The sequence below is a fragment of the Pseudomonas monteilii genome (assembly GCA_001534745.1).
Lineage (GTDB): Bacteria > Pseudomonadota > Gammaproteobacteria > Pseudomonadales > Pseudomonadaceae > Aquipseudomonas > Aquipseudomonas alabamensis.
Genome location: CP013997.1, coordinates 1380048 through 1610733 on the forward strand (window position 1 = coordinate 1380048; position 230686 = coordinate 1610733).

General features: G+C 63.8%; 192 protein-coding genes and 7 tRNA genes (2 of these 199 only partly in view). 123 read left to right on the forward strand and 76 right to left on the reverse strand.

Features of this window, described 5'->3' with window-relative positions; genetic code table 11:
* A protein-coding gene (locus APT63_06175; GenBank protein ID AMA45248.1) for a hypothetical protein crosses the window boundary here: on the forward strand, positions 1 to 2648 show its 3' portion. 373 nt of this gene lie to the left of the window's left edge; 2648 of the gene's 3021 nt are visible here — the last part of the coding sequence; its start codon lies beyond the left edge, outside the window; the stop codon is at positions 2646 to 2648.
* Between the two features lie 879 nt (positions 2649 to 3527).
* Here the strand turns inward: APT63_06175 and phhB are convergent.
* The 3 genes from phhB to APT63_06190 all read right to left on the reverse strand — a co-directional run bounded on the left by phhB (position 3528) and on the right by APT63_06190 (position 5302).
* Positions 3528 to 3887 (reverse strand): pterin-4-alpha-carbinolamine dehydratase, encoded by a 360-nt coding sequence (gene phhB / locus APT63_06180; GenBank protein ID AMA45249.1) that lies wholly within the window; start codon positions 3885 to 3887, stop codon positions 3528 to 3530.
* A gap of 42 nt (positions 3888 to 3929) precedes the next feature.
* On the reverse strand, positions 3930 to 4715 hold the full coding sequence (gene phhA / locus APT63_06185) for a phenylalanine 4-monooxygenase (GenBank protein ID AMA45250.1): 786 nt from the start codon (positions 4713 to 4715) through the stop codon (positions 3930 to 3932).
* A gap of 329 nt (positions 4716 to 5044) precedes the next feature.
* A complete protein-coding gene (locus tag APT63_06190) occupies positions 5045 to 5302 on the reverse strand; it encodes a hypothetical protein (GenBank protein ID AMA45251.1) in 258 nt (85 codons plus the stop codon).
* A gap of 402 nt (positions 5303 to 5704) precedes the next feature.
* Between APT63_06190 and APT63_06195 the strand changes: the two genes are divergently transcribed.
* The 6 genes from APT63_06195 (at position 5705) to APT63_06220 (ending at position 12331) form a co-directional block, all read left to right on the forward strand.
* Complete coding sequence (locus APT63_06195; protein AMA45252.1) at positions 5705 to 7660, forward strand: acetyl-coenzyme A synthetase; 1956 nt, start codon at positions 5705 to 5707, stop codon at positions 7658 to 7660.
* A gap of 528 nt (positions 7661 to 8188) precedes the next feature.
* Positions 8189 to 8989 carry an ABC transporter substrate-binding protein gene (locus APT63_06200; GenBank protein AMA45253.1) on the forward strand — a complete coding sequence of 267 codons (801 nt, stop codon included), beginning with the start codon at positions 8189 to 8191 and terminating at the stop codon, positions 8987 to 8989.
* Between the two features lie 84 nt (positions 8990 to 9073).
* A complete protein-coding gene (locus APT63_06205) occupies positions 9074 to 9763 on the forward strand; it encodes an ABC transporter (GenBank protein AMA45254.1) in 690 nt (229 codons plus the stop codon).
* A complete protein-coding gene (locus APT63_06210; protein AMA45255.1) occupies positions 9760 to 10458 on the forward strand; it encodes an amino acid ABC transporter permease in 699 nt (232 codons plus the stop codon). Before APT63_06205 ends, APT63_06210 begins: the two co-directional genes overlap by 4 nt.
* A 21-nt stretch (positions 10459 to 10479) precedes the next feature.
* Positions 10480 to 11244 (forward strand): amino acid transporter, encoded by a 765-nt coding sequence (locus tag APT63_06215; GenBank protein AMA45256.1) that lies wholly within the window; start codon positions 10480 to 10482, stop codon positions 11242 to 11244.
* Between the two features lie 106 nt (positions 11245 to 11350).
* On the forward strand, positions 11351 to 12331 hold the full coding sequence (locus APT63_06220) for an AraC family transcriptional regulator (protein AMA45257.1): 981 nt from the start codon (positions 11351 to 11353) through the stop codon (positions 12329 to 12331).
* A 40-nt stretch (positions 12332 to 12371) separates the two neighbouring features.
* On the opposite strand, the gene APT63_06225 is transcribed toward APT63_06220, so the two are convergent.
* A complete protein-coding gene (locus APT63_06225) occupies positions 12372 to 12605 on the reverse strand; it encodes a hypothetical protein (protein AMA45258.1) in 234 nt (77 codons plus the stop codon).
* A gap of 55 nt (positions 12606 to 12660) precedes the next feature.
* On the opposite strand from APT63_06225, the gene APT63_06230 reads away from it, so the two are divergent.
* Entirely contained in the window at positions 12661 to 13797 is a 1137-nt protein-coding gene (locus APT63_06230) for a 3-carboxymuconate cyclase (GenBank protein ID AMA47802.1), read from the forward strand.
* A 504-nt stretch (positions 13798 to 14301) separates the two neighbouring features.
* Here APT63_06230 and APT63_06235 read toward each other — a convergent pair.
* Genes APT63_06235 through APT63_06270 form a run of 8 tightly spaced genes read right to left on the reverse strand, consistent with a single transcriptional unit; the run spans position 14302 to position 26031 of the window.
* Positions 14302 to 17952 (reverse strand): chromosome segregation protein SMC, encoded by a 3651-nt coding sequence (locus APT63_06235; protein AMA45259.1) that lies wholly within the window; start codon positions 17950 to 17952, stop codon positions 14302 to 14304.
* Positions 17949 to 19187: an exonuclease sbcCD subunit D gene (locus APT63_06240; protein ID AMA45260.1), complete on the reverse strand. Its 1239-nt coding sequence runs from the start codon at positions 19185 to 19187 to the stop codon at positions 17949 to 17951. The genes APT63_06235 and APT63_06240 overlap by 4 nt, the downstream gene beginning before the upstream one ends.
* Positions 19188 to 19234: 47 nt before the next feature.
* Complete coding sequence (locus APT63_06245) at positions 19235 to 20857, reverse strand: protein BatD (GenBank protein AMA45261.1); 1623 nt, start codon at positions 20855 to 20857, stop codon at positions 19235 to 19237.
* Positions 20854 to 22566: a hypothetical protein gene (locus APT63_06250; protein AMA45262.1), complete on the reverse strand. Its 1713-nt coding sequence runs from the start codon at positions 22564 to 22566 to the stop codon at positions 20854 to 20856. The genes APT63_06245 and APT63_06250 overlap by 4 nt, the downstream gene beginning before the upstream one ends.
* Positions 22563 to 23630 (reverse strand): BatB protein, encoded by a 1068-nt coding sequence (locus APT63_06255; GenBank protein ID AMA45263.1) that lies wholly within the window; start codon positions 23628 to 23630, stop codon positions 22563 to 22565. Before APT63_06255 ends, APT63_06250 begins: the two co-directional genes overlap by 4 nt.
* Complete coding sequence (locus APT63_06260; GenBank protein ID AMA45264.1) at positions 23623 to 24126, reverse strand: hypothetical protein; 504 nt, start codon at positions 24124 to 24126, stop codon at positions 23623 to 23625. The genes APT63_06255 and APT63_06260 overlap by 8 nt, the downstream gene beginning before the upstream one ends.
* Positions 24123 to 25067 (reverse strand): hypothetical protein, encoded by a 945-nt coding sequence (locus tag APT63_06265; protein AMA45265.1) that lies wholly within the window; start codon positions 25065 to 25067, stop codon positions 24123 to 24125. Before APT63_06265 ends, APT63_06260 begins: the two co-directional genes overlap by 4 nt.
* Before the next feature lie 4 nt (positions 25068 to 25071).
* Positions 25072 to 26031 carry an AAA family ATPase gene (locus APT63_06270; GenBank protein AMA45266.1) on the reverse strand — a complete coding sequence of 320 codons (960 nt, stop codon included), beginning with the start codon at positions 26029 to 26031 and terminating at the stop codon, positions 25072 to 25074.
* Positions 26032 to 26256: 225 nt separating this feature from the next.
* Between APT63_06270 and APT63_06275 the strand changes: the two genes are divergently transcribed.
* Positions 26257 to 27537, forward strand: a complete 1281-nt coding sequence (locus APT63_06275; protein ID AMA45267.1) for a hypothetical protein — start codon at positions 26257 to 26259, stop codon at positions 27535 to 27537.
* 53 nt (positions 27538 to 27590) lie between these two features.
* Here APT63_06275 and APT63_06280 read toward each other — a convergent pair whose 3' ends face one another.
* Positions 27591 to 28652 (reverse strand): NAD-dependent dehydratase, encoded by a 1062-nt coding sequence (locus APT63_06280; GenBank protein ID AMA45268.1) that lies wholly within the window; start codon positions 28650 to 28652, stop codon positions 27591 to 27593.
* Between the two features lie 198 nt (positions 28653 to 28850).
* On the opposite strand from APT63_06280, the gene APT63_06285 reads away from it, so the two are divergent.
* The gene (locus APT63_06285) at positions 28851 to 30302 is read left to right on the forward strand and encodes an MBL fold metallo-hydrolase (protein AMA45269.1); all 1452 of its coding nucleotides are present in this window, start codon (positions 28851 to 28853) and stop codon (positions 30300 to 30302) included.
* Positions 30303 to 30357: 55 nt separating this feature from the next.
* Here APT63_06285 and APT63_06290 read toward each other — a convergent pair whose 3' ends face one another.
* Complete coding sequence (locus APT63_06290; protein AMA47803.1) at positions 30358 to 31323, reverse strand: deoxyribonuclease I; 966 nt, start codon at positions 31321 to 31323, stop codon at positions 30358 to 30360.
* Positions 31324 to 31551: 228 nt separating this feature from the next.
* Here APT63_06290 and APT63_06295 point away from each other — a divergent pair, with 228 nt between their 5' ends.
* Positions 31552 to 32742, forward strand: a complete 1191-nt coding sequence (locus APT63_06295) for a hypothetical protein (GenBank protein ID AMA45270.1) — start codon at positions 31552 to 31554, stop codon at positions 32740 to 32742.
* A gap of 47 nt (positions 32743 to 32789) precedes the next feature.
* Here APT63_06295 and APT63_06300 read toward each other — a convergent pair whose 3' ends face one another.
* Both APT63_06300 and APT63_06305 read right to left on the reverse strand, forming a co-directional pair.
* Complete coding sequence (locus APT63_06300) at positions 32790 to 37616, reverse strand: hypothetical protein (protein ID AMA45271.1); 4827 nt, start codon at positions 37614 to 37616, stop codon at positions 32790 to 32792.
* 114 nt (positions 37617 to 37730) lie between these two features.
* A complete protein-coding gene (locus APT63_06305) occupies positions 37731 to 38585 on the reverse strand; it encodes a bifunctional methylenetetrahydrofolate dehydrogenase/methenyltetrahydrofolate cyclohydrolase (protein ID AMA45272.1) in 855 nt (284 codons plus the stop codon).
* A gap of 288 nt (positions 38586 to 38873) precedes the next feature.
* Here APT63_06305 and APT63_06310 point away from each other — a divergent pair.
* The 4 genes from APT63_06310 (at position 38874) to APT63_06325 (ending at position 40973) form a co-directional block, all read left to right on the forward strand.
* Positions 38874 to 38950 (forward strand) — tRNA-Arg (locus tag APT63_06310).
* 41 nt (positions 38951 to 38991) lie between these two features.
* Positions 38992 to 39067, forward strand: a tRNA-His gene (locus APT63_06315).
* A 57-nt stretch (positions 39068 to 39124) separates the two neighbouring features.
* Positions 39125 to 39209, forward strand: a tRNA-Leu gene (locus tag APT63_06320).
* A 594-nt stretch (positions 39210 to 39803) separates the two neighbouring features.
* The gene (locus tag APT63_06325) at positions 39804 to 40973 is read left to right on the forward strand and encodes a glycoside hydrolase (protein AMA45273.1); all 1170 of its coding nucleotides are present in this window, start codon (positions 39804 to 39806) and stop codon (positions 40971 to 40973) included.
* 126 nt (positions 40974 to 41099) lie between these two features.
* Here APT63_06325 and APT63_06330 read toward each other — a convergent pair whose 3' ends face one another.
* A complete protein-coding gene (locus tag APT63_06330) occupies positions 41100 to 42014 on the reverse strand; it encodes a LysR family transcriptional regulator (protein ID AMA45274.1) in 915 nt (304 codons plus the stop codon).
* Between the two features lie 106 nt (positions 42015 to 42120).
* Here APT63_06330 and APT63_06335 point away from each other — a divergent pair, with 106 nt between their 5' ends.
* The 9 genes from APT63_06335 (at position 42121) to APT63_06375 (ending at position 52940) form a co-directional block, all read left to right on the forward strand.
* Entirely contained in the window at positions 42121 to 43128 is a 1008-nt protein-coding gene (locus tag APT63_06335) for an NADPH:quinone reductase (GenBank protein AMA45275.1), read from the forward strand.
* Between the two features lie 79 nt (positions 43129 to 43207).
* A complete protein-coding gene (locus tag APT63_06340; protein ID AMA45276.1) occupies positions 43208 to 43534 on the forward strand; it encodes an antibiotic biosynthesis monooxygenase in 327 nt (108 codons plus the stop codon).
* Between the two features lie 376 nt (positions 43535 to 43910).
* Entirely contained in the window at positions 43911 to 44216 is a 306-nt protein-coding gene (locus APT63_06345) for a hypothetical protein (GenBank protein AMA45277.1), read from the forward strand.
* 258 nt (positions 44217 to 44474) lie between these two features.
* A complete protein-coding gene (locus tag APT63_06350) occupies positions 44475 to 45788 on the forward strand; it encodes a trigger factor (protein ID AMA45278.1) in 1314 nt (437 codons plus the stop codon).
* 90 nt (positions 45789 to 45878) lie between these two features.
* Positions 45879 to 46520, forward strand: coding sequence for an ATP-dependent Clp protease proteolytic subunit (locus APT63_06355; protein AMA45279.1), 642 nt, complete (start codon positions 45879 to 45881; stop codon positions 46518 to 46520).
* Positions 46521 to 46628: 108 nt separating this feature from the next.
* A complete protein-coding gene (locus APT63_06360) occupies positions 46629 to 47912 on the forward strand; it encodes an ATP-dependent Clp protease ATP-binding subunit ClpX (GenBank protein ID AMA45280.1) in 1284 nt (427 codons plus the stop codon).
* Positions 47913 to 48065: 153 nt separating this feature from the next.
* Entirely contained in the window at positions 48066 to 50462 is a 2397-nt protein-coding gene (locus APT63_06365; protein ID AMA45281.1) for a DNA-binding protein, read from the forward strand.
* Between the two features lie 153 nt (positions 50463 to 50615).
* Positions 50616 to 50888 (forward strand): DNA-binding protein HU, encoded by a 273-nt coding sequence (locus APT63_06370; GenBank protein ID AMA45282.1) that lies wholly within the window; start codon positions 50616 to 50618, stop codon positions 50886 to 50888.
* A gap of 180 nt (positions 50889 to 51068) precedes the next feature.
* A complete protein-coding gene (locus APT63_06375) occupies positions 51069 to 52940 on the forward strand; it encodes a peptidylprolyl isomerase (protein ID AMA45283.1) in 1872 nt (623 codons plus the stop codon).
* Positions 52941 to 52993: 53 nt separating this feature from the next.
* Here APT63_06375 and APT63_06380 read toward each other — a convergent pair whose 3' ends face one another.
* Positions 52994 to 54025: an alpha/beta hydrolase gene (locus APT63_06380; GenBank protein ID AMA45284.1), complete on the reverse strand. Its 1032-nt coding sequence runs from the start codon at positions 54023 to 54025 to the stop codon at positions 52994 to 52996.
* 148 nt (positions 54026 to 54173) lie between these two features.
* On the opposite strand from APT63_06380, the gene APT63_06385 reads away from it, so the two are divergent.
* Both APT63_06385 and APT63_06390 read left to right on the forward strand, forming a co-directional pair.
* Entirely contained in the window at positions 54174 to 54452 is a 279-nt protein-coding gene (locus APT63_06385; protein ID AMA45285.1) for a hypothetical protein, read from the forward strand.
* A gap of 15 nt (positions 54453 to 54467) precedes the next feature.
* Complete coding sequence (locus tag APT63_06390) at positions 54468 to 55235, forward strand: metal-chelation protein CHAD (protein ID AMA45286.1); 768 nt, start codon at positions 54468 to 54470, stop codon at positions 55233 to 55235.
* A 79-nt stretch (positions 55236 to 55314) separates the two neighbouring features.
* Here the strand turns inward: APT63_06390 and APT63_06395 are convergent, their stop codons facing one another.
* The 3 genes from APT63_06395 to APT63_06405 form a co-directional block, all read right to left on the reverse strand.
* Entirely contained in the window at positions 55315 to 55524 is a 210-nt protein-coding gene (locus tag APT63_06395; GenBank protein ID AMA45287.1) for a hypothetical protein, read from the reverse strand.
* 75 nt (positions 55525 to 55599) lie between these two features.
* Positions 55600 to 57078, reverse strand: coding sequence for a chemotaxis protein (locus tag APT63_06400; protein AMA45288.1), 1479 nt, complete (start codon positions 57076 to 57078; stop codon positions 55600 to 55602).
* 85 nt (positions 57079 to 57163) lie between these two features.
* Positions 57164 to 57970 (reverse strand): hydrolase TatD, encoded by an 807-nt coding sequence (locus APT63_06405; protein AMA45289.1) that lies wholly within the window; start codon positions 57968 to 57970, stop codon positions 57164 to 57166.
* A 218-nt stretch (positions 57971 to 58188) separates the two neighbouring features.
* On the opposite strand from APT63_06405, the gene APT63_06410 reads away from it, so the two are divergent.
* From APT63_06410 to greB, 3 genes are all read left to right on the forward strand, one after another.
* The gene (locus tag APT63_06410; GenBank protein AMA45290.1) at positions 58189 to 59628 is read left to right on the forward strand and encodes a glycosylase; all 1440 of its coding nucleotides are present in this window, start codon (positions 58189 to 58191) and stop codon (positions 59626 to 59628) included.
* A 173-nt stretch (positions 59629 to 59801) separates the two neighbouring features.
* Positions 59802 to 60122: a hypothetical protein gene (locus APT63_06415; protein AMA45291.1), complete on the forward strand. Its 321-nt coding sequence runs from the start codon at positions 59802 to 59804 to the stop codon at positions 60120 to 60122.
* Between the two features lie 28 nt (positions 60123 to 60150).
* A complete protein-coding gene (gene greB, locus APT63_06420; GenBank protein ID AMA45292.1) occupies positions 60151 to 60627 on the forward strand; it encodes a transcription elongation factor GreB in 477 nt (158 codons plus the stop codon).
* A 63-nt stretch (positions 60628 to 60690) separates the two neighbouring features.
* Here greB and APT63_06425 read toward each other — a convergent pair whose 3' ends face one another.
* Complete coding sequence (locus tag APT63_06425) at positions 60691 to 63198, reverse strand: ABC transporter permease (protein ID AMA45293.1); 2508 nt, start codon at positions 63196 to 63198, stop codon at positions 60691 to 60693.
* Positions 63195 to 63881 carry an ABC transporter gene (locus APT63_06430; GenBank protein ID AMA45294.1) on the reverse strand — a complete coding sequence of 229 codons (687 nt, stop codon included), beginning with the start codon at positions 63879 to 63881 and terminating at the stop codon, positions 63195 to 63197. Before APT63_06430 ends, APT63_06425 begins: the two co-directional genes overlap by 4 nt.
* A 10-nt stretch (positions 63882 to 63891) precedes the next feature.
* Between APT63_06430 and APT63_06435 the strand changes: the two genes are divergently transcribed.
* The 3 genes from APT63_06435 (at position 63892) to APT63_06445 (ending at position 65919) form a co-directional block, all read left to right on the forward strand.
* Entirely contained in the window at positions 63892 to 64497 is a 606-nt protein-coding gene (locus tag APT63_06435) for an arylesterase (protein ID AMA45295.1), read from the forward strand.
* Positions 64498 to 64555: 58 nt separating this feature from the next.
* The gene (locus APT63_06440) at positions 64556 to 64837 is read left to right on the forward strand and encodes a hypothetical protein (protein ID AMA45296.1); all 282 of its coding nucleotides are present in this window, start codon (positions 64556 to 64558) and stop codon (positions 64835 to 64837) included.
* Between the two features lie 107 nt (positions 64838 to 64944).
* Entirely contained in the window at positions 64945 to 65919 is a 975-nt protein-coding gene (locus APT63_06445; GenBank protein ID AMA45297.1) for a hypothetical protein, read from the forward strand.
* Between the two features lie 149 nt (positions 65920 to 66068).
* On the opposite strand, the gene APT63_06450 is transcribed toward APT63_06445, so the two are convergent.
* Positions 66069 to 66323 (reverse strand): hypothetical protein, encoded by a 255-nt coding sequence (locus tag APT63_06450; GenBank protein AMA45298.1) that lies wholly within the window; start codon positions 66321 to 66323, stop codon positions 66069 to 66071.
* 492 nt (positions 66324 to 66815) lie between these two features.
* Between APT63_06450 and APT63_06455 the strand changes: the two genes are divergently transcribed.
* On the forward strand, positions 66816 to 67097 hold the full coding sequence (locus APT63_06455; protein AMA45299.1) for an acetyltransferase: 282 nt from the start codon (positions 66816 to 66818) through the stop codon (positions 67095 to 67097).
* A gap of 75 nt (positions 67098 to 67172) precedes the next feature.
* Here APT63_06455 and APT63_06460 read toward each other — a convergent pair whose 3' ends face one another.
* Positions 67173 to 68252: a phospho-2-dehydro-3-deoxyheptonate aldolase gene (locus tag APT63_06460; protein ID AMA45300.1), complete on the reverse strand. Its 1080-nt coding sequence runs from the start codon at positions 68250 to 68252 to the stop codon at positions 67173 to 67175.
* 293 nt (positions 68253 to 68545) lie between these two features.
* On the opposite strand from APT63_06460, the gene APT63_06465 reads away from it, so the two are divergent.
* Together APT63_06465 and cysB are read left to right on the forward strand one after the other, a co-directional pair.
* Positions 68546 to 69049, forward strand: a complete 504-nt coding sequence (locus APT63_06465) for a universal stress protein UspA (protein ID AMA45301.1) — start codon at positions 68546 to 68548, stop codon at positions 69047 to 69049.
* A gap of 115 nt (positions 69050 to 69164) precedes the next feature.
* Complete coding sequence (gene cysB / locus APT63_06470; protein AMA45302.1) at positions 69165 to 70139, forward strand: LysR family transcriptional regulator; 975 nt, start codon at positions 69165 to 69167, stop codon at positions 70137 to 70139.
* Between the two features lie 147 nt (positions 70140 to 70286).
* Here the strand turns inward: cysB and APT63_06475 are convergent, their stop codons facing one another.
* From APT63_06475 to APT63_06495, 5 genes are all read right to left on the reverse strand, one after another.
* On the reverse strand, positions 70287 to 71021 hold the full coding sequence (locus tag APT63_06475) for a phosphoadenosine phosphosulfate reductase (protein ID AMA45303.1): 735 nt from the start codon (positions 71019 to 71021) through the stop codon (positions 70287 to 70289).
* Between the two features lie 113 nt (positions 71022 to 71134).
* Entirely contained in the window at positions 71135 to 72478 is a 1344-nt protein-coding gene (gene pabB / locus APT63_06480) for an aminodeoxychorismate synthase component I (GenBank protein AMA45304.1), read from the reverse strand.
* A gap of 215 nt (positions 72479 to 72693) precedes the next feature.
* Positions 72694 to 73674 carry an alpha-L-glutamate ligase gene (locus APT63_06485; GenBank protein ID AMA45305.1) on the reverse strand — a complete coding sequence of 327 codons (981 nt, stop codon included), beginning with the start codon at positions 73672 to 73674 and terminating at the stop codon, positions 72694 to 72696.
* On the reverse strand, positions 73674 to 75209 hold the full coding sequence (locus tag APT63_06490) for a hypothetical protein (protein AMA45306.1): 1536 nt from the start codon (positions 75207 to 75209) through the stop codon (positions 73674 to 73676). The genes APT63_06485 and APT63_06490 overlap by 1 nt, the downstream gene beginning before the upstream one ends.
* 5 nt (positions 75210 to 75214) lie before the next feature.
* Positions 75215 to 75751, reverse strand: coding sequence for an ATP-dependent zinc protease (locus APT63_06495; protein ID AMA45307.1), 537 nt, complete (start codon positions 75749 to 75751; stop codon positions 75215 to 75217).
* A gap of 290 nt (positions 75752 to 76041) precedes the next feature.
* Between APT63_06495 and APT63_06500 the strand changes: the two genes are divergently transcribed.
* The 5 genes from APT63_06500 to APT63_06520 are packed head-to-tail and all read left to right on the forward strand — an operon-like array spanning position 76042 to position 82713.
* Positions 76042 to 76755 carry a GntR family transcriptional regulator gene (locus tag APT63_06500; GenBank protein ID AMA45308.1) on the forward strand — a complete coding sequence of 238 codons (714 nt, stop codon included), beginning with the start codon at positions 76042 to 76044 and terminating at the stop codon, positions 76753 to 76755.
* Entirely contained in the window at positions 76752 to 77645 is an 894-nt protein-coding gene (gene prpB / locus APT63_06505) for a 2-methylisocitrate lyase (GenBank protein ID AMA45309.1), read from the forward strand. Before APT63_06500 ends, prpB begins: the two co-directional genes overlap by 4 nt.
* 57 nt (positions 77646 to 77702) lie before the next feature.
* Positions 77703 to 78830 (forward strand): 2-methylcitrate synthase, encoded by a 1128-nt coding sequence (locus tag APT63_06510; protein AMA45310.1) that lies wholly within the window; start codon positions 77703 to 77705, stop codon positions 78828 to 78830.
* A gap of 45 nt (positions 78831 to 78875) precedes the next feature.
* Positions 78876 to 81464 carry a Fe/S-dependent 2-methylisocitrate dehydratase AcnD gene (locus APT63_06515; protein ID AMA45311.1) on the forward strand — a complete coding sequence of 863 codons (2589 nt, stop codon included), beginning with the start codon at positions 78876 to 78878 and terminating at the stop codon, positions 81462 to 81464.
* A 52-nt stretch (positions 81465 to 81516) separates the two neighbouring features.
* Positions 81517 to 82713, forward strand: a complete 1197-nt coding sequence (locus APT63_06520; protein AMA45312.1) for a 3-methylitaconate isomerase — start codon at positions 81517 to 81519, stop codon at positions 82711 to 82713.
* A 153-nt stretch (positions 82714 to 82866) separates the two neighbouring features.
* Here the strand turns inward: APT63_06520 and APT63_06525 are convergent, their stop codons facing one another.
* The gene (locus APT63_06525; protein ID AMA45313.1) at positions 82867 to 85476 is read right to left on the reverse strand and encodes an aconitate hydratase B; all 2610 of its coding nucleotides are present in this window, start codon (positions 85474 to 85476) and stop codon (positions 82867 to 82869) included.
* Positions 85477 to 85880: 404 nt separating this feature from the next.
* Here APT63_06525 and APT63_06530 point away from each other — a divergent pair, with 404 nt between their 5' ends.
* The gene (locus tag APT63_06530; GenBank protein AMA45314.1) at positions 85881 to 86348 is read left to right on the forward strand and encodes a Fe-S protein; all 468 of its coding nucleotides are present in this window, start codon (positions 85881 to 85883) and stop codon (positions 86346 to 86348) included.
* Between the two features lie 53 nt (positions 86349 to 86401).
* Positions 86402 to 87205, forward strand: a complete 804-nt coding sequence (locus APT63_06535; protein AMA45315.1) for a hypothetical protein — start codon at positions 86402 to 86404, stop codon at positions 87203 to 87205.
* Positions 87206 to 87216: 11 nt separating this feature from the next.
* On the opposite strand, the gene APT63_06540 is transcribed toward APT63_06535, so the two are convergent.
* Complete coding sequence (locus APT63_06540; GenBank protein ID AMA45316.1) at positions 87217 to 87597, reverse strand: 6-carboxy-5,6,7,8-tetrahydropterin synthase; 381 nt, start codon at positions 87595 to 87597, stop codon at positions 87217 to 87219.
* A gap of 28 nt (positions 87598 to 87625) precedes the next feature.
* Positions 87626 to 88705, reverse strand: a complete 1080-nt coding sequence (locus APT63_06545; GenBank protein ID AMA47804.1) for a hypothetical protein — start codon at positions 88703 to 88705, stop codon at positions 87626 to 87628.
* A 150-nt stretch (positions 88706 to 88855) separates the two neighbouring features.
* On the opposite strand from APT63_06545, the gene APT63_06550 reads away from it, so the two are divergent.
* The 5 genes from APT63_06550 (at position 88856) to APT63_06570 (ending at position 93100) form a co-directional block, all read left to right on the forward strand.
* A complete protein-coding gene (locus tag APT63_06550) occupies positions 88856 to 89164 on the forward strand; it encodes a peptidase (GenBank protein ID AMA45317.1) in 309 nt (102 codons plus the stop codon).
* The gene (locus APT63_06555; GenBank protein AMA45318.1) at positions 89164 to 89478 is read left to right on the forward strand and encodes a peptidase; all 315 of its coding nucleotides are present in this window, start codon (positions 89164 to 89166) and stop codon (positions 89476 to 89478) included. Before APT63_06550 ends, APT63_06555 begins: the two co-directional genes overlap by 1 nt.
* Positions 89479 to 90147 carry a two-component system response regulator gene (locus tag APT63_06560; GenBank protein AMA45319.1) on the forward strand — a complete coding sequence of 223 codons (669 nt, stop codon included), beginning with the start codon at positions 89479 to 89481 and terminating at the stop codon, positions 90145 to 90147.
* Entirely contained in the window at positions 90144 to 91457 is a 1314-nt protein-coding gene (locus APT63_06565) for a histidine kinase (protein AMA45320.1), read from the forward strand. The genes APT63_06560 and APT63_06565 overlap by 4 nt, the downstream gene beginning before the upstream one ends.
* A gap of 485 nt (positions 91458 to 91942) precedes the next feature.
* Positions 91943 to 93100: a hypothetical protein gene (locus APT63_06570; protein AMA45321.1), complete on the forward strand. Its 1158-nt coding sequence runs from the start codon at positions 91943 to 91945 to the stop codon at positions 93098 to 93100.
* Here the strand turns inward: APT63_06570 and APT63_06575 are convergent.
* Together APT63_06575 and APT63_06580 are read right to left on the reverse strand one after the other, a co-directional pair.
* The gene (locus APT63_06575; protein ID AMA45322.1) at positions 93074 to 93940 is read right to left on the reverse strand and encodes a LysR family transcriptional regulator; all 867 of its coding nucleotides are present in this window, start codon (positions 93938 to 93940) and stop codon (positions 93074 to 93076) included. The two genes, APT63_06570 and APT63_06575, sit on opposite strands and share 27 nt — an antisense overlap.
* 58 nt (positions 93941 to 93998) lie before the next feature.
* Positions 93999 to 95267, reverse strand: a complete 1269-nt coding sequence (locus APT63_06580) for a protein kinase (GenBank protein ID AMA45323.1) — start codon at positions 95265 to 95267, stop codon at positions 93999 to 94001.
* A gap of 155 nt (positions 95268 to 95422) precedes the next feature.
* Between APT63_06580 and APT63_06585 the strand changes: the two genes are divergently transcribed.
* The gene (locus tag APT63_06585; GenBank protein ID AMA45324.1) at positions 95423 to 95848 is read left to right on the forward strand and encodes a calpastatin; all 426 of its coding nucleotides are present in this window, start codon (positions 95423 to 95425) and stop codon (positions 95846 to 95848) included.
* A gap of 6 nt (positions 95849 to 95854) precedes the next feature.
* Here the strand turns inward: APT63_06585 and APT63_06590 are convergent, their stop codons facing one another.
* Positions 95855 to 96097, reverse strand: a complete 243-nt coding sequence (locus tag APT63_06590) for a hypothetical protein (GenBank protein ID AMA45325.1) — start codon at positions 96095 to 96097, stop codon at positions 95855 to 95857.
* A gap of 318 nt (positions 96098 to 96415) precedes the next feature.
* Here APT63_06590 and APT63_06595 point away from each other — a divergent pair.
* Positions 96416 to 96490: transfer RNA gene (locus APT63_06595), tRNA-Gln, on the forward strand.
* 149 nt (positions 96491 to 96639) lie between these two features.
* On the opposite strand, the gene APT63_06600 is transcribed toward APT63_06595, so the two are convergent.
* Genes APT63_06600 through APT63_06610 form a run of 3 tightly spaced genes read right to left on the reverse strand, consistent with a single transcriptional unit; the run spans position 96640 to position 101810 of the window.
* Positions 96640 to 99003, reverse strand: coding sequence for a hybrid sensor histidine kinase/response regulator (locus tag APT63_06600; protein AMA45326.1), 2364 nt, complete (start codon positions 99001 to 99003; stop codon positions 96640 to 96642).
* Positions 99004 to 99041: 38 nt separating this feature from the next.
* Positions 99042 to 99503, reverse strand: coding sequence for a two-component system response regulator (locus tag APT63_06605; protein AMA45327.1), 462 nt, complete (start codon positions 99501 to 99503; stop codon positions 99042 to 99044).
* 15 nt (positions 99504 to 99518) lie between these two features.
* On the reverse strand, positions 99519 to 101810 hold the full coding sequence (locus tag APT63_06610) for an ATPase (GenBank protein ID AMA45328.1): 2292 nt from the start codon (positions 101808 to 101810) through the stop codon (positions 99519 to 99521).
* 222 nt (positions 101811 to 102032) lie between these two features.
* On the opposite strand from APT63_06610, the gene APT63_06615 reads away from it, so the two are divergent.
* Entirely contained in the window at positions 102033 to 106367 is a 4335-nt protein-coding gene (locus APT63_06615) for a hypothetical protein (protein AMA45329.1), read from the forward strand.
* 136 nt (positions 106368 to 106503) lie between these two features.
* Here the strand turns inward: APT63_06615 and APT63_06620 are convergent, their stop codons facing one another.
* The 3 genes from APT63_06620 to APT63_06630 all read right to left on the reverse strand — a co-directional run bounded on the left by APT63_06620 (position 106504) and on the right by APT63_06630 (position 113742).
* Positions 106504 to 106998 (reverse strand): oxidoreductase, encoded by a 495-nt coding sequence (locus tag APT63_06620; protein AMA45330.1) that lies wholly within the window; start codon positions 106996 to 106998, stop codon positions 106504 to 106506.
* Positions 106982 to 108634 carry a sulfite reductase gene (locus APT63_06625; protein ID AMA45331.1) on the reverse strand — a complete coding sequence of 551 codons (1653 nt, stop codon included), beginning with the start codon at positions 108632 to 108634 and terminating at the stop codon, positions 106982 to 106984. The genes APT63_06620 and APT63_06625 overlap by 17 nt, the downstream gene beginning before the upstream one ends.
* Positions 108635 to 110034: 1400 nt before the next feature.
* Positions 110035 to 113742 carry a methionine synthase gene (locus APT63_06630; GenBank protein ID AMA45332.1) on the reverse strand — a complete coding sequence of 1236 codons (3708 nt, stop codon included), beginning with the start codon at positions 113740 to 113742 and terminating at the stop codon, positions 110035 to 110037.
* A gap of 158 nt (positions 113743 to 113900) precedes the next feature.
* Between APT63_06630 and APT63_06635 the strand changes: the two genes are divergently transcribed.
* From APT63_06635 to APT63_06650, 4 genes are all read left to right on the forward strand, one after another.
* On the forward strand, positions 113901 to 116201 hold the full coding sequence (locus APT63_06635; protein ID AMA45333.1) for a peptidylprolyl isomerase: 2301 nt from the start codon (positions 113901 to 113903) through the stop codon (positions 116199 to 116201).
* A gap of 139 nt (positions 116202 to 116340) precedes the next feature.
* A complete protein-coding gene (locus APT63_06640; protein AMA47805.1) occupies positions 116341 to 117375 on the forward strand; it encodes an acyltransferase in 1035 nt (344 codons plus the stop codon).
* A gap of 58 nt (positions 117376 to 117433) precedes the next feature.
* Entirely contained in the window at positions 117434 to 118018 is a 585-nt protein-coding gene (locus APT63_06645) for a Fe/S biogenesis protein NfuA (protein ID AMA45334.1), read from the forward strand.
* A gap of 223 nt (positions 118019 to 118241) precedes the next feature.
* Positions 118242 to 118454: a hypothetical protein gene (locus APT63_06650; GenBank protein AMA45335.1), complete on the forward strand. Its 213-nt coding sequence runs from the start codon at positions 118242 to 118244 to the stop codon at positions 118452 to 118454.
* A gap of 38 nt (positions 118455 to 118492) precedes the next feature.
* On the opposite strand, the gene APT63_06655 is transcribed toward APT63_06650, so the two are convergent.
* Both APT63_06655 and APT63_06660 read right to left on the reverse strand, forming a co-directional pair.
* Entirely contained in the window at positions 118493 to 119575 is a 1083-nt protein-coding gene (locus tag APT63_06655; protein AMA45336.1) for a 2-nitropropane dioxygenase, read from the reverse strand.
* Positions 119576 to 119771: 196 nt separating this feature from the next.
* Positions 119772 to 120074 (reverse strand): hypothetical protein, encoded by a 303-nt coding sequence (locus tag APT63_06660; protein AMA45337.1) that lies wholly within the window; start codon positions 120072 to 120074, stop codon positions 119772 to 119774.
* Positions 120075 to 120234: 160 nt separating this feature from the next.
* Here APT63_06660 and APT63_06665 point away from each other — a divergent pair, with 160 nt between their 5' ends.
* The 3 genes from APT63_06665 (at position 120235) to APT63_06675 (ending at position 123192) form a co-directional block, all read left to right on the forward strand.
* The gene (locus APT63_06665; GenBank protein ID AMA45338.1) at positions 120235 to 120594 is read left to right on the forward strand and encodes a hypothetical protein; all 360 of its coding nucleotides are present in this window, start codon (positions 120235 to 120237) and stop codon (positions 120592 to 120594) included.
* Positions 120595 to 120794: 200 nt separating this feature from the next.
* Positions 120795 to 121634 carry a UTP--glucose-1-phosphate uridylyltransferase gene (locus APT63_06670; protein ID AMA45339.1) on the forward strand — a complete coding sequence of 280 codons (840 nt, stop codon included), beginning with the start codon at positions 120795 to 120797 and terminating at the stop codon, positions 121632 to 121634.
* Positions 121635 to 121812: 178 nt separating this feature from the next.
* Positions 121813 to 123192, forward strand: coding sequence for a glutathione reductase (locus tag APT63_06675; protein AMA45340.1), 1380 nt, complete (start codon positions 121813 to 121815; stop codon positions 123190 to 123192).
* 539 nt (positions 123193 to 123731) lie between these two features.
* On the opposite strand, the gene APT63_06680 is transcribed toward APT63_06675, so the two are convergent.
* Positions 123732 to 124817: an aminotransferase gene (locus tag APT63_06680; protein ID AMA45341.1), complete on the reverse strand. Its 1086-nt coding sequence runs from the start codon at positions 124815 to 124817 to the stop codon at positions 123732 to 123734.
* A gap of 135 nt (positions 124818 to 124952) precedes the next feature.
* Entirely contained in the window at positions 124953 to 127217 is a 2265-nt protein-coding gene (locus APT63_06685; GenBank protein AMA45342.1) for a histidine kinase, read from the reverse strand.
* A gap of 282 nt (positions 127218 to 127499) precedes the next feature.
* Between APT63_06685 and APT63_06690 the strand changes: the two genes are divergently transcribed.
* The gene (locus APT63_06690) at positions 127500 to 128051 is read left to right on the forward strand and encodes a phosphoglycerate mutase (protein ID AMA45343.1); all 552 of its coding nucleotides are present in this window, start codon (positions 127500 to 127502) and stop codon (positions 128049 to 128051) included.
* On the opposite strand, the gene APT63_06695 is transcribed toward APT63_06690, so the two are convergent.
* Complete coding sequence (locus APT63_06695; GenBank protein AMA45344.1) at positions 128033 to 128818, reverse strand: hypothetical protein; 786 nt, start codon at positions 128816 to 128818, stop codon at positions 128033 to 128035. The two genes, APT63_06690 and APT63_06695, sit on opposite strands and share 19 nt — an antisense overlap.
* 244 nt (positions 128819 to 129062) lie before the next feature.
* Entirely contained in the window at positions 129063 to 130955 is a 1893-nt protein-coding gene (locus tag APT63_06700; GenBank protein ID AMA45345.1) for a chemotaxis protein, read from the reverse strand.
* Positions 130956 to 131275: 320 nt separating this feature from the next.
* On the opposite strand from APT63_06700, the gene APT63_06705 reads away from it, so the two are divergent.
* From APT63_06705 to APT63_06715, 3 genes are all read left to right on the forward strand, one after another.
* A complete protein-coding gene (locus tag APT63_06705) occupies positions 131276 to 131839 on the forward strand; it encodes an alkyl hydroperoxide reductase (protein AMA45346.1) in 564 nt (187 codons plus the stop codon).
* Between the two features lie 125 nt (positions 131840 to 131964).
* Positions 131965 to 133527 carry an alkyl hydroperoxide reductase subunit F gene (locus tag APT63_06710; GenBank protein AMA45347.1) on the forward strand — a complete coding sequence of 521 codons (1563 nt, stop codon included), beginning with the start codon at positions 131965 to 131967 and terminating at the stop codon, positions 133525 to 133527.
* 124 nt (positions 133528 to 133651) lie between these two features.
* The gene (locus APT63_06715; GenBank protein ID AMA45348.1) at positions 133652 to 133843 is read left to right on the forward strand and encodes a hypothetical protein; all 192 of its coding nucleotides are present in this window, start codon (positions 133652 to 133654) and stop codon (positions 133841 to 133843) included.
* 12 nt (positions 133844 to 133855) lie between these two features.
* Here the strand turns inward: APT63_06715 and APT63_06720 are convergent, their stop codons facing one another.
* Both APT63_06720 and APT63_06725 read right to left on the reverse strand, forming a co-directional pair.
* Positions 133856 to 134518 (reverse strand): hypothetical protein, encoded by a 663-nt coding sequence (locus tag APT63_06720; GenBank protein ID AMA45349.1) that lies wholly within the window; start codon positions 134516 to 134518, stop codon positions 133856 to 133858.
* Positions 134519 to 134601: 83 nt separating this feature from the next.
* A complete protein-coding gene (locus tag APT63_06725; GenBank protein ID AMA45350.1) occupies positions 134602 to 135498 on the reverse strand; it encodes a LysR family transcriptional regulator in 897 nt (298 codons plus the stop codon).
* A gap of 132 nt (positions 135499 to 135630) precedes the next feature.
* On the opposite strand from APT63_06725, the gene APT63_06730 reads away from it, so the two are divergent.
* The 3 genes from APT63_06730 (at position 135631) to APT63_06740 (ending at position 137490) form a co-directional block, all read left to right on the forward strand.
* Positions 135631 to 135870: a hypothetical protein gene (locus tag APT63_06730; protein ID AMA45351.1), complete on the forward strand. Its 240-nt coding sequence runs from the start codon at positions 135631 to 135633 to the stop codon at positions 135868 to 135870.
* A 27-nt stretch (positions 135871 to 135897) separates the two neighbouring features.
* The gene (locus APT63_06735) at positions 135898 to 136650 is read left to right on the forward strand and encodes a hypothetical protein (GenBank protein ID AMA45352.1); all 753 of its coding nucleotides are present in this window, start codon (positions 135898 to 135900) and stop codon (positions 136648 to 136650) included.
* Positions 136651 to 136806: 156 nt separating this feature from the next.
* Positions 136807 to 137490, forward strand: a complete 684-nt coding sequence (locus APT63_06740) for a hypothetical protein (GenBank protein AMA45353.1) — start codon at positions 136807 to 136809, stop codon at positions 137488 to 137490.
* 19 nt (positions 137491 to 137509) lie between these two features.
* Here the strand turns inward: APT63_06740 and APT63_06745 are convergent, their stop codons facing one another.
* Positions 137510 to 138793: a gamma-glutamylputrescine oxidoreductase gene (locus APT63_06745; GenBank protein ID AMA45354.1), complete on the reverse strand. Its 1284-nt coding sequence runs from the start codon at positions 138791 to 138793 to the stop codon at positions 137510 to 137512.
* Positions 138794 to 139003: 210 nt separating this feature from the next.
* Here APT63_06745 and APT63_06750 point away from each other — a divergent pair.
* The 4 genes from APT63_06750 to APT63_06765 all read left to right on the forward strand — a co-directional run bounded on the left by APT63_06750 (position 139004) and on the right by APT63_06765 (position 140592).
* Positions 139004 to 139080, forward strand: a tRNA-Val gene (locus APT63_06750).
* Positions 139081 to 139246: 166 nt separating this feature from the next.
* Positions 139247 to 139323: transfer RNA gene (locus tag APT63_06755), tRNA-Val, on the forward strand.
* A 197-nt stretch (positions 139324 to 139520) separates the two neighbouring features.
* Positions 139521 to 140090 (forward strand): sporulation protein, encoded by a 570-nt coding sequence (locus tag APT63_06760; protein ID AMA45355.1) that lies wholly within the window; start codon positions 139521 to 139523, stop codon positions 140088 to 140090.
* Positions 140091 to 140166: 76 nt separating this feature from the next.
* Positions 140167 to 140592 carry a GTP pyrophosphokinase gene (locus APT63_06765; protein AMA45356.1) on the forward strand — a complete coding sequence of 142 codons (426 nt, stop codon included), beginning with the start codon at positions 140167 to 140169 and terminating at the stop codon, positions 140590 to 140592.
* Positions 140593 to 140595: 3 nt separating this feature from the next.
* Here APT63_06765 and APT63_06770 read toward each other — a convergent pair whose 3' ends face one another.
* The gene (locus APT63_06770; GenBank protein ID AMA45357.1) at positions 140596 to 141294 is read right to left on the reverse strand and encodes a deoxyribonuclease; all 699 of its coding nucleotides are present in this window, start codon (positions 141292 to 141294) and stop codon (positions 140596 to 140598) included.
* A 6-nt stretch (positions 141295 to 141300) separates the two neighbouring features.
* Positions 141301 to 141543: a hypothetical protein gene (locus APT63_06775; GenBank protein ID AMA45358.1), complete on the reverse strand. Its 243-nt coding sequence runs from the start codon at positions 141541 to 141543 to the stop codon at positions 141301 to 141303.
* Between the two features lie 290 nt (positions 141544 to 141833).
* On the opposite strand from APT63_06775, the gene APT63_06780 reads away from it, so the two are divergent.
* Positions 141834 to 143972, forward strand: a complete 2139-nt coding sequence (locus tag APT63_06780) for a TonB-dependent receptor (GenBank protein AMA45359.1) — start codon at positions 141834 to 141836, stop codon at positions 143970 to 143972.
* Between the two features lie 51 nt (positions 143973 to 144023).
* Here the strand turns inward: APT63_06780 and APT63_06785 are convergent, their stop codons facing one another.
* Both APT63_06785 and APT63_06790 read right to left on the reverse strand, forming a co-directional pair.
* The gene (locus tag APT63_06785; GenBank protein ID AMA45360.1) at positions 144024 to 145115 is read right to left on the reverse strand and encodes an L-asparaginase; all 1092 of its coding nucleotides are present in this window, start codon (positions 145113 to 145115) and stop codon (positions 144024 to 144026) included.
* Between the two features lie 249 nt (positions 145116 to 145364).
* Positions 145365 to 145574 carry a hypothetical protein gene (locus APT63_06790; protein ID AMA45361.1) on the reverse strand — a complete coding sequence of 70 codons (210 nt, stop codon included), beginning with the start codon at positions 145572 to 145574 and terminating at the stop codon, positions 145365 to 145367.
* A 298-nt stretch (positions 145575 to 145872) separates the two neighbouring features.
* Here APT63_06790 and APT63_06795 point away from each other — a divergent pair, with 298 nt between their 5' ends.
* Positions 145873 to 146205 (forward strand): hypothetical protein, encoded by a 333-nt coding sequence (locus APT63_06795; protein AMA45362.1) that lies wholly within the window; start codon positions 145873 to 145875, stop codon positions 146203 to 146205.
* Between the two features lie 117 nt (positions 146206 to 146322).
* Here APT63_06795 and APT63_06800 read toward each other — a convergent pair whose 3' ends face one another.
* Together APT63_06800 and APT63_06805 are read right to left on the reverse strand one after the other, a co-directional pair.
* Positions 146323 to 146535, reverse strand: a complete 213-nt coding sequence (locus APT63_06800) for a DNA-binding protein (GenBank protein ID AMA45363.1) — start codon at positions 146533 to 146535, stop codon at positions 146323 to 146325.
* A 159-nt stretch (positions 146536 to 146694) separates the two neighbouring features.
* Entirely contained in the window at positions 146695 to 146997 is a 303-nt protein-coding gene (locus APT63_06805) for a hypothetical protein (GenBank protein AMA45364.1), read from the reverse strand.
* Between the two features lie 329 nt (positions 146998 to 147326).
* Between APT63_06805 and APT63_06810 the strand changes: the two genes are divergently transcribed.
* From APT63_06810 to APT63_06860, 11 genes are all read left to right on the forward strand, one after another.
* On the forward strand, positions 147327 to 149249 hold the full coding sequence (locus APT63_06810) for a threonine--tRNA ligase (GenBank protein ID AMA45365.1): 1923 nt from the start codon (positions 147327 to 147329) through the stop codon (positions 149247 to 149249).
* 17 nt (positions 149250 to 149266) lie between these two features.
* Positions 149267 to 149800, forward strand: coding sequence for a translation initiation factor IF-3 (locus APT63_06815; protein ID AMA47806.1), 534 nt, complete (start codon positions 149267 to 149269; stop codon positions 149798 to 149800).
* A 59-nt stretch (positions 149801 to 149859) separates the two neighbouring features.
* Positions 149860 to 150054 carry a 50S ribosomal protein L35 gene (locus APT63_06820; GenBank protein AMA45366.1) on the forward strand — a complete coding sequence of 65 codons (195 nt, stop codon included), beginning with the start codon at positions 149860 to 149862 and terminating at the stop codon, positions 150052 to 150054.
* Between the two features lie 28 nt (positions 150055 to 150082).
* A complete protein-coding gene (rplT, locus tag APT63_06825) occupies positions 150083 to 150439 on the forward strand; it encodes a 50S ribosomal protein L20 (GenBank protein AMA45367.1) in 357 nt (118 codons plus the stop codon).
* Positions 150440 to 150547: 108 nt separating this feature from the next.
* The gene (locus APT63_06830) at positions 150548 to 151564 is read left to right on the forward strand and encodes a phenylalanine--tRNA ligase subunit alpha (GenBank protein AMA45368.1); all 1017 of its coding nucleotides are present in this window, start codon (positions 150548 to 150550) and stop codon (positions 151562 to 151564) included.
* Between the two features lie 33 nt (positions 151565 to 151597).
* Positions 151598 to 153976 (forward strand): phenylalanine--tRNA ligase subunit beta, encoded by a 2379-nt coding sequence (locus APT63_06835; protein AMA45369.1) that lies wholly within the window; start codon positions 151598 to 151600, stop codon positions 153974 to 153976.
* Between the two features lie 3 nt (positions 153977 to 153979).
* Positions 153980 to 154282: an integration host factor subunit alpha gene (gene ihfA / locus APT63_06840; protein ID AMA45370.1), complete on the forward strand. Its 303-nt coding sequence runs from the start codon at positions 153980 to 153982 to the stop codon at positions 154280 to 154282.
* On the forward strand, positions 154263 to 154619 hold the full coding sequence (locus tag APT63_06845; protein AMA45371.1) for a MerR family transcriptional regulator: 357 nt from the start codon (positions 154263 to 154265) through the stop codon (positions 154617 to 154619). Before ihfA ends, APT63_06845 begins: the two co-directional genes overlap by 20 nt.
* A gap of 103 nt (positions 154620 to 154722) precedes the next feature.
* Positions 154723 to 154799: transfer RNA gene (locus APT63_06850), tRNA-Pro, on the forward strand.
* A gap of 449 nt (positions 154800 to 155248) precedes the next feature.
* The gene (locus tag APT63_06855) at positions 155249 to 156934 is read left to right on the forward strand and encodes a ShlB family hemolysin secretion/activation protein (protein ID AMA45372.1); all 1686 of its coding nucleotides are present in this window, start codon (positions 155249 to 155251) and stop codon (positions 156932 to 156934) included.
* Positions 156935 to 156958: 24 nt separating this feature from the next.
* Entirely contained in the window at positions 156959 to 166717 is a 9759-nt protein-coding gene (locus tag APT63_06860) for a hypothetical protein (protein ID AMA45373.1), read from the forward strand.
* Between the two features lie 1416 nt (positions 166718 to 168133).
* Here APT63_06860 and APT63_06865 read toward each other — a convergent pair.
* Positions 168134 to 168550 (reverse strand): hypothetical protein, encoded by a 417-nt coding sequence (locus APT63_06865; GenBank protein ID AMA45374.1) that lies wholly within the window; start codon positions 168548 to 168550, stop codon positions 168134 to 168136.
* Between the two features lie 46 nt (positions 168551 to 168596).
* Here APT63_06865 and APT63_06870 point away from each other — a divergent pair, with 46 nt between their 5' ends.
* The 4 genes from APT63_06870 to APT63_06885 all read left to right on the forward strand — a co-directional run bounded on the left by APT63_06870 (position 168597) and on the right by APT63_06885 (position 174132).
* Positions 168597 to 170513 (forward strand): hypothetical protein, encoded by a 1917-nt coding sequence (locus tag APT63_06870; protein ID AMA45375.1) that lies wholly within the window; start codon positions 168597 to 168599, stop codon positions 170511 to 170513.
* Complete coding sequence (locus APT63_06875; GenBank protein AMA45376.1) at positions 170510 to 170866, forward strand: hypothetical protein; 357 nt, start codon at positions 170510 to 170512, stop codon at positions 170864 to 170866. The genes APT63_06870 and APT63_06875 overlap by 4 nt, the downstream gene beginning before the upstream one ends.
* 2409 nt (positions 170867 to 173275) lie before the next feature.
* Positions 173276 to 173656 carry a transposase gene (locus APT63_06880; GenBank protein AMA45377.1) on the forward strand — a complete coding sequence of 127 codons (381 nt, stop codon included), beginning with the start codon at positions 173276 to 173278 and terminating at the stop codon, positions 173654 to 173656.
* 35 nt (positions 173657 to 173691) lie between these two features.
* Complete coding sequence (locus tag APT63_06885) at positions 173692 to 174132, forward strand: transposase (GenBank protein ID AMA45378.1); 441 nt, start codon at positions 173692 to 173694, stop codon at positions 174130 to 174132.
* On the opposite strand, the gene APT63_06890 is transcribed toward APT63_06885, so the two are convergent.
* On the reverse strand, positions 174129 to 174968 hold the full coding sequence (locus tag APT63_06890; GenBank protein ID AMA45379.1) for a 3-oxoadipate enol-lactonase: 840 nt from the start codon (positions 174966 to 174968) through the stop codon (positions 174129 to 174131). The genes APT63_06885 and APT63_06890 overlap by 4 nt on opposite strands.
* A 258-nt stretch (positions 174969 to 175226) precedes the next feature.
* The gene (locus APT63_06895; protein ID AMA45380.1) at positions 175227 to 176141 is read right to left on the reverse strand and encodes a transcriptional regulator; all 915 of its coding nucleotides are present in this window, start codon (positions 176139 to 176141) and stop codon (positions 175227 to 175229) included.
* Between the two features lie 132 nt (positions 176142 to 176273).
* On the opposite strand from APT63_06895, the gene APT63_06900 reads away from it, so the two are divergent.
* From APT63_06900 to APT63_06930, 7 genes are all read left to right on the forward strand, one after another.
* Positions 176274 to 177395, forward strand: coding sequence for a muconate cycloisomerase (locus APT63_06900; GenBank protein ID AMA45381.1), 1122 nt, complete (start codon positions 176274 to 176276; stop codon positions 177393 to 177395).
* Between the two features lie 28 nt (positions 177396 to 177423).
* Complete coding sequence (locus APT63_06905) at positions 177424 to 177714, forward strand: muconolactone delta-isomerase (protein ID AMA45382.1); 291 nt, start codon at positions 177424 to 177426, stop codon at positions 177712 to 177714.
* Positions 177715 to 177765: 51 nt separating this feature from the next.
* A complete protein-coding gene (locus APT63_06910; protein AMA45383.1) occupies positions 177766 to 178701 on the forward strand; it encodes a catechol 1,2-dioxygenase in 936 nt (311 codons plus the stop codon).
* Between the two features lie 290 nt (positions 178702 to 178991).
* Positions 178992 to 180350 (forward strand): MFS transporter, encoded by a 1359-nt coding sequence (locus APT63_06915; protein AMA45384.1) that lies wholly within the window; start codon positions 178992 to 178994, stop codon positions 180348 to 180350.
* 149 nt (positions 180351 to 180499) lie between these two features.
* Positions 180500 to 181600, forward strand: a complete 1101-nt coding sequence (locus APT63_06920) for a glycerol-3-phosphate dehydrogenase (GenBank protein AMA45385.1) — start codon at positions 180500 to 180502, stop codon at positions 181598 to 181600.
* Positions 181597 to 182625 (forward strand): 3-hydroxybutyryl-CoA dehydrogenase, encoded by a 1029-nt coding sequence (locus APT63_06925; protein ID AMA45386.1) that lies wholly within the window; start codon positions 181597 to 181599, stop codon positions 182623 to 182625. The genes APT63_06920 and APT63_06925 overlap by 4 nt, the downstream gene beginning before the upstream one ends.
* 58 nt (positions 182626 to 182683) lie before the next feature.
* On the forward strand, positions 182684 to 183616 hold the full coding sequence (locus tag APT63_06930; GenBank protein AMA45387.1) for a hypothetical protein: 933 nt from the start codon (positions 182684 to 182686) through the stop codon (positions 183614 to 183616).
* A gap of 23 nt (positions 183617 to 183639) precedes the next feature.
* On the opposite strand, the gene APT63_06935 is transcribed toward APT63_06930, so the two are convergent.
* From APT63_06935 to APT63_06945, 3 genes are read right to left on the reverse strand one after another with little or no spacing between them, the layout of a single operon-like run.
* Positions 183640 to 184935 carry a D-amino-acid oxidase gene (locus tag APT63_06935; protein ID AMA45388.1) on the reverse strand — a complete coding sequence of 432 codons (1296 nt, stop codon included), beginning with the start codon at positions 184933 to 184935 and terminating at the stop codon, positions 183640 to 183642.
* A gap of 49 nt (positions 184936 to 184984) precedes the next feature.
* Positions 184985 to 185407 (reverse strand): hypothetical protein, encoded by a 423-nt coding sequence (locus tag APT63_06940; GenBank protein ID AMA47807.1) that lies wholly within the window; start codon positions 185405 to 185407, stop codon positions 184985 to 184987.
* Between the two features lie 29 nt (positions 185408 to 185436).
* Complete coding sequence (locus tag APT63_06945; protein ID AMA45389.1) at positions 185437 to 186576, reverse strand: ornithine cyclodeaminase; 1140 nt, start codon at positions 186574 to 186576, stop codon at positions 185437 to 185439.
* Between the two features lie 490 nt (positions 186577 to 187066).
* Between APT63_06945 and APT63_06950 the strand changes: the two genes are divergently transcribed.
* Positions 187067 to 188194: an MFS transporter gene (locus APT63_06950; protein ID AMA47808.1), complete on the forward strand. Its 1128-nt coding sequence runs from the start codon at positions 187067 to 187069 to the stop codon at positions 188192 to 188194.
* 100 nt (positions 188195 to 188294) lie between these two features.
* On the opposite strand, the gene APT63_06955 is transcribed toward APT63_06950, so the two are convergent.
* Complete coding sequence (locus APT63_06955) at positions 188295 to 190448, reverse strand: chemotaxis protein (GenBank protein AMA47809.1); 2154 nt, start codon at positions 190446 to 190448, stop codon at positions 188295 to 188297.
* A 311-nt stretch (positions 190449 to 190759) separates the two neighbouring features.
* Between APT63_06955 and APT63_06960 the strand changes: the two genes are divergently transcribed.
* From APT63_06960 to APT63_06980, 5 genes are all read left to right on the forward strand, one after another.
* The gene (locus APT63_06960) at positions 190760 to 192076 is read left to right on the forward strand and encodes a hypothetical protein (protein ID AMA45390.1); all 1317 of its coding nucleotides are present in this window, start codon (positions 190760 to 190762) and stop codon (positions 192074 to 192076) included.
* 169 nt (positions 192077 to 192245) lie between these two features.
* Positions 192246 to 192608 carry a hypothetical protein gene (locus APT63_06965; GenBank protein ID AMA45391.1) on the forward strand — a complete coding sequence of 121 codons (363 nt, stop codon included), beginning with the start codon at positions 192246 to 192248 and terminating at the stop codon, positions 192606 to 192608.
* A gap of 12 nt (positions 192609 to 192620) precedes the next feature.
* A complete protein-coding gene (locus APT63_06970; protein ID AMA45392.1) occupies positions 192621 to 193760 on the forward strand; it encodes an aldo/keto reductase in 1140 nt (379 codons plus the stop codon).
* Between the two features lie 133 nt (positions 193761 to 193893).
* The gene (locus APT63_06975) at positions 193894 to 195015 is read left to right on the forward strand and encodes an MFS transporter (protein ID AMA47810.1); all 1122 of its coding nucleotides are present in this window, start codon (positions 193894 to 193896) and stop codon (positions 195013 to 195015) included.
* A 42-nt stretch (positions 195016 to 195057) separates the two neighbouring features.
* Positions 195058 to 195966, forward strand: a complete 909-nt coding sequence (locus APT63_06980) for a hypothetical protein (protein ID AMA45393.1) — start codon at positions 195058 to 195060, stop codon at positions 195964 to 195966.
* An 85-nt stretch (positions 195967 to 196051) separates the two neighbouring features.
* On the opposite strand, the gene APT63_06985 is transcribed toward APT63_06980, so the two are convergent.
* From APT63_06985 to APT63_07010, 6 genes are all read right to left on the reverse strand, one after another.
* The gene (locus APT63_06985; protein ID AMA45394.1) at positions 196052 to 196711 is read right to left on the reverse strand and encodes an NIPSNAP family protein; all 660 of its coding nucleotides are present in this window, start codon (positions 196709 to 196711) and stop codon (positions 196052 to 196054) included.
* Positions 196712 to 196783: 72 nt separating this feature from the next.
* Positions 196784 to 198085, reverse strand: coding sequence for an MFS transporter (locus APT63_06990; protein AMA45395.1), 1302 nt, complete (start codon positions 198083 to 198085; stop codon positions 196784 to 196786).
* 21 nt (positions 198086 to 198106) lie between these two features.
* Positions 198107 to 199351: a porin gene (locus APT63_06995; protein AMA45396.1), complete on the reverse strand. Its 1245-nt coding sequence runs from the start codon at positions 199349 to 199351 to the stop codon at positions 198107 to 198109.
* Between the two features lie 267 nt (positions 199352 to 199618).
* Positions 199619 to 200095, reverse strand: a complete 477-nt coding sequence (locus APT63_07000) for an aromatic-ring-hydroxylating dioxygenase (GenBank protein AMA45397.1) — start codon at positions 200093 to 200095, stop codon at positions 199619 to 199621.
* On the reverse strand, positions 200095 to 201378 hold the full coding sequence (locus APT63_07005) for a Rieske (2Fe-2S) protein (protein AMA45398.1): 1284 nt from the start codon (positions 201376 to 201378) through the stop codon (positions 200095 to 200097). Before APT63_07005 ends, APT63_07000 begins: the two co-directional genes overlap by 1 nt.
* 357 nt (positions 201379 to 201735) lie before the next feature.
* Entirely contained in the window at positions 201736 to 202662 is a 927-nt protein-coding gene (locus APT63_07010; GenBank protein AMA45399.1) for a LysR family transcriptional regulator, read from the reverse strand.
* A 163-nt stretch (positions 202663 to 202825) separates the two neighbouring features.
* Here APT63_07010 and APT63_07015 point away from each other — a divergent pair, with 163 nt between their 5' ends.
* From APT63_07015 to APT63_07050, 8 genes are all read left to right on the forward strand, one after another.
* Positions 202826 to 203731: a transcriptional regulator gene (locus APT63_07015; protein AMA47811.1), complete on the forward strand. Its 906-nt coding sequence runs from the start codon at positions 202826 to 202828 to the stop codon at positions 203729 to 203731.
* A 633-nt stretch (positions 203732 to 204364) separates the two neighbouring features.
* Positions 204365 to 205534: an acyl-CoA dehydrogenase gene (locus APT63_07020; protein ID AMA45400.1), complete on the forward strand. Its 1170-nt coding sequence runs from the start codon at positions 204365 to 204367 to the stop codon at positions 205532 to 205534.
* 17 nt (positions 205535 to 205551) lie between these two features.
* A complete protein-coding gene (locus tag APT63_07025; GenBank protein ID AMA45401.1) occupies positions 205552 to 205914 on the forward strand; it encodes an IacB protein in 363 nt (120 codons plus the stop codon).
* A gap of 51 nt (positions 205915 to 205965) precedes the next feature.
* The gene (locus tag APT63_07030; protein AMA45402.1) at positions 205966 to 207249 is read left to right on the forward strand and encodes a Rieske (2Fe-2S) protein; all 1284 of its coding nucleotides are present in this window, start codon (positions 205966 to 205968) and stop codon (positions 207247 to 207249) included.
* Positions 207249 to 207725 (forward strand): aromatic-ring-hydroxylating dioxygenase, encoded by a 477-nt coding sequence (locus APT63_07035; GenBank protein ID AMA45403.1) that lies wholly within the window; start codon positions 207249 to 207251, stop codon positions 207723 to 207725. The genes APT63_07030 and APT63_07035 overlap by 1 nt, the downstream gene beginning before the upstream one ends.
* A gap of 10 nt (positions 207726 to 207735) precedes the next feature.
* Complete coding sequence (locus APT63_07040; protein ID AMA45404.1) at positions 207736 to 208476, forward strand: 3-oxoacyl-ACP reductase; 741 nt, start codon at positions 207736 to 207738, stop codon at positions 208474 to 208476.
* A gap of 48 nt (positions 208477 to 208524) precedes the next feature.
* Positions 208525 to 209484, forward strand: a complete 960-nt coding sequence (locus APT63_07045; protein ID AMA45405.1) for a Vanillate O-demethylase oxidoreductase — start codon at positions 208525 to 208527, stop codon at positions 209482 to 209484.
* Positions 209485 to 209495: 11 nt separating this feature from the next.
* On the forward strand, positions 209496 to 209993 hold the full coding sequence (locus tag APT63_07050; GenBank protein ID AMA45406.1) for a flavin reductase: 498 nt from the start codon (positions 209496 to 209498) through the stop codon (positions 209991 to 209993).
* A 66-nt stretch (positions 209994 to 210059) separates the two neighbouring features.
* Here APT63_07050 and APT63_07055 read toward each other — a convergent pair whose 3' ends face one another.
* On the reverse strand, positions 210060 to 210539 hold the full coding sequence (locus tag APT63_07055; GenBank protein ID AMA45407.1) for a MarR family transcriptional regulator: 480 nt from the start codon (positions 210537 to 210539) through the stop codon (positions 210060 to 210062).
* A gap of 202 nt (positions 210540 to 210741) precedes the next feature.
* Between APT63_07055 and APT63_07060 the strand changes: the two genes are divergently transcribed.
* The 4 genes from APT63_07060 (at position 210742) to APT63_07075 (ending at position 214981) form a co-directional block, all read left to right on the forward strand.
* On the forward strand, positions 210742 to 211866 hold the full coding sequence (locus APT63_07060) for a glutamyl-tRNA amidotransferase (protein AMA45408.1): 1125 nt from the start codon (positions 210742 to 210744) through the stop codon (positions 211864 to 211866).
* A gap of 67 nt (positions 211867 to 211933) precedes the next feature.
* Positions 211934 to 212449, forward strand: coding sequence for a polyketide cyclase (locus APT63_07065; GenBank protein AMA45409.1), 516 nt, complete (start codon positions 211934 to 211936; stop codon positions 212447 to 212449).
* Positions 212450 to 212581: 132 nt separating this feature from the next.
* A complete protein-coding gene (locus tag APT63_07070) occupies positions 212582 to 214069 on the forward strand; it encodes an NAD-dependent phenylacetaldehyde dehydrogenase (GenBank protein ID AMA45410.1) in 1488 nt (495 codons plus the stop codon).
* Positions 214070 to 214426: 357 nt separating this feature from the next.
* Positions 214427 to 214981: a hypothetical protein gene (locus APT63_07075; GenBank protein ID AMA45411.1), complete on the forward strand. Its 555-nt coding sequence runs from the start codon at positions 214427 to 214429 to the stop codon at positions 214979 to 214981.
* Positions 214982 to 215041: 60 nt separating this feature from the next.
* On the opposite strand, the gene APT63_07080 is transcribed toward APT63_07075, so the two are convergent.
* Positions 215042 to 215944: a LysR family transcriptional regulator gene (locus APT63_07080; protein ID AMA47812.1), complete on the reverse strand. Its 903-nt coding sequence runs from the start codon at positions 215942 to 215944 to the stop codon at positions 215042 to 215044.
* Between the two features lie 121 nt (positions 215945 to 216065).
* On the opposite strand from APT63_07080, the gene APT63_07085 reads away from it, so the two are divergent.
* Entirely contained in the window at positions 216066 to 216953 is an 888-nt protein-coding gene (locus APT63_07085; GenBank protein AMA45412.1) for an oxidoreductase, read from the forward strand.
* 53 nt (positions 216954 to 217006) lie between these two features.
* Here the strand turns inward: APT63_07085 and APT63_07090 are convergent, their stop codons facing one another.
* Together APT63_07090 and APT63_07095 are read right to left on the reverse strand one after the other, a co-directional pair.
* A complete protein-coding gene (locus APT63_07090; GenBank protein AMA45413.1) occupies positions 217007 to 217243 on the reverse strand; it encodes a hypothetical protein in 237 nt (78 codons plus the stop codon).
* Positions 217244 to 217387: 144 nt separating this feature from the next.
* Positions 217388 to 217795, reverse strand: coding sequence for a hypothetical protein (locus APT63_07095; GenBank protein ID AMA45414.1), 408 nt, complete (start codon positions 217793 to 217795; stop codon positions 217388 to 217390).
* 214 nt (positions 217796 to 218009) lie between these two features.
* Here APT63_07095 and APT63_07100 point away from each other — a divergent pair, with 214 nt between their 5' ends.
* The 5 genes from APT63_07100 to APT63_07120 all read left to right on the forward strand — a co-directional run bounded on the left by APT63_07100 (position 218010) and on the right by APT63_07120 (position 224762).
* A complete protein-coding gene (locus tag APT63_07100) occupies positions 218010 to 218915 on the forward strand; it encodes a LysR family transcriptional regulator (GenBank protein AMA45415.1) in 906 nt (301 codons plus the stop codon).
* Between the two features lie 109 nt (positions 218916 to 219024).
* The gene (locus APT63_07105; protein AMA45416.1) at positions 219025 to 220215 is read left to right on the forward strand and encodes a carnitine dehydratase; all 1191 of its coding nucleotides are present in this window, start codon (positions 219025 to 219027) and stop codon (positions 220213 to 220215) included.
* Complete coding sequence (locus tag APT63_07110) at positions 220212 to 221150, forward strand: hydroxymethylglutaryl-CoA lyase (GenBank protein AMA45417.1); 939 nt, start codon at positions 220212 to 220214, stop codon at positions 221148 to 221150. Before APT63_07105 ends, APT63_07110 begins: the two co-directional genes overlap by 4 nt.
* 99 nt (positions 221151 to 221249) lie before the next feature.
* Entirely contained in the window at positions 221250 to 222581 is a 1332-nt protein-coding gene (locus tag APT63_07115; GenBank protein ID AMA45418.1) for an MFS transporter permease, read from the forward strand.
* Positions 222582 to 222803: 222 nt separating this feature from the next.
* Entirely contained in the window at positions 222804 to 224762 is a 1959-nt protein-coding gene (locus tag APT63_07120; protein AMA45419.1) for a chemotaxis protein, read from the forward strand.
* A gap of 52 nt (positions 224763 to 224814) precedes the next feature.
* On the opposite strand, the gene APT63_07125 is transcribed toward APT63_07120, so the two are convergent.
* Positions 224815 to 225066, reverse strand: coding sequence for a hypothetical protein (locus tag APT63_07125; protein AMA45420.1), 252 nt, complete (start codon positions 225064 to 225066; stop codon positions 224815 to 224817).
* 194 nt (positions 225067 to 225260) lie between these two features.
* On the reverse strand, positions 225261 to 225926 hold the full coding sequence (locus APT63_07130) for a repressor (GenBank protein ID AMA45421.1): 666 nt from the start codon (positions 225924 to 225926) through the stop codon (positions 225261 to 225263).
* A gap of 194 nt (positions 225927 to 226120) precedes the next feature.
* Here APT63_07130 and APT63_07135 point away from each other — a divergent pair, with 194 nt between their 5' ends.
* The 7 genes from APT63_07135 to APT63_07165 all read left to right on the forward strand — a co-directional run.
* Positions 226121 to 226711, forward strand: a complete 591-nt coding sequence (locus APT63_07135) for a hypothetical protein (protein ID AMA45422.1) — start codon at positions 226121 to 226123, stop codon at positions 226709 to 226711.
* 246 nt (positions 226712 to 226957) lie between these two features.
* Positions 226958 to 227329 (forward strand): chemotaxis protein, encoded by a 372-nt coding sequence (locus APT63_07140; protein AMA45423.1) that lies wholly within the window; start codon positions 226958 to 226960, stop codon positions 227327 to 227329.
* Complete coding sequence (locus APT63_07145) at positions 227329 to 227646, forward strand: hypothetical protein (GenBank protein ID AMA45424.1); 318 nt, start codon at positions 227329 to 227331, stop codon at positions 227644 to 227646. The genes APT63_07140 and APT63_07145 overlap by 1 nt, the downstream gene beginning before the upstream one ends.
* Before the next feature lie 141 nt (positions 227647 to 227787).
* The gene (locus tag APT63_07150; GenBank protein AMA45425.1) at positions 227788 to 228447 is read left to right on the forward strand and encodes a phage tail protein; all 660 of its coding nucleotides are present in this window, start codon (positions 227788 to 227790) and stop codon (positions 228445 to 228447) included.
* Between the two features lie 9 nt (positions 228448 to 228456).
* On the forward strand, positions 228457 to 228840 hold the full coding sequence (locus tag APT63_07155) for a hypothetical protein (protein ID AMA45426.1): 384 nt from the start codon (positions 228457 to 228459) through the stop codon (positions 228838 to 228840).
* Between the two features lie 62 nt (positions 228841 to 228902).
* Positions 228903 to 229154, forward strand: a complete 252-nt coding sequence (locus APT63_07160) for a hypothetical protein (protein ID AMA47813.1) — start codon at positions 228903 to 228905, stop codon at positions 229152 to 229154.
* Positions 229155 to 229157: 3 nt separating this feature from the next.
* Positions 229158 to 230686, forward strand: the 5' portion of a protein-coding gene (locus tag APT63_07165) for a hypothetical protein (protein AMA45427.1). 976 nt of this gene lie beyond the right edge of the window; 1529 of the gene's 2505 nt are visible here — the first part of the coding sequence; the start codon lies at positions 229158 to 229160; the stop codon falls past the right edge of the window.

The window sequence follows — 230686 nt, forward strand, 5'->3', positions numbered from 1 at the left end:
TGGTCAAGGACCAGCTCAACGCTGCCCTCAAGCCCCATGGCTTGTTCTTCGCCCCTGAGCTGTCCACCTCCAACCGCGCGACCATCGGCGGCATGATCAACACCGATGCCAGCGGCCAGGGCAGCTGCACCTACGGCAAGACCCGCGACCATGTGCTGGAGCTGCACAGCGTGCTGCTGGGCGGCGAGCGGCTGCACAGTCTGCCGATCGACGACGCGGCCCTCGACCAGGCCTGCGCCGCGCCGGGGCGCGTGGGCGAGGTCTACCGCACGGCCCGTGACATCCAGCAGCACCAGGCCGAGCTGATCGAGCGCACCTTTCCGACACTCAACCGCTGCCTGACCGGTTATGACCTGGCGCACCTGCGCGACGAACAGGGGCGCTTCAACCTCAACAGTGTGCTGTGCGGCGCCGAGGGGTCGCTCGGCTATGTGGTCGAGGCCAAGCTCAACGTTCTGCCGATCCCGCGCTATGCGGTGCTGGTCAACGTGCGCTACGCCAGCTTCATGGAAGCCCTGCGCGATGCCAACGCCCTGATGGCGCTCAAGCCGCTGTCGATCGAGACGGTCGATTCCAAGGTGCTGAAGCTGGCCATGCAGGACATCGTCTGGGACAGCGTCGCCGAGTACTTCCCCACCGACGCCGAGCGTCCGACCCTGGGCATCAACCTGGTGGAGTTCTGCGGGGACGCGCCGGATGAGGTCAACGCCCGGGTCCTGGCCTTCATCGAACACCTGCGGGCCGACACCAGCGTCGAGCGCCTCGGCCACACCTTGGCCGAGGGCGCGGCGGCCGTGAGCCGGGTCTATGCCATGCGCAAACGCTCGGTCGGGCTACTGGGCAACGTCGAAGGCGAGGTCCGGCCCCAGCCGTTCGTGGAAGACACTGCCGTGCCGCCGGAGCGCCTGGCCGATTACATCGCCGAGTTCCGCGCGCTGCTCGATGGCCATGGCCTGGCCTATGGCATGTTCGGCCACGTCGATGCCGGCGTGCTGCACGTGCGCCCGGCGCTGGACATGAAGGATCCGGCCCAGGCCGCCCTGGTCAAGCCGATTTCCGACGCCGTGGCCGAACTGACGCAGCGCTATGGCGGCCTGCTGTGGGGCGAGCATGGCAAGGGCCTGCGTTCGGAGTACGTGCCGGGTTACTTCGACGAGCTGTACCCGGCGCTGCAGCGCATCAAGGGTGCGTTCGACCCGCACAACCAGCTCAACCCCGGCAAGATCTGCACACCGCCCGACAGTGCCGACGGCCTGACGCCGGTCGACGGGGTGACCTTGCGTGGCGAACTGGACCGCACCATCGATGAGCGGGTCTGGCAGAGCTTCGGCAGTGCGGTGCACTGCAACGGCAATGGCGCCTGCTACAACTACGACCCGGACGACGCCATGTGTCCGTCCTGGAAGGCCACCCGCGAGCGCCGTCACTCGCCCAAGGGGCGCGCGTCGCTGATCCGCGAATGGCTGCGCCTGCAGGGCGCTGCCGATATCGATGTGCTGGCCCCGGCACGTACCCCGATGGCCTGGCTCAAGGGGCTGCCGGCCCGGTTGCGCAACAGCCGTGCGCAACGCCAGGGCCAGGCGGACTTCTCCCATGAGGTCTATGACGCCATGGCCGGATGCCTGGCGTGCAAGTCGTGCGCCGGGCAGTGCCCGATCAAGGTCAACGTGCCGGATTTCCGTTCGCGCTTTCTCGAGCTGTACCACGGTCGCTATCAGCGCCCGCTGCGCGACTACCTGATCGGCTCGCTGGAGTTCACCTTGCCGTACCTGGCCCATGCGCCAGGGCTGTACAACGCGGTGATGGGGTCGCGCTGGGTCAACCGCCTGCTGGCGGACCAGGTCGGCATGGTCGACAGCCCGCTGATCAGTCGCTTCGACCTGCAGCGCACGCTGACGCGCTGCCGGGTCGGCACGGCCAGCGTACCGGCTTTGCGCGAGCTGACGCCTGCCCAGCGTGAACGCAGCCTGGTACTGGTACAGGATGCCTTCACCCGCTATTTCGAGACGCCGCTGCTGGCCGCCTTCATCGACCTGGCACACCGGCTGGGGTATCGCGTGTTCCTGGCGCCTTATAGCGCCAACGGCAAGCCCCTGCACGTGCAAGGGTTCCTCGGTGCCTTCGCCAAGGCTGCGATCCGCAACGCCGGCCAGCTCAAGGCGCTCGCCGACTGTGGCGTGCCGCTGGTGGGGCTGGACCCGGCGATGACCTTGGTGTATCGCCAGGAATACCTGAAAGTCCCTGGCCTGGAGGAAGGGCCCAAGGTCCTGCTGCCGCAGGAGTGGCTGATCGACGCATTGCCCGCGGGTTCGGGCGAGGCAACGGGGACCTTCCGGTTGATGGCGCATTGCACCGAAAAGACCAACGTGCCGGCCAGCACCCGCCAGTGGGAGCAGGTGTTCCAGCGTCTGGGGCTGACCTTGGTGACCGAGGCGACCGGTTGCTGTGGCATGTCGGGGACCTATGGCCACGAGGCACGCAACCAGCAGACCTCGCGGACGATCTTCGAACAGTCCTGGGCGACCAAGCTGGACAAGGCGGGCGAGCCTCTGGCGACTGGTTATTCGTGCCGTAGCCAGGTGAAGCGGCTGGCGGAGCGTCGCCTGCGGCATCCGTTGGAGGTGGTGCTGGAGCAGGTGGCGCGGTGAGCCGGCAGGCTCGAGCAGGGAATCGCTGCCACCCATCGGCACGATGACCGCTCTTCCACTTGTGGGAGCGAGCTTGCCTGCGATGCAGGGGGCGCCTGATCGGGCGCTATCGCTGGCAAGCCAGCTCCCACAGGTCCCGGTTCCACACGGGCATCGGCGTGATGATCGCCTTCCTGTGAGGGCTTGCCTGTAATGCAGGCGGCGCCTGATCGGGCGCTATCGCTGGCAAGCCAGCTCCCACAGGTCCGGGTTCCACACGGGCATCGGTGTGATGATCATCTTCCTCTACAGGTTCCGATTCCATACAGGTATCGGCGTGATGATCGCCCTCCTGTGGGAGCAACTGTCTTTTTCTACTCGGTACATGCCCGACCGCATGGGCTTATAGGTGGGCCCTACGGGCCCAATCGCGGCACTGGGGCCGCTCCTACACCCGTAGTTACATCGCAGTGGTGCAGGCGATCGCGGTACTGTGGGAGCGGGCTTGCCCGCGATGAGGGCGGTACAGGCATCACAGCTCTCGAGTCCGAGTGGGCTCAAGTTGCGGAGGGCTTAATACTTCGCTTCCTGAGTCGGCAGCCGACCACGGCTCACCGGGAAGCAACCTCCGTCAGCCCTGATCGGCCTCGGCAGCGCACTCATCATCCTGCTCGGCATTCGGTGTCGGCTCTGGCGCGGTGTCCAGGGGGGTGTCCGGCGTGAGGCGGGGGAAGGGGAAATTGGGGATCTCATGCATCGCATCGTTCCTCGCGAAGGGAAGGGAAGCCTGCGCCTGGCGCAGCTCGAACAAGCCTGACCAGGGTACAGGAACGCGGATGACAGTTTGACAACGGTTCGCCCCGGCGCCCTGTAAGCGTTCGATCAGCGAACCGTTTCGTCTCAGGGCCTGAGGCCTTCGGCCCCCCGGGCCACGGTGTCCGTGCGCGCAGCCATGACGAAGTCGTTGCGGTGCAGGCCCTTGATCGAATGGCTCCACCAGGTCACCGTGACCTTGCCCCACTCGGTCAAGAGCCCAGGATGATGGCCTTCCTCCTCGGCGATCGCCCCCACGGCATTGGTGAAAGCCAGGGCGTGCCGGAAGTTGCCGAAGCGGAACACGCGCTCCAGTTGCAGCACGCCGTCCCGGGTCTCGATGTTCCAATCGGGAATCTCCCGGATCAGGACGGCCAGTTCTTCGTCGCTGACCTTCGGCGCATCGGCGCGACAGGCTTCGCAGTGGGCTTGGTTCAGGGTGGTCATGGTCAGGCTCCATTGACTGAAAGGGATGGGGCACCGGTAGGTTCAGGCGGCCTTGGGCGGAAATTTCGGCGCATGCAGGCCCAGGGCCATGGCGTGATGCACCATCGCCATGATGTCTTCGTGGGCCAGGTCGAACAGGCGCTTGAGCCGAGGCAGCACGAAGTACACCGGCTGCAGGATGTCGATACGATACGGCGTGCGCATGGCCTCGACCGGGTCGAAGACCTGATGCTCGGGCGCGTCCGACAAGCTGTAGAGGGTCTCCTTCGGCGAAGACAGGATGCCGCCGCCATAGACGCGGCGCCCGGCAGGCGTGTCCAGCAGACCGAACTCGATGGTCATCCAGTACAGCCGCGCCAGGTAGACCCGTTCCTGCTTGCTGGCCGCCAGGCCCAGCTTGCCGTAGGTATGGGTAAAGGCAGCGAACCAGGGGTTGGTCAGCAACGGGCAGTGGCCGAAGATTTCATGGAAGATGTCCGGCTCCTGGAGGTAATCCAGCTCTTCAGGCGTGCGGATGAAGGTGGCGACCGGGAAACGCTTGCTCGCCAGCAGCTCGAAGAAGGTCTGGAAGGGAATCAGCGCCGGCACCCGTGCCACCTGCCAGCCGGTGGTCGCCGCCAGGACCTTGTTGATCTCGCCCAGTTGCGGCACCCGGTCGTGGGGCAGTGCCAGCTGCTCGATGCCGTCGAGGTATTCCTCACATGCGCGGCCCTCAATGAGCTTTAACTGCCGTTCGACCAGGGTATGCCAGACCTCGTGGTCCTGCGCCGGATAGTCGATGAAACCGCGCGCGTCAGGGGTGCGCGCCACGTATTGCGTCTGGGTCATGGTGCTCTCCAAGGGATGAGCCTGTTCTTGTTGTCGATGACTGTCGAACAGTAGACCGCAAGGCGCGCACGTCTTTCCAGTGGATTCGGCCGAGCAGGGCAAAGCGTCGTGCACTCTGACGGAAGCATCGCCTGAAGCGGGCGATGAACGGTTCGGAAGGATCAGGCCGAGGGGCATTTTTGGTAGCGTGGCGCTGGGATTACACATGAAGAAACATGACCTCACTCAAAGAGCAAAGTCATGTTTCAACGTGAACATCACATGAAGTATCCGTGAGGGCAAATGCGCCGCTGCTTATTCACGGTACATGGAATGCTTATTGAAAGCCCTCAACCGTTGGAACACCCATTGCCCATCACTTGATATTCGAGAATATGGCGATGGCCGCCGGAGTCTTCATACGTCATGCGCGTCGGGACTACCGCGCAGACGTTCGGAATCGGGCTCATCGACAGCACGCGTGCGATGTCCAGGGGCTCGTTGTAGTGATAGTGCTCGACCGGAATCTGCCCGGTGGCCGTCGGTGCTTCATCGGCCATCGCCGCGCCGCACAAGCCACCCAGCATCAACACCAGTAACGCTTTCATCTTCGTTTCACCTGTTCGAGGTCGTAGGAGGGCGCGCGATCGCCAAGGCACCGCGTCATAAAGCCCGGTCTGCGTATATGTCATGTCATCGTCATCACGATCGCCCGCGTGGAGGCCAGCGTGTCACAGTTCATGATGAGCGCGAGTTGAAGTGTTCAAACGGCGTTTCCTGCCGTCGTGAAAAAGTCTACGGCCGCGCCGGAAGAAGAAACAGCGCCACTTTTGATAAAGTCTTTTGCAACTTTGCGCAGGTCCGCTGTGTACGCGGACATCGTGCTTGGGTCGAGCGACCCGGTGCTGCGCTGGCGTGAAGCTTTACTACCAATGTCGAATGGCCGGCCGCGCTGCGCTACAGTTACAAACGGTCCCATACAAAAACAACGATGACACCGAGGTAACAAGATGAGTGCGGCGCCCCTGTATCCCGTTCGTCCCGAGGTCATGGAACGTACCCTGACCGACGAGGCCACCTACAAGGCCATGTACCAGCAATCGGTGATCAACCCCGACGGCTTCTGGCGCGAGCAGGCCCAGCGGCTGGACTGGATCAAGCCCTTCACCAAGGTCAAGCAGACCTCCTTCGATGACCATCACGTCGACATCAAGTGGTTCGCCGACGGCACCTTGAACGTCTCCTACAACTGCCTGGACCGTCACCTGGAAGAACGGGGCGATCAGGTGGCCATCATCTGGGAAGGCGACGACCCGGCCGAGAGCCGCAACATCACCTACCGCGAGTTGCACGAGCAGGTGTGCAAGTTCGCCAACGCCCTGCGTGGGCAGGACGTGCACCGCGGCGACGTGGTGACCATCTACATGCCGATGATCCCCGAAGCCGTGGTCGCCATGCTGGCATGCGCGCGCATCGGGGCGATCCATTCGGTGGTGTTCGGCGGTTTCTCGCCCGAAGCCCTGGCCGGTCGCATCATCGATTGCCGCTCCAAGGTGGTGATCACTGCCGACGAAGGCGTGCGTGGCGGTCGTCGCACGGCGCTCAAGGCCAACGTCGACCTGGCCCTGACCAACCCGGAAACCGCCAGCGTGCAGAAGATCATCGTGTGCAAGCGCACCGGTGGCGACATCGCCTGGCACCAGCACCGCGACATCTGGTACGAAGACCTGATGAAGGTCGCCTCGAGCCATTGCGCACCCAAGGAAATGGGCGCCGAGGAGACGCTGTTCATCCTCTACACCTCCGGTTCCACCGGCAAGCCCAAGGGCGTGCAGCACACCACCGGCGGCTACCTGGTCTACACCGCGCTGACCCACGAGCGGGTCTTCGACTACCGTCCCGGCGACGTGTACTGGTGCACGGCCGATGTGGGCTGGGTCACCGGGCACAGCTACATCGTCTACGGCCCCCTGGCCAACGGTGCGACCACGCTGCTGTTCGAAGGGGTGCCGAACTACCCGGACATCACCCGCGTGTCGAAGATCATCGACAAGCACAAGGTCAACATCCTCTACACCGCACCGACCGCCATCCGCGCCATGATGGCCGAAGGGCAGGCCGCCGTGGCCGGTGCCGACGGCTCCAGCCTGCGCTTGCTCGGTTCGGTCGGCGAGCCGATCAACCCGGAAGCCTGGAGCTGGTACTACTCCACCGTGGGCAAGGAGCGTTGCCCGGTGGTCGACACCTGGTGGCAGACCGAGACCGGCGGCATCCTCATCAGCCCGCTGCCAGGCGCCACCGCGCTCAAGCCGGGCTCAGCGACGCGTCCTTTCTTCGGCGTGGTGCCGGCGCTGGTGGACAACCTGGGCAACATCATCGAAGGCGCCGCCGAGGGCAACCTGGTGATCCTCGACTCCTGGCCGGGCCAGTCGCGTTCGCTGTACGGCGACCATGACCGCTTCGTCGACACCTACTTCAAGACCTTCCGCGGCATGTACTTCACCGGCGACGGCGCGCGCCGCGACGAAGACGGCTATTACTGGATCACCGGCCGGGTGGACGACGTGCTCAACGTGTCCGGGCACCGCATGGGCACCGCCGAAATCGAGAGCGCCATGGTTGCCCATGCCAAGGTCGCCGAGGCGGCAGTGGTCGGCGTGCCGCATGACCTGAAGGGGCAGGGCATCTATGTCTACGTCACCCTCAACGCCGGCGAGGAGCCGAGCGAGGCATTGCGGGTGGAACTGAAGAACTGGGTGCGCAAGGAGATCGGGCCGATCGCCTCGCCGGACGTCATCCAATGGGCCCCGGGCCTGCCCAAGACGCGTTCGGGCAAGATCATGCGGCGGATCCTGCGCAAGATCGCCACGGGCGAATACGACGCGCTGGGGGATATCTCCACGCTGGCCGATCCGGGCGTGGTCCAGCACCTGATCGACACCCACAAGACGATGAAAGTGGCCTGACCGCCCAGGTCTTGTGCGCTGAAAGGCCGGACACCCTGTGCGGCGCTTTCAGCGCACAGGGTGCTGCGCCACCTTGCGCTGCAGGCAGGCTTCGACCCCTCGACGGCCCTGCATGAACACCCGCCTGCCCACCGTCACCGACCTCTGCACCCGAACGGGGCCTTTGGAAACGCCAGGGCGCCAGACAGGCGCACCTTCCCACGATCTGACCTTCGATCACATCTCAGACTTGCCGTAGCACAAGGGTTTGCGAATAATAGGCCCGCTTATTGCTTTAGTACTGGGTTGGATTCCGTCGCTTCTGCACATGTGTTTGAAGTTGTCAATAGAGCTGGATGCCGTTTTTGGTGCTTTTGTAAGTAGTTGTCGCTTTGAAGAAATTTCGACGACTCGCCTGCCGTTAGAATGCCAGCCACGCGCTCGTGACCCAGGATCCGCTCCTGACGCCGAGTGGCTCGCATTGTCACCCTTCGCCTAGCGGGCAGTAGTACCCCTGCCTTTTATTGCCTGTACCGATGGAGCTACCCGATGAAGAAACTCGCACTGCTTGGCGCCCTGGCGCTGTCCGCGTTTTCCCTGGTATCGCTGGCCGATGAAAAACCGTTGAAGATCGGCATCGAGGCCGCCTACCCACCGTTCGCCTTCAAGCAGCCCGATGGCAGCCTGGCGGGCTTCGACTATGACATCGGCAACGCCCTGTGCGAGCAGCTCAAGGCCAAGTGCACCTGGGTCGAGCAGGAATTCGACGGTCTGATCCCGGCGCTCAAGGTGCGCAAGATCGACGCCATCCTGTCGTCGATGTCCATCACCGAGGACCGCAAGAAGTCCGTGGACTTCACCAAGCGCTACTACCTCACGCCAGCGCGCCTGGTGATGAAGGACGGCGTCACCGTGAGCGAAGACCTGCACGAGCTGTCGGGCAAGAAGATCGGTGTGCAGCGCGGCTCCATCCACGACCGCTTCGCCAAGGAAGTGCTCGCGGCCAAGGGCGCGACCGTGGTGCCGTACGGCACCCAGAACGAAATCTACCTGGACGTCGCCGCTGGCCGGCTCGACGGTACCGTGGCCGATGCCACCCTGCTGGAAGACGGTTTCCTCAAGACCGACGCGGGCAAGGGCTATGCCTTCGTCGGTCCGGCCTTCACCGACGCCAAGTACTTCGGTGACGGCATCGGCATCGCCGTGCGCAAGGGCGACGACGCCAACCGCGAACGCCTGAACGGCGCCATCGACGCCATTCGCGCCAGCGGCAAGTACAAGGAAATTCAGGACAAGTACTTCAACTTCGACATCTACGGTCCGGACGACAAGGCCCAGGCCGCGCAATAACCACTCGCTACATCCTGCAATGGTGCAAACGGCGGCGCGCTGCGGTTTGCACCATTTTTCATTTTCAAGGTCGAGGACCTCATCATGTTGAAAGGCTACGGGGCAGTCATCCTCGACGGAGCCTGGCTGACGCTGCAGCTTGCGCTGTCCTCCATGGCCCTGGCCATCGTGCTGGGCCTCATCGGCGTCGCCCTGCGGCTGTCGCCGGTACGTTGGCTCGCCTGGCTGGGCGATGTGTATTCCACGGTGGTGCGCGGCATCCCGGACCTGGTCCTGATCCTGCTGATCTTCTACGGTGGCCAGGACGTCATCAACCGCGTGGCGCCCTTGGTGGGCTACGACGACTACATCGACATCAACCCCATGGTCGCTGGCATCGGTACCCTGGGCTTCATCTTCGGCGCCTACCTGTCGGAAACCTTCCGTGGGGCCTTCCTCGGCATTCCCAAGGGGCAGGCCGAGGCGGGCGCGGCCTACGGCATGAGCGCGCGCCAGGTATTCTTCCGCATCATGGTGCCGCAGATGGTGCGCCTGGCCATACCGGGCTTCACCAACAACTGGCTGGTTCTGACCAAGGCCACCGCGCTGATCTCGATCGTCGGGCTGCAGGACATGATGTTCAAGGCCAAGCAGGCGGCCGATGCCACGCGCGAGCCGTTCACCTTCTTCCTGGCCGTGGCAGCGCTGTACCTGGTGATCACCAGCGTCTCGCTGCTGGCCCTCAAGCAACTGGAGAAACGGTACTCGGTGGGCGTCAAGGTGGCTGAACTATGATTTTCGACTACTCCACGGTGTGGGAGGCCATGCCGCTCTACCTCGGCGGCCTGCTGACCACCCTCAAGCTGCTGGGCATTTCCTTGTTCTTCGGCCTGCTGGCGGCGATTCCCCTGGGCCTGATGCGGGTGTCCAAGCGCCCCCTGGTCAACGCGCCGGCCTGGCTCTACACCTATGTGATCCGTGGCACGCCGATGCTGGTGCAGCTGTTTTTGATCTACTACGGCCTGGCCCAGTTCGAGGCGGTACGCAACAGCCTGTTCTGGCCCTGGCTGTCGAGCGCGACCTTCTGCGCCTGCCTGGCCTTCGCCATCAACACCAGCGCCTACACCGCCGAGATCATCGCCGGCAGCCTGCGCGCCACCCCCGCGGGCGAGATCGAGGCGGCTAAGGCCATGGGCATGTCGCGCGCCAAGATGTACCGTCGCATCCTGCTGCCCTCGGCGCTGCGCCGGGCGCTGCCGCAGTACAGCAACGAAGTGATCATGATGCTGCAGACCACCAGCCTGGCTTCCATCGTGACGCTGATCGACATCACCGGCGCGGCCCGTACGGTCAACGCCCAGTACTACCTGCCTTTCGAGGCCTACATCACGGCGGGCGTGTTCTACCTGTGCCTGACCTTCATCCTGGTACGCCTGTTCAAGCTGGCCGAACGCCGTTGGCTCGGCTACCTGGCGCCACGCAAGCACTGACGCTCTGTGAGATCCGAACGCATGTACAAACTCCAAGTCCAAGACCTGCACAAGCGCTATGGCAGCCATGAAGTGCTCAAGGGCGTATCGCTGGCCGCCAAGGCCGGGGACGTGATCAGCATCATCGGCTCCAGCGGCTCGGGCAAGTCGACGTTCCTGCGCTGCATCAACCTGCTCGAGCAGCCCCATGCCGGACAGATCCTGCTCAATGGCGAACAGCTCAAGCTGGTGGCGGGCAAGGATGGCGCCCTGCGCGCGGCCGAACCCAAGCAGTTGCAACGTCTGCGCTCGCGCCTGGCGATGGTGTTCCAGCACTTCAACCTCTGGGCGCACATGACAGCGCTGGAGAACATCATCGAAGCGCCGGTGCACGTGCTGGGCGTCAGCCGCAAGGAAGCGCTGGAAAAGGCCGAGCATTACCTGGCCAAGGTGGGCGTCGCGCACCGCAAGGACGCCTACCCGGGGCACATGTCCGGCGGCGAGCAGCAGCGGGTGGCGATCGCCCGGGCGCTGGCGATGGAGCCGGAGGTCATGCTGTTCGACGAGCCAACCTCGGCGCTCGACCCCGAGCTGGTGGGTGATGTGCTCAAGGTCATGCAGTCGCTGGCCCAGGAAGGCCGCACCATGGTCGTGGTCACCCACGAGATGGGCTTTGCGCGGGAGGTGTCCAACCAGCTGATCTTCCTGCACAAAGGTTTGGTGGAGGAAACCGGTCACCCGCGTGAGGTTCTGGCCAATCCCCGGTCCGAACGCCTCAAGCAGTTTCTTTCTGGCAGCTTGAAGTAGATACTGCGAGCATGCACCATCCCAGGGCATGCCGCGTTGCCGCGCGTGTCTGGCGCTTCCCTTGCAGCGCCACTGACTCGATCGACCTCAGGTTTCGGACCCCCCTATGACCCACCCGCGAATCGGCTTTCTGACCTGGCCCAGCACCCGTGCATCGACCCTGGCCCTGGCCGAGGACGTCCTGCTCGGGGCGCGCCGTCTGCAGCCGGAGTTGGCCTACGAGCTGGTGTTCCTTCAGGCCGAGCCACCGGAGGAGGGCGCCTGGCGCCTGCCCGGCACCTCTTGGGCCGGTCGCCTGGACGGCCTGCAGAAACTGTTCCTGGTGGCCGACGAGCCGCCGCAGAACGTCAGCACGGCGCTGGCGGGCGCGCTGCGCCAGGTGGCGCGCAGCGGATGCCTGATGGGCGGGCTGTCCGCGGGTGTCTATCCCCTGGCCTTGCTGGGCTTGCTCGATGGCTACCGCGCCGCCGTCCACTGGCGCTGGCAGGATGATTTCGCCGAGCGCTTCCCCAAGGTGATCGCCACCAGCCACCTGTTCGACTGGGACCGGGATCGCCTGACCGCCTGTGGCGGCCTGTCGGTGGTCGACCTGATGCTGGCAGTGCTGGCGCGCGACCATGGCGCCGAACTGGCCGGCGCGGTATCCGAGGAACTGGTGGTCGAGCGCATCCGTGAAGGCGGCGAGCGTCAACGCATCCCGTTGCAGAACCGTCTGGGTTCGAGCCACCCCAAGCTGACCCAGGCGGTGGTGCTGATGGAGGCCAACATCGAAGAGCCGCTGACCACCGACGAGATCGCCCAGCACGTCTGCGTGTCCCGGCGTCAGCTCGAGCGCATCTTCAAGCAGTACCTCAACCGCGTGCCCAGCCAGTACTACCTCGAACTGCGCCTGAACAAGGCGCGGCAGATGCTGCTGCAGACCAGCAAGTCCATCATCCAGATCGGCCTGTCCTGCGGGTTCTCCTCCGGGCCGCACTTCTCCAGCGCCTACCGCAACTTCTTCGGCGCCACCCCGCGTGAAGACCGCAACCAGCGGCGCAGCGCCAGCCCCTTCGAGTTGAGCGCGGCCCCTGGCGAGCGCAGCTGACGGCATCGCGTTTGAACGCCCTGCGGGGACGCCGGTCTGCCTATAATGCGCGCTTTTCTTCTGGTGAACGCTGATGACCTCCCTTGCCGATGCCCTGCACGACTGCGACATGCTGCTGATCGATGGGCTGCATGCCTTCGATTTCACCTTCGACGATCAGGGGTTGATGATCGAGTGCATGGACGGTCGCGAACGCAAGCGTTGGCACTTCACGCCCGAACAGGTCCAGGCGGCGACTGGGCAGGGCACCGACTGGCGGCTGTCCGACGCTCATGGCGAGCACAGCCTGATCTGCATGAGCGCCTTGCGCGCCTGGGAAGAAGATGAAGATGAACCGCACCCTCATGACCTTTCTGACGGTGAGCCTGATGAGCCTGAATCTGCAAGCGAACGCCGCGACCCTGCTGGTCGGCGGCTACACCCAGGGCACGAATGAAGGCCTTTATCGGTATGCCTTCGACAGCCGCACGGGCTTGATCGACCCCCAGGCGTTGCAGGTGATCAAGACGCCCAACCCTTCCTGGCTGGTGATGTCCGAAGACCAGCGCCTGCTTTTTGCGGTCAACGAATTAGGCGACGGACAAGGCAGCGTCAGCAGCTTTTCCCTCGATGAACGCGGCGTGCTCGCGCCGCTCAACGGTGTGCCCAGCCTGGGCGACGAACCGACCCATGCCAGCCTGAGCCAGGACCAGCGCTACCTGCTGGTGGCCAACTATTCGGCGGACCATGTGCCAGGCGGCAGCCTGGTGGCCGTGCCCGTGGGGCGAGACGGCACGCTGGCGCCGGTGACCCAGCAGCACCGCCATGTGCCGAGCCAGGTAGACCGGGAGCGACAGCTCGGGCCCCATGTGCATTCGGCAGTGTTCTCGCCGGACGGGCTTTACCTGTACGCCAGCGATCTGGGCGCCGACAAGGTCTTCATCTACCACTACGACAGCGCCAACCCCGGGCAGCCGTTGCGTCCGGCCCAGCCTGCCGCCGTCAGCCTGCCGCCTGGCAGTGGCCCGCGCCACCTGGCCTTCGATGCCACCGGCGAGCATGCCTACCTGACCCTGGAGATGAGCGGGGAAGTGGTGATGTTCGACGTGGCCGACGGGCAACTGGTCGAGCGCCAGCGTCTGCCACTGACGCCTCGGCACGAATCGGAAGCCAAGGCAGCGGGCGGGCTGCACCTGTCGCCGGATGGGCGCTTCCTGTATGTGAGCAACCGCGGCACCAGCAACGAGATCGTGGTGTTCGCCGTGGCACCGGACACGGGCCAGCTGAAGGCGCTCCAGCACCGCGACAGCGAAGGGCGCGAACCGCGGGAGTTCCGTATCGACCCGAGCGGCGATTTCCTGCTGGTGGCCAACCAGAAAAGCGACCGCATCGTGGTGATGAAGCGCGATCCGCGCAGCGGGTTGCTGGGTGAGACGGTGCAGGTGCTGGAACATGGTGCGCCGTCGGACTTTGCATTCGTTCGGTGAGGTTGACCACGGTGTTGCTAACCCTGTGAGTGCGCCGTCGTAAGACCTGCTGTCACGGGCCTTGTGGGAGCGGGCTTGCCCGCGATGCAGGCGGCGCTGGACCGGCCGCTATCGCGGGCAAGCCCGCTCCCACAAGCTGCTTGCGCAGCCATGCCTAGACCGACGGCTACAGAGGTCCGGGTGGGAGCTGGCTTGCCAGCGATAGGGCCCTGTCAGGCGCCGCCTGCATCGCGGGCAAGCCCGCTCCCACAAGCTGCTTGCGCAGCCATGCCTAGACCGACGGCTACAGAGGTCCGGGTGGGAGCTGGCTTGCCAGCGATAGGCCGCACCATGGTGTTGCAGGCTATCGCGGCCATCTGAGCGGCCTCCCGCCGGGGCGCCGGATCGGCCGCGATTGGGTCCGCAGGCCCCACAAAACCCTGAACTCATTGCCTCTGAGATCAACGCGATCGCTCGAGCGACGGCCCACTGCTGATGGGCGCTCAGGTGACCTTGCCACCTGACCTAACCCATCACCTCCACCTTGCTCAACCCATTCCCCTGCCGCTGCACCTGGATCTGCACCGGGATCCGCTCGTGCATCTCCTGCACATGGGAAATCACCGCCACCTTGCGGCCCTGGGCCTGCAGTCCGTCCAGCGCATCCATGGCCAGTTGCAGCGATTCGGGGTCGAGGCTGCCGAAGCCCTCGTCGATGAACAGCGACTCGATGCGCAGGGTGCTCGACGCCATGGACGCCAGTCCCAAGGCCAAGGCCAGGGAAACCAGGAAGGTCTCGCCGCCGGACAGTGAATGCACCGAACGCAGCTCATCGCCCATCTCGGTATCCAGCACCAGCAAGCCCAACGCGCTGCCGCCCCGCTTGAGGCGATAGCGGCGGGCCAGCTGACGCAACTGGCTGTTGGCATGGTGCAGCAGCAGATCGAGGTTGTAGCCCTGGGCGAACTTGCGGAAGGTGTCGCCCGTGGCCGAACCGATGAGCGCGTTCACCCTGGCCCAGCGTTGCCACTGCTGATAGGCGGCCTCGATGTCGGCCGCCAAGGCACGGTAGGCGTCACGACGGCGGTCGTCGTCGGCCTGGCGTGCGCGCAGCTCGGCGCAGTGCTGTTCGTGTTGCTCGATCTGCGCCCGCAGGGTTTCAAGCGTCTGCTCCAGGGTGTCGGCAGGCAGGGCGGCTTCGTCGGACAGCGCCGCGTGCTGCTGCACCCGCGCCTCGCGTTCGGTCAACAGGATGCGCGCCTGGTTCAGGCGCGTGTCTGTCGCCAGGAGCGCCTGGCGCCAGTGATCCCGTTGCGCGTCGTCCACCGCCAGCAGACGCTCGAGCTGATCGTCGCCCACGGACGGATGAGCCGCACGCCAGTGCTCGACCTGGGTCTGAAGTGCCTGGCGCTCTTCGGCCAAGGCGGCTTCGCGCGCGCTCCCAGCCTTGATTTCACCTGCCAGCGCCACCTGCTGTTCGCGCAGTCGCTGTGCCTGCTGGTTGGCCTCGGCCTCGGCCAGGCGCGCCTGCTCCAACGCGCCTTCCACGTGGGTCTGCCACTGCTCGGCGCTGGCATGCGGGCCCAGCAGCTCGGTCAGCCCCGCCTGTGCCTGATGCGCCTGCGCCTCGAGCGCCGTGAGCTGTTCACGCACCTCGCGCAGACGCGCCTGACTGGCGTGCTGTTCGTTGCGCAGCGGGTCGAGCCGCGCTTGCCGGGCCTGCTGCTCCTGCTGTTCTTCGCGGTACTGCGCCTGTTGCTGCACCCGCAGGCCGACCTGCTGGTCGAGCGTCAGGAAGGCCTGGGCGGCATCGTCCTTGAGCGCCTGCAACAGCGCCGCTGGCATGACCGGCGTGAACGCTTCCAGGGCCTGGTCCAGGCGCTGCTGGTCATCCTTCAACGCCTGCCGCTGCTGCTCGAGCTGACGCTCGGCCTGTTGACGCGCCTCGAGTGCGGCCTGCACCTGCTCGTTCAGGACGACGGCCTGGCGTTGCACGTCATGCAACACGGCCTGGCGGGCTTCGTCGCGGGCGATGTCCTGCTCCAGGCGGCGCTGCTGCAGGGCGAGCCAGGCGCTGCGGGCGGGCGCGTCCTGGGCTTCCAGGGTCGGCCAGAGCGGGTCGGCGGCCAGCTGGTCGATCAGCGGCTGCAGCTGTTCGCGCAACTGCGCCTGCTGGTGCTGATAGGCCTTGATCTGCCCGTTGAGCACGCCGACGCTCAGGCGCAGGTCGTCAAGCTGCGTCTTGAGCCGATCGACCTGATCCTGGGCCTGTCGCTCCTCGGCCTGGTCATGCGCGCCGAGGCTTTCCAGCAGCGCTTCAGGACGATGGTAAGGGTGTTCGGCGCTGCCGCAGACCGGGCACGGCTGGTCGTCCTGCAGCTGCGCCCGCAATTGTTCGACGCTGGCCGTGCGGGCCAGGCGCTGACGCTCCAGCAGCTGGCGCGTCAACGTCAGGGCTTGTTCGGCCGTGTCCAGCTCGGCCTTGGCAGCCAGCCCTTCGGTAACTTGGCGCTGGCGCGTCTGGAGCGCTTCGGCCTGGCGCTGCTGCAGGGCGGCCAGGTCCTGTTCCAGCTCCTGCTGGCGAGCGTGAAGGCGTACCGTGGCTTCGACGGTACGCAACTGTCGGCGGTTGTCCTGCAACAACGGGCCCAGCAGGCTCAGTTGCTCACCCAGCGCCTGGGGTTCGACGTCCGCCTCGCTGAACAGCAGCGCTCGGGTCTGCTGGTGAGCAGTGGCGTTCTGGTTGGCGTGCTCGACGCTGCGTTGCAGGGCAGGAAGTTCGGCACGTCCCTGGGCCAGGCGAGCGTCGGTCTGCAACAGCTGCTGAAGCTGCGCGCGATAGGCTTGCCAGGCCGTGCTCAGCCCATCCAGCTCGGCGCTGCGCGCCAGGGCCGTCTCGATGGTCGCCAGCTGGTCGAGGCTGCGCTGCTGTTGCGCCTGCAAGTGATCGAGCTGCTGCTGCCCCTGGCGGACGGCCTGGTCGGCCTGTTCGACGACCGTGGCCAGGCGGGCCTGCTCCTGGGCCAGGCGCTGCAAGTGATCGTGTGCCGCATAGGCGCGGCGCAAGGCAGGCCCTGCTTCCGTCATCTGGGCCTGGGCCTGTTGCATGGCCAGATGGGCCGCCTGGACAGTCTCGTGCTGCTGGGCGACACGCGCGTGCAACGCCTCTTGTTCCTGATGCTGGGCAGTCGAAGCTGCCTGCAGCGAAGCCAGTTCAGTCTGGACCGCCTGTTGGCGCTGGAACAGATGGCGCTGGGGCGCGAGGTGTTCGAGCCACTGCACGTCCTGACGCTGCGCCTCCAAGGCGTCGGCGGCCTGCTCGGCCTCGCGCAGCGCCTCGGCCGCGCTCGTGCAATGGTCATGCAGGCGCTGCTGCTCGGCCAGCCAGGCCCGCTGCGCCTCCAGTTGCCGTTGTTGGGCCTGGTGGGCCTGCAACGTCTGTCGGGCCTGGTCGAGTTGCTGGTCGAGCGCCTGGCGCAGATCCTCGGTCAGTGGCAGCACGTGGGCAGCTTCGGCCTCAAGCTGGGCGTGCCACTCGCCGGCCTCGCGCGCCTTGCTGAAGGCCCGCTGCCCCAAGCGGGTGTAGATCGAGGTGTTGGTGAGTTTTTCCAGCAGCTCGCTGCGTTCCTTGTCGTCAGCCTTGAGAAAAGCGCTGAACTCGCTCTGGGCCAGCATCACCGCACGGGTGAACTGCTCGAAGTTCAGCCCCAGGCGCGCTTCGATCAGCTGCTTGTACTCGGTCTTGCTCTGGTTGCTCAGCAGTTGTTCGGTGTCCAGGTCGTACAGGCTCTGGCGGCTGTGCTGCAATTTGCCGCTGGCCTTGTCACGGGCCCGGTTGGCCTCCCAGCGCGCCCGATACCGGTGCCCGTCGGTGCCGACGAAATCGACTTCGGCATGACCACTGCCGGTGCCGCGGCGCAGCAGGTTGCGCGGGTCCCAGGTGGCGATGTCGCCGTCGCCGTCCGGCACCTTGGCCTCGCGCGACACGGCGCCCAACCGCGGGACACTGCCGAACAGCGCCAGGCACAGGGCATCGAGCAGGGTGCTCTTGCCGGCGCCGGTCGGGCCGGTGATGGCGAACAGGCCGGCGCTGGCCAGGGGCTCGGCGGTGAAGTCGATGTCCACCGGCCCGGCGATCGATGCCAGGTTCTTCAGGCGGATGGCAAGAATCTTCATGGCTGCTCCTCCTCGTGCTGCACCTCGTGCAGCAGCACGGCGAAGTCGGCCAGGGCCTGCGCGTCCACCGGGCTGCCGTAGGCCTGGGTCCAGGCCCGGCCGAACAGGTCCTGGGGCGTCAGCTCACCGAGTTCCACCAGCGGCGCGTCGGGATCATCGGCCGGGCCGCTGCCGGCGTACTCCGCGTAGATGCGCACCAGGCGCACGGCCTTGCCCAGCAGCGCTGTCTCGAGCTGCTGGCGCAGGTCGGGGCGCGGTGCCTCGAGCCTGACCCGTACCTCGAGCCAGGGTTGATGCCGTGGATCGTCGAGCAGGTCGGGTGCAGGCAACTCGGCCAGGGTCTCGAGCAAGGCCTCCAGCGGCGCCGGGCCGATGCGCTTGAGCGAGACCGCGCGTGGCACCAGGCGCGGCTCGACGCTGGCGAGCGTGGCGCCTTCGAAGCGCACGTCGAGGATCTGGTGCGGGTAGTCGACCTCGGCGAACGACAGCGGCAGGGGTGAACCGCTGTAGCGAATGCGTGCTTCGCGGTTGACCTGCTGGGGCTTGTGCAGATGACCCAGGGCCACATAGCCGACGCAGGGGTCGAACAATCGCGCGGGCAAGGCCTCGGCATTGCCGATGATCAGGCTGCGCTCGGAGTCCTCGGACACGCTGCCGCCGGCCATGTGCGCATGACTGATGGCGATCAGCGCCTGGTCGGGCGCGCGCTTGTCCTGCGCGGCGGCGATCAGCTGCCGGTGTACCTGGCCGACGCCGTTGAGGTAGTCATCGCCCAGGTGCAGGCCGGTGACCTCGGCCGGGCGCATGAACGGCAGCGCCAGGCACCAGGCACCCACGTTGCCCTGCGCGTCGGTCAAGGGGATCAGCAGGCGCTCGGCATCCAGCTGGCCATCGTCGAGCCAGTGCACCCGTCCCAGGGCATGGGTCCGCAGCCGACGCATCAGGGGCGCTGGCAGTTCGATGCGCGAGCCGGAGTCGTGGTTGCCGGCGATCATCACGATGTCCAGGGTGGGCTGTTGCTCGTGGGCCTGGACGATGAAGTCGTAGAGGCGCTCCTGTGCCTTGACCGGTGGATTGACCGTGTCGAAGACGTCGCCAGCGATCAGCAGGGCATCGGGCTGTTCCTGATGCAGTTGTTCGAGCAGCCAGGTGAGAAAGCAGACGTGCTCGTAGTCGCGTTCCTGGCCATGCAGGCTCTGGCCCAGGTGCCAATCGGAGGTGTGAAACAGACGCATCGAAGGATCCATGCAGTACAGGCGCGACGCCAGGCGTCACGCCAGGATTATTTGGGGTACAACGGCGGCAGGCTGCCGGCATCGCCCAAGGGCGGACGCAGGTGCTCGGCCGAGGGGATGGTGCCGATGGCGCGCCATAGCTCGTCGCCTTGCCAGGTCTGGCCGGTTTCGCTGTAGAGCGCGCCATTGAGCCCATCCAGGGCGTCGGACAAGGGTACGAAACGGGCGGCCATGTCGGCCAGGGTTTCCGGTTGCTGGCGCGCCCAGGCATCGAGCGCCTGTCGCGTGGCCTGGGGATCGTTGGCCTGGCAGGCGCGCTTGAGGTCGTCGAGCAGGCTGCGTGGGCTCGGCCCGCTCTGCACCGGGCGCGCCACCGCGGGTCGCGAACGGGCCCGCCACCAGAGAACGCCGACCAGCAGGTTGCTCAAGACCAACAGCCCGGTGGCCAGCTGCCAGGGCCACAGGTGGACCGGTGTGCCGGCACTGTTGACGGGGGCGTCGCCGGTCAGGGCCGGGTTGTCGAGTACGGTCAGGGTCCGCGCCGGCAGGTTGCTGTGCTCGAGGTGGTCCTCACGGGTGTTCCACCACACCACGTCCTGGGCGGGCAGGGCCAGTTCCCCGGCGCGCACCGGCACCAGCGCTTCACGTTCTTCGCGATTGGCGATCATGCCGCGCTCGCCGATGTCGTTGCGCAACTGCGGCTGGTCCGGGTAACGGCGCAACCCGGCCACTTCGGTGGCGGGTAGCGCCGGCAGTTGGGCGCTCGACAGGCCTTCGGCGCGCAGGCTGATGCTGCGGGTCAGCGAGTCACCGACCTGGGTGCGCTGCAGGGCCGGGTCCGGGTTCCAGTGTTCTTCCAGGGTCAGGCTGCGCGCGGGCAGCCAGGGGGTGTCGGCGGGATAGCTGGCGGGAATCGGTCGTACGTGCAGGCGCAGCGGCAGCGAGCGGGCCTGCACCTGGCGTCCGCCCCGCGCAGTGCCCGCGTCGGCGCCCTCGGTGTCGGCGGCGGTGGCGGTGAACGTCAGCGGGGCGATGTCCAGCGAGCCGCTGCGCTGTGGGTAGAGGGCGTAACGGGTTTCGATCACGCCGTGACGCACGCCATCGATGTCCTTCTCGAAGGTGCGCGAGTCGCCCAGCGGCTCGAGCTTGGCGTCTTCCACCTGGGGTGGGCTCAAGGTGCTGTCGTCGTACAGCGAGACCGAATGGTAGACCCGCACGGTCAGCACGGTCTGTGCCTGGACATAGACGTCATCGCTGTCCAGCGCGGCTTCGAGAAACACCGGTGCGGCGCCCCCGACATGGCTGGGATCGGCCTGCAGGACCTGCAGGTCGATGGGCTGAGTGCTGGCCTGGCCCAGGTGCAGGGCGGGGATCTGCAGGCTGCCACTGCGGCGTGGCAGCAGGGTGATGATCCAGCGGGTGCTGGCGCGCGTCTCGCCGTCCAGCGTGTGCAGGCTGTTGAGCTGGCGCGTGCTGCGCACGTCGAAGTCGGCGTCCAGCGCGCCCAGGTCGGGCTTGCCGAACTGGGTGACGTCCTGACTTTCGAGGGTCAGCTCGAAGGTCTCGCCTGCATCCACACGGGTGCGGTCGACCGACGCTTGGAAGAGGGACTGCGCCTGGACCGTCAGGCAGACGCACAGGCAGGCAAGCAAGACGCCAAGGCGGCTCATGGGGTGGGTTCCTGATTCAGTTGCTGCTCGTACCAGAACTTGCGCCGCAGCAGCTCTGCCGGATTGTCGGGGATCTCGCGCAACCATTGTTCGAGCGCCTGGCGCTGCTCGGCATCCAGGGCCGTGTCGGCGGGGCGCGGGGGCGGTTGCAGGGTGTCGTCTGCGGAGGACTGCGGGGGGCCTGGGTCGGCATCGGCGTCGCCCGTTGCGTTGCTCTGCCGACTGGCCGGCTCGCCTTCGGCAGGTGTCGCCTCGGCGGCATCGCCGGGCGAGCCGCTGTTGCCCTGATTGTCGCGGTCCGGGGGCGAATGCTGCTGCGCCGCCTGAGCGTCGGCCTGGGCCTGGGCATCGCGGGCCTGGAGCGCCTCTTGCACCAAGGCCTGGTTGCTCAGCGCGGCCGGCAGGTCCGGTTGCAGTTCCAGGGCTTGGTCATAGGCGTCGAGTGCGCCCTCCAGATCGCCCGCACGGGCCAGGGCATTGCCGCGGTTGTAGTGGGCCTGGGCCGTCTGCCCCTTGGCGAATTCGCGCGCTGCGCCTGCGAAGTCTCCTGCCCGGTACAAGGCCACGCCGCGCCAGGCCGGGTCGCGGAAGTGCCGTGCGGCGTCGCCGGGATGCCCGGCTTCCAGCAGGCGCTGGCCCTGCTGGTCCGGACGCGCCCAAAGGTCGTCGATCCCGAAGGCATAGCTGGGTTGGGGCAGGGCCAGCAACAGCGGCAGACAGAACAACCAGCCGCGCCGACCGGCACAGGCCATCAGTGCCAACAGCGGCAGCAGCAACCAATGACCCTGGTCGGCCCAGCTGTCGAGCTGCAGCAGCTGACCTTCGCGGTGCAGCGTGCGGGGGTCGTCGAACAGCCCCAGGCCGCGCAGGTCCAGATCGTCGATGCGCGCATGCCGGTAGCGCCCGCCGGTGGCGTTGACGAAGGCCTTCAGGCTCGCGCCGTCCAGGCGGGGCACGAGGATCGCGCCCTGGGCGTCCTTGAGGTACTCGCCGTTGGCCTGGCGTATCGGGGCGCCGGCGCTGCTGCCGATCCCCAGCATCAACAGGCTCGGACCTTGACGCCCCAGGGCATGCAGGATCCCGCGCCGCTCAGGGTCGTCCAGCGAGGAGCCGACCAGCAGCAGCCGCCCTTGCCCGAGCCCGCTCTGGGCCAGCAGCGCCAGCCCCTTGCGCACGGCCAGGTCAGCCCGTTGTCCGGCCTGCGGCATGATCGACGGGTCGATCGCCTCGAGCAGGTTGCGCGTGGTGGCCACGTCGTCGGACAGCGGCACCAGCACGTGCGCGCTGCCCGCGTAGACGATCAGGGCGGTCTGGCTGTCGCGGCGGTGCTCGAGCACGTCGAGGATCTTGCGCCGGGCCTGTTGCAGGCGGTTGGGCGCGGTGTCCTCGGCGAGCATCTGTGGCGTCAGCTCGAGCAGGATCACCAACGGATCGGCCGGGCGCTGGTGGGTGTCTTCCAGGCGTTGCCAGCTGGGCCCGAGCAGGGCCAGCAAGGTCAGCAGCCAGGCCAGGCCCAGGACCACCCAGGGCAGCTTGCTGGTGCTGCCATCGCCACCGCCGAGCAACACGGCGTGGAACCGCGCCGGCACGATCATCTGCCAGCGGCCGGCACGCTTGCGGCGGTGCCACAGCCTGAACAGCAGCCAACCGAGCACAGGCAGCGCCAGCAGCCAGAACGGACGCAGCCATTGCGGCCAGAGTTCGATCATGGGCGTTTCCTCGCGACCAGGCGGGCGTACCCACGCGCCAGCGGCGCAGGCAGGCGGCCTTGGCGCAGCAGGCGTTGCAACAGCGGCTCGGGCCACAGGCTGCTGCCGACCAGCAGCACGCTCAACAGCAACGCCAGCGCCAGGGGCCAGGCATACAGGGGCTTGGCCACCCGTGTCTGGGTCGGCTGCTGGGTCACCGGTTCGAGTTGGTCGAGGGTGTCGCCGATCGCCTCCAGCTCGGCGCCGTCATGGGCACGGAAGTAACTGCCCTGGGTCAGCGCGGCGATCTCGCGCAGCGACGCTTCGTCCAGGTCCAGGCTCGGGTTCAGCCCGAGCAGGCCGGGCATGCCCGTGGTCTCGGGGTTGGCGCCGATGCCGATGGTGTAGATACGCACGCCTTCCTGGGCCGCCAGGCGCGCGGCCGTCAACGGGTGGATCTGGCCGCCGTTGTTGGCGCCATCGGTGATCAGGATCAGCACCCGGCTGGTCGCGGGACGTTCACGCAAGCGCTTGACCGCCAGGCCGATGGCGTCGCCGATGGCCGTGTTCTTGCCAGCGATCCCGATCCGCGCCTCGTCCAGAAACGTCCGCACGGTCCGTCGATCGAAGGTCAGCGGCGCTTGCAGGTAGGCCTGGCTGCCGAACAGGATCAACCCGACCCGATCGCCTTCGCGGTCCTGGAGAAAATCGCCCAGCAGCGCCTTGACCAGGTCCAGTCGGCTGATGTCGTCGCCTTGCCACTGCATGTCGGGGAAATCCATCGAGCCGGACACATCGACGGCCACCAGCAGGTCGCGACCGCTGGCTGCCACCGGTACCGGTTCGCCCAGCCATTGGGGTCGCGCCGTGGCCAGCAGAACCAGCAGCCAGATGATCACGAACGGCGCCTGCTGGCGCCAGGTCGGCAGGCTCAGGCGCGCCCGGCGCCCGGCCAGGCGTTCGAGTTCGGGCAGAAAGCCGACCTTGAGCACCGGCTCACCGCTTTCGGCAGGCGGCAGCAGCAGCCGTGCCAGCCACGGCAACGGCGCCAGCAGCAGGATCCACGGCCAGGCCAGGTCAAACATGCTTGCGGATCCAGGTGTCGACGGCGTTGCCCAGCCCGGCGATGGCCTTGTCGTCGAGCTTGCACTCAGGCTTGTAGGCGCCTTCGACCAGGATCATCCATCGGGTCAGGCCGGCCGCCGGGCAGCGGTTGTCGAGAAAGGCCAGCCATTGGCGGCCGTTGAGCGTATGGCTGTTGGCATCCGGGTAGTGGTTGCGGCACAGGCGCTTGAGCAGCGCGTTGATCTGCTGCAGCCAGGCACCGGCCGGCGCGCCATCGTAGGGGCGTGGCAGGCGCGCCAGCTCGGCGAGTGCCTCCACGCGGATCGGGTCCAGCGGCTGTTCGGCCGGGGCGAGCGGGTCTGGCGGTACACGCCGGGCCCATCGCCGGTACACGCGTACGGCGGCCCACACCAGCATCGGCATCAGCGCCAGCAGCGCCCACCAGCCGGGCGCGGGCGGCCAGGCGCTGATGGGCGCAGGCTCGATCAACGGCTGTAGCTGCTCCAGGGGGCTCATGGCGCGCGCCTCGGGCGCTGCTCGGCGAGGTAGTCGCGCAACTGGTCGAGCATCTCGCGCTGTGTGTTCAGGGGCATCAGCACCACGCGCAGCTTCTGCGCCAGCGTGTCCCAGCGTTCGACGCGGGCCTCGGCCTGGTGCCGGTAGGTCTGGCGCAGGTGCGGGTCGAGGGTGTCGAGTTCCAGCTGGGCCGAACGCTGGGCGAAGCGCAGCAGGCCGGCGGCGGGCAGGGCATGGTCCAGAGGGTCGGAAATCGGCATCAACAGCAGGTCGCAGTGCCGCGACAGCAGGCTCAGGTGCTGTTCGGCCGCCGCGCTCAGGGCGCGCTCGTCACAGATCACGATGGCCAGGCTGCCAGGCCGCAGCACTTCGCGGGCGCGACGCAGGGCCAGGCCCAGGTTGTCCGGGTGCGGTACGGCTTCGGTGTGCAGCGACTGATTGACCCGCGCCAGCCGGTTGAGCAGCTGCAGCAGGCTCTGCTTGCTGCGCCGTGGCTTGATTTCATAGTGCTCGGTGTCGCCGAACACCAGCCCGCCGACCCGGTCGTTATGCCCCAGCGCAGCCCAGCCGAACAGGGCCGCCGCCTGGGCCGCCAGGACCGACTTGAAGTTGAGCCCCGAGCTGAAGAACAGCCGTTGGCTCTGCTCGACCAGAATGAAGATGGGCCGCTCGCGCTCTTCGTGGAACAACTTGGTGTGCGGTTCCTGGGTGCGTGCCGTGACCCGCCAGTCGATGTTGCGCACGTCGTCGCCGGCCTGGTAGACCCGGACCTGATCGAAGTCCACGCCACGCCCGCGCAGCCGCGAGTGGTGCAGGCCCACCAGCGGGCTGCGCTGACCCGCCTGGGCGAACAGCTGGATCTCGCGCACGCGATGGCGCATGTCGATCAGCTCGGCGAGGCCGATGCGGATGCCGGGTTCGGCAGACGGCGAGGTCGGCATGGGCTCAGGCGACGGCCACGACGTCGAGGATGCGCTGCACCACGCGGTCCTGGTCGACACCGGCTGCCTCGGCTTCGAAGGACAGGATGATGCGGTGGCGCAGCACATCGAACAGCACCGCCTGGATGTCCTCGGGGCTGACGAAGTCGCGCCCGGCCAGCCAGGCATGGGCCCGCGCGCAACGGTCCAGGGCGATCGAGCCACGGGGGCTGGCGCCGTAGGCGATCCAGTCGGCCAGGTCGGCGTCGAACTTGGCCGGGGTGCGCGTGGCCATGACCAGCTGCACCAGGTATTCCTCCACGGCGTCGGCCATGTACAGGCCGAGGATCTCCTTGCGCGCCGCGAAGATCGCCTGCTGGCTGACCCGGCGTTCCGGCTTGGTCTCTCCGTTGAGTGCTTCGCCACGTGCCTGCTGCAGGATGCGGCGCTCGACCGCCGAGTCGGGGAAGCCGATCTTCACGTGCATCAGGAAGCGGTCGAGCTGCGCCTCGGGCAGGGGGTAGGTGCCTTCCTGTTCGATCGGGTTCTGCGTGGCCATGACCAGGAACAACGGCGACAGGTCATAGGTGCTGCGCCCGACGCTGACCTGACGCTCGGCCATGGCTTCGAGCAGCGCCGACTGTACCTTGGCAGGCGCACGGTTGATCTCGTCGGCCAGCACCAGGTTGTGGAAGATCGGCCCTTGCTGGAACACGAAGCTGCCGGTTTCCGGGCGATAGATTTCGGTGCCGGTGATGTCCGCCGGCAGCAGGTCCGGGGTGAACTGGATGCGGTGGAACTGCGCCTCGACGCCCTCTGCCAGCTCCTTGATCGCCTTGGTCTTGGCCAGTCCCGGCGCACCCTCGACCAGCATGTGGCCGTCGGCCAGCAGCACGATCAGCAGGCGCTCGACGAGCTTTTCCTGACCGAGGATCTGGGTGGAAAGAAAGGTGCGCAGCGCCACGAGCGCTTCACGGTGTTCCATCGTCGAGACTTCCTGGTTGAGAGCCGGGATGGGTTGGCAGGCCACCGCACAGGCAAGGGTGGCTACTTTAATGCATCCGACCCCTTGCCGACCAATGACGGCTCACAAATAACACCTGGCCGTTCAGGTGTCGCGTCCATTTATCCGGCCCCCGCATGCCGATGCGCCGATTCACAGAGGGCCCGTCGCTGCTTTCCATGAGGTTTTCTTCAAGGAAGCCCATGCATGAACCTGTTCGATCCTCCTCGGCCCCTGCGTATCGGGGTGTTCTTCGATGGCACCGGCAACAATCGCTTCAACAGTCCCCAGGCCCTCGAGGGGCGGTCTGGCGAGCGGCAACGAAGCAGTTATGCCAATGCCCTGACCAATGTCGCGCTGCTGTATGAGTTGTACCCGTCCGCGGACCCCGTGGACGATGGCCAGCCGGTGACCGGTCGCCTGTACGTCGAAGGCATCGGCACCACCCAAGGGCAGGCGGACTCGCTCTGGAGCCAGGCCACCGGGCGGGGCTGTACCGGGGTCGCCGAACGCGTCGAGCAGGCCAGTCAGGCGCTGGCCGAGCAGGTGAAGCAGCATGCTCAGGCGTCAGGAGCGCGGCAGGCCGTCTCCTTGCAGGTCGATCTGTTCGGCTTCAGCCGTGGTGCCGCCGCTGCCCGGCACCTGGCCAATGACCTGCACCGTGGGCGGCACAGCCAGTTGGCACGGACGCTGCTCGAGCAGGCGGGCATCGACTGCAGGGTGTCGATCGGCTTCATCGGGTTGTTCGACACCGTCGTGGCCGTCCTGGCGCCTTTCGACGATGACCGCGGCGGCCTGGAGCTGGAGCTTGCGCCGGGACTGGCCGAACGTGCCGTGCAACTGGTCGCCGGCGATGAGCACCGTTATCACTTTCCCCTGGTGCCGACCTCGAACGACATCGTGCTGCCGGGTGCCCATTCGGACATCGGCGGGGGCTACCCGACGCACCTGCACGAGCGTGTCCTGATGTGCAAGCCGCGCTCGAATCGTGTGTCACTGGCCACCTCTGCGCAACAGACGGCGGCGTACCGGGAGGTGCTTGCTCTGTCCGAGACGGTGCCGTATACCCGCCTGCTGACGTGGGAGCGTGCCTTGACGTCCGAGCGTGCGCGGCGCGATGAACCGGCGCAGAAGCAGGTCTATGCCACATTGCTGCGGGAGCGCGAAGTCTGGGGGCATCTGTCACGGGTCATGCTGCGCATCATGCATGCACGGGCGCGAGGTGCGGGGGTGCCGCTGGCGGCGATCGATGATCAGGATCCTCAGCTGACAGTGCCGGATGAACTGCAGCCGCTTGCCGTCAAGCTCCAGGCGTTCGCCTTGGGCGAGCGCGAAACGCCAGGGCTGACGGCGCAGGAGCGCCGGTTGCTGGAATCACGCTACATCCACACGTCGGCCCATTGGGGCACGGTCGAAAGCGTGCGCTACAGCGCGCTCGACGCCCTCTACATCGATCGGCCCGCACCGCAGGGCCGCAGATGGGTCTGAGCCTGAGCGGTAGGCGACAGCGGGCCTCGAGCGGCGACGAGCGCAGGGCGTCGTCAGGGGATCAGGCGTTGCGCACGCAGTTGATCGAACACGTCGAAGAACGCCTGGTCGCTGGCCTGGTAAGCCGTGAAGCCCAGGCGCCGGCTCTTGGACATGTCGGTCACCACCTCGATCGGCCGGCCCAGGTCGGCATCGGTGTGCCAGGGCGAGACCAGACGGTTCATGTCAGGTTCCTGCAGGCCATTGGCCTCGGCGATCTGGCGCCAGGTCGGTGCATCGTCGGCCATCTGCGTTTCCAGGGGCGACAGCTGCGCGGGGTAGTCTGCCGCTTGCAGGTCGAAGTACTCGGCGATCCTGCCCCACATCCACTTCCAGCGGAACACATCCCCGTTGGTGACGTTGAACGCCTGATCGAAAGCCGCTGGCGTGGTGGCGGCCCACACCTGCTGCTGGGCCAGCTGACGGGCATCGGTCATGTCCGTGAGGCTGTCCCACTGGACACGTGACCCTGGGAAGACGAAGGGGCGGCCCAGGTGCTTGCACAGGGTGGCGTAGACGGCGAGGGTGGTGGCCATGTTCATGGCATTGCCGACCGCCACGCCCGTGACCGTGTGCGGGCGGTGCACGTTCCAGGTGAAGCCGTCACGCTCGGCGGCGCTGAACAGCTCGTCTTCCTGGGCATAGTAGAAGTTCTCGACGTCCAGACGCCCTTGGTCTTCACGAAACGGCGTATGGGGCAGCTGGCCCTTGCCATAGGCATCGAACGGCCCGAGGTAATGCTTAAGGCCGGTGACCAGGGTGACGTGGCGCACGCTCTTGGCCGGGCGCAGGGCGTCGAGCAGGTTGCGCACCATGGCAGCGTTGACCTGGATGTTCAGGGCTTCGGTGGCCTGGCGCGACCAGGTGGTTATGAACACATGGGTGGGCTGTTGTCCGGCCAGGGCGGCCGCCAGGGAGGCCGGATCCTGCAGGTCGGCGGCCAGCGGGGTCACGCCGGGCTGCTCGCCTGGATGGCGCGACAGGGCGGTGACGGGCCACCCCTGTTCGACCAGCAGGTGGGTGAGGGCGCTGCCGACGATACCGCTGGCACCGACGACCAAGGCTGTCTGATTCATGCTGTTCTCCTGTAGGTATGGTCGTCTGAGGGCGGGGAGATCGCAGCGTTCAGTCCCATCGCGACCGTTGGGCCGATCCCGGTGTGGGCACTGGAAACTTGCGTCTGCCCCACAGGCCGAATGCTCATCCGGGGGGCGAAGCAGGCACCCTTTACCGCAGGTCTACCGCCAGCGCAGGGCGCCGGCCAAGGAAACCCGATGACGTCTCCCCAGCTCGTTCACCGCGGCGGTCACGAAGGCGTGACCGGTTCCTGCCACCAGCTCTGGCTCGACGCCGAGCACAGCGTGCTCATCGACTGCGGCGCCTTCCAGGGTACGGATCACGCCGAGGACGAGCAGGAGAGGCTGGCCCTGGGCTTTCCCGTCGATGGGATCAAGGCGCTGATCGTGACCCATGTGCACCTCGATCACGTGGGCCGCATCCCCAACCTGCTGGCGGCTGGCTTCGACGGGCCGATCCTGTGCAGCGAACCTTCGGCCCGCTTGCTGCCGATCGTGCTGGAGGACGCCTTTCGCCTGGCGATCAGCCGCGACCCCGAGGCCCTGGAGCGCTATCTGAACATCATCGAGCAGCGCATCATCGCGTTGCCCTATGGCAACTGGTTCACCTTGCACGGGACGCCGGCACAGGGCTGTCAGCTACGTCTGCAACCGGCCGGGCACGTGCTGGGGTCGGCTTATGTCGAGCTGCAACTCAACGAGGAAGGCTCGCACCAGCGGGTGGTGTTCAGCGGCGACCTGGGCGCTTCGTATTCGCCTCTCCTGCCGGACCTGGAAGCCCCCGAGCAGGCCGATCTGCTGATCCTGGAGAGCACCTACGGCGACCGCTGCCACGAGGACCGTCGCCATCGCCGCGAGCGGCTGCAGGCGGTCATCGAACGCGCCCTGGCCGACCAGGGCACGGTACTGATCCCGTCGTTCTGCATCGGCCGCACCCAGGACCTGCTCTACGAACTGGAAGCCATCCTGCACGAACGCTGCGCGGCGGCCGAGACCTCGGCTTCGACCCCGGGCACGGTGAGCTCGGCACCGGACATCGACTGGCCGGACATCCCGATCATCCTCGACTCACCCCTGGCCGGACGCTTCACCCAGGTCTACAAGGAGTTGCGCGACTTCTGGGACGAACCGGCCCGTCAGCGGGTGGAGCAGGAAGGTCGCAAGCCGTTTTCGTTCAAGCAGCTGGTGATCGTGGACGACCATGCCGAGCACGAGCGCATCGTCCGGCACCTGGCCGACACCGCGCGCCCGGCCATCGTCATCGCCGGTAACGGCATGTGCGCCGGTGGCCGGATCGTGCGCTACCTGAAGACCTTGCTGGGCGACCCGCGGCACAACGTGGTGTTCGTCGGGCATCAGGTCAAGGGCACGCCAGGGCATGACATCCAGACCCATGGCCCCGAGGGAGGTTATGTGATGCTGGAGGGTGAGCGCGTCGACATTCGGGCTGGCATCGACAGCGTCGGGGGGTACTCGGCCCATGCCGATCAGGCGGACCTGGTCGGCTGGGTGACGCGCATGGCGCAGTGGCCGACGGAAATCCGCCTGATCCATGGGGAACCCCATGCCAAGCAGTGCCTGGCCGACCTGTTGCACCGGCATTACCAGGCGGCGGGCCGGCAGGCGAGGATCGAGATCCCTCACGGTTGACCCAAGCAGGGGGCCAGGGTCGAGCCCCCAAACCCTGCTCAGGTCACCGCTCGGCTCATTTGCAGTTGCCGGCCTTGCGGTAGCCAGCGGCCTGGGCCTGGGCCTCGGTGGTGAAGTGCATCAGGTTCTTCTCGGCCACCTTGCCATAGCTCGGGCAACCCGACGGCAGGTGATAGAGCAGGCTCTTGCGGTTGCCCTGGATGTCGCCCGAACCGGTAGGCGTCGCAGGCGCGCTGTCGGCCTTGGTCGGTCGCGCAGCAGGGGTCGAGGCCTCCACCAGGCCGTCGCCGACCGGCTTGTAGCCCAGGGTCCAGTGCCGCTCACCCGTGACGAAGGGGTTGGCATGGCCCATGATTGCGGCGATGCGCTGGTCACGCTGCTTTTCCCAGGCACTGACCGGGTACTGCTTGTCCCAGGCCATCAGCAGTTGCTGCTGCTGGCGCGACATGTTCAGCTTGTAGCGATCGAACATGTAGAACGTGGTCCGTGCCACCAGCCCCTTGACCGCGTCGCGCGGTTCGGCCACGCGCTGCTGGAAGTCCACCTTGGTAGGGCACTGGCCATATTGCGGCGCGACGCCGGTGGCCATGCCGTAGTTGAAGTTGCTGCGGTCGCCATTCACTTCGCCGACGGCCGGGTACAGGTTGAACAGGTTGGCTTCCATGGCACGGAACACCGGGTCGGCATCCACGCAGTGGGCACGGCCGCCGTTCTGCCAGCACTGGCGCTGATGGCCGAAGGTCCAGGCCGGCACGATGTGTTCCCACTCGGTGCGTTCGGCACGGTTCTGCTGCTTGCGGGTCTGGTAGCCGCACGACTGCGCATCGACCCGGCCCCCGGACTTGCCGACCCAGGTCCATTTGCAGCCGCAGTACAGTTCACCGGTGGCGCTGGCGCCCTGGTCGAAGTAGACCTTCTGCTTGGCCACCACCTTGGCTTCGGCAAAGGTGGCCGGCGGCGCGGCGTAGGCATGGGTGACAAGGGAGAGGCACAGCGTCAGGGCGTACAGCAATCGGGTCATGGTCACAGGCGAAGGCAATGAATGGAGCGCGGATTATACGCACAATCCGTTTCGCTCACGGCTGTCAGCGCAAGTGGAGGCGGGTGGCGGATTTTTCCCAGGTGCGCTGCAGCCAGGGCGTTGGTGCGCAGGCGACAGCCCGGCTGGCGCGTGTTGACAAAGCGCGCCCAACTCCGCTGCGCCGTCATGGTCTGAGCTGTTCGACGGTTCCAGTGATCAGGAGGATGCATGAGTCGGTTCGAACAGGCAGGTCTGGAGGCACAAGGGCGCGACGTCACCCGCGCGGTTCAGGGTGGCAAGCGGGCGACGCGGTTGTCGTTCTTCATCGCCGGTTTCGCCCTGTCCTGCTGGGCGCCGCTGGTGCCTTTCGTGCAGACACGGATCGAGGCCGACGCAGCGACCCTGGGCAACATTCTGTTGTGCCTGGGGCTGGGCGCGGTGATCGGCATGCCGGCCTCGGGGGCCTGTTGTGCACGGGTAGGCGCCAAGCCGGTGATTCTGGCCGGCGCGCTGTGTCTGTTGCTGATCCTGCCGCTGCTTTCGGTGTTGTCCACGCCCATGGCCTTGGGCGTATGCCTGCTGGTGTTCGGCGCCGCGCTGGGCGCCATCGACGTGGCCGCCAACATTCATGGCATGGCGGTGCAGGACGCCGCGGGCGTACCGTTGATGTCCGGGTTCCATGGCCTGTACAGCGTCGGCAGCCTGGTTGGCGCGGGCAGCATGGCCGCCTTGATCGCCAGTGGCGTGAGCCTGGGCGCCTCGACCTTGAGCGCTGCGGCGGTGGTGCTGGCCTGTCTTGTCGCGGCGGCATCGGGGTTCGTACGCACCCCTGCCAGCGAAGGCGGCATGTCGCTGGTCCTGCCCAGGGGCATCGTGCTGATGCTGGGCGTGCTGGTGCTGATCTGCTTTCTCAGCGAAGGCGCCATGCTGGACTGGGGGGCGGTGCTGTTGACTCAGGAGAAGGGCGTCGATGTCTCGCTCGCCGGGGTCGGCTACGCCGTGTTTGCCCTGGCCATGACGGTGATCCGGCTGGTGGGCGATCGACTGGTCGGGCGTTTCGGCGAGCTTCGAACGCTGGTGGTGGGGTTTGCCGGCACGGCCACGGGTGTGGCGATCACGGCCTTTTCCGGCAACCTGATCGGCGTGCTGCTGGGCCTGTTCGTCGCCGGCCTGGCAGTGGGGAACGTGGTGCCTGCGTTGTTCACCCTGGTGGGCCGCCAACAGATGATGCCCGTGCAGCCGGCGGTGGCTGCCGTCAGCATCTGCGGTTATCTCGGGGTGCTGCTCGGGCCTGCATTGATCGGCTATGTCGCCCACTGGACCGGCCTGGTCGAGGCGTTCTATGGCGTGGTGGCGCTGCTCCTGCTGGCCCTGTGCGGCGTGCCGTGGCTGCGCACGCTGGCCCTGTCGAAGCCGTGAAGGCGCGGTGGACCGTCCTGCCCTGACGGTCCACCGGCCGATCCCGGTCACGGTGTGTACAGCTGGCCCAGCGTCTGGCTCAAGGTGCGATACAGCATCGTCTCATCGGCCACGCGGGTCTCCAGCAACAGCTGGGCAGCGCGCTGGTAGATCGCGCTTTCCTGGGGAATGCGTCCGGAAACCAGGTTCACGCTCTGCACGACACCCGCCTGTCGCCAGGTCAGCCCTGGCACCGCCGGGAAGGCCTGCTCCAGCGCGGCGATGTAAGGTTCCGGCACAGGCGGGCCTTCGTAGCGGCCAGTACCGGCACCTGCCTCGCTGAGCTGGTCGAAGTACGCCGAAGCCCCTTCCCAGCGTTGACTGAACGCCACGAACTGCTGGGGGTACAGCCGACGCAACCAGGCTTGCCAGAAGCGCTGTGTCGCGGCCCATTCGGCCACCCGCTCGCCGGATGCCAGCTCCCGCACCGTATTGGCCAGGCGCTGAAGCGTCGGGTGGCTCAGCCGGGCCAGGTAGCCGAAGCTCATCTCCGCGGGCTGAGGTGGCAGGCGCAGCGGCTCACGCAATTGCAGGCGGGCGTACAGCGCCATTTCCAGCTCGTCGAGCAGATAGTTCGGCTCGCTCAGCGCCGCATCGTCCAGATCGTCCAAGGGATGCAGGGGCGGCGCGGCCTCCCGGCCCGCTGCATCCGTGGCATCCGCCAGCGCTCGCCGGCGGTTCAGGCGTGCCTGGTAGAGCGCGCCGACCTGTTCTTCGAGCAGCCGTTGTCGGTACAGGGCTCCGGCGCTGTCGATCGCGGTCTGCTCGTGGCTCGCGCCGGGCTGCGCGTGGCGGACCACCTCCCAGGTCGTGACCTCGGTCTCGATGTCCTGGAACAGGAGGCTGGCCTGGTCGACACAGGCCTGTCCGGCATCGTGCAGCCGTTCGTTAATCTCCTGGTGCAGCTGCGCCAGCCCCCAGGCCGGTGTGGCGTCGGCCTGGGCGTCGGTGGACAGCACCTGCACCACGTGTGCCATGCGGGTCCGCAAGGCGGCCGGATTGTGCTGGTAGTCGCCTGTGTGCGACACCCGATCGAACAGCCCGTACAAGGGTTGCCAGTGGGCATCGGTCAGGGTGTGTGCCACGTGCTCGCGCAGCGGCTCCGGCCAGTCGGCATGCCAGTCGCCGAACGCCGGTGCCTCGGTCTGCGCTTCCAGCCCGGCGTCGTTCAGCAGGATCTGCGCCTGCTCGCTCCAGGGGTTGGGGCCCAGCGACACGAAGACATCAGGGTCGTGGGCGCGTATGGCTTCGGCGAAGGCCGTGTGCGCCAGCGGCGGCACATCGGTCAGACCATTGTGCCCCAGGTCCAGCGCGCGAAGCACCAGTGGCCGCTGATCCAGTAGACCGAGCAGGCCAGGCGGCCAGTCGACGATGCCGGTGTGCTCCAGATCCAGTTGGCGCAGGCGTGTCCAGCCAGTCAGGTCTGGCGGCAGGTCGAGCGGGTTTTCGTACAGCGACAGGCGTATCAAGCGATTGAGGCCGGCCAGTGCCTGACGGGTAGGCGGGTCGAGGGTGATCTGGTTTTGGCCCAGGTGCAGTTCCTCGAGCGCAGGCCATTGTTGCAGGGCCTGGAAATGGGCCGGACCGAACGCCAGCTCGTTGACATCGGCCAGCAGCACACGCAAGGCGGGCAATTGACCCAGGCGCTGCAGCGTGGTGAACGACAGGTCCGAGAGGGCATCGGTAAGCCCCAGGTTTCGCAGTGCCTGCAGGCGCAGGATGATCGACAGGTTGTGCTCGTCGTCGAGCGTCAGATTGTTCTCCGCCAGGTTCAGGCTCTCGAGGTTGTGCAGCTCACCTAGTCGCGCCGGCAGCAGCGTGAGAGAGTTGTCGCTCAGGTCGAGCACCCGGAGCTGGGGGAAGGCGTGCAGAAAATCGTTCAGGCGGGCCGTGGTCGCATCGCTCAGGCCGTTCAGCTCCAGGCTCCGCACCGACGGCAGCGGATCGGGCAGGATGGGCAAGGTATCGACGTAGCGCGCATTGATGTGCAGCTCGATGTGCTGCAATGAACCGGCTCCGTGGCTGGGCGACTCGCGTCGCCAGGCACGCCGGATGTGCTGGGCGACGCTGTCACGTGCGGCCCGCTGTTCGGGCTGGCGTTCCGGCGTGACGCCTGCCTCGTCCGAGACCCAGGTCTGCAGGGCTTCGTCCAGGCGCTGGTATTCGCCTTGCAATCGCAGCATCAGCTGAGCGAAGGCGCCTGCCTGGGGCCCGGCTTCCCATCGCAGAAGCGTTCTCAGCACGCTGCGATCGAGGCCAGGGGCTGGCGGAAATACCTGATCGAATAGCTCGTCGCCGGTCTGCCAGTTGTGCGCGCCGCGGCCGCTGAGCGCATAGCCGATCCCCTGAGTCCCTGGCCACCTGCCGGGCAGGCGGTACCAGGGGCGGACCTGTGCCATGCCCAGGTCCAGTGCGCTGCGCTCGCGGTCGAGGGCCACCTGATCGAACAACTGGTCACGCAGTGCCTCCGTGTCGTGGATCTGCAGGGCCAGGGCTTCGCGCTCGCTGTCTGGCAGGGCACACAGCAGCGCCTGGAAGACAGTGGTCGGGCTGCTCAGGGCGTTGCCCTGCTCGTCGAGCGGTTGGTACTGCGTGTCGAGCCGCAGGAGGGTCTTGGTCGGGCCAGAGGAGGGAGCCGTCGCCGCGACGACCTGCTCGCCTTGCATCACCCGCAGGTGAACGGTCGCGCGCCAGCCGGGCAGGCGCTGGAGCGCCGCAATGATCAGCGTGTCGCGATCGGACGACACGGCGGCCAGGTGAAAGTCCCTCAGCGCCCGGTTCAACCGACCTTCGCGCAGGTACAGACGCGCCGCTTCGGCCATGGCCAAGGGTACGCGCTGGGTGCCCTGCAGGCGCACCACGTCGGCCGGTGTCGCCTGCGCCAGAAGGTCGTGACGCGCACGCCGGGTCAGGCCAGGAAACACCCGCGCCAGTGGGCCTTCCTCGGCGCGCGGCAGGGGGGCGGGCAGACGTGCGCCGAACGCTTCGAGGCTGTCGAGCAGCAGGGCAGGCAGGGGTTGATGATCGACGACGGCCTGGCGCAGGCTTTCCACGGAGTAACCACTGCACCGCAGGGCATTCAACCGAGCCGAGGTCGTCAGGTCGGCGGGCGATGGTGCGACCCTGTTCAGCAGTCGGGTGGCGTCCCAGCCCAGCGGACGTTCGTGCTGCAGCAGCCAGTACCCCTCGAGGTGCTGGCGTAGCGCAGGTTGGTGGCCGCGCCCGTTCAAGGGGATCAGGCGCCAACTTCCGTCAGGAGCGGGCTTGATCGCACAGGGGTGGCCGTCGAGGTCGATCCATTGCCTGCCTTGCCACTGAACGGGCATCTGCGACAGCGCAGGCGCCTGTCGTGGCCAACCGCCTGGGCGCGTGAACGGCTCCAGGCTGCCATGCCAGAGTCTGGCCGACGAGGCTTCGCCGATCGGGATCCAGTCATGCAGCACACCCAGGGGTTCGACATAGGTCGCCGCAGCGCCCAGGGCCGCCATCTGCGCCAGGTTCTCGAAGACGTCGAACAGGTGCGACAGCGCTGCGTCGACATCACGATCGTTGGCTGCCTCGATCCCCTCGAGGAACTCATCGACCAGCTGTGCGCCGCCGACCACCAGCATCGTTTCGCCCAGCCCGGGCACCAGCAGCGCAGCCAGGTTCAGCACCGTCAGCCCAATGCCCAGCCAGCGCTCGATCAGCGCCCACTGGGCGTCGGCGTCGCGCTGGGCCACTGGCACCGCGATGCGGGTCGCGTCCAGGATCATGCCTTCCACCTGGGTGCGCGCCCTGGCCTCGAAGCAATCCCTAGGCCAGGGCGTCAGGTGCATCGGCAAGCGTGCGTTCTTGTCCAGCGTGGCCTGGTAGACAGCGGTCGGCGCGGGAAACAGCCGTTTCATCCAGCCGATGCGTTGGCCGGGTTCCAGCACCGGTGGGTGCGCGTAGACCTGATCGAAGGGGTAATACGGATACAGCGTCGCCTGCAGGCGCTCGGCGAAACGGGCCCGTTCGACGTGCAGCACGTAGCGGCTGAAGAACTCGCGCTCTTGAGGTTGCCACATCAGGCGCGTCAATGCCTTGGCGGCTGCCTGGAGGGAGGCATACTGGCGCAGTTGCAGGCGTGGATGGCCGGGCAGGTAGAGCAGGCAGGGTTCGACGCTCCCTTTGGGCTCCAGCGAAATCAGCAAGGGGCCGCGCAACGAGATTCCGGCCAGCGTCAGGCGGTTGCAACACAGCGCGCGCTGCGTGCCATCCGCCTGTGGCACGCTGGAAGCGCCTGCCAGCAGGGCTTCTGCCAGGGCCGTGGCAGGTTCGTCCAGGCGCTGCTGCAGGGTCGCCAGTGCGACTTCGGCGGCGAACGCGGTGTGGTCCTGTTGGCGCAGCAGGGCGCGAAAGGCATCGTTATCGACGATGCCCGTCAGATGGTCCTTATAGCGTTGGCCCAAGTCCAGGTTGCGCAGGCCCAGAACGAAGCGACGGGTATCGAGTGTCAGGGGCTCGCTGGTCTGCGCGCTTGCATAGAGCGTGAGACGTGCATCCGCCTCGACATTCTGCAGGGCCGTTTCGAGCCAGGAGCTGGCGTACTTCCGCTCATGATGCCAGACCCGGCCGATGTCCACGGCCGGTAGCGTCGCCGCGGGAAACCAGCGTGCGAGCGCCTCCTGCAACAAGGGGCGACAGAAGGCATCGATGTCTTGCAACGATCGCAGCGCGGTCGCAACCGCCCGGGTCGCCCGGTGGCTGGCGATGATGCGCTCGCGCAGTCGATGACGTTGGGCAGGCGTGGCCGATTGCAGCCAGGTGGGAACGCGCTGCTCGATGAGCGCAAGGTGCGAGGTACTCCCCATGTCGGATGCTCCTTGAAAAAGAAGCGTCGAGCCTAAGGGGCAGGGTGCGCATGAGCGGACGACGTATCTACCACGTCGGCCAGGGCCGGCAAGAGCCGGCCCGGCTCGGGAACGTCAGGCGTGCAGCGTTTCGGCCGCGTACAGCGTGTTTTCCAGCAGGCACGCGCGGGTCATCGGGCCGACACCGCCTGGGACCGGGGTGATCCAGCCGGCGCGCGGCAGGGCCGTGTCGTAGACCACGTCGCCCACCAGGCGGCCATCGGCCTGGCGGTTGATGCCCACGTCGATGACGATGGCGCCTTCCTTGATCCATTCACCCTTGACCAGGCCCGGCTTGCCGGCGGCCACGACCACCAGGTCGGCACGGCCGACGTGCCCTGCCAGATCCTGGGTGAAGCGGTGCGCGACCGTCACGGTGCAGCCGGCCAGCAGCAGCTCCATGGCCATGGGACGACCCACGATGTTCGACGCCCCGACCACCACGGCGTCCATGCCGTACAGGTTCTGGCCGGTGCTTTCCAGCAGCGTCATGATGCCCTTGGGCGTGCAGGGGCGCAGCAGTGGGATGCGTTGCGCCAGGCGGCCGACGTTGTAAGGGTGGAAGCCATCCACGTCCTTGTCCGGGCGAATCCGCTCGAGCAGCAGGGAGGCGTCCAGGTGTTCGGGCAGCGGCAATTGCAGAAGAATGCCGTCGACCTCCGGATCATCGTTCAGGCGATCGATGAGATCGGTCAGCGTCTGCTGGGTGGTGGCGCTCGGCAGATCGTAGGCTTGCGAGAGAAAGCCCACTTCCTCGCAATCCTTGCGCTTGTGCGAGACATAGACTTGCGAGGCGGGGTCGGAACCGACCAGGATCACTGCCAGGCCCGGTACGCGCAGGCCTTGTTGGCGACGCTCTTCGACACGGAGGGCGATCTGCTGGCGCAAGCTGGCGGCGATCGCCTTGCCATCGATTAGGTGTGCAGTCATAGACGGGTGATTAACCATCGAGAAAGGAACATGAAAGAATGCGCATTCTCGCATGCCCAAGCCCGAGGGCAAAGGCAGATGGTCGTGCAAATCCCCTAAGCCCTTCAAACGGCTAAATTTTTTTTAAAAAAGTGTTGACGCCTCAGCGGGTCGTCTATAACATTCGTCGCACTTGTCGGGCAGGGCCTAGCACTGGCTAGCAAGGTCGGGCAGAATGAGCGGATTTTTAGCTCGTTCGGTACGGACTGAAAGTTGATTTGCAATCGTATCAGAAAGCAGATTGAATAAGCGCCCGTAGCTCAGCTGGATAGAGCATCCGCCTTCTAAGCGGATGGTCGCAGGTTCGAGTCCTGCCGGGTGCGCCATCAGGCAGCTTGGGCAAGGTTCATAGCAGTACCGCAATATGGTGGGCGTAGCTCAGTTGGTAGAGCGCTGGATTGTGATTCCAGTTGTCGTGGGTTCGATTCCCATCGTCCACCCCATATTCAAGAAAAGGCGCCTGATTGTATGATCCGGCGCCTTTGCTTTAAGTGCTTCACGCGGACGTGGTGGAATTGGTAGACACACTGGATTTAGGTTCCAGCGGCGCAAGCTGTAAGAGTTCGAGTCTCTTCGTCCGCACCATGTAAGTGCCTGTTTTCAAAGGAGTTTTTCCCACCAATTCGCGAATTGGGAACAAAATGGGAACACTTTGGGAATTTCAGGCAAAAAAAGGCAGCCCGTCGAGGCTGTCTTTTTTCGTTCAAATGCCCCTCAAGGCTGCCCTGAATCATTTTTCCACCTGACCCTTGCATTCCCGTGCGGGCAGTGGCAGCATTTCCCCATTCCTAGAGATCCGCCCCTGGCGCCTCTAGCAAGCAACCGGCCCCGAGCCGGTTTTTTTGTGCCTGCAAAACACCGCTGCTCTCTCGTTTCCCGCAATCCCCATGCACAAACCTGCCTCGACACTGCCGCGCCCAACAGGTCCGTTGCAGTGTCTGGCCCTATGCGCCCACGCTTCATCTCTTCCAAGGTTGCACACCATGCTCAACGATTACCGTTGTGGCCATTGCGGCCGCCTGCTCGCCCGTGTGGGCGAGTTCACCGAGTTCCAGATCAAGTGTTCGCGCTGCCGGACCTTGAATCATGCAAAGGCCTCGAGCCTTAAGCCAGCGCCCCCGAGCGCAGCTGGAGCAGCGCGACTGCCCCTGACCACTCATCACTCCGAGGTAACACCCCATGGCTAATTCCAGCACCGGTCTCAACACCCTGACCAACATTCCCCTGTTGGGGATCAACCTGGGCTCCCACGCCAACGCGCGGCAGATCGTGCCGGGCGAGGCGGGTACCCATTACTTCTGGCCGACCCGCGACACCGTCAGGCTGTGGGTCAAGCAGCGCGGCGTGCGGCTGATCCGCTTCCCGTTCGAAGTGCAGCGGGCCATCAACCTGTCCCACGAGGGCCTGCCTGGGCAAGGCGCCAGCCTGGACACCACCTTCGTCAGCAAATGGAAAGAACTGCTGGGCTGGATTCGTGAGGATTCCAACGGCGAGGCGAAGATCATCCCGGACCCTCACCACTACATGCGCCTGATGCGCTACGAGACGGCCAATGGTGCACTGACCGGCCGCCTGTTGCCGGCCAACCAGGCGGGTAATCAGGGCAATCGGTGGAAGGCCACCGAGCCGGTCCTGATCAACGACAGCAACAGCATCAGTGGCGCGGCCTGGTCTGCGGTGCACCTGGCCAACTTCCACCAGAAGCTGGTACAGGCGTGCGACGATCCGATGGTGGTGGGTTGGGGATTGGGTAATGAGCCCTACGCTGAGACTCGCCCAGGAGCCACTGACTACATCACGGTAGAGGACATGAAAACGCTGTACATCAACACCATGAACATCGTGTTGAAGAACCTGCGCAACAGCTCGCGCAAGCCCGTGTTCATCTGCGGTCTGCAATACGCCAGCGCGCGAAACTGGGAGAAATACTCCGGTGACCTGCAGGCGCGCATCGTCGATCCGGCCAATGCCATCGTGTGGGAGGTACACGGTTATGGTGATGTCAATAACAGCTCCAGTGGCGCTTATGAAGGCGACAACACGAAGATCGAAGCCAACGTGTTCACCGAAAAAGTGTTCGGCCCGATGTTCACCTATGCCAGCGACCACAACATGGCGCTGTTCATCGGTGAGGTGGGTATCCCAAGCACCGACGCAGGTCGTACGGCCCTGAAGAACCTGCTGGAGGTGCTCAAGGTGCAGAAGGTGCCTGCCACGCTGTGGATCACCGGTCCCGGCTCGGATACCGAGAAGATGAGCCTCGAGCGGGCCGATCAGGCGGCGACGGTTGCCCTGGTCACGCCGTACTTCTCCCAGCGCTTGAGCCACTGGAACTACTCGGCCTCGTAACGGAGTAGGCGGAACACCCTGATCAGGGGTGTTCCGCCCGCTGATCAGACGTGCATCATCGATCCCTTTGCCGAGCACACCCGCGTCGAGGCGGCGTGTGCTGGGTAAAGGCATCGACGCGGCTTGCTAGCGCGTGGAAGGAGCCGCCTTGTCGGGGTCCGGCAGCCCGGCAAAGCGCTCGGACAGCCAGGCGTGCAGGCGCGTCACCGTGGGCGAGAGCTGCTTGCGGTGCGGGCAGACCAGGCTCAAGGGCAGGGCGGGCCCCGGATGGTCCGGCATGAGCAGCACCAGGCGCCCAGCCAGTACATCGTCGCTGACGTCCAGCCAGGACTTGTAGGTGATGCCTTCACCGGCGACGGCCCAGCGCCGGGCGACGTCGGCATCGTCGCTCAGTAAGGTCCCGCCGACCTGCACCGTTTCCGTACCCAACCGCCACTTGTCGTAGAGGCGGCCCTGCTGCATGTACAGCAGGCACTGGTGGTCGCGCAAATCCTCAGGCGCCTGCGGCTGCCCGCAGCGCGCCAGGTAACGCGGGGAGGCCACCAGCACCTTGCGATTGCGCGGTGCCAGGGGCAGTGCGACGTAGGAGGCATCGACGTCCAGGCCATAGCGAATGGCGATGTCCACGGGATCGCGGAACAGGTCTACAAGCTGGTCCGACAGCAGGAACCGGAGATGCAGCAGGGGGTGTTCGCGGCGAAAGTCCGTGAGCCAGGGCAGCAGCAGGTTGCGTCCCAAGTCGGAGGGCGCGGACAGTTGCAGGGTGCCTTGCAGTTGTGCCGGATCGCGACGCAGGTCGTCGCGCCCACGCTGGAGGGCTTCGAGCGCCGTCAGGGCAGAAGGCAGGTACTGCTCGCCCTCGGCGGTCAGGCGCAGGCTGCGGGTGGTGCGGGCGAACAAGCGTACATCCAGTTCGCGCTCCAGGCGCTTGACCGCTTCGGCTGCCTGGCCAGGCAGCAGTCCAGCCTCCAGCGCCGCTGCCGTGAAGCTGCCGAGCGCAGCGCTGCGGACGAAGATTTCCAGGTCGTTGAAGCGGATCATTGTCATTCCCGGTGTGAAAGTGTTTGCGCCTCTGGCGCCTGTTTGATGGGCGCCCTGGCGGTCATACTGCGTGGGTCAATCACATCACATTCAGCGACGAGTGCCTATGAAAGCCATCAGTTTCACCCAGCACGGCCTGCCCATCGAAGACCCCGACGCTCTGCAGGACACCACGCTGCCCATGCCGACACCTGGCCCACGCGATGTGCTGGTCGAAGTGAGCGCGGTCGCGGTCAATCCGGTGGACACCAAGGTGCGGGCCGGTACTTTCACTCAAGAGCCAAAAATACTGGGTTGGGACGCAGCGGGCATCGTGCGTGAAGTCGGCGCCCAGGTGACCCTGTTCAAGCCGGGCGATGCCGTCTACTACGCCGGCTCGATCGCGCGTCCCGGCAGCTACAGCCAGTACCATGTGGTCGACGAGCGCATCGTCGGGCATCAGCCCCGCACGCTCGGCGCCGCTGAAGCCGCCGCGTTGCCGTTGACCTCGATCACCGCGTGGGAACTGCTGTTCGACCGCCTGGGCGTGGCCGAAGGCGGCGGGGAAGGGGATGTCCTGCTGATCATGGGCGCCGGTGGTGGTGTCGGCTCGATGCTGGTGCAGCTGGCCCGACAGCTGACCCAGCTGACGGTCGTCGGAACGGCATCGCGCGCGCAGACCACCGAGTGGGTCCGCGAGCTGGGCGCCCATCACGTGATCGACCATGGCCAACCCCTGCTGCCGCAATTGCAGGCGCTGGGCATCGAGCACGTCAGTCACGTCGCCAGCCTGACGCACACCGACCACTACCTGCCGCAACTGATCGAGGTGCTGCGCCCCCAGGGCCGGCTCGCGGTGATCGACGACCCGCAGGTCCTGGACGTCATGCCGCTCAAGCGCAAATCGCTGTCGCTGCATTGGGAATTGATGTTCACCCGCTCGCTGTTCGAGACGCCGGACATGATCCAGCAGCATCACCTGCTCGAGCGCGTGGCACAACTGATCGATCAGGGTATCCTGCGCACGACGCTGGGCGAGCACTTCGGTGCCATCAATGCCGCCAACATGCGCCGTGCCCATGCGGTGCTGGAAAGCGGCAAGGCCCGCGGCAAGCTCGTGCTCGAAGGTTTCTGAGCCTGGGTGCAGGCCTGGCCGGGGCGCTCAGTCCCGTCAGGCCGCACCTTGCCCGGTTCACAGGATTGAAGGAGTCTGCATGACCGAACACACCCCACCCATCGTGCTGCTGGCCACGCTCACGGCCAAGGCCGGGCAGGCCGATGCCCTCAAGGCAGCCTTGCTGGCGCTGGTCGAGCCGACCCGCGCCGAGCCCGGCAATCTGGATTACATGCTGTTCGAACGGCAAGATGCGCCAGGTTGTTTCTACATGCGTGAAGCCTTCGCGCACCAGGAGGCGTTCGACGCGCATGCGGCCTCCGAGCATTTCCAGCAGTTTCTTGCGCACAGCGAGGCCTTGCTGGCGGAACCGCCGCATCTGGTATTCCTGAATCCGGTGTCGTCATCGGTCGACGCGCAGCCATGACGGTGGCGTACAGATCGATGCAACCTGCATGTGCGAGGCTATTTCCATGACGTTTCTCGTCGTTCTCCTGGCAGCCCTGGCCTTCGCTCTGGTGTGGTGGGGGCTTGCCGCCTCCCTGCGCCGTTCTGGGCGCGGGTTCGTCAGGCGCCATGTCATGGGTTGCCTGGCGGGCTGGATGGTGGCGTTCCTGGTGCTTGGCGTGGCCAGCCACCTGGGTGTGCTGGTGCTCGAGCCGCCGACCGTCGAAGCGCCTGGCACCGAGGCGCCTTGACGTGGGATGACGGTCGTGTGACCTGCCCCTTGCCAGCGGACTGGAAACTGATAGATTCCGACCGTCCGAAAACACCGGCCGTCGTGCCAGCCCAAGGGGAGTCACATGAACATCACGCAAGACAGCAAGGCCTTGGCACTGCATCGCTTCGCCGAGGCCCATCCTCAGTTGCGCGAGGAAATTGCCCAGCTCGATGCCGAAGAGCAGGCTCAGCAGATCGAATGGGCCTTCGAGGACGCGGCGGCCGATCAAGGGCTGGAACCGTGGGAGCTGACCCTGCAACTGATCGCCGAATCGCCCGAGCACCTGCAGGCCTTGCGCCTGAGCGTGCACCGTGAGGTGGCCGACGCCCTGGGGGTCGATTGGGAGAGCTATTGCGAGGCCAACGACCTGGATCCGACGGCGCCCTGATAAGGAGGGGCGTGCGCTCGACGGTATCCGCGCCTTGTGTCGGCGGCCTGGGCAAGGATCACGTGCCATGCGTCAGTCTTGCCTTCCCGCCGCGCTGTCCCGCCTGGCCGGGTTCGAGCCAGGTTTGGAAAATGGCTTCCCATGCGTTTCCTGTCGTTTCGGATGGGGTGACTTCTGGTTCGCGAGTCACTAGAATGCCTGCCCTTGATTCTGGAGTCGGGCTATCGCCGGCTAACGTCTGTGCAACGAGGAATATCCATGCAAGTTTCTGTTGAAAACACTTCTGCGCTCGAGCGCCGCATGACCATCGGCGTGCCTGCCGAGCGCATCGAGACCGAAGTCAACAAGCGTCTGCAGCAGACTGCCCGTCGCGCCAAGGTGCCTGGCTTCCGTCCAGGCAAGGTGCCGATGAGCGTGATTCGTCAGCGTTACGAAGAGGCCGCGCGCCAGGAAGCCCTGGGCGACCTGATCCAGGCCACCTTCTACGAAGCCGTGGTCGAGCAGAAGCTCAACCCCGCCGGCGCACCTGCCGTCGAGCCCAAGGTCTTCGAGAAAGGCAAGGACCTGGAATACATCGCCACCTTCGAAGTGTTCCCAGAGTTCACCGTCGCCGGTTTCGACACCATCAAGGTCGAGCGCCTCGAGGCCGACGTGGCTGACGCTGACCTGGACAACATGCTCGAAGTGCTGCGCAAGCAGAACGTGCGTTTCGAAGCGGTCGAGCGCGAAGCACAGAACGAAGACCAGCTGAACATCGATTTCGTCGGCAAGGTCGACGGTGAAGCCTTCGCCGGTGGTTCGGCCACCGGCACCCAGCTGGTGCTGGGTTCGGGCCGCATGATCCCAGGCTTCGAAGACGGTCTGGTCGGCGCCAAGGCCGGTGAAGAGCGCGTGCTGAACGTGACCTTCCCCGAGGACTACCAGAACCTCGACCTGGCCGGCAAGGCTGCCGAGTTCACCGTCAAGGTCAACAGCGTTTCCGCACCTCAGCTGCCTGAGTTGAACGAAGACTTCTTCGCCCAGTTCGGCATCAAGGAATCGACGCTGGAAGGCTTCCGCGCCGAAGTCCGCAAGAACATGGAGCGCGAGCTGCGCCAGGCGATCAAGACCAAGGTCAAGAACCAGGTCATGGACGGCTTGCTGGCCGCCAACCCGGTCGACGTGCCGAAAGCGCTGCTGGAGAACGAAGTCAACCGTCTGCGCGTACAGGCCGTTCAACAGTTCGGTGGCAACATCAAGCCCGAGCAGCTGCCGGCCGAACTGTTCGAAGAGCAGGCCAAGCGTCGTGTGGTCCTGGGCCTGATCGTCGCCGAAGTGGTCAAGCAGTTCGAGCTCAAGCCTGACGACGCTCGCGTGCGCGCCATGATCGAAGAGATGGCGTCGGCCTACCAGGAGCCAGAACAAGTCATCGCCTGGTACTACAAGAACGACCAGCAGATGAACGAAGTCCGCTCGGTTGTGCTTGAAGAGCAAGTTGTAGATACTGTCCTGCAGAAAGCTACTGTGACCGACAAGTCGGTCTCGTACGAGGAAGCCGTCAAGCCAGCACAGGCACCTGCCGACGCTGAGTGATCGTCTTTTTCGTAGGAAGTCCACACAAGCCAGCCTTCGCGCTGGCTTGTGTGTTTTCAAGCCATGACTATTTGGGAGCGAGCGCAGGACATGTCCCGCAATTCTTACATTCAGCAGAGTTCTGACATCCAGGCCGCCGGCGGCCTGGTCCCGATGGTTGTCGAGCAATCCGCTCGTGGCGAGCGCGCCTACGACATCTACTCGCGCCTGTTGAAGGAGCGAGTGATCTTCCTGGTCGGCCCGGTCGAAGACTACATGGCCAACCTGGTAGTGGCGCAGTTGCTGTTCCTTGAGGCGGAAAATCCGGACAAGGATATCCATCTGTACATCAACTCGCCGGGTGGTTCGGTGACCGCAGGCATGTCGATCTACGACACCATGCAGTTCATCAAGCCCGACGTCTCCACGATCTGCATCGGTCAGGCGTGCAGCATGGGCGCCTTCCTGCTGGCGGCCGGTGCCAAGGGCAAGCGTCACTGCCTGCCCAACTCGCGTGTGATGATTCACCAGCCCCTGGGCGGTTTCCAGGGTCAGGCCACCGACATCGAGATCCATGCCCAGGAGATCCTCTCGATCAAGGCGCGTCTGAACGAGCTGCTGGCCTACCACACCGGGCAGGACCTGGAGACCATCAAGCGTGACACCGAGCGTGACAATTTCATGAGCGCTCAGCGCGCTGCCGAGTACGGCCTGGTCGACTCGGTCTACGACAAGCGACTGCTGGCGTCCTGATCCCGGACGTCGGAGCGGGCAGGCGGTCCCCCCGCCTGCCTGCGGACTTGAAAAAGCCCGCAATTGCCTTCATCTTGTGTTGCAAGCCTACCGGATTGGATCGATCGAATGACTGACACCCGTAACGGCGAGGACAACGGCAAATTGCTCTACTGCTCCTTCTGCGGCAAAAGCCAGCACGAAGTGCGCAAACTGATTGCCGGGCCCTCGGTATTTATCTGCGACGAGTGCGTCGACCTGTGCAATGACATCATCCGCGAGGAGGTGCAGGAAGCCCAGGCCGAGAGCAGCGCGCATAAATTGCCTTCGCCGAAAGAAATCAGCTCCATCCTGGACCAGTACGTCATTGGTCAGGAGCGAGCGAAGAAGGTGCTTGCCGTAGCGGTGTACAACCACTACAAGCGCCTGAACCAGCGCGACAAGAAAGGTGACGAGGTCGAACTCGGCAAGAGCAACATCCTGCTCGTGGGGCCTACCGGCTCGGGCAAGACACTGCTGGCCGAAACCCTCGCACGCCTGCTGAACGTGCCGTTCACCATCGCCGACGCCACGACCCTGACCGAAGCGGGCTACGTGGGCGAAGACGTCGAGAACATCATCCAGAAGCTGCTGCAGAAGTGTGACTACGACGTAGAGAAGGCCCAGATGGGTATCGTCTACATCGACGAGATCGACAAGATCTCGCGCAAGTCGGACAACCCGTCCATCACCCGCGACGTGTCCGGTGAAGGCGTGCAGCAGGCGCTGTTGAAGCTGATCGAAGGTACCGTGGCCTCCGTACCTCCACAAGGTGGGCGCAAGCACCCGCAGCAGGAATTCCTGCAGGTCGACACGCGCAACATCCTGTTCATCTGTGGCGGTGCGTTCTCGGGCCTGGAGAAAGTCGTCCAGAACCGCTCCACCAAAGGTGGCATCGGCTTTGGCGCTGACGTGCGCAGCAAGGAAGAGGGCAAGAAGGTCGGCGAATCGCTGCGTCAGGTCGAGCCTGATGACCTGGTGAAGTTCGGCCTGATTCCGGAGTTCGTGGGCCGTCTGCCGGTTCTGGCCACGCTCGACGAGCTCGACGAGGCTGCATTGATGCAGATCCTCACCGAGCCGAAGAATGCGCTGACCAAGCAGTACGCCAAGCTGTTCGAAATGGAAAGCGTCGACCTGGAGTTCCGCAGCGATGCGCTCAAGGCTGTCGCACGCAAGGCCCTGGAGCGCAAGACGGGTGCTCGTGGTCTGCGTTCGATCCTGGAAGGCATCCTGCTCGACACCATGTACGAGATTCCTTCGCAGAAGGACGTCAGCAAGGTGGTCATCGACGAGAGCGTCATCGATGGCACGTCGCAGCCGCTGCTGATCTACGAGAACAGCGAAGCGCCTGCCAAGGCCGCACCGGACGCCTGAGTTCGTTGCATGCAGTGACAAAAAAGGGGCCCTCGGGCCCCTTTCTGCATTTCCTGACCAGAATGCTTGTAATTTTGCAGGGCTACCCCCACATTAGCCCCAAGCATCATTTCCACCGGATTCCGGCCGCAAGGCCGCTGTAGAGGCGCACTCATGAAGACAACCCTCGACTTGCCTCTGTTGCCATTGCGCGATGTCGTCGTTTATCCGCACATGGTCATCCCGCTGTTCGTGGGGCGCGAGAAGTCCATCGAAGCCCTCGAGGCGGCGATGACGGGCGAGAAGCAGATCCTGCTGCTGGCCCAGAAGAACCCTGCCGACGACGATCCGGGCGAAGACGCCTTGTACCGTGTGGGTACCGTCGCCACGGTCCTGCAGTTGTTGAAATTGCCCGACGGCACCGTCAAGGTGCTGGTCGAAGGCGAACAGCGAGGCGCCGTGGAGCGCTTCGTCGAAGTGGACGATCACATCCGTGCGCAGGTCAGCCTGATCGACGAGAGCGAAGCGGCCGAGCGTGAATCGGAAGTCTTCGTGCGCACGTTGCTGTCGCAGTTCGAGCAGTACGTCCAGCTGGGCAAGAAGGTACCTGCCGAGGTGCTGTCTTCGCTCAACAGCATCGATGAGCCAGGCCGGCTGGTCGACACCATGGCCGCGCACATGGCGCTGAAGATCGAGCAGAAGCAAGAGATCCTCGAAATCGTCGATCTGTCCACTCGGGTCGAGCATGTCTTGGCATTGCTGGATGCAGAAATCGATCTGCTGCAGGTCGAGAAGCGCATCCGCGGTCGCGTCAAGAAGCAGATGGAGCGCAGCCAGCGCGAGTACTACCTGAATGAGCAGATGAAGGCCATTCAGAAAGAGCTCGGCGATGGCGACGAAGGCCACAATGAAATCGATGAGCTCAAGAAGCGCATCGACGCGGCCGGCCTGCCCAAGGATGCCTTGGCCAAGGCCCAGGCCGAGCTGAACAAGCTCAAGCAGATGTCGCCGATGTCCGCCGAGGCGACCGTGGTGCGTTCGTACCTCGACTGGCTGGTACAGGTGCCGTGGAAGGCCCAGAGCAAGGTGCGCCTGGACCTGACCCGTGCCGAAGAGATCCTCGATGCCGACCATTACGGGCTCGAAGAGGTCAAGGACCGCATCCTCGAATACCTTGCCGTGCAAAAGCGCGTGAAGAAGATCCGTGGGCCGGTGCTGTGCCTGGTCGGCCCGCCTGGCGTGGGCAAGACCTCGCTGGCCGAATCCATCGCGACGGCCACCAATCGCAAGTTCGTGCGCATGGCCCTGGGCGGAGTGCGTGACGAAGCCGAGATCCGCGGCCATCGCCGTACCTACATCGGTTCGATGCCAGGTCGTCTGATCCAGAAGATGACCAAGGTGGGTGTACGCAACCCGCTGTTCTTGCTCGATGAAATCGACAAGATGGGTAACGACATGCGGGGCGACCCGGCGTCGGCCTTGCTCGAGGTGCTCGACCCCGAACAGAACCACAACTTCAACGATCACTACCTAGAGGTCGACTACGACCTGTCGGACGTGATGTTCCTGTGCACCTCCAACTCCATGAACATCCCGCCGGCACTGCTCGACCGGATGGAAATCATCCGTCTGCCGGGCTACACCGAAGACGAGAAGATCAACATCGCGGTCAAGTACCTGGTGCCCAAGCAGGTCAAGGCCAACGGCTTGAAGCCGGCCGAGCTGAGCGTCGACACGACGGCGATCCGCGACATCATCCGTTACTACACCCGTGAAGCGGGCGTGCGGGGGCTCGAGCGCCAGATCGCCAAGGTCTGCCGCAAGGTCGTCAAAGAGCATGCCGGGCAGAAGCAGGTCAACGTCACCGTCACCGGCGAGCAGCTCGAGCACCTGCTGGGCGTGCGCAAGTTCCGTTACGGGCTGGCCGAGCAGCAGGACCAGATCGGTCAGGTCACAGGGCTGGCCTGGACCCAGGTGGGCGGCGAATTGCTGACCATCGAGTCGGTGGTCATCCCCGGCAAGGGGCAGCTGATCAAGACCGGATCGCTGGGCGATGTCATGGTCGAGTCGATCACGGCCGCGCAGACCGTGGTACGCAGCCGTGCTCGCAGCCTGGGGATTCCACGGGACTTCCACGAGAAACACGACGTGCACATCCACATGCCTGAGGGGGCGACTCCGAAGGATGGCCCCAGTGCCGGTATCGGCATGTGCACGGCGCTGGTCTCGGCGCTGACCCAGATCCCCGTAAGGGCCGATGTGGCCATGACCGGCGAAATCACGTTGCGTGGTCAGGTGCTGGCCATCGGCGGCTTGAAGGAAAAGCTGCTGGCAGCGCACCGGGGTGGCATCAAGACGGTGATCATTCCGGAGGAGAACGTGCGCGATCTCAAGGAAATCCCGGAAAACATCAAGGCCGATCTGCAGATCAAACCGGTCAAATGGATTGACGAAGTCCTGCAAATTGCGCTGCAATACGCCCCCGAGCCGTTGCCGGACGTGGCTCCCGAGATTGTCGCAAAAGACGAAAAGCGCGACAGCGATGCCAAGGAACGCGTCAGCACGCATTGATAAAGCTTTGAGCCGGGTGACCTTCCCTGAGGCGAAACGTCCAGGTCGAAGAAGTGACATTACAGTGTTCCAGGGTCACCCGGCGTTCGCGTATTCCATGCTTTCTTTACATACTTAGAAACATACTCATTAGAGAGATAAAGGGGATTTAGAGTGAATAAGTCGGAACTGATTGACGCTATCGCCGCCTCCGCTGATATTCCGAAAGCCGTGGCTGGTCGCGCCCTGGACGCGGTCATCGACTCGGTTGCCGGTGCCCTGAAGCAAGGCGACGACGTCGTTCTGGTAGGCTTCGGCACCTTCTCCGTCAAGGACCGTGCAGAACGTACCGGCCGCAACCCTCAGACCGGCAAGGCGATCAAGATTCCCGCTGCCAAAGTGCCAGGCTTCAAGCCAGGCAAGGGTCTGAAAGACGCTGTCAACTGAGTCATGCCGCTCAAGGAGGGGCTGACCTCGTCAGTCCCTGCCGCGATGTCACCAGGAACATGATTCCAGACACCGCGCACGCTTCGAGAAGGCGCATCTTCGGATGCGCCTTTCTTCTATCAGGACTTTACCTTCACTCCACGGTCGTCAACGCAGTGGAACGGCCGTTTTGGGGGACGCATGCTGCAGAATATCAGGGACAATTCACAAGGTTGGATTGCCAAGGCCATCATCGGTCTCATCGTGGTGCTGATGGCACTGACCGGGTTCGATGCCATTTTCCAGGCCACCAACCATAGCCAGGATGCTGCCAAGGTAAATGGCGATACCATCAGCCAGAACGCGCTCAGCCAGGCAGCCGACATCCAGCGTCGCCAGCTGATGCAACGCATGGGCAAGGACTTCGATCCGGCCCTGCTGGACGAAAAGCTGCTTCGCGAAGCCTCCCTCAAGGGGTTGATCGATCGCACGCTGCTGCTGCAAGGCGCGCGTGATGCCGGGTTCTCCTTCACCGACGCGGCGCTCGACCAGGTCATCCTGCAAATGCCGGAATTCCAGGCCAACGGTACCTTCAGCGCGGACCTGTTCGACCAGTTCATCCGTCGCCTGGGCTACACGCGCATGCAGTTCCGCCAGATGCTGGCCGAAGAGCTGCTGATCGGGCAGCTGCGTGGCGGGTTTGTTGCGACCAGCTTTGCCACCACGCCTCAGGTGGAGGCCTTCGCACGCCTCGAGAACCAGACACGCGATTTCGCTTCCGTGGTCTTCAAGGCCGATCCGTCGGCTGTCCAGGTGTCGGACGAGCAGATCAAGGCCCATTACGATCAGCACGCCAAGGAGTTCATGACGCCTGACCAGGTGGTCATCGACTACATCGAGCTGAAGAAGTCGGCCTACTTCGACCAGGTCAAGGTCGATGAAGACCAGCTCAAGGCCGCCTACGAGAAAGAAGTCGCCAACCTGGCCGAGCAGCGCCATGCCGCTCACATCCTGATCGAAGTCAACGACAAGGTCAGCGACGCGCAGGCCAAGGCGCGCGCCGAAGAGATCGCCCAGCGCTTGAACAAGGGCGAGGACTTCGCCGCACTGGCCAAGGAGTACTCCCAGGATCCAGGCTCGGCCAGCAATGGCGGCGATCTGGGCCTTGCCGGTCCAGGCGTCTACGATCCTGCCTTCGAGGACGCCTTGTACAAGCTGTCCGAGAACCAGGTCTCGGCCCCTGTGCGCACGAGCTTCGGTTATCACCTGATCAAGCTGCTGGGTGTCGAGGCGCCGGACGTACCGACCTTCGCCAGCCTGCGTGATAAGCTGACCCGTGACTTGAAGTCCCAGCAGGTCGAGCAGCGCTTCGTCGAGGCGACCAAGCAGCTGGAAGATTCGGCGTTCGAATCGTCCGACCTGGGGCAGCCGGCTCAGGACCTGGGCCTGAAGGTCCAGACCTCCGCGCCGTTCGGTCGCGAAGGTGGCGACGGCATCACGGCCAACCGTCAGGTCGTGCAGGCGGCCTTCAGCGAAGAAGTATTGCAGGAAGGCAGCAACAGCAACGCCATCGAGCTGGACCCGGAGACGGTGCTGGTGCTGCGGGTCAAGGAGCATCGCAAGCCTGAGCAGCTGCCGCTGGAGCAGGTCGCTGGCAACATCCGCGACCGTCTGGCCAAGGAGCAGGCCATCGCCGACCTCAAGGCCAAGGCCGATACCCTGGTCAAGGGCTTGCGTGAAGGGTCGATCAAAGCCGATGCGCCGCTCGAAGGGCAGGCCTGGAAGGTGCGTGAAGCCGTCACGCGCAACCAGGAAGGCATCGACCCTGTCGAGCTGCAGGCGGTCTTCCGTCTGGCCAAGCCGCAGGACAAGGCCAAGGCGGTCTTCGACAGTGTCGTGCTCAACGACGGGCGTCTGGCCGTGCTGCAGCTCAAGGGTGTCAACGAAGGCGCTGCACCGAGCGATGCCGAGAAGACGCAGATGCGTCGTTTCCTGGCCTCGCGCGCCGGTGAGCAGGACTTCGCGGCCTACCTCAAGCAGCTGGAAGCCAAGGCGGACATCAAGCGTTACTGATACCGCGTCGTGATCGACTCAGGCCGCCTATGCGGCCTGAGTCGTTTCTGCAATCAGCGAAGGGGGCGCTCGTGCGCGTCCAGGCGATCACGGGCGATCTGCCGGCCCAGGGCGATCAGCTCCGGCGCCTTGTAGAACTCGAAGAACCGGCAGACACGCCGGGGCACATCGATCACCACGTCAGGCGGATAGCCGGCCATCTTGTACTGCGCCAGTGACGTTTGCATGACTTCGAAGCTCTGGTTGATCAAGTCCAGCAACGAAGCCGGTCCGACGGCATCGACGACGAACGATCCGGTGGCCGACTTGGGCGCGCCTCGTTCTTCGTCGCTCGACGTCAGCGTGGCGACCCGGCCTTCAGCCAGCCAGGGGTTGGTCGCGCCCAGCCCTTCACCAATGATCTCGCGTTCGATCTGGATCAGTTGTTCGGCCGGTTTGCGCCGGAAGGGCAGGCGTGCGCCCAGCGATGTGACGAGACTGTCGAAGCGTTGCTTGAAGGCGGCAGGCCGCTCGATGACAGGCAACTGATAGGACGTGGGTTGGGTTGCGTTCAGGTTGACGGCGACGATCAGGTCGCAGTGGCTCGACACCACGGGCACGATGGGCAAGGGGTTGAGGATGCCACCGTCGACCAGCACACGGTTGCCCTGCACGACCGGCGTGAACAGGCTGGGGATTGCGGCTGAAGCGCGCATGGCCTGATGCAGGCAGCCTTCCTGGAACCACACCTCCTGCTGATGCGTCAGGTCGGCGGCCACGGCCGTGTAGGGAATCCGCAACTGTTCGATATCGAGTTCGCCGACGATCTTGCGAATCTGGCCGAACACCTTGTCCCCGCGGATCGCGCCAAGACGAAAGCTCACGTCCACCAGGCGCAGCACGTCCAGATAGTCCAGGCTTTCGATCCACTGCTTGTAGGCGTCGAGCTTGCCTGCGGCATAGATACCGCCGACGACGGCGCCCATCGAGCAGCCGGCGATGCAGGCGATCTCGTAGCCGCGCCGTTCGAGTTCCTCGATCACGCCGATATGGGCATACCCCCGGGCACCGCCAGAACCCAACACCAGTGCTACACGTTTGCCCATACCCGCTCCCCGTCATTGTGTTTTCATGCACAATGCACCGCGGGCCAAAACGCTTCAATCCCGATGTGTCTCGGCGTGTGGAAAAGGCACTTTCTCAACCCGCGGACGTCGAACAGCCATCTACCCCGGACACCTTGAGGATCGCCCCATGAAAGCCTGGATCTGCCTGCCGTTGCTGGCCTTGGCACTGACCGGATGCGCTGGCAAGACGGCCTACCGTGACAGTTGCGCGACCCAGTTGGATGCGGCCTGGAAGGAGCTCGACATCGCCAAGGCCGAAGGTCTGGCGGGCACGGTGAGCTACTCCAAGGCCTTGTCGTTGTTGACCGGCGCCAAGACCCAACAACAGTTCGAAGCCTTCCGGGGCTGTTCGCGCAAGGCCGAGAAAGCGCGCTTCTACATTCGCGAGTCCCGTGCAGGGCGTTGAGCCCAGGAGAATGTCATGTCTGCGATGCTCGATCATGTAGTGTCCCGTGTGCTTGCCTTGCACGTGCGCCTGCACGCCTGCCGTCAGCGCCTGCGTGCCGATACCGACAGCGAGGCCTTGCACGACCTGCGCACCAGCGTGCGTCGCCTGCGCAGCCTGTTGCGCCCCCTGCGCGGACTGCCGGGTGTGCAGGAGCTGGAAGACGCGGCCCGGGCGCTGGGGACCTTGACCACGCCGCTGCGTGACCGGGAAGTGATGGGCGCAGAGCTTATCGAGCGAGGGCACCTGTCAGCCGGGCAGCGCCGCCTGGAGAGGAGGGCGCAGACGTTCGCCAGTGTCGCGGACAGCGCGCCCTTGACGCGCACCTTGTCGATTCTCGATGCCTTCCCCGGTTTCCTGCGCGCCGCAGACCGCGAAGGCGTGGTCAGTGGCCTGCATCGTCAGGTGGATGAACGTCTGCGCAAGCAATGGCGCAAACTCGAGAAAGCCGTGCAGGATCCTGCTCATGATCGGCACCGCGTGCGCCTGCTGATCAAGCGGGTGCGCTATGCCGAAGAGGCCTATCCGCAACTCGACCATGCCGGCAACGCGCTGCGCCGTCTGCTCAAGCAAGGGCAGCAGGATCTGGGGGAATGGCACGATCGCGTGCAATGGCTGCTTCAGGTGGACCAGCAGGCCGACCTGGCGATGCTCAAGGCGGACTGGCAACAGGAGCTGGAAGCAGCGCAGCAGCGGGCGGACAAGACGCTCATGCGCCTGGGCAAGGCGTTGAAGAAGCGTTGAGCGCAGTCGGCGATCACCCTGCAGGAAGGTGATCGAGCGCCGTCATGCGCGTGTCGATCAGGTGTGGGCGGGCAGACACTCAGCGGCGCTGCAGGGCCCAGCCAGCCCCCAGCGTGATCGCACCCAGCGCCCCTTGGGAGGCGTCCATTCCCAGCAGGCCGCTGAGTGCCAGCAACGCGCCAATCACGAACAGGGGCACGGCAATCTGATGGGGCGCAGGGCTGGCCGCCTCAGGTCGGGCCTCCAGGCGTGCGTGCCAGCCGGCGAGTTCGAGCAGTCGTTTGGTCATGGTTCTATCCTCAAGGTCACCTGTTCAGCGTAGTGCGGTGCCCCGAAGTGAGCCAATCGAGCGTGGCTATGGCCGTCATAGGGTGAGTCGGCCGATGGCGTGGTGAAGCGTGCCGGCCAGGTCGGCCAGTTCGACGCTGTCGGTGGTCGAGGTGGTGGCCTGGCGCGTCGTGCCTTCGGTCACGTCGCGGATGCTGACGACTGCGCGGTTCATCTCCTCCGCGGCCTGACTCTGCTGTGCGGCAGCCACCGCGATCTGCGTGGTGTTCTCGCGCATCTGTGCCACGGCCCCGGCGATCTGGGCCAGGGCTGAACTCGCATCCTGCGCCTGACGCACGCAGTCGTCCGCCTTGAGCGAGCTTTCCTGCATGAATTCCACGGCATCGCGCGTACCGGCCTGCAGGGTAGAGACCATGCCGGTGATCTGGTCGGTCGAGGCCTGCACCCGTTTGGCCAGGTTGCGCACTTCATCGGCCACCACGGCGAATCCACGCCCCAGCTCGCCTGCGCGTGCGGCTTCGATGGCGGCGTTGAGTGCCAACAGGTTGGTCTGTTCGGCGATGCTGTGAATGACGCTCACCACACCGTTGATCTTCTGGCTGTCGTCGGCCAGTTGCCGAATCGTCTGGGCGGTCTGCTGCACGCCGCTGGACAAGCCGGCGATCGCATCCTGAACGCTGTCCACCACCGCCTTGCCATTGACCGCCAGGGTATCGGTGGATTGCGACAGGTCGCGCGTGGCCCCGGCATGCTCGGCAATGTGATGCACGGTCGCGGACATCTGATTGATGGCAGTGGCCGCCTGGTCGGTCTCGCCCTGCTGCCCGAGCATGCCTCGACGAACCTCCACCATGCTGTCCGCGAGCCGCCTGGCATTGGCGTCCAGCTCGCGTGCCGTATGGGCGACGGTGCCGACCACCTGGTGATAACTCGCCTGCATGGCATTGAAGGCAGCGGCCATCTGGCCGACCTCGTCACCGCCTGCCAACGGCACGCGTGCGCTTAGGTCACCCGTGTGCTGGGCTTGCAGCATGACGGCCTTGAGCGTGTCAAGGCGCCCGAGCAGGAAGCGGATCAGCAGTTGCGACGCGGCGAGCATGACCAGCATCAGCAGCGCCACGCACAGCGCATACTGTCCAGCGCGCGCCACCAGCAGTTGGCGCAGGCTGGGCGCTTCGGCCAGCCAAGCCTGGCAGCGCTCGTTCTGACAGGCCACGTAGGCGCCGACGCGCGGCTGGTCGCCCGCGACCCAGGCACTGGGCAGCGTGGTCCAGCCTTGTGCGGCAGTGGGCAGGGTCAGCGCGTGACCGGCCAGTGTCGGGGTAGCGCCTTTCGTCCAGGTGACATGATTGCGCTGCGCGGGCACCGGCTGGTCCTGCGGCCATTGGCTCGCCAGCTCGGCCTGGGTCTGCAGCGCCTGACGCAGCGAGTCGATACGACCTTGCTGTTCGGTATAGAGGGCGAACAGCACCAACAGCAGCGTGGTGAAGAACGCCACTGCGTTGACGGCCCAGAATTTGTATTTCAAGGAAAGGTTGTCGAGCCGGGCACGCATGGCAGGGGTCTCTGAAGTGACGACAAGAGTATTGGCAAGGTGCCATCATCTTGCCCAAGCCCTGCGCGTGGGACGTTGACCTGAATCAATCGATGATCGGCAACCCGAAGAACGCCCGGGCACACGCGGTGCTCTGTTGGGCCAGTTGCACAGGCGACTGTCCCCGGTGACGCGCCACTTCATGGAGCACTTCCGGCAAAAAGGCCGGTTCGTTGCGCCCATGCTTGGGCTTGGGGCGCAGGCTGCGTGGCAGCAGGTAAGGTGCATCGCTCTCGAGCATCAGCCGGTCCTGGGGGATGCTGCTGACCAGTGGGTGCAGGTGCGTGCCACGGCGCTCGTCGCAGATCCAGCCGGTGATGCCGATGTGCAGATCCAGGTCCAGGTAGGCGAACAGTGCCTGGCGCTCCCCGGTGAAGCAATGCACCACGGCAGCCGACAGGTGATCGCGATAAGGCGTAAGGATCGCCAGCATCCGCTCGCTGGCGTCGCGTTCATGGAGAAAGACCGGCAGCCCCAGTTCCACGGCCAGGGCCAGCTGGGCTTCGAAAGCCTTTTCCTGTTGCGAGCGTGGCGAGAAGTCGCGATTGAAGTCCAGGCCGCATTCGCCGACCGCCTTGACCCGGTCGTGTTGCAGCAGCGCTCGCAGTCGACGCTCACTGTCGACCGTCCAGTCGCTGGCTTCATGGGGATGGACCCCGGCCGTGGCGAACAATCGTTGACCGGTTTCGTCCCAGCGCTCGCACACCTCCACGGACTGTTCGCTGACGGGAAGGCTGGTGCCCGTCACGACCATCTGCACCACATCTGCCTCCAGTGCTCGCTCCAGAATCTCGGCGTGGCGGCCTTCGAAGCTGCTGTGGGTAAGGTTGACGCCAATGTCGATCAGGTGCATGAATCCAGGCCTTTGAGAAAAAAGAATGCGTGCGCAGCCGCACTAGGCTAAGCCGCGAAGGCGCCTGCCGACAACCTTCGGACCATGGTCTTGCCATGGGGCGCCAGGCCTCAAACGACGGACCGTGTGTCGGTTAAGGCCAGGCAAGGGGTGCGGATCGCAGAACTTGCTGGCATTGTCGGGGTCTCTTAGCCTTCATTCGACGACAATGGTCGCCTATGCCCAGGAGTTCGCGCCGCTGGATCTGTGAGTCGCCTGTCGCTGCCCTGTGCGGTGGGCTGTTCGCCGTGCTCCTGACGCTGGCAGCATCCCCTGCGCTGGCGCAGGTCGGTGGTCCTGTTCAGCAGCCGGCTCCGGCCAAGGTCCGCGACCTGAAGCAAGTACAGACGAGCAAGGTTTTGCGTGTGCTGGTCAACCAGAGCCGCAACAGTTCGGGCAAGGTCAAGGGCGAACCTGTGGGGGTCGAGTACCACCGGATTCGTGCCCTGGAGCACTACCTCAACGCACGTCAGCCTGCAGGTCGCCCCCTCCACGTTCAAATCATCCCGCGCGCCAAGGAGCAGTTGCTGACCGCGTTGAAGCGAGGCGAGGGCGACCTGGCCGCGCCGGGCGAGCTGCTCGATCCCGCGTTGAGCCGTGGTCTTGCCGCGACCGTGCCCGTGGCCGATCGGGTCACCCTGCAGCTGGTCGGGCGCAAGGGTGGGCGCAGCTTCACGCGCCTGGATCAGTTGTCGGGCAAGACCGTCGCCCTGACCACCGGTAGTGCGGCAGGGCCGGTTCTGGGCGCGATCAACCAGGACCTGGCGAAGCGCAAGCGTGCGCCTGTCAAGATCGAATGGGTCGATCCGAGTCTGGCCGTGGAAGACGTGCTGGAAATGGTCCAGGCGGGCATCTACCCCCTGACCATCGTCGAGCGACCGATCGCGCAGCGCTGGGCGCGGGTGATGCCCCGTCTGCGCCTGAACGATCGGCTGAAGCTGGCGCCGCCCCGCGCCATGCGCTGGTACGTGCGCCAGGATGCACCTGCCCTGCAGGCAGCGGTCGACGGCTTTCTGAAAGACTATCAACCGCCCAAGAACCGGGACGCGCTGTTCGAGCGTCTGTACAAGCGCCAGTACCGTGTCCATGACCCATTGGCTCAGCGCCGGCGGCTGGAGACGGTACGCCCGGTGTTGCAGAAGCATGCCGCCGCCCAGGACATGGACTGGCTGAACCTGGCTGCCCTGGCCTTCAAGGAATCGACCCTCAACCCCGCCGCGCAAGGCTCCGGGGGCGCCCACGGGCTGATGCAGATCACGCCGTCCGCAGCGCGTCGGGTCGGGGTGCGCGACACCGCCACGGTGGATGGCAACGTCAAGGCCAGTGCGCGCTACCTCGCGTTGCTGCAACGCAAGTTCTTCTCCAGCAAGCAGCTCAACGAACGCGAGCGCATGGCCTTCACCCTGGCGGCCTACAACCTGGGCCCCGAGCGCGTCCAGGCCATGCGTGCCGAAGCGCGTCGGCGTGGGCTCAACGGCAACCAGTGGTTCTTCCAGACCGAGCGCATCGCCATGGAGCAGGTCGGCATGGGGCCGGTCAACTTCGTCAACAGCATCAACAAGTACTACCTCGCCTTCAATCGCGAGCGCTCGTCGCTCGAGCGCACCGTGCGCCGCTGAGTCAAGGCTTGTAAACCGCCGCAGGTCGCTCTAGCATAGTGATCGCGCCGATTTAAACAGCTACTTGCGGGGCGCGGGACACGCCACGTGCCAGTCCGAAATACCGCTAAAGCGCTGGTTCGGTGACGCCTCCCACCGCTGCCCAGCGAGATTGGCGAGGCAGAGAAAGCATCATGAGTCACTCATCCGGTTGTCCACGAACCAGCGTCTGCCTGAGCCCTCTGGCCAAGGCTTCCTCCGCACGTACGCCACGCATTCTGCTGGGCGGCCATCATCAGCCCACCTTGCTGCGTCACCTCGACGGTCTGTCCCGACGCAAGGGCCAGGCACGCGCGTTCCTGATCCAGTTCGCCGAGGCAGGGCAGGACCTGTCCAGCCATGCCGACGATCAGTTCGACCTGGCGGTGGTACAGGCGCCGGTGGGCAGCGAGGCTGCCGAGGTCATCGGTCACCTGACCCGCATCGCGCGGCAAGGGCTGATCACCCGCGGCTGAATACGGTCGCGACTGCAAGGAGCCCTGTGTGAGCACCAACATCATCACCACTGCCGGTCACCTGGCCCTCAAGCAGGAGCTCGACCACCTGTGGCGCGTATACCGTCCCGAGATCACGCAGAAGGTGGCCTGGGCCGCCTCGCTGGGCGATCGCAGCGAGAACGCCGATTACCAGTACAACAAGAAGCTGCTGCGCGAGATCGACCGCCGGGTGCGCTACCTGCGCAAGCGCCTGGAAGACGTCAAGGTGGTCGCCTACGCGCCGGAGCAGGAAGGCAAGGTGTATTTCGGCGCCTGGGTGCAGATCGAGAATGACGAGGGACAGACCCTGACCTTCCGTGTCGTCGGCTACGACGAGATCCATGGACGCAACGACTACATCTCCATCGACTCGCCCATGGCCCGTGCCCTGCTCAAGAAAGGCGTGGACGACGAGGTGGTGGTGCAGACACCGACCGGCGAGGCAACCTGGTACGTCAACCGGATCTGGTACGACGTACCGTGATGCCCCGGCGCTGCACGCGGGGTGCCGGACGACCCGCGTGCAGGTGAAACCCCTGACGCGGCGCTAGGATTCCCGCAGCACGGTCAAGGGGCTGGCCGTCAATGCCCGTCGGGTGCCCAAAATGCCCGCGGCACCGACCAGCAGCGCGCCGAGCAGCGGCAGCACCAGCAACTCGGGGTGCGGGGCCCACGGCAGGGCAAAGGCGAAGCGGTACAGCACCAGGGTGATCAACTCACAGCCGATCGCCGCCAGCAGGCCACTGACCGCGCCCAACAGTCCGAACTCGATGCGACGAGCAGTCACCAGCAGCGCGCGCCTGGCACCCAGGGCGCGCAGCAGGGCGCCTTGGCGAATGCGTTCGTCCAGCGTCGCCTGCAGGCCCGCGAAGAGCACGGCCAGCCCGGCGGCCAGCACGAACAGCAGGACGAACTCCACGGCCAGCGTCACTTGCCTGAGGATGCTGCGCAACTGATCGAGCAGCGCATCGACCTGCAGCAGCGTGACGGCGGGGAAGGCGCGCGACAAGGCGACCACGGCCTTGTCATGCCCGGAGTCCAGGTGGAAGCTGGTGAGGTAGGTGACAGGCAGCCCCTGCAAGGTCTCGGGCTGGAAGATCATGTAGAAGTTGGGCTGGAAGTTGTCCCAGTGGACCGAACGCACGCTGGTGACCTGGGCCTGGCGCAGGTCACCCCCGATGTCGAAGCGCAGCACATCGCCCAGTTTCAGCGCCAGGCTGCGGGCCAGCTCGGCCTCCACCGACACGCCGGGCAGCGCGCCAGGCGTCGGTGCGGCCTGCCACCACTGGCCTTCTGTCAGTTCATTGCCGGTGGGTAGGTCGGCGGACCAGGTCAGGCTCAGGTCGCGTTGTACGGCACGCCCACCCGTGGAGTCCTCGACCACGCGCTCGCGCACCGGCTGATCGTTGATGGCCACCAGGCGCCCCGGCATGACCGGGTAGAGCGGGGCGGCCGTGGCGCCCATCGAGGCCAGGCGTTGGCTGAACGGTTCACGGTCTTCGGGCAGGATGTTCAGCGCGAAGTGATTCGGCGCGTCTTCAGGTAGCTGCGCCTGCCAGTTGTCCAGCAGCTCACCGCGCAACAGGGCGACCAGCGCCATGGCCATCAGGATCAGCCCGAAGGCCAGGGCCTGCCCGGCGGCGGACAACGGATGGCGCAGCAACTGACCCAGGCCCAGGCGCCAGGCCAGCGGTGCATCGGCCAGCAGGCGGCGAACGCCACGCAACCCCAGCAGGAGCAACCCGCCGAGCAGCGCGGCCGCGATGAGGCCCCCTCCCAGCAGGGTGAAGGTGAGCAACAGGTCGAGGCTCAGCCGCCACATGATCAGGCCCAGGGCCAGCAGCGCGGCGCCGTACACCAGCCAGCTACTGGCCGGCACCGGCAGCAGGTCGCGGCGCAGGACGCGCAGGGGCGGCACGCGGCCCAGGGCGGCCAAGGGCGGCAGCGCGAACCCTGCCAGGGCCACCAGGCCCGTGCCGATACCCGCCAGGGCAGGCGCCAGGCCGCCGGCCGGTACCTCAGGCGGCAGCAAGCCTTGCAACGCCCGGAACAGCCCCAGTTGCGCCAGCCAGCCCAGCAGTGCCCCTGCGCAGGCCGCCACCAGGCCGAGCCCCGCCAATTGCAGGCAGAACACGCTCAAGGCTTCGCGGCGCGAGAGCCCCAGGCACCGCAGCAGGGCACTGGCGTCGAGCCGCCGCGCCGCATAGCGACTGGCCGACAGCGCGACGGCCACCCCCGCCAGCAGCACCGCCACCAGGCTGGCCATGTTCAGGTAGCGCTCGGCCTTGCCCAATGCGCCGCCGATCTGCTGGTTGCCATCGCGCGTGTCGCGCAGGCGCTGGTTGGCGCCCAGGGTCGGTTCGATCCGGGCGCGGTACTGACTCAGTGCCGTGCCCTCGCCACGCCAGAGATCGCGGTAGGTCACGCGGCTGCCTGGCTGCACCACGCCGGTGGCCTCGAGATCCTTCAGGTTGATCAGGACGCGGGGTGTCAGGCTGTAGAAGTTGCCGGCCCGATCCGGCTCGTAGGTCAGTACCCGGGTGATGCGCAGCGTTTTCTGCCCGATGTCGATGGGCGCGCCGATACTCAGGTCCAGGGCTGCCAGCAGCCGCGCTTCCACCCAGGCCTCGCCCGGTGCCGGGCTGCCTCCCGGCGTTTCCGGAGCATAGGGGGCTGGTGCACTGCGCAATTGGCCCCGCAAGGGATAGGCGCCGTCCACCGCCTTGATGCTGGACAGCTGAATGCCCTGGTCCGTGGCCACCACACTGGCGAACTCGACCACGTGGGCCTCGGTCAGCCCCGACGCCTGCCCGATCGCCCGCTGGGCCTCGGTAGCCGGGGAGGACCCTTGCAACACCAGATCGGCCCCCAGGAACTCGGTGGCGCGCAGCTGCATGGCGCCGTTGAGGCGTGCGCCGAAGTAGCCGATGGCGGTGCTGGCTGCGACGGCCACGAGCAAGGCGAAGAACAGGACGCGGACTTCCTGGGTGCGCGCATCGCGCCAGATCTGGCGCAGGGCCAGGCGGCACAGTCGAGCAAACGGGACGCGGCTCATCGGGGCGCCTGCACAGTGACCAGCTGTCCACCGTCCAGGCGAATCGAGCGTCGGCAGCGTTGGGCCAGCCGACCATCGTGGGTCACCAGCACCAGGGTCGTGCCACGCTCCTGGTTGAGTTCGAACAGCAGGTCGCTGATGCGCTCACCGGTGTGGCTGTCCAGGTTGCCCGTCGGTTCATCGGCGAACAGCACCGAGGGCTGTGCAGCGAAGGCGCGGGCAATGGCCACCCGCTGCTGTTCGCCCCCCGACAACTGGCGGGGTGAATGAGTCAGGCGCTGGCCCAGCCCGACCCGCTCGAGCAAGGCGCGGGCCTGGTCGCGGGCGTCGCGCCGGCCTTCGAGTTCCATGGGCAGCATGACGTTCTCCAGGGCATCGAGGCTGTCGAGCAGCTGGAAGGATTGGAAAACAAAGCCGACGTGCTCGGCGCGCACTTTGGCCCGCTGGTCTTCATCGAGCGTCCCCAGGTCATGGCCAGCCAGCACGACCGTGCCGCTCGTCGGCTGGTCGAGCCCGGCCAGCAAGCCCAGGAGCGTGGACTTGCCCGAGCCCGAGGCGCCGACGATGGCCAAACTGTCGCCCTGCTCGAGTGACAGGGACAGCGGGTGCAGAATGGTGAGGTCGCCTTCCGCGCTGGGGACCACTTTGCTAAGGTGCTGCGCAACGAGAATGCTGGGGACCATGGAGATTCCAATGCGAAGGTGGTGGATGAGTATCGGTCTTGCAGCGTGCTGCCTGGCCCAGAGTGCGATGGCCGGCACCGTCCTGGTGGTCGGTGACAGTATCAGCGCAGGCTTCGGGCTGGACCCTGAGCGCGGTTGGGTGTCCCTGTTGCGACAGCGGGTGCAGGCCGAGGGTTTCAAGGACCAGGTGGTCAATGCCTCGATCAGCGGTGACACCAGCGCCGGTGGTCAGTCCCGTCTGCCGGCCTTGTTGACCAAGCATGCGCCTACCCTGGTGGTGGTGGAGCTGGGCGGCAACGATGGTCTGCGCGGGCAGCCGCCCCGGCAACTCGAGAAGAACCTGGGCAGCATGATCGACGCTGCGCGGTCCGCAGGTGCCAAGGTGGTGCTGCTCGGCATGCGCCTGCCGCCCAACTATGGCGTGCGTTATACCACGGCGTTCGCGCAGGTCTACGAGGACCTGGCCCGTGACAAATCGGTGCCGCTGGTGCCGTTTTTCCTGGAGGGCGTCGGCGGGGTGCCGAGCCTGATGCAGGCCGATGGCATTCATCCGACCCAGGGCGCCCAGCAGCGGCTGCTGGAAAACGCCTGGCCGGTGATAAAACCACTGCTCTGACGCTTTAAACGGGGGCGGCTTTCGGCTAATGTGGCGCCCCCCGCTCTGGAACACCTTGATGCCGCGCCCCGCCTGGTCCCTTCACGCCTACCAGTTGATCGAGCCTGACGATCAACTCGACCTGTTCGCTTGCCAGGAAGTGCGCGTGCACCTCATCGCGCGGCAGCTGGAACTGGGCGCGCCGGTCGACCGTACGCTGTGCGGAGGGCTGCTGCCAGCCCAACCCCGCTGGTCGCCCGTTCCCCAGACAGTGCATCGTGATACGCGGCTGTGCCCATTGTGCAAGGCCATTCTCGATGCCCAGCGACGGGGTACGCGTCCCGTCTGGCCGGAACTCTGACTGCCGTTGATCATCTCAATGGCTAACCTGGCCGTGTTCCATGCCGAGGGCTCATGCGCCGGTATACAATCGCCGCCTTTGCTCCCCCCTGATGAAGGATGTACCAGATGTTGCGATTTCCCGCCGTCGCTCGTCGCCTTTCCCTGGCCGCCCTGCTGACGACAGGGCCTGCCATGGCACTGGAATTGCCATTGCCCCCGCCGGGTGAGGACATCGTCGGCCAGGTCCAGGTGATCAAGGCCAAGTATGAAGACACGTTCGCCGACATCGGGACGGCCAACGACCTGGGCTACCTCGAGATGATCGCCGCCAACCCAGGCGTGGACCCGTGGCTGCCGGGTGCAGGTACTGAAATCGTGTTGCCGACCCGTTTCATCCTGCCACCGGGCCCCCGTGAAGGCATCGTGATCAACCTGGCCGAGTACCGGATGTACTACTTCCCCAAGGATGAGCCTGTCGTGCACACCTATCCGCTGGGGATTGGGCGCGAAGGGTGGGGGTCACCGATCGCGACGACCAAGATCATCGCCAAGACGCCTAATCCGACCTGGACGCCGCCGGCTTCGATCCGCGCCGAACATGCTGCCGATGGCGATATCCTGCCAGCGGTAGTGCCGGCCGGTCCTGACAACCCGCTGGGGCCGTTCAAGTTCACGCTTGGATTGCCAGGCTACTTGATCCACGGTTCCAACAAGAAGTTTGGCATTGGCATGCGCACCAGTCATGGCTGTTTCCGCATGTTCAATAATAATGTGCTGGAACTTTCCGAGCGCGTGCCGGTCGGCACGCCGGTGCGCATCATTAATGAGCCTTACAAGTTTGGCAAGAGTGCTGGCGCGGTGTATCTGGAAGCGCACACGCCGCTGGATGACCATGGCGATCCCTCGGTGGTCGACACGCACACGACATTGGTCAATACCTTGCTCAAGCGTGACGACCTGACCCAGGGTGTACGCATGGACTGGGACAAGCTGAGGGACGTGCTGGCTGCCGAAGATGGCCTGCCTGTCGAGATCGCTACGCCCCTCGAGGCTTCGCAGTCGACAGCGGCAGTCTCGGACATTCCTGACGAGCTGCATTGACGACGGTTTGCGTCCCTGGCGCTTGCCGGCCCATGAATGGGGTGGCAAGCGATCCACCGGCGGCATGGCCCGGTCCGGCGAATTCGGTCCACCCATGAAAAAAGGCCGGCCCCTGTGGGGGTCGGCCTTTTTTCAATCCCTGAGGATGCTTACTTGCGGCTGGCTTTGTCCAGCATGCGCAGGGCGCGCTCGTTGGCTTCGTCAGCGGTCTGCTGAGCTTTCTGAGCGGCAGCCATGGCGTCGTCAGCTTTGCGGTAGGCTTCGTCAGCACGGGCCTGGGCGCGAGCAGCGGCGTCTTCGGTAGCGGTCAGGCGAGCTTCGCCTTCCTTGGTGTGGCTGCTGCTGCAACCGGTTGCCAGGACAGCGGCCAGGGCCAGAGCAGAGAATTTCAGAGCATTGTTCATCGTGTTCCCCTCAAGGACTTTAATCCATCTAGTAAGTAGCCATCTCTCGTAAAAGAGAAACTGACCGTCGTACATAGTACTCATTACTTGTAGTAAGTAAACGGACGTTGTGCAAGAAAGATGAAAAAAATTGTGCAGTTGAGGCTGGGTGCGCAGTGTGGCCTGCCACGCCAGGGCCGTATTGAAAAACTGTACCCCAACGGTAACTTTTCCTTGAACCAACTTGCCGAATTCATGTCTGCATCGGTTGGTGTTGCTACATGCAATAGTCGCGTCGTGCCTTTCCGACTTCCGAGTACAGGGTTGACACGATTCTGTCATTTCGAGGCGTGCCGCTTGAGTAACCTGGCCCGGGGCGCTTACTATCGGAAAGACTTGCCAGCCACCGCAGACTTCATGCGGCTACGCGACGCGTAGGCTGAGGTGGTTCACGCAGGTCGAACGAACCGTCGATGAAGAAAAGGCCTAGGCAAGGGCCTACTAGGAGTTGCGATGAACGAAGCGCTGAGCATTCACCATGACCAGGCAGGTCATCAATTCGAAACCAGCGTGGACGGTCATCGTGCCTACCTGACGTACATGGACCTGGGCAAGCAGACCCTGGACATCTACCGCACCTTCGTGCCCAACGCGCTGCGCGGACGTGGCATCGCGGCGGCACTCACCGAGCAGGCGCTGGCCTACGCCGAGCAGATGGGCTACACGGTCATCCCTTCGTGCTCGTACGTCGAGCGCTACATGGAACGTCACCAGCGCCAGGTGCACAAGACCTGAGCAAGCTGTCACCGTGGCCTGAGACGCCTGCGAGGCGCCCGGTGCGACCGGACGCCTTCACTTCATCAGGATCGATCAATGACCGCGCTGACGACGCGGCAGGACGTCCTTGAGCTTGTCGCGCATGCTGCGCAGGGCCTTTTCCGTCGCGGACCAGTCGATGCAGGCGTCGGTCACCGAGACGCCATACTGCAGTTCCGACAGATCCTTGGGAATCGACTGGCAACCCCAGTTCAGGTGGCTCTCCACCATCAAGCCGATGATCGACTGATTGCCTTCGACGATCTGGTTGGCCACGTTGTCCATGACCAGCGGCTGCAGGGCCGGATCCTTGTTGGAGTTGGCGTGGCTGCAGTCGACCATGATGTTGGCCTTGATCTTGGCCTTGGCCAGATCCTGCTCGCACAGGGCGACGCTGACCGAGTCGTAGTTGGGCTTGCCGTTGCCACCACGCAGGACCACGTGCCCGTAGGGGTTGCCCTTGGTCGTGACAATGGAAACGCCGCCTTCCTGATTGATGCCGAGGAAGCGGTGCGGTTTGGAGACGGACTGCAGGGCGTTGATCGCCACGGTCAGGCCACCGTCGGTGCCATTCTTGAAGCCGACTGCCGACGACAGGCCCGAGGCCATCTCGCGGTGCGTCTGCGACTCGGTGGTGCGCGCGCCGATGGCCGACCAGCTGATCAGGTCCTGCAGGTATTGCGGCGAGATCGGATCGAGGGCTTCAGTGGCGGTCGGCAGGCCTTTCTCGGCCAGGTCGAGCAGCAGCTTGCGCCCGATGTGCAGGCCGTCCTGGATCTTGAACGAGTCATCCAGGTAAGGATCGTTGATCAGGCCCTTCCAGCCGACGGTGGTCCGCGGCTTCTCGAAGTACACGCGCATGACCAGGTACAGGGTGTCGGACACTTCTTCGGCCAGCACTTTCAAGCGCTCGGCGTATTCGTGCGCCGCGTCGATGTCGTGGATGGAGCAGGGGCCCACGACCACGAACAGGCGATGGTCCTTGCCGTCCAGGATGTTGCGCACCACGTCGCGACCGGTGGTCACGGTCTGCAGGGCGCTGGCGCTCAGAGGGAGCTCCCGCTTGAGCTGATCGGGGGTGATCAGCGTGTCGTTGGAAGCGACGTTAAGGTCATCGATCGGTAAATCAGCCATCGTGTTACTCGTCAGGTCACGGGCGCCGGCCGCCAGCAAACCCCGTGCGGCCCAGCCGCTGGATTGTTCGAGGCGGGGAGCCGAACCTTAGCGCGTTCTACAAGGCGGAACAATGCTTGGGGTGATGACTCTGGCTTTTGAACGTGCCGGTCCTGGCAGTCCAGAGGCTGTCCAGGGGGCTATCGGCAGGGCAGTGCGCCTGTGCAACCTGTCAGCACCGCGCGGCAAGCCAAATGTCGGCGCTGCGTCTAAGCTCAAGCGTGCCCTGCCCACGCGGCAGTCGAGGAGGTCGCATGGTCCGCTCCCTGCTGTACGCTACCGACCTGGGGGCTTACGCACCCTTGGTGTTGCAACACGCCCTGGCCCTGGCGCGTGTCTTCCAGGCCGAACTGCATGTGATCCATGTGGTGGAGCCGATGGGGCGGTTCGCCGAGTCGCTGCTGCAAAGCTACCTGGATGAACGCACCCTGGACCGGTTGCACAGTCAGGGCGTCGGCGTGGTGATGGCCAACATCGAGCAACAGGTGCTGGACACCTTTCGCCAGGAGCTGGGCGAGACGACCGATCTGGCGTTGATCAGGGCCGTGCGGGTGCGCCAGGGCGATCCCGCCCAGGTCATTCTCGATCAGGTTCAGCGACTGGGGGTCGATCTGTTGGTCTTCGGCAGCCATGCCCAGCGCGTCGAAGGCGATGTGCCAGTGGGCCGAACAGCCGCCCGCCTGGTGCAGCTGTCGCCCGTTCCTGTCTATATGGCGCCGCTGATGCGCCAACTCGACAGTCATCTGTCTCAGGGCTGAAGATCCGCCGCACCATTGATAAGAAAATAGTTCTATGTTGGCGCTGTTATCCCCTAATATGGTTATAAATCGTTGCCGGCAGCACGGCGGGCCATCGCCGATCCGAGGGATCTCTATGAAGCTTCAACAACTGCGCTATATCTGGGAAGTGGCGCACCATGACCTCAACGTGTCTGCAACCGCGCAGAGCCTCTATACCTCCCAGCCAGGTATCAGCAAGCAGATTCGCCTGCTGGAGGATGAGTTGGGGGTGGAGGTGTTCGCGCGCAGCGGCAAGCACCTGACACGGGTCACCCCGGCCGGTGAGCGGATCATCACCACGGCCGGCGAGATCCTGCGCAAGGTCGAGAGCATCAAGCAGATCGCCCAGGAGTTCTCCAACGAGAAAAAAGGCACGCTGTCCATCGCCACCACCCACACCCAGGCGCGCTATGCGCTGCCGCAGGTGATCAGTGGCTTCATCAAGCAATACCCGGACGTGGCGCTGCACATGCACCAGGGCTCGCCCATGCAGATCGCCGAAATGGCCGCCGATGGCACTGTGGATTTCGCCATCGCCACCGAGGGGCTGGAGCTGTTCGGCGACCTGATCATGATGCCGTGCTACACGTGGAACCGCTGCGTGGTGGTGCCGCAAGGGCATCCGCTGGCCAAGCTGCCGAAGCTGACCCTCGAAGCCGTGGCCGAGTACCCGATCGTGACCTACGTGTTCGGTTTCACCGGGCGCTCCAAGCTGGACGAGGCGTTCAGCCAACGCGGCCTGACGCCCAAGGTGGTGTTCACCGCCGCGGACGCCGACGTGATCAAGACGTACGTGCGCCTGGGGCTGGGCGTGGGGATCGTGGCCGGCATGGCGGTCGACGCCAAGCTCGACAGCGACCTGGTGGCTCTGGATGCGAGCGAGCTGTTCGAGCCGAGCATCACCAAGATCGGTTTCCGCCGCGGCACCTTCCTGCGCGGCTTCATGTGCGATTTCATCGAGACGTTCGCGCCGCACCTGACGCGCGAGGTCATGGCCAAGGCGATCCAGTGCCACAACAAGCAGGAACTGGAGGAGCTGTTTGCGGGGGTGGAGTTGCCGGTGCACTGAAGGGGAGGGCGCGACCTGCAAGCTACATGCGGTCAGTGGTCAAGTGAACGGTAAAACTGGTTTCATGGGCCGCAAGGCGGCCCACTCACGGCCAGAGAAGGTGCGGTAGTTGACTGGCAGAGCGCCTTCATCCAGCGCCGCTTGCCGCTAGCTCTTGGCAATCAGGTTGCCCGCGTGCAACCCGCACTCCTTCTGTGTCGACTCCTCCCACCACCAACGGCCTTCGCGCTCGTGCTGGTTCGGCAGCACGGGGCGGGTGCAGGGCTCGCAACCGATGCTGATGAAGCCGCGCTCGTGCAGGCTGTTGTAGGGCAGCTCGAGCATGCGGATGTAACCCCAGACCTCGGCGCTGGTCATCTGCGCCAGGGGGTTGAACTTGTACAGCGTGCGCTCGGGCGTGGAAAAGGCCGCGTCGATCTCGATCACCGGTACATGGCTACGGGTGCCGGGGCTCTGGTCGCGGCGCTGCCCGGTCGCCCAGGCGCTGACGGTGGACAGCTTGCGGCGCAGAGGCTCGATCTTGCGAATCCCGCAGCATTCCCCGTGGCCATCGCGGTAGAAGCTGAACAGCCCCTTTTCCTTGACGAAGGGATCGAGCACGGCGCGGTCCGGGCTCAGGATGTCGATCGACAACGCGTACTGCTCGCGCACCTGATCGATGAAGCGGTAGGTCTCCGGGTGCAGCCGACCGGTGTCCAGGCTGAACACCTTGACCTGCTTGTTGAGTTTCCAGGCCATGTCGAGCAGCACCACGTCCTCGGCGCCGCTGAAGGAAATCCACAGGTCGTCACCGAAATGCTCGAAGGCGAGCTTGAGGATGTCCTGGGGGGACTTGTCGGCATAGGTCGCGGCCAGGGCGGCGACGTCGAAAGGTTGGCTCATCAGGCGGTTTCCATGCGTGTAATGGCGCTGTGCGCTCGTAGTGCGCAAATGGTAACAAAATTACGCACGACGAGGGGTCCATGCCCGGCCCTACCTTGGTCTGCACCCCTGTCCTACAGGCCTTGCAGCGTCTCCATCAACACCCGGACCTTGGCGATGGATTCCTCGTACTCGTCCTCCCAGCGCGAGTCACCCACCACCGCGCCGCCGCCCCAGCAACTGACCTGGCCCTCCTTGACCAGCAGGCTGCGAATGGCGATGGAGCTGTCCATCTCGCCGCGCACATCGAGGTACAGCAACGAGCCGCAGTACAGCGCCCGGCGCGTCGGTTCCAGTTCGTCGATGATCTGCATGGCGCGGATCTTCGGTGCCCCGGTGATCGACCCGCCGGGGAAGCTGCCGGCGATCAGGTCCAGTGCGTCGTGGTCGCTGGCCAATTGCCCCGTGATGCTGCTGACCAGATGGTGGACGTTCGGGTAGCTTTCCAGGCTGAACAGTTCGGGGACCTTGACCGAACCGACCGCGCAGGTGCGCCCCAGGTCGTTGCGCAGCAGGTCGACGATCATCAGGTTTTCGGAGCGATCCTTGGGGCTGGCCTGCAGCTCGGCGGCGTTGCGCGCATCCTGTACCGGGTCGGCGTCACGCGGGCGCGTGCCCTTGATGGGGCGAGTCTCCACCATGCCGGCACTGACGCGCACGAAGCGTTCCGGCGAAAAGCTCAGCAGCGCGCTGCCGTCAGGCAGCCGCCGGTAGCCGGAAAAGGGGGTGGGGCAGGCCTGGCGCAAGGCCTGGTAGGCGTGCCAGGGATCCCCTTCGCAGGGCGCGCGAAAGCGCTGGGTCAGGTTGATCTGGTAGCAGTCGCCTGCCTGGATGTAGGCCTGCACCCGTTCGAAGGCCTGGCGATACTGGCCGGCCTCGAGGTCGCCGCGCATGGGGGCCAGCAGGCGGAAAGGGCTGTGGATCGGGGCGTCAGGCGCCTCGAACAGTGCGATCAGCCGTTGGCGCTCCTGGGGCATCATGCAAGGGTGAAAGACCAGGTGGGTCAGGCGCCGCTGGTGATCGCTGACCAAGGCCCAGGTGTACACGCCAAGATCAGCGTCGGGCAGGCCCAGGTCATCGCGGGCCAGCGCTGGCAATCGCTCCAGGCGCCGCCCGAAATCGTAGCTCAGGTAGCCGATCAGGCCGCCTGCGAAAGGCGATTCGCAGCCCTCGGGCAATTGCGCCGGCCCCAGGGTCTGCAAGGCCGCGCGCAAGCGCGCCAGAAAGACCGTGCCGTGCTCATCGCCCTGGGGCTGGAACTGCGCCACGGGCCAGGCGCTGGCCAGGTCGAAGCGCCCGCGCGTTGCGCCAGGGCGCGCGCTGTCCAGCAGGATCGCCCCCGGCGCCTCGCGCACACGGGCGAAATACACGGCAGGGTCGGGCTGATAGGGCAGGGGATGAAGCGTACAGGTCGGCATGCGGATCGAAGGCGCTTGGAGTCGAGGCAGCGATTGTAGTCGGCCCCGCCATCGACGCCTAGCGTTGTGCACGCCTCTACATGGCATGCCCTGCGTCGAGCATGAGCCTGGGCCCCTGTGGGCGCCGGCTTGCCGGCGATGACGGCGGCATGGACGCCGCCCTCACAGTCCCGGACAAACAGCCTTCCCCCTCAGGCGCCGTCAACGCGCCGCACTCAAGCGTGCGGCAGATGACCGAACAGACTCTGCGTCACCTTCACCCGCTGCGCCGCATCTTCCTGGACACCCTCCTTGGCCAGTGCCTCGATGTGCGCTTCGATGGCATGGGTGCGCTGGGTCAGGCCGCAGTCGTTGGCGATCTGGATGTTCAGGCCGGGTCGCGCGTTGAGCTCGAGGATCAACGGCCCGCGGTCCTGGTCCAGCACCATGTCCACCCCGATGTAGCCCAGCCCGCACAGCTCGTAGCACCCGGCCGCCAGCTTCATGAAGCCGTCCCAGTTGGGCAGTTGCACCCCGTCGACCGCGTTGGTGGTGTCCGGGTGCTTGCTGATGATGTTGTTCAGCCAGGTGCCGCGCAGGGTCACGCCCGTGGCCAGGTCCACACCGACGCCGATCGCGCCCTGGTGCAGGTTGGCCTTGCCGCCGGACTGCCGGGTCGGCAGGCGCAGCATGGCCATCACCGGGTAGCCCATCAGCACGATGATGCGGATGTCGGGCACGCCCTCATAACTGATGCTCTTGAAGATCGGGTCGGGGGTGACACGGTATTCGATCAGCGCACGGTCCCGGTGACCGCCCAGCGAGTACAGGCCGGTCAGGATGCTCGAGACCTGGTGCTCGATCTCTTCGTGGCTGATGATCTTGCCCGAGACCGTGCGGTAGCGGCCTTCGAAGCGGTCGGCGATCACCAGGATGCCGTCACCGCCAGCGCCCTGGGCCGGCTTGATGACGAAGTCGGTGCGCCCGCCGATGATCTGGTCGAGCTTGTCGATGTCCTTCTCGGTCTCGATGACACCGTACATCTCGGGCACGTGGATGCCCGCGGCGAGCGCTCGCTCCTTGGTGATGATCTTGTCATCGACGATGGGGTACAGATGGCGCTTGTTGTACTTGAGTACATAGTCCGCGTTGCGCCGGTTGATGCCCATGATGCCCCGGGCCTCCAGGGCTTTCCAGGCCTTGATCAGTCCGAACATCAGCTGTCAGCCTTTTTCAGGAAGGCCTTGAACCGCACCAGCTCGGTCAGGCGGTAGCCGCGGTAGCGACCCATCGCCAGCATGAAGCCGACCAGGATCAGCAGCACCGCCGGGAAGGTGAAGACGAAGTAGACCAGCTCCGGCACCATCATCAGCAGGTGCGCCAGCGACGCGGCGAACAGGGTGCCGATGGCGACTTTCATGGCATGACTGCCGCCACGCTCTTCCCAGGTGATGGACAGGCGCTCGATGGTCATGGTCAGGATCACCATCGGGAACAGCGCCACCGACAGCCCGCGCTCCAGGCCCAGCTTGTGGCTGAACAGGCTGATCGCGGCGATCAGTATCACCACGAAGGTCAGCACCACCGACAGCCTGGGCAGCATCTGCAGCTTGAGGTGCTCGAGGTACGAGCGCAGCGACAGGCCCAACGCCGTGATCACGGTGAACAGCGCGATGCCGAAGCCCAGCTGGGTCTCGCGGAAGGCCAGGGCGATCAGCACCGGCGTGAAGGTCCCCAGGGTCTGGAGGCCGATCAGGTTGCGCAGCACCAGGATCACCAGCACGCCGATCGGGATCATCACCATGATCATGAAGGTCTGCTGGGTCTGCAGCGGCAGGCCGTAGAGGGAGTACTCGAGGAAGTCAGCGTCGGTGTTCTCGTCGGTCGCTCTTTTCAGGCGGATGGCGTTCATCTCGCTGCTGCTCAGGCTGAAGGTGACGTTGACCTTGCGCCCGCCGTCGACGGTGATCAGGTTGTCGTCGCCGGTCCACCACAGCAGGCGGTCGCTCGGCAGGCCCTGTTCGCCGGTGTCGGGGTTGAAGTACAGCCAGTCCTTGCCGTTGAAGCTGCGCAGCCACAGCTCGGGCGTCTGTGGCACGTCGGCCACCAGGCGCACGGTGTGTACCTTTTCCATCGGCACGTGGGCGATGGACAGCAGCAGGTCGATCACCTTGGCCTTGTTCAGGGGCGAGGTGTCACCGGCCAGCAGCAGCTTGACGTTGTCGTCGTTGAGGTTGTTGACCCGCTTGATGGTCTCGCTGACGAAGGTCTCGACGTCGGCCGAATGCTGACGAATAGGCGCCATCAAGGCTTCGGCGGCGATCTTCTCCGGGCCATCCAGCGCCAGGCTGTCGCGGAAGGTCGGACCTTTGGCGGTGGCCTTTTCCGTGCTGGAGCGCTTGGTCACCACCAGCCGGTAATACAGGGTCTGGTCACCGCTGACGCGCCGCGCCGACCAGGTCACCTTGCGGTTGCCGTCGGCGCGATTGACGCTGAAACCGTAATTGTTGGAGATGAAGCTTTCGGTGATGCTGACGTAGTCGCGGTTCAGGGGCGGCACGAACATCTGCACCTTGACCGGGTCCTTGCTGCTGGCGACGAACTCGACCTTGGCATCGATGTTCCACAAGTCGTCGGTCTCGTTTTCCGTCACCGGGATTTCGAGGACGTAGATCTGATAAGCCGTGATCGCCACGCCCAGCAGGACCAGGACGGTGATCAGGATTTTCAAATGAAGGGTAAGAGAACGCATCGGGGTTACTCTGCGGTAGGAGCGACGATGGCACAGGCAGGTTTGCCGGCCGCGTATTTGAGGCTGGGGTCGACCAGGGCATCGAAGTGCTTGAGCGCCTCGGCACCGATCAGCAGCGGGAACTGGAAGGCGCTACGGTCGGTGAGGTTGACCTCGATGGTGCGCCGGCTGCGCCCCATGCACATGTCCAGTTCGATGACCGGCCGGGCGGTGTAGGCCTTGCCTTGCTCGGCGTCGTAGTCGCCGGCCCGGCGCTTGATCTTGCTGACCCGTGCCAGGGGCCGCTCGATCGGGTGCGAGTGGGCGGTGTCGATGGCCAGGTAGAAGCGCACCCAGCTTTCGCCATTACGCTTGAAGCGCTTGATGTCACGGGCGCTGAGCGAGGCGGTCTTGGCGCCGGTGTCGAGTTTGGCGGCCACTTCGAGGTCGAGATCGAGCAGGCGGGCGTACTCGTTCAGACCGTAGACGGTCTTCTCCGCAGCCTGTACCAGGGCACTGGGCACGATCAGGCAGAACAGCAATAGATAGGGCGTGAGTCTCATAGTCCTGGCGCAATGCAATGCAGTGTTCGAATCAAGGCGAATGGCATGACTGCGCAAGCTCCTTCGCAGGTCCGTGGAGGCCTGAGGCTTCGACGGACGCTTCATCCCTAGAAATAGGAGGCGCGGCATTCTAGCACGCCGGTCTCACGGCGCTAGCTGCGCGGCGTTCAGACCTCCCAGGCAGGTGTAAGTTCTGCATGCGACTATTGTCGACAATAGGGCGTGGCGCTTTGACGAATACCCTGTATTAAGCTAGTTTCAAGGCATCTGAACCCGCCGGTGTCGACACTATGCTGCAAAGCACCTCTTCCTTCGTGGCCGATGCAGAACAGGCCGAGACGTTGTCCGAGCATGTGTTCCGGCGTATCCAGGCGGCGATCGTGCAGGGCGAGATCGCCCCGGGCAGCAAGATCTCCGAGCCTGAGCTGGCGCGCACCTACGGCATCAGTCGAGGCCCCTTGCGTGAAGCCATCCACCGCCTCGAAGGGCAGCGACTGCTGGTGCGCGTGCCGCACGTGGGTGCGCGGGTGGTCTCGCTCGACCCGACCGAGCTGATCGAGCTCTACGAAATCCGTGAGTCCCTGGAGGGCATGGCCTGTCGGCTGGCGGCCGAGCGCATGAGTCAGGAGGCGATCGACGCGCTGCGCCAGGTGCTCGACACCCATGAGCGCGATGCGGCGTTCCAGGCAGGCCTGGGCTACTACCAGCAGGAAGGCGACTTCGATTTCCACTACCGCATCATCCAGGGCAGCGGCAACCAGACGCTGGTCAAGCTGCTCTGTGGCGAGCTGTACCAACTGGTGCGCATGTACCGCATCCAGTTCTCTTCCACGCCCAACCGCCCGCGTCAGGCCTTCGCCGAGCACCATCGCATCCTCGATGCGATCGCCGACCGCGACGGCGAGCTGGCCGAACTGCTGATGCGCCGCCATATCGGTGGCTCCCGGCGCAACATCGAGCGGCACTTCCAGAGCGCCGATACCCCGTCACGAGGTGAGTCATGAGCACGAAGCACACGCCCGGCCAACGCTTTCGCGAGGCCGTTGCCGCCGAACGTCCCCTGCAGGTGGTCGGCGCCATCAATGCCAACCATGCGCTGCTGGCCAAGCGCGCCGGCTTCCGGGCCATCTACCTGTCCGGCGGTGGCGTGGCGGCCGGCTCACTGGGCCTGCCCGACCTGGGGATCAGCGGGCTGGACGACGTACTGACCGATGTGCGCCGTATCACCGACGTCTGCGACCTGCCGCTGCTGGTGGATGTCGATACCGGTTTCGGCGCTTCGGCCTTCAACGTGGCGCGTACCGTGCGGTCGATGATCAAGTTCGGCGCTGCCGCCCTGCACATCGAGGACCAGGTCGGCGCCAAGCGCTGCGGTCATCGGCCCAACAAGGCGATCGTGCCGCTGCAGGAGATGGTCGATCGCATCAAGGCGGCGGTCGATGCGCGCACCGATGACAGCTTCGTGATCATGGCGCGTACCGACGCCCTGGCCGTCGAGGGGCTGGAGTCGGCCCTGGAGCGTGCCGCCGCCTGCGTCGAGGCCGGTGCCGACATGGTGTTCCCCGAGGCGATCACCGAACTGTCCCTGTACAAGGTCTTCGCCGACCGGGTGCGCGCACCGATCCTGGCCAACATCACCGAGTTCGGCGCCACGCCGCTGTACACCACCGACGAGCTGGCCTCGGTCGACGTGTCGTTGGTGCTGTACCCGCTGTCGGCCTTCCGCGCCATGAACAAGGCGGCCGAGAACGTCTATGCCGCGTTGCGTCGCGACGGTACCCAGAAGCAGGTGCTCGACACCATGCAGACACGCATGGAGCTGTACGACGCCATCGGCTACCACGCCTTCGAACAGCAGCTCGACGCGCTGTACGCGCCGCCCAAGGACCGTTGAACCCGCTACACCTGATTCGCCTGTCATCCATAACAAATCCAACAATGGAGAACGTCCATGGCCGAAGCAAAAGTACTCAGTGGCGCTGGCCTGCGTGGCCAGGTCGCCGGGCAGACGGCATTGTCGACCGTCGGCCAGGCCGGCGCGGGCCTGACCTACCGTGGCTACGATGTCCGTGAGCTGGCCGCCCAGGCCGAATTCGAGGAAGTCGCCTACCTGCTGCTGTACGGCGAGCTGCCCACCCAGGCCGAACTCGACGACTACAAGCACGCCCTCAAGGCGCAGCGCGACCTGCCCCAGGCGCTCAAGGAGGTGCTCGAGCGCCTGCCCAAGGACACCCACCCGATGGACGTCATGCGCACCGGCTGTTCGGTGCTCGGCACGCTGGAGCCGGAGCGCACCTTCGACCTGCAGCACGACCGCACCGACCGGCTGCTGGCGGCGTTCCCGGCGATCATGTGCTACTGGTACCGCTTCACCCACCACGGCACGCGCATCGACTGCACCAGCGATGAGGACACCCTGGCCGGTCATTTCCTGGCGCTGCTGCACGGCAAGAAGCCCGACGCGTTGCACGTCAAGGTGATGAACGTCTCGCTCATCCTGTATGCCGAGCACGAGTTCAACGCCTCGACCTTCACCGCGCGGGTCTGCGCCTCGACCCTGTCTGACCTGTACTCCTGCATCACCGCAGCCATCGGCACGTTGCGCGGGCCTCTGCACGGTGGGGCCAACGAGGCGGCCATGGCGCTGATCGAACGCTTCGCCTCGCCGGAGGAAGCACGCACCGAGCTGCTGAAGATGCTCGAGCGCAAGGACAAGATCATGGGCTTCGGGCATGCCATCTACAAGGAGTCCGACCCGCGCAACGAAGTGATCAAGGGCTGGGCCGAACAGCTCGCCGATTCGGTGGGCGACCGCGTGCTGTTTCCGGTGTCCCAGGCCATCGATGCGACCATGTGGGAGCAGAAGAAACTGTTCCCCAACGCCGACTTCTACCATGCCTCGGCCTATCACTTCATGGGCATCCCGACGCCACTGTTCACGCCCATCTTCGTCTGTTCGCGGCTGACCGGCTGGGCGGCGCACGTGTTCGAGCAGCGCGCCAACAACCGCATCATCCGCCCCAGCGCAGAGTACGTCGGGGTCGAGCAGCGTCCATTCGTGCCGCTCGAGGCGCGCTGAGGCGCTGCCTTCCATAACCGTTTCGTCACCGTGACCGAGCTGAACATGAATACTGCCTACCGCACCGCCCTGCCGGGCACCGACCTGGCCTATTTTGACGCCCGTGCGGCCGTCGAGGCGATCCAGCCTGGCGCCTACGCGGGGTTACCCTACACCTCGCGCGTACTGGCCGAGAACCTGGTGCGCCGATGCGCGCCGGCGACCCTCGAGGCCTCGTTGCGCCAACTGATCGAACGCCGTCGCGACCTGGACTTTCCCTGGTACCCGGCACGCGTGGTGTGCCATGACATCCTGGGCCAGACCGCCCTGGTGGACCTGGCTGGCCTGCGCGATGCCATCGCCGACCAGGGCGGCGACCCTGCGCAGGTCAACCCGGTGGTACCGGTGCAGTTGATCGTCGACCATTCCCTGGCGGTCGAGTGCGGCGGCTACGATCCGCAAGCGTTCGAGAAGAACCGCGCCATCGAGGACCGCCGCAACGAGGACCGTTTCCATTTCATCGACTGGACCAAGCAGGCGTTTCGCAACGTCGAGGTGATCCAGCCGGGCAACGGCATCATGCACCAGATCAACCTGGAGAAGATGTCGCCTGTCATTCGCGCCGAACACGGCGTGGCGTACCCCGACACTTGCGTGGGCACCGACAGCCACACGCCCCACGTGGATGCCCTGGGCGTGATCGCCATCGGTGTCGGCGGGCTGGAGGCCGAAAACGTCATGCTCGGGCGGGCTTCCTGGATGCGCCTGCCGGACATCATCGGGGTCGAGCTGAGCGGGCGCCTGGCCGAAGGCATGACCGCCACCGACCTGGTGCTGGCGCTCACCGAGTTCCTGCGCCAGCAGAAAGTGGTCGGTGCCTATCTGGAGTTCCACGGGGAGGGCGCGCGGGCCCTGACCCTGGGCGACCGGGCGACCATTTCCAACATGGCCCCCGAGTACGGCGCCACGGCGGCGATGTTCGCCATCGACCCGCAGACCCTGGACTACCTGCGCCTGACCGGCCGCGAGGACGCACAGGTGGCGCTGGTGGAAACCTATGCCAAGGTCGCCGGCCTGTGGGCCGACACCTTGCAAGACGTGGTGTACGAGCGCACCTTGCGTTTCGACCTGGGCAGCGTCGAGCGCAACCTGGCCGGCCCGTCCAACCCCCATGCCCGCGTGGCCACCCGCGACCTGGCCGCCAAGGGCATCGCTGGCGCCTGGACCGAGCAGCCAGGCCAGATGCCCGATGGCGCGGTGATCATCGCCGCCATCACCAGTTGCACCAACACCAGCAACCCGCGTAACGTCATCGCGGCCGGGCTGCTGGCGCGCAATGCCAACCGCCTGGGGCTGATCCGCAAGCCCTGGGTCAAATCCTCGCTGGCGCCCGGTTCCAAGGCCGTCCAGCTGTACCTGCGAGAAGCCGGTCTGGAGCAGGAACTCGAACGCCTGGGCTTCGGTATCGTCGCCTTCGCCTGCACCACCTGCAACGGTATGTCCGGTGCGCTCGATCCGGCGATCCAGCAGGAGATCATCGACCGCGACCTGTACGCCACGGCCGTGCTGTCGGGCAACCGCAACTTCGACGGGCGCATCCACCCCTATGCACGCCAGGCGTTTCTCGCCTCGCCGCCCTTGGTGGTGGCCTATGCGATCGCCGGTACCATCCGTTTCGACATCGAGAAGGACGTGCTGGGCGTGGTCGACGGTCAGCCGATCCGCTTGAAGGACCTCTGGCCCAGCGATGCCGAGATCGACGCGGTGGTGCGGGCGGCCGTCAAGCCCGAGCAGTTCCGCCAGGTCTACATTCCCATGTTCGCCGTCGAGTCGTTCAGCGGCCCGGCCGTGGCGCCGCTCTACGACTGGCGGCCGATGAGCACCTACATTCGTCGGCCGCCCTACTGGGAAGGCGCCCTGGCCGGGGCGCGCACGTTGCGCGGCCTGCGTGCCCTGGCGGTGCTGCCGGACAACATCACCACCGATCACCTGTCGCCGTCCAATGCCATCATGGCCGACAGCGCAGCGGGCGAATACCTGACGCGCATGGGCGTTCCCGAAGAAGACTTCAACTCCTACGCCACCCACCGCGGCGACCACCTCACGGCCCAACGCGCCACCTTCGCCAACCCCAAGCTGTTCAACGAGATGGTTCGCAACGCCGACGGCAGCGTGCGCCAGGGCTCGCTCGCGCGCCTCGAGCCGGAAGGGCAGGTGATGCGCATGTGGGAGGCCATCGAGACCTACATGCAGCGGCGCCAGCCGCTGATCATCATCGCCGGTGCCGACTATGGGCAGGGGTCTTCCCGGGACTGGGCCGCCAAGGGGGTGCGCCTGGCCGGGGTGGAAGTGATCGTCGCCGAAGGCTTCGAGCGGATTCACCGGACCAACCTGGTGGGCATGGGCGTGCTGCCGCTGGAGTTCCAGCCGGGTACCGACCGCAAGACCCTGGGCATCGAGGGCAGCGAGACCTTCGATGTGCTCGGCGAGCGTACGCCCGGAGCGCGGCTGACGCTGGTGATCACGCGGCGCGACGGTACCTCGCTGCAGGTGCCGGTGCTCTGTCGTCTGGACACCGCCGAGGAAGTCTCGATCTACGAAGCCGGGGGCGTGCTGCAACGCTTCGCCCAGGATTTTCTCGAGGCTCGCGCCTGATCCACTTTCTCGCCGCGGCCTGCGCCACGGCGATCCGTACAGGAGGCATTCGATGCACGCGCCGCAACTCAAGATCCCCGCCAGCTACCTGCGTGGCGGAACCAGCAAGGGGGTGTTCTTTCGCCTTCAGGACTTGCCCGAAGCCGCGCAGCGACCGGGGCCGGTCCGCGACGCACTGCTGCTGCGCGTGCTGGGCAGCCCCGACCCTTATGGCAAGCAGACCGATGGCATGGGCGGGGCGACGTCCAGCACCAGCAAGGCGGTCATCCTGTCACCGAGCGAACGCCCCGGGCACGACGTGGATTACCTGTTCGGCCAGGTGTCGATCGACACCGCGTTCGTCGACTGGAGCGGCAACTGCGGCAACCTGTCGGCGGCGGTCGGGTCCTTCGCCATCGCCTCGGGCCTGATCGATGCCCAGCGCTTGCCCCGTGATGGCTGGGCGACCGTGCGCATCTGGCAGGCCAACATCGGCAAGACCATCGTCGCCCGGGTGCCGATGTGTGAAGGGCAGGTGCAGGAGACAGGTGATTTCGAGCTTGATGGCGTGACGTTCCCGGCCGCCGAGGTGCAACTGGCCTTCGTCGATCCGGCCGCCGAGGACGGCGAGGGCGGCGGTGCGATGTTCCCCACCGGGCAGGTGGTCGATGAATTGGTGGTGCCGGGGGTGGGCACCTTCGAGGCGACCCTGATCAACGCCGGCATCCCGACGATCTTCATCGAGGCTGCCGCCCTGGGCTACCAGGGCACGGAGTTGCAGGCGGCGATCAACAACGACGCCCAGGCCCTGGCGCGTCTGGAAACCATTCGTGCCCATGGCGCCGTGCGCATGGGCCTGATCGCTCACGTCGAAGAGGCGGCAGGCCGCCAGCACACACCCAAGCTGGCCTTCGTCGCATCTCCCGCCGCCTATGCCGCTTCCAGCGGCAAGCAGGTCCAGGCTGACGACATCGATCTTCTGGTCCGGGCCCTGTCCATGGGCAAGCTGCACCACGCCATGATGGGAACGGCTGCCGTCGCCATCGGCACGGCGGCGGCGATTCCGGGTACGTTGGTCAGCCGCGCGGCGGGCGGGCAGGCGCACGCGGCCGTGCGCTTCGGCCACCCCTCGGGCACCTTGCGCGTCGGCGCCGAGGTGCGTCAGGACCAGGGGGCGTGGACCGTGACCCAGGTCACCATGAGCCGCAGCGCGCGCACCCTGATGGAAGGCTGGATACGCGTGCCGCCCGACTGCCTGCAACACCCTTGATCCCTTCATCCAGGCAACAAAAAAGCCCCGGCATGTGCCGGGGCTTTTTCTTACCGCTTGTAGCTTACCGCTTGTAGCTTACCGCTTGTAGCTTACCGCTTGCAGCTCACCGCTTGCAGCTCACCGCTTGCAGCTCACCGCTTGCAGCTCATCTCAAGCCTGAACCACCGGAATCATGGCGTTGGCTGCCGCCTCGCGGAACTCGGCGATCTGGTCGAAGCTCAGGTAACGGTAGACGTCGGCCGCCATGCTGTCGATGTCCTTGGCGTACGTCATGTACTCCTCGACGGTCGGCAGCTTACCGGTGATCGACGCGACCGCCGCCAGCTCGGCCGAGGCCAGGTAGACGTTGGTGGCATCGCCCAGGCGGTTGGGGAAGTTGCGCGTCGAGGTGGACACCACGGTGGCGCCGGTCTGGACCCGTGCCTGGTTACCCATGCACAGCGAGCAGCCTGGCATCTCCATGCGTGCACCGGCCTTGCCGTAGATGCCGTAGTAGCCTTCTTCGGTCAGCTGGTGGGCGTCCATCTTGGTCGGCGGGGCCAGCCACAGGCGCGTCGGAATGCCGCCCTTGACCTTTTCCAGCAGCTTGCCGGCGGCGCGGAAGTGACCGATGTTGGTCATGCACGAACCGATGAACACCTCATCGATCTTCTCGCCTTGTACCGAGGACAGCAGGCGCGCGTCGTCCGGGTCGTTCGGTGCGCAGAGCACCGGCTCCTTGACGTCGGCCAGGTCGATCTCGATGATCTCGGCGTACTCGGCATCGGCATCGGCCGACAGCAGTTCCGGGTTGGCCAGCCAGGCTTCCATGGCCTGGGCACGACGCTCCAGGGTACGTGGGTCGCCGTAGCCTTCGCTGATCATCCAGCGCAGCAGGGTGATGTTGGACTGCAGGTATTCGGCGATGGCCTTTTCCGGCAGCTTGATGGTGCAGCCGGCGGCAGAACGCTCGGCCGAGGCGTCGGACAGCTCGAACGCCTGCTCGACGGTCAGCTCATCCAGGCCTTCGATTTCCAGGATGCGGCCTGAGAAGGCGTTCTTCTTGCCCTTCTTCTCGACGGTCAGCAGGCCCTGCTGGATGGCGTAGTAAGGGATCGCATGGACCAGGTCACGCAGGGTGATGCCTGGCTGCAGCTTGCCCTTGAAGCGCACCAGGACCGACTCGGGCATGTCCAGTGGCATGACGCCGGTCGCGGCAGCGAAGGCCACTAGGCCGGAACCGGCCGGGAAGGAGATGCCGATCGGGAAGCGGGTGTGCGAGTCGCCGCCGGTGCCGACGGTGTCGGGCATCAGCATGCGGTTCAGCCAGCTGTGGATGATGCCGTCGCCCGGACGCAGCGACACGCCGCCACGGGTGCGGATGAAGTCCGGCAGGGTGTGGTGGGTGGTGACGTCGATCGGCTTGGGGTAGGCCGCGGTGTGGCAGAACGACTGCATGACCAGATCGGCGGAGAAGCCCAGGCAGGCCAGGTCCTTCAGCTCGTCGCGGGTCATCGGGCCGGTGGTGTCCTGGGAACCGACGGTGGTCATCTTCGGTTCGCAGTAGGTGCCCGGACGTACGCCCTGGCCGTCTGGCAGACCGCAGGCACGGCCGACCATCTTCTGCGCCAGGGTATAGCCCTTGCCGGTGTCGACCGGTGCTTCCGGCAGCTTGAACAGGTCGGTGGCGCCCAGGCCCAGCTCGGCGCGAGCCTTGTCGGTCAGGCCGCGGCCGACGATCAGCGGGATACGGCCGCCTGCGCGGACTTCGTCGAGCAGCACTTCGGTCTTGAGGGTGAAGGTGGTGACCAGTTCGTCGCTGTCGTGACGACGGACTTCGCCCTTGTACGGGTAGACGTCGATCACGTCGCCCATGTTCAGGTCGGTGCAGTCGAACTCGATCGGCAGGGCGCCGGCGTCTTCCATGGTGTTGTAGAAGATCGGGGCGATCTTGGTGCCGAAGCAGAAGCCGCCGGCGCGCTTGTTCGGGACGTACGGGATGTCGTCGCCGAAGAACCACAGCACCGAGTTGGTGGCGGACTTGCGCGAGGAACCGGTACCGACCACGTCACCGACGTAGGCGACCGGGAAGCCCTTGGCGCGGACCGCTTCGATCTGCTCGAGCGGGCCGACCGAACCTGGCTGCTGCGGCTCGATACCGTCGCGGGCCATCTTCAGCATGGCCAGCGCGTGCAGCGGGATGTCGGGACGCGACCAGGCATCCGGGGCCGGCGACAGGTCGTCGGTGTTGGTCTCGCCAGGCACCTTGAACACGGTCAGGGTGTACTTGTCGGCGATGGCCGGACGCTTGGTGAACCACTCGCCCGCGGCCCAGGATTCCAGCACGGCCTTGGCGTGGGCATTGCCCGCCTTGGCTTTTTCGGCGACGTCGTGGAAGGCGTCGAACATCAGCAGGGTGTGCTTGAGCTGTTCGGCCGCGACGGCGCCCAGTTCGGCGTCATCCAGCAGCTCGACCAGCGTGGCGATGTTGTAGCCGCCCTGCATGGTGCCCAGCAGCTCGGTGGCGCGTTTGCGATCGATCAGCGGCGAGGCGGCCTCGCCCTTGACCACGGCGGACAGGTAGGCGGCCTTGACGTAGGCGGCTTCGTCGACCCCTGGCGGGACGCGGTGGGTGATCAAGTCGACGAGGAAGGCTTCTTCGCCAGCAGGCGGGTTCTTCAGCAGTTCGACCAGGCCTGCGGTCTGTTCGGCGTTCAGCGGCTGGGGCACGATACCCAGGGCGGCACGCTCTTCGGTATGTTTGCGGTAGGCTTCAAGCACAGTTATTTCCCTCATCAGTGGTCCCATCTAGGGGGCCGGGACGCTCATCCGGGGTGTCCGACGCTCTGCGCAAGACGGCCTTCTGGGCCGTGCAGCCAAAGCGGCAGGACATCCTCGCGGAAGCTGTTTTCAAAGTTTTACGCCTGCAGAACGGGGGAGCTGATGAGGGCTGGCCCTGGGCACGCCTGAGGCGCGTGACCGGGCCAACGCCGTTCTGCCGGATGACTGTGCTCGTGACGCTTTGAAAACAGCTTCCAACGGACATTGGTGCCTGGAAAAGGCGAATGGATTCTACGGCAAAAAGCGCCACAAGGTAAGGCACGGTGTTCGACTTTACCCCGTGACCCCCGTTAGACAAAGGGCTAACATGGGCCGGTGTCCCGTTCTCAAGCCGTTGTCTTCCGATGTCCAATCAATCCATCAAGACCCCCTGCGTGGGCCTGTGCTCCACTGTCTACGGGGACCTCGTGTGCCGTGGCTGCAAGCGCTTCCACCATGAAGTCATTCACTGGAACGGCTACGACGACGACGCCAAACGGGCCGTCTGGCTGCGCCTGGAGGCGCTGCTGGTGCAGGTGATGATGGCCAAGCTCGAGGTGTTCGATCGCGAGCGCCTGCGTCAGCAGCTCGAACAGCGCTCGATCCGTTTCGTCGCGCACCAGTCCGAGTATTGCTGGGCTTACCAGCTGATCGCCCGTGGCGCACGGATGATCCGCGATCTGGAGGCCTACGGCATGGCGTTGCTGCCGGAGTTCCGCGACTGGGAACTGCCCCAGTTGCGCGATGCCATCGACCGCGAGTTCTTCCTGCTGTCCGAAGCGCACTACGAGCGCTACATCGCGCCTCTGTTCCTGCGCAACGATTCGCCTTAGGGTGTTTCCCCCTGCATCCACGCGCAGGGCGCCCCTAGAGTCACCGTTCTTCAATGAACGAGACCCTGCCCATGAGCGAATACATCTTCCAACCCCTGCTGTCGTTCAATGCCAAGTGCTACTGGCAGTGCGGCGAGGAGCCCCTCAGTGATCGCGAACTGCTCACGTCGCGTGGAGAGCGGGTCAAGCCGCTCTGGGTCGAGTTCAACGACTGGAACGGCGACGACGGCTGGCTGATGTCTGGGCGCGACTACAGCCCCGAAGAGATCCAGTCCTTCCTGCGCGACACGCTGCCGCTGACCGGGCCGCGGCAGCGCATCTATTGCGAGTACTTCTGGTTCGGCGTCTACCGCATCGGCGATCTGTATGCCTACGAGATACGGCCGGCCTACGCAGGCATCAACGTCGGCCGCTGGCCCGAACTCGAGTACGTGCTGGACGTGAGTCGAAATGGCTACCTGGGCATGTACCCCACCGATACGCCAGCAGGCCGTTCGCCCCTGAGCACGCCGCCTACCGTGGAGATGGTGATGCCGGACCCCTTGCCCGGCATCTACGTGTGCCTGCCCACCGACCCGCCCGCGGACAGCCGTGGCCTGCTGTTTCGCTACCGCAAGGGCAAGGTCACGCCGCTATGGACGCTCGGAGGGCTAGAGCCCGATACACTAAAGGAGGGTGACATTCGCACGGGGCTGGAGCTGTATGGTCCGACGGGCCGGATCGTCCGGCGCCTGATCGAACAGGGTCGTGCGTATCTCAATGACCGCACAGGGCACCGAGGACGCCTGGCGATCCAGGTCGTCCACAAGGGCGTGCCTCCCCACCCCCATCCTCGAGCGAACGCCGCCGACGCGTGAGGCAGGGCGCCTCAGTCGCCCGTGTATTCGCAGCCGCTGGTGCAGGTTTCGTGGATCCGGACCTTGGACAGCTCCGGCAGCAGCGGCTTGACCTGATTCCAGATCCAGTGCGCGATGACTTCGCTGGTCGGATTCTCCAGGCCAGGGATGTCATTGAGGTAGTTGTGGTCCAGCTGCTCGTAGATCGGCTTGAACACCGCCTTGATCTCGGAGAAGTCGCGGATCCAGCCGGTGTGGGGGTCGACCGGGCCGGTCAGGTGCAGGGCGACCTTGAACGAATGACCATGCAGACGACCGCATTTGTGCCCCGCCGGCACGTTGGGCAGGCGGTGGGCTGATTCGAACGTGAATTCCTTGAAGATTTCCAAACTCGTAGACTCTGTAGAACCCATACGGGCGTGCAGTCTACCAGCATGACGGCTACAAGGGGCGCAGCCGGTCCTTGAGCCGCCCGGTGGCGATGAGCTCCAGCAGCTCGTCACCCAGTCGTCGGCTTTCGTCGATGGCGGTGTACCAGTAGCGCTTGCGGCTCGCCGCATCACCCAGAAAGCGCTTGAAATCGCCTCGGTCCGGCAATTTGCCGAAGGGCAGGCGGGCCAGGTACTGCGGCGAAGGCGTCATCAGCAGGACATTGCGCAGTCGCCAGGCATCGCCCCTGCGCCATGGTAGCCCCTTGTCGAACCAGCCAGGGATGATCTTGTCGGTGAAGTGGGGATACAGCACCAGATCGTCGCCTTGGTACGGCAGGTCCAGGTGGTAGTCGAGCAGCCCGCCGTCGCGGTAGGTCCCGCTGCCGGCCCCTGGCAGGTCGCGCACGCCCTGCATGACCATCGGGATCGACCCCGAGGCCAGCAGCGCCTGGCGCAGGTTGGCCGCACTCAATGGCACGCAGCGAGAAGGAAAATCATCCAGGCTGTCCAGCGGTGGCGCGGTTCGGCTGTCGTGCAGCACCAGGCGCTCGAAATGCCGCGCCAGGCGCGGGCGACCCAGCACGTTGTCCGCCAGCACCGAGGACAGGCCCAGGCCGAGCCGGCCGCGGTGGTCATCGGCCAGCAGGCCCCGGCTTTTGACCACCAGCACGTTCAGGCGGTAGTGGGCATTGTCCAGAATGTGTGCGTCGCCTTCCTGCAACAGCGCCTCGAGCATGCCTTCACAGCGTCGGCTGACGTCGGCGAGGGTGGCGCCCTTGGCGAAATCCAGCTCGGTGTACAGCGTGGCCAGCCGACGCAGCCCTTCGATCGGATCGGCAAGGCAGGCACTGGCGAAGCGCCAGGCGCCGATCGAGGCACCGATCAGGGCGCGTGGCCGTGGGGCCGACGGCAGCCAGTGGCCGAACAGCGCCAGGTCCAGTCCCTGGATACCGAGCGGTTTGGGCCCGCCGGCAGCGCCCGGTACGATTCCGACGTCGATCGCCCGCAGGCCCTGCTCGCGAATGTGCGCAAGGGCCCGCTGGCCGGCTTTGAACGTCAGGGCAGGGTAGGGGACATGGATGGCGCTCATGGCAGGGCTCGCGTGAAACGGGTCGGCCATTATAGGGAAGCCGGGCGTCGATGGCTGCGCTATCATGCCGCCGGTCGCTTCAGGTTGAGTTAAGCCGCAAGCCCTACGCTTGAGCCCGTACCCAGCACGAAGACCTCGAAGGAGAGACCCATGAAAACATTGACTGCCCTGCTGACCGCCGCCACGCTCGCCCTGGGGGCCAACGTGGCCCTGGCCAAGGACGTCCAGCCCGATGAAGTGGTCAAGCTGGTCAATGGCAAGACCATCAAATCGCTCGACGAACTCAAGGCGGCAGCGATCGCCAAGCATGCCGGCTCGACGGCCACCGATTCGGAGCTGGAAAACGAATACGGCCGCTACATCTACAAGGTCGAACTGCGCGACGCCCAGGGCGTGGAGTGGGACGTCGACCTGGATGCCCGTACCGGTGAGATCCTCAAGGACGAACGGGACAGCTGATGAACGATCTGTCGCTGACGGCGCGCTGCCTGGTGCTGGCGCTGTCGGCTTGCTGCTCGCTGGCGGTGGCCCGCGACCTGGACCAGGATGAAGCCCTCGAACTGCGGCGCGAGGGCGTCATCCTGCCGCTGGAGAAGCTGCTGGAGGCAGCTCTGGCGCGCCATCCGGGATCACGTCTGCTCGAAGCCGAGCTGGAAAAAGAACACGGGCGCTACGAGTACGAGGTGGAGATGCTCACCCCCGAGGGTGTGGTCCGCGAGATCAAGCTCGATGCCAGTACCGGCGCGTTGCTCAAAGACGAGGAAGACGACTGAATGCGCTTGTTGCTGGTGGAGGACAATGTCCCGCTTGCCGATGAACTGACCGCGAGCCTGCAACGCCAGGGCTACGCGGTCGACTGGCTGGCCGATGGCCGTGATGCGGTCTACCAGGGCCAGAGCGAACCCTATGACCTGATCATCCTGGACCTGGGGCTGCCGGGCCTGCCTGGGCTCGAGGTGCTGGCCCAATGGCGAGCCGGCGGCCTGCTGGCGCCCGTGCTGATCCTCACCGCGCGAGGGTCCTGGGCCGAGCGCATCGAGGGGCTCAAGGCCGGTGCCGACGACTACCTGAGCAAGCCTTTTCATCCCGAGGAGCTGCAGCTGCGCATTCAGGCCCTGGTGCGTCGTGCGCGTGGGTTGGCCAACCAGCCACGCCTGGAGGCAGCCGGGCTGCACCTGGACGAGGCGCGCCAGTGCGTGACCCGTGACGGGCTCGATGTCCAGCTGACCGCTGCCGAGTTCCGGCTGTTGCGGTATTTCATGCTGCATCCGCAGCAGATTCTGTCCAAGGGTCACCTGGCCGAGCACCTCTACGACGGTGAGACCGAGCGCGACTCGAACGTGCTCGAGGTGCACGTCAATCATCTGCGCCGCAAGCTGGGCCGCAGCGTGATCGAGACCCACCGTGGCCAAGGCTACCGTTATGCCGGGTATGGCGGATGAAGTCGATCCAGGGGCGCCTGAGCCTCGGGCTGGTCGCGGTGCTGGTGGTGGTGGGGTTGGGATTCGCGCAGCTGGGGCTGTGGCTGTTCGAAGTCGGCCTGCAGCGCTATCTGGAGTCGGGGCTGCGCAAGGAGAGCGAGAACCTGCTGGTGGCCCTGGTGCGTGGCCCCAATGGCCCGCAACTGGATGAGCGTCGTGTGTCGGCGGCCTACCAGCGCCCCCTGTCGGGCTATTACTTTCGGATCGACTTCGAGCACGGCAGTTGGCGTTCGCGTTCGCTCTGGGACCTGGAAATGCCCAAGCCGTCTCGGCCGGGTCTGGAAAGCGGCCATCAGCTGGCGCCGGAAGGTCAGCAATTGCTGGTGCTGCGCGCGGACTACCGGCGCCTGGGGCAGGACATCTCGATCAGCGTGGCGCAGGATTATTCGCCGGTACGCGATGGCTTCAGGCGTCTCGAGCAGATCGGCCTGGGCCTGGGGTTGGTGGCGCTGCTGCTGATTCTGGTGCTGCAGCGCGTGACCGTGACCCGCTCGCTGCGGCCGTTGGAGCGGGCCCGTCGGCAGATCGCGCAACTGCAGCAAGGGCGACGTTCGCAGTTGGACGAGCAGGTGCCCAGCGAGCTGGAGCCCCTGGTCGCGCAGATCAACCATTTGCTGGCCCATACCGAAGACAGCCTGCGACGGTCGCGCAATGCCTTGGGCAACCTGGGCCATGCCTTGAAGACGCCACTGGCGGTGCTGCTCAGCCTGGCGAGCAGTGAGCGGCTCAAGGATCAGCCCGAAGTGCGCGCGCAACTGCAGGCGCAGCTCGAGCAGATCCAGCAGCGCCTGGCCCGTGAACTCAACCGCGCACGCCTGGCCGGCGATGCCTTGCCGGGCGCGCAGTTCGATTGTGACGCGGAGTTGCCAGGGCTGCTGGCGACGTTGGGCATGATCCATGGCGAGGGGCTGGCCCTGCGCAGCGAGGTCCCGCCGGGTCTGCTGCTGCCCTGGGACCGCGAGGATCTGCTCGAGCTGCTGGGCAACCTGCTGGACAACGCCTGCAAGTGGGCGGACAGCGAGGTGCGGCTCGCCATTGCACAGACGGCCGAAGGCTACCGGGTGTGGGTCGACGACGATGGCCCCGGCATTCCCGAAGGCGCACGCCAGAGTGTCCTGGAGCGTGGGTCGCGCCTGGACGAGCAGGTCGATGGTCACGGGCTGGGGCTGGGCATCGTGCGGGACATCGTCGAGGCCTGGGGCGGGCAGCTGACCTTGCAGGAAAGTCCACAAGGTGGCTTGCGGGTGGACGTACACTTGCCCAGGCGCTAGGCGCGCTCGGGCAGAGGACATGACGTGTCGCTGCACAGACGCTATCGCTGGCAAGCCAGCTTCCACAGGAGATTGCGCCGGGCTGGCAGATCAGCGACGCAACAAAAAAATGTGGGAGCAGCTGTCTTTTCTACTCCGTACATGCCCGACCGCATGGGCCGATGTGTGGGCTTACCTGCGACGCAGGCGGCGCCTGACAAGGCCCTATCGCTGGCAAGCCAGCTCCCACCCAGACCTCTGTAGCCGTCGGTCTAGGCATGGCTGCGCAAGCAGCTTGTGGGAGCGGGCTTGCCCGCGATAGCGTACGGTCCGTCACTGCAGGGCTCGGGACGAACGCACGGCTTCGCTGCAAGAAAATTGCACATCAAGCGCAGTTTTTTGAGGTGGTCAGTGCCTGACGCCCTGTTCACAATGATCCGCCGTGCCGGGTGCAGCATTCGGCACGTTTTGATCAAACAGGTAGCTCGTCAGGTACGTCCTCTTCAATGTCTTCCAGTACTTCCCGCACCGGGTGGCAGCGGCGGCTGCCGCGCCCCTTGAATACTTCGCCACGTGAATGGCTGCGCGCTGGCCTCGGCGCCATGCTGGGGCTGTTCGTGGCCGGTTGGTTATGCAGCCTGGCTTTCGGGCCCTCCATTGCCTTGCACCTGCTTGGCCCCTTGGCGGCTTCGGCGGTCCTGGTCTTTGCGGTTCACTCCGGCCCCTTGGCCCAACCCTGGCCCGTCATCGGCAGTTATGCGCTGGCCGGCATCGTCGGTCTGGCGATGCGGCATCTGTGGGGCGATGCGCTGTGGGTCGCGGCTGCCGCACTGGGTGTGTCGATCTTGGTGATGTGCGTATTGCGCTGTCTGCATCCGCCGGGCGGCGGCGTGGCGGCCAGCCTGGTGCTGGCCGATCCCGGACTGGTGAGGCTGGGGGATCATGTGCTCGAGCCGGTCCTGCTCAACGTCGTGATCCTGGTGGTAGTGGCCGTCGTCTACAACCGCCTCACCGGCGTGCGCTACCCTGCGGCCGTGGCGCCACGTAAAGACCTGCACCACACCCACGATCCGCTGCCGACCGAGCGCGTCGGGGTCAACGCACAGGACCTGGACCAGGCCCTGGACGAGCTCGATGCGTTCGTCGACGTCACCCGCGATGAGCTGGAGCGAATCATCCTGGCCACCGAGCAGCATGCGTTGCAACGCAGCCTCAGCGGTCTGACGGCCGCCTCGGTGATGTCCCGCGACATTCAGGTCGCGACACCCAAAACCAAGCTCGCGCAAGCCTGGCGTTTGTTGTCGAGCCATCGGCTGCACACGTTGCCGGTGCTCGATCAAGGCCGTCTGGTGGGGATCGTCAGCCTCACCGATCTGGTCGGGCCGGCCATGGCTCAGGGTCGTTTCACCTGGCGAGGCCTGCTGGGTCGCCGCTCGGTGCGTCTGGAGCACATCATGAGCCGCCGGGTCGTCAGCGTCAGCGTGGATCATCCGTTGTCGCGCCTGTTGCCACTGCTGTGCGAGCAGGGCCTGCACTGCCTGCCGGTGCTCGACGGCGACACGCTGGTCGGTGTGGTGACCCAGACCGACCTGATCGCCGGGCTCGAGCGGCGTCTGCTCAGCGCATCGGCGCGTGCTTCAGACGAGCGGATCCCAGCGCTGTGACCAGTCGCTGGCGTCCTCGGCCACTTGGCGCCGCAGAATGTCCAGGGCGCGTTGCAAGGCCTCGCTGTCCCGTTCACGGGCATGGATGAGAAAGGTCGGGTAAGTGAACTCCGGTGCCTGCGCAACGCGCTCGAACACCCCGCTGTCCAGGTAGGCCTGTACGACACGCGTGCGAAAGTAGCCGCTGCCGCCCTGGTCGAGGATGAACTGCAAGGCCAGCGGGCCCAGGTTGAAACCCACGCTCGCCCGTGCACAATCGGGCAGCGCCGCATCGTGCTGACGCCGAAACGCCTCACCCCAGTCCACGTAGACATAGGGCTCGGTGCACCCCTTGCGTTGGATGCGCACCAGCTTTTCTTCCATCAGTTGCTCCACCTGCAAGCCCGGTGCATAGCTGGGCTGGTACACGAGCACCGCATCGAGCAGCCCCATCTCGACCTTGCGCAGCAACGATTCGCCCTCGCTGAGCTCACTGCGGACCGCATGCCCAGGCAGTGCCCGACGTACCGCGCACACCCATTCGAGCATCAGTGGTGTGCCCAGGCTGACCTCGCCGCCGATGCGCAGGACCGGTTGGCGGTCCTGGGTGCGTGGCAGGTCCCGGCGGGCGGCCTCCCAGGTCTGGACCAGTTGGTTGGCATAACTCAGGAAGGCTTCGCCGTTGGGCGTCAGGCGCGCGCCGCCACGGCCGCGCACGAACAGCTGGCAGTCCAGTTGCTGTTCCAGGCGCTGGACCCGTGCGCTGATGGCGGTCTGCGACACGCACAGGCGATCGGCAGTGGCCACCAGGCTGCCGCACCGTGCGATTTCGAGGAAGGTCCGGGCTTGATCGATGTCCATGCTGAAACTCGGCTGTAGGAAAAACGACTGAAGGTCACGCAGCGGCCTGCCTGTTGTGTCACAGGCGTGCGGCCACCTGTTCGAAGGTGGGGCGCGAGCTGACGGCTGGCTGCTGACAGTCCTGGGCCAGCTGGCGCAGGTCGCACGCTTCATCCTCGGCGCGCTCGAGCAATTCGTCGAGCAGCAGGCCGAAGGCACGGACCTCGATGCGTTCCAGCCCGCTGGCCAGCGCACGGGGCGAGAAGGCGGCAGCGCCGAAGTCACCCAGCAGGCCCTCGCCTTCGTCATTGCACAGCACGTTGTGCGCGTAGAGGTCGCCGTGGGTAAGACCACAGGCATGCAGGTGCGCGCCTGCCAGGGCAACGGTGCGCAACAGGCGACGCAGGGCCGGCAGGCGCCAGGGCAGGCGATCGGGGTAGCGATCGCGGGTGCAACTGTCCAGGCTGGGCGGTCCTGCCAGGTTGAACCAGGTGGGGTCGATCAGCCGCATGACCAGTGCGGGCAGGCCTGTCGGGTGATCGTCGATACGACCGAGCAGACCGGTCAGGCCCGGATGCTGCCCGGCGGCCAGGCAAGCGCGCACTTCGGCCAGGGGCGCCCCGTCGCTGGTCAGTGCGCCCTTGAACAGCTTCACGGCAACGTCGGTCGGTTCATCGTCGAGGCGGGCGCGATGGATGATCCCCGAGGCGCCCTGACCCAGGACGTCCTGCAAGGTCACGCGGTCCCAGCGGATCGATCGGCAGGCGCGAAGGTCTGTCTGCGGTTCGGCCTCGCAAGGGTTGCCCGAGAACGCCAGCCAGGCCAGCCTGGGCAAGTCCAGCACCCAATGGGGCAGGGCGGTCAGGCGGTTGCTGGCCAGGCGCAGCAGCTCCAGGCGGTGGCAGCGTGACAAGGCCTCCGGCAGGTGCGCAAGCCGGTTGCCCGACAGCATGAGCTTTTGCAAGTGCACGCAGTCGCCTAGCGTGTCGGGCAACGTTTCGAGGCGGTTTTCGGTCAGGATCAGGGCGCGCAGGGCCGGTGGCAAGGCGCAGCCCTCGATGCGCTCGATCTGGTTGTTGCGAAAGCCGACGGTCTCGAGCCGCTGGCACTGACCGATGGCCACGGGCATGTCGGTGAACCGGTTGTCCGAGCAGAACAGCACTTTCAGGTGGCGCAGGCGATACAGGTCGTGCGGCAGGCGGCTAAGCCGGTTACCCGAGAGGTTCAGGATCTCCAGGCTGTCGGCCAGGCTGAAGATCTCGGGTGGGAATTCATCCAGGTCCTGGTTCAGGTCCAGACGGGTCAGGCCTTGCAGGCGCCCAGCCTTCAGGTCGTCGAGGGTGTGCATCGCCAATCACATGCCATTCGTTGCGAAGAAGCAGGCGATGATAGCGGCATTCGTTCCCAAAGGGGCGGGCAGGGCAAACGTGGCATGACGCCAGGGGTCGCGTGCGTACCGCAACTGGCGTAGGCTGGACCTCCAAAGCCACGAGGAGTCGACCCATGTCCGATCCTTATCACCTGAGTCGTTTCATCGAGGCCCAGCAGCCTGTGTACGCACGCGCCTTCGAAGAATTGCAGGCAGGCCATAAACGCAGCCACTGGATGTGGTTCGTTTTCCCTCAGCTGCAAGGTTTGGGTCGCAGCGAGATGGCTGCGCGCTACGCGATTTCCGGTGTCGATGAAGCACGTGCCTATCTGGCGCATGAGGTGCTCGGTCCGCGCCTCAAACGCTGCGTCATGGCGTTGATGCAGCATACCGACAAAAGCGCCAGGCAGATGCTCGGTACGCCCGACGACCTGAAACTGCGCTCTTGCCTGACCTTGTTCAACAAGGCCGACCCGAGCGAAACACTGTGGCAACTGGCTCTGATGCAGTTTTTCGACGGTGCGCCAGATGCCGCGACGCTGGGTCGGCTGGGTCGTTGAACAGGCTCAGGCCTTGCGTTCCAGCTGACGCTCGATCAGGTACTTGACGCTCAGGCGACGTTCCTTCAGCCGACGCAGGTCATCGTCTTCGTAGTTGCCAGCCGAAATCGCCTCCGCGGCCAGCACCTGGTTGTCGATATCGGTGTAATCGTCGAGCAGGCGATCCAGTTCCTTGTCTGTCTGACGGCGTTGCTGCACGATCTCGCGAGGGTAGTGCAAGTCTTGGTACAGATCGTGTGAAACTGGCATGGGAGTGTTCCTTGTGAAGATGGCTGGATTATCCGTTTGAGCGGGTTGCCTGGAACGAGTTGAGCGCACTTGCAACCTGAGGCGACGAACGGCGGCCGCTCCTGTGGCGCGGCAGGTGTGCCGAGGGCGCAGGGTGTGAACAAGAGCCTGGAGATGTGAGGTTTTGCCTTCCAGTCAGGTGCGCATACGCACTGGCGGCCAACTAAGCCGCTGTTTTAAGAGATTTTTTTCGCCTGGGGGGTTTTCAACGTCCTATTTCCTTGGTACATTGCCGCTCATTCCCGCACAGCCAGTTACACCTCGGTTGTCGGTGGATACAGGGGCGTCGCCAAGCGGTAAGGCAGCAGGTTTTGATCCTGCCATGCGTTGGTTCGAATCCAGCCGCCCCTGCCATTTTTATTCCAGCTAGAATTTTCCGTTTCGTACGTGAAGGCGTATCGAGGCGTATTTTCGTGCGCGTCATTCAGCGTTTTGCCACGGGCGGCTGCCGCAGCGGCACGCCTGCCTGGCGTCATGACCTGCGCCGCCGAGATGGCGCAGGTTCAGTTGCCGTGCGTTCCGAGCAGTTCGCCAAGCGCCTTGGTCAGGGTGTTGGGTTGCACGGGCTTTTGCACCACCAGGCTCCCAGGCAGTTGCAACCCCTCGAGGTCGGCGTACCCGGTCAGGAAAAGCACGGGCAGGTGGGCATAGCGCTCACGTGCCGCCTGCGCCAGCTGAGCCCCATTGAATTCGGGCATGGCGAAATCGGTGAGCAGGACATCGATCTCGTCGTCCAGCAGGGTCAGTGCGTGTTCTCCGCCCGTGGCCTGGCGTACCCGATAGCCGTACTGGTGAAGCATTTCGCCGATCAGCTCGCGCACTCGGTCGTCATCGTCCACCAGCAAGACCGTACGATCGCTGCCGATGGTGCTCGAGGCCATGGCCGCCGCTGGGCCGCTCACATGGATGGCCAGCGGCTGCTTGACCGCCGGCAGGTAGACCGTCACTTCGGTGCCCTGGTCCGGCGCGGTGACGATGCGCACACCGCCGCCCGATTGCTTGGCGAAGCCGAACACCTGGGCCAGGCCCAGGCCCGAGCCTTTGCCGATGTCCTTGGTTGTGAAGAACGGCTCGAAGACCTTGCCGACGATCTCTTCGCTCATGCCGAAGCCCGTGTCACGGATCGACAGGCTGACGTATTCGCCTGGCTCAGGTTCCTCGGGGCGCTGCGGCAGCGCTTCGATGTGCGTGTTGCGGGTGCTGAGGGTCAGCTGCCCCCCGTCCGGCATCGCATCACGGGCGTTGATCGCCAGGTTGAGGATGATCATCTCGGTCTGGGTCGGGTCGGTCAGCGCCTGCCACAACAGCGGATCCAGATCGAGGCGTACCGATATACTGCCACCGAGGGTGCGGCGCAACAGCTCTTCCAGCCCGCCGAAGGTGTCGTTCAGGTTCACCGGTATCGGTTCGAGCCGCTGGCGTCGGGAGAAGGCCAGCAGCTGGGCGGTCAGCTTGGCGCCGCGTTCGCCTGCTTCCCGGATGTGCTGCAGGCGGGAGGTGGCCTTGACCAGGTCGGGCTTGGCCAGGTCGCGCTCCAGGAAGCTGGCGCCGGTCAGGATCACCGTCAGCAGGTTGTTGAAGTCGTGGGCGACGCCTGCCGTGAGCTGGCCTACAGCCTCCAGGCGCTGCATCTGCTGCAAGGTCGCCTCGATGCGTTCGCGTTCGGCGATCTGCTCGCGCAGTCGACGGTTGGCCTCGCCCAGCTCCAAGGTGGCTTCGCGTTCGCTGGTGATGTCTCGGGCAACGACATACAGCAGGTCATCGTCTTGCACCACCACCCATGACAGCCAACGCTGCTGGCCGCTGGCATGCTGCACGGGGCCGACGAAGCGCGCGCTGCCATTGCCCTGGCTGAGCGCGGCCAGCTCGGCAATGAACATGTCCCGTGCGGTTTCCGGGAGGACCGTCAGCAAGGACGTTTCGGACAAGTGCGCACGGGTAAAGCCGAGCACCGTCTCCCAGGCGGGGTTGAGTGCCACGGGCGTGAGGTCCTGCTTGAGCACCGCCGAGAGATCCTGGGACAGGTCCCAGGCACGGTCACGTTCGCGGGTCCGCCGCTCGACGCGCTCGCCCAGCATCTCGTTGAGCTGCTTGAGGGCTTGGGTGGCCAGGTGCTGCTGGTGCACGTCCTGCAGCACGCCCGAGAAGCGTACGCATTGGCCATCGACGAAGCGTGATTGCCCGGTACTCAACAGCCAGCGCGGCTCGTGCCCGCCATGGCCCATGACCCGGAACTCCACGCGGTAGCGGCCGCTGCCGCTCGGCTGCAGCGCATGCTCGACGGCCTGGCGGACATGGGGGAGATCGTCCGGAAACAGGCCGGCGAAGAACACGTCCATGCTCACCGGCGCGTCTAGTGACAAGCCGAACAGGGCGCGGCAACGGTCATCCCAGATCAGCTGATCGCTGTCGGGACGAAAATCCCAGGTGCCCATGCCCGCTGCATCGATGGCGATCCGTGCGCGCGCTTCGACATCCGCCAATGCCTGCTCGGCATGCCGGCGACGCTGGCGCTCCTGCACCTCGGTCATCGCGCGCCTGACGGCCTTGGGCAGCAGCGACAGGTTCTTCTTCAGCACGTAGTCGGTGGCGCCGAGGCGGATCATCTCCACGGCGTGTTCTTCGCCGTAGATACCGGACAGGAAGATGAACGGCACGTCGGGCGCCAGGCGCTGGGCGATGGCCAGCACCTCGGTGCCGGACGAGCTGGGCAGCACACAGTCGCACAGGATCAGGTCGAAGAGCTCTTCACGCAGCGCATGCTCGGCGCCGACATGGTCGAACGCCTGTCGCGCCTCGATGTGCAGGCCGTTGCGCTCCAGGCGCATCAGCGTCAGTTCGGCATCCATCGAGCTGTCTTCGACCATCAACAGCTTCAGCGGCCCCGACTGGGTGATGACCGGGTTCAGTTGGCGCCTCGACGCGGCAGGCGGAGCGAACCGGGTGGTGGCTCGTTGAGCACTGCCCAGAAGATGCCCAGGTCGGAGATGGCCGCCACGAACTCCTTGAAGTCCACGGGCTTGACCACGTAGGCGTTGACGCCCAGCTCGTAGGCGCGCTCGAGATCGGGTTCCTCGCGCGAAGAGGTCAGCATCACGGTCGGGATGCTACGCAGCTCCGGCGTCTCGCGAACGATCTTCAGCACTTCCAGGCCGTCGACCTTGGGCAGTTTCAGGTCCAGCAGCATCACGGCAGGGTTGCCGGCGTCGCGGTCCTTGAACGCGTTGCGTTGGAACAGGTAGTCCAGGGCGTCGGCGCCATCGCGGATGACGATGACTTCATTGGCCAACTGACTGCGCTCCAGCGCCAGCAAGGTCAACTCCAGGTCTCTGGGGTTGTCTTCGACCAACAGGATCGGTTTGAGCATGATGATGCAGTGTCCTCAAGCGTGCAGCGGTTGTCGGGGCAGGGAAAAATGGAATGTCGCCCCTTTGTCTATCTGGCCTTCAGCCCAGACTTCGCCGTCATGGCGTTCGATGATGCGGCGCACGCTGGCCAGGCCGATACCCGTTCCCTCGAAGTCTTCCATGCGGTGGAGGCGCTGGAAGACCCCGAACAGCTTGTTAGCATAGGTCATGTCGAAGCCCACGCCGTTGTCGCGGATGAAGATCTCGGTGTGCGTCGCGCTCTGTCGGTAGTCGATCCAGATGCGGGCCGGGTTGCGGTCGCGCGTGTACTTGACCGCGTTGGCAATCAGGTTCTGTAGCGCCATCTTCAGGAACGCCGGGTCGGCGATGACCTTGGGCAGCGAAGCGATCTCCCAGACGATCTCGCGTCCTTCGACATCCGGTGCCAGTTCGGCGCGGATGTTTTCGATCAGCGCATTGGGGTCGACATCGGACAGCCGCAGCGCCGAGCGCCCCATCTGGGAAAAGTTGAGCAGGTTGTCGACCAGGGTGCCGGCGAAGCGCGCCGCCTCTTCGATATGCTGCAGGAAGCGCTGGCCGCGCTCGGTCATCGTCTGCGCCTCCATTTCGCTCAGCAGTTCGGTATAGCCGGCGATGTGTCGCAGCGGTGCGCGAAGGTCGTGCGAGACGCTGTAGGAGAAGGCTTCGAGCTCCTTGTTCGAGCGTTTCAGTTCGCTGGCCAGCTGAGCCAGTTCCTCGGCCTTGCGCAGGACGATGCCCAGCACCGCGTTGCGCAGCTCCAGGCTGCTTTCGAGAATCAGCGGGTCCCAGGGCTTGCTGAAATCACGGACTTCTTCGTGCCAGCGCTCGAAACTGTTGCGCGGGTCGAGGCTGCCTTGTGGCCCGATCTGTTTGTCCGGGCGACCTGCCCATTCGACCGTGCGCGCCTTTTCTGGTCGGAACCATACCAGGTAGTGGGAATGGATCTGCGAGATGGCCAGGGCCAGCACACCGGCGGCATGGTCGGCCAGTTCGGGCAGCTCCTCGATATCGCGCCGGACGTTGTCGGTGTGGAAGACGTTTTCGTCGCCACGTCGCGACAGCCAATGGACCAGGGCGGTGATCTGGGCAGCAGGCGGGGTACGCCCGACGGTGTCGCAACGATCGGCGCTGATGATGGCGGCGCCGCTGGCATCCGCGAAGGCCAACAGCACCTCGGGCAGTTCCAGCAAGCCCAGCGCGACGCTGTCATGGTCGGCCATGGACGACAGCATCTTGACGATGTGCTGGCGCAGGTCGAGCAGCTTGCGTGTGTTGGTGTGCGACTCGCGGGATTCGATCTGCAGCGACAGCACGCTGGCCAGCAGTTCGCATGCGGTCCGGGTCTGGAAATCGACGGTCCTGGGCTCGTCGTGGTGGCAGGAAATCAGCCCCCAGAGCTGCCCATCGACCACGATCGACAACGACATCGACGCCAGCGTGCCCATGTTGCGCATGTATTGCAGGTGGACGGGCGAGACGCTGCGCAGCGAAGCGAAGCTGAGGTCCAGCGGTTTACCGGTGCGCGGATTGAGCTCGGGCACCAGGCGCGCCGGTTGGTAGTTGGCATCGCCGATCAGGCGAATCCGGTTGGTCCGGTACAGGTCGCGAGCCTGGCGCGGGATGTCGGAGCCGGGAAAGCACAACCCCAGGTAGCGCGGGTAGCCTGGCTCGGCTTCCTCGGCCAGGACCAGGCCGTTGCCTTCGCTGTCGAAGCGGTAGGCCTTGACCCGGCCGAAACCGGTCAGGCGCTTGATCTCCTGGACACTGCGCGTCAGCAGGTCGTGAATGTCGCCCAGTTGATTCAGGCTGTTGACGAAGGCTCGCACCAAGGGATAGTGGCTGGTCTGCGAGACCATGCTCTTGCAAGGTTCGAACTCGGCCAGCAACACCTGATCGTGTCGATGCACCAGCAATTGCAGCAGTTCGCCCGAAGCTCTTTCGGCGCACAGCCGCACGTTGCTGATGTGGAAAGGGAACTGGTCCTGCTCGGGCACCTGCTGGACCTGCGACGCCAGGTCGAACTCGACATCCAGGAATGTGCGTGCATCCAGGCCGATCAGCTCTCCTGCAGGTCGTCCCAGCCAGCGCTCGGCGTTTTCGCTGGCCTGGAGGATGCTGAAGTCACGTTCGTCCAGCACGAGCAGGAACCCCTGCGGCTGGATGCTGCCCGGCACGCGGATCGGTTCCTGGGCGCAGCGTTCGATGGCGTGCTGGAGAGAAGGATCGGCGGTGGTCAAAGGTAACGCTCCCGGTCCGTCACGCGTGGCGCGGACGTGTAGGCACATAGCATAGGGCTATCTACGGTATCAGAAAAAGACCGCGATTACCGGCCCAAGGCTCATATGAAAGCAAAAGCCCTCGTCGGTTTCATGCAGGTGTTCAAAGGGTTGCGTGTGACTGACGACCGGCAGGGGTAGGTTGTCACATCGGCGCGCAGACATAGCTACCACCGGTACGCGCATGCAGACGCGCACGCTCCCGTGCTCCTGTACACGAGAGACCGAGACATGTCCGAACACCTCGCCCCCGATACCTGCATCGACACCTTGATCGCCCGCCAACTGCCGACCTGGGTGCGTGATGCACCGGCCGATCTGCGTAGCGCCCTGCGTGGTCATCTGCTGGCCCAGCAGCGTGCCCATGCCCAGGCCAGTCATCTGCTCGGCAGCGTTCGTGCGCTGCCGGACTTTGCCGAGGCGGTGCTCTCGCCAGCATTGGCGCACCAGCTCGGGCGTCACGTGGATGTGCGCACCAGTCAACTCGATCTGGTGACCTACCTGCCGGAAGCCAGCGCCAGCCTGGGCATGGCGGCGACGTTCAGGCGCCATGCCAGCAAGCAGAGCCTGCTGGCGGCCGCCTTGCACAACTTCGACGCCAACGAGACGGCCGCCAGCGCCTTCTCGTCCGAGACCACCCTCGTCGATGGCAACTGCCAGCCCCTCGGTCTGGCACCTGAACGGTTCGCCGAACTGTGCCGGACCTTGGACATCGGTGCGCAGTACCAACGCCATATCAGGACGGTGCTGGCGCCGGAGGGCGAGGCCGGTGTGGAGGTTGCGCGCACCCTGGAGCAGGCATTCCGTACTGCGCTGACGGCGGATGCGTGCCTGGCCCGTGTGCGGGGTGGCCTGGACCACGCCAACTACCGTCGCCTGCTGGTGCTGACTGCGCCGGTCCCGGTGGTTCCGCCCGATACGTGCGTATTGAGCGCCCATTCGCTGCGCGTGCTGGGCAAGCGCGTCGAGGGCGCCTTGGCGCTGGAAGTCTGGTCTGACGCGTCGCCAGCCGCTACGCTCGAGGCCATCATCGCCTGGATTCCGGGCGACCCCATCGCCGCCATTTCCCTGCATGCCTCCTGGCGCGGACTGTCGATCGCCCTGGCTGGCCGCCTGACCACCTCAGGCTACCCGGCCTTCTTCGAGCAGCTGCTGGCCAAGCCGGATCGCCCGGCGTTCAGACAGGCGCTGGCGCGCAGGCTGCGCGAGGCCATTCCCAGCGCGCCTGTGGAAGTGGATGGGCGGCACGAGGCGATCGAGGGGAATGTCTTCGCCCATTTGCGTCGGCGTCAGGTCGACGCGATCCTGGACGACGCCAGGCGGCTGGCCGTGCCTACCGGCGAAGAAGACCGCAAGGCGCGTGCGGCCCGGCTGGAAGCCTATGCCAACGCCGGGCTCGACCTGTTGGGGTTGGCGGGACTGTTCGTGCCTGGACTGGGCGCGGCGATGCTGGGCATCACCGCCGTGCAATTGGCCGGTGAGGTGTACGAAGGCTACGAGGATTGGCAGTTGGGCGACCGGGACGCTGCCCTGGAGCATCTGTTCAACGTCGCCGAAAACATCGTGGGCAACGCCGTGGGAATGGCGGCGCCACCGGCGGTGCTCCAGCTCAGCGAGCGGGTGCTGTTCGTGGACGCGCTCACACCCATCGTCAAAGGCGCCGATGGGCTGCGCTTGATCGATCCCAGCCTGCCAGGCTACGCCTCGGCGACGGTCGAACCCGGTGGGCAGGACGTCAATGTCCGCCATGTGCAAGGGCATACCGGCACCCTGCGGCTGGAGCGCGCCCATGAACAGACACACTGGAAGGTCGTTCACCCCACACGAAAACAGGCCTATTCGCCTCCTGTCGACATCAACGCGGCCGGCGGTTGGCGGCATGCGCTGGAGCAGCCTCAGGACTGGGCTGACAGGGGCGAACTGGTACGCAGGCTCGACAGCGAGACTGCCGCGGCCAGTGACGAAGCGGCTTGCTTCGCACTTCAAGTGACGGCGATGAACGAGGACCAGGTGCGACGCCTGCACCTGGAGAACGCGCCGGCGCCTGCACGGTTGCGAGACGCGTTGCAACGTTACGACCTGCACGTGCGTGTTCCAACGCTGTCAGGGGCAGCGTTCGAGGCGCAGGTGGCCGCGAACGCACCTGTCCTGTCCGCTGCCGCACAGGTGCTCAAACGTGATTTTCCGGGGCTGACCCCGCGTTGCGCCAATGAACTGGTCGAGCAGATCAGCCAGGCAGACGTGCAGCGCCTGCTCGACGAACAGCGCGTACCGCTGGCCCTGGCGCAGCAGGCGCGTTGGGCCCTGCACGACACGCGACTGGACCGGGCCTGCGCGGGACTGATCCTGGCCCAGGCCACTGGACGCGACACGGAAATCCTGGCGCTTGGCCTGATCGACGTGATGGCGCCCTGGCCCGAAGACGTTCGCATCGAGATTCGTCAGGACACCCCCCAAGGCGCGTTGATCGCCCAGTCGACCGCCCAGTCCGACGCCCGACCCCAGGTGATCGTCAGTCGACAGGGCCATTACTACTGCGTGGACGCGGCAGGGCAACTCATGGGCGCAAGCCGGCGCGATGGCACGCTGATGGAAGCATTGCTGTTGAGGCTTTCGTCATTGCAGAAGCTGCTGTTGGGTCAGGCCGACCTGAGCGCGCAGGCGTTGGGCGAACGCCTGGTCAAGGAAACAAGTCGATCACGTGAACAGGCGGCCGAAGCGTTGGGCTTGATAACCAAGCGTCAAGGTTTCAGGCCGCCGGTACGGTGGGGGGACGGACGGGTAGGCTATCCACTGAGCGGACGCGGGGAGAGCAGCCAGCAGGCGCTCGAGCGCGGCCTGCGCCAGCTTTACCCCACCTTTTCCACGTCGGAGATCGAAGGGTATCTGCGCGATCTGCGCGCACGTGGCATCGACCCTTGGAACTACCTGCACGACTTGCATCAGCAACTGGCGACCTTGCGGTCGGCCCTCGAGGCTTGGCAATCCGAGCCAGGGACTGCCCTGCAGGCGCTTCGGCGGCATGAGGTCGCCACGCGCATCCGCCGTTGCTGGCGGCGCAAGCAGGGTGGCTATGATGGCGCGCGCCTGGTACTTCAAGGCGAGCGGGTCGGTCGTCTGCCCATGTTGCCGGACAGCATCGACTTCGGGCACGTGCAGGAGCTGGTGCTGCGCAACATGACGTTGCTCGACGTGCCTGAGGCGTTCCTGCGCCGCTTCACGAACCTGCGCCTGCTGGACCTGCGGCACAATCAGCTCACCCGCCTGCCGGCCGGGCTGGAATCACTGACGCAGGTGGTGGAGCTGCGCCTGGGTTACAACCGCATCGTCTGGGATGCGCAAAGCGACCAGCGACTGGCGGCGCTGACCCGTCTCGAGCGTCTGGATCTGTCTGGCAATCCGCTGCGTGTGGCGCCCAACCTCGTTGCACTGCGCAATCTGCGCCATGTGTCGCTGCGCGATACCTTGCTCACCGAGGTGCCGCTATGGCCGGAGCAGCGGCCCTTCGTGGAAGGGATCGACCTGCGGGACAACACCATCCAGCGCTTGCGTCCTTCAAGGTCGCATTCTTTCTTGCGACGGTTGTTCCTGCACGACAATCCACTGGACAGCGCCAGCGTGGCGCAGGTCGACCGCGCAGCGCAGTCGGGGACGACAGCGTCCGAGGCTCGGCACATCGCTGAGGCCCATGCTGTGGCCGATAACCGCACCCGTGATCATTGGCTGAGCCACTTGCGCGACGATGAGCGAGAGTCGCATCGAGTCATCTGGGACAGCGTGCAGGCCGAACCTGGCAGTGAAGATTTGTTGCGCTTTTTCGCTGACCTGTCGCAATCCAACGAGTTCTTGCGTGCGCCAAGACGATTGACCCAGCGCGTGTGGCGCATCCTGAGCGCCTGCGAGCGCGACACCCAGGTCAGAGAAGCCTTGTTCCAACAGGCCGCCGGCCCTCGTACCTGCGCCGATCGCGTGTTGCTCGTACTCAGTCAGCTGGAGGTCTGTACGCTGGTGGCCGAAGCCACCGAGGGTCGTACGGATGCGCTGGCCACCCGTGCCCTGATGCGACTCGGTCGTTCATTGCATCGTCTGGAAGAGGTGGACCGCCTTGCCAATGCGCACATCGAACGGCTGCGTCTCGAGCAGCCGCCTCGACCCGTGGACGACATCGAGGTCATCATGGCCTATCGCGTCAACCTGGCCGACGCGCTGGGCTTGCCCGAGCAGCCAGGCTACATGTACTTCGGCTCGCACAGTCGCGTCAGTCTGCTCGATCTGAGCACGGCACGTGTGCAGGTATTGACCACGGAAACCGACGAAAGACTGGCCAGCTCGCTGGCTCAGCGGGACTTCTGGATCGATCATCTGCGTCGACGCTTCGGTCACCTGTTCGAAGAGATGAACGCACCTTTTCACGCCCGGCTCGAAGCCTTGGACGGCTGGGGTGCGGAGGTGGCCGAGCAGACGTACCTCGAGCGTGTGGAACAACTGGCACGCGAGCGTGAGCAGGCCGAACGCAGGCTTCTGCTGAGGCTGACGCTGGATGAATTCGCGCTTTCACTGCATTGATTCATGCCACCGCGACCGACACGATGCGGCAGCAGCATCCGGCCGGCGTGGGTGAGGCTGTCGTGTGGGCTGTTCGCTACCAGGCGGTGAGGGGTCTGGAAAACGAGAAGGGGCCGCGAAAGCGGCCCCCATTCGATCAACGGCGACGGAACAGCGGCCGCGGATCGTCGGCCGCGGCCTGGTAGGTGACCGAGAAATCCTTCAGGCCCTCGAGCGCGGCCTCCGGATCCTTGTCGGCACGGATGGCGAAGGCATCGAACCCGCAACGCGCCATGTAGAACAGCTGGTCGCGCAGCACGTCGCCAATGGCCCGAAGCTCGCCGGTGTACTGGTAGCGATCGCGCAGCAAACGGGCGTTGGAGTAGCTACGGCCGTCGGTGAAGGCCGGGAAGTTCAACGCGATCACCTGGAAGTGCTGGACGTCTTCACCGATCTCTTCGGCCTGTTCGTCGCTGTCCAGCCAGATGCCCAGGCCACCGTCGCGCGCCTTCAGCGCATGCCCGTGGTCGCGCCACAGCTGCAAAGGCACGATGTAGTCGTCGCAGTTGGTCAATTCGTCGAACGATGCGTCCTTGGGCAGCAGGTGCCAGGTTTCGTCGACGATCTGCTGGTGCTTAATGATTCGCTGCATAGACGCGCTCCTTGAAAGGGTCGATGCCGATACGCTGGTAGGTGTCGATGAAGCGCTCGTCTTCGGTGCGTTTCTCGACATACACGCCGATCAGCTTCTCGATCACGTCGGCCATCTCGTCCTGGGCGAAGGAAGGACCGAGGATCTTGCCCAGGCTCGCATCGCGCGCTGCGTTGCCGCCCAGCGAGACCTGATAGAACTCCTCGCCCTTCTTGTCCACCCCGAGAATGCCGATGTGGCCGACGTGGTGATGGCCACAGGCGTTCATGCAACCGGAGATGTTCAGGTCCAGCTCGCCGATGTCGAACAGGTAGTCCAGGTCGTCGAAGCGGCGCTGGATGGACTCGGCGATCGGGATCGACTTGGCGTTGGCCAGCGAGCAGAAGTCGCCACCCGGGCAGCAGATGATGTCGGTCAGCAGGCCGATGTTCGGCGTGGCGAAGCCTTGTTCGCGCAGCTCCAGCCAGAGTGCATGCAGCTGCCGCTGTTCGACGTCGGCCAGGATGATGTTCTGCTCGTGCGAAGTGCGCAGGAAGCCGAAGCTGTATCGCTCGGCCAGGTCGGCCACGGCGTCGAGCTGCTGGTCGGTCAGGTCGCCCGGCGCCACGCCCGTAGGCTTGAGCGACAGGGTCACGGCGACATAGCCAGGGCGCTTGTGGGCACGGGTGTTGCGTGAGCGCCAGCGCGCGAAGCCGGGGTGTTCCTGGTCCAGGGTGGCGTAGTCGACGTCATCCAGGGCTTGGTAGGCCGGGTCGACGAAGTGACGCGAGACGCGCTGCACTTCGGCTTCGGTCAAGGTGCTAGCACCGCCACGCAGGTGGACCATCTCGGCCTCGACCTTTTCGGCGAAGACTTCCGGCGTCAGGGCCTTGACCAGGATCTTGATCCGCGCCTTGTACTTGTTGTCACGGCGACCGTAACGGTTGTACACGCGCAGGATGGCGTCGAGGTAGCTGATCAGGTCCTGCCAGGGCAGGAACTCGTTGATGAACGCACCGACCACGGGCGTACGGCCCAGGCCGCCACCGACCAGCACGCGGAAGCCCAGTTCGCCGGCCGCGTTGTACATCGGCTCCAGGCCGATGTCGTGGACTTCGATGGCCGCACGGTCTTGTTTCGAGCCGTTGATGGCGATCTTGAACTTGCGCGGCAGGAAGGCGAATTCCGGGTGGAAGGTCGTCCACTGACGGACGATCTCGCACCAGGGGCGTGGATCGACCACCTCATCCTGGGCGACACCGGCGAACTGGTCGGTGGTGGTGTTGCGCAGGCAGTTGCCGCTGGTCTGGATCGCGTGCATCTGCACGGTGGCCAGCTCGGCGAGGATGTCCGGGATGTCTTCCAGCGCCGGCCAGTTGAACTGCACGTTCTGCCGGGTGCTGATGTGGGCGTAACCCTTGTCGTAGTCGCGGGCGATCTTCGCGAGCATGCGCGCCTGGGTGGCGTTCAACTGACCATAAGGGACGGCCACGCGCAGCATGGGGGCGAAACGCTGGATGTAGAGGCCATTCTGCAGGCGCAGAGGGCGGAATTCTTCTTCGCTCAGCTCACCGGCCAGGTAGCGGCGGGTCTGATCACGGAACTGCTTGACGCGGTCCTCGATGATCCGCTGATCGTACTCGTCATATACGTACATAAAAGTCCTGTCTCAGGCTGCAGGCAGCTAATCGCGCGCACGGCCGCGCACTCCCGTTCGGAGCGGCGGGAAGATAGCATTTTGTGGATATGCGCTAAAGGGATGTTTTGGTATATGGAAAGAACCTTCGGGACTAAGGGAAGAGGGGCAGGCTGCAAGTGACGAGCGGCAAGCGGCAAGCAGTTGGCGGGGGTTGCCAGTGAGCCTGCAGGGCGCGAGGTCGCTGTAACCTGTAGTCTTCTTGTCATCCTAAAAACCCTGCTTGAGAAGTGGGCATTGTTGAACTTAACTCCCAGGGGTGTGCATTCATACCATCACAAGAGGCAATGCCATGGGACACCCGACCAAGATGCGCAAGCCTGGAACCAGTGTCGATACGTGGGCGATCGTCTGCCTCGCCGTATTGGTCGTCGTAGCGGCGGTGTACTGGATCAGTTGAGCGAAGGCGTCGACGCACTGGCCGGGCCTCATGGTTGGCCTGACAGATCGACGCAAGCCCTGTGTAGGAGCGACTGTCTTTTCTGCTCCGTACATGCCCGATCGCATGCGACGCCTGGCAGGGCCCTATCGCTGGCAAGCCAGCTCCCACCCAGACCTCTGCAGCAGTCAAGGTAGGCATGGCTGCGCAAGCAGCTTGTGGGAGCGGGCTTGCCCGCGATGGCGTCCGGATCGTCACCGCCTGCATCGCTGGCAAGCCAGCTCCTACCCAGACCTCTGCAACCGTCAATGTCGGCATGGCTGCGCAAGCAGCTTGTAGGAGCGGGCTTGCCCACGATGGCGTCCAGACCGTCACCGCCTGCATCGCTGGCAAGCCAGCTCCCACCCAGACCTCTGCAGCAGTCAAGGTAGGCATGGCTGCGCAAGCAGCTTGTAGGAGCGGGCTTGCCCACGATGGCGTCCGGGCCGTCACCGCCTGCATCGCTGGCAAGCCAGCTCCCACCCAGACCTCTGCAGCAGTCAAGGTAGGCATGGCTGCGCAAGCAGCTTGTAGGAGCGGGCTTGCCCACGATGGCGTCCGGACCGTCACCGCCTGCATCGCTGGCAAGCCAGCTCCCACCCAGACCTCTGCAGCTGTCAATGTCGACATGGCTGCGCAAGCAGCTTGTGGGAGCGGGCTTGCCCGCGATGGCGTCCGGACCGTCACCGCCTGCATCGCTGGCAAGCCAGCTCCCACCCAGACCTCTGCAGCTGTCAATGTCGACATGGCTGCGCAAGCAGCTTGTGGGAGCGGGCTTGCCCGCGATGGCGTCCGGACCGTCACCGCCTGCATCGCGGGCAAGCTAGCTCCCACAGGTCCGTGATCGCCTGTGCCACTGCGATGTAAATACGGGTGAGCGGCCCCAGTACCGCGATCGGGTCTGAAGGGGCCCTGGAGCCCCTCGATACACCGCTGACTCCAGTTACCCTTCATACCCCAGGTTAGGCGCCAGCCACCGCTCGCTCACGCTCACTTCCTGCCCCTTGCGTGCGCTGTAGCGTTCGATCTGGTCCTTCTCGACCTTGCCCACGGCGAAATACTGCGCCTGCGGGTGTGCGAAGTACCAGCCACTGACCGCCGCTGCCGGGAACATCGCGAAATGCTCGGTCAGGAACACGCCACTGGGGCCGGTCTCGCCGATTCCGGTGCCGTCGAGCAAGCGGAACAGGGTCTCCTTCTCGGTGTGGTCCGGGCAGGCCGGATAGCCGGGTGCCGGGCGGATACCGCTGTACTGCTCCTTGATCAGTGCCTCGTTGTCGAGCTGTTCGTCCCGGGCGTAGCCCCAGTGCTCCTTGCGCACCCGTTCGTGCAGCCACTCGGCGCAGGCTTCGGCCAGGCGGTCGGCCAGGGCCTTGACCATGATCGAGTTGTAGTCGTCGCCCTTGTCCTGGTAGGCCTTGGCGACTTCCTCGGCACCGATGCCCGCCGTGGTGATGAAGCCGCCCACGTAGTCGGTGACGCCACTGTCCTTAGGCGCGACGAAGTCGGCCAGCGACAGGTTCGGCTTGCCGTCGGGCTTGATGGTCTGCTGGCGCAGGTGGTGCAGGGTGGCCAGGGTCTGGCCCTCGGCACCGTAGACCTCGATGTCGTCGTCGGCGACCTGGTTGGCCGGCCAGAAACCGAAGACCGCACGGGCACTGATCAGGCGCTCGTCGATCAGCTTGTCGAGCATCTGGCGGGCATCTTCATAGAGGGCCGTGGCGGCTTCGCCGACCACTTCGTCGGTGAGGATGCGGGGGAACTTGCCGGCCAGGTCCCAGGAGATGAAGAACGGGGTCCAGTCGATGTACTCGGCCAGCACCCGCAGGTCGATATCGTCCAGCACCTGCACACCGGTGAAGCTCGGCGCGACCGGCGAATGGGTCGCCCAGTCGAACTGGGGCTTGCGCGCGATGGCCTGCTCATAGCTCAGGCGCTCGGTGCGCGCGCTACGGTTGGCGGTGCGCTCGCGCACATCCTGGTACTCCAGGCGGGTCTTTTCGATGAAGCCTGGTTTGAGCTCCTTGGACAGCAGCTGGGTAGCCACGCCGACGGCGCGCGAGGCGTCGGTCACGTAGATCACCGCATCGTTCGAGTACTTGGGCTCGATCTTCACCGCCGTGTGCGCCTTGGAGGTGGTCGCGCCGCCGATCATCAGCGGCAGGTGGAAGTCCTGGCGCTGCATCTCGCGGGCCACGTGGACCATTTCGTCGAGCGACGGGGTGATCAGGCCGGACAGGCCGATGATGTCGCACTTCTGCTCGCGCGCGGTCTGCAGGATCTTCTCGGCCGGCACCATCACGCCCAGGTCGACGATGTCGTAGCCGTTGCAGCCGAGCACCACGCCGACGATGTTCTTGCCGATGTCGTGCACGTCGCCCTTGACCGTGGCCATCAGGATCTTGCCCTTGGCTTCGGGCTTGTCGCCTTTCTCGGCCTCGATGAAGGGGATCAGGTGGGCCACGGCTTGCTTCATCACCCGCGCCGACTTGACCACCTGGGGCAGGAACATCTTGCCCGCGCCGAACAGGTCGCCGACCACGTTCATGCCGCTCATCAAGGGGCCTTCGATGACCTCGATCGGACGCGCCGCCTGCTGGCGACACTCCTCGGTGTCCTCGACGATGTAGGCGGTGATGCCCTTGACCAGCGCATGCTCCAGTCGCTTGCCGACCGGCAGCGAGCGCCACTCCTCGTTCTCGACTTCCTTGGCCGCGCCGCCACCCTTGTAATCGTCGGCGATCGCCAGCAGTGCATCGGTGCCTTCCGGCGTGCGGTTGAGCACCACGTCTTCGACACGCTCGCGCAACGCGGGCGGGATCTCGTCGTAGATCTCCAGCTGCCCGGCGTTGACGATGCCCATGGTCAAGCCGTTCTGGATCGCGTGGTAGAGGAACACCGAGTGGATCGCCTCGCGCACCGGGTTGTTGCCGCGGAACGAGAACGACACGTTGGACACCCCGCCCGAGGTCAGCGCATGGGGCAGGTGATCGCGGATGTAGGCGCAGGCTTCGATGAAGTCGACCGCGTAGTTGTTGTGCTCCTCGATGCCAGTGGCCACGGCGAAGATGTTCGGGTCGAAGATGATGTCTTCCGGCGGGAAGCCCACCTCGTTGACCAGGATGTCGTAGCTGCGCTGGCAGATCTCTTTCTTGCGCGCGGCGGTATCGGCCTGGCCGACCTCGTCGAAGGCCATGACCACCACGGCGGCGCCATAGCGCTTGCACAGGCGGGCGTGGTGCTTGAACTGCTCGACGCCTTCCTTCATGGAGATCGAGTTGACGATGCCCTTGCCCTGGATGCACTTGAGACCGGCCTCGATCACCTCCCACTTGGAGGAGTCGATCATGATCGGCACGCGCGAGATGTCCGGCTCGCCGGCGATCAGGTTGAGGAAGCGCACCATGGCCGCCTGGGAGTCGAGCATCCCTTCATCCATGTTGATGTCGATCACCTGCGCGCCGGCCTCGACCTGCTGCAGGGCCACCTCGAGCGCTTCGGTGTAGTTCTCTTCACGGATCAGCCGGGCGAACTTGGCCGAGCCGGTGATGTTGGTCCGCTCGCCGACGTTGACGAACAACGACTGGCGGTCGATGGTGAACGGCTCCAGGCCCGAGAGGCGACAGGCCTTGGGGATGTCCGGAATGGCCCGTGGCGCGTAGCGCCCGACGGCCTCGGCGATGGCCTGGATGTGCCCGGGCGTGGTGCCGCAGCAGCCGCCGATGATGTTGAGAAAGCCGCTGGCGGCGAACTCTTCGACCACTGCCGCCATCTCTGCCGGTGTCTCGTCGTATTCGCCGAAGGCGTTCGGCAGGCCGGCGTTGGGGTGGGCGGAGACATGGGTGCCGGCCTTGGTCGACAGCTCTTCCAGGTACGGGCGCAGGTCCTTGGCCCCCAGGGCGCAGTTCAGGCCGACGGAAATCGGGTTGGCATGGCGCACCGAGTTCCAGAACGCTTCGGTGGTCTGCCCGGAGAGCGTACGGCCGGAAGCGTCGGTGATGGTGCCGGAAATCATGATCGGCAGTTCGACGCCATCGTCCTCGAACACCTGCTGCACGGCGAAGATCGCGGCCTTGGCATTTAGGGTGTCGAAGATGGTCTCGATCAGGATCAGGTCGGCGCCGCCCTCGATCAGGCCACGGGTAGCCTCGACGTAGTTCACCACCAGCTCGTCGAAGGTGACGTTGCGATAGCCGGGGTCGTTGACGTCAGGCGAGATCGAGCAGGTGCGGCTGGTCGGGCCGAGCACGCCGGCGACGAAGCGCGGACGGTCCGGGGTTTCCAGGGTCTTGGCGTCGGCCACCTGGCGGGCGATGCGTGCGCCCTCGACGTTGAGTTCGTACACCAGCGATTCCATGCCATAGTCGGCCTGGGAGATCTGGGTGGCGTTGAAGGTGTTGGTCTCGAGGATATCGGCGCCGGCGTCCAGGTAGGCCTTCTCGATGGCCGCGATCACGTCGGGCTGGGTGAGCAGCAACAGGTCGTTGTTGCCTTTCACGTCGCTTGGCCAATCGGCGAACCGCGTGCCACGATAGTCGGCTTCTTCCAGGCGATAGCTCTGGATCATGGTCCCCATGCCGCCGTCGAGGATCAGGATGCGCGCCTTGAGCGCGTGCTGGAGGGCTTGGTAACGAGCGCTGCGGTCGGACATGGGAACTACCTGGTCGGGCGAATATCAGAAGGGGCGGATCATAACAAAGGTGCACGGTTTTTAGACGCTCCGCGCTTTTGTATGAATTGCGCTCATGTTCAGCCGACCCCATTCACCCCTTTATCGCGACAGTCTTTTCATCAACAGGATGCTGGCACATGGTGCACCGTTTACTTGTTCTGGCGCTGGCGACCCTGCTCAGTGGCGCCGCGCTCGGACAAGCCCCGCAATCGAGCCCCACGATCTCCTACACCCGTGACGTTCAACCGATCTTCACCGAGAAGTGCGTGGCCTGCCATGCCTGCAACGACGCGGCCTGCCAGCTGAACCTGGGCAGCGCCGAAGGCGTCGAGCGCGGCGCCTCGAAGATGCCGGTCTACCAGGGCGAACGCAGCCAGGCCGCGCCGACCACCCGGCTGTTCGAAGATGCCCACGGTGAGGAGGCCTGGCGGCGCAAGGGGTTCTATTCGGTGCTCGACGCCCAGGGCAGCCAGGCGGCGCTGATGGCGCGGATGCTCGAACTGGGGCACCAGACGCCCCTGACGCCCAATGCCAAGATTCCCAGCGACATCGCGCTGGGCCTGGGCCGAGAGAACATGTGCCCGATGCCCGTGGAGTTCGACGGCTATGTCGCCTCGCACCCGCGCCAGGGCATGCCCCTGGCCGTCACCGGCCTGACCGACGCCGAATACCAGACCTTGCAGCGCTGGCTCGCCGCCGGTGCGCCGATCGACCACCAGGCCATCGCACCCACGGCCGTCGAGGCCCGGCAGATCGCGCAGTGGGAAGCCCTGCTCAACCGTCCCGGCGCCAGCGAGGCTTTGGCGGCCCGCTGGCTCTACGAACACCTGTTCCTGGCCCACGTGCACTTCGAGGGCGGCGAGCCCGACCACTTCTTCCAATGGGTCCGTTCGCGCACGCCCAGTGGCCAGCCGGTCGATCCGATCGCCACGCGACGGCCCAACGACGCACCCGGCACCACGTTCTACTACCGGCTGCGACCGGTCCAGGGCGTGATCGTGCACAAGACCCACATCACCTACCCGATGAGCCCGGCCAAGCTGGCGCGGGTCAAGGCGCTGTTCTACGCCGGTGACTGGCAGGTCGACAGCGTGCCGGGGTACGGGCGGCAGCGCCGCGCCAATCCGTTCGAGACCTTCGCCGCGATTCCGGCGCGCGCGCGCTACCAGTTCATGCTCGACAACGCCGAGTACTTCGTGCGCACGTTCATCCGCGGGCCGGTCTGCCGTGGGCAGATCGCGACCGACGTGATCCGCGACAACTTCTGGGTGCTGTTTCAGGACCCGAGTCAGGACCCGTACGTCACCGACGCGCGCTACCGCGCCCAGGCCACGCCGCTGCTGGCCATGCCCGGGCAGATCGACAACGTCACCAGCGTGCTGTCGCTGTGGCTGACCTACCGCGACAAGCGCAATGCCTACGAGGCCCTGCGCCGCGACACCTACGCCACCTTGCCGGCGCCCGACTGGAACACCCTCTGGAAAGGCAACGACGATGCCTTGCTGAGCATTTTCCGGCATTTCGACAGCGCCTCGGTGACCAAGGGGCTGATCGGCGATGTGCCGCAGACCTCCTGGCTGTTCGACTATCCGTTGCTCGAACGCACCTACTACCAGCTGGCGGTCAACTTCGACGTGTTCGGCAACGTGTCGCACCAGTTGCAGACCCGCCTGTATTTCGACCTGATCCGCAACGGCGCCGAGATCAACTTCCTGCGCCTGATGCCGGCCGCGAGCCGGGCGGACATGCTCAGCGACTGGTACCAGGACGGCGGCAAGCTGAAGATGCTGTTCGACTACGAAGGCATCGACACCCATACGCCGAGCGCACTGCGCCTGCGCGCCGAGGATCCGCGTCGCGATTTCGGCATGCAGCTGCTGCAGCGCTACGCGGCCCTCGACGCCTCGCCCGATCCGATCAACCGCTGCCTGGGCGCCGCCTGCTACCGGCCTGGCATCGGCAAGGACTTCCAGTACGCCGAACAGGCGCTGAGCCGCCTGGCATCGCGACCGGCAGGTGGGCTCAAGGTCATCGAGCGCCTGCCGGAGGCCACGCTGCTGCGCGTCGAAGGGCAGGGCGGCCAGCGCGAGGTCTACAGCCTGCTGCGCAATCGTGCGCACACCAACGTGGCGTTCCTGCTGGGCGAGAGCTACCGCTACCAGCCAGCGCTGGACACGCTGACGATCTACCCAGGCGTCATGAGCAGCTACCCCAACTTCATGTTCAACGTACCTGCCGACCAAGTGCCGGCGTTCGTCGAGGCCATGGAGGCAGCGCGGGACGATGCAGGCCGGTTCGAGCGCATCGTCGAGCGCTGGGGCATTCGCCGCAGTCACCCCGAATTCTGGCGTTACTTCCACGACATGGACCGCTACATCAAAGAGGTCGCGCCCCTGGAGGCAGGTGTGCTGGACATGAACCGCTACGAGAACCTTTGATCGGACCGGGGGAGCTTTTCGGGCAGGGCAGGGTCCCTAGAGGCGGGCGGCCTCTCTGGCGCCGCGAGGATAGAGCTGCATGCGTTGCGTGCAGCTCGCCAGAGACGGCCTGAATGCACCGACCTCAATGGGACACTTCATGCTGTATTCGCTTCAGGCTCTCCGGGCATTCGCCGCCTGGGTGGTGGTGTGTCATCACTTCATGCAGATCTTCTTCGACTTCCACCCCAGCGGTCCCATCGGGCGGTTCTTCACCGAACGCGGTGCAGTGGGGGTCGACATCTTCTTCGTCATCAGCGGGCTGGTGATCTACCTTTCGACCCGTGACAAGCCCATGGCGCCGCAACGGTTCATGCTGCTGCGTGTCCTGCGCATCGTGCCGGCCTACTGGTTCTACACCGGGCTCATGGCCCTGCTGCTGTTCAGCGCCAGCCGCTGGATGCCGCATCAGGTCTTCGACTGGCAGCACCTGGCGCTGTCGCTGTTGTTCATTCCTGCGGAAAATCCTGGGGGCTACGGCCTGTATCCCACCCTCAACGTCGGCTGGACCCTGAACTTCGAGATGTTCTTCTACCTGCTGTTTTCCCTGGTGTTCCTGGTACGCCAGCGCCTGCACCTGGTGTTGGTGGGGGTCGCCTTGCTGATCGTCAGCGAAGGGCTGGCCCGGGCCGGCCTGCTGAGTCGGTTCTACAGCAACGACATCATCTACGAGTTCCTGCTCGGCATCGGCATCGGCGTGCTCTATCAGCGTGGGTTGATCCGCCAGGGCCTGTGGTGGCCGCTCGCGGTCCTGGGCGCCGCGTGCTGGGCCATCTACCATTTCGACGCCTCCCAGCGGCTGGTTCACTGGGGCTTGCCAAGCGCGCTGGTGGTGCTGGCCTTCATCGGCCTGGAGCGCTATTTCAAGGGCAGCCAATTGCTCAAGGCTCTGGGGGACTGTTCCTATTCGGTGTACCTGATCCATGTGCTGGTGCTGTGGTCAGGCTGGTTCGTCAGCCAGCGGTTCGGCATCGACCCTTACCTGACGTTCGCCGCCTGCGTGCCACTGATCGGCGCAGCGTCCTGGCTGAGCTACCGGTGGCTGGAATGCGGCGTCTACCGACGGAGCAAGGCGTGGTGCGAGGCGCGTCTGCAGCCTGGCGCCGAGCTGGTGCTTTCCCGAGTCAAATACTAGGACTTTGTTGCGTCGCCAGGTTGGCGTACACTGGGACGCAAGTCTGTGAGGAACCTACATGAGCGCAATAACCATTACCGACGCCGCCCATGACTACCTGGCCGATCTGCTGTCCAAGCAGAACACGCCCGGCATCGGCATTCGCGTCTTCATCACCCAGCCAGGCACGCAGTACGCCGAGACGTGCATCGCCTACTGCAAGCCGGGTGAGGAAAAGCCCGACGACGTCGCCGTGGGCCTGAAAAGCTTCACGGCCTATATCGATTCGATCAGCGAGCCGTTTCTGGAAGACGCGCTGGTCGACTATGCCACCGACCGCATGGGCGGGCAGCTGACCATCAAGGCGCCGAATGCCAAGGTGCCGATGGTCAACGAAGACAGCCCGCTCAACGAGCGCATCAACTATTACCTGCAAACCGAGATCAACCCAGGTCTGGCCAGCCATGGCGGCCTGGTGAGCCTGGTCGACGTGGTCGAGGACGGCATCGCGGTCCTGCAGTTCGGCGGTGGCTGTCAAGGTTGTGGTCAGGCCGACGTCACCCTGCGTGACGGGATCGAGCGCACCTTGCTCGAGCGCGTACCGGAGCTCAAGGGTGTTCGCGACGTGACCGACCACACCATGAAAGAGAACGCGTACTACTGAGTCCGCGGGCGCGGCACAACGTCGCAGCAGGCGGCGAGGGCGGCACGTGCTGCCGTGCCCTCGCCGACGCCTGGTCGCGCAGTACCTGCTCTGCCCCAGGCCTGCACGTGTCTCGAGCCGTGAAAGTAGGTTCGACGGCACAGGCATTGATTGGACAAGATTTTAATGAACCCTCGGCGTGTGTGGAGAACCAAAGAGGTACACGCACACCGGAGACTCATTCATGGAAATCGGAACGATCTGGATCATCCTCGCTGCGGTTCTCATCCTGCTTCAGATCTGGGCGATCTGGCACATCATCGGCAGTGACCGTCGCGCGGAGCGCAAGATGCTCTGGGTGGTGTTCGTGGTCTGGCTGCCCTTCATCGGCCTGATCGCCTGGGCGATTCGTGGCCCGCGTGCGGTCAAGGGCAAGGATGTGCTGGAAGAGAAGTAACGTCCATTCCAGGGGCCGCGTCGCGGCCCTTCATGTTGCTACACACTCGATGTTCCGATCAGGGCAAGCGCCTTGGTCGCGATGTCGCGTGTCAGCTCGTCTGCGGGCAGGTGACGACCGAGGCGCAAGGCCTGGCCTGACCACAGGTTCCCGAAATCGCTGGTGCCTCGGGCATCGTCCACCGCGCGCAGTGGCATCAGGGCGCCGCCCGCCAGGGGGAAGGCCGGTGCCAGCGGGCTCAGCGGCCCCAGTTCGCGCATCACACGATTGACGATGCCGCGCGCAGGGCGGCCGGTGAACAGGTTGGTCAGCGCGGTCTCGCTCGCCGAGGCGCTGTCCAGCGCCCGACGGTGAGCCGTCGATACCTTCGCCTGCGGAGTGAACAGGTAGGTCGTGCCGATCTGCACGGCCGAGGCTCCCAACGCCAGGGCGGCAACCAACCCGCGGTGGTCGGCGATACCGCCGGCCGCGATGACCGGTACGCTCACGGCATCGGCCACCTGAGGGACCAGGGCGAAGGTGCCGATCTGGCTGTTGACGTCCTCGCTCAGAAACATCCCGCGGTGTCCACCGGCTTCGGCGCCCATGGCGATGATGGCATCGCATCCATGGGCTTGAAGCCATCGTGCCTCTTCGACCGTGGTGGCGCTGGAGAGCACCTTGGCGCCTGTCGCCTTGACGCGCTGCAGCAGGTCAGGCGCGGGCAGGCCGAAATGGAAGCTGACGACCTCGGGACGCTTCGCCTCGATCAGGGCGCAACCGGCTTCATCGAACGGTGCGCGACTGGACACGGGTGTCGGCGCCGAGAAGTCGAGGCCAAGCTCTTCGTAGTAGGGCTTGAGCGCCTGCTTCCAGCGCGCCTCGCGTGCCGCATCCGCCGCTGGGGAGTGGTGGCAGAAGAAGTTCAGGTTCAACGGGCCCTGGCAGGCGGCCCTGAACGCGTCGATCTCCTGCTCGATCAAGTCCGGGCTCAGCAGGGCGCAGGGGAGTGCGCCTAGCCCGCCGGCGTTCCCCACCGCGATGGCCAGCGCCGCGCCGCTCGCTCCGGCCATGGGCGCCTGGAGAATGGGCACGTCGATGCCCAGCAGGTCGAGAAGACGGCGGTCTGGCCAGGTGCGCATGGCGGACTCCTCGTGTGGTTACAGGGCCTTGCTGACGGCGATGTCGCTGATCTGCTCGGCCTCGTCGCCGTGCAGCTTGCGCAGCGCTTCACGGGCCTGCTCGAGCGAGGCGTCGGTCATCAGCGCGAAGTCCCAGCGGCGCATGCCGTCGAGCGTGTACTTGATCACGTATTTGGTGGTCTGGGTCATGGCAGCGTTATCTCAGTTGCGACGAGGAGCGACGGACGATCTTGATCTTGTGGGTGAACGCCGGCTTGCGGGTCACCGAGATCGGCCGAGTGGTGACGGTATCCAGGGTGATGTTCCAGAAACCCGTGCTCGGCACGGTGATCTTCGCCGGGAAGCGATCGAACGCGCCACCGTGATAGGTATGACGGCCGCCATTCTTGAAGCTGCGGAAGTTGGCGTCGTTCATCAGGCGAATGTTGCAGCGCTGGGAACACTCGATGACGACGATGTCATCTTCGTTGAGGTGCTCGCGCTGGTGGATGAATTTCATGAAGGGCTCCGCAAGGTAAAGGTTCTGCAAGCGCGCACGATACCACGATGTGCCGGGCCGTTGCCCTGCGTCATGGCAGGTGGGCAAGTATCTGTGGCAGTGCCGGGAGCAAAACCGCCCGGTCACGGTCATAAGGGTTTTTGCGGAGAACTCGAACCCCATGAAGTGGATCGTCGCCGGTTTGGCACTCGCGCTGGGCGGATGCGCCAGCGTCTCGGAACTCGAACAGTCCCATGAAACGATGGACGTCATGTCGGGCAAGACGCCCCGGCAGTACGCCGAGTGCGTCAAGGCGCACCTGGCCAATGAACGGGGACCGTTGCAGGAAGAGGTCAGGGGTGAAGGGCTGCGGCTGATCGTGCCGCAGAAGCTCGCCGCGGGCGCAGGGCCGGCCGCCTTGCTGGACATCGACAAGAAGGGCGAGGGCAGCAGCATCAAGGTGCACGAGCGGTTGAGCAACTTCCCGCTGCGTCCGGGCGATGTACGCCAGGCAGCCACCGAGTGCATCTCGGGCACGTGACCGACGAGTCGATGTGTATCGGTCTGGCCGGGACACGCGAAAAATATTTGCCGGCCCCGATGTTCAGGGGCACAGGGAACTATCTACACTACCAGCGCCTCTATCACGGAATCGAACGAGCGCAGCCAGGCACCGTAGGGCGACCGAGGCCTCATGAGACTGCGCCGATTTCACACCGCCGAGCCCCATTAAGGACGTATATGATCAAGAAATGCTTGTTCCCGGCTGCCGGCTACGGCACACGCTTCCTGCCTGCGACCAAAGCCATGCCCAAGGAAATGCTGCCGGTGGTCAACAAGCCGCTGATCCAGTACGGCGTCGAAGAAGCACTGGATGCCGGGTTGAACGAGATCTCCATCGTCACTGGCCGCGGCAAGCGTGCCCTGGAAGACCACTTCGACATCAGCTACGAATTGGAAAACCAGATCAAGGGCACCGACAAGGAGAAGTACCTGGTGGGCATCCGTCGTCTGCTCGACGAGTGCTCGTTCTCCTACACCCGTCAGACCGAGATGAAAGGCCTGGGGCACGCGATCCTGACCGGCCGTCCGCTGATCGGTGACGAGCCGTTCGCCGTGGTCCTGGCCGACGACCTGTGCGTCAACCCGGAAGGCGATGGCGTGCTGACCCAGATGGTCAAGCTCTACAACCAGTTCCGCTGCTCGATCGTCGCCATCCAGGAAGTCGATCCGCAGGAAACCCACAAGTACGGTGTGATCGCCGGCGACATGATCCGTGACGACATCTTCCGCGTCACCAACATGGTCGAGAAGCCCAAGCCTGAAGACGCGCCATCGAACCTGGCGATCATCGGTCGCTACATCCTGACCCCCGACATCTTCGACATCATCGGCGAAGTCGAACCGGGCAAGGGCGGTGAAATCCAGATCACCGACGCGCTGATGAAGCAGGCCCAGAACGGCTGCGTGATCGCCTACAAGTTCAAGGGCAAGCGCTTCGACTGCGGTGGCGCCGAAGGCTACATCGACGCGACCAACTTCTGCTTCGAGAACTACTACAAGACCGGCAAGGCTCACTGAGTCGGGTCGGGCAGCGGGCGAAGGTCGCCTGCTGCGCCCAGTGACAACCAGCGCCACCTTCGGGTCGAAGCGGGGCGGTTCAGGCAAAGGGAGCGGGCTGGCCAAGGCCGGCACGCACCTTGGGCCTTGCAACCGTCCATTCGATGACCCAAGGTGGCGTTTTCGTGAGAGGTGACAAGTGGCCTACGATTTTGATCTGTTCGTGATTGGCGCAGGGTCCGGCGGCGTGCGTGCCGCGCGTTTCGCTGCCGGGTTCGGCGCCAAGGTGGCGGTAGCGGAAAGCCGTTACCTGGGGGGCACCTGCGTCAACGTGGGGTGCGTGCCGAAAAAACTGCTGGTCTATGGCGCCCATGTGGCCGACGAGCTCGAGCAGGCCGCCGGTTATGGCTGGACGCTCGAGGAAGGGCAGTTCGACTGGGGCACGTTGATCGGCAACAAGAACCGTGAAATCGAACGGCTCAACGGCATCTACCGCAAGCTGCTGGTCGACAGCGGCGTGACCCTGCTCGAAGGCCATGCCCGCCTGACCGGGCCGCACGAGGTGGAGGTCGACGGGCAGCGCCACACGGCCGAGCGCATCCTCATCGCCACCGGCGGCTGGCCGCAGATCCCCGATATCCCGGGCAAGGAACTGGCGATCAGCTCCAACGAAGCGTTCTACCTCGACACCTTGCCCAAGCGCGTGCTGGTGGTGGGCGGTGGCTACATCGCCGTGGAGTTCGCCGGCATCTTCCACGGCCTGGGTGCGCGGACCAGCCTGCTCTACCGGGGCGATCTGTTCCTGCGCGGGTTCGACGGCTCGGTGCGCCAGCACTTGAAGGAAGAGCTGGAGAAGCGCGGCATGGACCTGCAGTTCAACAGCGATATCGAGCGCATCGATCGCCAAGCCGACGGCAGCCTCAAGGCGACCCTGAAGGATGGCCGGACGCTGGAGGCCGACTGCATCTTCTACGCCACCGGGCGCCGGCCGATGCTCGACAACCTGGGGCTGGAGCACACGGCGGTCGAGCTGGACGAACGCGGTTACGTCAAGGTCGATGAGCAGTACCAGACCACCGAACCGTCGATCCTGGCGATCGGCGACGTGATCGGGCGCGTGCAGCTCACGCCTGTGGCGCTGGCCGAAGGCATGGCCGTGGCGCGTCGCCTGTTCAAGCCCGAGCAGTACCGTCCGGTCGACTACCGGGGCATCCCCACGGCCGTGTTCAGTCAGCCACCGATCGGTACCGTCGGCCTGACCGAGGAAGAGGCACTGGACGCCGGGCATGCCCTGAAGATCTACGAAAGCCGGTTCCGACCGATGAAGCTGACCCTGACCGACGTGCAGGAAAAGACCCTGATGAAGTTGGTGGTCGACGCTGAGACCGATCGGGTACTGGGTTGCCACATGGTCGGCCCGGATGCCGGCGAGATCATCCAGGGCCTGGGCGTGGCGCTCAAGGCCGGCGCGACCAAGCAGCAGTTCGACGAGACCATCGGCGTGCACCCCACCGCAGCGGAGGAGTTCGTGACCTTGCGAACCGCTTCCCGCGAAGTGGGTGCCTCGAAACCGGCCTGAGGCCCGTCCCGGTTGCTGGCGGTGAGGCACTGCTCGCCCGTGACTACGCCGTCGTGGGAGTGGCTGTAACGACCCTGTGGGAACAGCTGTCTTTTGTGCTCGGGACATGTCCGCCCACAGGAGCCACACCGCGATAAGGCCAGGCATCGCGGTCCGTGTGGGAGCGGGCTTGCCCGCGATGGCGTCCGGTCCGGCGCCGCCTGCATCGCGGGCAAGCCCGCTCCCACAAGCTGCTTGCGCAGTCATGCTTACATTGACGGCTGCAGAGGTCTGGGTGGGAGTCCGCCCGCCGCCTTGGCGCCGCGCTGGCGCGCAGAGAACATGACGATAGCTGGCAGAATCCGGAGCTTCATTGCTAACCGATTTTAGGGCCGCTTTGCGGCCCATCGCGGCACGGGGGCCGCTCCTACACCCGTAGCCCCACCGCAGGGTTGCAGGCTATCGCGGTCACCTGTGTGTGAGTCCCAGTGCCGCGATTGGGCCCGCAGGGCCCACGAAGGCTGTAAACCATGTCCTTCAGCAGCACGAGGAGGGTTGTCCTAGGAAGGAACGACCCGTGCAAAAGCCTCCCTGAAACGCTGCATGTCAGTGTCGTCGCCGACGCTGACACGCATCCAGTTCGGCCAGCTGGGCCAGACACGCCCCACCCTGACACCCGCCGCTGCCAGGCGCTCGACCATCGGTTGTGCCGGCTGGCGCAGGTCGATCATGAAGCAGTTGGCATGCGAAGCCGTGCAGCGCCAGCCTCGCTCGCCGAGCCAGGCGATGGTCGCTTCGCGCAGGCGCGTGTTGTGCGCCTTGCGCGAGGGGATCAGCGTCGGATCGTCCAGGGAGGCTTGCCCTGCCAGCAGGGCCGAGACGTTGGCCACGTTGTAACCGTCATGGACTTCCAGCCGTTCCAGCAAAGGCGCCTGCCCGATGGCCAGCCCCAGCCGTGCACCGGCCAGGCCATACAGCTTGGAAAAGGTCTGCAGGACCAGCAGCTCCGGATGGTCGGCGATCAGGTCAAGGCAGCTGGCAGCCTCGCTGAAATGGATGTACGCCTCGTCGACCACCACCACGCACCCTTCAGGCTTGTCACGCAGCAGGCGTTCGATCGCAGTGCGGGGCGTCAACGTACCGGTCGGGTTGTTGGGGTTGCAGACATAGATCAGCCCGGCCTGGGTGTCTGCAGCCAGCATGGCGTCGACGTCATGGGCGTGCCGTTCATTGAGGGCGACGGTGTGCACCGGGGCGCCGTGGCGTTCGGCGGCCTGAGCAGGCTCTTCGTAGGAAGGATCGGCCATCACCAGGCTGCGCGGGCCGGTGAACGCCATCACGGCATGCTGCAGCGCCAATCGGGAGCCACCAAACAGCTGCACCTGGCTGGCGTCGAGGCCGTGCTGCGCGGCATACGTGTCGATCAATCGATACTGGGCGCCATAGGGATAGCGCCCGGCCAGGGCGATGCTGTCTCGCATGGCGCGCCGCGCCGCCACACTCGGCCCCCAGGGGCTTTCGTTGTAATCGAGCAGGGTGGGGCCGGGGCGAGGTCCCTCGGCCGGCGCCGCTGACCAGGCCAGGCGTGGCAGGGCCGGCAGCGCCAGGCCAAGCCCCATCAGCGAGCGGCGAGACAGCATGACCATGGGGCGCGTCCTTGTGTTCATGGGCTTACCCAGAGAACGAGACAGCGTGGCGTCGATTTAAGCGCGATCCAGGTGCCATTGCAGTGGCATCGTCCTGGATCGTGCCGGTCGTGCGCTGGTCGCGGCGCGTTTGGATCAGGTTCCGTCGGGGCTGATAACCGGCAAGGGCGGCCTGTCGGGCTGCACGCGTGGCAAGGTGAAGCGGAACGTACTGCCCAGGCCTGGCTCGCTGCTGGCCTCGATGCTGCCGCCATGGGCCTTGATGATGCCTTGGGTGATGTAGAGCCCCAGCCCCGTACCGTTCGGGTTGCCTTCGCGGCCCGTCCAGTAGCGATCGAAGACGTACGGCAGCTGATCGACGGGTATGCCACGCCCGGTGTCGCGCACGGTGAATACGACAGCGTCGTCGCTGGCCATTGCATTGACCTGCACCATGCCCTCGGCATCGGTGAACTTGATCGCGTTGCCCACCAGGTTCGACAGTACCTGGAACAAGCGCTCAGGGTCGGCATCGACCCACAGCCCCGGTTCGGCCTCGAAGGTCACCAGGACCGACTTGAGCACCGCCAGAGGCGACAGCAGCGTCTGCGCTTCTTCCAGGATCTGCGTGACGTCCAGCGCGGTCGGCGTGATCACGTAGCGCCCGGCCTCGATCTTCGAGGTGTCCAGCAAGTCGTCGAGCAGGGCGTTCATGCGGCTGGTGGCCTGCTGCATGGTGCCGATCGCCGAGGTGATGCGGCGCGAGGCATTGGAGCCGTCGCCGCTGAACGCCTTTTGCATCATGCCGCACAACATGCCGATCACCGTCATGGGGTTGCGCAGGTCGTGCGAGACCACGGCTACCAGGTCATCGCGGGCGCGCACTGCCGCCTGCTCGCGCAGCACCTGGTGCGACAGGTCGATCTCCAGGGCCCAGCGACGCAGTTCGTTGGCGGCGAATCGATCGCCGTGAGACCACTTGCGCGAAATGCCTTGCATCTCGACCTTCCACAGCTCGAACGAGGTGCGAGGGCGCAGGCGCGGCGTGCCGTGGGACGGATCCAGGTGCATCGGCTTGCTGGGGTCGCCGCTCCAGGAGAGGGTTTCCTTGACCTCCGGACGGAACCAGAGAATGCCATTGGTCACCGGTTTGGGCAGGGTCAGGGCCAGCACGCCGCTGGCCTGGAGGCGGCACGCGCTGGCTGGTGCGAAGTGCCGACCCAGTTCATCGGTGTCGAATACAGGCATCGCCTGCCGCTCGATCCACTGATGCAGCTCGCGGACCAGGGCCGGCTCCGGGCAGCGCCCGGCCAGGTGCAGCTGCTGATCCTCGATGATCGCCACGCCGCCAGCATCGACCAGCGCCATCAAGTCTTCGGCATGCTCGACCAGCCCTTCGAACACCGTGCCGGTGCTGCTGCGCATGGCCTGGGTCAGCCCGGCCAGGTTGTCGAGCTTGGACTCGCGCTCGGCGGACAGCTGCAGCGCCTGCATGGCACTGATCTGCAGCGACAGGACCTGGCCGATGGTCTTGCAGGCGCCACGCAAGTCGCTGGGCACATGCAAGGGGGTGCGGTTGCCACAGGTGATCAAGCCCCACAGGCGACCTTCGCAGATCAGCGAGATGCTCATCGACGACAGCACGCCCATGTTGCGCATGTACTGGCAGTGGATGGGCGACACGCTACGCAGAGTGGCGAAACTCAGGTCCAGAGGAGCGTCGGTGTCGGGTCGCCGGGCCGGAAGAATGGGCACCGGCGTGTAGTTGGCATTCGGAATGATGCGCAGCCAGTTGCTCAGGTAGAGCTGGCGGGCCTGGGCCGGAATGTCCGAGGACGGAAAGAACAGGCCCTTGAACAGCTCCATGCCCGGTGAAGACGCCTCGGCCAGCACCTGCCCATGGCCTTCCTCTTCGAACCGGTAGATCAGCACACGGTCGTAGCCGGTCAGCGCCTGCACTTCGTGCACGGCCAGCTCGTACAGCGCGTCCAGGCTGTCGGCTGCCTGCAAACGCTGCAGCATGCGGTTGAAGTGGCTGTGCGCATCGCGCTTGCCCGATGCCAGCACCTCCAGCTCGAAGATCAACAGCCCATCGTGGCGATGGGCGAAGCCTTCGAAGCGCATGCCGTTCAGGTCCATACGCAGGGGTTGCAGGTGCTCGGCCAGGTTCTGCGCGACCAGCTCGCGAACCTCTTCGGCCAGCGAGGTGCCCAGTACGTTGGCCAATGGCTGGCCCAGGGCCTGGTCCACGGAAACGCCCAGCAGGGGTTCGACATTCGCGCTGATCTGCACGATCTCCAGCATCGGCTCGCGAAGCGTCATCAACACGCCATGGGGCTGGATGGCACCCGGATACTGGATAGGTTCGTTGGCGCAGTTGGCCAGCGCTTGTTCGAAGGAAAGGTTGTCCAGAAGGCTCACCGTGCTGTTCTTTCGGCCTTGTTCAGGGCCGTGGGAAGAGTAGGGGGTAATGGTCGAAGGCGGAGTGCGGATGAGCGCCTTCTCTCAAGGGTGTCAGGCAGTGGCAGGGGTACGGGCATGAACGGTCTCGCGTGAAAGGACACAAGCGTCGAAGGTCGTCCTGACTGACCCAAGCATCCTACAGCAATGTTGTCTGTAGTCAGATGCTTTTTCTGACGGCGTATCACCTGTCGTCCTGGCCCGTGGCACACTGTTCTCCCCCCTGCCGATGCCGAGCCCACCTTGCAGACCGTGCACCTGACCTTGTTATGCCATGCCTGGACGAACGCACAACGAACCGGCCATTTCGGCCATGAGACTGACGACGTGCTGCCCGACCAGGAAGGCTTGCGCCGAACCTCACACCCCGTCCTGTGCGCACCGGAGCGCCGTACTCGGCAGACGGCCGCCTGGCTGAGCGACAGCGTCCAGATCGACCCGCTGCTGGGGGACGTTGATCTGGGCCGTTGGCAAGGAATGGCATTGAAGCAGGTGCAGCGCGATGAGCCGCACGCCCTGGCCCAATGGCTGGATGATCCACGGAGCGCGATCCACGGTGGGGAGTCCATGCTCGACCTGTGCGTACGGGTGGCGCACTGGTTGTCGATCCGCAGCGCAGCGCCTGGCCACTGGGTGGCGGTGACCCACCCCTTCGTCATTCGCGCGGCCATGATGCAGGTCCTGGGCGGTTCTCCTGACGGCCTGCACCGCCTGGACGTGCTGCCCTGCGCCAGCCTTCAACTGGTCTACACCGGGCAATGGCGCCTGCGCCTGAGTCAGAACGCCAGCTTGTAGCCGATCAGCAGCAGCATGGTCGCCAGGCAAGGGCGCAGGATGCGATCGGAGATGCGGCCGGCCAGGTGGCTGCCCAGGTAGATGCCGGGCAGCGAGCCCAGCAGCAGGTAGCCCAGCAGCGACCAGTCCATGTTGCCCATGCTGGCATGGCCCAGGCCCGCCACCAGGGTCAGCGGCACGGCGTGGGCGATTTCGGTACCCACCAGGCGTCGCGTGACCAAAAACGGATAGAGCAGGAACAGGGCCACCGTACCCAGCGCTCCGGCGCCGATCGACGTCAGCGTGACCATCACGCCTAGCACCACGCCCGTGACCACGGTCAGCCCGTTCAGCGTACGGTCGCTGAGGTGATAGTGATCACCGGCATGACGGCTGGCGAAGGCCTGCAGCCTGGAACGGAACAGGATGGCCAGTGCAGTGATGATCAGCACCACGGCCAGGCCCTGCTTGATGATGGCATTGAGCGCCGAGGTGTCGGCATGCAGGGTGCCCAGGAACCACAGAGTCAACGCCGCGGCCGGCACGCTGCCCAGGCTCAGCAGCCCGGTGATCTTCCAGTCGATGTTCTTGTTGCGGCTATGGACCCAGACGCCGCTGGCCTTGGTGATGGCCGCGTAGAGCAGGTCGGTGCCCACGGCCGTGGCCGGGTTGATGCCGAACCAGAGCAGGATCGGCGTCATCAGCGAACCGCCGCCTACCCCCGTCATGCCCACGATGAACCCTACGACAAGCCCTGCAATGGTGAAACCGAACGAACCTACATCCATAACGCTCTCGACTGCCCAACTGTGCCCGTGATCGGATGGAGCCAGCATATAGAATTTTTTATAGCGAAATAGACTTGTTGGTTATTAGGTTATAACCGGTCATGGGGAAGGGCGTTGCAAGCTGGAAGCTACAAGCTACAAGCGGATTGATGCCGCTTTGGCATAGCGAAGGGACTCTCGCCGCGAGGTGCTGCAAGCCCAGCGATACGGTATCGCTCTTGGCTTGCAGCTTGCAGCTCGCAGCTTAGATCCGGAAACTCCCGACCAGCTGCTTGAGACGGCCGGCCTGCTGGCCCAGCGCATCGCAGTGACGCAGGGTCTGGTTGAGGTTTTCCACGCCCTGCTGGTTGAGGGTGTTGATCTGGGTGATGTCCAGGTTGAGGCTTTCCACCACGGCGGTCTGTTCCTCGGTGGCCGTGGCCACGGACTGGTTCATGCCGTCGATCTCGCCGATCTGCCGGGTCACGCTGTTCAGGCGCTCGCCGGCCTGGTTGGCCACCTGCACGCTCTGCTCGCTCGAGACCTGGCTGGCGTTCATGGTGTGCACCGCTTCGCGCGAGCCGACCTGCAGCGTGGTGATCATGCGGTGGATCTCTTCGGCCGATTCCTGGGTCCGGTGGGCCAGGTTACGCACCTCGTCGGCGACCACCGCGAAGCCACGGCCGGCTTCCCCGGCGCGGGCGGCTTCGATGGCGGCGTTGAGCGCCAGCAGGTTGGTCTGCTGGGAAATGCCCTTGATCACGTCGAGGATCTTGCCGATGTCGTCGGTGCTGGCGTTGAGCACTTCGATCTGCTCGCACGATTCACTGATCTTCTGCGACAACGCGGTCATCGCCTGGATGCTTTCCTCGACCACACGGCGACCATCGTGGGCCTGCTCGCTGGCACCACTGGCATGCTGCGAGGCGTCGGCGGCATTGCGCGCGATCTCCTGGGTGGCAGCGCCCAGCTGGTTGATCGCCGCCGCCACGCTGTTGGTGCGCAGGCTTTGCTCCTCCGAACCGATGATCGAGGCGTTGGAGGCGCTCATGACCTTCTCCGACAGGTCATGCACCAGGCGTGTGGCCGACGAGACTTCGGTGATCGAGGCATGGATGCGTTCGACGAAGCGGTTGAACGAGCCGGCCAGTTCGCCGAACTCGTCCTTGTTCTGCACGGCCAGACGGCGAGTCAGGTCGCCTTCGCCCTCGGCGATGTCGTGCATGGCGCGGCCCATGGTGGTCAGGGGGCGCATCAGGACCGGAATCAGCAGGCCCAGCAGGCCGGCGATGGCGACCACGGCGACGATCATGGCGATGATCGCCGAGACGCGGAACTGGCCGAGTGCCGCGTAGGCCTGATCCTTATCCACCACCAGGCCGACGTACCACTGGGCCGACGGCAGGCCTTCGATCGGGGCGAACGAGACGATCCGCTCATGCCCGTCGAGCATCACGTCCTGCATGCCAGGCTCGACCCGCAGGCCGCTGTTGGGGTAGAGGTCCTTGAGGAACTTGGTCAGGTGATCCTTGTTCTGGCTGACGATGACTTGCCCGTCCTTGTCCACCAGGTAGGCGTGGCCGATACCGCCGAAGTCGACCTTCTCGATGATCTGCACCAGGCTGTCGAGCGACAGGTCGCCGCCGACCACGCCCAGCAGGGGGCCACCGCCCTTGGGCTTGACCGGGACGGTGATGGTCACCACCAGGCCACCGACGGACGCCTGGTAAGGTGCGGTCAGCACGGTCTTGCCGGCGGTCGCGGCCTCGCCGTACCACGGACGCTTGCGCGGGTCGTAGTCGGCCGGCATCTGCACGTCCGGACGCTGGGTGAACACGCCGTTGTTCTGTCCCAGGTAGGTGAACTGGAAGTTGCGCAGGTAGGACGGCTGGTCGACCAGGCTGGCCACGTTGTTGTTGCCCGCTGCCGCTTGCTCGGTCACGTCCTCGGCCAGGTTCTCCATGATCAGGATCCGGCCGCTCATCCAGTTCTGCACGCTGCTGGCCGCCAGGGCGCCGGACTGGCGCATGGAGGAGTCGAGGTTCTGGGCGATGGTATGGCGCTGCAAGTAGTCGTTGTAGAGCGTGAAGAGCGCGAACGCCAGGATGACGATGCCGCTGGCACTCAGGAGAATCTTGTGGCGGAATTTCAGGTTCATGCGCGTTGACCTTGCACCCGTTGAGAAAGGGGGCGTGACTCGACACCGTGGCGAGAACGACCCGTTTCCCGCATATCGGCAGAGAACCGCCAAGGTTGAATGCCTTGGTCAACTATTTCGTGCGGCGTCAGGGAACCCTGCGGCCCAGGGTCGCCGACGAGACCCTGGCCAGGCCATCCATAGCTTTTCGCCGCTCTTTATAAGGTGTGTCATAGCCAAAACCAATCGGTAGCATCAGCTTTGCCAATGAGCCATCGGCTGGTCGATTGGCTAGGATACTCCCCGTCAACGTATTCAAACCCATGAAGGAGCGCTTTCTGATGCCACTCATCAACAGCCAGGTAAAACCGTTCAACGCTACCGCCTACCACAATGGCGATTTCGTTCAACTGAGCGAAGCCGATCTTCAGGGCAAGTGGTCCGTGGTGTTCTTCTACCCGGCCGACTTCACCTTCGTCTGCCCGACCGAACTCGGTGACCTGGCCGACAACTACGCTGAATTCCAGAAGCTGGGCGTGGAGATCTACGGTGTGTCGACCGACACCCACTTCACCCACAAGGCTTGGCACGACACCTCGGACACCATCGGCAAGATCCAGTACCCGCTGATCGGTGACCCGACTCACCAGATCGCCCGCAACTTCGACGTGCTGATCGAAGACGCCGGCCTGGCCGATCGCGGTACCTTCGTGATCAACCCGCAAGGCCAGATCAAGATCGTCGAAATCAACGACGGCGGTGTCGGCCGTGACGCCAGCGAACTGCTGCGCAAGGTCAAGGCGGCCCAGTACGTCGCTGCCCACCCAGGCGAAGTCTGCCCGGCCAAGTGGCAGGAAGGCGAGGCCACCCTGGCACCCTCGCTCGACCTGATCGGCAAGATCTAAGGCCATGGGCCTGCTGCGGACGGTGAACGACCGTCACCGGTAATGCTTCACCGCCCTGCAAAACGCCCGGGCGCTTGTGCCTGGGCGTTTTCATTTACAGCATTTGAAAGAAGGAAATCGCCCGCATGTTGGACGCCACGCTTAAATCGCAACTCAAGACCTACCTGGAGCGGGTTACCCAGCCGATCGAGATCGTCGCTTCCCTCGATGACGGCGCGAAGTCCCGCGAATTGCACGACCTGCTGGTGGAAATTGCCGGTCTGTCGAGCCTCATTACCCTGAGCGTGGACGGTGACGATGCCCGTCGCCCGTCGTTCTCGCTCAATCGCCCTGGGGCGGATATCGGCCTGCGTTTTGCCGGGATCCCCATGGGGCATGAATTCACCTCCTTGGTCCTGGCGCTGCTGCAGGTCGGCGGCCATCCCTCCAAGGCCAGCGCCGACGTGATCGAACAGATCCGCGGGCTGGAAGGTGAATTCGTCTTCGAAACCTACTTCTCGCTGTCGTGCCAGAACTGCCCGGACGTGGTCCAGGCCCTGAACCTGATGGCCGTGCTCAACCCCAACGTCCGTCACGTGGCGATCGATGGTGCGCTGTTCCAGGCCGAGGTCGAGTCGCGCAAGATCATGGCCGTACCGAGCCTCTACCTCAACGGCGAGCCGTTCGGTCAAGGCCGCATGGGCCTGGAAGAAATCCTCGGCAAGATCGACACCAGTGCCGGCAGCCGCCAGGCCGAGAAGATCAATGCCAAGGACGCCTTTGACGTCCTGGTCGTCGGGGGTGGCCCGGCCGGTGCTTCGGCGGCGATCTACGCGGCGCGCAAGGGCATCCGTACCGGTGTTGCGGCCGAGCGTTTCGGCGGCCAGGTGCTCGATACCCTGGCGATCGAGAACTTCGTGTCGGTGCACGAGACCGAAGGGCCGAAGCTGGCCGTCGCCCTCGAAGAGCACGTCAAGCAGTACGACGTCGACATCATGAACCTGCAGCGCGGCGAAGCCTTGATTCCCGCCGCTGAGGGCGGGTTGCACGAAGTGCGCCTGAACAGCGGCGCGTCGCTCAAGGCCAAGACCGTGATCCTGGCCACCGGTGCGCGCTGGCGCGAGATGAACGTACCCGGCGAGCAGGAATACCGTGGACGTGGCGTGGCCTACTGCCCGCACTGCGACGGGCCGCTGTTCAAGGGCAAGCGCGTGGCGGTGATCGGCGGCGGCAACTCCGGCGTGGAAGCGGCCATCGACCTGGCCGGCATCGTCGCCCAGGTGACGCTGATCGAGTTCGATGGCCAGTTGCGTGCCGACGCCGTGCTGCAACGCAAGCTGTACAGCCTGCCGAACGTCAAGGTGATCACCAGCGCGCTGACCACCGAGGTGCATGGCAATGGTGAGAAGGTCACGGGCCTGAGCTACAAGGACCGCACCACCGAAGCCGTGCATGCGCTCGAGCTGGAAGGCATCTTCGTGCAGATCGGCCTGCTGCCCAACACCGACTGGCTCAAGGGTACGGTGGAGTTGTCGCCGCGTGGCGAGATCATCGTCGATGCCCGTGGCCAGACCAGCGTGCCTGGGGTGTTCGCCGCCGGTGACGTGACCACGGTGCCGTACAAGCAGATCGTCATCGCCGTGGGCGAGGGTGCCAAGGCTTCGCTGGCCGCGTTCGACCACCTGATCCGCACGTCGGCGCCAGCCTGAACCGCCGCGCCAGGTCGCTTGTCAGACGACCTGGCCCTTGACGGTAAAATCCGCTGACACGTTCATGCAGGGCCCTTCCAGCCAGTGTCTATAGTCAAGTAGACACCTGCCGGAGGGGCCCTGCATGCGTTTGATCAGCCGTGAACCCTGGTGGCTCGTACCGCCGCGACCCGGTCAGCAGGAACATGAACTGCACTGGGGTTACCTGGAAATCTATGCCGATGGGCGCGCCGTGTTCATCGACCAGCGGCCCAGCGATCAAGAGCTGGCCGAGCGCAAGAGCTGCCGTCACTTTCCCGAGCCGGACCCGGCGTAGGGCGAGGCAGGCTCAGCTTTCCCATTCGGCCAGACGTGCCTCGAGCGCGGCGATGCGGGCTTCCAACGCTTCGAAGCGTTGCTCCGTTGCCGGGTCCGTGCTGCCGGTGCTGCCGGTGCTGCGTTCCAGGCTCGTGGCCTGGCGCGCTGTCAGGATCGCCTCGGTTTCTGCAGGGTCACCCAGGGCATGGGTATAACGATCCTCCCGCTGGCCGGCCTGACGGGGCAGGTGCACCGCCAGTTCACGTGACACCAGGCGCTCGACCTGATGCTGCACCTGCGCCAGGTCCTCGAACGCGTGCAGGCGACTGCTGCGGGTCAGCAGTTCGCTGAGGGTCTGTGGCCCGCGCAAGAACAGCAGACCCAGCAACGCCAATTGCGCCGGTACCAGCTCCAGCGCCTTGTCCACGCGCTGCTCCCAGCGATCGGCGCGGTTGCCCATCTGCAACCGGGTCAGCCCCTGGCTTTCCAGCGCGCGCAGGGCTTGCCCGACCTGGCCTGCGGTGAGGTTCATCACCGGTTCGCGGCTGGTCTTCTGGTTGCAGGCCAGCATCAGGGCGTTGAGGGTGAGCGGGTAGGTCTCGGGGTTGCTCGCCTGCTTTTCGATCAAGGCCCCAAGGACGCGGATCTCGACGGCGTTGAAGCGTGCAGCGCTGGCATTTTCAGAGGCTGACATGGCCCGATCTCATGAGGAGGAAGTGCCCAAGCCTAGGGGTGTCCCTGCCTGAAGACAAGCCGAAACAAGGGCCAGGCCTGCGGCTACCAGTTGAACAGCTCGCGCCGCGCGCCCTCGGTAATGGCCAGGATGCCAGGGTGCTTGACCTTGCGCTCCACCGAAATGGCGTAGAACGACTCGCGTACCGCTTCGGTCTGGCCAATCAACTGCACATCGTCATGGCGGCAGACTTCCTCGGCGATGACGCTGGGCGCGATGAACAGCCCGCTGCCGGACTGACCGAAGGCCTGCATCAAGGCACTGTCGTCGAATTCACCGATGATCCGGGGCTGCACGCGCTGCTCGCTGAGCCAGCGCAACAGGCGGTTGCGGACCATGGTTTCCTGGCCCGGGATCAGCAAGGGCGCATCCTGCAGGCAGGCCGGGAAGGGCGCCGTCAGGCGGGTGGCGAGGGCCGAGGTGGCGAAGAAGCTCAGCCCGCACTCACCCAGCTTCTGGCTGTAGCCCTTGATGTCCAGATGGCTCGGCATCGGGCTGTCGGAGATCACCAGGTCCAGGCGCTGGATGGCCAGGTCGGCCAGCAGGCGTTCGAGCTTGTCTTCACGGCAACTGATGCGCAGCGGGCTGTCCAGCTCCATGGTCGGCGCGAGCAGGCGGTAGACGATGGACTTTGGGACCACGTCGGCCACCCCCACCCGGAACAGGATCTGCTGCTCGTCCGGGCGTGCCCGCAACATGGCCTCCAGCTCGCTGCCAATCTGAAACATCTGTTCGGCATATTCCAGGGTCCGACGTCCTTGTTCGGTCAGTTCGAGCTGGCGCCCGACACGCTGGAACAGTTCGATGCCGTAGGTCTGCTCCAGCAGGGTGAGCTGGCCGCTAATGGTCTGCGGCGTGAGGTTCAGTTGCTCGCTGGCGCGCGTGATGCTGCCGGTGCGGGCCACGACCCAGAAATAATGCAATTGGCGGTAGTTGAGCATACGGCATCGGTGGGTTCGGAAAAACCGAAGTATAAACCGTTTAAATACGAATTTTACTGAAACATTTACGCCTCTAGAATCGCTTCATCGCACGCATCGAGCGTGGCCCGAACAGGAATCGACGAGGCTTTTATGCTTGACTTCAAATCGATCGGTACGCCGCTGGTACTGTCCATCGCCTTGCTGACCATCAGTGGCTGCGATGAGGCTCGACAGTCGACGCGTCAGGCGCTGGACCAGGCCGCCGAGTCGGCCAAGTCGGTCATCGACAAGACCAACGACGTGGCGCAACAGGCGTTGGACGAGGCGCTGGGGCCTGCCGACGCACCGCGCCAGCCCGCTGAAGACACCCGTGATACCCAAGGCATCTGACCCTTTCACCTGACACAGGACTGATTCATGGAATACTTGCTGGAACTCGCCTCGAGCCCCACCGCCTGGGTCGCGCTCGCCACCCTGGTGGCGATGGAAGTCGTCCTGGGTATCGACAACCTGATCTTCATCTCCATTCTGACCAACAAGCTGCCTGAGGCGTACCGCTCCAAGGCGCGACGCATCGGTATCAGCATGGCGCTGGTCATGCGCCTGGCCCTGCTCAGCACGGTGGCCTGGATCGTCCAGCTGACCGAGCCGGTGTTCGAGGTGTTCGGCCATGCGTTTTCCTGGAAGGACATGATCCTGATCGCCGGTGGCCTGTTCCTGCTATGGAAGGCGACCAAGGAGATCCATGAAAGCGTCGATCCCCACGGTGCCAAGGAAGAAGCCAAGGTCGGCCATGTCGTGACCATCGGTTTCGCCTCGGCGATCGGGCAGATCCTGATCCTCGACATCGTGTTCTCCATCGACAGCATCATCACCGCCGTGGGCATGACCGAGCACCTGCCGATCATGATCATCGCCGTGATCAGTGCCGTGATCGTGATGCTGCTGGCGGCCGACCCGCTGGCCAAGTTCATCAACGACAACCCGACCGTGGTCATGCTGGCCCTGGGCTTCCTGATCATGATCGGCATGACGCTGATCGCCGAAGGCTTCGGTGCCCATGTGCCCAAAGGCTACGTGTACGCAGCGATGGCGTTCTCCACCGCGATCGAAGTGCTCAACATCATGGCGCGCCGGGCCAAGATGAGGAAGGAAGTCGGGCAGGGGTGATCCTCGCCTGACCGGTCGCAACGTTCTGGAGCCCCTGCGGGGGCTTCAGGCGTTTCTGGAGTGGCGTCGTCCGCGCGTCTGTACGCACGGCGCGCCTGGGCCTATGATCGGTGCGCTTCGTCTTTCATTCGCCCTGATACCTGCAAGCGAGCGTCCATGTCGTTGATCTTCCCTCGATTGTCTACCGTTGCCCGTCGGCTGTTGGCCGTGTGTGCGGCCACGGCCGTGTTGACCGGATGCGCCGGCCAGCCACCTGCATTGCCCGCGGGGTTGGCGCAGCGCGTGGAGATCGGCAGCGTGCCGTTCTATCGCGGGTATGCCAATCACAGTGGCGCCATGGCGCTGGCAGCGCTGCTCACCCAGCAGGGCGTGCAGATCACCCCGGGCATGCTCGACGCACCGCTGGGTCTGCCTGAGGCGGCGGATCGGCTGCAGACGCGCATACCGCCCGTGGCCCGTGACCATGGCCTGGTCGTCTACCCGCTCGACCCCAGTCTGGACGCGTTGCTGGTCCAGGTGTCGGCAGGCAATCCGGTATTGCTCAGCTATCGCGAGGGGACGGCGTGGTGGGGCGAGCCACGGTATGCGCTGTTGATCGGCTATGACGCCTACAAGCGCCATGTACTGCTGCGCTCGGGCATGAACCGTCGACAGTTGATGGACTTCGATGCGTTCACCCAGGCGTGGGCGAAGGAGGGGAGCTGGGCCGTGCTGGTGCAGCCGCCAGCGCGACCGGCTGCGCAGGTCGACCGACAGCGCTGGCTACAGGCTGCCGACGAACTGGCGCGCGCCGGTCAGGAGCGGGCTGCGCACCAGGCGGTCAGCAGCCTGGACCGCTGACCGGCAGGTACGGCGCCTGTCAGAAGCCCAGGCGATCGCGCAGGCTGTAGTACCAGGCGCCCAGCGCACTGAACGGCACCCGCAGGGCCTGGCCACCCGGGAACGGGTAGTGCGGCAGTCCGGCGAAGGCATCGAAGCGCTCGGCCTGGCCCCGCAACGCTTCGGCCAGCACCTTGCCAGCCAGGTGCGTGTAGGTCACGCCGTGACCGCTGCACCCTTGCGAGTAGTAGATGTTGTCGCCCAGGCGACCGACCTGGGGCAGGCGCGACAGCGTCAACAGGAAGTTGCCGGTCCAGGCGTAGTCGATCTTCACCTGCTTGAGCTGGGGGAAGGCCTTGAGCAGCTTCGGTCGAATGATCGCTTCGATGTTCGCCGGGTCGCGCGCACCGTAGACCACGCCACCGCCGAAGACCAGGCGCTTGTCCTGGGTCAGGCGGTAGTAGTCGAGCAGGTAGTTGCAGTCCTCGACGCAGTAGTCCTGGGGCAGCAGGCTGCGGGCCAGTTCCTCGCCCAGGGGCTCGGTGGTGATCACCTGCGTGCCGCAGGGCATGGACTTGGCGGCCAGCTCGGGCACCAGGTTGCCCAGGTAGGCGTTGCCGGCGACGATGATGAACTTGGCGCGCACCTTGCCTTGGGGCGTGTGCACGACAGGGCTGGCACCCCGGTCGATACGCACCGCCGGGCTCTGTTCGTAGATCGTGCCGCCGAGCGACTCGACCGCGGCCGCCTCGCCCAGGGCCAGGTTGAGCGGATGAAGGTGACCCCCGCTCATGTCCAGCATGCCGCCGATGTAGTTCTCGCAGGCGACGACCTCGCGAATCCGGCGCTGGTCGAGCAGCTCCAGTTGCGTATGGCCGTAGCGTTCCCACAGACGCTTCTGCGACTCCAGGTGGCCCATCTGCTTGGGCGTGAGCGCGGCGAACACGCCGCCGTCCTTCAGGTCGCATTGGATGCCATAGCGCGCCACACGATCACGGATGATGCGCGCGCCTTCGAACGCCATGTCACCCAGCAGCTTGGCCTGTTGAGGGCCGACGCTGCGCTCGATGACGTCGATGTCACGGCTGTAGCTGTTAACGATCTGGCCGCCGTTGCGACCCGATGCGCCGAAACCGACGCGAGCGGCCTCGAGCACGGTCACCTTGAAGCCGTTCTCCAGCAGGAACAGAGCGCTGGACAGGCCGGTGTAGCCTGCACCGATGATGCACACGTCAGTCTCTACTTCGCCCTGCAGAGCCGGGCGCGCCGGTGCTGGATTGGCCGAGGCGGCGTAGTAGGACTGGGGGTAGGAAGTCGTGGCCATGCTGCAGCACCTCGTGTTTTATATTTTTAACGGATGTGCTGATGCTATCAATAATAATAAACGCGCACCAGCGGCCTGTTAAAAATTCCTGACGGCGTGCGGGGCAGGGTCACCGTGGGGTCGAGATCATAAAAGAACGGAGATTCAGTGGCTTAGGAAAAATATGGGTTGACACCCCTGAGCAAGTGCGTAGAATGCGCCCTCATCGACAGGCACATAGCTCAGTTGGTTAGAGCACCACCTTGACATGGTGGGGGTCGTTGGTTCGAGTCCAATTGTGCCTACCAAATCGAAAAGAGGGGCGATCCGAAAGGGTCGCCCTTTTTTGCATGTGTGTTCCGGGGAAAGGGCCGCTGCGAGCGCAGGGCTCGGCAACCGCGCAAAGTTTCTGATTTTTTTGAAGAAAACGCTTTACAAGGTCAGGGCGCACTCGTAATATGCGCGCCACACGACAGGCACATAGCTCAGTTGGTTAGAGCACCACCTTGACATGGTGGGGGTCGTTGGTTCGAGTCCAATTGTGCCTACCAAATTGAAAAGGGCGATCTTAATAGGTCGCCCTTTTTTATTGTCCGCGAAACGGTCTGCACACGGCTGCGGCCCTGTGTCGCAAGGCCTGCTTCGATCACCGATGGTCACTGGCTTGAGCGGTCCCTCGCGCCTGGCGCGCCCCTGACGACGCGAGCGAGCGTGTTAGAATCCCCGCTTCTGAACGGGAGATGATGGCGTGCGCAAACTGGCAGTGGTAATGGCGGTGCTGGCTCTGGCTGGCTGTGACAACGAAGTCGAAGGCGTGCACAACCGGGTCGCCCAGAGCCTGGCGCGTCCGGACACGGCAAAGTTCGCCAACGTGCGGATCTCCCCGGAAGGCACCATCTGCGGCCAGTTCCGTGGCAAGAACGAGGCCGGCCAATACGAGGCCTACCGCAGCTACGTCGCCATCAAGCAGGGCAGCGACTACCAGATCATCGTCGACGAATCGGGCAACGACCTGCGCATCCGTGAAGTGTGCGGTGGCGCCGACCTGCAGCGCCGCGCCGATGCGCTGGCCGATCAGCCGGCGCCTGAAGGGTGGGACGTCGAAGTCGTCCAGGGTGCCAACATGGGCGCCATGACCGACATGACCGCGCGCCTGCTGGAAAAAGGCATCCCTTCGTCCGTCGAATACCGCAACGGCAAGCCGGTGGTGCTGATGGGGCCGTTCCCGAGCAAGGCCGAGGCCGAGGCGCGCAAGACCGAAGTCATGGCCAAGCTGGGCACCGACTCGGTGGTGATCCAGCACGGCGCCACGCGCTGAGGTTCTGAGGGGAGTATTGGCGCCGACCCCGCTGTCACAGCTATGCTCAATGGCACAGGCTGCGCGGGAGGGCCACATGTCTACCTTGGAGCGGGCGATCGCCTTGGCGGCCCAGGCCCATGAGGGGCAATACGATAAAGGCGGCAATGCCTACATTCTTCATCCATTGCGGGTCATGCTGCGTGTGTCGACGCCAGAGCAGCGTATCGTCGCCGTGCTGCACGATGTGCTGGAAGACACGCCCACGACGCTGGCCGACCTGGCGCGCCAAGGGTTTTCCCTGAAGATCCTGGCCGCCGTGCATGCCTTGAGCCGTCGGCAAGGCGAGTCGTACCTGGACTTCGTGGTGCGCGTCGGTGATGACCCCCTGGCGCGCGTCGTCAAGCTGGCCGACCTGGCCGACAACAGCGATATGTCGCGCATTCCCTATCCAGGCCCGGACGACGTCGCGCGGATGGCCAAGTACAGCCAGGCCAGCGCCTACCTCAGCACGCTGGCCTGATCTTTACCCGCAGCTGCCCAGGTCCACGGGGCCGACGAAGGGATTGCCGTGGCCCATCAGGCAGGCCACGCGCTGATTGCGTTGCCGCTCCCAGGGCTGCACCGGGTAGGTCTTGTCCCAGGCCTCGAGCAGCTGGCGGTCCTGCTTCGACAAACGCAGGTCGTAACGCTGGCTCATGTAGAAATGCGTGCGGGCGATCATGCCGCGGATCGACGGCCGGGGCATCACACGCCGTGCCTTGAAATCCACTTGGGTCAGGCACTGGCCATACTGGCCATGCTTCTCGGGCAGCCAGCCGAAACTGTAATTGCTGCGATCCCCATTGACCTCGCCGATGCTGGGCACCAAGTTGTGCAGATCCGCCTCGGCGCGCCGGAACACCTCATCGTTGCGCGCGCAGTTCTTGCGCCCGCCGTGCTGCCAGCACTGGCGCTGATGACCGATCTGCCAGGCCGAGACGATGTGCTCCCATTCGATGCGCGAGGCGCGCTTTGGGTTCTTGCGCGGCGTGTACCCGCAGGTGCGCGGATCGACCTGGTTGCCGTTGTACTTGCAGCCGCAGTAGAACTCGGTGGATTGCGGCGCATACAGTTTCCAGGCGACTTTCTTCGCTTCCTGGAACGTGCGCGGCGCCTCGGCATGGGCGTGGGCAAGAGGCAGCGCGAGCAACAGGCCCGCCAGGGTGAGCGTCAACACGTTCATGGTCGGTCAGTCATCCTGCGGCACGGTCCAGAACAGCTGTACGCCACCGTCGTCGCGATGGGCGATGGTCACGTTGTCGTTCTCGGCGATTTCGTCGAGCAGCGTCAGCCAGTCTTCGGGCGACTCGTGCTCGAGCCGGTAGATCAAGGCCGCGCGGCTACGCTGGGCGGCGGGGCTGTTGATGATCTTCTGGATGCGTGTTCCCAGCAGCGCGAAACTCGAGGGGGTGACAGGGGCAGGGCTGGCCATGGCAGGTCCTTGGTGGGCTGTATGCGCGTACAGTATTTCACCGTAGGACATTTCGCAACCAAGCATAAGTTTCTTTACCGTCATGCTCGGGGATATCGCCCTCGCCCGTCGACCGGGCTGTCGTGTCTTGGGAGGGTACGGCGAGGTCGGCCTGTGCTCTGTTGCGAAAGCAGCAAAAGCTTATCTTTCTAATTGTAAAAATAACGATTGCCAATGCGAATTATTTCCACATAGCATTCGCACGTTTTTCAGCCCCTTACGGTTTTCCCACTTTCAGGATTCGTCTATCGATGCGCCGCTCGATCGCCTCGCTGTGCCTGCTGCATGCCTTACCTGCCTTGGCCCTGGCCGCCGAAGCCCCTGTCACGCCGCCTGCCAGCATCGAACTGGGCGCGGTGAACATCGACGCCGATGCTGCGGATTGGCAGACCGCCACGAGTCCGGTGCAAGGCTACAAGGCCGAGCGCTCTGCCAGTGCCACGCGCACCGATACCGCGCTGCACGAGACGCCCCAGTCCATCAGCGTGGTGCCCCGAGACGTGCTGCAAGACACCTCCGCCACACGCCTGCAGGACGGGTTGGACTATGCCGGCGGTGTAGGGCGCGCCAACAATTTCGGGGGTCAGGGCCTGACCACCTTGACCGTTCGCGGCTTCACCACGGGCGAGTTCTACCGCAACGGGTTCCCCATCAACCGGGGCTACCCCAACGCGCCGGATGCCAACACCGTGGAGCGTCTCGAGGTGATCCGTGGGCCGGCGAGCACCTTGTATGGTCGCGGCGATCCAGGCGGCACGTTCAACATCGTCAGCAAGCAGCCGCAGCTCGACGACAAGGTCACCCTGGGCAGTCAGGTCGACGACCAGGGTCTGCGCCGTGCCACGCTCGATGCTACTGGCGCGCTCACCCAGGACGGTGCCTTGGCCTACCGGCTCAACGTGCTGGGCGAGGGCGGCGAGAGTTTCCGTGATGAGGTGGACAGCGAGCGCTACGACGTGGCGCCGGTGCTCAGCTGGCAGGTCGATGAGGCCACCCGGATCGTCTTCGAGGGTGACTTCATGCGCAACAACCACCCCCTGGACCGTGGCCTGACCCGCTTGCCCAGGCAGGCCGGCACGGCCTCGCGTGACACCAATGTCTGGGAGAAGGGCGGCGACAACCTGCTGCACAACGACAACGACATGGCCCAGCTGCGTTTCGAGCACCTGCTCAACGACGACTGGACCCTGGCCGGCGGCGTCCAGTGGCTGGACGGTTCGCTCAAGGGCAATGCCGTGGAAGCCAACGGGCTGCAGGTCGATGGGCGCACCCTGGGGCGCAACTTCAATTACCGCGAACTGGAATGGACCAGCCGCGACTACCAGCTCAACCTGACCGGGCATTTCGACACCGCCGGTCTGTCGCACACCTTGCTGACCGGGCTCGAGTACGAGGACTACGACTACAGCTCGATCATCCTGCGCTCGGCGGGCGGCGCGGGCGCCTACCCGATCGATCTGTTCGAACCTGTGCTGGGGCAGCCGCGACCGGCTTTGGTGGGGCCTACTACGTACAACAGTGAAAACCTAAAGACCTGGGCTGCTTTCGTCCAGGACCAGGTCACCCTGACCGAACGGCTCAAGGCACTGGCCGGCGTGCGTTTCGAGCGTTTCGAGCACGACTACGACGACAAGCTCAGCGATGCCCGCGACTTCTCCAATGGCCAGAACGGCGTGACACCGCGCGTGGGGCTGATGTACGACCTGACCGAGACCCTGGCGCTCTACGCCACGGCGTCACGCTCGTTCAAGCCCAACAGTGGCACCAGCCTGCAAGGCGGCGGGTTCGACCCGGAAAAGGGCAAGTCCTACGAGGTCGGGGTAAAGTGGGAGAGCCTCGACCGTCAGTTGAGCGTCGATGCCGCCGTGTACCACACGGTCAAGGAAAACGTGCTGACCCGCGATCCGAACGATCCGACCGGTACCTACAGCGTGGCGGCAGGCGAGGTTCGCAGCCGCGGCTTCGACCTGAACATCGCCGGCAACCTCACGCCCGAATGGCGAGTGATCGGCGGCTATGCCTATGTCGACGCCGAGGTGACACGCGACAACACCCTGGCACGCGGGACGCGCCTGGCGAACATTCCGCGCAACAGCTTCAGCCTGCTGAACACCTATGAGTTCCAGGACGGGGTGGCGAAAGGGCTGGGGTTGGGGGTGGGCTTCAAGCATGTGGACGACCGTGCCGGGCAGACGGCCGCTTCGACCTACACCATGGACCACTACAGCGTGGTGGACCTGTTGAGCTTCTACACGGTCAACGAGCACGTCCGGCTGAACCTGGACGTGAAGAACGTCTTCAATACGCGGTATGACGAGGGGGCCTTCAACACCTATGTGTACCCAGGCGCACCACGCACCGTGCAGGCGGGTGTTTCCTACACGTTCTGATCGAACGGTGTGAGCGAGAGGGCCGCCTGGCCCTCTCGTCAGGCGGAGCGCTTAGTATTCCCAGAAGATCCGCTGCAGCTCTTTGCTGTCCTGGGTCTTGGTCATCGCGACCATGGCCAGGATGCGGGCCTTCTGCGGGTTCAGGTCATGGGCCACGACCCAGTCGTTCTTGTCGTCCGGCTGCTCGGCGTTGCGCAGGACGAAGCCGCCCTGGTTGACGTGCGAGGAGCGGATGATCTGCACGCCGTTCTTGCGCAGCTCCTGCAGGGCCGGTACCACGCGGGAGGACACCGAGCCGTTGCCGGTGCCGGCATGGATCAGCGCCTTGGCGCCGTTCTGGGCCAGGGCCTTGTATGCGGTATCGGTCACGTTGCCGTAGCCGTAGGCGATGTCCACCTGTGGCAGGCTGCTGATCTGCTTGATGTCGAATTCCGAGTTGACGGTATGACGCTTGGCCGGCAGGCGGAACCAGTACGACTTGCCTTCCACGACCATGCCCATCGGGCCCCAGGCGCTCTTGAACGCTTCGGTCTTGATGTTGACCGACTTGCTCACGTCGCGGCCGGACTGGATCTCGTCGTTCATGGTCACCAGCACGCCCTTGCCACGCGACTGCTTGTCGCTGGCGACGGCCACGGCGTTGTACAGGTTCAGCATGCCGTCGGCGGACATGGCCGTGCCGGGGCGCATGGAGCCGACCACCACGATCGGCTTCTCGGTCTTCTCCACCAAGTTGAGGAAGTAGGCGGTTTCTTCCAGCGTGTCGGTACCATGGGTGATGACGATGCCATCGACGTCCGGGCTGTCGGCCAGCTCGGCGACGCGCTTGCCCAGTTGCAGCAGGTTCTCGTTGCTGATGCTTTCCGAAGCGATCTGCATCACCTGCTCGCCCCGTACCTTGGCCAGGTTGCCCAGCTCCGGCACGCCCGCGATCAGCTTGTCGACGCCGACCTTGGCGGCCTGGTAGGTGGCGCTGTTGGCGGTGCTGGCACCGGCACCGGCGATGGTGCCGCCGGTGGCCAGGATCACGACGTTGGCCAGGGCCTGCTGCTGCTTGGCCTCTTCGGCGCTGACGTGGGCTGGCAAGGCCAGCATCAGTGCAAGGGCACTGGGGATAAAGGTCTTCATGGCGACGTGGATCATTATTGTTCTCGCTCTTCCTAATGAGGTGGGCTGTATTGCCCGACAAAGTCAGGCAGTTTTCGTACCAACCTCAGCGTAGCGCCTGATGGCACATCTGATGGCCACTCAGGGGGACAGGGCAGGCGAATCATGCGAAGACGCCAGGCGCGCGTGTTCGGTACGCCGAACGAGCGGTCCGCATCTCGTTCGGTTTTTCGTGCGAAGGCGTCCAGATGAGGTCATGCGTGCGCGATGGGAGCGCACGTCTGATCACGGGGCAGGGTGTTGCACGGTCGCGGCGCGCGGTGCATGCCGCTCGAGCACCTGCTCGGTGAACGCACGCGCGGCCTGACCGCCCAGGTCGCGTACCAGCAGGTCGACCGCGATCAGCAACAGCTCCTCGGGTGTACCCGGGCTGTAGGCGCTCTGGCCATCGGACCACTTGACCTTGATGTCGGCATCGATGCTATGGCGGCTCATGAGGGCTCTCGCGGCGTAGTGGGTGTGAATGAACAGCGGGCGTTCGTCTCCTCGATCGGCGAAGCAGGCCGAAGCCTTGGGCGTGTGAGGGTATCTTGGGTAGGCATGATGAACTCTACGGCAGGAGCATGAAGGTCTGGGGCGGCCTGGTGAGCGTGCCGTGTCGGGGCGCGTAAGATCCGGTCACGATTGCAATGGGCCAGCCTGTGCGGATTTAAGGCACACTCGACAGGTTTTGCAACAAACGCTTGATGGCACTGTCGCATTAGGCAGCCAATGTGATCGATTAGGAGGATCCATGTTTCATACTCGCGCTTCCCTGGCGACCTTGCTGGTCGCTGCTGCTCTGGTCGGTTGCAGTACTGGAGGTGGAGGGGACTCGGACGATCGTGGCGCGGCGCCTGCCCCGGCAGCCGCCGAGAACGATGGACGCTGTTCGGCCACGGGTGCCGACTTCGCCATGGGCAAGCCTGCCAGCGCCTACCTGCTCGAGCAGGCACGCAAGGCCAGTGGCGCCCAGTACGCGCGCATCCTGAAGCCCGATGACATGGTGACCCTGGAGTACCGCTCGGAGCGCCTGAACCTGAACGTGGATAGGCAGGGCGTCGTCACCCGCGTCAACTGCGGCTGAGTGCGCATGCGGGGTAGGCAGGGCAGGCCGGGTGCTTGGCCCTGACGCGCAGGATGCTCATGTCGCCCATAAAAAAACCCGCCAAAAGGCGGGTTTTTTTACAGCGGTAAGCCCGAATTACTCCGGACGAACCTGTGCAGCCTGCATGCCCTTCTGACCACGTTCAGCAACGAACGAAACGGTCTGGCCTTCTTTCAGGCTCTTGAAGCCGTCGGATTCGATGGCCTTGAAGTGAACGAACAGGTCGTCGCCGCCGCCTGCTGGGGTGATGAAGCCGTAGCCTTTTTCATCATTGAACCATTTGACGGTGCCTTGTTGGCGATTGGACATGGGTGAATCTCCGGAATCTTGAAATTTTTCAGTAGTGCGATGTGGCCGAGGCTACAGACTGCACGAGTCACATCATAGTCTAATTCTGCGCGTGTCGCGTCAATTACCTTTGCACAATCGTGATCCAGCGCAAAAGAACGAAAGATCCTGTGCGAAATGTCAGCGCGCAGCGCATGCCTTGGCCACGACAGCCTGGGCTTTTTCCATCAGCTTGGCATCGACGCCCTGCTTGCTGTCGAGCTGCTCGATCTCCTTGGTGCTGAAGTTCTTTTCGATCGCCCCAGCGCCGCATTCGCAGTGCTGCTTGGCAGCGGCGGCGTCCAGGCCTTTGCTGCTCGCCACCTGGGTGCATTGAGCCATGTAGGCGTCTTTCTTGCCGGCTGGCCACGATTCGGCGTGGGCTGCCAGGGGCAGCATCAGGGCACCTGCCGCGGTCAGGGCCAGAAGAGACTGAAATCGCATAACCGTTAACTCCTTCGGTAAGGTCTCATCAAGAGTAGGGTGGTTCCGGCATTGTGACGGGCAATCACGGCCACAAGTTCACCGCCAGGTTTCGATTGCCAAATATTCATAGGGTGCCCCGGCAGGTCGTGCTAGCATGACCGGCTCACGACAGGCCTGCCTGGCCTTGTCGTCACTCTTCCAGTCACTCTGGTTCGACCCTGGCAAGCTCAAAGGCTTCTGCCACTGTGAGGCAGGCTTTCCCGAGGGAAAGGCAGGGCGGATCTTGTACTGGCTCATCCCAACCCACGTGACCTTTGGTAGGGGTCACCACTAGGAGAGGAGGCGCCATGCCCGTAATCACTCTTCCCGATGGCAGTCAACGGTCCTTCGAACAGGCCGTCAGCGTTGCCGACGTCGCCGCTTCCATCGGCGCAGGCCTGGCCAAGGCCACCCTGGCCGGCAAGGTCGACGGCAAGCTGGTCGACGCGTGCGACCTGATCGACCATGACGCCACGCTGCAGATCATCACGGCGAAGGACCAGGAGGGGCTGGAGATCATCCGCCACTCCTGTGCCCACCTGATCGGTCATGCGGTCAAGCAGCTGTACCCGACCGCCAAGATGGTCATCGGCCCGGTGATCGATGAAGGCTTCTATTACGACATCGCCTACGAGCGCCCCTTCACTCCTGAAGACCTGGCAGCCATCGAAGCGCGCATGCGGCAGCTGATCGACACCGACTACGACGTGGTCAAGAAGATGACCCCGCGTGCCGAGGTCATCGACGTGTTCGCCAGCCGTGGCGAAGACTACAAGCTGCGCCTGGTCGAAGACATGCCGGACGAACAGGCCATGGGCCTGTACTACCACGAAGAATACGTCGACATGTGCCGTGGCCCGCACGTGCCGAACACCCGTTTCCTGAAGGCGTTCAAGCTGACCAAGCTGTCCGGCGCCTACTGGCGCGGCGATGCCAAGAACGAGCAGCTACAGCGTGTCTACGGCACCGCCTGGGCCGACAAGAAGCAGCTGGCGGCGTACATCCAGCGCATCGAAGAGGCCGAGAAGCGCGACCATCGCAAGATCGGCAAGCAGCTCGACCTGTTCCACCTGCAGGAAGAAGCGCCAGGCATGGTGTTCTGGCACCCGGCCGGTTGGACCGTGTACCAAGTGCTCGAGCAGTACATGCGCCAGGTCCAGCGCGACAACGGCTACCTCGAGATCAAGACGCCGCAGGTGGTCGATCGCGTGCTCTGGGAGCGTTCCGGCCACTGGTCCAACTATGCCGAGAACATGTTCACCACCTCGTCGGAAAGCCGCGACTTCGCCGTCAAGCCGATGAACTGCCCGTGCCACGTGCAGGTGTTCAACCAGGGCCTGAAGTCCTACCGTGACCTGCCGCTGCGCCTGGCCGAGTTCGGTGCCTGCCACCGCAACGAGCCTTCCGGCGCCCTGCACGGCATCATGCGCGTGCGTGGCTTCACCCAGGACGACGCGCACATCTTCTGCACCGAAGAACAGGTGAAGAAAGAGGCCGCCGACTTCATCCGTCTGACGCTCGACGTCTACAAGGACTTCGGCTTCACCGACGTCGCCATGAAGCTGTCGACCCGTCCCGCCAAGCGTGTCGGTTCCGAAGAGCTGTGGGATCGCGCCGAGGGCGCCTTGGCCGATGCGTTGAATGAATCGGGCCTGGAGTGGGAATACCAGCCGGGCGAGGGCGCTTTCTACGGGCCGAAGATCGAGTTCACCCTGCGCGACTGCCTGGGCCGTAACTGGCAGTGCGGCACGTTGCAGTACGACCCGAACCTGCCCGAGCGCCTGGATGCCAGCTACATCGCCGAGGACAACAATCGTCGTCGTCCGGTGATGCTGCACCGCGCCATCCTCGGTTCGTTCGAACGTTTCATCGGCATGCTGATCGAACACTACGCCGGCGTGTTCCCAGCCTGGCTGGCGCCGACCCAGGCGGTGATCATGAATATCACCGACAAACAGGCCGATTTTGCCCTTGACGTGGAAAAAACTCTGAATTCCAGCGGATTCCGTGCCAAGTGCGACTTGAGAAATGAGAAGATCGGCTTTAAAATCCGCGAGCATACCTTGCTTAGGGTCCCGTATCTTTTGGTTATAGGGGACCGCGAGGTCGAAACGCAAACCGTCGCTGTGCGGACTCGTGAAGGTGCAGACCTGGGCTCCATGCCCGTCGCCCAGTTCACCGAGCTCCTGGCGCATGCGGTTTCCCGGCGTGGTCGCCAAGAATCGGAGTAATGACTATTAAGCGTGATATGAGAAACGATAAACGAACTGCCCCGAAGGCCCCGATCAACGAGAATATCTCGGCACGCGAGGTTCGGTTAATTGGCGCTGATGGCGAGCAGGTTGGCATCGTCTCGATCGATGAAGCGCTGCGTATCGCTGATGAAGCGAAGCTGGACCTGGTAGAAATCTCTGCAGACGCGGTACCGCCTGTCTGCAAGGTCATGGACTACGGCAAGCACATCTTCGAAAAGAAGAAGCAGGCCAACGAAGCCAAGAAAAACCAGAAGATCATCCAGGTCAAAGAAATCAAGTTTCGTCCAGGGACGGAGGAAGGGGATTACCAGGTAAAACTACGCAACCTGGTACGTTTCCTTAGTGAAGGGGACAAGGCCAAGATCTCTCTGAGATTCCGTGGTCGTGAGATGGCCCACCAGGAGCTGGGCATGGAGCTGTTGAAGCGGGTCGAAGGTGACCTCGTGGAATACGGCACCGTCGAGCAGCATCCTAAGATGGAAGGACGCCAGCTTATGATGGTCATCGCCCCCAAGAAGAAGAAATAACCACCAGGGCACGGCAGGCCTTGCGGTTATGTTTATCCACTCAATGCGGAGTTCCGAACATGCCAAAGATGAAAACCAAGAGCGGTGCAGCGAAGCGTTTCCTGAAAACCGCTTCCGGCTTCAAGCACAAGCACGCTTTCAAGAGCCACATCCTGACCAAAATGTCGACCAAGCGTAAGCGTCAATTGCGTGGTAGCAGCTTGCTGCACCCGTCCGACGTCGCGAAAGTCGCGCGCATGCTGCGCGTTCGTTAATTCTGGTCAACGATAGAGGAAGTTACTCATGGCTCGTGTAAAGCGTGGCGTCATCGCTCGTAAGCGTCACAAGAAAATCCTGAAACTGGCTAAAGGTTACTACGGTGCACGCTCGCGCGTGTTCCGCGTTGCCAAGCAGGCTGTCATCAAGGCGGGTCAATACGCCTACCGTGACCGTCGTCAGAAGAAGCGTCAGTTCCGCGCACTGTGGATCGCTCGTATCAACGCCGGTGCCCGCACCAACGGTCTGTCCTACAGCCGTCTGATTGCTGGCCTGAAAAAGGCGTCGATCGAAATCGACCGCAAGGTTCTGGCCGATCTGGCAGTGAACGAAAAAGCGGCGTTTGCTGCGATTGTCGAGAAAGCTAAAGCCGTTCTGGCTTAAGTACCCACGACAATCACCCGGCGGCGCTTGCGGCGTCGGGTATTGAACGTCATCGATAGGGGAAGAGCCTGTAAAGCTCTTCCCCTATTTCGTATCTGGAGTCTGTACATGGAAAACCTGGATGCGCTGGTCTCCCAAGCCCTGGAGGCCGTGGAGCGCGCTGAAGACATCAATGCCCTGGAGCAGATCCGGGTTCACTACCTCGGCAAGAAAGGCGAACTGACCCAGGTGATGAAGACCCTGGGCAACCTGCCGGCCGACGAACGACCGAAGGTCGGGGCGCTGATCAACGACGCCAAGGAACGCGTCACCGTCGTGCTCAACGCCCGCAAGGCCGCGTTCGAAGAGGCCGCCCTGAGTGCGCGCCTGGCTGCCGAGTGCATTGATGTAACCCTGCCAGGCCGTGGCCAGACCACCGGTGGCCTGCACCCGGTCACCCGTACCCTCGAGCGCATCGAGCAGTTCTTCACCCACATCGGCTACGGCATCGCCGAAGGCCCCGAGGTCGAAGACGACTACCATAACTTCGAAGCGCTCAACATCCCCGGCCACCACCCGGCGCGGGCGATGCACGACACCTTCTATTTCAACGCGAATATGCTGCTGCGCACGCACACCTCGCCGGTGCAGGTGCGGACCATGGAGTCCAGCCAGCCGCCGATCCGTATCGTCTGCCCGGGCCGCGTCTACCGTTGCGACTCGGATATCACCCACTCGCCGATGTTCCACCAGGTCGAAGGCCTGCTGGTCGATCGCGACATCAACTTCGCCGACCTCAAGGGCACCATCGAAGAGTTCCTGCGCGTGTTCTTCGAAAAAGAGCTGGCCGTGCGTTTCCGGCCTTCGTTCTTCCCCTTCACCGAGCCGTCCGCCGAAGTCGATATCCAGTGCGTGATGTGTTCCGGCAAGGGCTGCCGCGTCTGCAAGCAGACGGGCTGGCTGGAAGTCATGGGCTGCGGCATGGTGCACCCGAACGTGCTGCGCATGTCCGGCATCGACCCGGAAGAGTACCAGGGCTTCGCCTTTGGCATGGGGGCCGAGCGCCTGGCCATGCTGCGTTACGGCGTCAACGATCTGCGTCTGTTCTTCGACAACGACCTGCGGTTCCTCGCGCAATTCCGCTAGGCCCGTACCCGACGCATATTCCAGGAGAACAGCATGAAATTCAGTGAACAGTGGCTGCGCGGTTGGGTCAACCCGCAGGTTTCCCGCGACGAGCTGGTCGCTCGTCTGTCGATGGCCGGCCTCGAGGTCGACAGCGTGACCCCGGCGGCGGGCCAGTTCAGCGGTATCGTGGTCGGCGAAGTGCTGGCCACCGAGCAACACCCGGACGCCGACAAGCTGCGCGTCTGCCAGGTCAGCAACGGTAGCGAGACCTTCCAGGTCGTCTGTGGCGCGCCCAACGTGCGCCCGGGTCTGAAGATCCCTTTCGCCATGATCGGCGCCGAGCTGCCCGGCGACTTCAAGATCAAGAAAGCCAAGCTGCGCGGTGTCGAGTCCTTCGGCATGCTGTGCTCGGCGGCCGAGCTGCAGATCAGCGAAGAGAACGATGGCCTGCTCGAACTGGCTGCCGACGCGCCGGTGGGGGAGGACATCCGTGCCTACCTGAACCTCGACGACGCCAGCATCGAAGTGGACCTGACCCCCAACCGTGGCGATTGCCAGTCGCTGGCCGGTCTGGCCCGTGAAGTCGGCGCGCTGTACGACGTGCCGGTCAGCCGCATCGACGTGCCGACGGTCGCCGTCGCACACGATGAGGTGCGTCCGGTCGAGGTGCTCGCCCCCCACGCCTGCCCGCGTTATCTGGGCCGGGTCATCCGTAACGTCGACCTGTCCCGCCCGACGCCACTGTGGATGGTCGAGCGCCTGCGCCGCAGCGACGTGCGCAGCATCGATGCGGCCGTGGACATCACCAACTACGTGATGCTCGAACTCGGTCAGCCCCTGCACGCCTTCGACCTGGCCGAGATCAACGGCGGCATCCGTGTACGCATGGCCGAAGCCGGCGAGAAGCTGGTCCTGCTCGACGGTCAGGAAGTCAGCCTGCGCCCCGATACGCTGGTCATCGCCGACCATGCCCGCGCCCTGGCGATCGCCGGTGTGATGGGTGGTGAGCACAGCGGCGTCAGCGCCAGTACCCGCGACCTGTTCCTGGAAAGCGCCTTCTTCGACCCGATCGCCATTGCCGGCAAGGCCCGTTCCTACGGCCTGCACACCGATGCGTCGCACCGCTTCGAGCGTGGCGTCGACTCGCAACTGGCGCGCGAAGCCATGGAGCGCGCGACGGCCCTGGTGCTGGAGATCGTCGGCGGCGAGCCGGGTCCTGTCATCGAAAGCGTCAGCCAGCAGCACCTTCCTTCGGTTGCCCCGATCACCCTGCGCGCCGAGCGCATCGACCAGATGCTCGGCATGCAGATGCCGGCCGACCAGGTCGAGCAACTGCTCAACGCCCTGGGTCTGACGACCCGTGCAAGCGGGGAAGGGCAGTGGACTGTCGAGGTACCAAGCCACCGCTTCGACATCAGCCTGGAAGTGGACCTGATCGAAGAGCTGGCGCGCCTGTACGGCTACAACCGCCTGCCTGTCCGCTACCCACAGGCACGCCTGGCTCCGCAGGCCCGGGGTGAAGCGCGCAGCGAGCTGCCGACCCTGCGTCGTCTGCTGGTCGCCCGCGGCTACCAGGAAGCGATCACCTACAGCTTCATCGATCCAAAGCTGTTCGAGCTGTTCACGCCAGGGGTCGAGCCCCTGCTGCTGGCCAACCCCATTTCCAGCGACATGGCCGCCATGCGCGCCTCGCTGTGGCCCGGTCTGGTCAAGGCCGTGCAGCACAACCTCAACCGTCAGCAGGACCGCGTGCGTTTGTTCGAAAGCGGGCTGCGTTTCGTCGGTCAGCTGGGTGAACTCAAGCAGCAACCCATGCTGGCAGGCGTGGTCACCGGCAGCCGGCTGCCCGAAGGCTGGGCCAACGGACGCGATGCGGTGGACTTCTTCGACGTCAAGGCCGATGTCGAGGCCGTGCTCGGCCACGCCGGGGCCCTGGACGCCTTCACGTTCGTGCCAGGCCAGCACCCGGCGCTGCACCCGGGCCAGACGGCGCGTATCGAACGTGACGGCCAGGAAGTCGGTTACCTCGGTGCCCTGCACCCGGAGCTGGCCAAGACCCTGGGTCTGGAGCGTCCGGTGTTCGCCTTCGAACTGATCCTGGGCGAGGTGGCCGAAGGTCGCCTGCCCACCTTCAGCGAGCTGTCGCGCTTCCCCGAAACGCGACGCGACCTGGCTTTGATCGCCGGTCGCGACGTCTCGGCCAGCGCCGTGCTCGACACGATCCGCACACACGCAGGCGAGTGGCTGACCGACCTGCGGTTGTTCGACGTGTATCAGGGCAAAGGCATTGATCCGGATCGAAAAAGCCTGGCAGTCGGCTTGACCTGGCAGCATCCATCGCGCACTCTTAATGACGATGAGGTGAATGCCACCTTGCAGACGATCCTCACCTCGCTCGAACAAGGGTTGAACACCACGTTAAGGAAATAGCGTATGGGTGCTCTGACGAAAGCTGAGATGGCTGAAAGGCTGTACGAAGAGCTGGGTCTGAACAAGCGCGAAGCCAAGGAGCTGGTCGAACTCTTCTTCGAAGAGATCCGACATGCGCTGGAAGACAACGAGCAGGTCAAGCTGTCCGGATTCGGCAACTTCGACCTTCGTGACAAACGCCAGCGGCCGGGCCGCAACCCCAAGACTGGGGAAGAGATCCCGATCACCGCTCGCCGAGTCGTCACCTTTCGTCCAGGGCAGAAGCTGAAGGCCCGGGTTGAGGCCTATGCTGGAACCAAGCCATAACGACGAGCTGCCGCCCATACCCGGCAAACGCTACTTCACCATCGGTGAAGTCAGCGAGCTCTGCGCGGTCAAGCCCCATGTACTGCGGTACTGGGAGCAGGAGTTCCCGCAGCTCAACCCGGTCAAGCGGCGTGGCAACCGGCGGTATTACCAGCGCCAGGACGTGCTGATGATCCGCCAGATCCGTGCCTTGTTGTACGAGCAGGGCTTTACCATCGGCGGTGCGCGGTTGCGCATGTCCAGTGATGAGGCCAAGGAAGATTCTTCCCAGTACAAGCAGATGATCCGGCAGATGATTGTCGAATTGGAGGATGTACTGGGGGTCTTGAAGAAGTGATCCACCGAGAAGTGAAAGTTTTTTGAAAAAAAGCTTTCACTTATCAGTCGGTTAGGGTACATTTCTCAACGCTTTCAGAGGTTTTGAAAGCTGCTGTACTTGTCGGGGCGTAGCGCAGCCCGGTAGCGCACTTGCATGGGGTGCAAGGGGTCGAGTGTTCGAATCACTCCGTCCCGACCAACTAATCCCAATGATCGAGGCCACTTCCGTAAGGGGTGGCCTTTTTCATATGCGTGACGTTTGCGTGATTTCTCATGCCACACCTGCTTTCTCTTCAGCGTCGTCAGAATCAATCCACGGCGTGCGAGGCTCCCATGTAGGTGACCAACAGAGCTATTGCTCCTGGCATGGCGGACGGTCTTTTCCAGGCAAACCCCCATTCACCCTATGGGCAGGCAGCGCGGCCATAGAGGCAACGTGATCGACGGGCTGTGCTGTACGTCACACCTTCGCGCGCTCCAGATCCATCGCGTGATCTCCAAGGAATTTTCCATCGAAGAGGCGGTCCATTTCACCGCGCTCACGGATGATGGCAGATAGCTAGCATTGCCAGCATCGCTGCCACCTTGATGCCTTACGCGTTCATCTGCCGTATTACAAATGGAATCTCTATGCCTGTTTCTACAAGGATGTGGATGGCCCCCGGTGTGGGGCTGCTGGTCTTCGCAGCCTGCGTCTCCGTCCATGCCGCAACCCCTGGCGAACAAGACCTGATCCGCGACCGGCAGGACCGTCTGCTCGAAGAGCAGCGCCGCCGTCTGCAGGAACTCCAAGACCTGCCGGGTCGGCAAGCCCTTCCGACCGCGCCCGAGACGCCCGCCGACACCCGTTGCTTCGATATCGAACGCATCGATCTGCAAGGCGCCACGGCCCTGTCCGACAGGGAACGCCGTGCGCTGGTCGCGCCTTACCAGGGCAAGTGCCTGGGGGTGTCGCAGCTCAACGAACTGCTCAAGGCCATCACCGACCACTACCTCGACAAGGGCTGGGTCACCACGCGTGCCTACCTGCCGCAACAAGACCTCTCCACAGGCCGGCTGCACGTGCTGGTGGTCGAAGGCACCCTGGAAAAACTGCGCAGCGACGCCGGCAGTGACCTGTCCGAGCGTGAGCTGGCGATGACCTTTCCGGGTGAAGAAGGCCAGCCCCTCGACCTGCGTGACCTCGAGCAGATGGTCGATCAACTCAATCGCCTGCCGTCCAACCGTGCGCGCGTGGAGTTGACGCCTGGGGAAAACGTCGGCGGCAGCGATGTGCGGGTGCGCAACGAGGCCGACAAGCCCTGGCGCGCCTACCTCTCACGCAACAACGATGGCCTGCGCAGTACCGGCGAGCAGCAGTGGAACGCCGGCCTGGAGTGGGACAGCCCGTTGGGCCTGGCCGACCAGTTCAGCGTGCGCGGCGGTCACGACGCGGTGAGCGACCACCAGCGCAGCTCGCGCAACGGCCTGCTGGCGTACAGCGTTCCCTGGGGTTGGTGGACGTTCAGCTATTTCTATAGCGAAAGCCGCTACCGCTCGCACCTCGACGTGCAAGGCAGCACGCTCAAGCAGGACGGCGACAGCCAGACCCACCAGTTCAGTGCCGAGCGGGTCATCCATCGCGATACCCTGAGCAAGACCTCGGTCAGCCTGGGGCTGGCACACATCCGCACCAACAACTTCTTCGACGACACCAAGCTGGCCCTGAGCAGCAACCGCATCAGCGAAGCGCAGGTGGGCCTCAACCACGGCCGACGCATCGGCTCGGCCTTCGTCAACCTCGACCTGGGCATGCAGCAGGGCATCGGCCTGTTCGACGCCCAGGCCAGCCACGATCCAGGCCCGGGCGAAGCCGATGCACGCTATCGCAAATACACCGGTACCCTCAGTTACCTGCAGCCGTTCCAGCTATGGGGCGAGCAGCTGGCGTTCACCAGCCTGGCCACCGGCCAGCGCAGCGAGGACGTGCTGTACAGCCCGCAGCGCCTGAGCCTGGGTGGGTCATCGTCGGTGCGCGGGTACAAGGACCAGTTTCTGGCCGGCGACAGCGGTGGCTACTGGCGCAACGAACTGCGCTGGACCCGTCCGGTCACCCTCGACGCATTGCGCCCGATACTGGGGGAATACGGCGTTGCCCTGGGCTACGACCAAGGGGTGATCCGCAACGACCGCTACAACGGCGACGAACACGGCCGCCTGAGCAGCCACTCGCTGGAGCTGTTCGCCCGCGGCGAGCATGTCGCGGCTGCGGTCACCTTTGCCCATTCCCTGGAACGTCCGGACGTGCTCGACCGTGAAGCACCGATCTACTTCCGCCTGGATTTCTATCTTTAACGACGTTGTTCCGAGGTTGACCACATGGACGTTCGCCCCTTGATCCCGGCTGCCCAGCCCACCGACACGCTGGCCGAGCGGCCGAATTTTCTCGGCATTCCCAAGCGCCTGCTGGCCGTGCTGCTGGCCAACGTCATGTTCTGGCAACCGATCTGGGCGATGGCCGATGGCATCGCCGTCAGCGGCACCACCAACACCCGTGTCGGCCAGGCCGGCAACGGCGTACCGGTGGTCAACATCGCCGCGCCGAACGCCGCGGGCCTGTCGCACAACCAGTACCAGCGCTACAACGTCGACAGCCAAGGGTTGATCCTCAACAACTCGACCCAAGCCATCCAGGCCACCCAACTGGGCGGCAACATCCTCGGCAACACGCAGCTGGGCGGGCGCGCGGCGAGCACCATTCTCAACGAAGTCAACGGCGCCAACGCCACCCAGCTCAAGGGCTACACCGAAGTGGCCGGGCAGGCGGCGCGGGTCATCGTCGCCAACCCCCATGGCGTGACGTGCAACGGGTGCGGCTTCATCAACACCCCACGGGTCACCCTCAGCACCGGCAAGCCCGTGCTGGACCCGACCGGCAAGCTCGACCACTTCGCGGTCGATGGCGGCAGCATCAGCATCGAAGGGCAGGGCCTGGACGCGAGCAACATCGACCAGTTCGACCTGATCACCCGGTCGGCCAAGCTCAACGCCGACCTGTACGCCAAGCGGCTCAATGTGGTCGCCGGCGCCAACGACGTCGACGCCGATACCCTGGCCACCACTCCGCGCCAGGGCGACCCGGCCGACAAACCGCAACTGGCCATCGATTCCTCGGCGCTCGGCGGCATGTACGCCGACACCATCAAGCTGGTGGGCACCGAGCAGGGTGTGGGCGTGAAAACCGCCGGCAACCTGGCCGCCAGTGCCGGCGACATCCAGATCGACGCCAACGGCCGGCTGAACATGGCCCAGGCCTCGGCCAAGGGTGCGCTGAACGTCACCGCACCCCATATCGAGATGACCGGCAAGGCCTACGCCAACAACGTCAACGTGCGCACGCCTGGCGAGCTGGTGAACCGCCAGAGCCTGGCGGTCCGCGAGCGGGTCGAGATCAATGCCGGCACGCTCAGCAACCCCGGCACCATCGCGGCCGGCATCGAAACCGACAACAGCCGCAACGCCGTCGGCGACGTCACCGTGCGCGCTGCCTCGCTCGACAACAGCGGCACCCTGCAAGCCAGCCGCAACCTCACTGTGGAAGCCAGCCAGCGCATCGACAACAGCGGTATCCTCCAGGCCCCGCAAACTCGACTGACCAGCACCACCCTGAGCAACCAGGGCAAGGTCGCCCGTGTGGTCGGCGAGCAGGCGCTGTTCGTGGCCGCGCCTGCCATCGTCAACCTGGGCGGGGTGATCCTCTTCGGCAACGGCCAGGACGTCACCCTGAACCTCGAGCGTCTGGACAACCGGCAAGGCCTGCTGCAGGTCGTCGACGGCAAGCTGGCCATCAATGCCGATACGCTGGGGAATGCTGGCGGGCAGATCGACGCCAGGACACTGAGCGTCAGCAGCGACACCCTCGACAACCGTGCCGGACTGCTCTCGGCCAGCGGCGGCGACGCGCAGATCACGGCGCGCACGCGTCTGGACAACGCCAGCGGCACCGTACAGGCACAGCAGCACCTGGGCGTGTCCACAGGCGAGGTCGACAACCAGAATGGGCGCCTGCTGGCCGTGACAGGCAATCTCGACCTTGCCACCACCGGCCTGGACAACCGCAACGGCAGCCTGCTTGGCACTGACATCCGCGTAACCGCGCCCAAGGCCGACATCGACAACCGCCAGGGCAAGATCATCGGTGAGCGCCTCGACCTCGACGTCGCCCAGCTCGACAACCGTCAGGGCCAGATCGTCGGCGAACAGCTCGCCATCACCGCTGCACGCCTGGACAACCGCAACCAGGGCCTGCTGGCCGCCGGCACCCAGGGCCTGACCCTGGACTTCGCCCGGAGCGCCACCCAGGCCCAGCTGCTCAACGACGGGGGGCGGGTGCAGAGCGACGGCAGCCTGCTGCTGCGCGGTGCCTGGCTGGAAAACAGCGGCGGCACGGTGATCGGCCGTACCCTGAGCCTCGACACCCTGCGCCTGTACAACGACGGCAAGGGCGCCTTGGTCAGCGATGGCGGCGACGTGCAGCTCACCGTGAGCGATGTGCTGAGCAACCTCACCGGCATCATCGACGCCGGTGAACACAACGTGACGCTGCGCGGCGCCGCAGCGGTGGACAATCGCGGCGGCAGCCTGCGCGGTCAACAGCTGGACCTGCAGGCCAACACTCTGAACAACGCCGAGCGCGGCCAACTGGTCGCCGGCAGTGACGGCCTGCGCTACACCGGCGGTGCGCTGAGCAACGATAACGGCATGGTGCTTGCCACAGGGGGCGCCACCGTCCTGCAACTAGGCCAGGCCGCGCTGAGTAACCTGGGCGGCATCCTCCAGGGCGACAGCGTGGACATCACCGCCAAGCGCATCGACAACGGCAGCCAGGATGGCAAGGCCGGCTCCGTGGCCAGTCTGTTGGGCGGCCTGACGCTGAACGTCGACACCCTCAGCAATATCGCCGGCACCTTGTTCGCCAAGACCGTGCTGCGCTCGAGCGGCACCACGCTCGACAATACCCAGGGCGGGCAGATCAGCGGCGAAACCCTCGACCTGAACGCCGTTCAGGTGAACAACCGTGGTGGCCTGATTGAAGCCAACGACCGCCTCACGCTCAATGCCGCGACCCTGGACAACCGCGACGGCCAACTGCGCGCGCTCGGCAATGGCCCGGCAGGCGCGGCCACGGCGCAGATCGCCGCCAGCGACGTCAGCCGCCTCGCGCTGACCGACAGCCTGCTCAACCAGAACGGGCACATCGCCGCCGGCAGCACCGACTTCAGCCTGAAGGCTGCCCTGCTGGACAACCGCGGCGGGCGTATCGAGCATGCCAGTGACGGCCTGCTGAGCCTGGCCTTCGACCGCGTCAGCGGTGCCAGTGGCCGCATCACCGCCTTGGGCGCCGGCGACTGGCAGTTCGGCCAGGTCGAGGGCCTGGGCAGCGTACAGCTCAACCGCGCCCTGACCTACACCAGCGACGCGCTGGCCCTGCAAGCGGGCGACCGCCTGGCCAGCGCCAGCGGCCTGACCTTGAACCTCGCCCGCCTCGACAACGGCGGCGAGCTGCTCAGCGACGGCGACCTGACCCTCAACCTCAGCGGCGACCTGAACAACCGCGGACGCCTGTCGGCCCAAGGCCTGGTGGCCATCAGCGCCGCCAACGTCACGCAGAACGGCGGCCGCATCGGCGCCGGCACCGACGCCCGCCTGAGCCTGACCGGCAGCCTCGACAACCTCGGCTACCTCACCGCCCGCCAGGCCCTGGCCATCGACGCCGCGCAGATCCTCAACCGCGGCACCCTCGGCGCCCAGGGCGCGGTCGCGCTCAACGCCGACCGTATCAGCAACGACCCCGACACCCTGCTGTTCAGCGGCGGCGCCATGGCCCTGCGTACCCCGGTGTTCAGCAACCTCTATGGCGACGTGTACAGCCGTGGCGACCTGAGCGTCGCCAACCGCGACGGCAGTGCCGCCCAGCGCTTCAGCAACCTGTCCGGCACCGTAGAAAGTGAAGGCGGCATCACCTTGAATGCCGCCAGCGTGGAAAACGCCAAGGCCGCCTTCGAGCTGGGCGAGTCGATCGTCAGCGGCAGCCTGAGCTGGGTCTGCGGCCAGCACTGCGGCGGCCACGACTCGTTCAAGCGCGGCACCATCACCCTCGAACAAACGCTGCTGGAGCGCGCCATCCAGGACAGCCCCGGCGCGCGTCTGGTGGCCGGTAAGGACCTGACCATCCAAGCCAGCGACGTGCAGAACCGCTACAGCCTGCTGGCGGCTAATGGCAACCTCAGCATCACCGCCAATGACCTGCTCAACCTCGGCGCCACCGAACGCACCGGCCAGCAGAAGATCGTCATCGGCACGCCGGGGCGCATCAACACCGATTACTGGGACCAGATGGAATACATCGACGTCCCGGCCTTCAACGCCGCCGTAGCCGCCGGCAACTTCGACCTGGCGCGCTTCGAGCTGCTCAAGGCCCGTTCGGCCGACGCACGCTTCAGCGAAGAGAGCAACGTCACCACCTGGAGCGACAGCACCAAACCGCTCTATGCCGCCACCTTGCAAGCCGGCGGCACGGTCAACCTGAACGTCGCCCGCAGCGTGCAGAACGGCTCGGTGAGCGAGCACAACGCACGGGAGATCCTCACCGGCAAGTTGGGCGACGATCAGACCGGCGTGCCGGTCGGCGGCATCGACATCACCCTCAACAAACAGGCCGTCGACGCCAGCGCCGCTACCGTGGGCGCACTGCCCAGCGTGCAGCGCGTCACCAACGCCAATGGCCAGACCACCATCACCCCGGTGGACTACAGTGGCATTCCGTTCGCAGCGGTCGACCCCACCGCCGGCCCCACGTTCCAGTTGCCCCAGGGCGACTACGGCCTGTTCGTGCGCAACCCCGACCCGAACGGCCACTACCTGATCGAAACCAACCCCAACCTCACCGACCTGTCGCGCTTCCTCGGCTCCGACTACCTGCTCGAACGCCTGGACATCGGCCCAGACACCAACTGGCGGCGCCTGGGGGACGGCCTCTATGAACAACGCCTGATCCGCGACGCCGTGCTGGCCCAGACCGGCCAGCGCTTCCTCGCCGACGGTCTGGTCAGCGACTACGACCAGTACCGCTACCTGATGGACAACGCCCTGGCCAGCAAGGACGCCCTCAACCTGAGCCTGGGCGTAGCCCTGACCGGCGCGCAGATCGGCGCGTTGACCCACGACATCGTGTGGATGGAAAACCGCGTCATCGACGGCCAGACCGTATTGGTGCCGACCCTGTACCTGGCCCAGGTTGACGCCCGCAACGTGCGCGGCAGCAGCCTGATCCAGGGCCGCGACCTGAACCTGATCAGCGGCGGGGATCTGGTCAACGTCGGCACCCTGCGCGCTAGTCGCAACCTGAGCGTGAGCAGTGGCGGCAGCATTTACCAGGGCGGTTTGGTGGAAGCGGGCAACAACCTGCAACTGATCGCGCAGGACAGCATCCGTAATGCTATGGCAGGGCAGATTCGCGGGGAGAACGTGAGCCTGGCGGCGGTGCGTGGCGACGTCATCAACGAGCGTACGGCGATCCAGGTGCGCGATGGGGCGGGGTATCGCACGGTGACGGATGCCGGGAGCGGGGTGAGTGCGCGGCAGGATCTGGCTGTGTCGGCGGGTCAGGATGTGACCAACTACGGGACGTTGCAGGCGGGGCGGGATGTGGCGTTGCAGGCTGGCAATGACGTGAGCCTGCTGGCAAAAACCGACAACACGCAAAAACACGAGACCTTCGAGGGCGGCCACCGCTACGTCGTCACCACGCAGGCCAAGCAGCTGTCCTCCAGCGTCAGCGCCGGCAGCGACCTGAACACCGACGCCGCTCGCGACATCAATGTCGTCGCCAGCCGCGCCAACGCCGGGCAGAACCTGGCACTCGACGCCGGGCAAGATGTGAACATCGCCTCGGCTCAGGATGAAAACGCCTACTACTCGTTCAAGAAGAGCAGTGGCTCGTTCGGCCGCAAGAAGACGCGTCAGGAAGAAACTTACGATTCCACCAATGTCGCCTCGGTACTCAATGCCGGCCAAGATCTGACCATCAATACCCGCAAGGCCGCCGACGGCAGTGTCGGTATCAACGGCGGGCGCGACGTCAACATCGTCGGTAGCCAGCTGTCGGCGGGCAATGACCTGATTCTGGGCGCCACCAACGATGTCTCGGTCAATGCCGACGTCGAGCAACACGGCACCTATAGCAAGACCACCAAATCCGGCTCATTCGGCCTGTCGAAGAGCGGCAAGAACCAGATGACCCGCAACGTCGATCAGGTCGGTAGCGAGCTGACTGCCGGCAACGATGCGGTGATTGCGTCCGGTCGCGATGTGAACCTGCGGGCCAGCACCCTGGATGCAACGAACGATGTGGATGTCAGAGCGGGCTTGGTCGATAAAAACGGCGACATCAACCTGTTGTCGGCCAACAACGAAGCCTCCAGTCATCAAGAGAAATACAAGAAGAAAACCGGCCTTTCCCTGTCCGGCGGCTTCCTGTCGTTCTCCTCGGCCAAGGAAGCGGGCAACGAAGCGCAGGGTCGCACGGCCGTGGGCAGCCAGATCACGGCCATGCGCGATGCTTACCTGCGCAGCGAGCGGGACATCAACGTAGTCGGCAGCCGTGTGGATGCAGCGGGCGACGTCGGCCTGCAAGCTGGACGCGATGTCAACGTGCTGGCGGCGCAGAACACCCATTCCAGCCAGGATTGGAAGAGCAAGAAGCAATCTGGCATCGGCATTTCCTCGGACGACAACGGTGTAAGCCTGTTCGCCGGCTCTGAGCGCAACAAAGCCAAGGACCGTCTGACTCAGGAAACCAGTGCCGCCAGCCAGATCAGCGCCGGTGGCGATCTGGATGTGGGCGCCAAGCGCGACATCAACCAAGTCGGTTCGGACCTGCAAGCCTTCAACGACATCAACCTGGCCGCCGGCCGCGACGTCAATGTCGACGCCGCCAGCGAATCGCTGGTGACCGAGCGGGAACGGGAGCGCTCGCGCAATGGCTTGACCGCCACCATCAACCACAACTTCGGCAGCACCAAAGATGCCATCAGTGGTGCCGGCAAAGGCGAGGATGCTACCAGCAAGGCTTCCAGCACGCTGCGGGCCGTGGACAGTATTTCGCAGTTCCTGAGCGGGCCGACGGCCGATGCGAAGTTCGGTAAAAGCAAGGAGAGCAGTCGCCAAGTCGTGTCGCAAGCGAGCAACCGTGGCTCGACGCTGGATGCCGGCAATGACTTGAACATCGCTGCCAACAACGACGTACGTATCCGCGGCGGGCAGTTGCAGTCAGGGCGCGATATCAACATCCAAGGACGTGACGTAACGCTCGATGCGGCCAAGGGCAGCTATGGCGAAGAGAGCAGTGAAAAGAAAAGCTGGAGCGGCATTCATGGCGGCACCAGCGGTGGCTTCAAGTTGGGTGTGGGCGGTAGCCGTGGGGTGGCTGAAGGCGATCAAACCCAGGGCTCTTCGACGGTTACGAGCTTGCAGGCTGGGCGCGATGCCAACCTCAAGGCCAGCAACGATCTGAACCTGATCGGTACGCAGGTGCAAACCGTGCGGGATATCAATCTTCAGGCGGGCAATGACCTCAACATCAGGGCTGCGCAGAACGACAGCGCCAGTTCCAGTAGCCGTCGTAGTGGCGGGGGTGAAGTGGGGCTGGCGGTGGGCTCGGAGGGCGTTGGTTTGTACGCCAGCGTCAACTCGGGTAAAGGCAATTTAAAGCGTGAGGGCCAGCAACAGCAGGAAGCTTATCTGTATGCCGGCAATCAGCTGGCTTTCACTAGTGGTCGGGATAGCAACATTGCTAGCGCTACGTTACGCGGCAATGAGGTCGTCGGTCGCGTTGGCCGCGATCTGACGGTCACGTCGCTGCCCGATACCGGTAAGGCCGAGGGCAAGGAGTACGACCTCAGCGCCACGGTGGTGGTGGGGCCGGGTAGTGGTTTGAGCGGTTCGGCCGGCTACGGGCGGACTAACGGCAGCAAGAACTGGGTGGAAAAGCAGACCAGCATTACGGCGCAGGATCAGCTGGATATCTATACGCAAAATCACACCCAGCTCGATGGTGCGCTGATCGCATCCGACACCGGTCAGTTGAAGCTGGATACGGATACGCTTGGGTTCAGTGACATTTCCGGTAAGGATAAGGAGCACGGGTATTACCTGAATGTCGGTGGCTCGTATGGCATTGGCAAAAACATCACGCAAGACCCGAGTCAGGTAGGCAAGGGTGAACAGGGCCAGAACGGCTGGAGCGTGGAAGGCTGGAACTACAACAAGGATCGCCAGCAGATCGTGCGGGGCACGGTGGGTGCGGGCGATGTGGTGTTGCGTGGGGATGCTGCGGGGGAGGATTCGAGTGCTGGTTTGAACCGGGATGTGAGTAAGGCTTATGAAGTCACTAAGGATGATGAGCATCGGACTGATTTGTATGTGGCCAAGTCTTCGGTAGAGGCGGTAAGTGCGCCGAAGGTGACGGCTAAGAGGTGGGGGCAGCAGCTCACCCAATACGATGAAACGGCCAAACATAACTACGAGACGGCGGGCCGCGATTTTGCACGCATGATCAACAGGATCGAGCGCAGTACGGGCCGTCAGATGGATGCCCAGGTTGTGGCTCGGATGGGTGAAAACTTCGCTGAAGCATCGCTCGATGCAATCATGCAGGCGGGTGCAACGAGCGAGCAGGGCATGCAGCTTCTCGCCGACCGCGAATTCCAGCAAGCGGTTATCAAAGAAATCGGTTATCTGACTGGCATTGACCTGAAGCCGTTAGCGCCATTGCGTGTTGCGCTAGAGGCCGAGGCGGGTGACGACAAAGCGCTGCAACTGCCACCTCTAAATATCACTGAGCGCGATACAAAAAAACTTACACTGTCGCAGTCTACCTTGCGCTCGATGGCAACGATCAGCGACTATATTCAAGCGCATCCCGATCAACAGGAGGCCGTTGGGGTACTGCTATCCGTTGCCCAGGGGCCTAAAGGGGTAGCGCAGTACGCTGTACACCAAGTGGTTGCTAAAACACCCGTTGGTAAAGCATTTGAAGATCAAGTTGCTCAGTACAGTGATCTGTTGGGCAAAGCAGTTGCCGACAGCCTGGAGGGCATGACGCTCGATGAAAGGAATGAATTTGAAAATTCACTGGTAGGCGGGGGTAAGTTAATTACTTCTGTTTTGACGGGAGCAGTTCCAGGTCGCAGAGTTCATGGCGATCGCAAGACAGTTTCTGTCGAGAAGTCGCCTAGCGAGCCCCGGCCCTCTGACAGGACCCCCTGCTGTTTTGCTGCGGGGACAAAGGTGTCGACACCTGCAGGTGATCGCGTCATTGAATCACTCAAAGTGGGCGACATAGTTTGGACCAAGCCCGAGCGGGGTGGAAAACCCTTTGCTGCTAGAATTTTGGCAACTCATCAGCGCTCAGACCAACCCATCTATCGTCTCAAGCTCAAGAGTATACGTGGGAGTGAAGCGGTATCGAGCGAAACTCTGCTTGTCACTCCGAGCCATCCGTTTTACGTACCAGCGCAGCGTGGCTTCGTTTCTGTCATCGACCTAAAACCTGGCGACCGCCTGCAATCGCTGGCAGATGGGGATTCAGAGGATAGCTCGTCGGAGGTTGAGTCGCTGGAGCTGTATCTCTCGGTTGGCAAGACATATAACCTTACGGTGGATGTGGGTCACACGTTCTATGTGGGTGAATTGAAGACGTGGGTTCATAATGTAGGACCCTGCGATATCACTGGGAAGATTGGGTCGAAAAATTCCCTGCCAGCTGGGCAGACTATAGCCCAGTTCGAGAGAAGCTTGATCTCATTGCCCCCTGGGGAAAGAGTGGCTTTGATTAAAAGTACTGCTGAAAAAGTTGCTACAAATAACGGGCTGGTAAAAGACAAAAAATTGTCTAAGCTGAATGGGCGTGATGTATATAAATCCAATGATGGGAATATATATGCGCTGGATACACAGCATGGCCGTTTAGAAGTAATAAACCCGAGAAATGGTAAGCACTTAGGGGAGGTGAACTTTGATTTTGAAGGGACAAAAAGCGCAGATAAATCTGGTGGTCACGATCTGAGGGTTAAATAAATAATGTCTAAACAAGCTAGTTTGAAGGACTTTGAAGGTTCTAGTTTTGATCGAGGCGTTGTATTCAGGTTTCGAGCAAAATACCCGTATGAAGAAACAATAGATTTTATGCTATATGAAACTCAAATTGAGGAGAGACCATACGGCTTGATAGTTACCTCAGGATACAAAGCTGGGTTAATTGTTGTTAATTTGCCACTAGAATGTTGTTCGGTGGCGGGCGGCATTCGGAAAGAATGGATTATTGACAACTGGAAGCTGTGGATTTATCCCGACTGTGATGTTTCTGAGGTATGTGTAATTGAAGGCTATATCTCTGATAGCTAAAGAGGTGGCTCCCGTTATATATGAGATAGATAAAGCTAAGGCGTTTACTTTGATACATGGTTTATGGATATGATAGCCCGCGATGGCCGTGGGCTTCGCTAGGCTCTGTACAAAAAAAGATGTCGCAAACACCGCATGGCACAAGCCAGTGAGACCATGGCGGCGTAGCTTTTTGCGAGTTTGTCGAAGCGCGTGACGATCCGGCGATTCTCTTTCAGCCAGCCAAACATACGGTCGATAACGTTGCGTTTACGGTACTTGGGTCGGTCAAACAACCGGGGCAAGCCAGGCCTGGGTTTGCGCTTCATCGAGCGCAGTGGAATGACCGACCTCATCCGCTTGAAAGCTGATGGAGAATTTCCGGTTATTATTAACTTTGGATATAGAGATCGAATTTTGAGAGTGCTAGTCGTTCGGCTTTCTAAACCAATTTTTCACCTTTAATGCTTATTAATCACTTTTTAAGTTTAGAGAAGATATTTTTGCTGATGAGATTCTGTCTCGAAAGTGTCAGTTTATACAGGTGCTTGTTTGCGGATTTCTAGTGAATGGCCTACTCTAATCCTTAATTTGATTGATGGGGTTTTGTTCTTTAACAACCTAGCGTAGGTAGGTGGGCAGTAATATTTCGACTGCCCACTCTAAGGTTAGCTCTCAGAGTTGAGCTTTCTATTGACTACATCCAGCAAGTCGCAGCCGTCTCTTAATTGAGTGGCTAGTAGTTTTACCCAAGAATCTATCAAGTACCCGTCTTCACCTATGTTTTCTTTGCATGCAAGGCTTTCCAAAGCCTCGGTCACCGTACGAATACGATATACAGCAGCATCATGAAGAACATGAATAGGCGCCTGCGAATCAATCAACAGCGCAGGAACATTCGAATCAAGGCCGGTAAGCGGAATATATCGATTCATCCTAAGACTCTCTACCTGAGTGATAAATGCCATCACTCAAGCGTCGCCAAACGGATGGGTGACAGCTGTACGTAGGTTGGCGAACCGGCAGTAGAGAAAACCGGCAGACCCGAAGGTCTCCCACGCACAGCCGTCATATAGCGACTTTGCAGGCGCACACGTAGCTGCACAAAAGCTACGAGCTTGCACATTTCTCTACCGTCAGGTCGCCAAACCTGAGTCGCCTGTGGGCGACGGGTGGACTATAAACTCTTCGGCCACGCGCCTCAACGCACCAAACGCCCAGCGCTTCCTCGCCGACGGCCTGGTCAGCGACTACGACCAGTACCGCTACCTGATGGACAACGCCTTGGCCAGCAAGGACGCCCTCAACCTGAGCCTGGGCGTGGCCCTGATCGGCGCGCAGGTCGGCGCGTTGACCCACGACATCGTGTGGATGGAAAACCGCGTCATCGACGGCCAGACCGTGCTGGTGCCGACCCTGTACCTGGCCCAGGTGACGTGGCAACGTCGATTGGCGGCAGGTCAAGGAGATCCACGACAGCTTCAAGTACAGCAACTCGGGTCTCGGCCCGGCCTCGCAGATCATCATCGCCATCGTCATGGCCGCAGTGGTCGGCCCGATGGCGGCAGGTGCGATGGGTGGTGCCACCGGTGGCATGGTGGCTTCAGGGGCCATTACCGCAGAGACGGCCGCCGGCGTGTCAGCCGCTACAGGCGCCGTGGCCGCAGGCGCTGCGAGCAAGGCTACCGTCAGTGTCGTCAACAACCAAGGCAACCTGGGTGCGGTATTCAAGGACGTCACATCTTCAGATGCCATAAAAGGCTATGCAGTTGCCGGCGCCACCGCAGGTCTGACCGCAACCTACTTTGACGGCTGGACCGGAACCGAGACCGACTACGCGACCGGGCAAGTTACTTCCGCGCCGTTGAACACCTGGTCTGGCGTCGGACAGTTTGCCGCGAATCAAACGTTGCAGAACGGCACGTCCATGTTGCTGGGCAAGGCGCTGGGCCAAGGTGGAAGCGGCAGTGACGCACTCAAGAGTGCATTGTTCAATACCTTGGCGGCAGTCAGTTTCAATGCCGTCGGCGACTACACGAACAACCGCCTGACGGAAGGTTATCCGCCAAAAATCATGGTGCATGCCATGGTCGGTGGTCTTCTCGCAGAGGCAACCGGCGGCGACTTCAGAACCGGCGCATTGGCAGCAGGCCTCAACGAAGCTGCGGTGGGTTATCTGAACACGCTGGTCAGAGGCGACAAGACGCTGCTTTCGATGAGTTCTCAAGTCGTAGGTGTAATGGCGGCGGCTAGTCGGGGGGATGCGGACGCCAGTTCGATAGAGAAAGGCGGTTGGGTGGCAAAGAATGCCACGCAGTACAACCACATGCTGCACCAATCCCAAACTCAGGCACTGGATGAGCAGCGGCAACGCCATCCCGAAAAAGCTGATCGGCTAAATGCGGCCGCTTGTGCACTGACGCGATGTGCAGAGTCGATCCCCACGGATGATCCGCAATACAGCCAGTGGAAGGCATTTCAGGATAGAGGCGAGACGTATCAGGAAGAAGTCGCGCTCCTCGAAGGAACGGGTCAATTCGATGGGCGTAGTTTCATCGATTGGAGTGACGACCAGTTCGGCGCCTACGGTAATGCTGTGCAGAAAATAGGCGCAGCTCGAGATACAGCCGTCGGGCTTGTGGGCGGAGCGGGAGGATACGGCGGTATGATCGCCACATCGCCCGCTTGCGTCGGTATCGTAACCTGTACAGTACCTGCTGCTCTCGGTACGCTGGGCACCCTGTCGCTGCAGGATGCATGGGAATCGGCTAAAGGAATCACAGCTGACTTTCAGTCTAGTGAGCCACAGAGGGTTGCGGATTCCTTCCAGTTGGGTACCTTCCCAGGAGACGAAAGCGCGACGACTGAGTTGCTCAAGGATGCGGCTATAGTGGGGGCGGGAGCTACTGCGCTTGGAGCGGCTGAGAGAGCTTATAGGAAGATTGCTGGGGGGTTTACTAGTGGTGCAAAAGCGACTGGGACGGCTAGAGAAGTTGCAGGCACGGGCGCTAGAAATCCGTTGCTTGATGATGCGATACCGAGAGGCGGTGATCGTCTGATCGTGGATCAAGGACCTATGCCTACCTGCGGTCACAACTCTTGTGGGATGGTTCTGAATACGTTGGGCAAGGAAGTTAATATAGACACTCTCATCCAAAAGCTCCCGCCTTCTGAAAAAGGGATTTTTGCTCAGGATGTTGCTAGCCTGATGAAATCTGAAGGTATTCCTGCAAGTGCCTTTGGAGGCAGAAATGCCGCTGATTTGGCTAGGTATACCTCAAGCGGAACGCCAGTAGTTGCTCGAATTATTGACAAGACGACAGGCTCTGGTTTTTCCCATTTTGTTGTGGTAGATGGTGTTACAATAAGAAGTGGCATTTCTGTTGTGGCTGTTCGTGATCCTCATGGTAAGCAGTATTTCAGTCCTGTTAATACCTTTGAAAGAAATTTTTCGGGTGAGGTTGTTGTTCCTCGGAGTGCTTTGAAATGAAATTAAATATCAGATTTCCCAAAAACATGCATACTGAACAGTTGCTCGGGCAGGAGCGAATTCCTTGCTTGTGCAAGATCTCTAAAGAATTTGAGGTCTCTTTTTCGGATACCGTTCCTGAGGCATCTGGAGTCGTGCTTGAATGGGATCGTGATGAGTTGGAGTTAAGGGCGATTGCAGGTGGGGGGGGGCAATATACTCACTGCGCGAATAGCCTCATTACTTTAGAGGAAGTTGAGCCTGATGTTTATAAGGTCATTGGGCTGGAAATGTTTTATTCAAATTTCGGGTGGTGTGTTGTCTTGAAGGATGGTGAGTATGCGCCGCCAGGGAATTTTTGGGACGAAGAGTGACGGTTTTTGATGGGCTTTACTGACAGGTTGGTGCAAAGGCTACTGCTACAACGGGAGAGGTTGTAGCTACTGAGGCCACAAGTGCAAATGCCTATAGGAGAGCAAGCTGGCTCTGCTACAAAGCCCACACTGCCTCGGTTTGGTGGGAAAAATGCGCACACGCCGAGAGCTGTAAACATTGATGTAACTGCGAATATTCAGTCCGGTATCCATGCGGATGCTAGGCAACTAACTTTTAAAGACGGCTCAGTTAGAGAGGAAGGCATTTCAGGATAGAGGCGAGACGTATCAGGAAGAAGTCGCGCTCCTCGAAGGAACGGGTCAATTCGATGGGCGTAGTTTCATCGATTGGAGTGACGACCAGTTCGGTGCCTACGGCAACGCTGTGCAGAAAATAGGCGCAGCTCGAGATACAGCCGTCGGGCTTGCGGGCGGGGCGGGAGGATACGGCGGTATGATCGCCACATCACCCGCTTGCGTCGGTATCGTAACCTGTACAGTACCTGCTGCTCTCGGTACGCTGGGCACCCTGTCGCTGCAGGATGCATGGGAATCGGCTAAAGGAATCACAGCTGACTTTCAGTCTAGTGAGCCACAGAGGGTTGCGGATTCCTTCCAGTTGGGTACCTTCCCAGGAGACGAAAGCGCGACGACTGAGTTGCTCAAGGATGCGGCTATAGTGGGGGCGGGAGCTACTGCGCTTGGAGCGGCTGAGAGAGCTTATAGGAAGATTGCTGGGGGGTTTACTAGTGGTGCAAAAGGGTTAGAAATTGCCCCGGGTAAATTTGACTACATGTTTGGCCGTGTCGTTAGCAGCTCCCATAATGCCGCTCGTTCAAATCAGCTTGCGCTCGAAATGAAGAGGCTTGGTGTTCCGGACACTGTCACTGGTCGTCAGATGCTTACTGATCACTTGGTCCTTTCTGCCAAAACTGACGGCAATGTGATGAGTACGTTCTCCAATCAGTATGGAAAATTTGAGGTCAGAGAGTCTTTGTTTATAGGGCCATCGGGTAAGGCTGCTAATTTTCAAAGTACATTCCAAGTTCTTGATGACGGAACTCGTAAACTCAGCGCAGTGATACCGCTTCACTGAGGAGATTGTAATGAAGTTTCCAGATGTAAATGACTTTTTGGAGGAGTTTGGTATGGAGCCTGTGGAGGTTGATCCTGCCTTGGCTCTATGTCGGTATACAAAAAAATCAAAAAATAGTGAGATTGAAGTTGATGTGTCTTTTAGTGCTGTGATGAAATCTTTCCAGATGGTACTGAGACTTTCTATGCAAGAGCTGGCAGTTGTTTCTTCAGAAAATGTCAAATCGATTGAGCTAGTGCGGGATGGTTCCGGGGCTGGACTTCATGTTGTATTTGATGTTTGCGAGTCGCTTTCGGAAGCCAGAGTGATATTTGAGCCAGACGTCAGCTGCCGATGGTGGACGTTGCGTAACGTTTAAAATGGTGCAAAAGGTGGAGCTGTTAGCGCCGGCGCTGAGAATGCGGCCTTGTATCCAAAGCTGAAGGATCAACTGATACAAGAAGATCTGAGTGATATTGCAGCCCAGGATTCAAGATTAGCTGCGGCTGTGAACGGCAGTGGAACGAAAAATCCGAACCTCTCTATAGGCCAAGGCACATCTTTCGAAGCTAATCAGTTGGGTAAAATCTGGGTTGGAGATGGAGCGAAAAAAACAAGTGATGGGCTTGGTTTGATTAGCGCAGACGGCACTTGTGTATATAGGCCGCCAACACCCAAAGATTCGCCTTTTGCAACGACAGGCGTGCAGGCTAATTTTGAAACTTACAATATAAATCCGGTAACAGGTCAACGCGTAAAAGTAAGTAACGGTCATATGGATGTGGCTGACTAGGAGGAACGATGCGTGCTGTCATAAAAGGTATTTCTAATGACATTTTTGATGTCGAGACATTTGTTCCTGAGAACGTGGACAACTTTTTTTTAAGTCTTCGTATTCGAATTGGGCTTGATTGCACACAAGGGGCAGACGATTTTGAGCTTTTCATTTGCACTCCAATGTGGCTAGAAAAGACAATGTGGGAACCTCGTTGGGGGAGAGGTTTATTAATTGTCCGAGAGTATGATTTTTCGACTATTAATGGATTGATTCATGAATATGTGAGTCGCTGCGAGGGGGATAGCTGGGAAGCTATCGTGATAAAACTAGGGAAGGTGTTTTCTTGGGAGTTTGATGATTACCAATCCTAATTAATAGGATTTTTATCTAACACCGGCTCTGCGCCGGTGTTGTTCTTTGTGTCAGCGTGGGAGTGCTGATCATGCTAGCTAATTCTTAACTAGGCTCTGTACGAAATCTCGAGAAACCTAATCGCCGCTGCTCCAGCCCTGAGATTTTGTAGAGTCACGCGCCATTAACGGAAAGGAATTCTGTGATGGCAAGGCGCTACGAACTCACGGACGAGGCCTGGGATGTGGTCTCCGATCTCTTCATCGAAACCCATGGCCGGGGCCGGCCGCGACTGAGCGACCGACTGATGCTCGATGGTGTGCTGTGGGTACTCTGCTCGGGTGCTGCATGGCGAGATATGCCTGAGCGCTTCGGCCCATGGTCAACGGTGTATCAACGGTTTCGGGGCTGGCGAAACCAAGGGACTTTCGAGCAGATGCTCAAACGTCTGCACCTGAGATTGAATGAGCAGGGCTTGATCGATCTGCAAACCTGGATGATCGACTCAACTGCAGTACGCGCAACCCGAGCCTCATATGGCGTCGGGAAAAAAGGGGACCTGACGAGTCTGCCGATCGTGCTCTAGGCCGCAGTCGCGGCGGCCTGACTACCAAAATCCACATGCTCTGCGACGCCAACGGAACACCGCTGCGCTTCCTCCTCTCTGGCGGTCAAGCCAGTGACATCAGCTACGCACAACCACTGTTGGACGAGGTCAGCATTCCATCGAACCAACGTGGCCGCCCGCGCAAGCGCTGCAAATGGCTGCTCGCCGACAAGGGCTACGACGCCGAAGCGCTACGCCGCTACTGCGATCAATATCGAATGCAACCCGTTATCCCGCTGCGCTCGATGAAGCGCAAGCCCAAGCCTGGCCTACCAAGACTGTTTGACAGGCCCAAATACCGACAGCGCAACATCATCGAGCGCATGTTTGGCTGGCTGAAAGAGAACCGCCGGATCGTGACCCGCTTTGACAAGCTCGCGAAAAGTTATGCCGCCATGGTCTCGCTGGCTTGCTCCATGCGGTGTTTGCGACATCTCTTTTCGTACAGAGCCTAGTGCACCATCAGGAAATCCAGCACCCGCCGACTGAACGCCTCACCGACTTCCACATTGGAAAGATGAGCCGCCGGATATTCGGTGTACTCGGCATTCTTGATACCAGCCTGCAGGAACCGGCCATGGTCTGGGGTGGTCACCACGTCTTCGGTACCCGCGATGATCAGCGTGGGTACGTTGACGCGGTCGAGTTGCGTACGGTAGTCGGCATCGCGTACTGCCGCGCAGTTGGCGATATAGCCTTGCGGACTGGTATGCGCCAGCATCTGGCAAATGCGCTGGGTCTCTTCCGGCTGCTCCTGGGTGAATCGTGGGGTGAACCAGCGGGCGATGGAGCCATCACGCAAATCGACCATGGCCTGTTGGCCGCCCTTAAGTACGGTATCGATGCGGGTGTTCCATACCTCCTCGTTGGCGATTTTGGCGGCCGTATTGCACAGGGTAAGGCTGTGCAGGCGATCGCCTGCGTTGATTCCCAGCCATTGGCCGATCAGGCCGCCCATCGACAAGCCGACGAAATGCGTCTTTTCGACACCCAAGGCATCGAGTAGAGCCAGCACATCGTGGCCGAGTTGCTCGATGGTGTAGGGGCCTTCGCTGACCTGCGATGAGCCATGGCCACGGGTGTCATAACGCAGCACGCGAAAGTGCTGGCGCCACAAGGGAACTTGGGCGTCCCACATGCCAAGGTCGGTGCCCAGTGAATTGGACAGCATCAAGACAGGCGCATCGTCCTCGCCATCCAATTGATAATTCAACGCGACATTCTCTAATTGCACGTGCGCCACAGGGGTCTCCTTCGGGCATTGAAACGTTAAGGGTCTGGCCCTCTCCATGGCGTCATGCAAACGATGCCGTCCGTTGCGCCTGGGAACCCCTTCATAGGCAGATCGCCATGCTTGGTAAACGGCTGCAGGGTTTCGCAACGCCGGAGAATGGCCACTCTCTGCAGGCTTTCGGTCAGCGAGCGTCAGGTGCTCAGGGTAAGGAGAAGGGCAGAAGGTTTACAATCGGATAAGCGAATGGCTGTGCGATCATCGAACGCTTTGTACTGCATTCCGATAGTCGCCAGGTGGAGGCTCAAACCTCTCGTCTCAATGCGTTCCGTCGTCATCGCCAGGAGCGCCCTCCGTCATGCGTGAACCAATGCGTTTGACGATGGAAAGACACCGCTGCACCAACGGACTGTGATCGTTCATGCGGCGACTCAAGATGATCGGGCTCACCGCACTGGTGTCGACCAGGCCTACATAATTGATGTCGGTGCGATGTTGCTGCTGCACCGAGGACGGTACCAGGGCTATGCCCACGCCAGCTGCGACCAGGCCAATCGCCGTCTGCAACTCGTTTGCCCACTGACTGACCTGCACACTCATGCCGTGGTGCGCAAACAACGCCAGCACATGGTCTGCATAGTTCGGCCTGGGATTGGACGGGTACAAGATGAAGGGCTCACGCGCTAGCTGGTCCAGGCTCACCGACTTCCCGGCCAAGGGGTGACCGCGGGGCAGGGCGGCGACGAGCGGATCCTCCAGAAGTGTCAGTTGCAAAATGGCGGGGTCTTCGATGCGCAGTCGACCGAATGCGATGTCGATCCTGCCGCTTTTGAGTGCGTCCACCTGTTCGAGCGTGGTCATCTCGCTTAACGCCAGTTCCAGTTCAGCGTCCTGACGCAATTCCCGGATCAGCTCCGGGAGAACGGCATACAGCGTGGAGGGTGCAAACCCTATCCCCAACCATTGTCTATGTCCGCGGCCGATGCGCCGTGTGTTTTCGCTGATGCTGTCCACTTGCTCAAGCAGCATGCAAGCCTGTTCATGGAAAAAGCGTCCAGCTTCGGTCAGCCGTAGAGGGCGTTCGCGGTGAATCAACAGCGTGCCCAACTGCTCTTCCAGCTGGCCGATTTGCCGGCTGAGGGGCGGTTGGGCAATGTGCAGGACCTCGGCGGCTCGCGTGAAGTTGAGCGTTTCTGCCACGACCTTGAAGTAGCGAAGGTGACGAAGCTCCATCAGATCTCCTAGGTATGGTTGCAGATTTATTTGATATTGGACGTGGGCAGCGTCTCGCGCAATGCTTGAATTATCAAGTAAATTTTGGGCTTGATCGTCTCCTGATCAGGCCATGAGCGGACCTGAGGACCTATGCCTGACGCCGTTATCGAACAGATTGATGCAGTGATCGTCGACCTGCCCACCATCCGCCCGCACAAACTGGCGATGCACACGATGCAGCAACAGACGCTGGTCGTTCTGCGGCTACGCTGCAGCGATGGCGTGGAAGGCATCGGGGAGTCCACCACCATTGGTGGCCTGGCCTACGGTTATGAAAGCCCCGAGGGCATCAAGGCGAATATCGACGCGTATCTTGCGCCGGCGCTGATCGGTATGGCTGCCGACAACATCAATGCCGCCATGCTCAAACTGGACAAGTTGGCCAAGGGCAACACCTTCGCCAAGTCCGGCATCGAAAGCGCATTGCTCGATGCTCAGGGAAAGCGCCTGGGGTTGCCGGTCAGCGAACTGCTGGGCGGCCGTGTGCGCGACAGCCTGGAAGTGGCCTGGACCTTGGCCAGCGGAGACACCGCACGGGACATTGCCGAAGCCCAGCACATGTTGGAAATCCGCCGACACCGGGTATTCAAGCTGAAGATCGGCGCCAACCCCGTAGAGCAGGACCTCAAGCACGTGGTGGCGATCAAGCACGAACTGGGCGCCAGCGCCAGCGTGCGGGTCGATGTCAATCAGTACTGGGACGAGTCCCAGGCCATTCGCGCCTGCCAGGTACTTGGCGACAACGGTATCGATCTGATCGAGCAACCGATATCGCGCATCAATCGTGGTGGCCAGGTCCGCCTGAACCAGCGCAGCCCGGCACCGATCATGGCGGACGAATCGATCGAAAGCGTCGAGGATGCCTTCAGCCTGGCTGCCGATGGAGCCGCCAGCATTTTTGCCCTGAAGATCGCCAAGAATGGTGGGCCACGCGCCGTGCTGCGCACCGCACAGATCGCCGAAGCTGCCGGCATCGCCCTGTATGGGGGGACCATGCTCGAAGGTTCGATCGGTACGCTGGCCTCGGCGCATGCGTTTCTTACCCTCCGCCAGCTGACGTGGGGGACTGAACTGTTCGGGCCACTGTTGCTGACCGAAGAAATCGTCAACGAGCCGCCGCAGTACCGCGATTTCCAGCTGCATGTTCCACGTACCCCAGGCCTGGGCCTGACCCTGGACGAACAGCGTCTGGCGCGTTTCGCCCGTCGCTGATTACGTATTCAACGCAAGGAGTTCAATCATGCTGTTCCACGTGAAGATGACCGTGAAACTGCCCGTCGACATGGATCCGGCAAAGGCCGCCCGACTCAAGGCTGACGAAAAAGAACTGGCTCAGCGCCTGCAACGCGAAGGTACCTGGCGCCACCTGTGGCGCATTGCCGGGCACTACGCCAACTACAGCGTTTTCGATGTGGCCAGCGTCGAGGCTCTGCACGACACGCTGATGCAGTTGCCGCTGTTCCCCTACATGGAAATAGAAGTCGACGGTCTGTGTCGCCATCCTTCATCGATTCACAACGACGATCGCTGATCAGGATCAAGTGCACCCGTTACCTGACAACAACAATTCGAGGTAAACCTCATGACCGTGAACATCGCTCAGACTGCGCCGATCCAGGCATTTTTCAACAAGGTGGCTGGCCTGGACCATGCCGAGGGCAACCCTCGCTTCAAGCAGATCATCCTGCGGGTCTTGCAGGACACCGCACGCCTGATCGAAGACTTGGAGATCACCGAAGACGAATTCTGGCACGCCGTCGACTACATGAACCGCCTGGGCGGCCGTAACGAGGCCGGGCTGCTGGTTGCCGGTCTGGGTATCGAACACTTCATCGACCTGCTCCAGGAGGCCAAGGATGCCGAGGCCGGTCTGAGTGGCGGGACCCCTCGCACCATTGAGGGCCCTCTTTACGTGGCCGGCGCGCCTATCGCCCAAGGCGAGACGCGCATGGACGACGGTACCGACCCAGGGGTCGTGATGTTCCTCCAGGGGCAGGTGTTCGATGCGCAGGGCAAACCGCTGGCCGGGGCCACGGTCGACCTCTGGCACGCCAATACCAACGGCACCTACTCGTACTTCGATTCGAGCCAGTCCGAGTACAACCTGCGTCGACGTATCATCACCGATGCCGACGGTCGCTATCGCGCACGTTCCATCGTGCCGTCGGGCTATGGCTGCGATCCACAGGGCCCGACCCAGGAATGCCTCAATCTGCTGGGGCGCCACGGCCAGCGTCCGGCGCATGTGCACTTCTTCATTTCGGCACCGGGTCACCGTCACCTCACCACCCAGATCAACTTCGCCGGTGACAAGTACCTCTGGGATGACTTCGCCTATGCCACGCGTGACGGGTTGATCGGCGACCTGCGGTTTGTCGAGGATGCTGCTGCGGCGCGTGACCGCGGTGTGCAGGGCGATCGCTTTGCCGAGTTGGCGTTCGATTTCCAGTTGCAGACCGCTCCCGCTCCGCAAGCCGAGTCACGCAGCCATCGGCCGCGTGCGCTGCAGGATGCCTGAATCAGGCGCGTCGATGTAAGCGTCTTTACCCAAGCTGCGGCGCCCCTCGTCATGGGCGTTTCATGACGAGGGCGTTCGCCCCGCTTTGCCGTTGCACCCGCTACACCCGCGCACCCTCAGCGTGCCATGCGTTGCAGCAGGCTCGCTGTCCCGTAGTCGCCATACCCTGATTCCAATAACAATAAAGGTCCTTGGTCATGCATACCCTCTCTCTGCGTCCGCTCGCCTGTTGCTGACAGGTCACTGCCTTGTAATTCCCTTTCAGGCTGTCCTATCAGGAACTCGCGCGCATGAACGACTTCACCCAAGAGCAACATGTCCGGCAACAGCACAAACGTTATATCTACGAATGGTACGTGGTCATCCTGTGCATGGTGGCCTACATCTTCTCGTTCGTGGACCGGCAGATCCTTGCGCTCATGATCGAGCCGATCAAGGCCGACCTGCAGTTGAGCGACACCCAGTTCAGCTTGCTGCATGGCCTGGCGTTTTCGCTGTTCTACGCCTTCATGGGCATGCCCATCGCCTACCTGGCCGACCGTTTCTCGCGCCCGCGCATCATTGCGATCGGGATCATTTTCTGGAGTATCGCCACGGCGGCCTGCGGGCTGAGCAAGAACTTCCTGCAGATGTTCCTGGCACGAATTGGGGTAGGGGTCGGTGAAGCGGCGCTGTCACCCTCGGCCTACTCGATGTTCAGCGACCTGTTTCCCAAGGAAAAGCTCGGCCGCGCCGTAGGGATCTACTCGATTGGCTCTTTCGTCGGAGGCGGTATCGCCTTTCTTGTCGGCGGCTACGTCATCGCGATGCTCAAGGACGCGCAGACCATCGAAGTCGCTGTGCTCGGCGCGATGAAGGCCTGGCAGCTGGCCTTTTTCATCGTCGGGCTTCCCGGGGTGATTGTCGGCCTGCTGGTCTGGCTGACCGTGCGCAATCCCGAGCGCAAGGGTGTGCAGGTCGATGCCGACGGCAAGGCCCGTCAGGTCAGGTTGACCGATGGCCTGCGGTTCATCGGGCGCCATCGTGCGACCTTCACCTGCCATTACCTGGGCTTCTCGTTCTATGCGATGGCGCTGTTTTGCATGATGAGCTGGACGCCTGCGCTGTACATCCGCAAGTTTGGCATGAGCCCCGAACAGGCGGGCTTCATGCTCGGGACCATCCTGCTGTTGGCCAACACCACCGGTGTGGTGTTCGGTGGCTGGCTGACCGACCACCTGGCCAAGCGCGGGCGCAGCGATGCGGCCATGCGCACTGGCGTCATCGGTGCAGTGGGCATGATCGTGCCGGCTGTACTGTACTCGCAGGTCGATCAACTGTGGGTCTCGGTAGCGCTGCTGGTGCCGGCGATGTTCTTTGCCTCCTTCCCGATGCCGGCCTCCACGGCCGCCATGCAGATACTGTCACCCAACCAGGTGCGCGCCCAAGTGTCGGCGGTATTCCTGTTGATCAGCAACCTGCTTGCACTGGGCCTGGGCACGACCCTGGTGGCACTGATCACGGACCATTACTTCGGCATCCCGGCGGCGGTCGGGTCGTCGATGTCGATCGTCAGTCTTGGCGCTTCGCTGCTGGCCATCGTGCTGTTGGCCAGAGGCTGCAGATGCTTCCGTGACAGCATGCGTCGCGAACACCCTGCCGAGGCCTGAGAGGCGGGCGGATGTCCAGCTGTTGGAACGTTTGCGCGCTTACACCGGCTTTCGCCAGGTGCTGGGGCAGTCGCTGGTCACGTACATCCGTGATCAGCGCTTGCTCGCCGCGCAGAGCATCGACCTACCTCAACACACGGAGTTCTCCGATGAACGTTACTATTCTGGGCGGCGGGCACGGCTGTTACGCGGCTGCGGTGGAAATGGCCGAGCGCGGGCATGCTGTTCGGCTCTGGCGCCGCGATCGGGCTGCACTGGACACGTTGCAGGCGATCGGCAGCCTTGCGGTACGCGATTACCGAGGTACCCGGCGGATCGAGCTGGGTAGCCGCCTGCAATTGGTCGGTGATCTGGCGATGGCCTTGGACAGGGCCGACCTGATCGTCATTCCCTTGCCATCGACCACCCACCTGTCGCTCGCCAGCGAAGTCGCCCCGCTGTTGCGCGAGGGGCAGGTCGTGTTCCTGCCGCCAGGTACCTTCGGCAGCTACGTGTTTGCCAAAGCCTTGCACGAGTGTGGCAATCACGCCGACGTCGCTTTCGCTGAAACAGGCACGTTGCCTTACCTGGTTCGCAAGCATGCTGCCGACCAGTTGGTGATCAGTGGTTACGCCACGCGTCTTCCGACCGGGGTGTTCCCGAGTCGGCTGGCCGAGCATGCCTTTGCGGTGCTGCGTGAAGCCTACCCCAGTGTCGAACCCCTCGAGGATGCACTCAGTGGCGCGCTCATGAATGCGGGCCCGATCATTCATCCTCCGTTGATCCTGATGAATGCCGGGCCTCTGGAGCACTTCGCATCATGGGACATCCATAACGAAGGGACCCAGCCTTCGGTGCGTCGTGTCACCACTCAGCTGGATGCCGAGCGCATGCGTATCCGTGAAGCGCTGGGTTACCCGGCGCCGCACTTTCCTCTGGCCGATCATTACAACACCGATCAGGGCGATGAGTGGATGTATGGCCGCGGTGCCCATGGCACCCTGACCGACAGTGGTGACTGGCGAGAAAAGATCGACCTGCAGGAGCACCGCTACATGCTCGAGGATACCCGGCTGGGCTTGTCGCTGCTGGTCTCGGTCGGGCGTTGGGCGGGCGTGCCGACGCCTGTGGCAGCCGGCCTGCTGGCACTGGCGTCGGCAGTGACCGGGCGTGACCTGTACGCTGAGGGGCGCACATTGGAGAGCCTTGGGCTGGCGTCGCTCGGACGTGAACAGATGTCCAGGCTGTTGCGCGAGGGCTTTGCGTCATGAGCGCGTCACTTCGGCATGTTGCCGTAGTCGGCACCGGGCGCATGGGCGAGGGCATTGCCCTTGCCTTCGCCCAGGCAGGGTTGCGGGTGAGCCTGATCGACTTGAAAGACCGCACGCCTCACGCTCGACTGCGGTTCTTCGAAGATTCGAGGAAAAACCTGGATGTCCAGATGGCGAGCATGGTCGCGCTGGGGCTGATCGATACGCAGCAGGCCACGCAACTACTGGAGCGGATCGCCTGGCTGCCGCTGGCGGATGCCGACCAGGCGCTGCGGGACTGCACGCTGGTTTTCGAGGCGGTGCCGGAAGTGCTGGAGACCAAGCGCGAGGCGTTCGCCTGGATCGATCAACGGGTGGCCCCCGAGTGCGTGATTGCCTCGACCACCTCCACCTTTCTGGTCACTGAACTGGCCAGCATGGTCCGCAACCCCGGACGCCTGCTCAATGCCCATTGGCTCAACCCTGCCCATCTGATGCCGCTCGTCGAAGTTTCGCGCAGCCCTCAGACCCTCGACAGCGTCGTTGCCGAGCTGCTCGAGACCCTTCGAGGCATCGGCAAGGTCGCGGTGGTATGCAACGCCGTACCCGGCTTCATCGTGCCACGCCTGCAGGCGCTCGTGATGAACGAGGCGGCACGCATGGTCGAGGAGGGTGTCGCCAGTGCAGAGCAGATCGACCTGGCTGTGCGCACTGGTTTCGGTCTGCGTTTCTCGGTGCTGGGGTTGCTGGAGTTCGTCGATTGGGGAGGTGGCGACATTCTGCATCATGCGTCGGCCTATCTCAGCAGTCGGCTGGGGGAGCGCTACGAGGCCGCGCAATCGGTGTTGGACAACATGGCCGCAGGCCGTAACGGTTTGCGCGATGGCGTGGGTTTCTATGACTACCGCCACACCGACGTGAATGCCTATCGCCACGAACGAATGGCCGCGTTGGTGGAGCGGCTGCGTCAGGTCAGCCTGCTGCCTCGGTTCGCTGCAGCGGGCCAAGCCAGCATGGCTGGGCAGGATCGCGGGCGTTGTCAGTAACTGGCCTATTATTTGCCTTCACATTGCCATGTAGTCTTTTTCGCAAGAGGAGCAGGGCATGTTCGCCCAATGCCAACGGTTCGATGACGTCAATGCACACGCTGGCGCGATAGTGGGTTGGCATCAGATCTATGACCAGATGAGTGCCGGCAGTGCCCATACCGAACTGGCCCACCTCACGGCAGAGCGCTTCCAGGTCTTTCGCGAAGTCCTCGACAAGCGTGTCGTTCAGCACGGTGTCGCGCCACAGGGCCGGTTGTGCCTGGCAATGCCGGCCGGAACCAGCTGCGCCAGTGTCTTTCAAGGCACGAGTGTGGGTCGTACCGATGTCACGGTTCTACACAGTGGCCAGGAGTTCTTCGTCCATTGCGCAGAAGGCATGGACTTGCTGGCGGTCAGTGTCGATGCACTGCACCTTGAGCGTCTCGCCGAGCGTGAATTCACTGCACCAGAATTGCGCAGGCTGAGCCGTTGTACCCGGATGAACGTCAGCCCGCAGTTTCTGGGCGCCATGCGCAGTCAGTTGCAGTCGATCGTCGAGTCGGCTGTGCAGGGTGATGCGCTGTTGGAAAGTCAGATCGAGCACCTTCTGCTCGAATGCACGCTGGTACTGCTCGAGCAGGTGTGCGAACCGGATGGCAGGCGTGCCGGTAACGTTGCGGTGAGCGCCTATCTGGTGCGTCAAGCGCATCAGATGGCCATGGACTACCTTGACGAGCCCTTGTCGATCCTGCAGATATGCGACCGGCTCGATGTCAGCCGCAGCACGCTTCAGCGCAGCTTTGTGAGTGTGACTGGCTTGCGTCCGGTCGAGTACCTGCGTCTGGTCAGGCTCAACGCCGTGCGGCAGCGCCTGCAACGGACCCGCGCGGATGAATGTTCAATCGCGCGGGTTGCCTACGACGTGGGGTTTTCCCACCTGGGGCATTTTTCAGGCGCCTATCGGCACTTGTTCGATGAGGCGCCTTCGCATACCCACAGGCTGCAGTGACGGAGCTCGAAGGCGCCAGAGCGTCAGATGAAGCGCTCGTAGCGATAGGGGGTCGGATCAACCAGAGGATTGACCCCCTGCAGCAGATCCGCTGCCAGTTGCCCCGCCGCCGGGGATGTACCGAAACCATGACCGGAGAAGCCGGTTGCCAGCATCAGGCCCGGCAGCTGGCTGACTGGCCCGATGACCGGGACCGAGTCAGGCGTCACATCGATGGTGCCGGCCCAGGTCTGTTCGATTTTCACGTGCTCGAAGACTGGCCAGGCGGCCTTGAGGTTGCGTAGCGCCTCGTTGTTGAGATGTTCGTTCGCCAACGGGTTTTGCGTGCGAACGTGCTCGAACGGCGTGACGCTGCCAGGCTTCCAGCGTCTGGCCAGCGCGAGATCCTTGAAGAAGGCCTTGCCCAGCGACACGCGCAGGTAGCTTCGCTGGGCACGGAATTGGGGCAGGTACTGCATGCCAAGGAGTGCATGGTCCCACGTCAGTGGAGCATCCAGCGCGCCTCGTTGGGTGATGATGAAGCCGCCATCGATGTGTTTGCGGAACGAGAAATCGGGTGCTCCCATCGCGATGTCCGTAGGACCTTCCATGGGCGCGGTACGCAGCACGGAGCAGTTGAGGGGCAAGGTAGGCAGGTCGATGCCATGGTTGCCCAGAAAGCGTCGTGACCATAGCCCGCCCGCCAACAACACCTGTTCGCAGCGAATCTCGCCGTGCTCGGTCACCACACCGTCGATACGTCCGGCGGCAGTGGTCAATGTCCGAACCGCGCAGTTCTCGATGATCACCGCCCCGCGTGCGATCGCTGCATTGGCGATGGCGCTGCTGGCCCGTGTCGGTTCGGCGCGACCATCGCTGTCGGTGAAGATGCCGCCGGCCCAGGGCGTTCGACCACCGGGAACACGCTGGTCGATTTCCTTCGCAGACAGCAGGCGCGAGCCAAGGTCCAGTGACTCGACGCTTTTGATCCAGTTCTCGTGGAAGGCCATCTGCGCCGCGTTGTGGGCAACGAACATGATGCCCGCCTGACGGTAACCGACATCGTGCCCGACACGAGCGGGCATCTCTGCCCAGAGACGGTCGGCCGCCTGCGCGAGTGGAATATCCTCGCGATGACGGCTGGTCTTGCGCACCCAGCCCAGGTTTCGCGAGGACTGTTCGCCGGCAATGCGACCTTTCTCGAGCACGACCACCGGTATGTTGCGTTCGGCCAGGGTCAGCGCGGCCGTCAGGCCGACAATGCCTGCGCCGATGATCACCACGGTCGTGGAGGAGGGGAGCTCTTGTGTGCACTGCACTGGCTCGATGACTGGTGGCATGCTGGATTCCCGTCGATGAAAAGCTGAGCGTGGGTGAAGACTTCAGGTGTTACTGACCCAGGGTGATCCGGGAGGTGTCGGCGCTGGACGCACCACGGAAGGCCGTGACTTCCAGTTCGACCTTGTAGACCGTCGAGCCCAGGGGCGGGCAGGTGACCGTGCTGGCCGGATCGATGCCCCGGAACTTCTCCCCGACGATGGTCATGACGGTGGCAGTGTCTGCAGGGTCTTGAATGAACACACGCGAGCAGACCACGTCGGCCAAGGTTGCATCGACCGAAGCCAGCGCCGCTTCGATGTTCAGGAACACCTGATGGGTCTGTTCAGCCAGGTCTTCGGGGATCTCGTTGGTCTTCGGGTTGCGTCCAGCCGTGTTGGACACGAAGATCCAGTTGTCGACGGCGACCAGGCGCGAGTAGCTGCCCAGGGTCTCGTACTTGGAGCCGGTCTTCAGTTTGGTGATGTGAACCATTTCGATAGTCTCGCAGTTGGGTGAAATCATTAGCTCAGTGCTGGGGATTCCCAGAGGTTGAGCTTCAAGCCGACGCCGCGCTCGAGTGCTTGGCGGTAGACGACCGTTCCCCACGCGACATCCTCGACAGGCATACCGCCCACCGACATGATGATGATCTCTTCGTCGTTGGTACGACCGGGTGCCTCTTTGGCGATGATCTTGCCGATGTCCTCGAGCTGCTCTGGCAGCAGTTTCTTCTCTTCGATCATGTCCATGAAGCGCACGCCAATCAGCGGTACGTAGTGGTGGGCGGGTTTGGGCAGTTCTTCGAACCAGGCCTGGTAGAGACCGGTGTTGTCCACCACCTTGCGCACGTCGGACGCTTCCATGGCCTCATCCATGCGGCAGCCCGCCGGCATGGCCAGAAAGGCCCCCGGCTTGACCCACTCGCGCTTCACCAGCGGGTAGGTGGACGGGTCCCCTGTTTCGCCAGAGGTGCAGTAGGTGACCAGGTCCGATCCGCGTACCACCGCCTCGATGCTGTCCACGACCTCGATGTTGACGATCTGTGGGTAGGTACTGCGCAGCCAGGTGATGAAGTCGTCCAGGCTTCTGGCACTGCGACCCTTGAGCTTGAGGGTGTCGACCTCGGGACATACGGCCATGAAGGCGGCCACGGTGGTCTTGCCCATCACGCCCGGCCCGAGCAGTCCGATCACCTTGGAATCACGCCGCGCCAGATGACGGGCACCCACGCCAGGGATGGCACCGGTGCGGTAGGCCGACAGCAGGTTTGCCGACATGTGGGCCAGTGGCGCACCGGTGTCCGGGTCGTTGAGGGTGAACATGAGGATGGAGCGGGGCAGGCCCTTCTCCCGGTTGGCGATGTTGGAGCCGTACCATTTGACGCCTGCGGTCTGGAAGTTGCCGCCCAGGTAGGCCGGCATGGCCATCATGCGACGGTCGGCCGTCGGTTTCGGCATGGTCGGGAAGGGCGAATCCTTGGGGAAGGTGATCATCGCGCCATGAGAGTCGCTGTTGGGCCCGGCCATGCGGTAATCGCCGTGGTAGAGCAGACCGAACATCTCCTCCATGGTGTTCACGCAGGCAAGCATGTCGGTGACACCTGCACGGATCATGTCTTGCTCGGAGAGGTAGAGGAAATCGATTTTTGTAGTTGTGGTCATGGCTATTCTCGGTAGCAGGAGTGAGCGCACGCGAGTACGCACAGTGAAGTGTGCGTATGGCACTGACGATGGTAGGGAGCGGCCCGGGCGGGTGGCTATCCCGAAATGGTCACGAACGTGACCGAGCGCGCAGCCTTGGCAGAGAGCCGCGTTGGACGATGCCCACGCCCATACGTCATCGGCGTCCGTGAGGTCGGGTCTGACCTGCCGGTTGGCAAGCGTTGCCAAAAGCTCGGCAATGTTGAACATGCCGGGGCGGGTAAAGGCCTGCACACTGTGGCGATCGTCGACGTGACGGGGCGAAAGGCTTGCGTCCTGATGCACCGACGCGACAGACGAGGCCGAAGCGACTTCGCGAAAGCAAGCAGCGCAGTCACCTCCTGTTACACCACGCCAGGATCACACCATGACAATAAAAACATCCAATCCCATCGATAGAACCTCGGTGTACATCTGCGCCGGTCTCGTGTCTGCAGGCGGAGCCTTGCTGCTGAATGTCCTGCCGCTGCTGTTTGGCGCCTTGTCAGAGCGTTATGGGTTCGGCGAGAACCAACTGGGGAGCTTGGCAATGGCCATGAACCTGGGGTTCGGCGTGCTGGGCCTGGCTTCACTGCTGTGGATCCGGCGCGTCAGCTGGCGAGTCATTTCATGTTCCGCTTCGGTGCTGGTCGTGGCGGCGCTGCTGTGCATCCTGACCGATCCGCCCTATGAGACCCTGTTGATGATCATGGCGCTGGCAGGCGCCGGCACCGGAGCACTCTACGCCCTGGCGATGACCATCTTCGGCGACAGTGCCCAACCTGAGCGGGCCTTCGGATTCAAGCTGGGGATGGAAACCATACCGGGCGCGATCCTGCTCACTCTCCTGCCCGTGGCCGTGGCCCCGATCTGGGGCTTTCACGGCATGATCATGACCCTGGCCATCGCCATGATGCTGATGGGGATCGTCCCACTGCCCTGGGTACCCCGCCGTAGTCAGCGTGTCGCGGAGGTGCTGACGGGGCCTGCGCCAACCGCTAGCCGGGAAAGCCGTGCCATCGTCTGGTTGGGCCTGGTTGCCAGCCTGGTGTTCCTGACCGGGATCATGTCCGTATGGGCATTTCTGGAACTGATGGGCAAAAAAACCGGCCTGTCGTCGGATACCATCGGTACGGTATTGGGCATAGGTTTCGTCATCAACGCGGGCAGCGGTTTCGTCGCTTCCTCCCTCGGGCTGAAAGCCGGCCGCTTCCTGCCGGTGGCGGTGGTCGTCTGTGCCGAGGTGGCAGGCCTGGTCATGCTTGGTCAATTTGCCTCCCTGACCACGTACGTGATCGGTGCGATGTGCATGCTGTTCTCGATCAGTTTCGTGCTGGCCTACACGTTCGGGCTGATGGCCGAGTTCGACCTGTCAGGCAAGCTGGTTGCGTTGGGCGCACTGTGCCTGTCGATCGGGGCCGCGGTCGGGCCGGCGATCGGGGGGCTGCTGATCGAGACCTATGGCTACACAGCCGTGCTGCTGTTCTCCGGTGGATGCTCGATCAGCGTGCTGCTGATCTACGGCGCGGCCGTGCTGAAGGCTTGCCCGTCAAAGAAGACCGACAATACCGAGGCCAGTGTGGTGATGCCCCGCACCTGATTGCGGCGCTGGGAAAAGGCTCGTCGAGCGTGAGGCCGACGAGCCTTTTCATTAAGTGGCACAGGCGTTTCCTGTCAGGGATTAGGGACGGGCTGACGTGTCACGCCTTGAACTGCCGGACCCGTTCCTGCTGAAGCGTGGCCAGTGCATTGAGTTGCTGGCTGATGGCGGCCGAATGCTGCGCCTGGTCGGACAAGGAGGCGGTCACGTCGCGTACAGCCTCGACATTACGGTTGATTTCTTCTGCAACACTGCTCTGTTCTTCGGCAGCGCAGGCGATCTGCACGTTCATCTCGGTGATGATGCCTACCGCATGGCGGATCTGCTCGAGCACATCGAACGCCTGCTGCGAGCGCAGGGCATTGTCCTGGGCCTGTTCGTGGCTGCGTTGCATTGCCGACGTCACCTGGCGGGTGCCGTTACGCAAATTGTCGATGATCGTTCCAATCTCTTCGACAGAGGCTTGGGTACGCTGCGCCAGGCCGCGGACCTCATCGGCCACCACGGCAAAACCCCGACCGGCCTCGCCTGCGCGTGCAGCTTCGATCGCTGCATTGAGTGCAAGCAGATTGGTCTGCCGGGCAATCGACAGGATGACGTCCATCACCGAGCCGATCTGATCGCTGCTGACCGCCAACGCCTGCAGGCGTTGCATGCCGTGGCTCATGTCGTCGGCAAGTGCCTGGATGCCTTGGGTTGAACGCTCGATCACCTGTACCCCATTGCCCGTCGCGGTTTCGGCATGGCGTGCTGCATCGGCCGCTTGAACCGCACTCTGCGCGGCATTCTGCGCCGTGGCCGACATCTCGTGCACGGCGGTGGCCATCTGGTCGATTTCGCGTAATTGCTGCTGCATGCCCAGGCTCGTCTGGCTGGCGATCTGTTGCGACCGATCCGCTGTATCGCGCGTGTTGCGTACTGCCTGCTGAACCTGGGCGATCACCGGTTGCAGTGTATCGAGGAAGCGGTCGAAGGCTCGGCTCAGGCGCCCCAGCTCGTCACGCTTGCCATATTCCAGGCGCCGCGTGAGATCGCCGTCTCCTTCGGCGATGCCTTCGAGCAGATGGGCTACGTGCAGGATCGGGCGCGTCACGCTTCGCGCTGCCAGCCACATCATGATCATCCCCAGCAGCGCAAGTGCCAGCCCCAGGCTCACCTGCAGGGTCAGGCTGGAGAGTCGTTGGCCCTGCATCCGTTGCTCAAGCGTGGCAACCGGTGCACCCAGGACCGCCTTGGATACGCCCACCTCCACATGCCAGGGGTGGACATCGGCGATCGGCTGTATGGGCACGATGACCCGGATCTGCTGGCTGTCTTCGAAGGTCTGCGTTCGATGGGTCTGCTGCACCTGCCGAAGATCGGCCGCCAGGCCGGGCTGCTCTGTCTCCAGCAGTTTGCCAATCCGCTCTGGATGATCGCTCGATGCCGCTATCACGCCGTTGGTACTGAAGATGCCGAGACGACCCTGCCCGTCATACAGCGATGCGCTGGCGGCCTGTGCATCCGCTTGCAGAGCCTGCAGATCCACATCCACGCCTAGTACGCCCACCACGCGGCCATCGACCAACAGGGGAACGGTGACGCTGGTCACCAGCCGCGGCGTACCACTGGTATCGTCCAGATAGGGTTCCAACAGGCACGGCTTGGCGCTTTCACGTGCGCAGGTGAAAAATGCATTGAACGGCGCGCCACTCGGGCCTGGCCTGTCGTTTGCCAATAAGGGTTCGTCGCCGAGTACCGCTTGCAGCCGGCCTGCTTTTGGCTGCAACCAGTACAGCGCGAAGCGGCCGCGTTCATTGCTGCCAAGGTCCGGTTGACCGATGAAGGCGGCATCCTGACCATCCAGCGCATTGGGCTCGAACGCAACGAACAGGCCCAGCAGCTCCGGACGCTGGACGAGGGCTGTCTGCATGATCTGGGTGAACTCCTGACGCAACTGACGAGCTGCCGTTACGCCTTCCCCTTGCCTGCTCTTCAGGTAGAGCAACTGGCTCGCCAGCGCTTGCGCGCGTTCGTAGGTACGGTTCAGACCTTGCTGGATGTTCAGGGCCTGGGCGCGGCCTTCGGCCTGGAGGTTGTCTCGTGCAGCCTCTTGCAGCATCTGGGTGGAACTGGCGGCGATGGCGTTTGCGTCGCGACGGCTCTGCTCCAGGGACAGGCCTGCAACCAGTCCGACCACGGACACCAGGCAAGCACTGGCCAGCAGTGTGATTTTGTTTTGAATGTTCAAAGCAGGGCGCCCCTTTCTTGTGATGCGTAGCCGTGTTCTGCCGCTGAGGCTACCCGGCGTCGGCGCCAATCCCTAACGCCGATGACAGGCTTGGCAGGCAGTCACAAAGGGTCGGCAGGCAAGGACAAATGGGCATGGGGTCGATGCCTGACAGGGCGCAGCCTCATGGGGCAACCGGTGATTGGCACGGCGGTACAAGCCCTTGACAGAGAGGAACAAGTGCCGCGGCACAGGGCTGAGTAACCTAGGTGAATCCCGAGGCCCATGATGAGCGACACAGGCCTCTGCTTGACCGCCACTTATTAAAACAACAGCCCGTGGTTAAGGACTCACCTATGACATTCAACCGGACACTTGGCACCTTGGCTGCCGCCCTGGCTGCAGCGAGCCTGTCGCCCACCAGCTATGCCGTTGCCCTATACGAGACGGCCGATACCCATGTCAGTGCAGAAGGACTGGCCGCGTATGGCATGTTCAACAGCCGTCAAAGCTACAACGGCCTCGAAGGGGGGCGCCACTGGCGCGAGGCCTATATCAAGTACGGCGTCAAGGCCGATACCCGGCTGGGTGACGTCGGTACCGCCTACAGTGGCTTTGCCATGGTGTCCTCGGGTACCTGGGGCGACGGCGATGCCGGTGGCTTCACCGATGGCACGGAACGCACCACGAAAATCGAAGATGCCTACCTGGGCTGGCGCTCTGGCGATAGCTTTCCCGTGCTTGGCCCTGATGGCCTGGACGTGTCCTTCGGCCGCCAGGGCTTCAAGCTCGGACAAGGCTTTCTGATTTCCGATGACGGCCCGAACCTTGGCAAAAACGGGGGCAATCGTGGCTACGACCGGGGTGGCGCCTACTATTTAGGCGCGCGTCATGCCTTCGATCGCACCTTCATCGCACGCGTGGGCGGAGCAGAGGGCTGGCACGGGACCGCGGCCTGGCTGAAATCCGACAACCACGCTCAAGCCAATACGGAATTGGGTATTGCGGCGCTGGCCTACACCCGCAAGGAAGGCACGCTGGAGGCGACCTGGGTACACGGCATGAGCGTGGATGACCAATGGGCTTCCGGCTTTCTCAAGCGCCGGGATGGCATGAACATCTACAGCCTGCGGGCTCAAGGTGACGCCGGTATCACCGATGCCAACTTCGCCGCCGAGTACGCCACGCAACAGACCCATGGCGACCAGGAAAGCGCGTGGTACCTGCAGGCCGGTTACCAGTTCAGCCAACTGCCCTGGACGCCCAGTGTCACGGCCCGGTACACGCGCTATTCCCAGAACTGGGACCTGCTGTTCACCGGCTTCAGCGATGGCTATGGCACGTGGTTCCAAGGGGAGGTAGCCGCCAATTATGCGGGACCGTTCAATACCAATAGCAGCATCACGCACCTGGGGTTGAAAGCCAACCCGGTGGAGAACGTGACCTTGGGGGCGTTGTTTTTCGACTTCCGTACGGTGGGCGATCGCCAGCGTGTGAACCTCGACGCGCGGGAGCTGGACCTTTATGTGGAATGGGCAGTATCCCCACACGTGATCGTGACGCCCTTGCTAGGGCTGTACCGTCCCGATCACGCCGCCGGGCAGGGCGGGTCGCAAACCTCGGGCAGCGGCACGAACGTATACAGCCAACTGATCGTGGCCGTACCGTTCTGAATCACCCAGGGCTTGGCTGAGCCGTCAGGCCCCGACAGTCGCCTCTGATCGAACCGTGCATGACGAGGCCGACGATAAAAGCAATTTCACCCGGTTTGCGCAATATCGTCCGCGCCGCTGCATTCACGCAGGCATACGCTCTCATACACACTCACCGGTTGGAGGCGTCATGAGCAATACGCATATCGAAGATGGATACCCTTTGTTCGACCTGCGCGTCGAAGTGGCCGCGCCGGGCGCGGGCCTGCCGTTCATCTGCAAACACGTAGAAGGTGATTACTTCACCGTCACGGACGATGATTTGATCACCTTTGGCCCTGGCGTCCAGTTCCCGATGTTCTCCCTGGCGGCAATTCTGCCCTTGCTGGCGGCCAAGCAACGTGAACTGCACCCCAACGACTGGATGGGCCTTGATGCCGTCATCGCCTGCCCCGATCCGCACTGCGGCGGACGTTTCAAGATCACCCGCGAGGCCCGTGTGCTGCACAGCCTGGCCGAAAATTCCGCCATCGGCCGCCGCGCCGGCCAGTGAAAAGGATCGATCATGAGTATTCCACGCGTACAACTACGTCCTGACTTTTCGGTTCCGCGCATCATCAAGGGCAACTGGCAGATTGCGGATGACCATAGTGCGGGTGTCGATGAGGCGGCGCTCTACGACCACATGGCGGCGTTCGTCGATGCCGGCATCACGGCCTTCGACGGTGGCGACATCTATTACGGCGTCGAAGCGCGCATCGGGCAGTTCATCAAGCGCTACCGGCAGGAACGCGGCGCAGCGGCGGCCTCGCGCATTGCCGTGCATACCAAGTATTGCCCTGCATTTCTTCAGGACGCCGGTCTACGTGCGCACCGGCCCGCCGATGTCGTTGCCGTGATCGATCGCTCTCTGCAACGGATGAACGTAGAGCGGCTCGACATGGTGCAATTGCACTGGTGGAACTACGACATCGACGGAAGTGTTGAAACGGCGTTGACCCTTCAAGCGCTTCAGCGCGAGGGCAAGATCCATCACCTCGGCGCGACCAACTACAACGTGGCGGAACTGTCGAAGCTGGTCGAGGCAGGCGTCGATATCGTCAGTAACCAGGTGCAGTATTCATTGACCGATCGACGCGCTGCGAATGGCATGGCGAGCTACTGTGAGGTCCATGACATTCATCTGTTTGGCTACGGTGCATTGGGCGGCGGTTTGTTCAGCCACAAGTGGCTAGGGATCGAGGACCCCGGCCGGCCTTGTTTCGAAAACGTCTCGCTGGACAAGTATTACCGCATCATCAACGACTTCGGCGGCTGGCCACTGTTTCAGCGCCTGCTCGCCGTGCTCGATGACATCGCACGCCGGCATGGCGTCGCGCTCTCCACGGTTGCCAGCCGCTATGTACTCGACCAGCCGGCAGTGGCGGCGCTGATCCAGGGCGCACGGCACGCCGGTCACCTTAAGCACACGCTCGCGGTGTTTCAGCTGGCACTCACGGACGAGGACCGCCAGCAGATAGACAGCGTATTGGCAGACAGTTCCGGCCCGGTTGGCGACTGTTACGACCTCGACCGTCTCGAGAATCGAGATGCCCTGGAAAACATCGCCCGTGAATATTTCGATGTGGAGGCCGGGCGCCTGGTCGTGCGCCAGCGCGATGTCGCCACGCTTGAGGTGCCCTACGGGCACCATTTGAAAGCCTAGCGGCAATCGCCGTCGCACACGCCGTTCACTCATCCCAAGGAAAGCGCGCATGGCCACAGAAACCCGAAACCCCATCGACCGCACCTGCGTGTATGTAGGCGCGGGGTTGATATCGTCTACCGGAGCATTGTTGCTGAATGTCATGCCGGTGTTCTTCGGCGTGCTGGGGTCACGGCTGGGGTATGGCGAGCAGCAACTTGGCACACTCGCGCTGGCCACCAACCTGGCTTTTGCGGTGGTCGGCGTCGTGTCGTTGGCCTGGGTGAGCCGGTTCAGCTGGCGCACCATCGCGCGGGTTGCGACGACAGGCATGGCCTTGGCGATCGCGGCCGTGCTGATGAACCCTGGCTATGGCCAACTGCTCGGCCTGCTGGCGCTGGCAGGTGGCTGCGCCGGGGCGCTTTATGCGCTGGCGATGGTGATCTTCGGCTGCAGTTCGCAACCGGAGCGTGCCTTCGGTTTCAAACTCGGCATGGAATCAGCGCCCGGCGCGCTGATGCTGCTCCTGCTACCTGTCGCGGTGATCCCGCAGTGGGGCTTCAGCGGCGTGGTCGTGGCCTTGGTCCTGGGCACGCTCCTCATGGGGCTTGGCCCGTTGTTCTGGGTGCCCAAGGGCAGTGCCCAGCCGTCTCGGGTGGCGGCCATGGGCGGCGGTGCAGATCAGGGGAGGTATCAGGTCATCGTGTGGCTGAGTCTCGGTGCGAGCCTGATTTTCATGATGGGCATCATGGCCATCTGGCCATTTCTCGAACTGATCGGCGGCAAGACCGGCTTGTCCACCGATCAGAGCGGCGTCGTGCTGTCCGTGGGCTTCCTGATCAATGCGGTGGGCGGCTTCATCGCCTCCTCCCTAGGCCTGAAAGCCGGTCGGATAGCGCCTGTGGCCATCGTGGTGACGGTCGAGCTACTCGGGCTGGTTCTGATTGGTCAGTTTTCTTCGCTGGCGGCCTATGCAACGGGCGCGCTGTGCTTCCTGTTCTCGATCAACTTCGTACTCGCGTACACGTTCGGACTGATGGCAGAGTTCGATGCCTCCGGTAAGTTGGTTGCACTCGGGGCGGTCTGTATTTCCGTCGGCGCCGCATTGGGGCCGGCGATCGCCGGGCAGCTGATCGAAGAGGTCGGCTATGGCGCTGCGCTGATCTTCTCGGCGGCCTGTTCGGTGGCTGCATTGGCGATTCATGCCGGGCTGTCGATGCGTGCTGACCTGTTGCACCGGCAGGTACGGCAGGACGCATTGCTGCCACTGCCGTAGCGTGTCTTGCGCGGCCATCAGGGCGGCGCGGAAGGGGGATCGATGGGGTCGTCGTACTTGCAGGGTTTCGCCTGGTACCAGCAACTGCCGCGTGGTTTCAGTTGCACCGTGAGTGCGCCCAGCCCCTCGCTGCGGGCGGCGAGCATCTACACGCATCGTCTGCCACAGGCTACCGCGTGTCTGATAGACCTGTGCGAGAACCCGGTACTCAGCATGGCCATTGGGGTAGGCGGTGCCATTGAGCGCACCATCGAAGGTCGACGGGAGCGCGCGGCCCTTGGCTGTTACGACCTGACCCTGACCCCTGCGGGCGTTGCGTGCGATTGGCACTGGCAAGGCACCGTTCTGGACATCGTCGACATCCATATTCCCACTGCAGTGCTTGAGCAGCTAGGCCAGGAGCATGGTGATTTTCGTGGAGGCGGCCTCAACTTCAAGCCGACGCTCGCACTCAAGGACGAGGGTCTGTCGCTGCTGATACGAGGGTTGCTCCACGAAGCGCCCTGGAGGTCCGGTTGCGCCATGCTGCATGACACGTTCACCAGCCACCTGGTCGCCAAACTGCTCGGTCGTGAGCACCTGCTGGTGACCCTGCCAGGTACCCGGCGGTCGACGCTCGGGCAGCCCGCGCTGGCCCGGGTCAAGGATTATATCGAAACCCACCTGGCCCAGGATCTGTGCCTGGATGAGCTGGCTGCCCTCGTGGGCGTCAGCCGGTTTCATTTCCTGCGGCTGTTCAAGACCACGGTGGGGGTGACCCCGCATGTGTACCTGAGCGAGCGGCGAATGGTGCAGGCTGCCCGCTTGCTGCGGGACAGCCATGCGCCGGTGATCGAGATCGCAGCCGCTTGCGGTTTCGATGATCCTTCCTACTTCGCCGCGCGCTTTCGCAGGCACGTGGGGGTGACGCCCATGCTCTACCGTCGGGTTGAGCGTGGGGAGGGCGGGTAGAAAAGGGGCTTCCTGGATCGCTCGGTGTCGAGAGGCAGATCATAGGGATCCAACCTGCCTGGGCGTCCTGGGAGACCGCCGTGCCTCACTGCAAGGGCGAGAAGGCGGCGGGCAGATAAGCGACCGAATTCATCTTCTGCAATTGCGGGCCCGAATTTTCGGGCGGCCAGACGCCGTCACGGACCGCACGCGTGCGAACATCGAGCCGTTGCTCAAGGCTGGCGTAAGGCCAGATATGCAGATAACGCGGAACCCGTCCGCTGGTGGCGTAGAACGCCGCGTAGACCGCTGAGTAAGGCTCGCCCGTGCGCGCCGTGACCGCTTTCTGCCAGCCTGCCAAGGTGGGTGCGACCCCGGACGGTACCAAGTCGTATTCACGAAACTCATAGAACGGACCGTGAGCCCCGGCCAGCAATGGCGAGAGAAAGGGAAACAGGCGGTAGTCATCGACGGTCTGTTCCAGGACGAACTCGCCGATACCGAAGGCATCGGCCGCCAGCAATACGCGCTGACGCTCTGCTGCCTGAACCTCCAGGCTGCTGAAGCGGCGCATGACGGCAACGGTGTTCTGCGGGCCGATCTCGGACAGCCAGCATCCGACCAGCTCCACGCCTTCGAGCGCCTCCTGCAGCGCGACCTTGAGCCGCGGCAGGGCCTGTGCGGGCGTGCGCACGCGCAAGGTGAACCGGATCAGCTCGTAGAGATCGGTGTCAGGTGTGTCCAGCAGGGGAGGAAAGTGAGGCATTGCATGTTCTCCAGGTAAAAATAAAGGCCTGGGCTTGCCGACACGAGCAAGCCCAGGCAAAACGAAGCGGTGTCAGCCTGGCTGTTGCTGGGGTCGTATGGAGAAGACCGCGACCGTGGTGATGGCGCCCATCACGATCAACATGATCGACACCGGCCAAGCCTCCTTGTAGAGGCTGAACAGGGCCGTCGCTGCCAGGGGCGCCAGGCCTCCGGAAAAGATCGAAGCAATCTCGTGACCCATGGCCAGGCCCGAATAGCGCACCTTGGCGGGAAACAGTTCGCCCATGAGCGCCGGCTGAGTGCCAATCATTGCGCCATGACAGAAGGCCATGCCGAGCAGCGCCGCCAGATAGACCCAGACCGGTGAGTGCGTGTCGAGCATCCAGAAGAACGGAAAGGCCAGCAGCATCAAACCGACGGATCCGATGGCATAGACGATCCGCCGGCCTATCCGGTCCGATAGCCAGCCCCAGAACACGATGGTACCGGCCTCGACGATCATGGCCACCATGACACTGGCCAGGACCAGCTGGGTGTCGAGCCTGGTGAATTTCGCGTAGGCAATGGTGAAGGCGAGAAACAGGTAGGCGCTGCCATTCTCGGCAATGCGAAGGCCCATCGCTTGCAGCACGGCCTTGGGATGATTGCGCAGCACTTCCATGGCCGGCATATGTTCAGGCTGATCCTGGTGGGCCTGCTCCTCCACGAACGCCTTGCTTTCCGGCAGGCGTCGGCGGATATACACACCGACGCCGAAAATCAGAATGCTGGCCAGGAATGGCAGGCGCCAGCCCCAGCTCATCATGTCCTCCTGGGGTAGCATCTGCACGAGATAGAAGGCCGCAGCCGACATCACGAAGCCTCCCGATACGCCCAGCTGACTCCAGGCCGCATAGAAGCCGACACGATCCTTGGGTGCGTTTTCGCTGAGCAGCAGCACGCCACCGCCCCATTCTCCGCCAGAGGCCACGCCTTGCAACACACGCAGGATCACCAGACACGCCGGAGCGAGGTAGCCGACCTGTTCGAAGGTCGGCAACAGGCCCATGGCGAAGGTGGCGATCCCCATGATCCCCAGGGTCATCACCAAGGCTTTCTTGCGTCCGGCCTTGTCGCCGATATGGCCGAATATCAGGCCACCCAGTGGTCGGGCGAGAAAGCCCACGGCGAAGCCTGCAAAGGACGCCATGGTGCCGAGCACCGGATCGGTGCCGGCCGGAAAGAACAACGGTGCGAAGATCAGCGCAGCCGCCGTGCCATAGAGAAAGAAGTCATACCATTCCAACGCGTTGCCGAGCACGGAGGCCAGCACGATGCGGCGCATGGTGCCTGAGTCGGTCTCAGGGGCCAGGCGGGGGGTGAGGTCAGTCATGCGTCATCTCCTTGCAGGCCATTACCAGAACTTCCAGGTGTAGGTGGTCACCAGCCGGAACTCGTCGTAGTCGTTGCCGTATCGGCTTTGGGTCTTCAGGTTCTTCAGCTCGAAGCCCAGGTCTCTGAACGGACCGCTCTGGACAACGTAGGTGAGCATGATGTCGCGCTCGCTTTCACGGTCTCGCGAGCGCCCGGCACCGCGGTCGATGTCCGTACCCTTGATGTAGCGGGTGAACAGCCTCAGCCCAGGGACACCCATGGCGGCGAAGTTGTAGCCATACCGCACCGACCAGCTGCGCTCGTCCGGGCGAATGAATGGCAAGCCTGCCCAGTTCGGCAGGTACCCCTGCGGCACATAGCCATTGAGGGTGGGGAACACCGTGTCGCCGGTCATGCGCTGATAACTGGCGCCGACCATGTGCCCGTTTTTTTCCAGGGTGAGCAGGCCGAAGTACGCCTGGTTGTCCACCGCACCACTGCGGGCGGCGCCGTCCTCGCGGTTGTTGAAGTAGCCGATGTCGGTCTTCAGTTGGTAACCGTCCGAGAGCTTCAGGGTGTGCTTGATGCCGGCGTAGTCCTGTTTGTAGATGTCATTGAGTACACCGTGGAAGTAGCTGCCCTGCAGGTCAGGGGTGAGCGCGTAGGTGGCGCCGATGAAGTCGAGACCGTCACTGTCCAGGCTGTCGCGGGTCCCGTAGCGATAGAGGCGCTCATGGTTGGAAGATTCGCGGGTGACGATCGACCAGAACCGACCGCCGACCAGGGTCAGGTCGTCGATGTCGCGCGATTCGATCACGGCCCCTTGGTAGATGGTGTCCAATTGGCGGCTCGGATCATTGGAGGCCACCGGATAATTGGGCTTCTGGTCACCGATCCTGGCGAGTGTCCTGGCGTATTTGAGCTTGAGCGTTGCACCGGCGCGAGCAGCGTCATCTGCGGCCTTCTGGTCATGCCGACTGAAGGGGAGGGAGCCGTCATCGCCCGTTGAATCCAGCCTGAGGGCGTACTGCCCATTGAGGTCGAGGCCGATGGCCACTGGCGTGTCGGTATAGCCCGACTCGAATTGCAGGTCAAAGCCCTGCGACCAGTTGCCCACCTTGGACACAGGCGCGTCGGAGTGGGTGAAGTTACGGTTCAGGTAGAGGTTACGAAAATTCAGCGACAGGTGGCTGTCATCGACGATATCGGCCAAGCAGGTCAGGGGGAGGGTAGTCCCCATGCACATGCACATTGAGGTAGCACGCAACGGCCATTTGAGTCCCATGGGATCATCCTGGAAAAGTGATCAGTACAAGGTCTTGGCAGTCGTCCAACCGGGCAGAAAGCTCTGCAGGTCTAAGGCCCGCTTGTCTGTCACGCAGTGTTTTTGTTGTTTTAGATATCCAGCACCAGGCGCTTGCCGCGCGCCTGGGAACAGCACAGCACGATGTGTTCGTCGCTCTGTTTTCTCTCTCCAGTCAGGTATCGCGCTCTTGCACCCTCCTGATCTGGACGACCACGTCGAGCCGCTGGTCGTCCAGGACCATCTCCCTCAGAGGATGTAACCGATACCGGCCAGGGTATCGTCGCTGTTGATCAGGCTGATCACCTTGCGGTGGATTCTGAAATCGCCTTCGGCACGCACCAGGGTGTAGGTCACATCGGCGCTGTAGTGCTTGAGGCTTTCCTTGCGAAACTCGCGGATGTTCTGCGCGGCGCGCACGGTGACGTTGACGCCGTCATCGTCGAGCACCCGGATGCGCGAGACCGTGCGCACGGTGCGCGGCTGCGGGCTGGTCGAGATCGACTCGCCGCCGATCAGCCGCTGCACGCGCAGGCCGCGCATGTGGTGGTCGTCGTAGGCGTAGTTCAGGGTGTTCTCGAAATCGGTTTCCTTGGGATCGATCGGGATGATGTAGGTCCCTTTTTCCGTCCACAGCTTCAGCCAGCCGTCGTACTCGCCATGGTCGAGCATGTCGCCTTCCTGCCAGAGAAAGGCGGTGACTTCGTTGAGCAGCTCGAGGTTCATCATTTGGCCTCCGCGGTCATCATCTTCTTCCACTGCTGGTAGGCCGCGCGCATGCCGGTCTCGGCACTGACGTCGGATACCAGGCCATCGGGGGTGGGCTTCTCGCCGGGCAGGCCGCGGTTGAGCATGATCCACAGGTTCTCGCCGGCGTTGGCGCCTTTCTGGACACGCTCCCAGGCCTCGGAGTCATCCGGGGTGCCGAAGCCCATCGGCCCCTGGAAGTGCTCGTGCAGGCGCAGGCGGTAGCGGTTGGCCGCAGCCGGTCCGCCGTCCATGGTGATCACCGAGTGATGGATCTCGGTCTCGGTCACCGAGATCGGTTGCAGCACACGGAAGAAGGCCATGGAGCAGGCGACGTTGGGGAACAGGTTGAGGTTGAAGCCCGAGCCGCCGACGGCGCGCACGATGCGGCGTACCTGCTGCTCCTCGATGCCTTCGTCACGCAGCTCGGCGGCCAGGGCCTCGAAGCGCTCGGGGATCGGCTTGTCGAGGTCGGCTTCGAGGTCGACCAGGTCGGGGATCATCACCATCACGCTGTGGCCGTTGCCCAGATCCTCGACGTAGCCGGGGCCTTTGACGAAGTCGAACAGCTCCAGGGTCTGCTCGTCGACCGAGGACAAAAAGCTCTTGTGCACCAGCGGGAAGTGGTAGGCGTCGGTGGTGTTCTCCAGCTGGATCTTCCAGTTGCCGGGGAAGCGGAAGCGGTGTTCGCCGGGCACCTTGATGCCGTAGCCGGCGCCCTGTTTCATGAACAGGTCCATCCACTTCTTCGCCGCGCCGAGGAAGTCTTCCAGCGGCTCGATGTCGTCCTTGAAGGTGGCGAAGACCATGCCGGCATAGCGTTCGGTGCGCAGGCTGACCAGCGGCAGCTCGGCCTTGTCGATGCAGTCGCCGTAGCTTTCCGGGTGTGGCACGCCGCGCAGCGAGCCGTCCAGGGCGTAGCCCCAGCCGTGGTAGGGGCAGACGAAGCTGTTGGTCTTGCCCTTCTTGTGCTCGCAGACGGTGGCGCCGCGGTGGCGGCAGCGGTTGAGCAGCACGTTGATGCCTTTCTTGCGGTCGCGCACCACGATCACCGGCTGCTTGCCGATGTAGGTGGTCTTGTAGCTGCCGGCGTCGGGGACTTCGCTTTCGTGGGCGACCCAGATCCAGGTGCTGTAGAAAATCTTTTCCAGCTCGGCGTCGAACAGCGCCGGGTCGGTGTAGAGCGAGGTGTGGACACGGTCGGCCTGCACCAGCTCGGCCGGGTCGACCGCCAGGTTCAGGGCGGGAATCAGGTGGGTCACGGTGTCACCTTTATCAGATCGGCAGCCAGCCGCTACCCGTCACGTGTCGGGGAGGCAGGCGCGTCTTGCCGAGCAGGGTTGTTGGGTCGATGAAAGAGGCGAGAGACCTTCAGGCCAGCGCCATACGGACCGGCGCTAGCGCGCCTGCAGGCAGGAAGGTGGAATGCTAGGGGGATGGGATGTTATGTCACGCACGGTCATGGCTTGGCCCTCTTGTTATGTGCTTCATCTGCCGTGAAGCGTTATAGGTCAAACGCTAATGCCAGCACCGACTTGGCTCAATAACAGGCAGGATCAATGTCGTTGCGATTTACGCAACGAGTTGAGTGGCACTGCGATGGAACACCCGTGCGAAGGTCAGATAGCCATCCGAACGGCCTTCGCCATCTCGATGGCCAAAGCCCTGGAGAGCTCGTCAAGCGCGCGGCCCCGCCGTGCGACGATCTGGATCTCGGTGCTGTTCATTTCGTCGTGGCTGATCGCGATGGCCTTGAACGTACCAGCCTTGAGTTCTTCGATGACAGGCAGCTCGGCGAGCAGCGTGGCCCCTAGCCCGGAGCGCACGAAATCCAGGATCACCGTCAACGAGTTCGAGGTCAGGGCCGGCAGGATCTGGAAGGGCTGGTGCTTGCAGGCGTCATCGACCAGTTGACGCACCCGGAAGTTGGCACCCGGTAGCACCAAGGGTTCGTGGGCGATCTCCCGTAGACTGATGGACGAGCGGCTGGCCAGCGGGCTTTGTCGGTGAACGATCATCCGTAGCGGTTGTGGCACGCTGAACAGGCGGTTCAGCCTGGCGATGGCACTGGGAGAGAACACGACGCCCAGGTGTGCCTCGTCGGCCAGAACCATTCGTTGCACCTCGAAAGAGGGTGCGGTAATGATTTCGGCCTTGTGCGCGGTGTGCTGGCGCAAAAACGCCTGCAGCGATGCGATTGCGCGGACGCCCAGCAGGCCTTCGCCAATGGCGATGACCGTCGAGGCACCTTCGCGCGCCTGCAGTTCCGCGAGCTGATCGAACAGTGCCGTCTGCTGGCTCATCCGCTGGACGTAGTAATCCACCAACAGCAGACCTGCCGCCGTTAGGCACACCTTGTGGGTCGACTTCTTTATCAGCTCGATTCCTATCTCTTCTTCCAGCTTTGCCACCTGCCGGCTGACCGAAGAGGCCGCAACCCCCAGCGTCTCGGCTACGGCGCGCATCGAGCCTTTCTCATGACACAGAAAAAGGTAGCGCAGACGGTAGTCGTGCAGGTCGGGCTGAGGCGCTGTCGGGTTGGGCATCACAAAGGTCTCTTGTCATTGGCGAACGGCGGCGGTTCGTCGAGTGCAGGTCACCGGTCCACCTTGGCCCGCTCCGTGCTTTGCCATGCTACATCAGTTTTTTGTTACCCATAATCACGTGAAAAATGCACTATTACAGGGCGAATCAGCGTTGGAGGTGGATGTGAAGGGGCATGCGATGTCTGTTTGGAACGAGAAGGTGCACGCTGTATGCGGGCGCTTCGAAACCCGCTATGACCACTGCCAGAGCCTTTTCATCGGCGAATTACGGCGCTCGTTGCTCGGCAAGACCCAAGTGGCCCATATCCGCAGCAATGCCAATGCCAATGCCATCGCTCGGTCAGGCTCTGAGGCAGGCCGCGATGCCGACCCTCACTGTTTCCTTGTGTTACAGCAGCACGGAGAGATGTCCATCGAGCTGGGGGACCGCGTGCTCGATTTGCGCGAAGGCGATCTGGCGCTGCTCGACTCCGCGCAGGGGATGAAAATGATTCCTCGCGGGCTCTTCTCCCACGTGTCGATCCATTTGCCAGGCGAGCGGGTCAAGCACCTGGAACCAAGCCAGTTTGGCAAGCTGTCGACTACCGGGGCCTGTGGCCAGTTGCTGGGTACGATCGTCCGCCAAGTGGCAGCGGGCGAGCTCGAGCAATGGGCACGGCCCGAGGATGGCGATGGCCTGCAAACGGCGTTGGTAGGGCTATTGCAGTCTGTCGTGGAGTATCCTTCTCGGGATGGCTCACCCGGGTTGCACCTGCATGAGGTGCAGTCCTTGATTCAGCAGCGGCTGGACTCGCCACGGCTGTCGCCGGTCGCCCTTGCTGAGGAGCTGGGTATCTCCAGTCGTCAGCTGTATCGATTGTTCGAGTCGCGCGGGGATAGCGTCTGTCGTTACATTCTGCGCGAGCGTTTGCTCAAGGCTGCATTGGATCTGCGCAATCCGGCCTACAGTCACCGTTCGATCACCGAGATAGGCTCGCGGTGGGGGTTCGCCGACTCGGCGCATTTTTCCAAGACGTTCAAGAAGCAGTGGGGCGTCACTCCCCGCACCTATCGCGCTCAAGGCAACTGAGCGACCGTCAGGTTCAGGCAAGGTAGTGCCTGGGCCAGGCCGTGGCGCTCGTCCTGCACCTTTGCATCCTTCATGTCCAGCTACCTCCACTGGGGCGCTACCGCCTTGGTGATTTGACTCGTCCCTGAAGCATGGCGCCTGCCGTGAACCCTTGACGCAGGGCAGCGACTCTCGACAGCGCTGTCGTGCGTCGTCATTTCCAGCGGTCGAGCATCCATCCCACAACCCGGATCGATCTAAAGTGTTCGTTTATCGGACGATTTTAAAATCACTTCGCGATAGGGTTTTTTTAAATGCGGAATAACTGAAAATAAAAGTACTTAAAAAACAATAAGATGACGCTGCCGATGGTTATCGGTTCCACTTTTTCAGGGGCGCGCTCACGCCCTTTTTAGCGTGAATAATCAATTGACAATTCACGTAATTAATCGCACATTTTGGTCATCGGCACCTACAAAAAGAGAGACATACCATGCCGCCCGATCAAGACCTGCTTGTGAAACGTGGTGCGTGCGTTTCATGCAAAAGCACCGCTACATCCCTACCGATCATCGGTAGCGCCAGTTCCCGCAAGGGCCCCGGCATTTCCTTCCTTGCCCCTCGTCCTTACCGTGCCTGAGACGGAGAAAATCTATGGATTCGCTATGCCTGCGTGCAGCGCCCGTGTCGGCGCTTTCCACTGGTCCAGCCTTCGAGGCCTTGCTTGACGGCGTTCGAGCGCGTGCCCGACTGGGTGAGTTCGACCGTCAGCGACACATTTCCCGGGACGTGGTCGATGCGTTCAAAGCCCATGGCGTTTATCGCGCCCTGGTGCCCAAGCGTTTTGGCGGGCTGGAATGCACACCTGCACAGTTCTGCGAAATGATCGAGCGTATTGCCCATGCCGACGGTTCGGCCGGCTGGGTAGCGAGCTTCGGCATGAGCCCGGTGTATCTGGCGGCGCTGCCACTGGAAACCATTGCACGGATCTATCAGAAAAGTCCGGATACCGTGTTTGCCGGTGGCATTTTCCCGCCACAGCCTGCCGAGATCGTCGAAGGCGGTTTCAAGGTCAAGGGGCGCTGGAAGTACTCCAGTGGCTCGATGGGCGCCGACATCATCGGTGTCGGCATCGCCCCGCGTAATGGCGACAAGCTGGACCTGCCACGCTTGGCGGTGATGCCGAGCAGCCAGGCACGTATCGAGGAAACCTGGGACACCGTGGGCCTGTTGGGCACCGGCAGTCACGACGTGGTCGTCGAGGATGTCGTGGTGGGCGAGGAGTGGACGTTCGTGCGAGGTGGCAAGTCCAACCTGGACGAGCCGCTGTTCCGTTACCCCTCGTTGTCGTTGGCTACCCAGGTGCTGTCGGTGGTCGGGCTGGGCGTGGCGCGTGCAGCGTTGGACGAACTGTCCGGAATGGCCAGCGGGCGCATCTCCGTCACCGGCGCACCGTCGCTGGCAGAGCGTCCTCTGGCACAGGTCGATGTGGCCAAGGCAGAAGCCGCGCTGCGTTCGGCACGTGCCTTCTTCTATGAGTCCATCGAACAGGCCTGGGATCACGTGCTGGCAGGCGACCCTGTACCTGTCGAGACCATCAACCTGCTGCGTCTGTCGTCCACTCACGCGACCCGAGTGGCGGCCGACGTGGCACGCAACGCACAAATGCTCTCGGGCATGACCGGTATCTATAACGAAAGTCCGCTGGCCCGCTGCGTCAATGACGCTCAGGTGGTGACCCAGCATGCCTTCATGGGCGACGTCACCTATCAGAACGCCGGCGCCATGTTCTTCGGTAAACAGCCCCTGCCGGGCTACCTGTAACTGTCGGGATCTTTGAAATGAACGATAAGAAAGCGTTGCGCGTACTGTTCTGCATGGGCATCAACCAGAACTTCTTCGATGCTCCACGGGAAGAGCAGCTGCAGGTCTGGGCTGCCTTCAGTGCGATGTGGAATGGCATCCATGACCTGGCCGGGGTCAACGTGCTGGGCAACATGGATGACGACCAGGGCATGGTCGGCCCGTCGGACGGCTTCCCCTGGACCACCTACCTGCTGGCCGACGTGCCGGACATCGAGACCGTCCATGCAGCCTGCAACCTGTTCCGTACCACGGCAGTGGGCGAGGGGCCGTACAAGTTGTGGCGCTACGCCAAGGTAGAGGCTCGCGTCGGCCGCGAGCTGATCATCCAGCGCGCCTGAACACCTCAGTATCGAGAACAGCCAGCCATCGATGCTGGCAAGGAGTACCCCGTGACCAACCTGATTCCCGCCCTGAACCTGGCGGTCGACCCGGCCGAACTGGTGCAGGCCGACCGTGTCCACACCTCGCTCTACACCGACCCAGCGCTGTTCGACGCCGAGCTGGAAAAGATCTTCCACAGCACCTGGATCTGGGTCGCCCACGAAAGCGAAGTCCCCGACGCCGGCAGCTACAAGACCACCTACATCGGCAAGCAGCCGGTGATCGTGGTGCGCGATCGCAAGAAAGGCATCAACGTGCTGCTCAACCGCTGCCGCCACCGCGGCGCCACCGTCTGCGAGCACAAGAAGGGCAAGACCAACAGCTTCGTCTGCCCCTACCACGGCTGGGGCTACGCCCTGGACGGCTCGCTGCGCGGCGTGCCACACCCGGAAAGCTACGGCGACTGCATCGACAAGGCCGAGCTGCCGCTGGTCAGCCTGCGCACCGAACGCTATGCCGGCATGGTCTTCGCCACCTTCAAGGACGACATCGAGCCGCTGGAAGACTTCCTCGGTGCGGCGAAGAAGTGGATGGACCTGTTCATGAAACAGGGCGCCGGCTATGGCATCAAGGTGCCCGGCGAGCACCGCTTCCGCTTCCCCGGCAACTGGAAGATCCAGCTGGAGAACACCACCGACGCCTACCACTTCCCGCTGGTGCACAAGAGCTTCTTGTCCTCGGTCGACGAGCAGACCCTGGAGCTGTTCGACTTCGTCAAAGGCCCCGGCTACGTCGAGGACCTGGGCAACGGCCACAGCGTGATGGTGATGATCCCCGACCTGGTCGACCTCGAAGCCGACCTCGACAAGCCGATCCCCGAGCGCTTCGAGGCCCTGGCCGCCGAACTGCGTGACGAAGGCATCGAGGAGCAGCAGGTACGCCGCATCGTACGCGCCGTCGGCGGCTCGGGCTTCAACCTCAACCTGTTCCCCAACGTCGCCTGCTCCATGGCCTTCTTCCGTGTGCTGCAACCGATCTCGGTGACCGAGACCGAGATCCATCACTCGGTGATCACCATGGACGGCGGACCGGCTGCGGCCAACCGCTACCGCCTGCGCCTGCACGAGCACTTCCAGGGGCCGATGGGCTTCGGCACCCCGGATGACTCCGAGGCCTGGGAGCGTGTCCAGAAAGGCGCCAACGCCGGCGAGAACCTGTGGATCATGCTCAACCGTGGCCTGCCCGGCGAGAAGCCCACCCCCGATGGCCTGGTGTCCGACGTCAGTGCCGAGACCGGTATGCGCGCGGCCTACCAGCAGTGGAAGAAGATGATGACCGCGGAGGCCAAATGATGAACCTCGAGCTGCTCAACGAAGTCACCGCCTTTCTCTGGCAGGAAGGCGACATGCTCGACCACGGCGAGTACGACGGCTGGCTGAAGCTGTGGACCGAAAAAGGGACCTACATCATCCCGATCGATCCCAAGGAAACCGATTTCGAGAACACCCTGAACTACGCCTACGACGACCACCACATGCGCGGCCTGCGCGTGCAGCGGCTGATCGGCGGCGAGTCGATCTCGACCAGCCCGCAGCCCCGCACCGTGCGCACGATCTCGCGCATCCGGGTGCTCGACGATGACGGCGTCAACGTCACCGTGCGCGCCGCGCAGAACATCCGCGAGTTTCGCAAGGAAAGCCTCAAGCACTACAGCGCCGATGTGACCTACACCCTGGTGCGTGCCGAAGGTGGTTTCAGGATCCACCGCAAGGTGATCAGCCTGATCAACAGCGACGATACCCTGGCCGGTATCGGCTACATCCTGTGAGGGGGCGAGCATGAACCAAGTTGCATTGGTCACGGGCGCCGCACAGGGCTTGGGGCAACGCTTCTGTGCCCAGCTCCTGGCCGCAGGCTTCGATGTCGTGGTCTCCGACCGTGATCTGGCGTTGGCCGAAGCTGCGGCTCAGGCATTGCAGGGGTCAGGGGGGCGCACACTGGCGGTGAAGCTCGACGTAGGCTCGAAAGCCGATTTCGAGCAGGCCTTGGCACAGGTGCTGGAACACTTCGGCGCGCTGCACGTGGTCGTCAACAACGCGGCGGTCACCAAGACTACGCCGCTGATGCAGATCACCCCGGACGAATTCGATGCGGTGGTCGGCCTGAACCTGCGCAGCGTGTTCCTAGGGTGTCAGGTGCTGGGCGCGCACATGGCCGAGGCCGGTTACGGTCGCATCATCAACATGGCGTCGCTGGCAGGACAGAATGGAGGGACCGCCACCGGCGCCCACTACGCGGCGAGCAAGGGGGCGATCCTCACCCTCACCAAGATCTTCGCCAAGGAATTTGCCAGCCGTGGCGTCACCGTCAATGCCATTGCGCCCGGGCCGATCGATTCGCCTGCGGTGCGGGCGGCGGTGCCGGCTGAACGCATGGAGGGGCTGCTCGCCGCTATCCCGGTGCAGCAGCTGGGCGATGCCGATTTCCTCGGCCAACTGATCGTGCAACTGGCGCGGCCTGAAGCCTACTTCACCACCGGGGCGACCTGGGACGTGAACGGCGGGCTGTTCATGCGTTGAGTTTTCCGGAGGCGCCCGTTCGCCTCCGATGTTATGCAGGACACTGCCATGAAAGAAGAATTGTTGAATGTCGTCGTGCGCAAGCGCGAAATCCAGGGCGCCGATGTCGTCGTCCTGGATCTGGGGCATGTCGATGGCGCGGCGCTGCCGGCCTTCGAAGCGGGCGCTCATGTGGATATCCATGTCGCCCCCGGCGTGGTGCGTCAGTACTCGCTGTGCAGCGACCCGGCCGATACCTCGGTGTATCGCCTGGGTGTGTTGAAGGACCCTGCCTCGCGCGGGGGGTCAGTGGGGGTGCACCAAGCCCTGCTCGAAGGGCGCGAAGTGCAGATCAGTGCGCCGCGCAACCTGTTCCCGTTGGCACCCGACGCCCAGCGCACCCTCCTGCTCGGGGGCGGCATCGGCATCACACCGATGATCGCCATGGCGTTTGCCCTGCATCAGCAGGGGGCCGATTTCGAGCTGCATTATTGTGGACGTTCGCGCACGCACAGCGCCTTTCTGGGCGAGCTGGCCGATGCGCCCTTCAAGGATCGGGTGGTTACCCACTTCGACGACGAGGATCCCGCACAGCGCCTGAACCTGGCCGCGGTGCTCGGTAGCGGCACGGCCGGGACGCACCTGTATACCTGCGGGCCTGCAGGCTTCATGGACTGGGTCATTGGAGGCGCTCGCCAGCAGGGCTATGCCGAAGACCATATCCACAAGGAATACTTCCAGGTAGAGGTCGATGCCAGCGGCGGCGGTTTCGAAGTGGTCGCCGCGCGCAGCAACAAGACGGTTCAGGTCGCCCAGGGGCAGACCATCCTCGACGCCCTGGCCAAGGTCGGCATCAAGATCGAGATTTCCTGCGAACAAGGCGTGTGCGGCACTTGCATGTGCGAAGTGCTGGAGGGCGAACCCGATCACCGTGACGTGTACCTGACAGACGAAGAAAAGGCCGCCAACGACCAGATTCTGGTGTGTTGCTCGCGAGCCAAGTCCAACAAGCTCGTGCTGGATATTTGAGGAGAACGACCATGGTAGACGTAACCCAATTTCGCAACGCGATGGCGATGCTCGGTGGCGCCGTGTCGGTCATCACCACCGACGGCCCTGCCGGGCGCTTCGGTTTCACCGCCTCGGCAGTGTGCAGCGTTACCGACTCGCCCCCTACGCTGTTGGTCTGCATGAACCGGTCTTCCCACTCCAACGAGCATTTCAAGACCAACAAGGCGTTGTGCGTGAACGTGCTGGCAGGGACTCACCAGGCGCTCTCGGGAGCGTTCGCCAACCGTGACCTGAACATGGAGGAGCGCTTTTCCACCACCCACTGGACAGTGCTCGAAAGCGGTGCGCCGGTGATGCAGGAAGCGTTGGTCAATTTCGATTGCCATATCGCCCAGGTTCACGAGGTGGGTTCACATAGCATTTTCTACTGCGAAATCCAGGACATTCGCTGCGGCGGCGCCGACGACGGCCTGGTGTATTTCAACCGCGCCTATCACCGTCTTGGAGAAGCTTCCAAAGCGTGCTGACGGCGCTCGATGCCTCACCCTTTGCCCAGCAGCGCTGGGCTTTTTTCGGCAAGGGCGTCGATACCTCTAGAAGGTTTCGAGGTTGTGGAACACCACTTCGAGCATCCGGTTCAAGCGCTGTACCTGAGCATCGGTCAGCCCTTTGAAGCTGCGCTGGAACAGCTCCCGGGTCACGTCCTGCATGCGTTCGATCATCAGCACGCCCTGCTCGGTGATTTGCACCTGGGTAACACGACCGTCCTCTGCGCTTTGGGCGGTCTGTACCAGGCCGTCGTCTTTCATTCGATAGACGATCTTGGTCGTCGTCGAAAGCTTGGCAATGGCATGGGTGGAGATTTCCGAAATGCTCGACTGACCATTCTCATTCAGGATCCAGAGCACACGCCAACGAGGTACGTCCAGATCGACCTTCTTGAGCAGGCGCTCCATGTTCTGCGAGTAGCGACCATGAACGCGGGCGAGCCAGTAAAAGGGGAAATCTTCCTTGCGAAATTCATCGCTGGCGGGGTCGTGGTGGGCGTGGCCTTTCAGTGTCGAGTTACTCATGGCTTCACTGCGTATGCGAAATAGTCGCGACATCATAGCCGGTTCGGTGGATTTGGCCATGATGGAAACGCCTCGAACCGCCGTCGGACGCAGACTGCATGGGGCTGATTTTTAATGGAATGTTCAGTTGATGTTTCATGTGAATAGTAAGCGTGCCGCCCTTGGCTTCACTGGCACCCCATCATCGAAGAGGTAGCTCAGAATGACCATCATCGTGGAAACCCTCGACCTGGGCGGCACCGGCCCGCGGGTCGTTGTCAAGGACACCATCGACGTCGCCGGGACCGCGACCCGCGCGTCGAGCAAGTCACTCGAACAGGCACCCTTGGCGGCTCAGCATGCCGATGTGGTCACCCACCTGCTGGCCGCCGGAGCCCGTTTGACGGCCAAGGTGAGCCTTCATGAGTTGGCGTTCGGCACCACGGGCATCAACCACTACACTGGCACAGTCGTGAACCCTCATTATCCCGAGCGGATTCCGGGGGGGTCTTCCAGCGGATCGGCCGCTGCGGTTGCCGCTGGCCTGGCTGACTTCAGCCTCGGTACCGACACCGGAGGCTCGGTGCGCATTCCCGCCTGCTGCTGTGGGGTGTTCGGTTTCAAGCCAACGTTCGGCCGGGTCAGTCGCAATGGGGTGATGCCACGTCACACCACGCTGGATTGTGTCGGGCCGTTCGCCGCCAGCTTGCCCATGCTGATCCGGGCGATGACCATGATGGATCCCACGTTCGTATTGGCTCAGGTGCCACGCCAGGCCAGGGTGGGGGTGCTTCGGGTGACTGCCGAGGCGGCGATCCAGAAGGTCGTGCATGAGGCGCTCACCGCCAGCGGCCTGAGCCTGGAGGACATTGCATTCGAGCACTTCGATGCCGCCTATGAGGCAGGCATGGTCGTCATCAACCGTGAGACCTTCGATGCCTGCGGCCACCTTCTGGCAACCGGACAGGTAGGTGCGGATATCGCCGGGCGACTGGCCGCAGCAGGCGAAACGACCGCGTCGGCCTTGGCTGAGGCAGAAGCCGTGCGTCGACGATTCACCGAGGAGGTGGACAGCGCGTTGACGCGATTCGATGTGCTGGCGCTGCCGACCATGCCGGACTTCCCGCTGCGTGTCGAAGACGCAAGCGATACACGGGCTGTGCTTGGCATGACGTCGCTGGTCAGGCCGTTCAACCTCTCGGGTCATCCTGCACTGTCCATTCCACTGGTCAGCGAATCGGGCCTCCCGGTCGGGCTGCAGCTCATCGGCGCCAAGGGGGCCGACGAAAAGCTGTTGGCAGTCGCCGAGCGCCTGCTGCAGAACATGCATTGCGCAACACCTCAGTGATTCCCACGCGGGTTGGTCTTGACCAGCCCCTCATGTCCATCCTGGAACCGATCCTAGGAGCCTGTCCATGACCGATATCGACGACCTTCGCGAGCGCTTGCGCCGCTTTGAAAGCCAGCAAGCCATTCGGGTGTGCATCAACCGTTACATGACCTTGTGCGATGCACTGGACAGCGCCACGCCCCTGGATGAGCTGGCGCTGCTGTTCACCCGTGATGCCGTGTGGGAAGGGAAGGGAGCCCGATACGCCTCCAGTTTCGGGGGCTACCGAGGCCGGGAGGCGATCAGGTCGATGTTCGCGACCTACATGAAGACGCCAGCGCATTTCGCCCTCAATGTGCACTTCCTGACCAGCGAGGTGATCGAGGTCGATGGCGACCACGGGCAGGCCACCTGGATGATGCTCCAGACCAGCACGTTCAGCGAAGGCGCTTCTCATCTCAATGCTGCACGTCTGACGGTGCGCTTCGAGCTGGAGGAGGAGGCGTGGCGCATGGCGCACTTCCAGACTGAAAACCTCTTCAGCCGCCCGGTCACGGCCTGGAACAGCGATGCGCCACTTCCGGTGCCTGACAAGACGTAGCACACGCCAAGTGACGTTTGGCACGGCGATACAAATCGTTGACAGCGATGAACAAGTGCCGCAGCGAAGAGCCGGATACCCTCGACCGATCTTTTGCGTGACGTGATTCATTTCTTGCCTACAGGTGGTTCCATGAGCGATATCCAGATGCTTCCCCGCGTTCAGCACTTTCTCGACAGTGCGCCCGGCAGTTTCGTCGATGGGCGTGCCGTCAGCGAGCCGAGCGCCGAGCAGATCGAGATCGTCGATCCCTCTACCGCTGCGGTGTTGACCCAGGTGGCGCACGCCAGCGAAGCGCTCGTCGATCAGGCTGTAGCGGCAGCGAAAAAAGCGTTCCATGGCACCTGGGGGAGCACCTCGCCCTATCTGCGCGGTGTGGCGCTCAATCGCCTGGCCGATCTGATCGAGGCCAATGCCGAAGAACTCGCTCAGCTGGAATCGCTCAGCTCCGGCAAGTCGATCCACCTCACTCGCCAGCTGGAAGTGCCGCAAAGCGTCGTGTTCCTGCGTTACTTCGCCGGTTGGGCCACCAAGATCCATGGCCAGACCGCTACACCTTCGCTGCCCTCGTTCCAAGGTGAACAGTACGCTGCCTTTACCCGTCGTGAAGCGGTGGGCGTCGTCGCTGGTATCACCCCCTGGAATTTTTCGTTGATGATCGGCATCTGGAAAATTGCCTCGGCGCTCACCTGCGGCTGCACCATCGTGGTCAAGCCCAGTGAGTTCACCCCACTGTCACTCCTGCGGATCGCCGAACTGGCCGGCGAAGCAGGCGTGCCGGCTGGCGCACTGAACATCGTCAACGGACGTGGCGCTATCGGTCAGCAACTGATCAACCATCCAGACGTGAGCAAGGTGTCGTTCACCGGTTCGGTGCCTACGGGCATTGCGGTCGGCAAGGCAGCGTTCAATGCCAACTTGACGCGGGTGACCCTGGAACTGGGGGGCAAGAATCCGGCGGCGTTTCTGGCCGATGTGGATGTCGATGCGGCGGTCGAGGGGATCTTGCAGACGGCTTACGTCCATCAAGGCCAAGTCTGTGCAGCCCCGGAGCGGCTCTATATCCACCGCAGTAAAGTCGACGCGATCTGTGCGCAGCTGGCTGAGCGCCTCGGGGCATTGAAAGTGGGCGGTGCCTTGGATGAGTCGGCGCAGTTCGGCCCGCTGGCCAACAAGGCGCACTATGACAAGATCCTGGCATTCTTCGCGCGTGCCAATGAGCGCCAGCAAGTCATCTGCGGAGGGAAACCGGTTTCACGGCCCGGTTATTTCGTCGAGCCTACGCTCATCAAGGCCGAGCATGAGCATGACCCATTCCTGCAGGAGGAAACGTTCGGTCCGATCGTGACGGTCCTGCCCTTCGACGACGAAGAAGAATTGGTGCGCATGATGAACGATTCACCCTTCGGACTGGGGGCGAGTGTCTGGACCAACGACCTGTCGAAGGCCATGCGCCTGGTCCCGCGCATCGAAGCAGGCATGGTCTGGGTGAACATGCACACCTTCCTCGATCCCGCCGTACCCTTTGGCGGCGTGAAAGGTTCGGGGGTCGGTCGCGAGTTCGGCAGCGCCTTCATCGATGATTACACCGAGCTCAAGTCCGTCATGATGCGGTTCTAGCCTCGTCAGACGGCTGTACGGCGTCGGCAGGATCGGCAGGGACGCCGAAGGGGGCGCAAGCCCCTTTGCTGCCAAGCGGTTCAACGGGCTTCAAGCGTTAGAGGTAGGTTTTTTCGATCAAAGACATTTGCGACACTGTCTTCACGACATTTTCACCTTGGCCTTGGCACGATGAAGCCACATCCGTGAAACACATTCGCCCGCCTTCCCCAGCGGGCTTTTCTTTGCCCGTCGGTTTTATCTTGAGCCTTCTCAAAGCGCTCCACGGGTACCACTCCCTCCCACGGGTACGCGTGCGCGATTGCCCCGTGCGAACCACGTCACTACGATGGCGCTTTCTCCCCACAGAGATTCGCCGTGCCCATCCCGAACACAGTGCTCAACATCGCGACCCCCGTCATCATGCTTCTGGGGCTCTACTGCCTGGTGCGCTGCATCGCGCGAGCGCGACGGATCATCTTTCCTGATGTGCGCATCCGGTTCGCAGCCAGTGCCAGCCCCTGCACACTGACGTTGCCGCAGCCAGGCCGGTACGTGATCAACCTCGTGATCCCGCCCTTGACCTTCATCACCGGCGTGGCGTATTTCGCCGCCCGGTTTTCCGTCGCCACTTCGCCCGGTGGCGAGCCATTGGCATATCGCGCCTATGGCCGTTCGCTGTTCAGCGTCCAGAGAACGGACATGTCCGGGAATCAGTCCATGCCCTTGGGCGCGTTCGACTGCGCCGCGCCAGGCGACGTCGTGATCACCTGCCTGAACCCCGAGACGATACGGGCGAAGTATCAGCTGGAAGTGGCGCCCCACGTGCCGCCCTTGACGGTCGTCTGCCTCGTGCTGGCGATCATCGCGTCCTTTGCCATGACCTTCGGCGGCTTGATCGTCTTCCTGCTCTCGCTGGCCGGACGCGTCTGAGCCGCTCGTGCAGTGCCAGCTCTGGCGCAGGGTGGTGCGCGTACACCCATGGTTGTCAGGTCAGTAAGTACCGTCTTCAACCCGCAGTGCCGACGCGGCCTTCACGAAGTCGATGAAGGCGCGCAGAGGGGAGGGCAGGTAACGTCTGCCAGGGTAGTAGAGGTAGGGGCCGTTGAAGGATTGCCACCATGGCTCCAGCACCGGTTCGAGCGCACCACTTTCCAGGTGAGGGCGCAGCCACTCTTCGAAAAGGTGGACGATGCCCAGACCGTCGATCGCCGCCTGTATCGCCAGGTCGATGCTGCCGATGCCGACGACCAGCGGGCCACTCGGCTCCACCAGGACGGTTTCGCCTGCACGCGCGTAGGCCCAGGGCGGCATCGCCCCGCTGGGGAACTTGCCCCGCAGGCAGGCATGCTCGAGCAGGTCGCTGGGCTGTTCAGGGCGCCCGTTGAGCGCCAAGTAGGCCGGGGAGGCCGCCGTGGCGCAACGCTGTATGCGCGGGCCTATGGGCACGGCGATCATGTCTTGTTCCAAGCGCTCTTCGTAGCGGATGCCTGCGTCGCATCCGGCCGCCACCACGTCCACGTAGCTGGCTTCGGCGACGATCTCCAGACGGATGTCCGGATAGGCCTTGAGAAAGGGCGTGATGAGACTGGGCAGCACCAGGCGCGCCGCACTCAGCGGCACGTTGAGTTTCAGGGTGCCGCATGGCCTGTCGCGAAAGTCATTGACCACGTCCAGTGCGGTGTCGAGTTCGCCCAGGATCGGCACGATACGATCCAGCAACCGGCTACCGGCCTCCGTGGGTACGAGGCTGCGCGTCGTGCGGTTCAACAGCCGTACGGCGAGCCTGGCTTCCAGTCGCCGCACGGCGTCGCTGAGACTGGACGCGGACATGCCACCCAGCCGAGCCGCCTCACGAAAGCCGCCGGCGCTGACGACCCTGACGAACGCCTGCATGTCTTGAACGTCGACGCCCACTGTTCGCTCTCCCGTACGGCCCGTCCCGATTGCACCGGATTATCGGCCTGTCGGTCAACCGTTAAAGTACCGGCACACTTCATCGCACAGGCGCATCCACATGACCCACGTCAGCCACGCAGGTACTTTTCTCTTGGGCGATCGCCTCGTCCACCGCATGGGGTACGGGACGATGCAGCTTGCAGGCCCAGGCGTGTTCGGCCCCGTCAGGGACCGAGCCCAAGCGTGTGCCGTGCTGCAGGCGGCAGTGGAAGCCGGTGTCGATCACATCGACACCGCAGACTTCTATGGGCCTCATCTCACCAACCGATTGATCCGCGAAGCGCTCCAGCCCTATGCCGCCCACCTGACCCTCGCGACCAAGGTCGGCGTGCGGCGTGGCGACGATGCCTCCTGGCATCCGGCAGCGGCGCCTGGCCAGTTGCGGCAGGCAGTGCACGACAACCTGCGCAACCTGGGTGTCGAGGTGTTGGAGGTGGTCAACTATCGTGCCTGGGGGACGCAGCATGCGCCCGATGAGTCTTCGCTCGAAGAGGCCTTCACCACGCTGGCGGAGCTGCAACACCAAGGGCTGATCCGTCACCTCGGCCTGAGCAACGTGTCAGCCGTCCAGGTGGAGCAGGCCAGGCGCATCGCGCCGGTGGTCTGCGTGCAGAACCACTACAACCTCGTGCATCGGCGGGACGATGGATTGATCGATACCCTGGCGTCGCTGGGCATCTCCTACGTACCGTTCTTCCCGTTGGGCGGCTTCACGCCTCTGCAATCGGACGTGTTGGCCCGAGTCGCCGCTGGGATGGGCGTCTCGCCCTCGAGCGTGGCGCTGGCCGCGTTGCTGCAGCGCTCACCCAACATCCTGCTGATTCCGGGCACGTCCTCCCTGGCGCATCTGCAGGAAAACCTGCGCGCCGCCGCGCTGGTGATCGCGCCCGACGACCTGGCCGAGTTGCAGGCGCTGGCTCCATCGGCGCATGGAGAGAAGGCGTAAAGGAGGCGGCCCCCCCTCGAATCAGGCGTGGCCGGCAGCGCGAGGTTGCGTCCTCACCCCTCGGGCAAGGTCACCCCACAGATGAAATCGCTCGAGCCGAGCCGGTGCGACCCGTACTCCACGACATACCCCTCGCCGCGTCGCTCGGCCTCGATGCAGGCGGTCTGCCGGTCGGCGTACACATCGACGAAATGCCAGGGGTGCCGATCGCGCAGCACGCCCCATCCCAAGACCCAGCCAGCTCGATCAGGGTCTGGTGGCAGGTTTCTGGCCAAGCTGCGAAGGCTCATCGGGCATGTCTCCAGGCAGGTGAGGGTCAACGCTACTATGGAAGGCTTCAGGGCGGATACTGGACGTTCATCCACGCAGGACGAAGTCTGTGTCAGGCACTCGAAGGCAGTGCGTGTGTGAGGACCCAGGGCGACCTCCAGGCACTACTCTTCAGGGGTCTGGAATGCGTATTCCCGTTGCGCACCCGCCCTGCACATCCGACTCTCCAGCAGCGCCGTCATCTGCTCGAGCGACCACGGCTTGGACACGAACAGCGCCGTGGGCGGCAGCGTGCCGTTGAGGTCGCCATTGCCGCCACTGGTGACCAGCACCGGCAGGGTAGGGTCCTGTTTGTAGGCCGCCCAGGCCACGTCCCAGCCATCCACCCGGCCTGGCGTGTTCACATCGGTCACCAGCAGGCTCCACGGCTGCCCCGGCAGCAGGCTGACGCCAGCGTCGGCCGTATCGACGGCCACGGCGCAGCCACCGATGTCCTCGACGATCGTTACCAGAAATTCGCGCAGCGATGGCTCGTCTTCGATGATCAGTACAAGCGTGTTTTCCATGAGCATGAGCCAGACAATCGATAGACGATTGAGCCGACAGCCGCCCACCCGTTGTATCGCCCGGACCAATGGCCCTGTTTGTACAACTTTCGGCCCTTTCACGGGCATTTGTACAAGGCTGCCACAGTGCCATACCCTTCGACCGCGCCGCCGAGGTGGCCATCGCCCATGAGCGCCTCCTTGTGTCAGGATGGGGCCTTTTCCCGCCCAAGACGCCGCCATGCTCCCACGCCATCTGGTCCGCCGCCTCGACCTTCTCACCCTGCAGCTGTTCGTCTCGGTCCACGAGGAGGGCACGCTCACCCGTGGCGCCGATCGCGAGATGATCGCCCTGTCGGCGGCCAGCAAGCGCCTGAACGACATGGAGCAGGCGTTGGGGATCGAAGTGTTCGAGCGCAACGCCAAGGGCATGCTGCTCACCGCGGCGGGCGAGACCCTGCTGCACTACGCCCGACGTATCCTGGGTGATCTCGAGAAGATCAGCATCGACGTCGGCGAGCACCTGCACGGGGTCCGTGGCTATGTGCGCATGCTGGCCAACATCTCGGCGATCATCGAATTCTTGCCCGAAGACCTGCAGGCCTTCATCGCCAGTCACGGGCAGGTCAAGATCAACCTCGAAGAGCGGCCCAGCGCCGGTGTGGTCAAGGGCATCCTCGACGGCTTCGCCGACCTGGGCATCTGTTCGGCCGACACCGAGATCGACGGCTTGCTGGCCGTGCCCTATCGCCAGGATGAACTGGTGGTCGTGATGCGGCCCGAGCACAGCCTGGCCGGCGAATCGCAGCTCGACTTCGCGCAGACCCTGGCCTTCGACCATGTGGGGCTGCATGCCGACAGTTTCATCAACCTGCGCACCCATGCCGCCGCGCGCGCCTGTGGCAAGCCGCTGCGGCTGCGCATCCATGTGCCGGGCTTCGATGCGGTGTGCCGCATGGTCCAGGCCAACCTCGGCCTCGGCGTGCTGCCGCGCAAGGCCTTCGAGCTGATCGGCCGGCCCCTGGGGTTGACCGCAGCCGCCTTGCAGGACGACTGGGCCCTGCGGACCTTGCTGTTGGTCGTACGCGACCCTGCCGAACTGTCGCCCGTGAGCCGCTTGCTCTACCGGCACCTGCAAGGCGGCTGATACGGGCCTTCGTGTTTCACGAAGGCGTCTTGCGGATTTACGGTTGGTCGAGGCCTGGGGGCCTCGCTTAGGCTGGCTGCACATTCCAAGAACAACAAGGGAGCAGCCCATGACTGCACTCAGCGGCCTTCGCGTCATCGAAATCGGTACCTTGATCGCCGCGCCGTTCGCGGCGCGCCTGCTCGGCGAGTTCGGTGCCGAGGTGATCAAGATCGAATCGATGGGGACGGGCGATCCGCTTCGTACCTGGCGCAAGATGCACGACGGCACCTCGCTGTGGTGGTACTTGCAATCGCGCAACAAACACTCCCTGGCACTCAACCTGAAGTCCGCCGACGGCATCGCCATCGTCAAGCAGCTGGTCGAAGGGGCCGACGTGCTGATCGAGAACCTGCGCCCTGGTGCGCTGGAAAAGCTCGGCCTGGGCTGGGACGTCCTGCATGCCCTCAACCCGAAGCTGACCCTGGTGCGCATTTCCGGCTATGGGCAGACCGGCCCGTACCGTGATCGACCGGGCTTCGGTGCCATCGGCGAGGCCATGGGCGGGATTCGCTACACCACCGGCACGCCTGGCAGCCCGCCGGCGCGGGTCGGTGTGAGCCTGGGCGACTCGCTGGCCTCCATGCATGCGGTCATCGGCGCGCTGATGTCGGTGCTGCGGGTCAAGACCGGGCAAGGCGAGGGCCAGGTGGTCGACGTGTCGCTGGTCGAGAGCGTGTTCAACGTCATGGAGAGCCTGGTGCCCGAGTACGCCCTAACCGGCCATGTGCGCGAGCGGACCGGCGGTGCCTTGCCAGGCATCGCACCCTCCAACACCTACCCGACCGCCGAGGGCGCCTTCGTGGTCATCGCCGGTAACAGCGACCCGATCTTCAAGCGACTGATGCAGGCGATCGGCCGGCCCGACCTGGCCCAGCGCGAGGACCTGGCCCACAACGACGGCCGTGCGCCCCAGAGCGAGATGCTCGACGCGGCCATCACCGACTGGACCTCGGCGCACCCCATCGCACATGTGCTCGACGTGCTTGACGCGGCCGAGGTTCCGTCAGGGCGCATCTACTCGGCGGCCGACATCGTCGCCGACCCTCATTACCAGGCCCGTGACATGCTGCTCGACGCCACGTTGCCAGGCGGTACCCCGGTGAAGATGCCGGGCATCGTGCCCAAGCTCTCGGACACGCCCGGCCAGGTCAACTGGCAAGGCCCGGCGCTGGGCCAGCACACCGACGAAGTCCTGCACGGGCTGGGCTTCGATGAGGCCGACATTCAACGATTCAGGCAAGCGGGGGTGGTGCAATGACGTCCAATGAAGGCCAACGATTGATCGTGCAGGAAGTGTCCCCACGCGACGGCTTGCAGATCGAGCCGACCTGGGTCGAGACCGTCGACAAGATCGCCTTGATCGATCAGCTGTCGCAGGCCGGGTTCTCCCGTATCGAAGCCGGCTCCTTCGTCTCACCCAAGGCCATCCCGGCGCTGCGTGACGGGGAGGCGGTGTTCAGCGGCATCCAGCGGCGCCCGGGCGTGCTCTACGTGGCGCTGGTGCCCAACCTCAAAGGCGCGCAGCGGGCGATGCAGGCGGGGGCGGACGAGCTGAACCTGGTGATGTCCGCCAGCCAGACCCACAACCGCGCCAACCTGCGCATGAGCCGCGAGCAGTCGCTGGCAGCGTTTGGCGACATCGTCGCGCTGGTGCAGGGCACGCCCCAGCGCCTCAACGGTTCGATCGCCACCACCTTCGGGTGCCCCTTCGAAGGCCCGATCGATGAAGACGACGTGTGCCGGATCGTCGACAGCTACCTCGAACGGGGTCTGACCGGCATCACCCTGGCCGATACCACCGGCATGGCCAATCCGCGTCAGGTCACGCGCCTGGTGAGCCGTGTGCTGGAACGGGTGCCGGCCTCGGCCTTGACGCTGCATTTCCACAATACACGGGGCCTGGGGCTGTGCAACGTGCTGGCCGCCTACGAGGCAGGTGCGCGGCGCTTCGATGCCGCGCTCGGCGGGCTCGGCGGTTGCCCGTTTGCCCCGGGGGCTTCCGGCAACATCTGCACGGAAGACCTGGTCAACCTGTGCGACGAGATGGGGATCGACACCGGCATCGACCTGGACCATCTGATCACGCTGTCGCGCACGCTGCCGGCGCTGCTGGGCCATGAGCTGCCTGGCCAGGTGGCGAAGGCCGGACGCAACTGCGACCTCCACGACGCCTCGCGCTACCTGGACACGTGACGCCGCACGCCGGGCAGCCCCTGCCTGGCGTCGGCACCGCGTCCTTTCCAGACACAACAACAATCGGGCACCCCACGGGGAAGCCTTCTGGAGAATCACATGAGTCTGTCCGCTACCTCCCTCGGCGGCATCGTCGACGATGCCAGCGCCGAAAAGGCGATCGTGCGCAAAGTGGCCTGGCGCCTGATGCCGCTGATCATGATCTGCTACCTGTTCGCCTTCTTCGACCGCATCAACATCAGCTTCGCCAAGTTCCAGCTGCAGGCCGACCTGACCTTGAGCGACACGGCCTACGGGCTGGGCGCCGGGCTGTTCGTGGTCGGTTACGTGTTGTTCGAAGTGCCCAGCAACATGATGCTCTACAAGGTCGGCGCACGACGCTGGATCGCCCGGATCATGATGTCCTGGGGCGTCGCCACGGCGCTGATGGTCTTCGTCACCGCCGAATGGCAGTTCTACGTGCTGCGTTTCGTGATCGGCGCCATGGAAGCCGGTTTCGCCCCCGGGGTGCTGTACTACCTCACGCTATGGTTCCCGCAGAGCTACCGCGGGCGCATCACCTCGACCCTGTTCCTGGCCTCGGCCTTCGCCGGGCTGCTGGGCGCACCGGTGTCGGGGCTGGTGCTCGGGCACATGGACGGGCTGCTCGACCTGCGTGGCTGGCACTGGCTGTTCCTGCTCGGGGGTGTGCCTTGTGTACTGCTGGGGTTGCTGGTGCTGGGCGTGCTCAAGGACCGCGTCGCCGATGCGCCCTGGCTGACGGCGCAGGAGAAGGCGCTGCTGTCCAGCCGCATCGCCAGCCATGAAGCCAACTCGCACGGCTCGTTGCTGGCGGCCATCAGGCTGCCGGGGTTCCTGATGCTGGGGCTGATCTACTTCCTCATCCAGGTCGCCTCCTATGGCCTGAACTTCTGGGCGCCGCAGCTGATTCGCAGCGCCGGTACCGAGAGCCCGGTGGCCATCGGGCTGCTCACCGCGATCCCCTACATCTGCGGCGCGATCAGCATGGTGGTCATCGGGCGGCTGTCCGACGCCACGGGCGAGCGTCGGAAGTTCGTCTGCGGCCTGGTGATCGTGGGCGCGATCGGTTTCTTCAGCGCCGGCATCTTCGCCCAACACACCACCTTCCTGATCGTCGCCCTGGCCTTGCTGGGGGCGGGCATCATCGCCTCGATCCCGGCGTTCTGGGCACTGCCGCCGAAGCTGCTGGCCGGTGCGGGTGCCGGTGCCGCTGGCGGGATCGCGCTGATCAATACCCTGGGCCAGTTCGGCGGCATCGTCAGCCCGGTGATGGTGGGCTACATCAAGGACGTCACCGGCAGCACCACCCCGGCGCTGTACGTGATCGGCGTCACCAGCCTGCTGGCGGCGGCCTTGCTGTTCTGGGCCTTGCCGGAGCGTCTGCGCAGCAAGGATGCCCCGAGCCGCTGACCGGAACACGCGTTCACGGCGACGAGGGTTCTGCCGCCGCGACGCGTTCACGGCCTGTCTGCGGGCTGGGGCATAAAGTTCGCGGGCGCACCGCCGACATGGTAGGCAGCGAACGATGACATTTCGACAGGGCCCTGTGCGGCCCTGGTCATCCGTCGATTCCGGTGAGCCTGGCCCTGCCAAGGTACGCCACCCGCAGCTGTCTACCGTAAAGGCCCGTGTATGCTAAAGAACGCTCCTCTGAGCGCGAAGCTGTTGCTCATTCTGATTTTCCCTTTGCTCGGGCTGCTGTTCTTCGCCGGCGGCAATGTCGTGGACAAGTACCACACCCTCACCACCATGAACCAGACCGTCGAAGCCACCACGACGGCGCAGCGGTTCAGCAACCTGATCACGTCCCTGCAGCGCGAGCGCGGTGCCAGCGGGGTCTTCCTCGGCAGCGGCGGCAAGTCCATGCAGGACAAGCTGGTCACCTATCGCCAGGAGACCGATGCCGCAGTCCAGGCCGTGCGCCACGGGTCGGCACCGGCCGATGCAGACCTGACCGAGGCGTACCGCGCGCTGGACGGGTTGGCCAGTCTGCGGTCGCAGGTCGATGGGCAGGCGATCAACAACACCGAGTCCGGTACACGCTTCACCGGCCTGATCAAAGCGCTGATCGGCTTCACCCATTCCCTGGAAACCGGTGTCGAGAACTCGACGATCCTGCGCGCCATGGGCACGCTCAACCAGTTCATCGAAATGAAGGAGCGGGCAGGGCGCGAGCGTGTGCTGCTGGGCCTGGCCTTTAGCCAGAACCGCTTCGACGCCGGGCTGCTGTCGCGCTTCGCCAGCAACCTCGGCGAATTCTCGGCCTACCTGGACACGTCGCAACGCCGTGCCACGGCCCAGGTGCGGGCCGAGCTTGAGGCCGTGCTGCAACAGCCAGGCTCCCAGGAGGTGGCACGCTTGCAGCAGCTGGCTTATACCACCCCATTGGGTGATCCGCTCAACGTCAAACCCGAAGCGTGGTTTACCTTGGCCACCGCGCGCATCGATCAGATCGGCAAGGTCGAGGTCAACCAGAGCGAGAGCGTGCGCCAGCTGGCGTTGCATACCCGCGATGCCGCCGCCCATAGCCTGTGGCTGACCTTGGGCGCGGTGCTGATCGTGCTGGGTGTAGTGCTGGCGTTGTCGTTCATCATCATCCGCGAGATCAACCGGGCGGTGGGTGGCATCAACGGGGCGCTGGTGGCGCTGTCCAGGCGCGACCTGACCGCCCACGTGCAGTATCAGGGTCGTGACGAGTTCGGCCAGATCGCGAGCAACCTGAACAACATGGCCGTGCAGATCCGCCAGGTGATCCAGGAGATCGGCAATGCCACCTCGCAGGTCGCGACCGCGGCCGAGGAGGCGTCGGCGGTGGCGGTGCAGACCAGCCAGAGCGTGGCCCAGCAGCGCACCGGCACCGATCAGGTCGCCACGGCCATCAACCAGATGAGCGCGACGGTCAGGGACGTGGCGCGCAGCACCACCGAAGCCTCGGAAATGTCCCAGCAGGCCAACGCCAACACCGCCCAGGGCCGCAGCGAGATCGAGCGCTCGGTGCAACTGGTGCAGGCGTTGTCGGAGCAGGCCGAACAGACGGCGACGATCATCGACGAACTCAAGCGCGAGAGCGATTCGATCTCCTCGGTGGTGGACGTGATCCGCGGCGTGGCCGAGCAGACCAACCTGCTGGCGCTGAACGCGGCCATCGAAGCGGCCCGGGCAGGCGAGCAGGGCCGGGGCTTTGCCGTGGTCGCCGACGAGGTCCGGCACCTGGCGCAGAAGACCCAGGAGTCGACCGTCAGCATCCAGGCGATGATCGGCAAGCTGCAGGACGGTTCCGACCGGGCAGCCTCCTCGATGCAGGAAACCCTCGACAAGGCCAAGACCGGCGCCAGCAACGTGGAGCGCGCAGGCCAGCGCCTGGTGGAGATCGCCGAAGGCATCGCCACCATCAGTGATCGCAACATTCAGGTGGCGTCGGCCGCTGAAGAGCAGACCCTGGTGGCCGAAGAAATCAGCCGCAACGTCAACGACATCAACGACCTGGTGATTCAGGTCAGCGCCGGTGCCGAGCAGACGGCGGCGACCAGTCGCGAACTGGCCCGCCTGGCCGAGCAGCAACAAGCCTTGGTAGGACGTTTCAAGGTGTAAGGGCAGGGCACCAGGGTGTCGCCTGACGACGTCCTGGCGCCCGTGGCTGGCCTCAGGCTTCGCAGTAGTCGCGCCAGCCGATCTTCACCGCACCGTTCTCCACTTCGTCGACACGCACCCCGGCGGTCTCGGTCAATTCCTGCAACACGCGTCGCCAGTCTGCCGGGTCTTCGTTGGGCAGTCTGGACACCGTGATGCTCTGGATGCGCTGGACGCGCGGGTCGGCGATGAGCCGCTGGACGCGATGACCGATCTGCTCATAGGTGCGGGGTTTGGTCTGGGTGAAGTCGGGCTGATGAAGCATGATGTGAACCTCCATTTCTACTGCTGTATATGTGTACAGTAGTGAAGGTGTAGGAAATTGGCAACGGAAATGTAGGACTGTTTGGACGCCTGTCTTGGCGGGTGGAGACGGCGTACAGCCGACAAAGCGCAAGGCCTAGCCCAGATACGCCGAAACCTGGGTGGCTGGCGCTTCAACGTGCCTGTCGCTCGGGTTCAGAGCTTCATCAAGGCACGCACCACCACCCCGATGATCCGACAGTCGCCCGCGCACATTTCCGTCGGATAGGCCGGGTTCAATGGCTTGAGATACCGCCGCCCCCCATCTTCGACCAGCTTCTTGAACGTCGCCTCGTTACTGTCCGCCAGCTTGGCGATCACCAGCTTGCCGTGCTGCGCGTCGGCCTCAGTGTCGACCAGGATCAACGTGCCCTCGGCGATGCTCTGGCCCACCGGCGCCGTCATCGAATCGCCCTTGACCTCCAGCCAGAACGCGGTGCCCTTGGCGTCGTATTCGGACAGCTCGTACCGGTCGGAAAACCCAGGCGGGAAGGGCTCGACCGCCTCGGCCCAGGCCCCGGCGGCGACCCAGCTGATCACCGGGTAGCGGAAGGTGAGGGTGGGTTGCTCGGTCGGCGCGACATTGGTCTGCGGCGCAGGCGTCGTGCGCTCGGGCAGCATGGGGCCGAGCGCCTCGGACAGCCAGATCGCGTTCACACCACAGACGTGGGCGATCTTGGGCAAATGCGCGCTTTGCAGGTTCTTGCCCGTTTCCAGCTGGGAGATGACCGGCTGCTCCACGCCCACCTGCTGGGCCAGGGCTTTCTGGGTCAGCTGGGCATGCTGGCGGGCGGCTTTGAGGCGTTCGGCGAGTGTCTTCATGGGGGCAGTGTATAAGTTTGCTTATCCTCTTGCCAATAAGCATGCTTCTTTCTACAGTATAAGCATGCTTATCAAGGCGGCCTCTGGCGCCTGTCATGAGCCCCTTTCAACACGCGACGCCTTGGCGTCCATTCGGCCTCCGCGTCCAGCGCCGCCTGCGCCTGACCGGAACGCCGAGCCACGGAGATCTCGACATGCGCCTGAACACGGCACGACAAGCCTGGCACGACTGCTACCACACCCCTTCCGACCAGCAAGGTCGCGCGCTCGAGCGCCTGGGCGCGCTGGGTACACGCGTGCAGGTCACCACTGGGCAGCGTGGCGCGGGCCGTGCTGCCCACCAGGCCCTGGCCGGCAGGGTCCAGGCCGCCATCGCTACGTTGCGCCGACCGCTCAAGGCGTTCGGCGACTTCATGTACTGCCCGCAGTTGGACACCGACACCCAGGAGGTCGCTCAGGAGGTGGTGTTCACGCTGGTGCAGCAACGCTCGCCCCGCATGACGGCTGCCAAGCGCGAGCAGCTCGACTACGTGGTCAAGGGCGTCATGGCACGCTATCGGTACATGCATCAGGGCGGACAATCGGCCAACGCCGACCCGCTGGCTGCGCCGGAAGCTTTCCGCGCCTGGCTGGATGCGCACTATGGCGTGGCGCTGGAGTCGACCAACTGGACGCGCAACTGGGGCGGCGCCGTGAGCCTGATCTTCGCCTGCTGCGAGGACCTCGATGCCGTGGTGCTGGCGCCGGTCATCGACGCATTGCAGGTCATGAAAAAAAGTGCGTGAGGGGGGTTGCGCTCCGGTGCGGCTGGTGGCAAGATTTCCTCACTTTCGAAGTTTCGCCCAGCGCGAAGCGGATCAAGAAACCGGCCCCTGAGCCGGTTTTTTTGTGCCTGCAAAAAGGCTCGCCCCAGCGTTCGGCTGAGGCCAGGGGGCATCACGCGCTTCCTGCTTCGTACGGCTTCAGCGCGCCGACAGGCTCGCTTCTTTTCTCCGACTGCCCCGTGCAGTCTCTGCTTCTGGACAGACCCCATGGACCCTTCCGATTTCGGCCCGGGCACAGCCACCTGGCTGGGCGGTACGGGCACCGTGCTGCTGGGCGGCTTTCTCTGGCTGCGCAAGTTTCTCTCCAAGGATGCTGCCGACCGGGCCATGGACACGGCCGACATCGGCGTGGTCCGGCGCCTCAACGAGCTGCTCGACTCCGAGCGCGAGGCGCGCTTGCAGGCCGAAGCGCGTGCCGATCAGTTCGCCAAGGAACGCAATGAGCTCGCCGCCGCCGTGGGCCGCATGGAAGGCAAGATCGAAGCGCTGACCGGCCAGGTCGAGCGCCTGACCGAAAAGGTCACCACCCAGAGCGAAGAGATCGCCCGGCTTCGGCCGCGGATAGGAGGCAGCGCCTGATGGACCGATGTGCATTGGAATTCATGGCCCGACGCTGGTGGCGTCGGGTCGAGGTCTGGCTGATCGCGACTTTGCTGCTCAGCGGCGGCGTCGTGCTGGGCTATCAAGCGGCCTGCTGGACGCTCGCCGAGGTCCAGGCCCGGCAGGTCGAAGAGATTCGACGCGCCTACGATACGGCCTTGAGCGAGCGTGATCGCCGCCTGGACGAGCTGGCCCGTCGCACGGATGTCGCCGTGACCAAGGCTGCGCGTGCGGCCACGGCAGCGACCCAGGCCGTGGACAAGGCGGACGAGGCGCTGGCCAAAGGCGAGCCCTGACCAGGGCGAAGGTGCCTGACGCGGCCTTCTCCCTACACCGTGCGTGAGTCCTTGCGCACGTCCCCCTCTGCTTTCACCCCGCAGTAAACCCCAACCCGCCCCGTGCGGGTTTTTTCGTTTCTACCCAAAAGGAAAATCACCATGGCTACACGTTTCTCCCTCCCCAACGGCGCTGTTCTCGAAATCGCCAGTGCCCTGGGCGCTCCCGTTGCCTTCACCGCACTGAGCAACGCCAACCCACCGGTGGCCACCGCCGCCGGCCACAAGCTCAAGAACGACGACGTGCTGCTGGTCAACTCCGGCTGGTCGTTGATCAACGATCGCGCCGCCCGGGTCAGCAAGGCCGCGACCGATACCTTCGCCCTGGGCGGTCTCGACACCTCGCGCGCCGACAGATATGGCGCCGGCGCGGGCGTGGGCGCCGTCACCCCGGTCACGGGCTGGGCACCGATCTCCAAGGTCACGGCGTTCACCTCCTCGGGCGGTGAGCAACAGTACCTGACCGTCGGCTACCTGGAAGACGACGTCGACCGTCAATTCCCCACCAACCGCACCCCCAGCACCCTGGCGATCACCGTCGAGGACCAGCCCACGGCGGCGTACGTCGGGCTGGTCGAGTCCTACAGCGAAACCAAGACGCTGGCCGTGGTCCGTCTCAAGCTGCCCAACGGTGACCAGATTCTCTACCCCGGCTACGTCAGCCTCACCAGCACCCCGACCCTCGAGCGCAACAGCCTCATGACCCGCACGCTCAGCATCGCGCTGTCGGGCCTGCCGCTGCGCTACCTCGCCGCTGCCTAAGGAGCCGCCATGACCACGATCAAAATTGCGCAAGACCCGACGTTCACCGCGTCGGTGCCGCTGCCGCGGGTCGGCGGCGAATCGACCCCAGTCGAGTTCGAGTTCCGCTACCTGGACCGCCTGGCCCTGGCCGAGCTGTTCGACCGCTGGAACGCCGCCCGCGAGGCATTGACCGCTCGTGCCAGCGAACCCGGCGTGCGCTGGGCCGAGATCACCGCCCAGGAAATCGAGTTCCAGGTGGACCAGCTCCAGGCCATCGTCACCGGTTGGGCATTGGACGACGCCTTCGACGTCGCCGCGCTGCACCAACTGGTCGGGGCCTGCGCCGGTGCGCCAAAGGCGGTCATCGAGGCCTACCAGGCCGCTTACACCCCGGCTCGCCTGGGAAACTGAGAGCGGCGGCCCGGGCGATCTATGCACGCAGCCCCGATGCCGAACAGCTGGCCAGTTTCGGCCTGACCCCCACCGACCTGCCTGAGCAGACGGTGGAGGTCTGGCCGGACGCCTGGCCTGCGTTCCGGCTCTTCGAAGCCCTTGGCACGCAATGGCGCCAAGGCTCGGGGCGCCCTACGGGGCTGGACTATGGCGTGGTTCCGGCGGTGGCCTCGATGCTGGGCATCGACCGCCACGCGCTGGCCGCGCTGTTTTCCGATCTGCGTGTCATGGAGGCAGAAGCCCTGGCCGCCATGGCCGAAACCGCGGAGTAAACTATGACGACCATTGCCGAATTTGGAGTACGGGTCGATTCAAATGACGTTGTTCAAGCCGCTGCCAATCTGGATGCATTGACCGACGCGATCAAGCGTGGAGAAGCGGCGGCGCGTGAAACAAGTATCGCGTGGAGTTCGATCTTGGTGACCCTGCAGGACAGTGCCCTGCAGACAAGCCAACACGTTCAGGCCGTTAGCGCAAGCCAGGCTGAACTGGCTCAGCAAATGGTAGCGCTGGCGAGTGTCGTTACGCTTGCATCAGGTTCAGTCCAAGCCGCCGTTGGCAACTTGGCCGCACTGCAAGCAGGCGCTACGCAAACACGTGGCAGCCTGCTCGAAATGGCAGGGAGTTTCAACACGAGTGCCGACTTCGTCAAGAACGCCAAAGGCGCAATTGATGGGTTCGGGTTGTCAATGCCGCCATTGTCTCCAGGACTTATCGCCATAGGTACAGCAGCCAGTGCCGCAGGCGCTGCGTTAGGCGTATTGGCCTATGGTTATACCCAGGGTAGCAAAGAAGCCCAAGCCTATAATCAAGCGCTTGTGATGACGGGCAATTATGCAGGTACATCGACAGCTGCGCTCAGCGACATGGCTGTGCGCGTTGGCGCTGCGAACGGCTCGGTGGGTGAAGCGGCGAGTGTGCTGACGCAACTGGCCGGCACGGGCCAGTTGGCTGAAGGCAGTTTTGAGAGCATTGCCAATGCTGCATTGGCAATGGAAGAGGCCACAGGAAAGTCTATCGAGTCGACGGTCGCAGAGTTTGTGCGTATTGCCCAAGATCCTGTCAGTGCGGCAAAGGCGCTTGACGATCAGTATCACTTTCTGACGGCGTCGACCTATACGCAAATCGCGGCACTTCAACAGCAGGGGGATGAAATCGGCGCCACGCAATTGCTGACGGAGACCTTTGCACAGACATTACAAACACGAGCAGGCTCCATTGTCAGTCATTTGAACGTCGTGGAGCTTCGTTGGAACGCCATCAAGCGTGCGGCCGCAGGTGCGCTGGACGCCATCGTGGACATCGGTAGGCAGGACACGCTAGCGCAGCAAATCGCCACGCTAGAAACGAAACTGGCGACCCCCACTGCCTATTCAAGCATTCCCATAGCCTTTGACGATAATCCTAATTTGATGGCGCGTAATACCACGCGCGAGGAGGATGAAGAAAAGCTGCGGCTGCTCAGGCTGCAACAAAAAGAGCGAGACGAAACAACACGGCGCGCTGCAGAGGCTGCACGCCGAGAGCGCCAGGAACTCGAAGAGGCGCAACAGCGAGCACAAGAAGCGTTGAACGCCCCCCCACGACCCCCTCGCTTGACCGCCGTCGTGGCAAGCGTGCCTCGTACAGACGTCAGCACAAGTCCACCGCTTCTACCTCCCAACGCTCCGGCTAAGGCTCCCTCGGACACGCCCAAGGAAACATCGGCCGAGGCATCCCAGGTCTTTATCGAGCAGCTTGAACGTCAGCGCAAGGCATTGGAGCGCTCTGGTGAGTTGGCTGCCAAAGCGCTTGGTTTAGGCGA

Coding starts and splice junctions, on each gene's coding strand:
- APT63_06925 (AMA45386.1), top strand. CDS start 181,597: ATGAGCGCGTCACTTCGGCATGTTGCCGTAGTCGGCACCGGGCGCATG.
- APT63_07000 (AMA45397.1), bottom strand. CDS start 200,095: ATGAACCTCGAGCTGCTCAACGAAGTCACCGCCTTTCTCTGGCAGGAA.
- APT63_06560 (AMA45319.1), top strand. CDS start 89,479: ATGCGCTTGTTGCTGGTGGAGGACAATGTCCCGCTTGCCGATGAACTG.
- APT63_06940 (AMA47807.1), bottom strand. CDS start 185,407: ATGGTTCACATCACCAAACTGAAGACCGGCTCCAAGTACGAGACCCTG.
- cysB (AMA45302.1), top strand. CDS start 69,165: ATGAAGCTTCAACAACTGCGCTATATCTGGGAAGTGGCGCACCATGAC.
- APT63_06695 (AMA45344.1), bottom strand. CDS start 128,818: ATGGATGTAGGTTCGTTCGGTTTCACCATTGCAGGGCTTGTCGTAGGG.
- APT63_06215 (AMA45256.1), top strand. CDS start 10,480: ATGTACAAACTCCAAGTCCAAGACCTGCACAAGCGCTATGGCAGCCAT.
- APT63_06895 (AMA45380.1), bottom strand. CDS start 176,141: ATGGAGCTTCGTCACCTTCGCTACTTCAAGGTCGTGGCAGAAACGCTC.
- APT63_06500 (AMA45308.1), top strand. CDS start 76,042: ATGCTGCAAAGCACCTCTTCCTTCGTGGCCGATGCAGAACAGGCCGAG.
- APT63_06665 (AMA45338.1), top strand. CDS start 120,235: ATGAAGTGGATCGTCGCCGGTTTGGCACTCGCGCTGGGCGGATGCGCC.
- APT63_07145 (AMA45424.1), top strand. CDS start 227,329: ATGGACCGATGTGCATTGGAATTCATGGCCCGACGCTGGTGGCGTCGG.
- APT63_06820 (AMA45366.1), top strand. CDS start 149,860: ATGCCAAAGATGAAAACCAAGAGCGGTGCAGCGAAGCGTTTCCTGAAA.
- APT63_06970 (AMA45392.1), top strand. CDS start 192,621: ATGAGTATTCCACGCGTACAACTACGTCCTGACTTTTCGGTTCCGCGC.
- APT63_07100 (AMA45415.1), top strand. CDS start 218,010: ATGCTCCCACGCCATCTGGTCCGCCGCCTCGACCTTCTCACCCTGCAG.
- APT63_06240 (AMA45260.1), bottom strand. CDS start 19,187: ATGCGTCTGTTTCACACCTCCGATTGGCACCTGGGCCAGAGCCTGCAT.
- APT63_06230 (AMA47802.1), top strand. CDS start 12,661: ATGAACCGCACCCTCATGACCTTTCTGACGGTGAGCCTGATGAGCCTG.
- APT63_06600 (AMA45326.1), bottom strand. CDS start 99,003: ATGGTCGAAGACAGCTCGATGGATGCCGAACTGACGCTGATGCGCCTG.
- APT63_06590 (AMA45325.1), bottom strand. CDS start 96,097: ATGCCAGTTTCACACGATCTGTACCAAGACTTGCACTACCCTCGCGAG.
- APT63_07125 (AMA45420.1), bottom strand. CDS start 225,066: ATGCTTCATCAGCCCGACTTCACCCAGACCAAACCCCGCACCTATGAG.
- APT63_06580 (AMA45323.1), bottom strand. CDS start 95,267: ATGCACACCCTCGACGACCTGAAGGCTGGGCGCCTGCAAGGCCTGACC.
- APT63_06285 (AMA45269.1), top strand. CDS start 28,851: ATGACGTCTCCCCAGCTCGTTCACCGCGGCGGTCACGAAGGCGTGACC.
- APT63_06330 (AMA45274.1), bottom strand. CDS start 42,014: ATGATCCGCTTCAACGACCTGGAAATCTTCGTCCGCAGCGCTGCGCTC.
- APT63_07065 (AMA45409.1), top strand. CDS start 211,934: ATGACCGATATCGACGACCTTCGCGAGCGCTTGCGCCGCTTTGAAAGC.
- APT63_07050 (AMA45406.1), top strand. CDS start 209,496: ATGGTAGACGTAACCCAATTTCGCAACGCGATGGCGATGCTCGGTGGC.
- APT63_06995 (AMA45396.1), bottom strand. CDS start 199,351: ATGGGACTCAAATGGCCGTTGCGTGCTACCTCAATGTGCATGTGCATG.
- APT63_06670 (AMA45339.1), top strand. CDS start 120,795: ATGATCAAGAAATGCTTGTTCCCGGCTGCCGGCTACGGCACACGCTTC.
- APT63_06495 (AMA45307.1), bottom strand. CDS start 75,751: ATGAGACTCACGCCCTATCTATTGCTGTTCTGCCTGATCGTGCCCAGT.
- APT63_06860 (AMA45373.1), top strand. CDS start 156,959: ATGGACGTTCGCCCCTTGATCCCGGCTGCCCAGCCCACCGACACGCTG.
- APT63_07150 (AMA45425.1), top strand. CDS start 227,788: ATGGCTACACGTTTCTCCCTCCCCAACGGCGCTGTTCTCGAAATCGCC.
- APT63_06625 (AMA45331.1), bottom strand. CDS start 108,634: ATGTACGTATATGACGAGTACGATCAGCGGATCATCGAGGACCGCGTC.
- APT63_06715 (AMA45348.1), top strand. CDS start 133,652: ATGCGTTTGATCAGCCGTGAACCCTGGTGGCTCGTACCGCCGCGACCC.
- APT63_06635 (AMA45333.1), top strand. CDS start 113,901: ATGGTGCACCGTTTACTTGTTCTGGCGCTGGCGACCCTGCTCAGTGGC.
- APT63_06440 (AMA45296.1), top strand. CDS start 64,556: ATGCCGCGCCCCGCCTGGTCCCTTCACGCCTACCAGTTGATCGAGCCT.
- APT63_06630 (AMA45332.1), bottom strand. CDS start 113,742: ATGTCCGACCGCAGCGCTCGTTACCAAGCCCTCCAGCACGCGCTCAAG.
- APT63_06615 (AMA45329.1), top strand. CDS start 102,033: ATGTCCGAACACCTCGCCCCCGATACCTGCATCGACACCTTGATCGCC.
- APT63_06930 (AMA45387.1), top strand. CDS start 182,684: ATGTTCGCCCAATGCCAACGGTTCGATGACGTCAATGCACACGCTGGC.
- prpB (AMA45309.1), top strand. CDS start 76,752: ATGAGCACGAAGCACACGCCCGGCCAACGCTTTCGCGAGGCCGTTGCC.
- APT63_07110 (AMA45417.1), top strand. CDS start 220,212: ATGACGTCCAATGAAGGCCAACGATTGATCGTGCAGGAAGTGTCCCCA.
- APT63_07155 (AMA45426.1), top strand. CDS start 228,457: ATGACCACGATCAAAATTGCGCAAGACCCGACGTTCACCGCGTCGGTG.
- APT63_06880 (AMA45377.1), top strand. CDS start 173,276: ATGGCAAGGCGCTACGAACTCACGGACGAGGCCTGGGATGTGGTCTCC.
- APT63_06275 (AMA45267.1), top strand. CDS start 26,257: ATGAACCTGTTCGATCCTCCTCGGCCCCTGCGTATCGGGGTGTTCTTC.
- APT63_06800 (AMA45363.1), bottom strand. CDS start 146,535: ATGTCCAATCGCCAACAAGGCACCGTCAAATGGTTCAATGATGAAAAA.
- APT63_07090 (AMA45413.1), bottom strand. CDS start 217,243: ATGAGCCTTCGCAGCTTGGCCAGAAACCTGCCACCAGACCCTGATCGA.
- rplT (AMA45367.1), top strand. CDS start 150,083: ATGGCTCGTGTAAAGCGTGGCGTCATCGCTCGTAAGCGTCACAAGAAA.
- APT63_07130 (AMA45421.1), bottom strand. CDS start 225,926: ATGAAGACACTCGCCGAACGCCTCAAAGCCGCCCGCCAGCATGCCCAG.
- APT63_07020 (AMA45400.1), top strand. CDS start 204,365: ATGGATTCGCTATGCCTGCGTGCAGCGCCCGTGTCGGCGCTTTCCACT.
- APT63_06290 (AMA47803.1), bottom strand. CDS start 31,323: ATGACCCGATTGCTGTACGCCCTGACGCTGTGCCTCTCCCTTGTCACC.
- APT63_06255 (AMA45263.1), bottom strand. CDS start 23,630: ATGTTTGACCTGGCCTGGCCGTGGATCCTGCTGCTGGCGCCGTTGCCG.
- APT63_07080 (AMA47812.1), bottom strand. CDS start 215,944: ATGCAGGCGTTCGTCAGGGTCGTCAGCGCCGGCGGCTTTCGTGAGGCG.
- APT63_06485 (AMA45305.1), bottom strand. CDS start 73,674: ATGTTCGGACTGATCAAGGCCTGGAAAGCCCTGGAGGCCCGGGGCATC.
- APT63_06910 (AMA45383.1), top strand. CDS start 177,766: ATGACCGTGAACATCGCTCAGACTGCGCCGATCCAGGCATTTTTCAAC.
- APT63_06920 (AMA45385.1), top strand. CDS start 180,500: ATGAACGTTACTATTCTGGGCGGCGGGCACGGCTGTTACGCGGCTGCG.
- APT63_06375 (AMA45283.1), top strand. CDS start 51,069: ATGCTGCAGAATATCAGGGACAATTCACAAGGTTGGATTGCCAAGGCC.
- APT63_07060 (AMA45408.1), top strand. CDS start 210,742: ATGACCATCATCGTGGAAACCCTCGACCTGGGCGGCACCGGCCCGCGG.
- APT63_06980 (AMA45393.1), top strand. CDS start 195,058: ATGGGGTCGTCGTACTTGCAGGGTTTCGCCTGGTACCAGCAACTGCCG.
- APT63_06680 (AMA45341.1), bottom strand. CDS start 124,817: ATGGTCATGCTGTCTCGCCGCTCGCTGATGGGGCTTGGCCTGGCGCTG.
- APT63_07045 (AMA45405.1), top strand. CDS start 208,525: ATGAAAGAAGAATTGTTGAATGTCGTCGTGCGCAAGCGCGAAATCCAG.
- APT63_06735 (AMA45352.1), top strand. CDS start 135,898: ATGGAATACTTGCTGGAACTCGCCTCGAGCCCCACCGCCTGGGTCGCG.
- APT63_06740 (AMA45353.1), top strand. CDS start 136,807: ATGTCGTTGATCTTCCCTCGATTGTCTACCGTTGCCCGTCGGCTGTTG.
- APT63_06660 (AMA45337.1), bottom strand. CDS start 120,074: ATGAAATTCATCCACCAGCGCGAGCACCTCAACGAAGATGACATCGTC.
- APT63_06565 (AMA45320.1), top strand. CDS start 90,144: ATGAAGTCGATCCAGGGGCGCCTGAGCCTCGGGCTGGTCGCGGTGCTG.
- APT63_06790 (AMA45361.1), bottom strand. CDS start 145,574: ATGAGCCGCCATAGCATCGATGCCGACATCAAGGTCAAGTGGTCCGAT.
- APT63_06515 (AMA45311.1), top strand. CDS start 78,876: ATGAATACTGCCTACCGCACCGCCCTGCCGGGCACCGACCTGGCCTAT.
- APT63_06770 (AMA45357.1), bottom strand. CDS start 141,294: ATGAACGTGTTGACGCTCACCCTGGCGGGCCTGTTGCTCGCGCTGCCT.
- APT63_06345 (AMA45277.1), top strand. CDS start 43,911: ATGAACATCACGCAAGACAGCAAGGCCTTGGCACTGCATCGCTTCGCC.
- APT63_06295 (AMA45270.1), top strand. CDS start 31,552: ATGAGTCGGTTCGAACAGGCAGGTCTGGAGGCACAAGGGCGCGACGTC.
- APT63_06195 (AMA45252.1), top strand. CDS start 5,705: ATGAGTGCGGCGCCCCTGTATCCCGTTCGTCCCGAGGTCATGGAACGT.
- phhA (AMA45250.1), bottom strand. CDS start 4,715: ATGACCCAGACGCAATACGTGGCGCGCACCCCTGACGCGCGCGGTTTC.
- APT63_06265 (AMA45265.1), bottom strand. CDS start 25,067: ATGCCGACCTCGCCGTCTGCCGAACCCGGCATCCGCATCGGCCTCGCC.
- APT63_06235 (AMA45259.1), bottom strand. CDS start 17,952: ATGAAGATTCTTGCCATCCGCCTGAAGAACCTGGCATCGATCGCCGGG.
- APT63_06510 (AMA45310.1), top strand. CDS start 77,703: ATGGCCGAAGCAAAAGTACTCAGTGGCGCTGGCCTGCGTGGCCAGGTC.
- APT63_06575 (AMA45322.1), bottom strand. CDS start 93,940: ATGGACATCGATCAAGCCCGGACCTTCCTCGAAATCGCACGGTGCGGC.
- APT63_06555 (AMA45318.1), top strand. CDS start 89,164: ATGAACGATCTGTCGCTGACGGCGCGCTGCCTGGTGCTGGCGCTGTCG.
- APT63_06605 (AMA45327.1), bottom strand. CDS start 99,503: ATGCTCAAACCGATCCTGTTGGTCGAAGACAACCCCAGAGACCTGGAG.
- APT63_06530 (AMA45314.1), top strand. CDS start 85,881: ATGTCCAATCAATCCATCAAGACCCCCTGCGTGGGCCTGTGCTCCACT.
- APT63_06710 (AMA45347.1), top strand. CDS start 131,965: ATGTTGGACGCCACGCTTAAATCGCAACTCAAGACCTACCTGGAGCGG.
- APT63_06620 (AMA45330.1), bottom strand. CDS start 106,998: ATGCAGCGAATCATTAAGCACCAGCAGATCGTCGACGAAACCTGGCAC.
- APT63_06550 (AMA45317.1), top strand. CDS start 88,856: ATGAAAACATTGACTGCCCTGCTGACCGCCGCCACGCTCGCCCTGGGG.
- APT63_06545 (AMA47804.1), bottom strand. CDS start 88,705: ATGAGCGCCATCCATGTCCCCTACCCTGCCCTGACGTTCAAAGCCGGC.
- APT63_06815 (AMA47806.1), top strand. CDS start 149,267: ATGAGAAACGATAAACGAACTGCCCCGAAGGCCCCGATCAACGAGAAT.
- APT63_06705 (AMA45346.1), top strand. CDS start 131,276: ATGCCACTCATCAACAGCCAGGTAAAACCGTTCAACGCTACCGCCTAC.
- APT63_06410 (AMA45290.1), top strand. CDS start 58,189: ATGCCCAGGAGTTCGCGCCGCTGGATCTGTGAGTCGCCTGTCGCTGCC.
- APT63_06490 (AMA45306.1), bottom strand. CDS start 75,209: ATGCGTTCTCTTACCCTTCATTTGAAAATCCTGATCACCGTCCTGGTC.
- APT63_06945 (AMA45389.1), bottom strand. CDS start 186,576: ATGACCACAACTACAAAAATCGATTTCCTCTACCTCTCCGAGCAAGAC.
- APT63_06260 (AMA45264.1), bottom strand. CDS start 24,126: ATGAGCCCCCTGGAGCAGCTACAGCCGTTGATCGAGCCTGCGCCCATC.
- APT63_06835 (AMA45369.1), top strand. CDS start 151,598: ATGAAATTCAGTGAACAGTGGCTGCGCGGTTGGGTCAACCCGCAGGTT.
- APT63_06765 (AMA45356.1), top strand. CDS start 140,167: ATGTCTACCTTGGAGCGGGCGATCGCCTTGGCGGCCCAGGCCCATGAG.
- APT63_07035 (AMA45403.1), top strand. CDS start 207,249: ATGAACCTCGAGCTGCTCAACGAAGTCACCGCCTTTCTCTGGCAGGAA.
- APT63_07070 (AMA45410.1), top strand. CDS start 212,582: ATGAGCGATATCCAGATGCTTCCCCGCGTTCAGCACTTTCTCGACAGT.
- APT63_06250 (AMA45262.1), bottom strand. CDS start 22,566: ATGATCGAACTCTGGCCGCAATGGCTGCGTCCGTTCTGGCTGCTGGCG.
- APT63_06745 (AMA45354.1), bottom strand. CDS start 138,793: ATGGCCACGACTTCCTACCCCCAGTCCTACTACGCCGCCTCGGCCAAT.
- phhB (AMA45249.1), bottom strand. CDS start 3,887: ATGACCACCCTGAACCAAGCCCACTGCGAAGCCTGTCGCGCCGATGCG.
- APT63_06300 (AMA45271.1), bottom strand. CDS start 37,616: ATGGGGAGTACCTCGCACCTTGCGCTCATCGAGCAGCGCGTTCCCACC.
- APT63_07140 (AMA45423.1), top strand. CDS start 226,958: ATGGACCCTTCCGATTTCGGCCCGGGCACAGCCACCTGGCTGGGCGGT.
- APT63_06430 (AMA45294.1), bottom strand. CDS start 63,881: ATGGTCCCCAGCATTCTCGTTGCGCAGCACCTTAGCAAAGTGGTCCCC.
- APT63_06795 (AMA45362.1), top strand. CDS start 145,873: ATGTTTCATACTCGCGCTTCCCTGGCGACCTTGCTGGTCGCTGCTGCT.
- pabB (AMA45304.1), bottom strand. CDS start 72,478: ATGCCGACCTGTACGCTTCATCCCCTGCCCTATCAGCCCGACCCTGCC.
- APT63_06845 (AMA45371.1), top strand. CDS start 154,263: ATGCTGGAACCAAGCCATAACGACGAGCTGCCGCCCATACCCGGCAAA.
- APT63_06305 (AMA45272.1), bottom strand. CDS start 38,585: ATGACTGCACACCTAATCGATGGCAAGGCGATCGCCGCCAGCTTGCGC.
- ihfA (AMA45370.1), top strand. CDS start 153,980: ATGGGTGCTCTGACGAAAGCTGAGATGGCTGAAAGGCTGTACGAAGAG.
- APT63_06830 (AMA45368.1), top strand. CDS start 150,548: ATGGAAAACCTGGATGCGCTGGTCTCCCAAGCCCTGGAGGCCGTGGAG.
- APT63_06885 (AMA45378.1), top strand. CDS start 173,692: ATGCTCTGCGACGCCAACGGAACACCGCTGCGCTTCCTCCTCTCTGGC.
- APT63_06280 (AMA45268.1), bottom strand. CDS start 28,652: ATGAATCAGACAGCCTTGGTCGTCGGTGCCAGCGGTATCGTCGGCAGC.
- APT63_06900 (AMA45381.1), top strand. CDS start 176,274: ATGCCTGACGCCGTTATCGAACAGATTGATGCAGTGATCGTCGACCTG.
- APT63_07010 (AMA45399.1), bottom strand. CDS start 202,662: ATGCCCAACCCGACAGCGCCTCAGCCCGACCTGCACGACTACCGTCTG.
- APT63_06935 (AMA45388.1), bottom strand. CDS start 184,935: ATGCCACCAGTCATCGAGCCAGTGCAGTGCACACAAGAGCTCCCCTCC.
- APT63_06650 (AMA45335.1), top strand. CDS start 118,242: ATGGAAATCGGAACGATCTGGATCATCCTCGCTGCGGTTCTCATCCTG.
- APT63_06210 (AMA45255.1), top strand. CDS start 9,760: ATGATTTTCGACTACTCCACGGTGTGGGAGGCCATGCCGCTCTACCTC.
- APT63_06720 (AMA45349.1), bottom strand. CDS start 134,518: ATGTCAGCCTCTGAAAATGCCAGCGCTGCACGCTTCAACGCCGTCGAG.
- APT63_06340 (AMA45276.1), top strand. CDS start 43,208: ATGACCGAACACACCCCACCCATCGTGCTGCTGGCCACGCTCACGGCC.
- APT63_06610 (AMA45328.1), bottom strand. CDS start 101,810: ATGTGCCTACACGTCCGCGCCACGCGTGACGGACCGGGAGCGTTACCT.
- APT63_06350 (AMA45278.1), top strand. CDS start 44,475: ATGCAAGTTTCTGTTGAAAACACTTCTGCGCTCGAGCGCCGCATGACC.
- APT63_06965 (AMA45391.1), top strand. CDS start 192,246: ATGAGCAATACGCATATCGAAGATGGATACCCTTTGTTCGACCTGCGC.
- APT63_06475 (AMA45303.1), bottom strand. CDS start 71,021: ATGAGCCAACCTTTCGACGTCGCCGCCCTGGCCGCGACCTATGCCGAC.
- APT63_06785 (AMA45360.1), bottom strand. CDS start 145,115: ATGATCCACGTCGCCATGAAGACCTTTATCCCCAGTGCCCTTGCACTG.
- APT63_06805 (AMA45364.1), bottom strand. CDS start 146,997: ATGCGATTTCAGTCTCTTCTGGCCCTGACCGCGGCAGGTGCCCTGATG.
- APT63_06415 (AMA45291.1), top strand. CDS start 59,802: ATGAGTCACTCATCCGGTTGTCCACGAACCAGCGTCTGCCTGAGCCCT.
- APT63_06445 (AMA45297.1), top strand. CDS start 64,945: ATGTTGCGATTTCCCGCCGTCGCTCGTCGCCTTTCCCTGGCCGCCCTG.
- APT63_06325 (AMA45273.1), top strand. CDS start 39,804: ATGGCTAATTCCAGCACCGGTCTCAACACCCTGACCAACATTCCCCTG.
- APT63_06465 (AMA45301.1), top strand. CDS start 68,546: ATGGTCCGCTCCCTGCTGTACGCTACCGACCTGGGGGCTTACGCACCC.
- APT63_06960 (AMA45390.1), top strand. CDS start 190,760: ATGACATTCAACCGGACACTTGGCACCTTGGCTGCCGCCCTGGCTGCA.
- APT63_06190 (AMA45251.1), bottom strand. CDS start 5,302: ATGAAAGCGTTACTGGTGTTGATGCTGGGTGGCTTGTGCGGCGCGGCG.
- APT63_06585 (AMA45324.1), top strand. CDS start 95,423: ATGTCCGATCCTTATCACCTGAGTCGTTTCATCGAGGCCCAGCAGCCT.
- APT63_06990 (AMA45395.1), bottom strand. CDS start 198,085: ATGACTGACCTCACCCCCCGCCTGGCCCCTGAGACCGACTCAGGCACC.
- APT63_06905 (AMA45382.1), top strand. CDS start 177,424: ATGCTGTTCCACGTGAAGATGACCGTGAAACTGCCCGTCGACATGGAT.
- APT63_06810 (AMA45365.1), top strand. CDS start 147,327: ATGCCCGTAATCACTCTTCCCGATGGCAGTCAACGGTCCTTCGAACAG.
- APT63_06200 (AMA45253.1), top strand. CDS start 8,189: ATGAAGAAACTCGCACTGCTTGGCGCCCTGGCGCTGTCCGCGTTTTCC.
- APT63_06435 (AMA45295.1), top strand. CDS start 63,892: ATGCGAAGGTGGTGGATGAGTATCGGTCTTGCAGCGTGCTGCCTGGCC.
- APT63_06220 (AMA45257.1), top strand. CDS start 11,351: ATGACCCACCCGCGAATCGGCTTTCTGACCTGGCCCAGCACCCGTGCA.
- APT63_06390 (AMA45286.1), top strand. CDS start 54,468: ATGTCTGCGATGCTCGATCATGTAGTGTCCCGTGTGCTTGCCTTGCAC.
- APT63_06360 (AMA45280.1), top strand. CDS start 46,629: ATGACTGACACCCGTAACGGCGAGGACAACGGCAAATTGCTCTACTGC.
- APT63_07105 (AMA45416.1), top strand. CDS start 219,025: ATGACTGCACTCAGCGGCCTTCGCGTCATCGAAATCGGTACCTTGATC.
- APT63_06655 (AMA45336.1), bottom strand. CDS start 119,575: ATGCGCACCTGGCCAGACCGCCGTCTTCTCGACCTGCTGGGCATCGAC.
- APT63_06355 (AMA45279.1), top strand. CDS start 45,879: ATGTCCCGCAATTCTTACATTCAGCAGAGTTCTGACATCCAGGCCGCC.
- APT63_06540 (AMA45316.1), bottom strand. CDS start 87,597: ATGGGTTCTACAGAGTCTACGAGTTTGGAAATCTTCAAGGAATTCACG.
- APT63_06270 (AMA45266.1), bottom strand. CDS start 26,031: ATGGAACACCGTGAAGCGCTCGTGGCGCTGCGCACCTTTCTTTCCACC.
- APT63_07135 (AMA45422.1), top strand. CDS start 226,121: ATGCGCCTGAACACGGCACGACAAGCCTGGCACGACTGCTACCACACC.
- APT63_06225 (AMA45258.1), bottom strand. CDS start 12,605: ATGAGCGTCGGACAGCCGCCAGTCGGTGCCCTGCCCAGTCGCCGCCTG.
- APT63_06700 (AMA45345.1), bottom strand. CDS start 130,955: ATGAACCTGAAATTCCGCCACAAGATTCTCCTGAGTGCCAGCGGCATC.
- APT63_06395 (AMA45287.1), bottom strand. CDS start 55,524: ATGACCAAACGACTGCTCGAACTCGCCGGCTGGCACGCACGCCTGGAG.
- APT63_07040 (AMA45404.1), top strand. CDS start 207,736: ATGAACCAAGTTGCATTGGTCACGGGCGCCGCACAGGGCTTGGGGCAA.
- APT63_06405 (AMA45289.1), bottom strand. CDS start 57,970: ATGCACCTGATCGACATTGGCGTCAACCTTACCCACAGCAGCTTCGAA.
- APT63_06400 (AMA45288.1), bottom strand. CDS start 57,078: ATGCGTGCCCGGCTCGACAACCTTTCCTTGAAATACAAATTCTGGGCC.
- APT63_06855 (AMA45372.1), top strand. CDS start 155,249: ATGTGGATGGCCCCCGGTGTGGGGCTGCTGGTCTTCGCAGCCTGCGTC.
- APT63_06730 (AMA45351.1), top strand. CDS start 135,631: ATGCTTGACTTCAAATCGATCGGTACGCCGCTGGTACTGTCCATCGCC.
- APT63_06335 (AMA45275.1), top strand. CDS start 42,121: ATGAAAGCCATCAGTTTCACCCAGCACGGCCTGCCCATCGAAGACCCC.
- APT63_07095 (AMA45414.1), bottom strand. CDS start 217,795: ATGCTCATGGAAAACACGCTTGTACTGATCATCGAAGACGAGCCATCG.
- APT63_06645 (AMA45334.1), top strand. CDS start 117,434: ATGAGCGCAATAACCATTACCGACGCCGCCCATGACTACCTGGCCGAT.
- APT63_06460 (AMA45300.1), bottom strand. CDS start 68,252: ATGGCTGATTTACCGATCGATGACCTTAACGTCGCTTCCAACGACACG.
- APT63_06455 (AMA45299.1), top strand. CDS start 66,816: ATGAACGAAGCGCTGAGCATTCACCATGACCAGGCAGGTCATCAATTC.
- APT63_06385 (AMA45285.1), top strand. CDS start 54,174: ATGAAAGCCTGGATCTGCCTGCCGTTGCTGGCCTTGGCACTGACCGGA.
- APT63_06775 (AMA45358.1), bottom strand. CDS start 141,543: ATGGCCAGCCCTGCCCCTGTCACCCCCTCGAGTTTCGCGCTGCTGGGA.
- APT63_06865 (AMA45374.1), bottom strand. CDS start 168,550: ATGATGATCTGCGAGGCCGGGCCGAGACCCGAGTTGCTGTACTTGAAG.
- APT63_06780 (AMA45359.1), top strand. CDS start 141,834: ATGCGCCGCTCGATCGCCTCGCTGTGCCTGCTGCATGCCTTACCTGCC.
- APT63_07025 (AMA45401.1), top strand. CDS start 205,552: ATGAACGATAAGAAAGCGTTGCGCGTACTGTTCTGCATGGGCATCAAC.
- APT63_07115 (AMA45418.1), top strand. CDS start 221,250: ATGAGTCTGTCCGCTACCTCCCTCGGCGGCATCGTCGACGATGCCAGC.
- APT63_07085 (AMA45412.1), top strand. CDS start 216,066: ATGACCCACGTCAGCCACGCAGGTACTTTTCTCTTGGGCGATCGCCTC.
- APT63_06245 (AMA45261.1), bottom strand. CDS start 20,857: ATGAGCCGCCTTGGCGTCTTGCTTGCCTGCCTGTGCGTCTGCCTGACG.
- APT63_06570 (AMA45321.1), top strand. CDS start 91,943: ATGTCTTCCAGTACTTCCCGCACCGGGTGGCAGCGGCGGCTGCCGCGC.
- APT63_06425 (AMA45293.1), bottom strand. CDS start 63,198: ATGAGCCGCGTCCCGTTTGCTCGACTGTGCCGCCTGGCCCTGCGCCAG.
- APT63_06985 (AMA45394.1), bottom strand. CDS start 196,711: ATGCCTCACTTTCCTCCCCTGCTGGACACACCTGACACCGATCTCTAC.
- APT63_06890 (AMA45379.1), bottom strand. CDS start 174,968: ATGGAGAGGGCCAGACCCTTAACGTTTCAATGCCCGAAGGAGACCCCT.
- APT63_06205 (AMA45254.1), top strand. CDS start 9,074: ATGTTGAAAGGCTACGGGGCAGTCATCCTCGACGGAGCCTGGCTGACG.
- APT63_06380 (AMA45284.1), bottom strand. CDS start 54,025: ATGGGCAAACGTGTAGCACTGGTGTTGGGTTCTGGCGGTGCCCGGGGG.
- APT63_06520 (AMA45312.1), top strand. CDS start 81,517: ATGCACGCGCCGCAACTCAAGATCCCCGCCAGCTACCTGCGTGGCGGA.
- APT63_07055 (AMA45407.1), bottom strand. CDS start 210,539: ATGAGTAACTCGACACTGAAAGGCCACGCCCACCACGACCCCGCCAGC.
- APT63_06365 (AMA45281.1), top strand. CDS start 48,066: ATGAAGACAACCCTCGACTTGCCTCTGTTGCCATTGCGCGATGTCGTC.
- APT63_06870 (AMA45375.1), top strand. CDS start 168,597: ATGGGTGGTGCCACCGGTGGCATGGTGGCTTCAGGGGCCATTACCGCA.
- APT63_06450 (AMA45298.1), bottom strand. CDS start 66,323: ATGAACAATGCTCTGAAATTCTCTGCTCTGGCCCTGGCCGCTGTCCTG.
- APT63_07120 (AMA45419.1), top strand. CDS start 222,804: ATGCTAAAGAACGCTCCTCTGAGCGCGAAGCTGTTGCTCATTCTGATT.
- APT63_06915 (AMA45384.1), top strand. CDS start 178,992: ATGAACGACTTCACCCAAGAGCAACATGTCCGGCAACAGCACAAACGT.
- APT63_06725 (AMA45350.1), bottom strand. CDS start 135,498: ATGCTCAACTACCGCCAATTGCATTATTTCTGGGTCGTGGCCCGCACC.
- APT63_06535 (AMA45315.1), top strand. CDS start 86,402: ATGAACGAGACCCTGCCCATGAGCGAATACATCTTCCAACCCCTGCTG.
- APT63_06640 (AMA47805.1), top strand. CDS start 116,341: ATGCTGTATTCGCTTCAGGCTCTCCGGGCATTCGCCGCCTGGGTGGTG.
- APT63_06875 (AMA45376.1), top strand. CDS start 170,510: ATGAAATTAAATATCAGATTTCCCAAAAACATGCATACTGAACAGTTG.